Origin of the sequence: Flavobacterium ovatum (genome assembly GCF_040703125.1) — a bacterium.
GTDB classification, from domain to species: domain Bacteria; phylum Bacteroidota; class Bacteroidia; order Flavobacteriales; family Flavobacteriaceae; genus Flavobacterium; species Flavobacterium ovatum.
Map to the genome: position 1 here is coordinate 749,728 of NZ_CP160035.1, position 230,686 is coordinate 980,413.

The window sequence follows — 230,686 nt, forward strand, 5'->3', positions numbered from 1 at the left end:
TTCTATAACTCTTGCTAATCACTTTTATGATGATTTATATACGCATGCTCAAATTTTATATGATGCTTCGGCAAAATTATTAAATCAGGAATAGGCCATGCGCAATGACGGATTTACGCATGAGGATACCGAAATTCCGATTAGTGCTTTGGGTGAAGAATTAATCGAATAATTGCAACAAACCAATAATTGCATACGGATTCATATTAATGTCAAACACATCTCTAAAGAATATAGAACTACTTAATCCTTTGTACAAGTAATTGCGTCCAAAAATTACTTCTAAATAATGTCTTAAATAAAGCTTGTTTTGGTGATGATATGTTATTTTTGTTTAACTTTGCTTAACAATGATTAAACAAAAATATTTTTATTTAATCATTCGAAAAGAAAGCAAACTATTAATAAAAGCTCTTGTGGTTTCTAAATCGTTTGGTATTGTAAATTAAAATAATAGTCATGAAAAATAAAATACCTGATAATGTTGTCTTTTCCAATGAGGAAGGATTTAATGCCAACCTATTGCCTTACGGAACAAATGTAGGTGCACCAGTAATTAGAGTGGACGATGTGGTTTCATGGAAAAGTAGAGGAATTAGCACCGTAAACAAGGAGTTTGAAACTAAGTTTATGGAACTAAAATTACAATATCAAAATCTAATACAAGAATTCGAATGGAATGAATTAGTGTACAATGCTAAGTTTTCATTTGAACCTATTGTTGGCGAAATCTATCATATGTATAGAGATGTAAATGGTGGAAACTTCCTTTCATTGATCGCCCCACAAGAATGGAATAAAGAACACATTGGCACTTTTAAATTAAATAGTGATAAAAAATGGATACTGCTTCATCAATAAGCTTTTTAGAAATGTATTCAATTGAAATATAGCAAGAACACAAACTTTGAAACAATAAATTTTTTAAAAAACATGAGTAAAAAAACAATTATTTGTAGTGATGAACTTGATGTATTAGAAAAGCAACAACGTGTAAATTTAATCAATAGTTTAGGTGGTTTTAAAAGTGTGGCTTTAGTGGGAACAGCAGATTCAAATGGAAATACTAATGCAGCCATTTTTAGCTCTTTTTTTCATATTGGCGCGAATCCACCACTAATCGGAATGATTTTTCGACCAAGTCCGCCAGAACGAGATACGATGCGAAATATCATAGAAACAGGATTTTACACCATCAATCATATTAACGAAAGCATTTATAAACAAGCACACCAAACATCCGCAAGGTATGATGCAGACGTATCTGAATTTGATGCAACGGGCTTAACTCCCGAATATAAAAATAATTTTTTCGCCCCTTTTGTAGCCGAAAGTAACGTCCAATTAGGAATTGAATATAAAGATAAAATTGAGATAGCGATCAACAATACAACCATTATTATTGGGGAAATTATTCAAATACATATCCCTGAAGATTGTTTGCTTGAAGATGGATTTGTCAACTTAGAAAAAGCAAATACAATTACAACCTCTGGGCTAGATAGTTATCACAAAACCACTCAACTGGATCGATTAAGCTATGCAAAACCCAATAAAGAAGTAACCTCCATAATTCAAAATTGAATAAAAAAGCTATAAATATTGTTTGGTTCAAACGTGATTTACGTTTTATAGATCACGAACCAATTTTTATGGCACAAAAAGAAAATATCCCAACACTCTTGGTCTACTTTTTTGAACCTTCGGTAATGAATTATGATGATTCTGATAGTCGTCATTGGCGCTTTATCTATGAATCATTACAGGAAATGCAATCAAAATTACAATCAATTGCGGCCGAAATTTATTATTTTCACAGTGAAGTAGAGTCCGTTTTTGAACAGTTACTCCAAGTGTATGAGGTAAAAACGGTTTTTTCACATCAAGAAATTGGTAACAAAATCACTTTCGATAGAGACAATACGATGCAATCTTTTTTTGACGAAAGGAATATATCTTGGAAACAATCTCAAATGCATGGAGTCATTCGTAAATTAAAATCCAGAAGCGATTGGGAAAAACGTTGGGAAAAGGTCATGCGCGACATCCCAAAAACAATGGATTTTCAGACATTAAAAGTACAACTTTTAGCGCCTGATTTTTACAAACATTTAAAAGGGAAAGCCCTTTCAACATTAATTACAACCCGCAATAAAAATTTTCAACAAGGGGGCGAATATTGGGCTTGGCGGTACTTGGATAGTTTTGTAAAAGAGCGTTATGTCAATTATAGCAAACACATTTCCAAACCCAGTTTAAGTCGAAAGGGCTGTAGCCGTTTGTCGCCTTATTTAGCCTATGGGAATATTAGCATGCGCATGGTGTATCAATATACCAACCAGCATTATGAAAATTCAACTAACAAAAGAGCCATTCTGAATTTTGTTTCCAGATTGCATTGGCATTGCCATTTCATTCAAAAGTTTGAAGACGAATGCCGCATGGAATTCGAAAATGTAAACAAAGCTTATGATGCACTTGTGAAGCCAAAAAATGAAACCTACATAAAAGCTTGGCAAGAAGGAAAAACAGGAGTGCCAATTGTTGATGCTTGCATGCGGTGCTTAGTGCAAACCGGTTATATTAATTTTAGAATGCGCGCTATGGTAGTTTCCTTTTTTACGTTCAATTTGTGGCAAGATTGGCGCGAATTACATTTTTTGGCGCGACAATTTTTAGATTATGAACCTGGAATTCATTATCCGCAATTGCAAATGCAATCAGGAACAACAGGCATTAATACGATTCGGATTTACAGTCCCATTAAGAACTCGGAAGATCACGATTCAGAGGGTGTTTTTATAAAAAAATGGTTGCCCGAATTGGCTGAAATTCCAGTCACATTACTTCATGAACCATGGAAGTTAAATCCAATAGAACAACAATTTTACCAGTGCGAAATAGGGAAAGACTATCCTTTTCCAATTGTAGACATTGAAGAAACTAGAAAAAAAGCCAGCGCTATTGTGTGGAGTTTTAGAAAGAATAACGATGTGAAGGAAGAAGGCAAACGCATATTGAAAAAACATATAAATAATTCGAAAACTAAACCAATAAAAAAGAAAGCCAAATGAGTATTTTTTTAAAAGCCAACTGGGAAAATATTGTGATGGCAAATTATGAAATAGCACCAGATATTTTGTCCAAATATATACCACAAGGTGTTACACTAGATCTGTATGATGGCAAAGCTTACATAAGTTTAGTGGGGTTTATGTTTAAAAATACTAAAATATTTAATGTTCCCATATACAAGTTTGGCACTTTCGAGGAAATTAATTTACGCTTTTATGTATCCAGAAAAGTGGGTAATATAACTAAAAGAGGCGTTGTATTTATTAATGAAACCGTTCCATATAAAGCCGTAGCATGGTTAGCAAATGCATTGTATAAAGAACATTACACAACGATTCCAACAAAACACCACTGGGATTTTTCCAAGAAAAATAAGGAAATAAAATACGAATGGTTGGTGGATAAAAAATGGAATAGTATCGTATTATCTGCTTGTAAAGAAAAAAAAGCTATGACAAAAAACAGTTTTGAAAGCTTCATTTTTGAACATTATTATGGATACACAAAATATAGTGAGACCAGTACCGAAGAATATCAAATTGCGCATCCAAGCTGGTTAGTTAATGAAATTTTAGACTATAAAATTGATTGCCATTTTGAAAAAATGTACGGTAAGGGTTTTGCCGTTTTAGATAAAACAAAACCTACGTCAGTATTTTTAGCTGAAGGTTCTACTGTAGAAATCAATTGGAAAAGAACTAAAATTTAAACTAATGAAAGGCGTAAAAAAGCAAAACCTCCCCACCAAAATTTGTGTAGTCTGTCAAAGACCATTTGCTTGGCGCAAAAAGTGGAGTACCATTTGGGACGAAGTAAAATATTGCAGTGATAAATGCAGAAGCAACAAATAACATGAATAAAACGATACGACTCATTCTTGGGGATCAATTAAATAGCCATCATACTTGGTTTAAAACTGTGGATAATTCAGTGGTTTATGTCATGATGGAAATACGCTCCGAAACCGATTATGCCACACATCATATTCAAAAAATAGTTGGTTTTTTTGCAGCAATGCAATCTTTCTGTGCGGAATTAAAATCTAAAAATCATCAAGTACTTTATATTCATTTGAATGATGAAACCAACTTGCATTCTTTTGAGAAAAACATTCAAAACTTAGTTTCGATTCACAATTTCACTCATTTTGAATACCAGTTGCCTGATGAATATCGTGTGGATTTGGATTTAAAAAATCTTTGTCAATCCCTTTCGATTACAAATTCGGTTGTTGATTCGGAGCATTTTTTTACTACTCGAGAGGAATTAGGTCTTTTTTTCGAAGGAAAGAAAACCTTTGTAATGGAAAGTTTTTATCGCATGCTTCGAAAAAAACACACCGTTTTGATGGACGGCAATAATCCGTTAACGGGGAAATGGAATTACGATGGTGAAAACCGTAAAAAATTACCCAAAAATCACAAAGCAACCTGGCCTTTAGTTTTCGCTAATGATGTTACTGAGATTTATAATCAAATTCAGTTAACAACTATTAAAACCATCGGAACTATTGACGCAAAAGCTTTTGTTTGGCCAATTAATAGAATACAGTCATTGCGATTATTAGATTTTTTTCTTGCAGAATGTTTGCCATTATTTGGGAGCTACCAAGATACGATGTCACCAAATGAATGGTCATTGTATCATTCTAGAATATCCTTTTCTATGAATTTAAAAATGATTTCACCACAAGAAGTTATTGACAAAGCCATACAAGAATGGGGGAAAAGACCAGAGGAAATAGCGTACAATCAATTAGAAGGTTTTGTACGTCAGATAATTGGTTGGCGTGAGTACATGCGGGGTATTTATTGGCTCAAAATGCCCGAATATGGCACTATGAACTTCTTTAACAATCAAGAAAAACTACCCGATTGGTTTTGGACCGGAAACACCAAAATGAATTGTTTAAAAGATGCCATAACCCAATCATTAAATTACGCATATGCACATCACATTCAACGGTTAATGATTACTGGCAATTTTGCGCTCTTAGCCGGAATTCATCCTGACGAATTAGACGCTTGGTATTTAGGAATTTATATTGATGCCATTGAATGGGTGGAAATCACCAATACTCGAGGTATGAGTCAGTTTGCTGATGGCGGAATTGTAGGCACAAAACCGTATGTAAGTTCGGCTTCTTACATTGATAAAATGAGTCATTATTGTGGCAGTTGCTTTTATAAAAAAGAACTAAAAACGGGTAAAAAAGCATGTCCTTTTAATAGTTTATATTGGAATTTTTATGACCGAAATGAAGCTAAGTTGAGTGAAAATCCAAGAATCGGAATGATGTATAGTGCCTGGAAAAAGATGAAACCAGAAGTAAAAGTTGCCTTATTAGAACAAGCTGATTATTATTTGAAAAATATCAATGAATTATGAAAACAGCAATCGTTTGGTTTAAAACAGATTTACGATTACACGATAATGAAACACTCATAAAAGCAATTGCGCAAAGTGAGACCATTATTCCTGTCTATTGTTTTGATGAATCCCATTATAAAACAACTGATTTTGGGTTCAAAAAAACAGGCAGTTTTAGAGCACCATTTTTATTGGAATCTCTTAGAGATTTAGATTTAAATTTACGCGCTATTGGATCAGGACTTCTTATCCTGAAAGGAAAACCAGAGGAAGAAATCCCTAAACTTGTTCAGCAATACAGAGCTACTAAAGTTTTTGCAAAACGAGAAGTTTCTTATGAAGAAAAACAAAGCGAAGCATTAGTGCAAGCGGCACTTTTTAAAGTAAGATGTGAACTTGAAACCTTTAGCACAAGTACTTTGTATCATGCTGAAGATTTACCTTTTTCAATTAAAGACATTCCAGATATGTTTACCAATTTTAGAAAAAAAACAGAGAAAGATGCGGTAATTAGAACAGCATTTGTAGCGCCCACGCAAATCACATCTCCTGAAATAAAACCAATCGATTTACCTTTATTGAAAGATTTAGAGGTGCTTTCTGTGTCAATGGATAAGCGATCAGCAATCCAATTCAAAGGAGGTGAATCTGAGGCTATAAAACGATTGAACTATTATTTTTTTGAATCCAAAAGCATATCCAATTATAAAGAAACCAGAAACGGATTAGTTGGTTTAGATTACTCATCAAAATTTTCTGCGTGGTTGGCCATGGGCTGTATTTCACCACGATTTATTTATCAAGAATTAACAAAATATGAACTGGAATTTGGTGCAAATGAGTCCACGTATTGGTTGGTTTTTGAACTATTATGGCGCGATTACTTTAGGTTTATGATGAAAAAGTATAAAATCAAATTCTTTCAAAAATCAGGAATTCAGGGTAAAGGATCACAAATAAATGAACCTAATAAGCAACAGCTTCAAGATTGGATTGACGGTAAAACTGGAGTCGCTTTTGTAGATGCTAATATGATTGAATTGAAATTAACTGGATTCATGAGCAACCGAGGGCGTCAAATTGTCGCCAGTTATTTATGCAATGATTTAAAGCTGGATTGGCGTTTGGGTGCCGCTTATTTTGAACAACAGTTGATTGATTATGATGTGTGCAGCAACTGGGGAAATTGGGCGTATCTAGCAGGAGTAGGAAACGATCCAAGAGGCAATCGTCATTTCAATATTGAAAAACAAGCGACTGATTATGATAAAAAACAAATCTTTAGAAATTTGTGGCTCAATTCATAAGTAAGAATTTTAACCTTATAAAGGCATTGCACTCTTGATAAGCTCCGTATGTGATTATTATTATTTTTAATAATTTATCTCAGAACTAAAATAAGAAAGCCATTCAATTTCTCGAATGGCTAAAATATATATATTTTGACAATTTAATTATCCTTGTAAAAAAAATCGTGAATTTTTATAATTTCACCTCGCCCAATCTGTACTAAATTTTTTGTTTCTTTAATAAAAACACCTAAAGACTTCTCGTTATAAATAAATTTCATTTCAGGCGAATAGTCAGTTACCAAATACATGTCACCAGCTAATTTAAAGAAAGGGATTACTAATTTACTTTTTACCTTAACTCCATTGTTTACAATCTTCCCATCTATTAAAGTTTCCTTTATAAAATTTTTATCCTTTTTAGCTGAAGAAACTTGTACATATGACGTCATCATATTTGTCCATTCTTTGGTATCAACCAAAAACCATTTTACTTTATCGAAATTTATGCCATATTCACTTATCCAGCCATGACTTGTAAAACCAAACAACACCTGTTTTTTCCCATCAAGGACAGGAGAATCACCTTCTTTGAATTCTTGTATTTTAAAAGATATTACTGAGGTAGCAGACATATCACTTAGCTTCTTACCATTAAAATCAAGCGTTTCTAGAGAGAAACTTGTTAATTCAGGATGATTTGATAAAACCCATTCAGTAGCTGTCAACTCAGCTTGCTCCTTCATTTGCTCAACAGCTGCGAGTCCTGCCCCAATAGCAAGTAGACCACCTGCAACTGCAGCGAGTCCTAATCCATTATTTTGAGCTTTTAACCCTTTTGGAATTAAACATATTGTAAAAATGAGCAGATATAAAACTACTTTTCTCAAGTACAGCTTTTTTACGTTTTCTTTCATTATAGATAAATTTTAAAATTTTAATAAAAACACCATTTACAGTCTTCGCAAAGAAACAACTCCAGTAAGCTGGACACAATACCCACTTTTAGTGATATTCTGAAAAAATAATCTTAGAAAAACACTAAACCCACCGCACAAAAAAAGCCACTCAATTTCTTGAATGGCTTTCTTATTTTGTAGTCTCTCTTGAGCTCGAAGCAACCCCGATAGCTATCGGAATGATTAACAGTCTGAATATTTTTGTTGTAGTTTTTCAATCATTTCAGGATATAACTTTAAATTTCGAATATAAACCTGACTTTTCATTGATTTAATATGTTTTTCAATTTCTAGACCTTGAGATTTTGATATACATTCAATTGTTAAGAATACAGTCCAATCATTTGCATTATGAGTAAACTTTCTGTTTTCAGCATTTTGATGAAATAGCAATCTTTCATTTAGATTTTCAGTAAATCCAATATAAAACTTACCTAGTTTTTCCGAAAAAAGCATGTAGACTATATTCATAAATATCTTTTTATAAATACAAAAAGCCCGACATCACTGTCAGGCTTTTCAAATTTGCTCCCTCTCTTGGGCTCGAACCAAGGACCCTCTGATTAACAGTCAGATGCTCTAACCAACTGAGCTAAGAAGGAAACTATATAATATGCAACATTGGAGATATAAATCTCCGTTTATTTTAAAAACAAAAAATCCAGTTTTACAAGTGAATTTTTTTAACAACTCCCTCTCTTGAACTCAAACCAATCCCGATAGCTATCGGGACTCAGAATTATCAGTCAGATGCTCTAACCAACTGAGCTAAGAAGGAAACTATATAATATGCAACATTGGAGATATAAATCTCCGTTTATTTTAAAAACAAAAAATCCAGTTTTACAAGTGAATTTTTTTAACAACTCCCTCTCTTGAACTCAAACCAATCCCGATAGCTATCGGGACTCAGAATTATCAGTCAGATGCTCTAACCAACTGAGCTAAGAAGGAAACTATATAATGTACAACAATGGAGATATACGTCTCCGTTTAATTTAAAAAACAAAAAATCCAGTTTTACAACTGGATTTTTTTAGTAGCTCCCTCTCTTGGGCTCGAACCAAGGACCCTCTGATTAACAGTCAGATGCTCTAACCAACTGAGCTAAGAAGGAAACTGTATATTGTATTGCGTACAGGTATATTTATGTGCTTAGTAAGAACGTTGTATTTGTTTGTCTAAGCGGTTGCAAAGATAGAGCTAAATTTAATATTTGCAAGCAAAAAATAAAAAAAATTTACTTTTTTTTACTTCCCTATTACTGCCTTGTAAATATCATTTCCGTTAGCAAATAAAAGCAATGATATAAGTAAAACAAAACCAACCATTTGAGCATTCTCTAAGAATTTATCAGATGGTTTTTTACCACTTATCATTTCGTATAATAAAAACATTACATGTCCACCATCAAGCGCAGGAATCGGCAATAAATTCATTACTCCAAGCATAATTGACAGCAAAGCCGTAAGTGTCCAAAACACTTCCCAACTCCATGTACTTGGAAAAATATCAAATATCGCTTTAAATCCGCCTACTTGTTTGTAAGCTCCCGTATCTGGGTTAAATATCATTTGCAATTGTTTTCCATAACCTATTAACTGGTCTTTTCCTTTTTCGATTCCCACAGGAAATGATTCAAAGAAACCAAACTCTTGTTTGCGTACTTTATAATATCCTAGTTTCTCTAAGGAATCCATTCCTAAGCCACCTAATTGAACGCCTACTTTTCCTTCAGCGTTAATTTGTAACGATATAGAAATTTCTTTTTGATCACGTAATACAACAGCAGGAACCGTCTTATTTTTGTTAGCTTCTAATATCGTTTTAGCTTCGTCAAAATATTTTACTTTTTGACCGTTCAAAGACAAAATCATGTCTTTAGCTTCCAACACCGTGTTAGGCGATCCGTCAGCTACAGCACCAATCACAAAAGGCATACGAATAGAAACCAGTTGCCCCTTCTCTACTTTTGACAATTGATCAATAAAATCTTCTGGCATTGTTATCGTCTGCTCCGCACCATTTCTTTCGACAAGTACGTTATGACCCATGATAATTTTCATGTTGATTTGGTTGTCAAACTTGGTAATTTTCTCACCGTCAACCGCTAAGATGTTATCCCCAGTTTGGAAACCTACTTTTTGCAATACTGGATTCTCAATCAATAAACCATCTTTCAAGTCTTCCATAGCAATATAAGTATCGCCGTAAGTAAAGGCCATTCCGATATAGATAATGAAAGCCAAAATAAAGTTTACTGTTACACCACCAAGCATGATAATCAAACGTTGCCAAGCTGGTTTTGAACGAAATTCCCAAGGTTGTGGTGGTAATGCCATTTGCTCCTTGTCCATGCTTTCGTCAATCATTCCAGAGATTTTTACATAACCTCCCAATGGCAACCAACCGATTCCGTATTCTGTTTCCCCAATTTTTTTCTTCAACAGTGAATATTTCACATCAAAGAACAAATAAAATTTTTCGACTCTGGTTTTGAATAATTTAGCAGGAATAAAATGTCCTAATTCGTGAAGTATAATAAGTAATGATAAGCTCAATAAAAATTGAGAAAGCTTGATAAATATTTCCATTTTAAAATTTTAATTCTTTTTTTCAACTCACAAAAGTAAGCTTTTCTATTTTATTTCCTTTGCAATAATACGGCATAAGGTTTTAAATGTTTGTTAATTAGTGTAATTTTAATTTCAATACAAACAAGATGCATTAAATTTACCGTTCTACTCTAATTCCTTAACAATAGTAGTACCAAACTAACGCAACTAATAATAAAATAGCATGCAAAAAATAAAAACAGCATTACTCTCATACGGCATGTCCGGCAAAGTATTTCATGCACCTTTCCTTAGTTTACATCCAGGCTATGAACTCATAGGTTCTTGGGAACGAACCAACAAATTGATTCAAGCCGATTATCCAGCGGTAACCAGTTACCCCACTATAGAATCTGTCCTAGAAAGTAATGCAGAACTCATTGTAGTGAACACACCAACAGCTACTCATTTTGAGTACACCAAGAAAGTTTTACAAGCTGGCAAGCACGCCATTGTAGAAAAAGCATTTACTACCACCGTTGCCGAAGCGCAAGAACTAGCCGCTTTAGCCAAAGAAAAAGGACTCAAATTGGCCGTTTTCCAAAACAGAAGATGGGATAGCGATTTTAAAACCATCAAAAAAGTTATTGACCAAGAACTTTTGGGAGAACTAGTAGATGCTGAATTTCATTTTGACCGCTACACTCCTACTTTGAGTCCAAAAGCACACAAAGAAACGATAAGTGGTGGCTCTGGAATAGTAAAAGATTTAGGTCCGCACTTGATCGACCAAGCCTTGAGTTTATTCGGTTTTCCACAAGCTGTCAATGCCGATATTCGCATCACACGCGAAAATTCATTAGTTGATGATTCACTAGACATTTGCTTGTTTTACCCCAATTTTAGAGTTCGCCTAAAAGCTGGTTTTTTCAATAGAGAAATGATTCCGTCCTATATTTTACAAGGCAAAAAAGGGTCTTTTTTCAAACACCGTGGCGATGTTCAGGAAGACCAACTCAAACTCAACCACAAACCCAATTTGACCGACTGGGGAACCGAAGACAAGGCACAGGAAGGACTGCTCCACACTGAAATCAATGGCAAAATAATTAGTGAAAAAACCCCAACACTACAAGGCAATTATTACGACTATTTTGACGGAATGTATAACGCTATCACACAAAACAGCGCCGAACCCGTAACCCCTCAAGACGGAATTCAAGTCATGCAGATCATCGAAGCTGCCATTCAAAGCAATAAAGAAAAACGAAGAATCGAATTTTAAATTTTCATCAGGAGTACACGAATTATTTCCAAAATTCGTCCCCTCCTGCTGTTCGCTATATCTTTTTTGTGGTTCCAAAAAAGAACCACAAAAAAGGATGCCGCTGCCATCAGGACTAGCAACAACTTATATCCTCAAAATTACTTTTTCACAGCAGCAATTACAGATTGCAAAAAATCATTGAAGTCAAAACAGTCTTCTCCTTTCAATCCAAGGTGTACAATGACCAAATCCTTTGACGGAATAATGGCCACCATCTGTCCTTGAAAACCATTACAGTAATACATATCACGAGGCACATCCGGAAAATGACCACCCGCATTGAGCCAAAATTGAGCTCCATAACGACCTTCGGAAGTATCGGTTGGAGTACTGGTAAATTTTACCCATTCTGGCGAAAGAATTTGCTCCCCATTCCAATTTCCTTGGTTCAGATACAGCAAACCAAACTTCCCCCAGTCTCTAGCTGTTGCCCAACCATAAGACGAACCCACATAATTCCCAATCATATCGGTTTCTAGCACCATCGAATTCATTCCAATTTTATCAATCAGGTTCGTGTACCAAAAATCCAAATACTCTTGATGTGATTTAAATTGATAACGCAATATCTTAGACAATAAATTGGTGGTTCCACCAGAATAACACCAATGGGTGTTGGGCTGAAAAGCCAATGGTTTGTCGATTTGTACTTTTCCCATATCAACCGCTTGGTACAACATTCTAGTTACATCGCAAATTTTAGTATAATCTTCTACCCACTCCAATCCCGAATTCATTTGCAACAAATTACGGGTGGTGATATTTTTTCTTCCATCATTTTGCCATTCGGGAATAGGAGCTGGTTTATCGATATCAAATTTCCCTTGTTGCTCCAAAGCGCCAAATAGAGCTCCCGTAATACTTTTGGCCATTGACCAACCCAATAATTTACTAGTCTCATCAAATCCAGATGCATATTTTTCGGCTAAAATCTGATTTTTATAAATAACGACTACTGCCCGAGTTCGTTTTTCTTTTTGTCCAGAAATATCAAAAGAATTAGCAACTGCGGCATTTAATGCATTGTAATCTATATTGGTAAAAACAATTTCCTCTGGTTTAACATCTCCATAAGGATAAAATCCTGGCTTTGACTTCACTCTTTTGGGAACTAAAAAAGGTCTCGATTCATCAAAATCTTTATTGATTAAGGTTGCACCAATTCCTTCACGGTAAATCGCTTTTCGTTTTTGCAGTCCAAATACAGATGCCGTTGCGTATTTCCCTTTTTCGAATAGAGTATTACTTGCCAAACCAAATACTTTGAAATCATTATCTTGCGATTCTATCAAATCTAGCGGACGGTTGTCGATAAAATGACAGGAAGCCACATTCTTTGCCGAAAATCCTGAAAAGAAATCGAGTTTACGATACACTATTCTTCCAAAAAAACCACATAGCAGTAGCACTAGTAAAAACAGAAAAAATCCCATCATATTCAAGAGGCGTTAGACTGCAATTTAAAAAATAAAAAACGCAAAATTATTCCTTTTGAAATTTTATTCCTCAAAGACAAATCAAAAAAAGCAAATTACTTCTGTTCATTAAACATCATTTTCATAGCATGAAAAGTTCTTTTGCCACGAATTTTACGAATTCACACGAATAAAATAGAAGTTTTAAGAGAATTCGTGGAATTAGTTATTTAAGTTTTAGAATTCGTGCCAATTTGTGTAATTCGTGTCAACTTTTTTTACTTTAATCATAAAAAGCAAATAACAAAACTGTCCTAAAAATTTACCAAATCCTGCCAAAAACGATTTAGAATTAGTACTTTTGTATTTAGATTTTTTCTAAATAACTATGTTAGACATTCAAAAAACAAGATCCGATTTCCCTATTCTTTCTCAAAAAGTAAACGGAAAACCTTTAGTATATTTCGATAACGGCGCTACTTCTCAAAAACCACAAGTGGTGATTGATGCTATAGCCAAATATTATCAAGAAATAAACGCCAATATTCACCGTGGTGTTCACACCTTAAGTCAGTTAGCAACTGATGCGTATGAAATAGCACGTGGCAAAGTTCAAAACCACATAAACGCCAAACACAGTCACGAAGTACTTTTTACTTCAGGAACTACTTTTGGAATTAATTTGGTTACCAATGGTTTTGCTGCAATATTAAAACCAGGAGATGAAGTACTAGTTTCGTCACTAGAGCACCATAGCAATATTGTGCCTTGGCAAATGCTTTGCGAAAAAACAGGAGCAACCCTCAAAGTTATTCCAATGAATGAAGCGGGAGAATTAATTATGGCCGAATACGACAAATTATTGTCGGATAAAACCAAAATTGTAACCGTAAATCATATTTCGAATGCCTTGGGAACCATCAACCCCATTGAATATATGATTGCAGAAGCGCACAAAGTGGGAGCTGCGATTTTGATTGATGGTGCACAAGCGGTACCGCATCTTAAACCAGACGTTCAAGCTTTGGACTGTGATTTTTATGTATTTTCTGGTCACAAAATGTGTGGTCCAACAGGAACTGGAATTCTATACGGAAAAGAAGACTGGTTAAATAAACTCCCTCCCTATCAAGGTGGTGGCGAAATGATTAAAGAAGTCTCTTTCGAAAAAACAACTTATGCCGAATTGCCTCATAAATTTGAAGCCGGAACGCCTAATATCGCTGGCGGAATTGTTCTAGGAACTGCCATTGATTATATGAATGAAGTTGGTTTTGAGAACATTCAAAAACAAGAATTAGAGTTATTAGAATACGGAACCGAGAAATTATTGGAAATTGAAGGCTTGCGTATTTTTGGAACATCCAAAAACAAAACATCTGTGATTTCTTTTAATATCGAAGGGATTCATCCGTATGATATTGGGACCATCATTGACAAATTGGGAATTGCTGTTCGTACAGGACATCATTGCGCACAACCCATCATGAGTTTTTACGGAATTCCAGGCACGATTCGTGCTTCGTTTTCGTTTTACAACACCAAAGAAGAAATTGACAGTTTGGTAGCAGCGATTAAAAAGGCCCAAATGATGTTGTCTTAATAATTTTTTATGAAAAATGTAATCGCATTATTGTGTTGTCTACTTATAGGGAGTAGTTGTGCTTGTCAAAAAAATGAAGACATGAAAACCGCAATAATCGAATATGTTGCCAATACTAGAGGCTTTTATCAAAAAATAGAAATACAAAACAAAACAGCTTCGGTTACAAACGACCGTTCTGGAAAGGAGAAAGCAAAAACAATATCAATATCTGATGAAGATTGGAAAGAGATCGTCAGTTTATTCCAAAAGGTAAAGCTAGAGGAATTAGCACAATTGAAAGCGCCTACTCAAAAACGATTCCATGACGGTGCAGCCATCGCTAATTTGAACATAAAATACAAAGAAAAAGAATATGAGTCTGCTAGTTTTGACCATGGATTTCCGCCTGCTGAAATAGAAAAAATAGTAAATAAAATCAATTCATTTGCAAAACAAAACAATGAAAATTAAAGAAATACAAGACGAGATAGTAGACGAATTTTCGATGTTTGATGATTGGATGGAGCGCTATGAATACATCATCGACCTCGGAAAAAAGTTACCGCTTATCGCCGAAGAATATAAAACCGACAATAATTTAATCAAAGGTTGTCAATCGAAAGTTTGGTTACAAGGAGAGCAAAATGATGATACGATAGTATTCACAGCAGACAGTGACGCTATCTTGACCAAAGGGATTATTGCGATTTTGATTCGTACTTTCTCCAATCAAAAAGCGATTGACATCATCAACGCTGACATGGATTTTATTGACGAAATTGGTTTGAAAGAACACCTTTCTCCAACACGTGCGAATGGATTGGTATCGATGATTAAGAATATTAAGATGTATGCTTTGGCATTCGATGCTAAGAAATAGACACTGATATGTTTTTTTAAACCATATAAGAAATGTAAGAGCATTTAAGAGAAACTAATAATTAAGAACATGTAAGCTTTTGATTGGGTTTCAATTACATAAAAATTCTTACTTTAGTAGTATCATCAACATCTACTACTATGGTTACTAAGAAATCATTAAAGGATTTAATTTACACTGTAAATGGAGCAGCAATTGAAGTTCACAAACAATTAGGTCCTGGTTTATTGGAAAGTATTTATCATAAATGCATGATTCATGAATTAACTCTAAGAGGAATCCATTTTCAGACCGAACTTACAATTCCAATTGAGTACAAAGGTTTAAGTTTAGAATCTGATTTAAGATGTGATTTATTTGTCGAAAATTGCCTAGTAGTTGAATTAAAAGCAACTGATAAAATTATACCGGTTCATGTTGCGAAATTAATGTCATACATGAATCTTTTGGAAGCTCCGATTGGATTAATGATTAATTTTAATGTCACAAATATTTTTGACCATGGTCAAAAAACATATGTCAATAATAGATATAGTACACTAAAAGAGGAATAAACAAGCTTATATCTCTTTTAAGCAACAACACTTATATGGTCTTATATTTCTTATATGGTTAAGAAAAAAATATAATTCTAATATGGTTTAAAACATAAAACAAATAAAAATGGAACAACAAATAGACACCAACGAATTAGGAGAATTGATCGTAAAAAAATTAAAAACCATTTACGATCCAGAGATTCCTGTAGACATATACGAATTAGGATTGATTTATGACGTAATGGTAAATACAGATTATGAAGTAAAAATCTTGATGACTTTGACATCTCCAAACTGCCCAGTTGCAGAAAGTTTACCAAGAGAAGTAGAGGAAAAAGTGAAATCAATTGAGCACATCAAAGATGCCGAAGTAGAAATTACTTTTGACCCGCCATGGAGCAAAGATTTGATGAGCGAAGAAGCAAAATTAGAATTAGGAATGCTTTAAAAAAGTTTCATGTTAAAGGTTTCACGTTACATAAGAAAACTTGAAACCTTAAACCTTAAACTTGAAACTTGAAACCAAAAGAAATGGACGAAATAATCAACAAAGTTGCCGAGAGCAAACTGGAGGTTTTTGATTTGGAAGATTACTATCCAAAAGGACAGCGTGTGCAAATTGATATTTCACAATGGCTGATTGAAGGTTTTTTATTAAGAGAAAAAGACTTTAGAGAAAGCCTAAAAAATCACGATTGGTCACAATACCAAGATCAATTGGTTGCTATTCATTGTAGTACAGATGCGATTGTTCCGGCCTGGTCTTCTATTTTGGTTGCCATTCAATTGGCTCCTTTTGCAAAAAAAATTGTAGACGGAACTATTGATGACTTAAACGCTTCTTTATATGAAGAATTGTTACCTAAAATTGACTTTTCTGTATATGAGAACAAAGCAATGATAATCAAAGGCTGTTCAAAAAAACCAGTACCTACAAGGGCTTATATTTTGGCAGCACATCATTTGCAACCTTACGCTCGTAGCATTATGTACGGGGAAGCATGTTCGGCAGTGCCGTTGTACAAAGCTCCTAAAAAAGCATAAAACAATCATGTTTACTAAAAAAACAGCCCAATTCGTAGGGTTTTGCCGCTTTTTAAGCGGCTTTTTTTTATATTTACATAAACCAAAATATTTTAATCATGAAAAAAATCTGTTATTCAATCAGTTTTATATTGATAGGTATTGCGCTTCAAGCACAGGAGGTAGTAAAAGACACTACAAAACTATGGACTAAGAAAGGAAATATTTCTTTACTTTTCAATCAATCTGCTTATAACAAAGAATGGCTAGGCGGAGGAACATCCAACATAGCTGGAAATTTTGGTCTAAACTATGATTTCAATTATAAAAACGGAGATGTCGTTTGGGACAACAAGTTTATCATGGCGTATGGATTGAGTAAAATAAAAGGAATACCAGAAACTGCCAAAACAGATGACCGCTTGGAACTAAATTCTCTTTGGGGTAAAAAAGCTTCAGGGGATTGGTATTACTCCGCTTTTTTTAATTTCAAAACGCAAATGGATTCAGGTTTTGATAATAAAACAGGTGTTCGATTGTCACACTTTTTCTCGCCTGCTTATTTTCAATTTGGACCAGGTATGCTCTGGAAAAAAAGTGATAACCTAAGTGTGAATATTGCACCTGCCGCAGGAAAATTTATTTTTGTACACGATCATTTTACGACAACAGGACCTTCCTTTGGAGTCAAACAAGGAGATACTTCTCGTTTTGAATTTGGTGCCAGTATTTCAGCCTACTACAAAGTGAACGTAATGACCAATGTTTCTATTGAAAATAGATTAAATTTATATTCTAACTATTTAGACAATCCTCAAAACGTGGATGTAGATTACCAAATGAATGTGGTAATGAGAATCAACAAATACCTAACAGCGAATATAGCTGTTCAAGCTATTTATGATGATAACTCGATTAAGGCAACGCAAATACGTGAAGTTTTTGGCCTTGGTGCTAATTATGGGTTTTAGAAAAATTATTTCTTATTATCTCAACTAAAAAAGCCTTTTGAAATCAAATTCAAAAGGCTTTTTTACTGTTTTTGGAAATTTAAAGTTCCTTTAAAATATCCCCATTGGGATTTACAACTAGTCTTTTAACATCGTTGTCTTTTTTAATTTTCAAACTATACTCATTATTAAGGACTTCACCCTCTGATTGAGTATATAACAACTTATCATTGACAATTATCCATTCAGGATAGGTTTTGTAAATTGAAATTAACACTTTGTCAGGCAGTCTAACATTTTTATACTTTTCTACTACACGAGTTAATTTTCCATTTCCATCATAAGTAGCTGCCAAAGAGCCTTTTCTTAATCTCATGACAACCAAATATTCTTTAGCTCCTTCATAGTCCCTTCCTATATCATAGGAAATAAATTTTTCTTGAAGTCTATTGACGTGTTTGTCAGGGTTATTATCTCGCAAATAAACCGAAAAATCTTTTTCAGCCTTATGTATGACGACTTCAGGCAAATTGGTTATCTCTAAATTTAACTTATTGTCCACTTTTTCACCTTGAGAGTAGGTGACCGTTGCAAAACCAAAAAATAATAAACTTATAATTACTGCTTTCATGACATATAGATTTTAGTTAATAAAAAATTACTGCAATTATTTTAAATAATTAATCACTATTTAATTGTAGGTTTTTAATTACGCCCTGAAAATCATTATTTTTATTATATAGGTGGTATTAAATTCAGAAAGATTATGCGAAAACTTATTTCTTAAAGTTAACTTATTTAATTATTCATAATTGTTAATAGAGACGTTAAAAACCAAAAGTAAACTTGCGTTTTAATTATAAAACCACGCTTTTATACACTAAATTCCTCATAAATCGTACAGTTCTTTTGTTAAAGAAAAATCCCTTTTGAAACACTAGGTTTTCAAAAGGGATTTTTCTTTACTCTTCGTCCTTTTCCACGACATCCTTATAATCAGGATACAAAAACTTGTTGTATGGAAAGCGTGTGACATGTATGTGACGCACGGCTTCATAAACACGTTCTCTGAATTCTTCGAAATTTTCTTTGTTGGTTGCCGAAATAAACAACGCATTCGATTCTCCTACACGACTCATCCAAGTGGATTTCCATTCTTCAAGAGTATAATGTTTAGGTGTTTTTTCGGTAATCAAATCGTCTTCGTCTATCGTTAAATATTTATAAGCATCGATTTTATTAAAGACCATCAAAGTCGGCTTATCGTGTGCTTTGATATCGGCCAAAGTTTGATTTACAGAAGCGATATGATCTTCAAAATCTGGGTGAGAAATATCAACAACGTGCAATAACAAATCGGCTTCACGAACTTCATCCAACGTACTTTTGAAAGAATCTACGAGTTGTGTTGGCAATTTTCTAATAAATCCTACGGTATCTGAAAGCAAGAAAGGCAGGTTTTTAATCACTACTTTACGAACTGTTGTATCCAAAGTTGCAAAGAGTTTGTTCTCTACAAACACATCGCTTTTCCCTACGGCATTCATCAAGGTCGATTTCCCTACATTGGTATATCCTACCAAAGCTACTCGTACCATTGAACCACGATTGCTGCGTTGCGTCCCCATTTGTTTGTCAATGGCCTTGATTTTATCTTTCAAAAGAGCAATACGATCACGCACGATACGTCTATCGGTTTCAATCTCTGTTTCTCCAGGTCCACGCATTCCAATTCCTCCTTTTTGACGTTCAAGGTGAGTCCACATTCCTGAAAGCCTCGGCAATAAATATTGGCATTGCGCCAACTCTACTTGAGTACGTGCGTAGGAAGTTTCGGCACGTTGTGCAAAAATATCTAGGATAAGGTGTGTTCTATCAAGGACTTTGCAATCCTCGATTATTTTGGATATGTTTTTTTGTTGCGAAGGTGTTAACTCGTCATCAAAAATCAAGGTCGAAATTTTGTTCTCTTTTACATACAACAAGATTTCTTCTATTTTACCAGTCCCTACGAAAGTTTTGGGATTGGGTTTGTCCATTTTTTGATAAAAACGTTTAACTACTTCACCACCTGCGGTAAAAGTCAAAAACTCTAGTTCGTCCAGATATTCGTTGAGTTTATCCTCGGGTTGATTCTGAGTGATGATTCCAACTATAGCCGTTTTTTCAAAATTGATTTCTTCTTTTTCTATCATAATATTGAATAAGTTACAAATTTAATGATTTGCAAACTAGAAATTGGTTTTAAGAGTCTTTAATATTTTGACTCTAATGCATCCTTATATTTATTGAACTGAAATCAAATCAATATCAAACAAAAGTACAGAACCACCTGGAATTGGACCAGTAGAATTATCTCCGTAACCAATATTTGAAGGGATTAATAACACTCCTTTTCCACCAGCTTTGAATTTTGGAATACCTTCTGTCCAACCTCTAATCACTTGGTTTAATCCAAAAGAGATTCCTTCGGCACCGCTTTGGTCAAAAACAGTTCCGTTTGTAAAATACCCTTTGTAAGCCACGGTTACATTTGAATCTGCTGTTGGCTGTGCCCCTTTTCCTTCTTCGGTAATGATATAATACAAACCAGAGTCCGTTTTTTCGGCCGTTAGATGATTTTTTTCTAAATAATCTTTAATTTCTTGCTCATTTTTAGCTGAATTATCAGTCACTTCAACTTGTTGTTGATTTTGCTCTTGATCTTGATCTTTCTTTTTACAAGAACTCACTGAGATTGCTAATGTAATTGCTACTACTGCGTAATACTTCATAATAATTTTTATTTAATAGGGGTTTCAATATATTCTTGCTCTTCAATCTCTTCGGTTTTTTTACCGAGTTTTACTTTTGGATTTTCTTGTGTTCCGGTAACCGTCAACGGAATCCCGATAATTCCTAGTGGTGGTAATCCCAAACGCATTTTTATGTTCAATTTTCCATCAAAATTAGAAGTTCCTTCGATTCTAGGTCTAAAACCTGCAAATTTGAATTTGAATTGTTCAATAGTAATTATATTATTTTTGATGGTCGTATTAATATCTACCTTCGTCACATTTGGGTCTTTGATGCTTTCAAAACTAGTCGACTTACTCACATTGTTAAACATCTTGAAACCTTTCATTTTTACATCTTTCACAGAAAGCTTTCCGCCTCCAGACAATGACGGATATATAGGTTTCATGTCTTGATTCATCTTCCCTTTTACAGCATAATCCAAAGAAACAATTCCTTCAGCACTTTTTGCCGCTGTTGCCATATTACGAAACATTTCGATTTCGTTATACGCTCTTTTTATATCAAAATCCTCGGCTTTTATTTTAAAATCAAAAAAAGCTCTTTGCAAAGTTTCATTATTATAAACCACATCCATTCTTACGGGACTACCAATAATCTTGAAACCCGACTCTTTCAAACTTAATTTGCCTTTGTTCACATTCATATTTCCAGCCAAATCCGAAATCGTAAGCCCTTGCCAATAGACTTTGTTCGAATGCGCCGAAAGATTCAAATTGAAGTTTGGCGGAATCACAACCACTCCCGAACTGACAGCTGCACTCGCAACTTGTCCATCAACTGGAGCAGGATCTGGACTTGCATACATAAATTCATCTACATATAAATTTTTACTTTTTAAAGCAAAATTCCCTTTTAAAACCGCTTTGTCAGACAACACAAAATTGATCACATTGCTCATGTTTCCGTTCATCACAAAATCGGATTTCCCATAAGATGCTGTAAAGTTTTTGAACTGCAATTGGTCTTGTTTAAAGGTAAAAAGACCTTCGTTAATCACAAAAGCTTTTGGTAAATATTGAGAATATGTCGTAATGTTTCGCAATAATAAAGTTCCGCTATTCTTTAATTTCGAATAGCGACCGTTTGTGGCGTCGCTCTGCGTTCCCTTCAAGGCTAGATTCGCTTTGATATATCCTTTTATATCTAAACCTTTTTGTGAAAACACTTGATAGATTTTGCCCAAATCCATTTCGCCATTTACTTTTAAATCATAGTTGATGTCATCTAGATTACTAAATGCACCTTCTACTTTTACAGGCTTTCCTTCGAATACAAAAGAAGCTGGATTCATTTTTATCGAAAGATCTTTGGTAGTTCCAGCTGGGTTGTCCATTGTCAAATCCAAATTAATATCGGTTATTGGATTAGGATAATATGGCGTTTTGATCGCACCATTTTTCAAATTGATAAATCCTTTCGTTTTAGGTAAAATTTTATTTTCCATGTCATACACACCATTTACCGAAAGATCTGCATTCAAAACTCCTTTAAGATTTATGGTCGAAATTCCGAAAGCGCGATTCATTTTTTCTAAATCCATTTGGGCACGAAAACGAGCAGCAATTGCAGGTTTTTCTAATCCTTTTATATCTAGGATTCCATTGAAATATTCTTTTCCTAAATTGAAATATATAGAATCAATCTTAACATTCAGTTTTTGAGTATCTAAAGAAGGTAATTTGGTGTCAAAATTCAAAAAAAGATTTGATGCCGCCACCGGAACCTTATCATAAGCAATCATCCCTTTTCGAATTTTCATGTTGAAACCTAAATCGGGTTTCTTATTTTCCTTTTCGATATAATCACCTTTTAAAGTCAACAAAACATCTGTTTTCCCTTCGATTATAGTCTTAGACAACCATTGCGTAAATTGAGGTGGAAGAGCAGTAAAAAAATCATACAAATTACTATCAGTCGATTTTACAACAAAATTCATCGCATAACCGTCTTTAATGAAATTGAAGGTTCCTTTGAAATCTACTGGCAATTTATTGATTTTCAAATCATTTTGCTTGAATTCAAAAGCCAAAGAAGTGGTATTGATTTTGGTTATCAACGTCGCATTCACTTGTTTGTTTTTCAAATATTGTTCGCCTCCAAGGCTAAAATCAAAAGAGTTAATCTTCGCTTCGGTCACCAAATCAAAAACAGATTTTTCCAAATCTCCTTTTCCCACATAATTGAAACCACGAGCTTCCATCAGGATTTTAGTCGATAAATCATTATAAACCACCTGAGTATTCTTGATGTCTATCTTTTCTAATTTGATAGTAGTTTCAGAACTTTCGCTGTCAGTAGGACTTTCATCTTTGGATTTATAAACGCTGTAATTCGCCTGTCCTTGTTCATTTACTTTGATATTGAACAAGGCATTCGAAACAAATATTTGGTCAATTTTTACCTCTTTTTTGAAAATCAATCTAGGAATATTTATTCCAAAAGCCATTGCCTTGGCACTAATCAACGTTTCGTTTTTATAAGGAGCAGCTCCTTTTAAATTAAAATCCTTCAACGTAAGTGTCAATGAAGGAAAATGATCAAAAAACGACAAATTGGATTCCTGAAAATGCAATTCGCCCTCAATATTTTCGTTAGCAAAAACCTTAATTTGATTGGTAATGAATTCTGGAAACAATTTTGGCAATGCAAACATTAATACTAGTAGACCAACTATTGTAATCCCAGTAATTTTCAACCCTTTGAGTATCTTACTCTTCATTGCTTTAATTTTTTGCAAATGTAAGTCATTTAATCAACAGTAGGATTCTAATAAAATCATAAATTATTCTAGATTTTTCGCACCTATTTTTCTCCATAAATCTGAACATCATCTACTTGAAAAGCACCATCCAAAGCCGTATTTTTACCCGAGCCAATGTATTTGAAAGCAATGTTAATTTTGCCTGTGTAACTCGACAAATCAACCCCACCCGAACCAATAAACTGATACCAAGGAGTAGCTTGTTGCGGCACGTTAAAATTCACTTTTACCCAAGTGGCTTTGGTAACATCCAATCCATCAAAATTTTTGGAAACATAAAGTTCCAAAGTATTCAAAGGAGAATCTACATCCAAGTGGTGTTGGGCACTTCTAAAGGTTAATACTTCATTTTTATAAATATCCATATCTATTTTTGGCGAAATCAACCAGCCAATATTTGAGTTCACTTTTGTTCCACTAATCAAAAACTCTGCGCAACCATTGCCATTATAAACCGCCCCTTTCCAAAACAAAGAACCCGCTTGCACGAGATTGGCCCAACCTGGCAAACTCAAATTACTTTTGTCAACCGCCCCTTGAAAATTTTCTGTAAAAAACGGTATGCCACGTGCTGTAGACGGTTCAATATCACTTTCTGACCGAACAACCAGTTGATAATCTACTCCAAATTTGGTCAAAACTCCTCGCACCTTTACTTTGGTTGTGGGAACTAAACTAGCAGCAAAACGGGCGTAACCACTCGTTCTTAGGTACACTTGATTTCCGTTTTTATCCAACAAATACCAATTGGTACCGCCACCAACATTATTATCATCTTCAAAATAGTGACGACCAATCGCCGCTTCGGCAAATTGCACATCATTCAACTCTACCAAGGTGTTTAAATTACTGTCTTTCAACAATTCTGGAATGGTCATGGTTTTCACCAATTCATCGTCTTTCAAAGTCGTGCAAGATGGAAAAAGTACGTTTTTATAATCGTTTTGCGACAATCGACCCACTGAAGCTTCATTGAAAGCATTGGCATAAATCCCGCCAATACGTAGTCCTCCAAAGTATATATCGGTGTATTGATTTTTTAATTTCAAATAAACTTTGTTTCCCAATCGATAGTCGACATACAAATTACTAGCATCAATAGGAACGCTAAAACCAACGGAAGGAGTGGTGGCTGTTGCCAAAGTTTGCAAAGAAATGGTTTTAAAATAATTGCCATACTCATCTGTAGAAACTACATAGGCCTCAATAATATCATCATAAGGATATGGCGTAACAACCGAATTGGCATTTTTAACCACTTCTAAAACTGTTTTATTAGTCGAAAAATCAATTTGATTGCAAACCATTTGAGGAACTTCAATTTCGCCCGTAACACAAGCCGAAAAAACAAAAAGCAAAACGATTGATAAATAAAATTGTGGTTTCATAAGCCATGATTTTGTTATAAACTTAAATTGAGATTGAGATAATACGTACGACCATATCCCTGAAAATATTTGTTTGCAAACGAAGGTGCAGTGCTCGCCAAATCCTGATTGCGTTGACGAAAATTGGCATTCCGAGCTTGCTCATATCCACCTGTTTTGTAGTAAGTGTCTAGCACATTATTGATGCTGAAAAACAAACCCAAATATCTTTTTTGAATGCGCCAAGATTTTCCACCAATAACATTAAGCAAAGCTACAGCCTGCAACTTTTCTTGTTCCAAAAGTATTTTGGCTCGTTCCTCCGTCGCTTCTGGAAATGTGAAACCACTAGCTGGATTGGTATAAAAACGACTTGTTCTCGCTATAGGCGAAACATCTACATAACGACCGTCCAGATAATTTATATTTGTGGCCAACCACCAATAATGAGGATCACGGTACTCCAAACCTACACTATAGGCTTGCTGTGGCATTCCGGCTTGCTTGTAATTTTTGAGTAATGCAGTTCCAAAATCAATAGTAGTATTTGGATTGTCAACGGTTGCCAAAGCATCATTTGTAATATGCAAATTTGGGTTGTTTGTATAAAAATACTGTCCGTAGGCTACAGCCAGAGTTGTTTTTAATGTCGAATTGATATTGTATTCCACACTCCATTCTAGCCCTTGATTACTCTTGTTCAAATGAGACATTGTTTGACCTACAAAACCATTGGTGCTAGTGTAACCTGCACCGTTGTCAAAAATCCCTTCGGCATAGAAAAAAGAAGTTTGCGTTGCATTTTGCTGTGTAATGGTATAAACTGTTAATCGGGTTTGAAATTTTGGCGAACGAAAAACATAGCTTGCATCTAGACTATTTATGGTTTCACTTTCCAAGGAAGAGATGACAGAATTATTGAGTCTTGCATTAGGAAAACTACTTTTCAAGGAAGGTGCTTTGGTCAAATGTGCTCCGTTTATGGTTACCGATTGTCTGCCTGAAATTTTAAAGATCATCCCTCCCTTGAAACCAAAATTCTCAAAGTTTAATTTTTGACTTTTTCCAAAAGAATTAGATTCGTAAATTCCGTTTTTATACAATCCTTCTCGTTGGTAACTTGTAGAAGTAAAAGATTGCGCTAGGTAAAAATCAACAGTTTTGTAAGTGAATCTAAACTGCGTAAAAGCATCAAAAGTTTGGGCCAAATAATTGAAATTATACCCATACGCTTCTCCTTTCAAAACTTTTCGATTCGGATTATTCAAGTCCGATTGTGATTGACTGCCTTTATAATACGGATCAAAATCTTCAAAATAAGCTCCTCCTAATAAATCAATCAATTTTTGATAATTATGAGATTGTAAGTTGGAGAACGAAGCGCCAGCATTCATCATCACGTTGGCATTTATTTGGGTAGCAAAAAGGCTGTTGCCTGCAATAGTAGTGTCATCGGTGCGATCTTCATACAATACATAATGACTTTGTGCAGGCGCATAACCGCTTATTTTACCGTTTCCATCTAATATCGGACTTTGATTGGCGCGATACAAAGCAGCCCAATCAATTTGAGGATTAGCCAAAAATTGCAAGCGACTCTTCTCTGCATTCCCTTCATCTGGAATAAAAGCGCCAGAATACTCGCCTTGGTCGGCAGTGTATAGCGAAAGATAATAACTCGGTAACTTTCGATAATACGCAGGATCGGGACTGTTGGCATTTTGATAATCAATATTACTATTGCTAATTTTTCCTGTCTGATACATCACAGAAGATTGCAGATTACTATGGTCGTTGATGGTAAAATAATGATTCACCATAAAAATTGGTTCTGCTACCGTTTTGACCCTTGCATTTCGTTGCTTCCCGTCTTGAAAACCCCAATAGGCATTATAATTTTTAGAAGTAAGCTGAATCACTTCATCGGTATTTGGCGAATTCTTCCCTCTGGCATTGGGTGTATAAAAACCAGAGAAATTCAAAGAATGTTTATCATTTATTTTCTTTTCGACACCCACAAAAACCGAATTACCATCATAAGTCGTTCCGTCAAAAAAACCTTCATTTGCCCATCGTTTACCCGCCGAAATCACATACGCCCAACCATTCGACATCAAACCTGATGCATGCGTGGCAATCGTTCGCCAATTGTAATTGGTATTGGTTGCCGAAAAAGTGATGCGGGTTCCTTTTCTAAAAATGGAAGCTCGTGTATTAATTTCTTGAGTTCCCAAAACACCTCCAAAACTATAGTCCGAAGCCGTCGTTCCAATGGTGAGTTCTTGATTACGAGTCACGTCATTGAGTCCGCCCCAGTTACCCCACTGTGGTCTGCCGTCATAGACTTTGTTCATTTTGACACCATTAATAAGCGTTGTTGCTTGCTCGCTATCGAGTCCCCGCATTCTAAAACGCACAGCTCCCCAATTGAAGGCAGCGGCTTGCTGAAAAGCATCTTTGGTGGATTGTAATAAAATAGAAGTACTCACAGAACTGCCGTTGTCATCTTGAACTTCTTCATCCAAAAGTCGAATCGTATTGCTCTGTTGTTCCGAAACGACATCTTCCTCTAAAATGAGTGTACCTAAATTCAATATTTTATCTTCGGAAACGGAAATAGACAACAAAATATCTTTATACCCTTGACTATGTACAAGTAGTAAATATTCGCCTGAATTAATTACGTCCAATACAAAGGTTCCATTGGTACTTGTCAATTGCATCAAGATGGTATTTTGTAGTGACACCACAACAGAGGATAATGGCTGTAGTGTTTTAGACTCTAAAACTGTTCCCGAAACCTGAGTGCTATTTTGAGGAAAAAGTAATACAAAGGGAAACAACAAGGAAAAATAAAGTAGCGGTATTCTCATACACAAATCTCATTTTAAAAATAATTTATAATCCAGCAATTGCTTCTATAGCATCAACCCTAATGGTTATAACTGTATAAACTAAATTTGTTTTGAAAATGAGTTGTTTCTATTATATAATGAGGTATTTACAACGCCCTACTAAAGTAGGAAAAAAACGATGTGATTTTACAGTTTTTTATTTATTTATTAAAAAAAAATAATAGCCCTGTTTATCTTTACAATTTATCCTAATTATTAGAACAATTGAAAAGATAAACTCTTGGGATAATCTTAAAATTATTTACTGTAAATATAAGCTTCAAGGCCTTTTAATTCTTCATCGCTCATGGCTTTGGTAATAGCAAAATTGGCTTTCATAATCTCATACTGACTTGGGTCAACCAAGGGTTTCGCATCGTCTTTTAAGAACGCGATAATACTTCCGCCTTTGGCTTTATAAACCGATGCAATTTCTTGTACGCTGGGCCCAATCAGTTTAGTATCCACTTTATGACAAGTTATACAAGTTCCTTTTCCGTTAAAAATGGTTTCTCCCAATTTTTCTGGTGTTTGAGCTTCTGCCGGCATTCCTTCAGAAGAGGCTTCCGTAGTTGCGGCTGGTTCTTGTTTGCCAAATGATTCTTCTTCTTTCTTTTTGCAAGAAATGGCTAAAAAAACCAATCCAAAAATTATTATTTTTTTCATATTTGTATGTATTTATACTATCAAAGATAAAATATTATAAATTTATAACTAATGACATTTATCATCTTAATGAAAAAGTCAATACTTATTTTATTTTTTTAAAAGTATAGCCGCTTCTTTAGCAAAATAGGTAGAGATCAAACTCGCTCCTGCTCTTTTGATGCACATTAATTGTTCCATCATAATGGCATCATTGTCTAACCAACCTCTTTCGGCAGCGGCTTTTATCATCGCATATTCACCGGAAACATGATAAACTGTCACAGGAACATTTACTGCATTTTTTACTTCACGAACAATATCCAAATAAGCAATTCCTGGTTTTACCATAACCATATCTGCTCCTTCTTCTACATCCCAAACCGCTTCTTTAATAGCTTCGATGCGATTGGCATAATCCATTTGGTACGTTTTTTTATCTTTTGGTACTTCGACTTCCGATTCTTTTGGTGCGCTATCCAAAGCATCACGGAAAGGCCCGTAAAAAGCCGAAGCATACTTAGCGGAATAACTCATAATTCCAACATTGTGAAAACCTGCCGCATCAAGACCTTGACGCAAACGCAACACACGTCCATCCATCATATCAGATGGTGCTACAAAATCGGCACCAGCCTGGGCATGTGAAACTGCCATTTTGACTAGCGAATCATTTGTAGAGTCATTCTCTACATCTCCATTGGCAATGATTCCGTCGTGACCATAAATAGAATAAGGGTCTAATGCCACATCTGGCATGACAATCATCTCTGGACAAGCCGTTTTAATAGCACGAATTGTATTTTGCATCAACCCATTTGGATTCCACGCTTCTTTTCCTGTATTGTCTTTTAAACCCTCGCTTACTTTCACATAAATATTGACTGCGCGAATTCCTAATTCAAATAATTCTTTGACTTCCTTAACTGTCAAATCTATCGAACGGCGAAAGATTCCTGGCATAGATGGAATGGCAACTTGCACATTTTCGCCTTCTGCAACAAACATTGGAAACATAAAATCGGATGGACTTAAAGTTGTTTCGCGAACCAAACTTCTAATGGATTCATTGGTTCTTAATCTTCTACCTCGCTGTAATGGGAACATAATGATGTGTGATTAACGGTTTTTGATTAACGATTTTTGATTTATGTTGATTGTCACCATTAATCAAAAATCATCGGTCTTTAATCTTATTATTTTTATATTTAATAGAATGTCGTTTAACGATTAGTTATATCTGAAATCAAAAATCGTTATTCAGCACTCTTAAATCCATTCTTTTGGATTCTCTAACACTTGAATTAATTTTTCTTCTTCACTTCCCGTTTCTGGATGATGGTCATAAACCCACTGCACATGTGGTGGCAAACTCATCAAAATCGATTCAATTCTTCCGTTGGTTTTTAATCCAAATAAAGTCCCTTTGTCGTGCACCAAATTGAACTCTACATAACGACCACGACGGATTTCTTGCCATGTTTTTTGTTCTGGTGTGTAAGGTAATTCTTTTCTCTTTTCAACAATCGGAACATACGCTTCTAGGAAACTATTCCCAACCTCAGAGACAAAGTTAAACCATTTTTCCATGCTCATCTCTTCGGTTGCTTTGCAATAGTCAAAGAATAATCCTCCAATTCCACGGGCTTCATTACGATGTGCATTCCAGAAATAAGCATCACATTGTTTTTTATATTTTGGATAAAAGTCTGGATTGTGTTTATCACAAGCTGTTTTACAGGTTTGGTGAAAATGAGTTGCATCTTCTTCAAACAAATAATAAGGGGTTAAATCTTGTCCGCCTCCAAACCATTGCTGGATTACATTTCCCTTTTCGTCATACATCTCAAAATAGCGCCAGTTCGCATGTACCGTAGGCACCATTGGACTTTTTGGATGCAAAACCAAACTCAATCCACAAGCAAAAAAATCTGCTTCACCTACATTAAATAGCTTTTGCATACTGTCTGGTAATTTACCGTGAACAGCTGATATATTGACTCCACCTTTTTCAAAAACTCTTCCGTTCTCGATTACTCGAGTTCTTCCGCCACCGCCTTCTGGACGTTCCCAAAGATCTTCTTTAAATTTGGCTTGACCATCAACAGCTTCTAGTCCTGCTACGATTTGGTCTTGTAAAGTTTGTATGTATGCGTAGAATTTATTTTTCATTATAAATCAGCTTTTACCGCTGCAATTTTATTAAATATTCCAAACGAAAAAGTTTTACTTTCTTGTTGAATATAATTGTAAATGGCTAATGCTTTTTCGATTAAATCAAATGGCTTTTCTTTCGAAAAAACCACTAAAAAATCTGCAAATTGTTCTTTTTGATACCAATCGAAATGCAATCTTTCTAATAAGACGAGTAAGTCGATAGTTGTAATTTCACCTAAACTTCCAATCGTAAGTCCGAAATCTTTTAATGCTTCTCCTAATTGATCACTATCAAATGTTTTATTAGGCACAAAAACCAATGAATGCAACGTCTTTAACACATTGTCAATTCGTTCACTTTCCTTGTCACGTAATCCTTTGTTTAACATATTATTGAGTTTTCAGTCGCAGTTTTCAGTTCACTGTGACCGAAAATTGCGACTGCATACTATTTTACTAATTCCCGTATTCCTTCACAGCATCAATAAACGCCTTAGCATGGTCTACTGGAATATTAGGTAAAATTCCGTGACCTAAGTTCACGATGTATTTGTCTTTACCGAATTCGTCAATCATTTCGTGTACCATTTTCTTGATAACCGGAATTGGAGACAATAATCTTGATGGGTCAAAATTACCTTGTAAAGTAATGTTTCCACCCGACAAATATCTTGCGTTTCTTGGAGAACAAGTCCAGTCTACTCCTAATGCAGAAGCGCGGCTTTTTCCCATTTCGCCAAGAGCGAACCAACATCCTTTTCCGAATACAATCACTGGAGCGTCATCTGCAAGAGCTTCAACGATTTGGTTGATGTATTTCCAAGAAAATTCTTGATAGTCTGTTGGAGATAACATTCCGCCCCAAGAGTCAAAAATCTGAACGGCATCTACTCCCGATTTTACTTTTTCTTTTAGGTATAAAATAGTCGTGTCTGTAATTTTTTGCAATAAAACATGTGCTGCTTCTGGGTGTGAGAAACAAAAACCTTTGGCTTTATCAAAGCTTTTAGACCCTTGACCTTCTACCGCATAGCACATAATTGTCCATGGTGAACCTGCGAAACCAATTAATGGCACCTCATCATTCAACATTTCTTTGGTCAATTTAATAGCGTCAAAAACGTATCCTAAAGTTTCATGAACGTCTGGAACGATTACGTTTTCAACATCCTGAATTGTACGAATCGGATTTGGTAAATATGGACCAAAATTTGGTTTCATTTCTACTTCAATTCCCATTGCTTGCGGAATCACCAAGATATCTGAAAACAAAATCGCAGCATCTGGAGCAATTCTACGAATCGGCTGAACTGTGATTTCGGCAGCCAATTCAGGTGTTTGACAACGGGTAAAAAAATCATATTTATCACGCAAAGCGATAAATTCCGGTAAATATCTTCCGGCTTGACGCATCATCCAAACGGGTGGACGTTGAACAGTTTCACCTTTTAATGCTCTTAAAAACAAATCATTCTTTAACATAATTGTATTTCTTTTAATTTCCCCTTCGGGAATTAGGGGATATTTTAATTTTGAGCTTCTGGCTCTATGATTTCAGGATTGTAATGTTCTAAAACAGCAATAATAGTATCCTCCACGGTCGGAATTTCAGCTACTACTATGTTTTTTATTTTATATTCTTCTAATGCTGCAGCAGTTGTATTGCCTACGCAAAAGCAGATTTCTTTTTTAATTTTATTATTCGAAAAATAACTCTCCACAGCTGAAGGACTGAAAAACATAATTCCGTCAAAATTTTCTTGGTCCGATATTTTGAAAGGTGCTAATGTAGTTTGATACACTTCTATTTCGTTAAAGGTAACTCCAGCTTCTTTTAATGCTTCCGGCAACGTCTCTTTACGTAAATTTCCGCTCAAAAAAGTAAAACTTTCTTTGTTGTATATTAAGGTAATAATTTCAGAAAGTTCAGAGGCATAATCCATGTAGACAGCAACTGTAAAACCGTTTTGTTCCAGTAACTCTTTGGTTTTAATTCCAACACAAAAAACCGTTTTGGTTTTAAGAACCTCCCAACCGCTTTGTTCCATTAAACTCCCAACGGCATTTTGACTACTAAAAATCAAATTGCTATTGAATTTATCCAACTCAAATTGGTTGTTTTTTACCTCAATAAAATCTTGTTCCAATAGGTCATAATCCGCATCGATAAATACTTGTCTTTGCTCTGCAGATAATGTTTTGGTTGATAAAATGCTTATTTGACTCATTATTTTTTCAGTTTGTTTTTTATTTCTGTCATCAAAGTTGCTCCTCCGTTATTCAAAACTTCTTGTGCAGAGAAGAATCCTAGTTTCTTCCATTCTTCGATTGGCACCACTTTATCTACTTCTAGTTTTTCTTTTCCGTCAAGCGAAAATAAAACACCTTGAAAATGAATCGTATCTTCCTCTTCATTATAAGTAGCCAAAGCACCAATTGGCGCTGTACAGCCCCCTTCTAAAGTTTTTAGAAATTGGCGTTCTATATAGGTACAGATTTCCGTTTCGATATCGTTCAAATGCGAAAGTGCATCTAGTGTAAAATTGTCGTTCCCCATGGCTACCACAAGCATCGCTCCTTGTGCAGGTGCAGGAATCATCCAATCGAGTGCAATAAGATTTTCCGCAACTAGATTGATACGTTCCAGTCCAGCAGCAGCAAACACAGCTCCGTTCCAGTCGTTATCGGCTAGTTTTTGCATACGCAAATTGACATTTCCTCTTAAATCAACTACTTTATGATTTGGATATTTGTTCAACCATTGTGCTTGACGTCGCAAACTTCCGGTAGCAATTGTTCCGTTTCCTTCCAAGAAATCTAAACTTCCTTTGTAGGCCAAAACATCGACCGTATTGGCTCTTTCTAAAACAGCTGCTTGAACTATTCCAATTGGCAAAGCAGTAGGCACATCTTTCATAGAATGCACAGCAATATCAACCTCGCCATTAATCATAGCGATATCTAGTGTTTTTGTGAAAATCCCGGTAATTCCTAGTTCGTATAAAGGTTTGTCTAGTACGACATCTCCTGTTGATTTTACGGCTACAATTTTAGTTTTATAGCCTAAATCATTTAATTTTTTTTCTACTGTATGCGCTTGCCATAATGCGAGTTCACTATCACGGGTACCTATACGTATTATTTTATCTGCCATTTTTATTTTTTACAAATGATAAAGCAATATTACCATTATTTATTTTAACCATTAAGAAATTAAGATTCATTAAGGGTTAGTTTTAACTCTCATCTAAACATCGCAAAATATTGATTTACAAATGGTTCAAAAATAATTCAATGTTTTACAATTACTTAACCAACGCCTCAATCTTGAACACTTTTTCAATCCACTCGATGCTTTCATCTACCATTGTATTTTCATCTTTCAAATGATTGGCAAAATGAGTCGTGATTTTGTGAATGATTCTAGCGCTGATAATCTCAGCTTGTTCTTCATTAAAACCTGCAATTTTCTTGCTTTGGAAATTCAATTCTGCAGTTTTAATATCGTTCAATTTGGCTTTCAAAGCATTGATGGTGGGAGCAAATTTTCTTCCTTTTGTCCAAGTAATAAATTCTTCCTTTATTTCCTCAATAATTGCCTCGGCATCTGGAATGTGTTTCTTTCTTTTTTCTATAGTTTCATCTGTCAATTGCGACAAATAATCCATATGAATTAAAGTCACACCATCTAATTCCTCAACATCCTCATTTACATTTTTTGGAATCGATAAATCCAAAATCAACAACGGTTTCTTTAAGTTCAAAATCGCTTTGTCTACCGTTGGGTTTTGTGCGCCTGTAGCAACAACCAAAACATCTGCTTTTTGCAATTCTAAGTGCAACTCTGAATAATCTTTTACGATTAAATTCAGTTTTCCAGCTAGTTTCTCGGCTTTGTCTTTGGTTCTATTTATAAGAGTGATGTGTTCGTTTTTGGTGTGTTTTACCAGGTTCTCACAGGTATTTCTACCTATTTTTCCGGTTCCAAAAAGTAAAATATTTTTATTTCCTATGTCTTCTACATTTTTGAAGATATATTGTACTGCAGCAAAAGCAACCGAAGTGGCTCCTGAGCTAATTTCGGTATCGGTTTTTATTTTTTTGCTGGCTTGAATTACAGCATTTACCAAACGCTCCATAAAAGTATTGACAAGGCCTAATGCTTTTGCATGAATAAAACTGGTTTTAATTTGCGCAATTATTTCAAAATCTCCTAAAATCTGACTGTCTAAACCAGTACCCACTTTAAAGATATGACTGATGGCTTCATTGTTTTTATAAACAAAACCCACACGTTGAAATTCTTCTACTGTCCCATTACTATTTTCACAAATCAATTTTATCAATTGAAAAGGATGTTCTGCAAAACCATAAATTTCCGTACGATTGCAGGTTGAAGTAACCACTAAACTTTCGATGCCTTCGTTTTTGGCTTGTTCCAACAAACGTGTTTTGGCAACAGAGTCTAAACTAAATTTACCCCTCGTTGCAGCATCAGCTTTTTTATAGCTCAATCCTACAGCGTAGAAATAGTGGTGTTTTATGTTATTATTTTCCATAAATAGTACTTTTCAAGAAAGTCAAGCAAAATTATTACTATAGCTTTGATAAAAACAACGCTAGAAGTTCTTTTTATGTCGCTACATGTTTTTTCGACAAAAAATCGTTATTTTTTTATATTTATTCCTATTTTTGTACTGAAATCAGGCAATAGCAACTGCCTTATTTAGATTTGTTCTAAATAAAATAACCTGATATTTATCATCTTTATACTAAAAAAATGTCGCTATGAGTTCACAAGAAATTATTAAAATTGAAGATGATTTTACCCTCATTCGGTTCCAAAATGATGACAAAGAACCCTTTTTGGCGCAACGCGAAATTGAGAGTGGAATGATTCAATTTCACTTTGGATTAAAGGGAAATGCTAAGTTTCTGTTCAACCAAGGAAGTTATGTATTGGAGCTGAAGGAAGAGAAATCATTGCTTTTGTATAACCCACAGAAAGAATTGCCTATCAATTTGGAATTGGCACCCAACTCTTGGGCGATATCATTGATTGTTTCTATCAAAAAATTTCACGCTCTATTTTCAGCCGAAGCCGATTATATTACCTTTTTGAGTGGAGATAACAAAGACAAAAAATATTATAACGAAGGAAATATCAGTCCGTCAATGGCGATTGTATTGAGTCAGTTGTTTCATTATAACTTACATCCTTCGATAAAAAACTTGTATTATAAAGGAAAAGGATACGAATTACTAAGTCTCTATTTCAACCGCACCGAAGATCCAAATGCAGAACAATGTCCGTTTTTGACAGACGAAGACAATGTGATTAAAATCAGGAAGGCCAAAGAAATTATTATTGCCAACATGGCCGAACCACCAGGACTGCAAGAACTAGCAGACCAAATAGGTTTGAATTTAAAGAAACTAAAAATGGGTTTCAAACAAATTTATGGTGAAACAGTTTATGGGTTTCTATTTGATTATAAAATGGATTTTGCTCGAAAATTACTCGACAGCGGTTCTTATAATGTAAATGAAGTAGGATTGAAAATTGGGTACAGCACCGGTAGCCATTTTATTGCGGCTTTCAAAAAGAAATTTGGCACCACACCCAAAAAATATTTGATGTCGATTAACCCTAATACATAAGTAAAATCAATTTCAGATATTAAACAATAAATAAAAATGAGTTAATTGCTGTTTGGCTCATAAGTCGTTACTGTATTTTTGTAACACATTAATTAAAAAAAAGTCCTTTCCTCATTTAAAACCGGAAGGATTAATTTAAAATATAAAAGCATTATAGATATGAAAGGTGTATTATTAGTAAACTTGGGATCACCAGAAAGCCCAACTCCAAAAGATGTGAAGCCATATTTAGACGAATTTTTAATGGACAAATACGTAATTGACGTTCCATTTTTACTACGTGCTTTATTGGTTCGAGGTATTATTTTACAAACAAGACCAAAAAAATCAGCAGCTGCCTATGCCAAAATATGGTGGGACGAAGGTTCACCTCTTGTGGTTATTTCGAAACGTATGCACGAAAAAGTGAAACAACTAGTTGAAATCCCTGTTTCATTAGCGATGCGCTATGGTAATCCATCGTTATTATCAGGTCTTCAAGAACTACATGACAAAGGTGTAAATGAAGTGATGCTTTTTCCTTTGTATCCACAACATGCTATGGCCTCTACTACTACCATTTTAGAACTTGCGGAAGAGTTGCGTAAAAAACATTTTCCGGGAATGAAATTCACAATCGTTCCTGCCTTTTATAATAAACCAGATTATATTAAAAACCTAGCCGACTCCATAAAAAGTCATTTAACTGGTTTTGATTATGACCATCTTTTATTCTCCTATCACGGTATTCCAGAACGTCACATTCGTAAAACCGACATTACAAAATCCCACTGTAAAATAGACGGTTCTTGTTGCAATACCCCATCACCCGCTCACGAATTTTGTTACCGTCACCAATGTTATGAAACAACCAAACAAGTGGTAAAATTATTGGGCATCCCAGAAGGTAAATACAGTCAAACTTTTCAATCCCGATTAGCTGGAGATAAATGGCTAACCCCTTATACTGATGTTGAAGTAAACAAAATGCCTGAAAAAGGGATTAAAAAATTGGCAGTCGTAACTCCTGCTTTTGTATCTGATTGTCTTGAAACATTGGAAGAAATTGCCATGGAAGCTAACCACGAATTTAAAGCTCACGGTGGGGAAGAATTCCTTGCCATCCCTTGTTTGAATGACAGTGATGAATGGTGTCAAACCGTGGGGAACTGGATTAAAGAATGGGCTATTGCCGAGAAAAGCATCGCATAAATGGCAGTTTCATCCGAAGAATTAGGAACAGAAGACATAAAGAAACTCTTGATAAAACAGGCAGTTCCGGCATCTGTAGGGATCTTATTTCTTTCGGTTAATATTCTCATTGATACTATTTTCGTCGGGCAATGGATTGGTTCTTTGGCCATTGCAGCAGTTACTGTTGTGCTACCTATTACGTTTTTAATTTCGTCTTTAGGAATGGCTATTGGAGTTGGAGGAGGATCAGTCCTATCGAGAGCTTTAGGAGCTAAGGATAAAGAAAAAGCAGAGACCACTTTTGCAAATCAAATCATGATGACACTCCTGTTGTCATTATTGTTGTTGTTGCTGTGTGCGTTTTTCAGTAAGAGTGTATTACTGCTTTTTGGTGCCAAAGGATCGATAATGACATTGGCAGAGGAATTTTTCTATCCTATCCTTTATTCAGTTCCTTTTTTAGCGCTTTGTATGATGGGCAGTAATATCATCCGAGCCGAAGGAAAAGCTAAATTTGCTATGATTGCCATGATTATTCCGGCATTTGTCAATATTGGTTTGGATATTGTTTTTATCAAATTTATGAAATTAGGAATGTTTGGAGCTGCTATGGCAACGACCATTTCTTATATTATGTGCTTTTTGTTTGTCTTTTGGTTTTTTATTTTTAAAAGTGATTTGAAACTTAAGCCAAGACATTTTAAATTTAATTTCCCCATTGTTAAAGAAATTACCGAACTAAGTTTTGTTACTTTTTCAAGACAAAGTGTAATCAGCATTTTAGCTATTATTATTAACCATACTTTATTTGCTTACGGTGGCGAGCAATCTATTGCAGTATATGGGATAGTGAGCAGAATGTTAATGTTTGCTTTGTTTCCAATTTTAGGAATTACTCAAGGATTTATACCCATCGCAGGTTATAATTATGGGGCCAAAAATTATGAAAGAGTGAACGAAAGTATCCTTATATCCATAAAATATGCGGCATTATTGGCCACAATAATTTATTTATTTATTTTGTACTTTGCGTCCGAAATCGTATCTGTTTTTACCCATGATGCTGTGGTTACGGCTGATACAACTGTAGCTTTAAGATGGGTTTTTGCAGCATCTCCTGTTATTGCAATTCAGTTAATTGGCGCGGCATACTTCCAAGCGGCTGGAAAGGCTAAGAAGGCATTATTATTGACTTTGAGCAAACAAGGTTTTTTCTTAATTCCGTTGGTTCTTATTCTACCAAATTTTTTCGGTATTTTTGGCGTTTGGGTAGCGTTCCCGATAGCGGACACCTTATCAACGGTATTGACTGCCTATTTTCTTAGAAAAGAAATGAATTCACAATTGATCGAAACTACTGATGGAATACTATAATTATCTAAAATCCTTGCACCTCATCTTTGTCATCACATGGTTTGCAGGTTTGTTTTATATTGTACGCTTGTTTGTGTACCAAATTGAAGCGGCGGATAAACCTTCGCCAGAAAAAGAAATTTTGCAAAAACAATACAAAATAATGACCTACCGATTGTGGTATATCATTACTTGGCCATCAGCGGTTTTGGCAAGTATTTTTGCCTTTTGGATGTTGTTGTTTACTCCCATGGGGAATGCTTGGTTACAAATGCCTTGGATGCATGTGAAACTTGGCTTTGTATTTGCGTTGTATTTATACCACGGAAAATGCCAACAAATTTTTACGCAGTTGCAAAACGATGAAGTTAAATACACAACTAACTTTATGCGATTGTGGAATGAAGGAGCAACAATCATTCTTTTTGCAGTAGTTTTTTTAGTAGTTTTAAAAAATGCTGTAAATTGGATTTATGGAGTAATCGGGATTTTTGCTTTTTCTGTTACAATCATGTTAGGATTCAAATTTTATAAGCGTATTCGGGAGAAAAAATAGATGATAGTTACTAGTTTTAAGTTAATCACCAATAACTAGCATCTATCAACCAACAACTTTACAATGTTCAAAAACTTCAAAATAGCAATGCTCTCGCTGCGTATCAGAATCTTCCTCTCGATGATTGTAGTGATTATTGTGGCTTCTGTTTTGCTGGCTTCAATCTCAATTATTCAGTTTAAAAACGAAGCCAAAGAATACCATCAAGAACGATTGGAACGCAAGGAAAATGCAGTAAGAGAACACATTAACTACGTGCTTTCGACTACAACTTATCCGCTTACAACTGAAAATTTAGATTTAATTTTTAAGGACAAAATCCACGAACTGGCCCACATACACAATATTGAAATCAATATTTATGGACTAGATGGAAACTTACTCAAAAGCTCTAAAGAAACCTTTTCGGTAGATAAAGCCGCACTTCCGATTCCGAAATATATCTTGAAATTAGTGCGTTCTTCTATCGAAAAAAGATACGTGGACATCAAGACGATAAATGGAATTAAAAACCGATCCTCTTATACACAAATCAAAGATGATAAATTCAAACCTTTAGGAGTTCTGAATCTTCCCTATCTGGAAGATGACGGTTTTTATGATAAAGAATTACATAGTTTCTTGATTAGGCTAGGGCAAGTCTATTCATTTATGCTGATTGTCGCTTTTGCTTTGGCCTACTTTTTATCTTCTTATATCACTAAATCGCTCAAAACGATTTCAGACAAAATGAACGAAACTACTTTGAGCCAAAAGAACAAGAAAATTGTACTTGAAGCTAGTAGTAAAGAGATCAATTCCTTGATTTCAGCTTATAATCGAATGGTAGATGAACTAGAAATTAGTGCCATCAAACTAGCACAAGGAGAAAGAGAAGAAGCTTGGCGCGAAATGGCAAAACAGGTGGCGCACGAGATTAAAAATCCGTTGACACCTATGCGATTGACCGTTCAAAGTTTTGAGCGAAGATTTAATCCAAACGACCCCAATATCCATCAGAAGATGAAGGACTACTCAGACACCCTAATTCAACAAATTGACACCATGAGTGCGGTCGCTTCGGCGTTTTCTAACTTTGCTTCGATGCCTGCACAGCAAAATGAAACCTTGAATGTGGTGGAAGTAGTCGAACTAACTTTGGATATTTTCAATGAAGACCATATCATTTTCCATGCGGAATCTCCTGAAATTATTTCGAAAATTGATCGAACACAATTGATTCGAATTATTACTAATTTAGTCAAAAATGCCATTCAATCTATTCCTGATGACCAAGAAGACAAGACGGTCATTGTTGGCATTAAAAGTGAAAACAATCAAGTTATGATTACAGTTGAAGACTTTGGAATAGGAATCAAACCCGAAGACAGCGCACGAGTATTTGAACCAAAATTTACTACTAAAAGTAGCGGAATGGGACTAGGACTGAGTATTATCAAAAACATTATTGAAAATTACAAAGGAACAATTACCTTTGAGTCAACCTTCGGTCAAGGGACTCGATTTACGGTTACACTTCCTATTATTAACTTCTAAAAAAGTTTTATCATGGACTACAATACAATATTAGTTAGTTTAAAAGAAAATATAGCGATACTTACTATCAATCGCCCAACAAAACTGAATGCGCTCAATAAAGAAACGATTGCAGAGTTGCATCAAGCTTTTGAAAACTTAGAACTAAACCCTGCAGTGAGAGTAATACTTCTTACTGGAAGTGGCGAAAAAGCCTTTGTTGCCGGTGCAGATATTGCCGAATTTGCTGATTTTTCAGTAGAAGAAGGAATTCAGTTGGCGGCATTTGGGCACGAGACTTTGTTTAATTATGTCGCAAATTTAAAAACTCCTGTCATCGCTGCCATTAACGGATATGCTTTGGGTGGCGGACTTGAATTGGCGATGGCTTGCCATTTTAGAGTTGCATCTGAAAATGCTAAAATGGGTTTACCTGAAGTTACTTTGGGATTGATTCCGGGTTACGGAGGAACACAACGTTTGCCACAGTTGATTGGAAAAGGTCGTGCCATGGAAATGATTCTTACTGCCGGAATGATTCCTGCCGATGAAGCGCTTCAAATAGGATTGGTAAATCATGTGGTTCCACAAGTTGAATTACTAGATTTCTGCGAAAGTATAGCCTTAAAAATTGTCAAAAATGCTCCACTAGCCATCAGCAAAGCGATTCATGCCATAAATGCCAATTATAAAGATGGAGAAAATGGTTTTGATACTGAAATTAAATATTTTGGTCAATCATTTGGTACCAAAGATTTTAAAGAAGGAACCACTGCATTTTTAGAAAAAAGAAAAGCGCTATTTATTGGCGAATAATTTATATTATAAATAACAACCTATGTCATTCAACCCCCTATTTGCTGAATTTTGGAATAAAGTAACCGAAAGTATTGAAAACGGTACTTACGCCAAACTAACATTGGCAAAAACTATTGGCGATACCGAACTGAAAAATATCTATGTACGACCTGTTCTTGAAGGAGATACCGCTTTCAAAATGTCAGTCATTGCTCGATACAAAACCGAGGAAATAGAAAGTTTTCATGCGCTTGAAGATACTTTTGCTGTTTTGGTTCCTTATATGAACAATCCGTTTTTAACAGCGTTGTTATTCACGACAGAGAACGACTTGACTTTTAAACTCAATAAAAAAAGAGTAGCTAGCATAGTTGACCAAGCACCAACATTCAAAAATGCTTCGGATGTAATTGTAGAAATGAAAGACAAAGGATTGATTTAAGATTGTAGATTTTTGATTAACGATTTTTGATTTCAATCAGCAATAAAAAATCGTTAATCTTCATTCACAAATAATTTTATACCATAAATTATTATAATATGTCAATGTTTTTTCACCATATAAGCCAAATAAGTTTTCTTTATTTAAGACCACATAAGGATTAGAGCGGAGAAAAGAGAAGGGTTTTAAGGTTCGTGATTAACGATGTTCTTTACGATAATCGTTTTGATGCAACCAAAAATCTAAAATCGTTTATCGTTAATCTTCATTCATAAATCATTATTTTTCCCCTTCCCATTCTGCATAAAACTGCGATAAAAATCCTTGCATGTATTGGTGTCTTTGAAAAGCGATTTTTTTACCAGACTCGGTGTTCATAGTATCTTTTAGCAATAATAATTTTTCATAAAAATGATTGATCGTTGGAGCCGTACTTTTTTTGTACTCCTCTTTGGTCATATTCATATTGGGATCGATATTAGGGTCAAACATCGCTCTATTTTTAAATCCCCCATAATTGAATGCCCTCGCAATTCCGATGGCTCCTATGGCGTCTAAACGGTCTGCATCTTGCACCACCTCTAATTCTGTGGAATTAAAGCAGTTTTCGAAATTCCCTCCTTTAAACGAAATGTTTTCAATAATATTGATAACCTGTTGAATCGTACTTTCTTCTACATTTTGATTTTCTAAAAAAAGGCGAGCCGTTTTAGGGCCAATTGTTTCATCTCCACCAGAAGAATCAGGATGAAATTTACTATCAGCAATATCGTGTAGTAAGGCGCCTAGTTTTACTACCGTCAAATCACAATCTTCTTCTTGGGCAATCAAAAGCGCGTTTTTATACACTCTTTCAATGTGAAACCAGTCATGTCCACCCTCAGCATTCACCAGTTTCCTTTTTACGAAAGTAATGGTATTATTTATTAAATCTAAGTTCATTTTAATTTGTGTTTCAAAAAAAATGCTGATTTAAAAGTTTCAAAAACTCCAAAATCAGCATTATATTATTCTTATAAAAAGTTACAATCTTGCTGGTTCAACCCATTTGAAGATATGTGACTCTGCAGGAATTTTAATTCTTTCAGAAACTTTGGCCATTCTTGCTGGTAGTTTCATTAAGTAATCACGAGCTTTTTCAGCCTCAGGTGTTAATCCTACAATCTTATCAATTTCCCATTTCTCAACCAATTTTTGCATGATATCTACATAATCATTGGCTGTATAAACGCCAATACGTTGTGCAGAATCTGAAAACTGTTCGAATGCAGAACCTATCTGCTGTCCAGATTCTCTCAAGAAATGCGCAGGCATTACAATTTTGGCCTTCATCATATATTCAAAAGCAAGCATCATTTCACTTGGATCCACTTTGAATATTTCGCTAACAAAATGGCTGTAAGCATGGTGGTGACGCATTTCGTCACCGGCAATCATCTTACACATTTTAGCCAGTTTTTTATCGCCATAACCTTTTGCTAATTGGGATACTCTATTGTGCGAAACGTAAGTTGCCAATTCTTGAAAACTAGTGTAAACAAAATTTTTATAAGGGTCTCTTCCTGTTCCAATATCAAATCCATCGTTGATTAAGTGCTGCGAAGTCATTTCCACTTCACGCATGTTCACACGACCTGACAAATAAATATATTTATTCAACAAATCACCGTGACGGTTTTCTTCTCCGGTCCATTGGCGCACCCATTTGGCCCAGCTATTGCGCTCTAGGTTATCTACACCCTCTACTTCCATCAACCAGTTTTCATAAGTTGGCAAAGCTTCCTCTGTAATCATATCTCCTACCATAGCTACCCAAAAATCATACGGTAAATCTTTAGAGATTTCACGTAATTCTTTTACCTCTTCTAGAAAATTATCACTTTCAGAATTTGGTAAAAAATCAGATGGCTGCCATATTTCTTCTACAGGAATTAGATATTGGTCGACAAAACTGTCAACTCTCTTTTCTAAAAACTGCATTACTTCTAATCTGACATTTTTTATTGACATCGTATACTGTTTTAAAATTGTATTCCTTTTACTATTGTACTTTCTGTATGCTTCATTAAATCCTCAAATTTATAATCACTAACTTTTAATGGTTTATGAAACTCAAAGCTAAGATGATTACCTAAACCTACGGGAAAAAATCCAAAACGCACCATTTTCCATGAGTTATTTATCGATATTGGAACAATATAAGCCGACGGAGCATATTTACACAATATTTTCAAACCACTTTGAGCAAATTCTTTGGGTTTTCCTGTTTTACTTCTTGTTCCTTCAGGAAAAATAACCGCTGACTGATTATTTTGTTCTATATATTCGGATAGACCTTTGATAATTGGTATCGCTTGCTTAGGATCTTTTCTATCGATTAAAACAGATCCACCATGTCTCAAATTAAAAGAAACACTTGGTATCCCCGAACCTAATTCTTTCTTACTTACAAATTTACAATGAAAACGCCTCAAAAACCAAATCATAGCGATAATATCGTACATACTTTGATGATTAGCCACAAAAATCAATGGAACTCCTTCTGGAATTGTCTCTACATTTTTGATTGTATAAGTTGTACCGACTAAATTCGTACATTTTAACAATAAAAAATTTAAGTAGTCTACACTTTTTTTGTGAGCTAGATAACCAAAAAATCGCAAGCAAATCCATTGTATGGGATGAAAAATCACCAATATAAGACCGAACAACAAGTAATAAATTACCGATATAGGATAGGATACTATTTTTTGCATTCTGAAAATTTTAGTCTGCAAAAGTAGTAAATAATATTTTACTGTAATTAATTACTAAATAATAATAGATTTGAGCTTTAATTGTACCTTTGTAAACTAAAATCGCAGCTTTTTTCAATAGAAATATGAACTTTAATTACCCCAAAGAAGAGAAACTCAAAAGCAAAATTAAAATAGGATTGCTTTTTTCAGAAGGTAAATCCGTTTCCAAATTTCCCTTGCGCATGGTTTATTATGCTGGAGCTGTTGGAGAAGACAGCAGAACTCAAATAGGGGTTTCTGTTTCTAAAAGAAATTTTAAAAAAGCCGTTGACCGCAATTATTTCAAAAGAGTACTTCGTGAAACTTACCGTCTCAATAAACATTTGTTGCTAGACAACCTTGACCAACCCTACTCTATCATGTTGTTTTATCAAACGAAAGACCGTTTATCATATGAAGAAATCAACACTAAAACCATTCAGTTAATCGAGAAATTTTTACATCAAATAAAAAAGCAAGAATAAGTATAGTTTTTGTATTTTTAACATGTAGCAGTCTCACTATTTAAATGAAAATATGAAATCTCTAATTCTTGTTTTGTTATTATTTTTCACTTTATCGAGCTGCAAAAAATCAGAGGCTGTGGCTGAATTTTCGGACATGGCTATAAGTGCCGTACCACTTGCTCCTAAATCATCTTCAAATTCTTATGCAGACAAGAAAGATTCGCCAAATAAAGAAGATCAAAAAATCATCAAACAAGGAAATCTTCGCTTAGAATCTAATGACTTAGAATCAACTTATAATCAAATTCAAACTGCTGTAAAAAAACATACAGCCACTATTCTAAACGATAACGAAGGCAAAAACGACTATGAAGTTTATAGAAGATTAATCGTTAGAGTTCCAAGTAATAAATTTGATGTTTTTCTAAATGACATTTCAAAAGGCGTTTCCTATTTTGACAACAAAGAAATTTCATCGCAAGATGTAACTGAAGAATATATAGATATAGATGCTCGGCTTAAAGCCAAAAAAGTATTGGAATCACGTTACATTGAATTATTAAAAAAAGCCAACAAAGTTTCGGAAATGCTTGAAATCGAAGGGCAATTATCTGCTATTCGTGAAGAGATTGAAGCCAAAGAAGGTCAGTTGAGATACATGCAAAGCCGAGTTTCCTATAGCACTATTACAATAGAATTTTATAAACCAATGGCCGAAGCAAGTGGTGCAACTATGTCATATGGTTCTAAAATCTGGAACGCAATAAAATCTGGGTTCAACAGCATTTCGAGTTTTTTCATTACACTCTTAGAAATTTGGCCTTTTATATTAATCCTTGGTACTGGAATATATTTCGTTAGAAAACGATATCAGAATAAAAAAATATAACAATGAATCCATTGAAAAAAAAAGTAATTATTCCCATAATAGCTTCCGCATTTTTATATGTAGGAGTAAGTTTTAAAGATAATTTTTTTGAAATTGCTAAGCAAATTGAAATTTTCACAACGCTTTTCAAAGAGTTAAACACCAATTATGTTGATGAGATGAACCCTGGTGACTTAATGGATAAAGCGATCAAATCCATGTTAGCTAATTTAGATCCGTATACTGTTTATTTTAATGAGCAAGATGTTTTAAAATTTAAAATCAATAATACCGGAGAATACACTGGAATAGGTGCCTTGATAAAAAGAAAAGAAGGTATGATAATCATTAAAGAGGTGTATAAAAACTTTCCTGCGGATAAAGCAGGAATAAAACCTGGTGATGAAATTATACAAATAGGAGACGTTACTCTTGCAGATTTTAAAGATGATGCTTCTCAACTTTTTAGAGGAACAAAAAACACTAAAATTGATGTTCAATATATTCGACAAGGAAAAAAGAAGACTACTCAAATTATCCTAGATGAAGTGGAAATCAAATCGGTTCCATTTTTTGCTAAAATAGATGATAAAACAGGTTATATCGTTCTGGCACATTTTAATAAAAAAGCCTCTAATGAAACTAAAGAAGCATTATTAGAATTAAAAAAACAAGGCGCTGAACGAATTGTATTAGATTTAAGAGGAAACCCCGGAGGACTATTAAACGAAGCAGTAAATATTTGCAATTTGTTTGTTCCTAAAAATGAAATTATTGTAACTACTAAGTCTAGAATCGAAAAATATAATAGCACCTACAAAACAGCTTTTGAACCTGTGGACACTCAAATCCCATTAGTCATTATTGTGAATAGTAAAAGTGCTTCGGCATCTGAAATTGTTTCAGGCGCTTTGCAAGATTTAGATAGAGCAGTAATTATAGGTAATCGTAGCTTTGGAAAAGGATTGGTACAAAAACCTATTGATTTAACATACAACACCCAATTAAAAGTAACCATTTCAAGATATTACACTCCTTCAGGAAGATGTATTCAGGCATTAGATTATGCCCATAAAGACCTAAAAGGACTGGCAACTAGAACAGATGAAAAAAATTATAATGCGTTTAAAACGCGTAAAGGAAGAACCGTTTATGATGGAGGTGGAATTTTACCTGATGTTGAAATTGAAGAAACCAAAACCAGTACCATTGCGGATGCCTTATTAAAAAATGATGTCATATTTAATTACGCTACCGTTTACTACTATAAAAACCCCACTTTAAGTAGTGAGATACCTGTTTTTACCGATGCTCATTTTGAAGATTTTAAAAACTATATTAAAGCTCAAAAGATATCGTTTGACACCGAAACAGAGTTAGCACTTAAAAACACTTTAGTTGTTGCCAAAAAAGAAAAAATAGATATGGCTATTCTAAAAGAATACCAACAACTACTTTCTACATTACAAAAAAGTGAGGAAGAGCAATTAGACAAAAATAAGACTGAGATTAAGAACTTGATTTTGGACGAAATTATTAAACGTTATTTATACCAAGAAGGCTTGTATCAATATTATTTAAAAAACAATTTAGAAGTAAAGCGTTCTGTCAATATTTTGAACAATACTGCTGATTATCAAAAAATATTAAAAATGTAATGCATAAGTTACTTCAAATAGTCGCTTTTTTGATTTATGGAATCCTTTATGCCCAAGAAAAAAAGATTGAAACCGTCTTTTTTGATTTCGACAAATACACTTTAGAAAACGACCAAATACAGACAGTACTTGATTTTATTAAAAAAAATGATACTTCAAAAATTGAATCTATCCAAATTTATGGATATTGTGATGATAGAGGAAACAATGATTACAACTACAGCTTATCCGAAAATCGAGTTACAACTGTAAGGGATCTATTAACAACAAATGGATTTAATAAAAACAAAATACTCATCATTGAAGGCCGAGGTCGAGTTTTAGTTAAACAGGATACTGTTGAAGATTTATCAAGAATTAGGTCTCAAAATAGAAGGGTGGATATGCTTCTGGTTCCTAAAAACAGTTTTGGAAATGGTATTTATAATTCCTTACAAGACAGTCATAATGTGGGTGACCGCATCTATTTTGAAAATATACTATTTCCTTTAGGTAGTAGCGATTTAACATTAGGTTCTTTAAAAGAATTAGACAAAATCGTTGCCCTTTTAAACAAAAACAAAAGCTTAGAATTCGAAATCCGAGGGCATGTTTGTTGTACTCCAAACCATTTTGATGATGCTGTAGACAAAGCCACCAGTGAACGTAAACTGTCAGTAAACAGAGCTAAAGCGGTTTTTAGATATCTATTATCAAAAAACATCAATAGCCTTAGGATGTCATATAAAGGATGTGGAAATCAATTCCCGCTAGGTCAAGGCGAAGAAATGGATCGACGTGTTGAATTCTTAATTACCAAAACATAAAGAGTCTTATCTTTTTACAATTGAAACTGATTTAATAATCGCTTCTAATTCGTGCATTAAATCCCGTTTTTCTTTCGAAGGAGAATAACAAAAACCTTCTAAGACTAAAGCTCTACTATATTCATCATCAATAATCACATAATTGATAAAAGGCCCTGACATAAAATCATTTTTCAATTCCCAGGTTCCTTTCATTTCATAAGCCAATTTCCCATCCAATTTAATTTTGAAAAAATAAGGAGAATAAGCTTCCTCAGTAATCATATCCGTATCAATTTCTTTTCCATGAATATACAATTTACCAATAGAATCACGCATACTAATAATATTAGATACTAAATTATTCTTATTAATAATATGATAAATAGGAACTTGGTAAATTAACAAACTACTGCTGCCACTTACAATTTCTTTTTTCAACCACAAAAAATTAGATTCGTGTAATGTGTATTGATAATCTGTTGGAACGTCTAAATTAACATGAAATTTGTTATCAATTATCTTAGGGTCCAAAACTGATTTTTTAATTATCTTTTGAGATTCTTCAATTTCAGTTTGTCTGATTGTAGCAATAATTGTAGCGCTTTGTTTCTCTAAAATAGATAAAATATCTGTTGCCGTTCTTCCTGTAATATGAAACACATTTTGAGGTGAAGCATATTGATCGGTTATGATTTCAAATTTATTTACCTCCTCTTTTTTAACCACAACAATATTGCGGCTATCCGTCATAAAACCTTCTAACAATTTAGTAGGATATTGATTGATATTAAATAGAGGTTCTTCTTGAGGTAGCCCTATTACGGGTGAAGCGAATTTATTTCGAATACTATCTCCTACTTCACTATTCCACAATTGATCATCTATAACAATAGAAATAGTATTAATCTTTCCAGTTGCTTTTTTGGTAACAACATCCTCTTTGTCTTTACAAGAGAACAATGACAATGAAAGTAGTAGAAATAAAAAATGGGCCTTATTCATAATTGTATAATTATAATAAAACCCAAATTTATATAAGATTATTGTATTTATCCGTTTAATTTCAATTTCATTCCAGGTTTAATTCCTTCATTGCTAATATCGTTCCATTTTTTCAAATCTGCGATAGTAACTCCAGACTTTTTAGCGATACTATATAAAGTATCACCTGCTTGAACATAATAATCAGTAGCAGATTTTTTTGCGAAGCTATCGGTCTTTTTGAAAGAATTCACACTCGCAAGAGAGGTATTGATAGCAGGCTCATTTTTGGCTACAATCAATGCTTTTCCTAAAGCAACTGAATTAGAATTCAATTTATTCCATTGTTTCAATTCGTTTAAAGAAGTTCCAAATTTCTTGGCAATAGTCCCAAGGTTATCTCCTTTTTGAACTACATATTGAATGTTTTTCAAAGCTACTGGAGTAACAACAGCAACTTCCTCAGAGGCCGTAGTGGTATTAATTTTTAATTTTGTTCCCAATTGAATGGACGAACCAGATAAATCATTCCAAGACGTTAAATCAGCAACCGTCACATTATGGCTTCTAGCGATTGAGTTTAAATTTTCACCTTTTTGTACAATATGAAAACGCATTTCATCATTTGAAATATCATCAGCGTTGACAGTTATTTCATCTTTATCAATTTTCTCAACTACGACACTTTTTTGAACTGCTGCAGTAGAAGCAATCGCTTTACGGGCATTTGATTTAACTATTGAATCTGCAACACCAATTTTTAAGTTCTCACCGTAAGCAATGTTACTATTATTAAGGTTGTTCCATTTCATAATAGCTTCTACACTTACATCATATTTACTAGCAATAGCATTCAGGTTATCTCCTTGTTTTACTTTGTAGTATTGTGTATTATTAGCAGTCAATTTTAAAGTATCTGAATCTAAAACTGACTTGAATGCAATTGCTCTTGAATTTTGAAAATCACCATTTTTATAATCTAATTCATGTTGCAAGTAAGCATAAATTTTGTCTTCATTAGAAGTAAAAATTGCAATTTTATCTTTAGGTAATTTTAAAAAATGATTAGCATCATTGTAAACAGGAATCGTATTCAATTTATAGGATGGATTCAACAATTCCAGTTGCGCGATAGGCACGTCTAATAAATCCGATAATTGCTTGAACGTCATTTCCTTTCTAATCATAACTGTATCAGTTGCAAAATGTTGCAAAATGGCTCTGTTAGGTTTAATACCGTGCTCTTTATGATACTCATAAATATACATCGTAGCTAAAAAAGCAGGAACATACCCTTGTGTTTCTTTAGGTAAATAATTACGGATGTCCCAGAAATTTTGTTTTCCTCCTGAACGACGAATTGCTTTTGTAACATTCCCTGGGCCTGAATTATACGAAGCCAAAACCAATTCCCAATCACCAAAAATAGCATACATATTACTCATATATTGCGCCGCTGCTTGCGTCGCTTTATAAGGGTCACTACGTTCATCTACATAAGAATCAATTTTTAAGTCATATTGTTTACCAGTTTGGTACATGAACTGCCATAATCCAGTAGCTCCCACTTTGGAAACCGCTTTTGGATTTAAAGCTGATTCAACAATCGCTAAATATTTAATTTCTAAAGGAACATTATTTTTCGCAAAAGTCTCTTCAAATAAAGGGAAATAATACTCTGAAACAGCCATCAAACGTTCGTAAGATTTTCTACGGTATTTCAAGAAAGACTTGATTACGTTTTCCAGATTTTCATTGTATTGAATTCTAAAAGGAGATTTAGCATTCATGGCCTCGAGTCTAGATTTCAACAAATCTGTAGGCAATTCATAATCTACTTTTATACTAGAATCAATCGATGCAATATCATTAGTCATCTCATTGTATAGGTCCAAATCTGTCAATTCTTTCATCCAAAGATTATCAACACAAGCGGCTAAATCATCTTTTACAAAAGATTTTTTTATGGAGTCTAGGTAGGTCACCTTCCTCTCTAAACCAACAATTCCCTTGTTCTCAGCAATATCTTGCGAAAACAAAGGAATTGATAGTAATAAAGAAAGTGATATTGTGATATATTTTTTAGTCATTTTTCCTTAGTTAATATGCTTATTAATAACTCGTTAAGAATTTAGCAAATACAAACATACTACCTAATAACTAAAAAAAACTAAAAATATTGTTAAATATATTATTTTTAGTCTAAAATCGCTGCAATACCAGGTAACACTCTACCTTCAAGCATCTCTAGCATCGCTCCACCACCTGTTGAAACATAACTCATTTTGTCTTCAAAACCGAATTGTTTCACTGCTGCAACTGAATCACCACCTCCTACAAGTGAGAATGCGCCATTTGCTGTTGAAGCTGCAATATAATCACCCAAAGCGATTGTTCCTTTTGCAAATGATTCCATTTCAAAAACTCCTAATGGACCATTCCAAAGAATTGTTTTAGATTCCATGATTACTTTTTCAAATGCTGCCAATGATTTTGGACCTGCATCAAGACCTTCCCATCCATCAGGAATTTCTCTTACATCAACGATTTGAGTGTTTGCTGTATTTGAGAAATCATCTGCAGCAACTACATCAACTGGAATATGAATTTGAACTCCTTTTTCTTTAGCTAAACGTAAAATCTCTAAAGCCAACTCTAGTTTGTCATCTTCACAAATAGAATTACCTACTTTACCTCCTAAAGCTTTCACAAAAGTAAAGGTCATACCTCCACCTAAAATCATATGATCTACTTTGTCAAGAATATTTTCAATAACTGTAATTTTTGAAGAAACTTTAGATCCTCCTAGTATAGCTAAAACTGGTTTTACGCTATCGTTTAATACTTTATTGATGCTTTCAATTTCTTTAGCTAACAACATTCCAAAACATTTAGCTGTTGGAAAAAATTGAGCGATAATCGTAGTCGAAGCATGTGCTCTGTGAGCCGTTCCAAAAGCGTCGTTTACATAAATATCTCCCAATGAAGCCAATTCTTTAGCGAAAGCAACATCCCCAGCTTCTTCTTCAGCATGGTAACGTAAATTTTCTAATAATAAAACTTCTCCAGCTTGTAAAGCGTCAGCAGCTGTTTTAGCTTCTTCACCAATACAGTTAGCTGCAAATTTCACAGGAACTCCAAGAATTTCAGAAGTTGATTTTAAAATGTGTTTTAATGAATATTTCGCTTCAACACCTTTTGGTCTTCCTAGGTGTGACATTAAGATTACGCTTCCACCTTGTGCCAAGATAGCATCAATAGTTGGTTTTGCAGATACGATACGAGTAGTATCAGTAATGTTGAAATTTTCGTCCAAAGGCACGTTAAAATCAACACGAATTATTGCTTTTTTATTTTTAAAATCAAAGTCGTTTAAAGTCTTCATTAGATTTGTTTTAAGTTTATTATTTTCAAAGTGCAACAAATATAGAACTTTTAGATTAGTATAATATTTCATTATTCTAAAAAATTGACCTTTTCTATAACGAAAACGATGTAAGTCGTATAAAAAATTTAGGATTCTAGATTACGTTTTATGAATTCTACAAAAAAACTTGAAAATGTTTATTATTTTGAGTCAAAAAGTATCCCTATAAACCTGTATAAACTTTGTTTCCCAAAGTTTTTGACTACACCATTTTCTGTTATCTTTGCTTTATGCTATTTTCAAATATTTTAGGACAAGATCACATCAAGAACCACCTCACCCAGAGTGCTAGTTCAGGACGCATTCCACATGCGCAGCTTTTTATAGGACCCGAAGGCTGTGGTACCTTAACCATGGCAATTGCTTATGCGCAATATATTTTGTGTCAAAATCAAAACGGAGAAAACACGGGAGAAAATGCCGCTTGCAACCTGAAGTTTGACAAAATAGCCCATCCTGATTTGCATTTTGTATATCCTACAGTAACAACAGATGAAGTAAAAGCCAAGCCAAAAAGTATTGATTTCATTACTGATTGGAGAGAATTTGTCTTGCAACAGCCTTATGGTGGACTGTTTGATTGGTACGCTATTCTTGGCGTAAAAAACAAACAAGGAGAAATTCGGGTTGATGATGCTCAGGAAATATTAAAATCCTTGGCTTTAAAGTCCTACGAAGGCGGTTATAAAATTATGATTGTCTGGATGGCAGACAAGCTCAATACTGCAGCTTCCAATAAATTATTAAAGTTACTCGAAGAGCCACCAGAGAAAACAGTCTTTATATTGATTAGCGAAAACGAAGAAGACATTATTCAAACCATTCGTTCGCGTTGTCAAATTTTGCATTTTAATGGATTGAGCCAATCTGTAATTGCAGATGCCTTAGTTGCCAAAGAACAAATAGACGAAAAATTAGCCTTGAAACTAGCCCATCAAGCGCAAGGAAATTATAACAAAGCCTTGCATTTATTGCATGATGACAGCGAAGAACATCCCTTTGAAGAATGGTTTGTTACTTGGGTACGAGCTGCTTTTCAAGCCAAAAAAGACGCTTCGGCCATTCATGATTTGATTACTTGGAGCGAAAAAATAGCGGCATTAGGAAGAGAAAGCCAAAAGAAATTCTTGGATTTTTGTATCGAAATGTTTCGACAAGCACTTTTACTCAATTACGAAACACCGAGTTTGGTCTATTTTGAACCCAAAGTTCCTAAGTTCAAATTGGAGAAATTTGCTCCTTTTGTCAACGGAAACAACATTCACGAAATTTACAGCGAAATTGGCGAAGCCATGTACCACATAGAACGTAATGGAAACGCAAAAATAATATTGACCGATTTATCTATAAAACTAACCCGCCTTATTCATAAAAAATAACCAACATGAACAATCCCGCCTCACTACTAATTCTCGTTTTTTTGAGTATGACCTTTTTGCAATCTAGTTATGAAAAGCTTTTTTACTGGGAAGACAATCTTACCTTTCTCAAAGAGCATTTCTTAAAAACAAGATTAAAAAACTTGGTCAAACCAGCCTTAATCAATTTAGTAATAATGGAATTGATATCGACCATCCTTTGTTTTGTAGGCGGAATCGAATTAATCATTAGCGATGGAAGACTTTTTGGTTTTTACGGTGCCGTATTTTCTTCAATTACCTTATTAATGATGCTTTTTGGTCAACGACTAGCCAAAGATTATGATGGTGCAAGAACCATTGTAATTTATTTTATACCAGCAGTGATGGCGGTATATTGGTTGAACTAGAAAAATAATCAATGGCAAAGTTCAATTGCAAAAATCAATTTCAAAGTTCATAATCTTTGTGTCTTCTTTGTGCTTTCTTTGTGTACTTTGTGGTTAAAATTTCGCTATCAAAGAATTATGAAATAATCAAAAATTACTATGACCCCAAAACATCCTTCAGAATCTTTGGCTATACATACTGATTTGGTTTTGCCAAGTGAAACCAATCATATCAACAACCTTTTTGGAGGAGAACTTTTGTCGCGTATGGATCGTGCCGCTAGTATTTCGGCACAGCGTCATTCCCGCAATATTGCCGTTACCGCATCGGTAAATCATGTAGCTTTTACAAAACCTATTTTGCTAGGAAGTGTCGTGACTATTGAAGCCAAAGTATCTAGAGCCTTCAACACCTCAATGGAAGTTTATATCGACGTTTGGGTAGAAGACCGTCTATCTGGAGAAAAATCCAAAGCCAACGAAGCTATTTATACTTTTGTAGCCGTGGATCAAAACGGAAAACCTGTAGTTATTCCTCCCATTATACCAGAAACAGCTATTGAAAAAGAACGATTTGAAGGCGCTCTAAGACGCAAACAATTGAGTTTATTGTTGGCTGGAAAAATGAAGCCCAGCGAAGCTACAGAGCTGAAAGCTTTGTTCGATTAATTCAACTTCATTCGAACAAAGCTTATCTTCAATGAGATAGCTAAAAACAAAAACAGCATTTTTATTTAGATTAAATACAAATAATTTGTTGTTTTCAAAATAAGTTATTAAATTCGCACCCTATTTAATACACTTAGACATATGTCTCAAATTCATTTTAGTCAAGAATTTTTATTTGAAACCCCAAAAGGATATAGTTATCAATGTGATACAACAAATACTATCATCATCAACTTTAGTGATACTATTGTAAAGTATAGTGTTCGTGATTTTTTGATTTTTCAAAGAAAAGTAAATAGTGTTGCCATTCTTGACATGATTTATGATTTATCAGATTCCTGTGATTCAAAATTAATTCAAAACACCAAGACTAATTTTTCAAGAAACCTTACCATTTGTGAAATTATTCAATTGAGAGAATTATTAAATGGAACAAAATTCACACTAGTACTTCATTCTATGCTTAACGAAGTATTGAATGATGTTATGGTTTAAACTTAACTTTTACAATCCTAAAAACCTTCATTTTATTTAGATTGAATTCAAATTTAAAAGCTATAGCGCTATAGTAGGATTTATTCCGTAAATTTGAGAGTAACTAAAAAATTGAAGTAAAATGAAAGATTTATTAAGAACCAACTCTTCACTTCACGAGGGAATAGAAAAACTATTAAACTTACAATCTAAGATAGAAAGTGATGCGTCTAACAAATATTTGGCTATGGCCTCCTGGTTGGACCGAAATGGATATGCAAACACAGCGGATTATTTATACGCACAATCTGAAGAAGAGCGCATGCACTTCCTGAAAATATTCAAATACATTACTGAATTAGGCGGAATTGCTATTACCCCTACAATTGGCGAAGTACAACAAGAATTTCGATCTCTAAAAGAGGTTTTTGAAATTGCACTACAAAATGAAATTGCGGTAACACATGCTATCAATAAAATTGTTGCCAAATGTCGAGCGGAAAACGATTATGCCACCGAAGAATTCATGATGTGGTACGTAAGAGAACAAAGAGAAGAAGAAAAAAATGCGAGACGTGCACTAGAACTATTTGATCTAATTGATGAAAATGCTCCTTCTGGAAAATTCGAATTAGACCGAGAAATTGCCAAAATTGGCGCTGCGGTATAAAAGATCAAAAACTATTATTTAAAACTCTTATTGCAAAATAAGAGTTTTTTTATGCTTTCATATCCTCCATCATTTTTTCCGCTTGACTTAAAGTCACTTTTTCGTACCATTTATTTTCAAACTGATTATAAAGTATAGGGGCGCACTTGCAGCGGTCACTACATTCGATTTTAAAAATCTCAATTTCGTTTTTCAAACCATTTTCTTTGATGGTTTTCTTGAAATATTTTTTTATTTCGTTATGTTTTCCACATTTACTTCCAGTGCAAATAAATAATGCTTTTTTTGGAAAGGGTATTGTGCTCATAATTCATCAGTTTAGATCACAAAGATAAAACTATAATCAAGCATTTTCTATTAATTTCATATTAGAAACAAACTTTGATGTCTGTTCCATATCAAAATATTTATCCTTCAAAAGCTTTACCTGATACTTTTTAGGCAAATAAACTCCCCATTTAGAAAAATCTAATAAAACAGGATTTGACTCTAAAAGAGTAGAAATATGTGGGTCAATATCACTTAATGGTAAGGATATAGAATTCCATTTAGAAATTAATTCTTTTTTTGCAACTTGAATATAAAATGAACTACTTGCATCGTCCAAAATATTTGTTATTCCTGCTATATTCAAAAGTAATTGAATGGTCCTATTTACTCGTGTTCCTGTAAAAGTAAAAAGTTCTATTTTTTTGTCGGATGATAATAATGGACGGTCATATTCTAAATCTTGAATATTAAAAAATGAAAAATCTTTTCGTATTATTTCTAATTCATCAGAACTAAGTTCGTCGAGAAAATCATAATTTACTTCTGAATAAAGAATATCAAGTATTTTTTCTCTTATCTTATGATGTACTGCACCACTGTTACCAAAAAACATTGGTTTTTTTCCATCTCTAGCGGGAATTACTTCAATCTTTTTTGCTTTGAGGTCTACATATTTAATCTTCCAAATTTTGGCGGAAAGTAAAATATTTTCATCTTCAATAATTTGCGGAGAAAAGGGAACTTCACCAATTTTATTACCAGCATTTACTACCTTAAAATTTTCTTCGGTCTTAAAGACGCTATAAAATTCGCGGCTGTTAACCACTTTTTCTCCTTCTATTCCAATTATAACCTCCTGTTGAATTCTCTCAAGGAAGTCTATTTCAATTAAATGATTAATAATTTCTTCAACTTCAAATAATTCAATTCTTTTAAAAGCAGAGTTTTCAAGAAGCTGACTTATTAAATCAGGGATTTTAATTCCTGAGTATCCTTTAGTTATTGACAGTGCTTGATGCACTAAAATATCATAAGGCTTTTCATTTGTCTGTGGCGGTTCAATATAACCTTCTTCGTATAACAACCAACAAGCTATAGATTGAAGCAGACTCCATTCATTTGTAGCGTATAAATATAAACTGCTACTCTCTCCTTCTTTTCGTCCGCTTCTTCCCACACGTTGAATTAAAGAAGAAATACTATTTGTTGCATCAATTTGAACAACTGCGTCAACGGCTCCAATATCAATACCTAATTCTAAAGTAGATGTACATGAAATACAAAAATTCTTTCTGTCGTTGTTTTTTGCAAAATATTCAACATATTCCCGAACTTCTCTATCAACTGATGAATGATGTGAAAAATAATTAGAATGACCTTTTACTAATTCAGAAATTTTCCTAAGCTTTACAGCAACCTCTTCTACTCGTCCTCTACTGTTAGGGAAGATTAAAACTTTATTGTCTTTTGTTTCAGTGTATAAATCTTTTAAAAGCTCTAATGGTAAATCAGTATTCTTACTTTTAAAGTATTTAAATATCGCATTAACTTCTTTTACTGTTCTATCTAATAGCACTTTAGTTTTTAATTCATCGCCTGTAAATCTTTTAGCTTCTTCATAATCACCAATTGTTGCCGATAGACCTACAATACTGTATGGTTTTGAATTTAATTGTTGCAATCTAAAAAGAATAGATTTCAATTGAACTCCTCTATCTGTTCCTATAAATGAATGTATTTCATCTATAACAACGTATTTAAGATTTGAAAATAATTGTTTTACGTTGAATGGTTTGTTCACAAACATTGCTTCTAAAGATTCTGGAGTAATCAGAACAATCCCTCTAGGATGTTTTAACAATCTATCTTTAATTGTTTTATTTGCTTCTCCGTGCCACTTTACAACATCTACATCAAGATTTTTACACAGTTCTTCCACACGGTAAAATTGATCATTAATTAGAGCAATTAAAGGCGAAATATAAAGAACTTGAACGCCAGGCTCATTGAAGTCAACTTTTGAAAGAATAGGCAAAAAAGCAGCTTCTGTTTTACCTGACGCTGTTCTTGATGCTAAAATATAGTTATCATCAGATGTTAGAATCCTTGTTATAGCGGCTGCTTGAATTGGGCGCAATTGTTCCCATCCTTTATCACGAATAAATTTTCGTATTGGTTCTGAAAGTAGATCAAACGCCATTATAATTCTTCTATACTATCTAATGAGAATTCAGCAGGTCTTTCATCTGAAATTTCAATTTCTCCAAATAATTTATTCTTATCTACTGCTGGGTTTTGACGGATGATATTTAGTATGTTTAAAAAATCTCGGATAACTTCCCTAGGAGTTAAAAATTCTGATGCCCCAGGTTTGTTAAATAATTCTTCCATAAATTTCTGAATATCATCATCATTGATTGACAATTCAGTTTTGTAATTGTAATCAAATATTGCTTTTAAATTTTTAAGCAATACAAATATTTGATTATGATCCAAAGGGAGCAAACGAATAACTGGTTGAGCAAAATCTCTTATTTCAGCAGTTTCGTATTTATTAGTTACCAATCTTGTTTTTAAAGCATCATAACTAAAAAAGCCTCTACGTTGATTCTCTAAAACTTCCTTTGTACCTGCAAAGTTGAAAAATAAATTAGCAACTTTTCCTTGAAAACAATCGTTGTAAATGGTTAATATTTTTTCATAATTTTTCTCTCTAATAGCAGAATTCGAAATTTTATAAAGATTGATAGCTTCATCAAGATTAACCATAAAACCACTGTACCCCATACTAACAAATAGTTTACAGAAATTTTTAAGCATGTCATAATAATTCAGATCATTGATAATTTCTCTAATTCCTAAATCTTGCCTCGCTTCAGTTTTGGTTCTGTATTCACCCTTTAACCATTTTAAGGCATTTCTTCGTAATTGTTCATCGTCTTTAATATAACCTTCATAATATTTCATTACAACCAATCCAAAATCAAAACCACCAACATCAGTAATTTCGTTGATGGTTTTCATAATATTAGTCTGAATCATACTTAAATAATTTTCATTGCGAATTTCAGTCAATGAAATATTATTTTCTTCAGCTGTTTTAGTAACAACCTGCTCAATCCATTTTTCTAATAGTGTTGGCAATGCTCCACCTTCAGGCTTTGTCTGAATGGAAACATTATCCATAATGGCGGTATAAAGAGCAACCGCTTTTCCATCATTAGAATACAAACGATTATCTGGAGTAAAATCTGCGTTAGCTACAACAAATTTCTGCTTTAAGGCAACAGTATTTAGCAGGTGAAGCATAAAGGATTTTCCTGAGCCAAAATCACCAATCCAAAATTTCACCATACTATGACCATTTTTGACATCATCTAAGGCAGTAACAACTGCATTAATTTCTTCTGAACGGCCAACGGCAATATGCTGCACACCAATTTTTGGAACTACTCCTCCAATTAATGAATTGATAATTGATGTCGCTTCTTTAGGTTTAATATTTTTTATCATTTTATAGAAATTTTTTGAAAATAGTCTGTGTTTATAATATAAAAATCATCTTCTTCCTCAATTAATACATCGTCCAAAAGGTCATAACAAATGTCGTTAATGCTTTCTATTAATTGGTTCTTAAATAGTCCCTTTGATTTTGCAAATATTTCAAAATCAATTTGTGAAATTGAGAAGTTGTTTTTAGCAAATAATTCTAATGTGGCTATATGTATTTCGGTAAACTTTATTTCATCTATGAATGTTGACTTGTAAAGTTCTTTATTCATCTGAGGAATTTCAATTTTAATTTCATGTTTATTTACATCTTCAAATTCTATTACGGAAACTTCTTCATCTAAGTCATCTTTTAAATATTCATTTAAAAGATCAACAGTTTCTGAATGTTGTTCTATAACTTCTTTGATCGAAGTTCTATCAAGTTGAATTATTTTTCGTTTAACTTTGTATACATTAGAGATTAGGTCTAGAGCTTTGTCAACATTCCTGTCTTCAATTAATCCACTAATAATATTTTCAAAAATTAGCGATTGCTCATTTGTATTAAACAAAGTCTTTTTGATGGTTTTTGGCAACTGTTTATTATTGAAATTGTTAGATTCCAAATCGTAATACAAATAACAAACATAAAAAGTTAGAGATGTTTCTTTATCGTATTTCGATATAAACTTTGAAGCTTCAAAAAATATATTTTCAATTGAAGGATTTTTTTCATTTAGTATTGCAAGAGAATAAATAGCGTCAATAAATTCTCTAGAATTTTCATTATAATTTGTCGTTAATTCCTCAAACTTAATTTTCCAACGATTTGTGTTTTGTGAATATAGTTCAACCTCAGTTGCTTCATCTGGAAGAGAAACTTTAGAAATTAATAAAACAATTAATTTTCTGACCTTAGAAATTACCTTAGTCTCATAGATAATTTCTGTATCCTCTTTTTTATAGATATTAATATCTAATTTTCGTTTATGCCCATAATATTCACGGACAGCATTTTCACAATGTTTAAAAATATTAGTATGAATTTCATATATTGCTAAGTTTAAATAATGATTATAATTTTCAGTTCCTGCATCATAATTAAGATGCCTTTCTGTAAGCAACTTTGCAACAGTTGAAAATTCAGTATTTAAATTCGTTCCTTCTTCAATATACTTGATTTCTAATTCTGACATTAAAGAAATATATAGTTTAGTGATTTCAAGTGAACAATATTCAATATCAAAAAATCTATTACTTGGGTTATCAATATTATTAAGAAGTTGTATCTCTTCTTCGTTCAGTTTTAGTTTTTCCTTGTATTTGATTCCTAGTTTCCAATACTCTTCATACGAATATACATCTTCATTCTTAAATGTATTTAAATTAGACTTTTCTCTCTTCTGTTTACAAAAAGAATCACAATAAGGTTTTGTTACAGGATAATGTTGCCCTAATATTTTACCTTCATTTTCAAGTTTAAAAATATCTTTATGATTTTCATATTCACTTAATAAATCGAAAAGTAATATAAAAGCATAATTTGTATTTCCCTCCAAGTTAAGGTAAACACCATTTAAAAAGTTGCTTTTGAAAATAGAATAGAACTGTTTTTGCTCATTGGAAGCTCGAACGATTTCAGAAAAATAATAAATATATTTTTGCTTCCAATAAGGAACCTTCAGTACTTCTAATAGATTCTCTTTTTTTATCTTATAATTTTCATTCGTAATATCAATTACTGATTCATCATTTTGAATATTTTGAAAATCATCTGATATTTTATCATTCTGTAAAATATCAATAATATTTGAAATTGATTCATTTTGTAATGCCTTTTCCTCTTTTATTATATTTTCATAATCTGTGTTTATAGAAAAAACTGCATTGTTATATGGCTTTTTTATAGTATCTGAATTTTCGTCTAAATGTAATCCAAAATCAATTGTTGATGTTTTCTGGACTAGAAAAGAAGAACAATATGACTTTGTTTTGGGATAATGTATTCCTAAATTTTTAAATTGTTCCTCAAGTTCCCCTATGTTTTTGTGATTTTCATATTCCTTTAAAAGATCAAATAACAAGATGAATGCGTAATTTGTGTTACCATCCAAATCAATAAAAACATTATTCAAAAACTGATCTTTAAATATTTCATAAAAAAAAATTTGTTCACTAGATGCTCTATTTATTTCAGAATATGAGTAAATATATTTGTGTTTCCATTTAGGGACATCGATATTGTATTTCAAATTATCTGAAGGAATAATAGTAGTAACTTGGTTTATAATTGAATTAGACTGATTAAGGTCTTTAGAACTTAAAGTCATTTGAGAAACTTTGATATCTTTCAATTTTTCTTTTAATAAAAAATTCCGCTTACTTTTTTTCTGTGTATTATATTTAAAATTGAATTTTTCATCTGAAATTGTTATAAATATTAGAGAATCAATTATACCAATCAATAAAGGAATATAGGTCCAACAAAAAAGTATTGACAAAACACCTTTTACTGTCTGTCCTAAATAGAATCTATGAATTCCAATTCCTCCAAAAAATAATGCAAATATGGATGCTGTTCTTCTATTTTTCATTTGTCAGTAAAACTATCATTTTCTTGTTCAGTACAGTTCTTATAAATAATTTCTAATATTTCTTTCATTTGGTATTGTTGCTTATTTATACATTTTTCAAATATATAAACAAAATAGCACAAATAAATATTGTCGAAATTTTACTGCCTATGTTTAAAGAAAAGGTTGACAAATATTAGTTACTATGTCAAATTTATGAAGAAGAAAATTAAATCCATTACGGTTTTCCGTAATCAGAAAAAATTTCTTTCAATATAATATGTTATTGTTTTGCTCTAAAAAGTATATAGTTCAAGTTTCTATTAAAACTTCCGCTGAAATTCGGTGCAAAAGCCATAAATTAAAACCTACATCCCTACCCAAAATACTCCAAAATCCGCGCTCTGTCTTCATTCTCTTTATCATTTTTGTGATAAAGCCCAATAAATACAATGCGTTCTTCTTCTTTGAAATGAGCATAAACCAATCGTAGTCCTGAGTTAACTCCTTTTCCTTTTAGGGATTTACAGGCAATCTTCTTTATTTTGATGACACAATTTGCAATACCTAGATTATCTATTCTGTAACTAAATGGCGGTCTATCCTCTGGAAGAATTTCTAATATTCTTTTTACTGTTTGAATATCATCAACTAAGGTTCTGTACTTCTTTAAAAGATTTTTAAAATCCTTATTATAGGGAGCAATCTCTTCGAATATAATCATAACGCATCCTCTTCTTGGTAGTTTCTAACAGAGAATGGCGGTTCACGATAAAAAGCCAGTTCATAATTGATGTCTTCCCCTTCCTTTGAAACTATCCAAGGAATGTCTTTATGAGAGTAGTTACTAACTGCAGAAGCTGACCAATCACTCATTTGCTCAATGACTCTGTCAATAACTTCTTTTTCACTAGCCATCAATTCTGTCAAATCTGCTTTTTGCAATGGGATATAACGGGTTTGGGGATAGCCGTGATAATCGGTTTTCAATCGCTGAATCTGATTACTTTCGATCATATCATTCAGAATGCTGTCTAAGTTTTGAGGAACTGGACCAAAAGGCAATTTTCTATAAGTAGCACCGGTCATTTGCTCTTCATACAATTCGTAATAGTTAAAATCTGAAAAATAGAGCAACTTATACAAAACCGTTTCTCCAACATTGGGTTTGCCAGCGCAATGCTCCAAAATGTACAGCAGAATATTTTTCATTTTACCAACATTCAACGAAGGAACTGAAATTCTTTCGGCTGCTGTTTCTATTTTCTCCTCTTCGGAAAAACTTAAAGTTTCGGCTGAAAAATTTTCAGACATAAAGTCGTCAAGAGAAAAACGGAGTACTTGTGCAAGCTTTTGCAACTCTAGTACATTCAGACTTCTTTTCCCCAATTCAATTTGAGTTAAAGAAGGTCTAGAAATACCTATCCGCTTCGCTAGGTCTTCTTGAGATAATTGTTTTCTCTTTCTTAGCGCAACAATTCGTTCCCCTATTTGATCTTGTGAAATTTGAAACATCATGATTTTGAATACTTTAGTTAGTTTACAAATATACAAAATGTTTCAAGTTAAAACATATAAATGATAGAAAATGAAACAAAAGTCCTTTACTAATTATTTAATTGTTTGTCCATTTTGGTTTTGAATTTACTGTTATATAATGGTTCATGATTGTCTGGTTGAGCACTTCGACTATCGCTCAGTACAGGCTAAAGTCGAAACCTCGCTCTATGGAATAGTAAATAATCTCGACTTCGCTACCTATGACGTTTTAGTTCAAATACCTGACTTACAGGTACTTAAAAAAACACGTCCCTAGCCCCTCTCAAGAGGGGAATTAGAAGTGCTAACATTCAAATAACGTCATTTTATATTGCTTTTTTTAGAATAAAAATTACTCCTCGATGTGACAAAATTCAAAACAGTAAATTCAATGATAAAATAGTATTATTCAAAATCCCAATCGTCTTTTAGCCCTGACAGTTCCGAACGATCGGAAGAAAAGCCTTTATGGTATGAAAACCCCTTTTTTCTTGTAACGACAGAGCGACTCCACGCAATTCAGGAGAAGCTCATGTCTATACTTAGAAAAAGGGTTTGAAGACCATGAAGCTTGAAAGGTATAGCAGGAATAGCTCCTTAAAAAAAAGAAAAAAATTATTCTTAAAACTGAAATTTTTGACCAAAAAAAGAAGTATTTTTACGGAACTTTAGATATAAATAAAAACCAAATTGACACTACAATTACCCTTATTGTCAGTTTATTAGAGTGCAAAAACAACACAAATTAATGAAAGAAAAGGTAAAAGAGACGATGAGTTCAGAGAAAGAAGCCAAATTAAAAGCGTTGCAATTAACGCTTGATAAACTAGACAAAACCTACGGAAAAGGTACGGTGATGAAAATGGGGGACAAAGCAATTGTGGAAGTCGAAACCATTTCTTCAGGTTCTTTGGGTATCGATTTAGCCTTAGGAGTAGGCGGTTACCCTAGAGGTCGTATTGTTGAAATTTACGGACCAGAATCTTCTGGTAAAACAACGTTGACACTTCACGCGATTGCTGAAGCTCAAAAAGCAGGTGGAATTGCAGCATTTATTGATGCTGAACACGCTTTTGATAGAGGATATGCAGAAAAATTAGGTGTTGATATAGAAAACTTAATCATCTCACAACCAGATAACGGGGAACAAGCCCTTGAAATTGCCGAGAACTTGATTCGTTCTGGAGCAATTGATATCGTGGTTATTGACTCGGTTGCTGCTTTGACTCCAAAGAGTGAAATTGAAGGTGAAATGGGTGATTCTAAAATGGGATTACACGCACGTTTGATGTCTCAAGCTTTGCGTAAATTAACAGGAACAATTAGTAAAACAAACTGTACGGTTTTCTTCATCAACCAGTTGAGAGAGAAAATTGGTGTGATGTTTGGAAATCCCGAAACAACAACGGGTGGTAACGCCTTGAAGTTTTACGCTTCGGTACGTTTGGATATTCGTCGTTCTACTCAAATTAAAGATGGTGACAACGTACTAGGAAATAGAACGAAAGTTAAAATCGTAAAAAATAAAGTAGCACCACCTTTTAGAACGGCAGAATTTGACATCATGTATGGTGAAGGAGTTTCTAAAACAGGTGAAATCTTAGACTTAGCAGTTGAATTTGAAATCGTGAAAAAAGCGGGTTCTTGGTTTAGCTACGGTGATACCAAATTGGGGCAAGGTCGTGATGCTGTTAAATCTTTAATCAAAGACAATCCTGAATTAGCAGATGAATTGGAAGTGAAAATTAAAGCTAGAATTAAAGAATTGGCAGATAACTAATCCTTTATAATAACAATACAAAAATGCTCGAATGTGAATTCGAGCATTTTTTTTATCTTTATCTATCGTTTTTTGAAAAAAGACGCAACCTTTCTCAAACATTTTCATCTTAAAAGAATATACTATTAACCCTAAAATTTGAAAAATGAAAAAGATTTTATTATTATTCGCTTTAATGACGGTACTCATAAGTTGTACTAAAGACAATGTTCCTTCTGACACCTACACCTTTCATGTGCTTCCTGTAGAAAGCTATGAAGTTCCTGCCACTTTTACTTTGGGTCAAACATATGAAATCAAATTAAAGTACCAAAAACCTACTGCTTGTCATTTGTATCAAGGTATTTATTATACAAAAGATTTTAATACTAGAACTATCGCCATCCAAACTGCAGTAAAAGATAACGAAGTATGCACTACTGAAGTACCGCCTTTATCTGAAGCATCCTTTAACTTTATAGCCAGTGAAACAGGCTCATACATCTTTAAATTTTACAAAGGAAAAGATACTGATGGCACTAACTTATTTGAAGAAGTTGAAATTCAAGTAACTGAATAATCAATAGTAGAATTCTGTGATAGTAGAAGAAATCATTAAAGAATGTAAAAAAAATAACCCCAAGGCACAGGAACAACTCTACAATTTGTTCGTGAAAAAGCTCTTTGGAGTCAGTTTGAAATATTCTAATAGCTACGCAGACGCGCAGGACAATTTACAAGATGGTTTTTTGATTATTTTTCGAAAAATAGAACAGTTCTCCGGCAAAGGCTCCTTTGAAGGTTGGTGCAAGCGTATTATGATCAATAATGCACTCCAAAAGTACAAAGGAGTTCATTATATGGAAGTATTGAACGAATCTATTGCAACTGTTGAAATCGAATTTGAAGAAGAAGCCATACCACTCGATTATTTGTTACAAATCATTCAAGAACTGCCGCATCAATACCGAATCGTTTTTAGTTTGTATGTATTAGACGGCTATTCTCACCAAGAAATTAGTGAAATGCTCTCCATTTCAACAGGAACTACAAAATCGAATTTACACAGAGCCCGACTTCTATTGAAAGAAAAAATCGAAAATCGAAACAACAACCCTCAAGAATCATCGGCACAATGAAAGAGAAAAAAAATATAGACCGATTGTTTCAAGAACAATTAAAAGATTTTGAAGCAGCACCAAACGAACAGGTTTGGTGCAACATCGCTGCAGAATTAAATAACGACAAGAAAAAAAGACGTGTAATTCCTTTGTGGTTAAAATATTCGGGCATTGCTGCTACTTTACTCTTAGGTATTTTTGGTGTCAAAATAATTGGAAATAAAGATTTTATTACTCCAAATAACACTGTAGTAAATAAAACTATTCCTGAAAAAACACGAAGTATTGTTGATGAAAATAAAGTAGTCCAAGAGAATAATCAAGAAGTAGTAAGAATTTCAACAACTGAAAAATCAATAACAAATCATAATGCGTCAACTGAAAAATTACGCACTACTTCGCATATAAAAACAACGCAAGGTTTCACAAATTTAGATTCAACAACCAAAAGAAAAGCAGCGTTACAACAAGAAAATGCAATAACAAACGCAACTCAAAATAACAATAAAACAATTGCTAATCCATTAGTTATTATCGATAAAAGTAAAATCAAGACTGATGATTTAAATAAAAATATTGCGACTACTAATTTAAAAGAAACTGTTACTAAAACTTCGGATGGAACGAATGAACTGGAAGAGCTTTTAAAAGATAAAACAGAAAATAAAAATGATTTGGCCGAAGTCAGTAAAAGTAAATGGCAAATATCTCCTAACGTTGCTCCAGTGTATCTTCAAACTAATTCGGGAGGATCAGCTATTGATAATCAGTTTTCAAATAATGATAAAAGTGCAAAAACAAGTTTAAGTTTTGGGTTGGGAGTTCAGTACGCTTTAACTTCAAAATTGACCATCCGGTCTGGAATCAATAAAGTAGCTTTGGACTATAACACCAATGATATTATATATGCTCCCAGTTTAGTGACCAATAGTATCGCAAGTATTAATTACGACCCTAATAATGTCATTGAAGTAAAAAACGAAGCCAGATTTAATACCTTATCATCGGCTGAGAAAAATATTCAAAAAACAGAAAACGGAGCCATCAATCAAAAAATGGGTTATTTTGAATTACCAATGGAGGTTTCATATGCTCTTTTGGATAAAAAAATAGGTATTAGTATTATTGGAGGGTTTAGTACCTTATTCTTGAATGAAAACAAAATCTCTTTAATATCTTCTGAATCGAATCTTGAATTGGGCGAAGCCAATAATTTGAATAAAATTCACTTGAGTTCCAATTTTGGAGTTGGATTTAACTACCAATTGGTTCCATCTCTTCAATTTCATTTTGAACCCATGGTCAAATACCAATGGAATACTTTTTCATCTAATTCCAATAATTTTAAGCCAGTGTTTCTAGGCTTGTACTCTGGGGTGAGTTACCGCTTTTAAAATTAAATTCAAGAAGCTGTTTCAGTATCACTGTACGTGTTTCTTCTCGAAGGGCTTTACGCTCTAATGGTATTTTTCCTTGAGTATCAATAGGCGAATGAATTTTCACTCTCATAATCCCAGGACTTCCGCTGAAAAAAGTATATGAAAATCGTTTTTTATTATCTGCAAAAGTAATAGGTACAATTGGGATTTGGTGCTCTATCGCTAATCGGAAAGCTCCATCTTTGAACGTGTCTAACACAACAGATTCGTCATTTGGAACGCCACCTTCGGGAAAAATACAAACGCTCAATCCTCTACTTAATCTCTTTTGAGCCTGCTTAAAAACTTCATTTTTACTTTTAGAGCAATTTCTATCTACTAAAATACAAGTACGTTTGTAGAAAAACCCAAACAAAGGAATCTTAGCCAATTCTTGTTTGCCTACAAAAACAAAAGGATTTTTGACCACAGCCAACATTAACATAATATCTGTCATGGAAGTATGATTGGCAATAATCATATAACTTTTTTTGCGATCTAATTTTTGTTCTTTTTTTACTAAATAATAAAAACCCATTGCAAAAAGAATAAACTTCGCCCAAATACGAGCCATCCTAAAAAAATAAGGATATCCTTTGTACGAAAAGATAGAAATGACCAAAAACGGAAACATAATCAAGATAGGAATAGCCATGACTACGTAAAACCATATCCTCCACAATGTCCAAAAAATAATTTTTATCCCTTTCATGAGTTCAAAAATAAGGAATAGTACGTTAGTTTTATCAAAAACAATTAAATTTGGGGACAATTAGAATTTAAAAACAAATTACTGTTTTAAATAAAGAATATCAGACCAAACAATTTTAAAAGTTAAACCATTAAGAAATTAAGTTTATTAAGTCTTAATTTCTTAATGGTTTAAAAAATAATCTAATGTTTTAATTTGACATTTTTTAAACAAATATAATGGTACATAAAATAAAATAATGGCAAAAATACTTACCGGTGTACAAAGTACCGGAACACCACATTTAGGCAATTTACTAGGCGCAATCATTCCTGCAATTGCATTATCAAACAATCCAGAAAACGAATCATTCTTGTTTATAGCCGATTTGCATTCGATCACTCAAATAAAAGATGGCGAAACCTTACGCAACAATACCTACAGTACGGCTGCCGCTTGGTTGGCTTGTGGATTGAATGTGGATAAAGTTACTTTTTACAGACAATCTGATGTGCCGCAAACTGCTGAGTTAACTTGGTATTTGAGCTGCTTTTTTCCGTACCAACGTTTGACATTGGCGCACTCTTTCAAAGATAAAGCAGATCGATTGGATGATGTAAATGCTGGTTTGTTTAGCTACCCAATGCTTATGGCAGCCGATATCTTATTGTACGATGCCGAAGTAGTTCCCGTAGGAAAAGATCAATTACAACACCTTGAAATTACTCGTGATGTAGCCTCTCGTTTCAACCACCAAATGGGAGAAACTTTTGTGTTACCAGAAGCTAAAATTCAAGAAAATAGCATGTTGATACCAGGTACAAATGGTGGCAAAATGAGTAAATCTGCGAATAATATCATCAATATATTTTTGAATGATAAAGCGTTGCGCAAACAAATCATGGCGATAGAAACGGATAGTACACCACTAGAAGAACCTAAAAATCCAGATACTTGCAATGCATTTGCGATCTATTCGTTATTAGCCAATGAAGAACAATTGGCAACCATGAGAGCCAATTACATAGGGGGAAATTACGGTTATGGACATGCTAAACAAGCTTTGTTTGAGCTGATTGTAGAAAAATTCAAGACCGAAAGAGAAAAATACAATTACTACTTGGAAAACCTGCCGGAAGTAGATGCGTTATTGGAGATAGGAGCCAACAAAGCTTCTGCAGTTGCGACTGGCGTTTTGAAAAGAGTTCGTGCCAAATTAGGGTTTGCAGTGTAACTTGTATTCCTTATTCCAAATAAAAACGGTCTCAACATCCTTCTAGATATTGAGACCGTTTTTATGTTTTTTACTAAAAGCGATACCCTAAACTGATACCACCTCTTCCTACTACTTCTGGACTATTGCTATCTATTAAATTTCTACCAATACCTCCACTGAATTCAAAGACAAAGCCTCTAGGATGAATCCATTTAGCACCAACACTAAAACCTAATGCTAAATCCGTAAATGATTCACCGCCTCTGTTTGTACTGCTATACGTTTGCGTATTATTATTATATACATAATCAACGTACACGCTTTTTTTTCCAGAGTTTAACATAGAAAATCCTTCTACAAAAAATCCTGCAGCTGGTTTTTCACCAAAATAAGCTCTGTAATAAGGAGACAAACTGAAATTTAAATCAGCATCATCTTGTTTTGCATAAAAGACGGAAATACCAACTCCCGAATCATTTGACAATATTCGCTCATAAGTAAACTCAGTTGCTCCAATTACCAAAAACAAAGCATTAGCTTTGATTTCGTTTTTTAACAATGAAGTTGTTTTTTGTTCTTGACCAAAGAAAAATAGAGACGAAAATAGACTCAAAAATAATATTGCTTTTTTCATGTTTTTAACAAATTAGTTGTTTAAAATAAAACAACAAATATATACAAAACAACCTACAATAAAATTTTTAAATATTAAATAATTTAAGGTCAATTTTAAGTAAAAAATAAGTTTAGGAAATCCAGATCGTGCTTTATTTATAGCTATAAATTGGCCTTTATTTTATGAACCACATCTTGAACTGGAATGGTTCGCATCACATTCTCATAACCTGCTACTTGTTTATTCCCATAAACCGAAGTGGGCAATAAAGGATATTGAGTTCTATCAGGAACCAAAACATTATCAAGTGATTGATTGAATGGTAAAAATCCCGCATAAGGATGTGTTGCTCCCCAAAGTGTAACGACCTTCACTCCTAGCATGGCAGCAATATGTGCATTGCCTGAATCCATAGAAAGCATCACATCAAGATTACTTATTAATTGCAATTCTTCTTGAAATTTGACTTTACCAGCTACATTGATAACGTTGGCTTTGTCTTTTGCAAAAGTTTCTAAAATTTCGATTTCTGACTTTCCACCACCAAAAAGGAGAACGGTATAATCTTCATTTTCTGCCAATGAATCAATCACTTCTTGCATCAAGTCTTGAGGATAGACTTTGGATGCGTATTGTGCAAAAGGAGCGACTCCTATTATTGTTTTACAATCTCCTGTAAGTTTCAATAAATCTTGGCTTAAAATAGCTTTTTCGGGAAACTCAGGATTCGATAAATCAATAGAAAGTCCTAATTTTTGAAAGACTTTGGCATGTCTTTGAAGCATGGTAGGCAATTGTTGAAAAACTTTATTTTCGGCTCTAGTCAAAGCTTTTTTTCCAGCTCTTCCTTTGTTTACTGAAGCTACTTTTTTTCCCGTTAAACTAAAAAAAGTACGAACGATTTTAGAACGCAATACATTGTGCAAATCTGCGAAAGCGTCAATATCTAATCTTTTTAATTCTTGAAATAATCGCACCAATCCTGGAAAACCTTTATGCCTTCCTTTTTCGTCAAAAGCAAAAAAAGTAAGATTCGGAATTCCTTCGAAAAAAGGTTTAAAAAAAGGGCGTGAAACTACCGTTAATTTGACCTCTGGATATTTAGATACCAGAGCTCGTAAAACAGGAACCGTCATGGCGACATCTCCCATTGCGGATAGTCTCATAACGGCTATATGTTGTGGTTTTTGCGACAAAATATGTCTCAATTACTTCTTTCCTTGGTACAAAACAGGATTCAATTCATCATCATTGTACATTTTCATTTGCTTGTACACTTTCATGAATTTATCACCATTTGAGATATCAGTCAACAAATCATCGATTGCAGTTGATAAATCAGTTCTTTGCTCCAATAGAATGTTCAATTTATCTTGACATTTATCTCTATGATCTTGTGAAGCTTCGGCACGAGTAGCTTCTTCGTTCATGTGGTAAATTTTCAAGGCCAAGATTGACAATCTATCAAATGCCCAAGCAGGACTTTCAGAGTTAATTTTCGCTTCTACTTTAGCTTCTACTTTACTGTATTTTTGTAAAAAATAACCATCGATGTATTCCACCATATCTGTACGTTCTTGGTTAGAAGCATCAATTTTACGCTTCAAAGTCAAGGCCGCTACTGGGTCTATATTTGGGTCACGAATAATGTCTTCATAATGCCATTGTACTGTATCAATCCAATTTTTCAAATAAAGCAAATGCTCAAATTGATCTTTTGGAAAAGGATTGTTTATCGGTTGATCTACATTATCATATTGATGATAATCTTTAATACTTTGTTCGAAAACGGAATAAGCTAGTTTTGAAAACATATCGTTATATTTTATATAAGCAAAGATACTTTTTATACTTTTATAAAAAAATTAGAATTAAACTTTCTGATTCTAATTCAAAAAAGCCGTTTTTACTATGAAAATTCATCATTTATCTGAAAAAAATAGTGTGTTGAATCATTTTTTGGCACAAATCAGAAATGTAAATATCCATCAAGACCGTATGCGTTTTCGCCGAAATATCGAACGCATTGGGGAAATTATGGCGTATGAAATTAGTAAAAATTTCGACTACAATCCTATTGAAATTCAAACACCATTAGGGACAAAATCTAGTACTGAAATCCAAGATCCTATTGTGATTTGTTCTATTCTAAGAGCTGGATTGCCTTTTCATCAAGGTTTTTTGAATTACTTTGATGAAGCTGATAATGGATTTATATCAGCTTTCAGGTACCATCCCAACCATGACGAATTTTTTGAAATTAGAGTAGAATACCAAGCCGTTGGCGACATTAATTCAAAATATGTATTGCTAGTTGATCCCATGCTTGCTACGGGACAATCCATAGTTGCTGTGTTTAACAAATTAATTGAAAGAGGTTCTCCAAAAGAAATTCATATCGGAGTTGTTATTGCTGCTCCTGAAGGTATTGCTCATCTTGAAGAAAAATTACCTAAAAATTGTCATCTATGGATTGCTTCAATAGATGAAAAACTAAATGATCAATTTTACATTGTTCCTGGATTAGGAGACGCCGGTGATTTAGGGTATGGAACTAAATTATAGTTGAGAGAAAAAAGCAAACAAACTACAAAGAATTAAAACACCCAAAACTATTTCTTGTTTCAATTTTACCTGTGGCAACTCTATATGATTAGTAGCCATAATTGCTAATGGTGCAATAGTAAACACTAACAAATCATTGCTCTTATTAGATGAAATAATAAAAATAATTATCCCAATAAAAAATGATGCTATTATTTTTTTATAAGTGGCATGTGTTATTAAAGGCTTTGAGCCAAAGGTAGCTACCACGGATATTACAAAAAACAAAGCTACGGTGGCATAAATAGAAAAGGCTATGTTTTGATAATTATTTGTGAAATAACTAATTTCAAAATTAGTTAATACGCTATTACTAATGTAGGCAACCCCATCTAAATTGAATACAATTGAGAAAAGTAAAAAAAGTGCTCCTGCAGTAAAAAATGCAATAAACGGTAAAATCCAGTTTCTATAATCCCTTGCCACGTGGAACATAATAGAAATAAAAACTAAGGCAATATATAAAATACACCAAAAATGGAATAACGAAGCCACAAATATCCAAAGTGAAGCATCGAATATTTTCTCTTTCGAGGCTTTTAAGGAATGTAAGGAAACTAATCTTCGTAAAGCTAAAAGCACAAAAAAGTTAGCCAAAATTAAATTCAAATTATTCCATAAAGAGGGGAAAAAAGAAAATAGTAAGAAATAAAACAATATAGGATAACTACTGTCTTTAGAGAGACCGTTTTTTTTAGAAATGAAACTCGTAATAAAAACTGAAATGATTGTTACCGACAATATTCCTACTTTTTCAAAAATCAAAATAGTAGAATTTACCCAAGAAATATCTTGAATTTGATAGACGGAAAAGAAAACCAGTATTAAAATTACTACCAAGGAAAAATTTAATGGTGTAGATTTTTTAAAAACACTTGTTATCATAAGGATATTTTATACTTTTGTGACTGTAAATATAAGACTTGTTTAAAAAGGAAAGCGTTAAGTTGAAAAAGATTCTTTTAAAAAAGATATTTACACTTGAATTAAATAAAAAAAACAAAATAATTTTACCGATATGAAAACATTTTTCGAAGGAATTCAATACCTATTTGTAAATATCTTATTTGCTCCTTTAGATTTTTTACGTTCTCTTGAACTTAAAACATGGTTTGGGGCGAATACCATTAACTGGGTATTCATGATTATATGTGCTGCTGCAATGGTATATTGGATCAAACAACTAAGAATATTTGATGAAGCAGGAACTGAAAATCAAGATACTACAGCACATTCATTCTTGAAATAAAAACAAAATCCTCAATCTTTATATAGATTGAGGATTCTTTTTATCCCTTAGAGTAAATCGTTTCCGATGTCTCTTCTAAAATTCTTTTTCTCAAATTGGATTTTATCCACACTTGCATAAGACTTTTTCAAGGCTTCTTGAAAATTATCACCGTAAGAAGTAATTGCCATAACGCGTCCTCCATTAGTTACTACTGAATCTCCATTTAATGTAGTACCCGCATGAAATACGATAGAATCGGTAACGTTTTCTAGTCCCGTAATTACTTTCCCTTTTTCAAATTCTTCTGGGTAACCTCCAGAAACAAGCATTACTGTAGTGGCACTTCTTTCATCTACTTCAAGAGTGATTTCATCTAGTTTTTCATTGGCTACAGCCAAAAATAACTCTACTAAATCTGTTTTTAACCTAGGAACTACAACTTCAGTTTCTGGATCACCCATACGTACATTGTACTCAATCACGATAGGTTCATTGTTTACATTGATCAAACCAATAAAAACAAAACCTTTGTATTCAATACCATCTTTTTGAAAACCTTCAATGGTTGGTTTAACGATTCGTGTTTCGATTTTTTCCATCAAAACGGCATCAACATACGATACTGGAGAAACAGCTCCCATACCGCCTGTATTCAATCCTGTGTCCCCTTCACCAATACGTTTGTAATCTTTGGCAGTTGGTAGAATCTTATAGCTTTTACCATCCGTAAGAACAAAACAGCTCAATTCAATTCCATCTAAAAATTCTTCAATAACTACTTTTGAACTGGCATCACCAAATTTTTGATTCACTAGCATATTTCTCAATTCTTCTTGAGCTTCGGCTAAATCGTGAATAATTAGCACTCCTTTTCCAGCCGCTAAACCATCTGCTTTCAATACGAAAGGCGGTTTTAAAGTGGCCAAAAATGTACAACCTTGTTCTACAGTTTCTGCCGTAAAACTATCATAAGCAGCGGTTGGAATATTGTGTTTTACTAAAAATTCTTTGGCAAATTCTTTACTTCCTTCAAGAGTAGCACCCAATTTTGATGGTCCTATCACTGGAATTTGACTTAATTCAGCATCATTTTTGAAAAAATCAAAAATACCTTTTACTAAAGGATCCTCAGGTCCTACTACAACCATTTCTATGTTTTTGTCCAAAACCAAAGCTTTAACCGCTTCAAAATCAGTTGGACTAATCGCTACATTAGTTGCAATAGAAGCTGTTCCTGCATTTCCTGGCGCCACATAAAGCGTGTCACAAAGCGGACTTTGAATCATTTTCCAAGCAAATGCATGCTCTCTTCCTCCAGAACCTAATAGTAAAATATTCATGTGTATTATTTTTAGTCGATTATTTTCATTTTTAAAATGATGGTGCAAAAATAATTGGTTTTGAATCTAATACCAATAATAAATTGATTTTAAATCCTTCAAAAATCAATTATTATCTAAACCATTCCATAATTTGGATCGTTTTCATTCAATATCTCTATGAAATTAATTAATTTTAAAAAAATATCTACTCATACTACTTAGTAGAATGGTTTAATACTATTTTTGAAGAAACAAATTATAGCATGTTTTCACTTTTTGACTTATCTCTTAGGCTCAATAGCTTTCCTATAAAGAAAGCCAAAGCGGATTTGGAGAAAATTGTCAAATTATCTGAAAATGAAAAAGCGAATTTTATAGAAATTCAAAAAAAAATAATTGTTGATTTTCATTTGAAAAACAATTCCTTTTACAAACAACTTGTCGGGAATTCTACATTTCAAGATTGGGAAAAACTTCCCGTTTTAAACAAAACCAATCTACAACAATCTTTAAAGAAAAGATTATCAAAAGGGTACAACATTAATAATGTTTATTTAAATAAAACTTCAGGTTCTAGTGGAACTCCTTTTATTTTTGCCAAAGATAAATATTGCCATGCCTTGACTTGGGCATCTAATTTTATGCGTTTTGGTTGGTACGACATCAACCTAAGCACCTCATATCAAGCCCGGTTTTATGGCATTCCAAAGGATTTTATTGGAAACACAAAAGAGCGTCTAAAAGACTTTTTAAGTCGTAGATATCGTTTTTCAGTATTTGATCTTTCAGACGAAAATTTAGAACTATTTTTAATTAGTTTTCGAACTAAAAAATTCGATTACATCAACGGATATACGAGTTCGATAGTTTTATTTGCAAAATTTTTACAAACGAAAAATATCGTTCTTAAAGATATCTGTCCTAGTTTGAAGGTTTGCATGGTCACCTCAGAAATGCTTTTTGAAGAGGATAAAAAATTACTAGAAATACAACTTGGAATCCCTATTGTCAATGAATACGGAGCCTCTGAATTAGATCTGATTGCATTTCAAAACACTAATGGCGAATGGCAAATCAATTCCGAAACGCTTTATGTTGAAATTCTAGATGATAATGATATTGTTTTACCTTACGGAGAAGCGGGTCGTGTAGTAATCACTTCCTTATTTAACAAAGCACACCCATTTATTCGCTATGATATTGGTGATATTGGCATTTTGGACGAAAATAGTACACTTGACAAGCCTATTTTGAAAAAACTCATTGGGAGAACCAATGATATTGTTCATTTTCCAAGTGGAAAAAAGTCTCCAGGCTTAATATTTTATTATATAACCAAAAGTATAATTGAAGACGATGGCAATGTCAAAGAGTTTATTATTAATCAAAAAAAATTAGACCGCTTCGAAATCAAATATGTAAGTGAAACAGAATTAAGTACTGCTAAAATTGAAAAGATGCAACAAGCTATCGATTTATATTTAGAACCCAATTTGAACTTCATTTTTACAAAAAAAGAGTCTTTAAAAAGATCTAAAAGAGGAAAGCTCAAGCAATTTAAGTCGGATTTTATACTTTCTTAATATAAAAAGGTTTTATCGCTAATTGTGTAAATAAAAAAACCATCATACAACCTATTGCTACAACCCAATTATAGCCGTGATATTTTCTATATACGGCAAAATTATGTTTGACCAAATCCATTTTTGAAGACGAAATAGAATTTTGACGTACTCTATAAAAAGCCAAACTTTCAGGAACGGCTTGTGCTTTTTTAATTTTTTTTAATATTGCTAACCAATGCATCCAATCTTGCCGTTTACGTATAGGTGAAATAGGAATTTTTCCGAAAAACTGAGTGTCGTAAATTCCTGTAAGATTTCCAATATAATTGCAAAAAAATACTTGCCTATAACTTAAATTTTTGGGAGGAATGACTCTTTTATTTATTGATTTTCCTTCTTCATCGATACAATCATAGGCTGAAAAGGTAAAAGGAATTTTTTGTTCCTGAAGGAAATCAAGTTGTTTTTTGAGCTTATCTGTCTTCCATAAATCATCCGCGTCTAAAAAAGCAATATATCTTCCTTGAACATACTTTAGGGCAGTATTTCTTGCTACACCAGTACCAGAGTTACTATCGAGTTTATAAAGGTTAATTCTCGAATCTTTTTGAATCATTTGGTTGATTAGTCGAACTGTATTATCATTAGAAGCGTCATCAACAATAATAATTTCCCAATTCTTATGCGATTGATTTTGCACAGACTCAATCGTCTCTACAATGAATTTTTGAGAATTGAAAGTGGGAATAATTACTGAAACTAAGGAGCTTTCCATTTTTAATAAGCTTTTTTATCTCCAACAAGGGTGCAAACAATAGTTGAAAATATAATTTTTAAATCTAATAAAAAAGACCATTTTTCTACATAAAAAACATCAAATTTTACCCGATTAACTATATCCTCATTCGATTCTATTTCACCTCTAAAACCACTAACCTGTGCCAGTCCAGTTATTCCTGGTTTTATAAAATGTCTGACCATAAATTTATCGATGCGTTGTAAATAATCCTCGTTTACCGAAATCATTTGTGGTCTAGGACCAACTATTGACATATCACCTAATAAGACATTGAAAAATTGCGGCATTTCATCAATATTTGTCTTTCTTATAATTTTACCAATTTTTGTAATCCTTTTATCAAATTTAGTAACCAATTCTGTATCCGAACTTTTGTTGACGTATAATGACCTGAACTTATAACAAATAAACACTTTATAGTTAATTCCATTTCTTTTTTGCTTAAAAAAAACAGGTCCCTTAGTTTCTAATTTTATTAAAATAGTCAAAATTATCGTCAACCATGAAAGTACAAAAACAATCATAAATAACGAAAATATTATATCAAAAACCCTTTTTAAAATATAATTTCTGGGATTGTCAAGTGGAATATCTCGCATGGGAATTAACGGAATATAGCCTAAGTAATCATAATTGATATTGTTTAATAAAATATTTTTACTGTCAGGAATATATTTCAGTGTTTTTAAATTTTTATCAGCAAAATCTTCTAGCAAAATAACATCTTTGACTTCCAAATCAACCAATGAACAATAAATTTCATCTATATAATTATTAAGAACGTATTGTAATGCTTTTTGAATTTGAAGATTACTGTCTTTATTAACATAAAAAATATTCACTATTTTATATCCGTAGTCTATATTTTCATTGAAAAACTGGATGAGTTCTTTTATTTCCTCACCACTTCCTATTACAATAACTTTTCTAAAATTTCCTCCCAAAAATCTTCTAAAAAACTGTAAAAAATAATACACAAAAAGTTTTAAAACTGCTGTCAATGCAATAACTAGTACTACATATTTAAAACTTTTAGAAATACTTACATTCTCAACCATATATCCTGCATAGGCAAAAATAAGAATTGTAAAAATTAGAAATTGATTAAATATTTTAGAGACTATTTCTAACGGTTTAGTAAATCGATATACCTCATAATAACCAATATTCCATGAAATTATTAACCATGAAAATGTAATAAAAAAATGACTAATTAACTCAATTTTTGATTCAATACAATAATAAAATAACAAATTTATTAGTATTAAATCAATAAAATAAGTAAAAGGTCTTATGTAACCAGAATATCTTCCTTTTGTCATTAAAAAAATTATTTTATATAATCTGAAAAATCTTTATGCTCTTCCTTCATCAATTCCTATTTGGATAATGATTTGAAATATTCGTATGTTATTGCCATTACTTCTGCTCTATCTACTTTGTATTCCCAATCTAATAATTCTTTAGCTTTTGTAATATCTGGTTGTCTTTGTAAAGAGTCATTAACGGGCAAAGGGTGATAAACTATTTTGTGATTGGTTCCTATCAACTTGCTGATTTCATCTGAATTTCCAATATTTACTGGATACACATAATCAGATTACAATAATCTAATTGGCCTGGCACATGAACAAATTTTGTGATATCATGATGATAGAATTCAAAATTTTCTAATTTAATTAAATGTTCAATATTTTTCAAATCTCCTGTAATGAGATTATCCATATCTATTACATAATATCCTCCATTAATAAATTGGTCACAAAGATCTGATCCTAAAAATCCTGTAGAACCTGTAATTAGTATTCGTTTCATATATTGATTAGTATTCTTATTGTAACCTTCTGTAAAAAAAAGGCTTTTTACCTTAAATAAAAAACAATTGATGATTTATTGTCTTAAAATTTGTTCTAATATCTTAATGGTAATCAAATAAGTGGGCTTTACGCCTGTAGTCCCCAGTCCTCCTGAAGCTAAGGTACTTCCTGTTTCCAGAGGGTTATCCGAGGCGTAATAGGCATAACGTACTTTTACATCTTTTGGTATGCTCTTCCTAATTTTTGAGGCTGATTGAATCGCTTTTTGATAATGAGAACCTTCCATTTCTAACCCAATGACTCCCCAAGTAGAATCATGAAAAAACTTCAATAAATCTCTGTTTTGTAATGAGGTTCCTAAGACGGTAACCATAGGTCCTGAAAAAACTGAAATTCCATTATCCTCAAACATTGTTGCTGTTAGTTCGTTTTCAAAATAATAATTATCTGCCGTTCCTTCATTGATATGGGCATTAGGAATCATAATATCTCCCTTACCTCCTTCTAGAATTCCTGCTTTACCCATAATAGATACAGATTCAACTTGTAATAAAGTATCCTTTTTATACGGTTTTAATAATTCATCAATGGTTTCATAGGCTTGTTCACCAAAGGCATAATCCATTACAATCAAAATGGGTTCTTTACCTTCTAAATCTGTATTTGGGAATGAAGTATTCTCCCAGTTAATTTTAGCCGTATCAAAAATCTGAACGTCAATATTAGTACCTGAAGTGTCCGGTAGAAAATACATCCCATTTTTTTTAGCGACCACTTCTACTTTTTTACGTAATTCTTGCGAATCAGACTTACTCAACTCTTCATATATGGAAAGATCTGAATACTCTTTGAATTTGGATTTTAAAGCCTGACCTGCAAAAATAGAATTCATCACCGAATGCATATTGGCACTAATCACATGAATAGGTCGGTCTAAAAGTTCGTTGGCTTTTAAAACTTCCTTAATACGTGTTGCCCATATTTCACCATGAATATGATGTCCTAATCGCTCCCTCAAAATAGGGCTAAAGGTAATCGTTCTTTTGGTATTTTCGGTAACTTCTTCGATAGCTAATTTTCCTAGCCAATAAATAATATGTAAAAAACGATCCGGTACCGATACTGTACCAAAGGCATCATAAATATCTGAAATATCCTCAAAGGTTCTTCCTAAAACGTTTGCTGTATGGGAGATGGCTTTTTCCCTTTCAATCAAGGTTAATTTTTTCTTTTGAGCAACAGCTTGCTCTAATTTTTCCCAATCTCTAGAAATTTCTCCCCCATCATCCAGCATTACCCGATGACGAATTTTATGGGATTCAATAAAGATAAAAGTCAAGTGTGTCAAAATATCATAAATATCTGAACGTCCTCTGGTGATTTCAATATGCATTAAATCATCGTCAATACGATAGCAATTGCGTCTACGTTTGAGTGGAATTATAGGTTTAAAATGTGATTTATCATAACCTTCATGAGACGTTAAATTAATAAAACGACATTCTTCTATACCCATTGGTAAACGTTCTATCACATATAAAAGTCCTTTAAGTTCTACTTTTTCATCGGCTATATGTCCGTAAATTTCAGGTCTTAGAGTCAATAATGCCTCTCTTAAACTATCACCAGAAATTCCCATGGGCTTGTAAAACCCACGGTTGAATAAATGACGCATGGTAATGTACAACTTCTCAATGGCAGCTGATGACTCTTGGGCACGAGTAATCTTTAAATTTTTAGTTTCTGTCATAATTTAGTAGGTAATAAATCAACTATTTTTCTATCATTGGATAATCGAGGGACTTTGTTTTGTCCGCCTAATTTGCCTATCGATTTCATGTATTCTTGAAAACCGTTTTTGGATACTTTGGTAATCACTACTTTTTGCAAAATGTTTCCCACAATCAAATCATCATAATAAATGTTTTGTTTACGCATGGCATTGTCTATCGCTTCCGCAAAAGTTTGCATATTGGTTGGTTCTCCCGAGGCTTCGGGATCAAATTCAATAAACCATTCGTGATAGGGCAACCCAGATATTGGGCTGATTTGTGGTGCCACAGTAAATTCATTCACTCTAACCTCCGTTCCTTCCATTGCTTCTTGTAGTGCCGACTCGACTTCTTTGCCAATGACATGTTCTCCAAAAGCAGAAATGTAATGCTTGATACGTCCCGATACAATGACACGATATGGTTTTAAGCAGGTAAACTGAACGGTATCTCCAATATTATAACCCCAAAGTCCAGCATTGGTAGAAATAATTAGAACATAATTTACGTTCAATTCAACTTCTCCAATGGTATAACGTCTTGGTTTTTCTGAATAGAATTCGTCACTTTTTATAAATTCATAAAACATGCCTGAGTTCAAAAGCAACAACATTCCTTTTTCCTTTTGGGAATCTTGGTAGGCAAAAAAACCTTCCGATGCTGGAAACAATTCGATACTTGGTACTTTGCGACCAATTAAATTTTCAAATTTTGCTCGGTAAGGTTCATAGTTGACACCACCGTAAATGAAGAGATTGAAATTTTTGAAAATCTCACCAACGGGCTTCCCTCCTTTTTGGTGCAGCTTCTCAAAATACATTTGTACCCACGACGGAATTCCAGAAATCACGGTCATGTTTTCGTTGTAAGTCTCGGCAACGATGGCGTCAATCTTGGCTTCCCAATCTTCCATACAGTTGGTTTCCCAAGAAGGCATTCTGTTTTTTTGCAAATATTTTGGAACAAAATGCGCAACAATTCCAGACAGTCGTCCAAATTGGATTCCGTATTTTTCCTCCATTATGGGGCTTCCTTGGAGGAAAATCATTTTGCCAGAAACAAAGTCCGCTTTACCCGTTTCATGTATATAATGCAAAATAGCATTACGAGCGGCTTCAATATGAAACGGCATGGATTCCTTTGTCAGCGGAATGTATTTGGCTCCCGAGGTCGTTCCTGAAGTTTTGGCAAAATAGAGTGGTTTGCCTGGCCAAAGGATATTCTCTTCACCATGGACAACTTTATCAACATATACTTTTAAATCCTCATAATCCCGAATTGGGACTTGAGTAGCAAAATCTTGGTAATTTTTGATGGTCTCAAAATGGTGATCTTTACCAAATTGGGTTATTTTGGCTGTTTTTATTAATGATTCAAAAACAGCTTGCTGGGTTGCCACTGGATTTGTTGCCCAAAGTTGTGTTTTTTGGAACACTTTTTTTGCAAATATTTTGGCTGCTACTGATTTTATAAACATGCTATTTTGGTTTTTTGGTGGTTTGTCCTTTAGTTTTGGACAATTGTGCTGCTTTTTTTTCCTCCGCTGCAACTTTAGATCTTAACTCCAACTCTTCTTTGGAGGCATTGAGATTGTATTGGAGAACGGGCTCGTCACTTACATTTAGAATCGAATCTTTATTGAATTTAGCGTATTCTAATTGTCCGTTTAGTACTTTTTGAATGGATTGAATATAGGCTTCATTTTTCTTTAAAGCAATTATTAAGGAATCAGATTTTAGTGCTAACTCGGTTGCATCCCGTTTTAATTTGGATGAGGAATACCCTGGGATATATTCTCTTAGTGGTGTGAAAGCGATAATAAAAGTGGTGATAGAAATCAAAATAATAGCTCCAAGTGTTGCCACTACAAAGACATTCATCAAAGTCAATTTGAGTGAAAAAATTTCTTCAAACGTATCTTCATTCAAAATCACCAGCCGGTTTTTTGTGAATAATTTGTTGTGAAGCTTTTTGCGTTTCAATCTTTTTTTAGACATCTTTTTTTCTATAGGACACAAATATAATAATTAATGTAAACCAAACGGGTGTTGGTTTTTTTAAACCTTTGGGAAATTGGAAATAAAATTAATTTCAGATTTTTGATTAACTAATTTTGACCCGAGCGATAGCGAACTGGCGAAGCATTTCAGATGGTCGAGACCGAAAAACAAGCGAAATTTTATTTACTAACATAAAATCTAAAATCGTTAATCGTTGGTCTGCAATCAAAAATATTTTTACCTCCAGTTTGCGCGCATGAGGGATAGAAGCTATCCGCCTCGGCGGAGCGTATAGCCCGACAGCAGTAGCGTAAGGGGCTTTGTGAGCGCAATAAAAATAAGCCCCTTGCGCTACTGGTGGCATGCCCAACTAATTTTACTATTATGAATTTGAGTGATTTTGAGTGACTTATAGGACTGTTTTTAATAAACTTTTAACTTGAAGGGGTATAAAAAAATCCATTTTGGTGAGTTTGTATTGGGTAATTCTGTTTACCTTTGTCATTAGATTTATTACAAATAGGCTTCGGCATAAATTATTCAATCATGGGAAGATTTGGAGTTACAGAAATCCTAGTTATATTAGCAGTTGTATTATTACTTTTTGGAGGTAAAAAAATTCCAGAATTAATGAAAGGCTTAGGAAGTGGTCTTAAAGAATTTAAAAACGCTGCCAAAGACGAAGCTGATACTGATAAAAAAGAAGATAGCGATAAAAAAGAAACTAAATAAGAAATGCGTTTCTTGTTTTGAATTCCAAAATTCGATTGAAAAATCAAATTTTGGAATTTTTTTTGTGCCTTTATTACTCTCTTTTGCTAAGATGATTTTGGCAATTAAAACTGTTGTAAGCTGGATTATTTTGTACTTGAATATAAAATAAAGCTATTAAACCTTTAAAATTTTCTTAAGTCATAGGTAGAAATAATGTGAAGTACCTATTTTTATCGCCTTTGAATATAAAACACAAACAATCATACATTAAAATGACAAAAAAGAAGAAATCAAGTAATTTAATGCGAATCATCCACCGTTATTTAGGCTTTTTCCTTTCAGGAATAATGGCTGTTTATGCGATAAGTGGTGTCCTATTAATTTTTAGAGAAACTCCGTTTTTAAAACAAGAAAAAAATATTGTTAAAACAATTGCACCCAATTTAAGCGGGGAAGATTTAGGTAAAGAATTGCATCTTAGAAAATTTAAAGCAGAACGAGAAGAAGGAGATGTTGTGTTTTTCAAAGAAGGAACTTACAATAAAAAAACTGGAGCAACCGACTATACTACAACGAGTTTACCCTTTATTGTAGAAAAAATGAACCATTTGCATAAAGCAAAAACTGGCGAACCGCTTTTCTTTTTGAATGTGTTTTTTGGATTATCATTGCTTTTCTTTGTGATTTCGACTTTTTGGATGTTTACACCTAAAACTACCATATTCAAAAAAGGAATGTATTTCACCGTTGGCGGAATTGTACTGACTATTATAATGTTATTTTTGTAGAGAAAAAGTAATTGTAGCTATATATTGAAAAAACCATCTTTGATAGAGATGGTTTTTTGTGTTTTTATGGGTAAATTATAATTAACAGTTTGTCACTCTGAAAGAGTCCCTGCGTACGCTACACAAAGTTGCTGAGATGCTTTCAGCGACACAAACAGCGCCGAAGTAGAAGTATATTGTAGTTGTCTAAATCAGACAATTCATCACAATATATAATCCAAATAATTATCTTGATTGATGATTTCAAAACTTGCATCTGGATATGATTTGACAAATTCAGTTGGTGCTTTTGATTTTGCTTTTCCGTACTTATATTCAAAAGCCGATAAATGCTCATTCTTTTCTTCTATTCTGTCTATTTCTTGTTTAGTATGTGTTCGCCAAAAGTATTCGTTTACAAAATTTTCAGTATAACTCATTTTCTTTATTCGTTCAGAGTTTAAATAGTTTTCCCATAATTTCCCAACATCTTCTCGCATATTTAATGGATTAAAAGAGTTTATGATGGCATTCCTTATGCCGTTATCAACAAAATACCATTTTTTCATTTTGGTGATTTCATTATCTCTATTTCTACTAAAACCCGAAACACTGTAAATTATAAAAACTTTGGTAAATAAATTTAGATACTTTTCGACTGTATTTTTACTAATTTGTAAATCTCTACCCACACTTTCTAGAGATAATTCACTACCCGTTCTAAAGGCAACTATTTGTAGTAATGCAATAATTTTGTCCCTTTTTTTAATACCTTCAAATGCAAAAATATCCCGTAATAACTGAGTATTTACCAGTTCTTTTAAGTAGTTTATTTTATCCTCTCTATTGCTTATTTGACTTAATTCTGGATAACTTCCAAGTATTAATCTATCTTCTAAATTATTCTTGGTTTGTAGAAAGTTTTCTGTTTTGGAATATTCTATTTGGGAAATTGGATATAAATGAAGGGTTTTCATTCGACCTACCAAAGGTTCTCCTATCTGATTATTAATTTCAAAAGCAGAAGAACCTGTTACCAAAATTTTCAATCCTTCGATGGTATCTACCATCAATTTTAGTTTTTTGCCTATCGATGGAATTTCTTGAGCTTCATCTATTATCAGAATTTTGGTGTCACCTAAAAGTCTTTTGAAGTTTGCCGTGCTCTGAATTTCTAATAAATTATGGGTTTCAATATCATCACCATTTAAAAAAAGTACTTGTTCATCTACTTTCTCAATGAGCATTTTTATAAGTTCCGTTTTGCCGACACGTCTTGCCCCTAACAATACAATTACTTTATTAGGTTGCAATTTTTGTAATATTAAATCTAGTCCCAATCTAACTATTTCCATCATTTTGTGATTTAAAATGACTCAAATATAGAGTAATTAATTGATTTCCGTCAAGCAACTGACGGAAATCAATTAATTTCCGTCAAACAACTGACGGAAATTAATAATTTAAATCACCATAGTCAATTGTATTCTCTTTCTATCTTCATCCACTTCCGTGACTTTTACACTAAGGTGTTGGTGTGATTTTACTAGTAAATTTACAACGCTAGTAAATTTTATAATAACCACTTTAAAAATAAACTAATTGAAATATAATTCGAAAATATCATTTTCATCTGTCTTAATAAATTCAAATAGCTTTTCCTTATTTTCAATAATTAGGTCTAATAATCCTTTGGTGGAAAGATTAAAAGTTTTGAGGTAAATTAACTTGGGAGGCGCTTTTCTTAAAAGGACTATTTTCTCAAAATCATCGTCTTTACTTATGATAGTAAAACCATGTTTTTTGGCATAACTCCATATAGAAATATCAGTTGCAGGTTGACTAATCTTCAATTCTGATGCGTGCACAACTTCTGTAAAAAAGGGCTTAAGCTGTTTTATCATTCGCCAAGATAAATTTTCGTCTAATAATAATTTCACGAGGCAATTGAAATTTTAGTTATGTTATCTCTATAAGCTGCAAATGAAAGTGATGCTATAATTTTTTCTCTATTTAAAGATGGAAAATCTTCAATAATTTCTTCGACACTCATTCCAGATGCAAGATAAGATAGTACATCTGAAACAGTAATTCTTGTGTTAGAAATACAAGGTTTTCCGCTTCTAATTTCTGGATTTATGCTGATGTATTTTTGCCAATTTTCCATAATTAATTTATATTTAAACTCAAATTTACCACTTTTTTTTAAATCTTAGTTAAATCACCATCGTCAACTGAATTCTTTTTCTATCCTCATCGACTTCCGTAACTTTTACTTGTACTTGCTCGTGTAACTTCACTACTTCGTTTACGTCGCTTACAAAGCCTGCTTTGAGTTGAGAGATATGTACCAAACCGCTTTCTTTGATTCCTAAATCAACAAAGCAACCAAAATTGGTGATGTTATTCACAATTCCGTTTAAGATCATGCCTGTTTTTAGGTCTTTGATGGTTTTTACCGTTGGGTCAAATTCGAAAACAGTGGCTGCTTTTCTTGGGTCAAGTCCTGGTTTTTCTAGTTCTTTGATGATGTCTTTCAAAGTCAGTAAACCTATTTCTGGTGTGATATAATTTTCGGGTTTGATTAAGGCTGTTTTTTCTTTATTGGCAATCAAATCATTGACTTTTAGCTTCAAATCTTTGGCCATTTTCTCTACAATAGAATAGGCTTCTGGATGCACTGCCGAATTGTCCAACGGATTTTTAGCATTCGAAATTCGGATAAAAGCCGCTCCTTGTTGGTATGCTTTTGCCCCTAAACGAGGTACTTTTTTCAGTTGTTTTCTATCTTCGAATGGACCGTTTTCGGAACGGTAGTTCACAATGTTTTCGGCCAGCTTCTCTCCTATTCCACTCACATAACTCAACAAATGTTTACTTGCCGTATTGATATTAATTCCGACTGAATTCACGCATCGAATTACGGTCGAATCTAGTTCTTCTTTTAATTTATTTTGGTCCACATCGTGCTGATACTGCCCTACTCCAATCGCTTTTGGATCGATTTTTACCAATTCAGCTAATGGGTCAGAAAGTCGTCTTCCGATAGAAACCGAACCACGAACGGTCACATCATAATTTGGAAATTCTTCTCTCGCAATTTTCGATGCCGAATAAACCGAAGCTCCTGCCTCTGAAACAATAAATACCTGCAGCGGTTTATCAAAAGCTATTTTCTTGATGAAAAATTCGGTTTCGCGAGATGCTGTTCCGTTTCCTATCGATATGGCATCGATTTTATACGCATTGACCATCGATTTTATTTTCTTCATTGCCATGGCAGTTTCGTTCTGTGGCGCGTGCGGATAGATATTTTCGTTGTATAGTAAATCTCCTTTTTCGTCCAAACAAACTACTTTACAACCGCTTCTAAATCCTGGGTCGATGGCCAAAATACGTTTTTCGCCCAATGGTGGAGCCAACAATAATTGCCCTAAATTATTAGCAAAAACCTGAATAGAATTGGCATCTGCCCTGGCTTTGGCTTCTTGTAAAGCTTCGTTTGAAATCGCTGGATTCAGCAATCGTTTATAACTGTCTTCAATAGCCAATTGTACGTGCGGCGTTGTTTTGTTTTGACCTTTTAAAACTAAAGTATCAATAATATCATAAGCTTCATCAATATCCACTTCGACTTTAAACTTGATAAAACCTTCATTTTCTGCTCTAAGCATGGCCAATAATCGATGCGAAGGTGCTTTGGTCAACGGCTCTGACCATTCAAAATATTGATTGAATTTCTGTGCTCCATCGTCGTCTTTTTTAGATTTTACTACTTTGGTGGTTATCGTTGCTTTACGTTCGTATAAACGTCGTAATTGCTTTCGAACATATAAATTTTCATTAATCCATTCGGCAATGATATCTCTTGCACCTTGTAATGCGGCATCTTCGTTGATGACATTGCCATTGATATATTGTGTCGAAAGAAAATCAACATCATCATTGCTTTGCGCCATGATGATTTTTGCCAACGGTTCTAGTCCGTTTTCACGAGCAACATCGGCTTTGGTTTTTTTCTTCTTTTTATAAGGCAAATAGAAATCTTCTAGTTCTTGGAGGTCATAACTTTGTTGGATTTTTTTGGACAATTCTGGTGTCAAAGCGTTTTGCTCTTCGATAGATTTTATGATAGCATCTTTGCGTTTTACAATTTCGGCGTATTGCTTGCTAAGTTTGGCAATTTGCTCAATTTGTACTTCGTCTAAGTTTCCTGTAACGTCTTTTCGATAACGAGAAATAAACGGAATCGTGCAATCTTCGTCCAAAAGTTGAACTGTTTTTTGAATGTTGATTGCAGCTGTTTGTACCGCCTTGGCGATGAATTGAATGTTGGTCATTTTTGTAATTTAAATCTAAAGACAAATATAATTGCTTATTTTTTAATTAGTGAGAGTCGTTAATTTAAAAAAGTGCTGTTTTTTAAATTAGTAGATTTGTTTTTTTAATTTACACTACTTTTTTAAATTAACGCCATTACCTATTTTAAATTCAACAAATGCTATTATTCTATACTTTTTTAACGGTCAATTCTATTGCTTTTATACTAATCGCCTACGATAAATACCTAGCCAAAAAACAAAAAAGACGCATTCCAGAGAAAACACTTTTGACTTTTGTATTGATTGGTGGAACGATTGGTTCGGGATTAGCGATGCTTACCTTTAGACATAAAACCGCTAAAAGAAGTTATTTATGGAAGTTTTGGGGAATTGTTGTTTTTCAAATTATAATTGTAACTGCATACTTCAAAAACATTAAATGAAACATACAATGATAAAATCATACTTCAAAAAATGCAAATTCAGTTAATAGAAAACAAAAAACCGCAAACACACTTCTTATAATTAGTGTATTTGCGGTTCAATATATTTATAAAACCTAGCTATTTGGTTCTTTTAAGACTTCTATGTTACTATATTTAAGTAGAAAATTATAATAGATATAATCATCTTTAAAAAAAAACTTAGTCCCGAAGCGTCGGGATAGCATCTTATAAATAAAAATAAAACTACTTTATTGACAAGCAATTTTATTGACTCTATTTTGATGTCTACCACCTTCGAATGCAGTATTCAAGAAAGTATCTACAATTTCTAATGCTTGTTCAATTGAAGTAAAACGTGCTGGAATACTTACTACATTGGCATCATTATGTAAACGAGTCAAATAAGCAATTTCTTTGGTCCAACACAAACCTGCTCTTACTCCTGCATGTTTATTAACCGTCATTGCAATACCGTTTCCGCTACCACAAATTACAATACCAAAATCAGCTTTACCAGTTTCTACATCAGTTGCAACTGGATGCGCAAAATCTGGATAATCTACAGAGTCAAATGTATCGGTACCATAATTAGTTACTACATATCCTTTTGCCTCTAGCATTTTTACTATGGCTTTTTTATACTCTGGACCAGCGTGATCGTTTCCTATTGAAATTTTCATTCTTTATTATATTAAGTTGTGGTGCAAATTTACCAAAAGAATATTTATTATAATTAAGAATATCAAAGATGTTTCCTTATTACAAATTCAATTTTGAAAAACTTAACCTATAAAAGGTTTATTATAAAGTAATTATGAGTTATTAACAATTATCAATAATTCATAAAACGTTGATAATCAGTAAATAATATTCAATAATTTAATATAAAATTATCATTGTTAATAACCATTACTAAAAGCTTGATATTCAGTTAACGGTATGTTAATAGAAAATGTTGATAAGTTGACATAGAATATTAGAACTAAATTTTGGTGGTATCAATATAAAATGTAATCCAAAATGGGAATTTAAAAACCTAGAAAACTTTGTTCTATTTTTATAAAAGTTATCAATACTATTTAGATGTTTATCAACACAAAATTTAAAAATACTTATTTACAATTTCGAATCATTGTAGTTTATTAACCATTGTTAATTAAATTTAAATAACTCTTTATAATGAATACTTTAACTATAAATAAGCCTGTTGATAACTGTTGATAACACGCTAAAACTAATATACAACACGCATTACAATAAATTTATAGCCACTATTAACAAGCTATAATACCCATTAATAAATAATTTAAATTTAATTTTTCTTTTTGTTGTATTATATATGTGTTGACAACTTTCAAAAAATTAAACGATTCTCAAATTTACTTTCTAAAACTACTAGAGTATTGATCCCTATTTAAAATAGTAATTAGTTTTCAATTTATCATAATGAATTATAGTTCAAAATTTTTAATTATGATGATTTAAAATTAATGTAATCTATGTTTAAAATAAGTAGAAACAATGTTTTAAAAAATAAAATGATCTTTTTTTACTAAAATGTCTTATTGGGCTATTGATTGTCTTTTTGGGCTAGTCATATATGAAATTTAGGTTTTAATATTGTTTAATAATTTAAATTATTTTAAAGATGAAAAAAAACCTACTTTTTTTTATATTTGCTTTTGTGAATATAAGTCTTGCAATGGCAAAAACAGCCATTGTAGCCACAACATTTATTCTTGGAGGGATTAATTATGAAGTTATAGCCCCAAATTCTGTAAAAGTAATTGCATTTGATAATGGAGAAGGAGGCCCCCCTCCTTTTGGAAAAACTGCTAAAACATCTGTTGTTGAATCTAATGTTCACTCTGGTACTGTAACTATTCCAGCTACTGTTACTGATAATTCAATTACGTATGATGTTACTGCAATAGGTGATAATGCTTTTTCAAATTCACGTAATTTATTAAAAGTAATTTTACCGGTTTCCATTACTTCAATTGGACAAAGTTCTTTTAGTAGTTGTGGTAGTTTACGTTCTGTAAATATTCCTGCGTCTGTTGCTTCTATTGGAAATAGTAGTTTTAGTGGATGTTATGCGTTGCAACAAGTGAATTGCGATGTTACATCACCAATAGTTATTAATGCGAATGTTTTTAATATTCCTTTGGCAAATGTTACGTTAATTGTTCCTAATGCTAGTATCTCTTTGTATAAATCTGCAGATGTTTGGAAAAATTTTGGAACAATAACTGATATGGTGCATACTGTTAACGGAGTAAGTTATGTAATTACTTCGTCTAACTCTGTAAAATTAATAGCTAATAGTGGTACTAAATATACTGGTTCAATAACTATTCCTAATTCTGTATTAATTGGATGTTGTATTTATACTGTTACCGACATATCTATTGGTGCTTTTAACCAATGTTATGATTTATTAGAGTATATATGTAATATTGAAACACCATTAGTAATTGAACAAAGTTTATTTTATAATATTAACAGCTTTACTGGAACTAGATTAATTGTTCCTACTGCTAGTTTAGCTGCTTATAAGTCAGCTACTATTTGGAAAAATTTTGAGTCAATAATTGATTCAACTCCATTTACTGTCGATGCTTTAAGTTATGAAATAACGGCACCAAATGAGGTAAAATTAGTAACTAATGTGAATAATAAATATTCAGGATCTATAACTATTCCAGCATCTGTAGATTATAACTCAACTAATTATATTATTACTGCAATTTCAAAATCAGCTTTTTATCAATGTTATAATTTAAATCAGTATAAATGTAATATTAGTACACCATTAGTAATTAATCCAAGTTTATTTGACAATGTAGATGATTTATCATTAGCTAGATTAATTGTTCCTACTGCTAGTATTGATGCTTATAAAAATACTGCTGTATGGGAAGATTTTGGAACAATAACGGATGTGGAACCTTTTACTGTTAATGGATTAGTTTATGAAATTACGTCACCAACAACAGTTAGAGTAGTAGAAAATTTAATTGATTCATACACAGGATCTATAACTATTCCTTCAACAGTTATTAATAATTCAATTATTTATGATGTTACTGCTATTAAACCAACTTCTTTTAAATATAATGAAGCTATAACTAGTGTCACTATTATAGGGGATAAAATTACAGCTATTGATGATGAAACTTTCGTCGGATGTTCTGGAATAACTTCTTTTACAATTCCTAATTCAGTTACTTCAATAGGTGAGTCTGCTTTTAGTGAGACTGGAATAACTAGTATTACTATTCCAAGTAACGTAACCTTCATTGGAGAATATGCATTTAGTTATTTAGGTTTAACTAGTATAGTTTTGCCTAGTTCAATAACTACAATAGGAAATGGTACTTTTAGTGGTTGTCAAAATTTAACTTCAATTACCTTTAATGGTACAGTTACATCAATAGGAAACTATGCTTTTAATAGAACAGGTTTCAGTAGTTTTGATATTCCTAATACAGTAACTTCAGTAGGACGTTCTGCTTTTGATTCCTGTGAGAACTTATCATCTGTTACTATTCCTAGTTCAGTAATGTCAATTGGAGAATCTGCTTTTTCTGGTTGTTCACAATTAGAAAAGATCGTTATACCTAATTCAGTAACATCATTAGGAGATTATGCTTTTAGTTCTTCTGGTTTAACAAGTATAGTTATTCCTAGCTCTATTACTAGTATTCCATACGCTTGTTTTAGTTCATGTGAGGACTTAAGATCAGTAATGATTCCTAGTACAGTAAATGAAATTAAAGATTATGCTTTTAATAATTGTCGTAAACTTGTATTAGTAACTTGTGATATTGTATCTCCATTACCTATTAGATATGTTTTTAGTAATAGTTATAATGCTACTTTAGTTGTTCCTACGGTTAGTCTTAGTGATTATAGAATGACTGATGAATGGAAAGAATTTAAGATTATAACTGATAGTGCTCCTTTTGTAGTAAATGGTATTACTTATGAAATTACTTCAGCTTCAACAGTAAAAGTAAGATCTAGTATAGGAAATCAATATTCAGGTTCAGTATCTATCCCAGAAAATGTAACATACAACAGCATTATTTATTCCGTAACGGCAATTGGAAATGAAGCTTTTTATGAATGTTATAATTTGACTTCTATAAGTATTGGTAGTTCGGTAAGTACTATCGGAGATTACGCTTTTTATAATACAGGGTTAACTTCGGTAGTTATTCCAAATTCAGTAACTACTATTAGTGAAGGTGCATTTAATTCTTGTGAAGATTTAGGTTCTCTTACAATTGGGGAACAAGTTACAACCATTCAAGATTATGCTTTTGCTGGTAATGAAAATTTAACTTCAGTAATTTCATTAATGACTACGGCGCTAACTATTAGTTCAACTGTTTTTCAGTATGTAGATCAATCAAATTGTAGCTTAACTGTTCCAACTACAAGTTTAGTTACTTATCAAGCAGCAGCTGTTTGGAAAGATTTTAGTCCAATAACAGGTAGTTCTACACTTGGTATTAATGATTTGAATAGGAATAACAGTGTTTCTATTTATCCTAATCCTGTTCAAAATGAATTGTTTGTATCCTCAAAAAATATAGATAAAACAACAGTACAAGTTATTGATATTAATGGAAATGTAGTGATCCAAAAAACATTATCTTCTTCTGTAAATAGTGTTGATACAAGTATTTTAGTTAAAGGAATGTACTTGATAAAATTAAATTCTAATGAAGGTATAGTTATTCAAAAAGTGATTAAAAATTAAGTTTTATTTTTTTTATTTTTTGAAAAAGGCTCACTAACTAGTAGTGAGCCTTTTTTTGACTACTTAGATTCAAGTAATAAATGCAACACTTAGAAATTGATTAAATAAAGCCTACTGATAAGTCTTGCAGATCTAGATCTTCAAGACTTATCAGTAGGCTACGAAAAAAATTTCACTTATTTTTGGGTTACTAAGCACAAAAAAAGATGTCACATTTAACGATTGAACAAAGATACGAAATTGCTACACTACGTTCGCAAGGATTTTCCATGAGTAAAATTGGAGAGTTTGTAGGTAGAGACAAATCTGTAATTTCAAGAGAACTTTCTAGAAATTCAGACCAAAGAAATAATGTATATAAAGCAGATTTAGCTCAAAGTAAATTCCATTTTCGACAGCGAAAAAAAGCAAAGAAAATACACTTTACTGAAGAGATTAAAACACTTGTAACATCACTATTAAAGGAAGATTTTAGTCCCGAACAAATAGTTGGTCATTGCAAAATAAAAGACTTTAAATGTGTTTCTGCTGAAAGAATTTATCAATTCATTTGGGATGATAAAAAGAAAGGAGGTCAACATTATAAGCACCTTCGCTCAAAAGGTAAGAGATATGCTAAAAGGGGAGCTTTAAAGGGGTCGAGAGGTATTATTAAAGACAGAGAAGGTATCGAAAACAGACCTTTAGTTGTAGAAGAAAAGCAAAGAATAGGTGATCTTGAAATAGATTTGGTTATTGGTGGAAATCACAAAGGAGCTTTATTAACAATAAATGATAGAGCAACAGGCGTGCTAAAAATGGCTAAAATATATAGTAAGGAAGCACGAGAAGTTCAGGGGAAATTAATTGAATTATTAATGGAATGGAAACCTATTTTGCACACTATCACTTCTGATAACGGAAAAGAGTTTGCCAACCACAAAAAAGTGTCAGAAATACTAGAAATTAAATACTTTTTTGCCAACCCATATTGTAGTTGGGAAAGAGGTGCTAATGAAAATTTAAATGGACTAGTAAGGCAATATTTCCCCAAAAAATATAACTTTGATTTAATAACAGAAGAAGAGGTTTTAAGAGTAACAAATAAATTAAACAATAGACCCAGGAAAAGGTTTGGATTTAAAAGTCCAAATGAAATTTTTGAACAAAAACTTAAACAATGTGCATAATGTTGCATTTGTTACTTGAATCCACCATATAAATTAAACGATTCTCAAATTGTTATCGTATTTCATTTCTTGAAGAATACTTTTGATATTTTGAAAATCTTTAGGATGAACTTTCAATTTGATTCCACCCAAAGCAGTTGAATACATTGGTGCAAACGAAGACATGATTTCGTTTGCAAAAAAATACTGAAAGCCTTCTATATCTAATCGATGTTTGATAATTTCAATTTGATGGGTGTAATCAAACACAGCAAGGGTTATAAAGGATTCCATATTCTTCAGTTTTATTATAAAGATAGTTGAATTTCAATTACAGCTAAATAATGCTTTTACGTTATTATTTATTTAAAACTTATTATAATCGACTTCTAACTGTTAACAATTTTGTAATTTCGAACTTTAAGAAATTAATTATGAGTAAAAAATTAAGAAAACCGACTAAGAAAGAACTGGATTTCTCTGATAAAATTATAAAAATACTATCCAATAGTGCTAATAAAGAATTCACTTATAAGCAAGTAGCTGCCAAGTTAGAATTAGATGATACACAAAGTCGCAATCAAATCATTAAGGATTTGAAGTTATTAACGGCCGAAAAGAAAATTATTGAAACAGAACCTGGTAAGTATCTGATAAAAACAGAAAGCAAAGAATATTACGAAGGTAAGATAGACATGACGAGTCGTAAAACTGCTTATTTTGTTTGTGCAGAATTTGGCGAAGACGTTTTTATTCCCACCAGTAATTTGAATCATGCACTAGACAAAGATATTGTCAAAGTATATGTATATAATCGCAGACGTGGAAAACGTCCAGAAGGAGAAGTTATTGAAATTGTAGAAAGAGCAAAAACAGATTTTGTTGGAGTCATTGATATACAAAAAAACTTTGCCTTTGTCTCTACAGCCAATCCAAAAATGTACACGGATATCTTTATTCCAAAAGACAAAATAGGAGAAGCGGAGCAAGGAGATGTAGTATTAGTTCATATTGAAGATTGGCCTAAGAGAGCTGATAGTCCTTTTGGAAAAGTAATCAAAGTGCTAGGAAAACCAGGAGAACACGATACCGAGATTCACGCTATTTTGGCAGAATACGGTCTACCATCCGATTTTCCTATTGAAGTAGAAACCTATGCTCAAAAAATAGATACATCGATTACTGCCGAAGAAATTGCCAAGCGTAGAGACATGCGTGATACGCTAACGTTTACCATTGACCCAAAAGATGCAAAGGATTTTGATGATGCTTTGTCTTATAAACAATTAGAAAATGGAAACTACGAAATCGGAATTCATATTGCTGATGTTTCGTATTATCTAGAAGAAGGAACCATCTTGGATGATGAAGCGTATCAACGTGCAACTTCTGTTTATTTGGTCGATAGAGTAGTGCCGATGTTACCAGAAGTACTTTCCAATTTTGCTTGTTCTTTACGTCCTCAAGAAGAGAAGTATACGTTTTCTGCCATATTTGAAATAACAGAAAAGTGTGAAGTTGTCAACCAATGGTTTGGTAGAACAGTGATTTTCTCTGATCAACGATTTGCTTACGAAGAAGCACAGTACATCATAGAGACGAAAGACGATACCATTCCCGAAGAAATTTCGATTACGGGCAGTTCTTATCAAGTTCCTGCAAATATTGTTACAGCAACGCTTAAATTAGATGAACTAGCTAAGATTTTCCGTAGAAAAAGAATGAATGATGGAGCAATCTCTTTTGATAAAGTAGAAGTAAAATTCAACTTAAGTGAAGCAGGTGAACCAGAAGGAGTTTATTTTAAAGTGTCTAAAGATGCCAATCATTTGATTGAAGAATTCATGCTTTTGGCTAATAAAAAAGTAGCTGAATACGTTGGAAAACAAAAGAAAACTTTTATTTATAGAATTCATGATGAGCCAAATGAAGATAAACTTTTTGCTATGCAAGCGGTTATTTCAAAATTTGGATATAAAATAGACTTCAAACAAGGGTCTATTTCCCAAGCTTTGAATAAATTAATGGCTGATGTAAATGGGACAAAAGAGCAAAATTTAATTGATACCTTGGCGATTCGCTCGATGAGTAAAGCCAAATATTCAACAGATAATATTGGACATTACGGATTAGCTTTCGATTATTATTCTCATTTTACTTCTCCAATTCGTCGTTATCCTGATGTTATGGTGCATCGTTTACTACAATTTTATTTAGACGGAGGAAAATCTGCTGACGAAGAATTGTACGAAACTAAATGTTTACATTCTTCTACAATGGAAGGTTTGGCTACCAATGCTGAAAGAGATTCAATCAAATACATGCAAGTAAAATACATGCAAGATCATCAAGATCAGGAGTTTTTGGGAGTTATTTCTGGTGTAACTGAGTGGGGAATTTATGTCGAAATTGTAGAAAACAAATGTGAAGGTATGGTGCGTATTAGAGATATCAAAGACGACTATTATACATTCGACGAAAAACAATATGCCTTGGTTGGAGCTACTTCGGAACAGTTATTGCAATTAGGAGACGAGATCTACGTTAAAGTTAAGAACGCTGATTTAGTTAAAAAACAATTGGACTTTAACTTTATACGAAGAAGTGAAAAACAATAAAAAAGGTAAAAATGAAAAAATTATGGTTGATTGCTTTAGTGATGATAACTCAAATCACTTTGGCACAGGTTACAAAAAATTTAGGAGATTTTAGTAAAGTAAGTGTTTTTGATAAGCTTAATGTAAAATTAATTGCTTCTTCAGAAAACAAAATTGTTATCAAAGGAACGAGAGCCTCAGAAGTAGAAACAGTCAATAATAATGGAGAATTAAAATTGAGAATGCCATTTCCTAAATTGTTATCAGGAAATGATATTATGATTCAATTGTATTTTACAAATATTGATGAGATCAGTGCCAGTGAAGGTGCTTTAGTATCTAGTGATGCTGTTTTTAAAGCAACTATTTTCAATGTTAGTGCTCGTGAAGGGGCACAAATACAAGCCGAAGTGGAAGCTGAAAAGGTAAATGTAAAATCGGTTACTGGTGGACTTGTTGAATTATCAGGAAAAGCCAATAATCAAGAAGCTAATATTACTTCTGGTGGGAATCTAGAAGCAAGTGATTTACATACGTCACAAACGACGATAACGGTTTTTGCAGGCGGAAATGCGGAAATACATGCTACAACCCTAGTAGATGCAAAAGTAAGGGCAGGAGGGTCTATTTTTATCCATGGTAAACCCAAACAAATAAATAAAGCTACTGTTCTTGGTGGGAAAATTGAAGAAAAAAATTAAATTGCAGGTTTTATTGTAAAGTAAATTTATGATTTAGATGATAAACGATATTCTAGCTGGTATTCCTTGGGGTATTTTTTTAAGTTTTATGATTGGCCCCGTTTTTTTTATATTGCTAGAAACTAGTATTATAAAAGGCTTTAGAGCTGCTTTTGTTTTTGATTTAGGGGTTGTATTTGCCGATACAATTTTTATCACAATCGCTTATTTAGGTAGTTATAGAATGATTAAAAGTCTAGAGGACAAACCTTCTCTTTTTATCTTTGGAGGAATTGTAATGGTTGCTTATGGTCTTATCTCTTTTCTTAGCCTTCACAAAGAAAAAAAGGTTAATACCAAAGAGATTGACAACGAAATCATTCGTAAAAATTATTTAAGTTTATTTTTTAAGGGTTTTTTTTTAAACATTATAAACATTGGAGTTTTGGGATTTTGGTTAGCAATTATTATTTCAATAGGACCAAAATTAGAGATGCAACCCTCTAGAATGTTAACCTTTTTTATAACAGTAATTGTTACGTATTTAGTGATTGATGCACTTAAAATTGTATTAGCAAAACAATTAAAAACAAAAATGACACCTCGTAATATCCTTAAAATAAAACAAGGAATTAGTGTTGTACTAATGATTTTTGGATTGGTACTCATGTCTCAGGGTCTCTTCCCTAATGAAAAAGATATGGTGAAAAAAGCCTTCCAAAAAATAGAAAATAAAAGTAAAATAAAACGTCCTAATTAGGGCGTTTTTTTATGGTATGTTTTCATTATGAGCTTGTTAAATAATGCCTTATTCAAAATATTCTAGTAGGTTAAATGATAATTTCTATTGTTATTGTATTTGAATTATTTAGTTATAAAGTGTTACGATGCCTAAAGAAACCTAAGTCTTATCTATTATAAGTCTTCAATAAATTCTTCTGTCTCAATACTTTTTATTGGCTATTGATTATAAAATAAGTTAGCTGAATTCCTATAAAAAACAGGAATAAGTGAAATAATCACTCACGCAATTTCTGATGTTATTTTAAGAAATTAGGATAAATTTTGAAAAGTGAAGAATTGGTTATTTAATGAATATCTAAAAAATAACTATTTAATTTAGATAAAAAAAAAGAGATACATTTCTGTATCTCTTTTGAGGCATCGTCCGGATTCGAACCGGAGTAGGAGCTTTTGCAGAGCCCAGCCTAGCCGCTCGGCCACGACGCCATGTGTTAGCGGATGGCAAAAGTACTTAAAAACTTTAATGTTTAAAAGCTTTAGACCGTAAAATTTTTAAAAAATATTATTTTCCTTTACTTACATTAGCTATAATTCACTTTCTATATTCCTTTAATTGAATAGTAACTGATTCAACATCACCTCCAATAGGAGGATTCAATTTGGAAACTCCAATGATAACTTTTGTTACTTGTGGAAGTTCTTTAAATGTTCTAAAAATGATTCTTTGCGCTACATGTTCCAATAATTGGGAACGTATTGCCATTTCTTCCACCACAATTTTATTCAATAATACATAATCTACAGTATCTTTTAGATCGTCAGATAGGCAAGAGGTAGTCAAATCCGTTTTTATTTCTAAATCAACACTGTAATCTGATCCTATTTTTGATTCTTCAACTAAACAACCGTGAAAAGAGAATGTTCTAATGTTTTTTAATTTTATAATACCCATATTTTTTTGTTTGAATTAGAAATTTTAAGGTTTAAAGATAGCTGTGACAAACTTTAAACTTTAAACCATTTTAAACTAGCTTTTTTTATCTTTGCTAAAATAAAACAAAATAATGGCTACCGAAGAGAAATCCCTTAATTTTATAGAACAAATCATTGAAGAAAATTTAGCAAATGGTTTTCCACAAGACCAATTACGTTTTCGTTTTCCGCCAGAACCAAATGGTTATTTACACATTGGCCATGCAAAATCAATCTGTTTGCAGTTTGGTTTAGGTTTAAGATACAATGCACCCGTAAATTTACGTTTTGATGATACTAATCCTGCTAAAGAAGAGCAAGAATATGTAGATGCAATCAAGGAAGATTTGCAATGGTTAGGTTTCCAATGGGCTGAAGAACATTATGCTTCTGATTACTTTCAACAGTTGTATGATTGGGCTGTAAAAATGATAAAAGATGGGAAAGCATATGTAGATAGTCAATCTTCTGAAGATATGGCTACGCAAAAAGGAACACCCACAGAACCTGGTGTGGATGGTCCATATCGCAACCGTTCGGTAGAAGAAAATTTATCTTTATTTGAAGGAATGAAAATGGGAGATTTCCCAGAAGGAAGTCATGTTTTACGTGCCAAAATTGACATGTCATCAACCAATATGTTGATGCGTGATCCATTAATTTACAGAGTCTTACACCGTCACCATCACCGTACTGGTAATGATTGGAAAATATATCCAATGTATGATTTTGCTCATGGTGAAAGTGATTATATAGAACAAGTTTCGCACTCTATATGTACGCTTGAATTTGTAATGCATAGAGAATTATACAACTGGTTTTTGGACCAAATTTATGATGATACAAAAGTTAGACCACATCAATATGAATTTGCTCGTTTGAACTTGAATTATACAGTAATGAGCAAAAGAAAGCTGCTGCAATTGGTTCAAGACAAAATTGTTGTAGGTTGGGATGATCCTCGTATGCCTACCATTTCTGGTTTAAGAAGAAGGGGATATACACCAAATTCTATTCGTAGATTTTGTGAAAATATAGGAGTTGCCAAGCGTGAAAACATTATTGATTTCTCATTATTAGAATTTTGTTTACGTGATGATTTAAACAAAACAGCACCACGAGTTATGGCTGTTTTAGATCCTGTAAAAGTGGTTATTACAAATTATCCAGAGGGTAATGTAGAACTTTTGGACGCTGAAAATAATCAAGAAGATGAAACAGCAGGTTTTAGAAAAGTTCCGTTTTCAAGAGAAATTTATATAGAAAGAGAAGACTTTTTAGAGGTTGCTCCTCCTAAATTTTTTAGACTAAGTTTAGGTAATGAAGTACGTTTGAAGAATAGTTATATCATTAAAGGAGAATCAGTTATTAAAGATGAATTAGGAAATATTACTGAAATTCATGTGACTTATGATGAAGATAGTCGAAGTGGAAGTGGGAGTGAAGCTTCTCAACGCAAAGTAGCAGGGACATTGCATTGGGTGTCTATTGCACACGCTATTCCTGCCGAAGTTCGCTTGTACGATCGTTTGTTTATTGATGAAGCACCAGACAGTCATAAGGAGAAGAATTTCCTTGATTTTATGAATGCTAATTCCTTAAATGTTACCACTGCTTATTTAGAACCTAGTTTAGCTACTGTTAAAATTGGGGATCAATTTCAGTTCCAACGTTTAGGTTATTTTGCAGTTGATAAAGACTCAACTTCTTCTAAATTAGTATTTAATAAAACTGTTGGATTGAAAGATGCTTGGGAAGAAAAAGGGAAAAAAGAAATTAACAGTATCAATAATTCTTTAAAAGAAATCAATAAATATTTTAAAGTAGCTACTAAACCGGAACGTTTAGCAATCGAAACTGCAATAGGGGAGACCTTAGCAGGAATTTCAAATTATAGTTTGTTACAAAACTCTTTTGCTAAAAATATTAATAACAATAAAGCTTCATTGTTATTTTCTAATTTGATTTTAAAATATGCTAATTTAAAACCTAAGGATATCGACAACGAAATACTTTCTAAATTGTATTTGATGTCTTTACGAAGTGAATCTACTTTTGTAAGATGTAAAGCGCTTTTGAATTTAAGAGATTTTCAAGATCACTCAGAAATAATTAATCTAGTAAAAGATGATATTTTGAAATTAAAATCAAATCCTCTTAAAAGTTCTACCGAAAGGGAAGCAGAAATATTGGAACAAGTCATAAATAAATTTTAACTATCAAAAGCACTTTTCTAAGTGCTTTTTTTTATGATTTATTTTTATGATTGTATATGTAATTATTATAGTTTTTATTTATTAAAAACAACCTTCATATTTTTAATATAATGAATTATTATTTTTTATTGATACACATTTGTGATCCTAATTAAATTAAGCGCTTATATGCGCTTAATTTCGTTTTACTATATTTTTGATTGATATTTAACCTGTTTTACCAATAAAATTAATTTAATTAAATATTTTCATTGAAACAGCTATTTTTTATGAGAAGGATGACAACAATATTGGTTTTATTCGTGAGTGTTACTTTTTCTACTCAATCACATCAAATTCTGAAATGATTTCACCAAAAGTTACTATCAACCCAAAAAATGATTTTGATAAAGTGAAAATTATTAAAGAAAAATTAAGCTTTAGGCTTTGACCAAAAAACTAGTTTTGTAACTTTTAATGGAGTTGAAAAAAGGAGGTACATCTTTGTTTGATTATGAAAATTTTATTCGAAAAATCAAAATAGGCAAAATTAGGGTAACCATTTGTTGTTCTTGTAAACAAAAGCGATGGTAATTATCACGCTGTAGCATACAATATATTAATTTTATTAATTAATTTAAAAAAACTTCTAGAGCTTTATTGATGTTTTTTTGTATTAATTTTTTGTATTATATCTGTTTAACAATTGTTTGTACGCTGAAAATTAATTATCTTTATTGAAAATCATCTAAAACATTAAAGTTATGGCAAATAATTCAGGGAATACAATTTTAGCACTTTTAACTGGTGCTGCGATAGGAGCAGGAGTAGGTATTTTATTTGCTCCAGACAAAGGATCTAAAACAAGAGTAAAAATTAAAGATGGCTACAAGGATGTAGAAAAAGATCTTTTGAAAAAGTATGATAAACTTTCAGAAGAAGTAAAATCAAAATTATCTCATACCAAAGTTGATTTGGAAGGAAGTTATGAAGACTTACTTTCAAACATGAGTTACAAAACCGAAGATGTTATTTCGTTCTTAGAAATTAAATTATCGGAATTGAAAGATAAAAATGCAAAATTTCAAAAATAAGTAAGAAGCTTTTAAATTAAAAAATCAATCTATGGCTTTTGAAGAATTAAAAGAAAATGCAGAACATATTAAGGAACAAGTGAATTTTCTAATGAAAAATAATTTGGCTTATTACAAGCTGAAATTTTTCAAATTAATAATGAAATCAAGTATTTCTATATTGAAATTTGCTTTAGTTTTAATGTCATTTCTAATGGTTTTATTCTTTGGTTCTTTAGGTTTAGCTTTTGCTTTAAGCATTTATTTAGATAGTTATGCACTTGGTTTTCTTACCGTTGCAGGAGGTTATGTAGTAGTAACCTTTTTGTTGTTTATTTTTAAAAGAAAATTAATTGAAGGTCCAATCTTAAGAAAGTTTTCTTATTTGTTTTTTAATAATTAAAGTATGGAGAAAAAAATGTATAGTTCGTTTGAACAAATAGAAGCAGATCTCGAAATTTTGGATATTGAGAAACAAATTAATTATCAAAAAGTAATTTTAGGCTTTCAGAAAACCAAAGAACAGTTTACACCCTCTGGAATCACAAAGCATTTTTTTGATGGATTTACAGGTGCGTTTACGGGCTCTTATAGCAATTATTACAAGTTAGCTATTCCATTACTTATTAAATGGCTTATAAACAGAAAAAGAAGCCATTAGGCTTCTTTTTTCATTTCATTTAGTTTCTAGCTTCAGATTTTAATCTTCATTATCCTCTTCATCAAGAGGTTCAATAATTTCAGGAGCTTTATATTGTTCTTCTTCTACTTTTTTCTTTCTATTTCCTTTTTTCATCATTTCACCTACTTGGTTTGAAGCGCTGAAAGAGGCAACCATGTTGTTTAACATTTCGCTACCTGCCTGTGGAGAATTAGGTAATAGAATTAGGTTCGAATTCGTTTCAGCTCCAATGGCTTGTAAGGTATCATAATGTTGTGTCACTACAATCAATGCCGATGCTTCCTGAGAATTAATTCCAACTCTATTTAATACATCAACACTTTCGACCAAACCTCGTGCTATTTCTCTACGCTGATCAGCAATACCTTGTCCTTGCAAACGCTTACTTTCTGCTTCTGCTTTGGCTTTGGCTACGATTCTAATTCTAGATGCTTCAGCTTCAAATTCGGCAACTGTTTTCTCTCTATCCGCCGCATTGATTCTATTCATGGCATTTTTTACCTGAATATCTGGATCAATATCAGTAACCAATGTATTGATAATAGTATATCCATAAGTGGTCATAGCTTCATTTAATTCTCTTTTTACGGCGATAGCAATATCATCTTTACGTTCAAAGACATCATCTAATTTCATTTTAGGAACTTCGGCACGAACTACATCAAATACATAAGACGTAATTTGATCATGCGCATATTCTAACTTGTAAAAGGCGTCGTAAACGGTTTCTTTTACTACCATAAATTGAACGGATACTTTCAACTTTACAAATACGTTATCTTTTGTTTTGGTTTCGATGATAACATCTAGTTGTTGAATTTTTAAGTTCATACGCCCTGCAATGCGATCAATAATTGGAATTTTTAGTTGTAATCCTGATTGTCTGATGCTGTGAAATCTTCCAAATCGTTCAATGATTACTGCCGTTTGTTGCCTGACAGTAAAAAAGGAGGAGAGTAAAATAAAAAGTCCGATAAATAATAATATAATTAATGTAATACCCATTTTTTATAATTTTAAGTTCATAATTCACCTAAATTAGCAAAAAATATTTAGGTTTGTGGTGCTAGAAAATTATTATATGAAAAAATTAATACTTACTGCTATTTCCTTACTTTCAATGGTTTCCATTTATAGTCAATATGGCTATAAAGATTCTAACAGAATTGGGATAATGGCAGGGATAAATCAGACCACATTGAATACTTCTAACTTTGCTACAAAAGCAGAGACAGGATGGAATGGAGGTTTATCCATGCGTGGAAACTTCTATAATAATTGGGATATGGTTTATTCCATGCAGTTTAGCGAGAACAATTTTTCTGTTGCTACAAAGTACAACGGCATCATTGATGAAGATGTAAAATACAAACTTCCTTCTGCTCAAATTTCGTTACAGTTGAGCTATGTAATACTTGAAAATCATTTAAGTGTTGAATTTGGACCGATTGTTCAATTCAATGGAAAACTTAAATTAGATGCTGAGAAAGAAAACAATATCATTTCAGGGACAACGTTAAAAGCAGTTGATATAGTTGATATATCCAAGTTTAATTTATATCCCACTATTGGTATTACCGCTGGCGGAAGACATTTGCGTTTTAATGTTTCGTACCAATATGGAATCATGAATAGCTTAGATAACCTAAATTCTAAAAATCTTGGTTATACTTTCAAAGGGAATACAGGAGTTATTAATGGAAATGTGATTATTTATTTATAACTGATTTAACACAAATAAAAAAGGCACCAAATCGAATAGTTGATTTGGTGCCTTTTTATTATTTCTTCTATTTTTTAGAAGCTTACAATCGCTTTGTTAATTCTCGCAATTGTTTCTTCTTTTCCAATTACTTCAACAATGTCAAATAGGTGAGGGCCTTTCAATGCACCAACCAAACTCAAACGGAAAGGTTGCATGACTTTTCCCATTCCAATTTCGTTTGCAGTCATCCATTGTTTGACAATCGTTTCAATATTTACAGAAGTAAAATCACTAATACCTTCTAAAACAGTAATCAATTGTTGCATCAACTCTGGTGTTTCTTCTTTCCAGTTTTTGCTTGCTTTGGCATCATACTCTGTTGGAGCTACAAAGAAGAATTCGCTCATTTCCCAAAAATCAGATACAAAATGCGCTCTTTCTTTGATTAAAGAAACGATTTTTGTTATCCTTTCGATCGAAGTCGAGAAACCTTTTTCTACCAAAATAGGAGCGTAGTCCTTCGCTAAATCAGCATCTGCTGCTTGAACTAAGTATTGGTGATTGAACCATTTGTTTTTTTCTGGATCAAATTTTGCTCCCGCTTTGTGCACTCTTTCCAAATCAAAAGCGGCTACTAATTCTTCCAAAGAATATAATTCTTTATCTGTTCCATCATTCCAACCTAATAAAGCCAAGAAGTTTACGACTGCTTCTGGGAAAAATCCTTTCTCTCTGTAACCTGATGAAATACCTTCTGCAGTTTTCCATTCTAATGGAAATACAGGAAATCCTAATTTGTCACCATCACGTTTGGATAACTTTCCGTTTCCAACTGGTTTTAAGATCAAAGGTAAATGGGCAAATTCTGGTGCAGCCCAACCAAATGCGTGATATAACAAAACGTGTAACGGCATAGAGGGTAACCATTCTTCACCTCTAATTACGTGCGTAGTTTCCATTAAATGATCATCTACAATATTGGCCAAATGATAAGTTGGCATACCATCGCTTTTAAATAGTACTTTATCATCAAGTAAGTTAGTGTCAAATTTTACAATCCCACGAATGATATCTTTTAAATGGATGATTTCATCAACGGGAGTTTTGAAACGTATCACGTAAGCATCACCATTAGCAATACGTTTTGCTGTTTCTTCTTTAGAAATTACTAACGATGTATCTAGCTTTTCTCTATTGTGGTGGTTATAGATAAAAGTTTTTCCTTGTTCTTCATGCTCTTTTCTATGCGCATCCAATGATTCTGCAGTGTCAAAGGCATAATAAGCCCAATCGGTATTGATTAATTGATCAGCATATTCTTGGTACAAATGTTTTCGTTCACTTTGTTTGTAGGGACCAAACTTTTCATTTTTTCCAATAGTTTCATCAGGAGCAATTCCTAACCATTCCAAAGCTTCCATGATGTATTCTTCAGCTCCAGGAACAAAACGGTTTTGGTCAGTATCTTCGATTCTCAAGAAGAAGGTACCACCGTTTTTCTTTGCAAATAAATAATTAAATAAAGCAGTTCTGACTCCGCCAATATGTAATGGTCCTGTTGGACTTGGTGCAAAACGCACTCTAACTTGCTGTGACATTTGTTTAATTTTTGGGCAAAGATACAATTTCAATTAGTCAATTGCTTTATTTCAAATTGAGTTTGTTCGGTAGTTCTTTGAAAAATAGGCGTTTCTTAACATTTCTTTTGCCATATAAATTATTACTTTTATTGGTTATTATAATTAGAAGAAAATTATTTTGGAACAAACACATTTTATTTATCAAAAATTAGAGGCTTTTATTCGAAAATTTTATACGAATGAACTTATTCGCGGAAGCGTATTTTTCGTTGGTCTAGGATTGTTATACTTGCTATTTACATTATTTGTTGAGTACTTTTTATGGTTACAACCAGTTTCGAGAACTATTCTTTTTTGGATCTTCATATTTGTTGAACTTTTTCTTTTACTAAGATTTATACTTTTTCCTATTTTTAAATTATTCAAATTACAAAGAGGAATCGATTACAATCAAGCTTCTGTCATTATCGGAAACCATTTTTCGGAAGTAAAAGATCAATTGACCAATTTTCTTCAATTGTCAAATGAAAGTCAATCTGATTCTAAATCTGAATTGTTATTGGCTTCCATCGAACAAAAAGCAAATTCACTTCAGCCCATTCCTTTTGGTAATGCCGTTAATTTTAATTCAAACAAAAAGTTTCTACCGCTGGCAATTGTTCCTATTTTGTTATTTCTAATTTTCTATTTGTCGGGTAATAATGAAATTCTATCTCAAAGTTTGAATAGGGTAGTGCATTACAATCAAAAATTCAGTCCACCAGCACCTTTTGAATTTGTTGTTTTGAATTCCAATTTTCAAACAGAACAGAATCAAGATTTTATTTTTAAAGTAAAAACGGTTGGTTCTATTGTTCCAGAAAACGCAACCATTCATATTGGTAATGAAAGTTATTTTTTGGAAAGCACGAAGACAGGAGAGTTTCAGTTTACAATTCCTAAACCAAATAGTAATGTATTGTTTCACGTGGAAGCAAATGGTATTTATTCTAAGGATTATGAATTGAAAGTCGTTCAAGTGCCTTCCATTTCAAATTTCGAAATGGTGTTAAATTTCCCTTCGTATTTAAATCGCAAGTCTGAAGTAATTCAAGGTACAGGAAACGCTATTGTTCCTGAGGGTACACAAGTGAAATGGAAGTTATCCACTATTGCTACCCAAAAAGTGGATTTTGTTGAGGGTAATAACGTTATTTCATTTGCTAATGTTGGAAATGGCTTTGTTTTTAATAAAAGTATCAGTCAAAATACAGAATATCAAATTATTACTTCTAATAAATCCATTCAAAACTTCGAAAAGTTACAATATCAGGTTCAAGTGGTCAAAGATCAGTTTCCGAGTATCAATGTTGGTTTTGCTCCTGATAGTTGGAAGATAAAAAGCAAGTATGTTCTAGGACAAATTGCCGATGATAATGGTTTGTATAAATTGCAGATTGTGTTTTACGAACATAACAAAGAAGCTTCTGCCAAACGAGGAACGATTCCTTTGAAAGGAAAGACCGTTGACCAATTTGTATTTTCTTTCCCTGCAAATCTTCCTGTTCAGCAAGGTGTGGTTTATGATTATTATTTTGAAGTTTTCGATAATGATGTTTTGCATAATTACAAAAGTGCTAAGTCTACTGTCTTCTCCAATCGAATTGCTACTGAGGATGAAAAGGCCGATCAGGTTTTGCAACAGCAATCCGATAATATTAATGGTTTACAAAAATCTTTAAAAGAACAAACCAAACAATTTTCTGCTTTAGACAAATTACAACAACTAGGGAAGGAGAAGAATAATTTTGATTTTAAAGAACAGCAAAATGTAAATGATTTTATTCAGCGTCAAAAGAAGCAAGATGAACTGATGAAACAATTTGCAGAAAAAATGAAAGACAATCTGGATGAATTCAAAGATAAAAAGAAGGATGCTTTTAAAGAAGAATTGCAAAAACGTTTGGAAGAAACCAAAAAGGATTTGGAGAAAAACGAGAAATTATTGGATGAGTTAAAGAAGCTCAACGATAAAATTAAGAATGAAGATTTACTTGAAAAGTTAGACAAGTTCAAACAAAATAGTAAAAATCAAACAAAGAGCTTGGAACAATTGGTGGAGCTAACTAAGAAGTATTATGTAGAAAAGAAGGCAGAACAATTGGCCGATAAATTAGATGCTCTTTCTGAAAAACAAGATAAGTTGGCTGATGCTCCCAAAGAGGATGGTGCTGATCAGCAAGACAAAATCAATAAAGAGTTTGATAAATTACAAGAAGATTTGAAGGATTTATCGAAAGAGAATAAAGAATTAAAAAGCCCTGTTGATTTACCAAAGGACGAAGCTGAACAAAAAAGTATTGAAGATGATTTGGATAAATCCAAAGAAGAGTTGCAAAAAAACAATGCTTCTAAGGCTAAACCTAAACAAAAATCGGCTGCTCAAAAAATGAAATCGCTGTCTCAAAAGATGAAGCAAAGTTTGGGTGATAGTGAGAAGGAACAATTAGAAGAAGATGTAAAAATGTTACGTCAAGTTCTGGATAATTTATTAGCCTTCTCCAATTCCGAAGAAGATTTAATGAAGCAATTCCGGAATCTTAAAACAGGTTCTCCATCGTTGAATCGAAATATTAAACTGCAACAAAACTTAAAAGTACAGTTCAAGCATGTTGATGATAGTTTGTTTGCTATGTCTTTACGCAATCCAATAATTGCCGAAAATGTAACCAAAGAGATTGGCAATATTCAGTATAACATGGATAAATCTTTAGATAGTTTTACGAACTCTCAATTATCAAAAGGTTTGTCTCATCAACAATACACCATTGCTTCTGCAAATGTGTTGGGTGATTTTTTAAGTGATATTTTATCCAATATGCAAATGTCACTGTCGGGATCTCAAGGCGGAAAACCCAAACCTGGGCAAGGTGAAGGCGCAGGGATGCAACTTCCAGATATTATCAAAAAACAAAAAGGTTTAGGTGATAAAGTTAAGGAAGGAATGCAACCTGGTCCAAAACCTGGTGAAGGTAAAGATGGTAAAACTGGAGAAAGTGGACAGTCAGGAAAGGGTAAAGAGGGGCAAAGCGGAGAAGATGGTGAAGGAGATGCAAAGGCTATAATGGAGATTTACAAAGAGCAAAAGCAACTTAGAGAATCCTTGGAAAACGAATTGAATAAGCAAGGACTGGGAGGAAGTGGAAACAATGCTTTGGAGCAAATGAAGCAAATTGAAAAGCAATTATTGAACAAGGGTTTTAATAATGAAGTCTTGCAACGGATCTTGAATGTGAAGCAAGAATTATTAAAATTAGCGACTGCAACTCAAGAACAAAATCAAGATGATAAACGACAATCTGAATCGAATAAAAAGGAGTTTCTAAATCGTTCTAATGCATTGCCAAACGCTCTGTTAGATTATTTGAACAGTATTGAAATTTTAAATAGACAATCGTTACCTTTGCGCTCTAATTTTGAACAAAAAGTTCAAGAATATTTTAATAAGAAATGATTAGTTTTAATTACGAAAATGATTTTGAATTAGAAAACGAAGAAGCATTTGCTGCTTGGTTGTCTTCAGTTATAGAATCGGAAAAAAAGAAAGAAGGGGAGATAAACTATATATTTTGTGATGACGAATATCTACACAAAATCAATTTAGAATATTTGAACCACGATACATTGACAGATATTATTAGTTTTGATTACTCTATGGGTAACGAATTACACGGTGATATTTATGTTTCTATCGAAAGGGTTATAGATAACGCTAAGGATTATGAAGTAAGTTTTGAAGACGAATTGAAACGTGTATTAGTTCACGGTATACTTCATTACTGCGGTTACAAAGACAAGTCGGATGAAGACGAGGCTATAATGCGTTCGAAGGAAGAGGAGAAAATGAAGATGTTCCACGTGGAACTATAGTCTTCTTTTTGCTGGTTTAGATTGTTTGTTCCACGTGGAACAAGTTGTCAAAAGTATTGTGGTTTCGGGTTTGGTTCCACGTGGAACAATGGCTCGAATTTGCAAAAGAGATTGAATACAAATCCCAGCGAAGCTGGGTAAATTTTATAAAAAATGTTTCAAGAAGAATATGATGTAATTGTAGTTGGTGCAGGTCATGCTGGTTCAGAGGCGGCGGCTGCGGCGGCGAATTTGGGCTCGAAAACCTTGCTCGTGACTATGAGTTTGCAGAACATCGCACAGATGTCTTGCAACCCTGCGATGGGTGGAATTGCCAAAGGGCAGATCGTTCGTGAGATCGATGCGCTTGGAGGGTACTCTGGAATTGTTTCAGACAACACTGCAATTCAGTTTAAGATGCTGAACAAATCTAAAGGGCCTGCGATGTGGTCTCCAAGAGTTCAATCGGACCGAATGCGTTTTGCAGAGGAGTGGAGAATGATGTTGGAGGGAACTCCAAATTTGGATTTCTACCAAGAAATGGTCAAAGGTTTGATTATCGAAAACAATCAAATCAAAGGAATCAAAACTTCGCTTGGAGTGGAGATTCGATCAAAATCGGTGGTCTTAACCAATGGTACTTTTTTGAATGGTTTGATTCATATTGGAGAAAAACAATTTGGAGGAGGAAGAGCAGGGGAGAGTGCTGCTTATGGAATTACGGAAGACTTGGTGAAAGCAGGTTTTGAATCTGGAAGAATGAAAACAGGAACGCCTCCAAGAGTAGATGGTCGCTCTTTGGATTATTCGAAAATGAACGAAGAAAAGGGAGATGACAAGCCACATAAATTCTCCTATTCAGATGTAACTAGTCCGTTGATTCATCAACGCTCTTGTCACATGACGTACACATCTTTGGATGTGCATGATATTTTGAGAGAAGGTTTTGACCGTTCGCCAATGTTCAATGGAAGAATAAAAAGTCTTGGACCAAGATATTGCCCTTCGATAGAAGATAAAATAAATCGTTTTGCTGATAAAGAACGCCACCAATTATTTGTTGAGCCAGAGGGATGGAAAACCTGTGAAGTTTATGTAAATGGTTTTTCAACTTCATTGCCAGAAGATATTCAATTTAAAGCTTTGCGTTCTGTAGTTGGTTTTGAGAAAGTGAAATTCTTTCGTCCAGGATATGCAATCGAATATGATTATTTTCCGCCAACGCAATTAAAGCATACGCTAGAAACCAAATTGGTAGAAGGTTTGTATTTCGCTGGACAGATTAATGGAACAACGGGATATGAAGAAGCAGCTTCTCAAGGATTGATGGCAGGAATTAATGCGCATTTGAAAGTGCATGAAAAAGCTCCGCTAATCTTGAAACGTGATGAAGCTTATATTGGTGTTTTAATAGATGACTTAATTACAAAAGGAACCGAAGAGCCATACAGAATGTTTACTTCTCGTGCAGAATACAGAACGTTGTTGCGTCAAGACAATGCCGATTTTAGATTGACTCCAATGTCAAATGCAATTGGTTTAGCTTCTGATGAACGTTTGCGCAGAATGGAACATAAGTTCAATCAATCTGAAAAGATGGTTAACTTTTTTAAAGACACTAGCGTTTCGATTGCTGAAACAAATCCAATTTTGGAAGAAAAAGGAACGGCTGCAATTTCGCAAGGAGATAAGATGTTCAAAATATTTTCACGTCCACAAATTGATTTGGAGGATATGAAGAAATTCGAAAAAGTAAAAGAATATATTGCTGGCAATGATGTCGACGATGAAATTCTAGAACAAGCCGAAATCCAAGTCAAGTATTCTGGATACATCGAAAAGGAAAGAAACAACGCTGATAAGTTGACAAGATTAGAAGATGTAAAAATTCCAGAGGATTTTGATTTTCATAAAATCAAATCCATGTCGATAGAGGCAAAGCAGAAATTGAGCAAGATTCGTCCCGTAACCATTTCGCAAGCATCGCGTATCAGTGGAGTTTCTCCAAGTGATATTTCGGTATTGTTGGTGTATATGGGAAGATAAGATTAACGATTGTAGATTTTTGATTAACGTCCCGAATTTTCGGGATTGATTTTAAATCTGAAATCAATCCCGAAAATTCGGGACGTTAATCATTTTCTAAAATCTATTGTTCCACGTGAAACTACGGTCGAAAGTCCTGCTATCACTACTAAATTAGAATTTAAAAAATAAATTAATCAAAAATTCGATTTTCAATCAATATAAACTGATTACTGAAAACTGCGACTGAATACTAATATAAAAAATGGATATTTCAAATAAAAAACATTTTCTTACTGTAAAAGACCATTCGGTTTCCAAAGAAATTTTTGAGTTGTATCATGACGAATTTCTGGATATGCTGATTACCGAGCCGCAACCAAGTTTGGATGTGTTGGGTAAGTATTATGAAAGTGAAGATTATATTTCGCATACCGATAATAAAAGATCATTGTTTGAAAAAGCCTATCACTTTGTAAAAGGGATTGCTCTCAAAAACAAACTGAACTTGATAAATGAACTGCAATCGGCCAAAGGGTCGATTTTGGACATTGGAGCGGGAACAGGAGATTTCTTGAATGTTGCCAAAGACAACGGTTGGAAAACAATCGGAATCGAACCAAGCGATCGTGCCAAAGGAATTGCAATTAGTAAAGGAATTGATTTTGCAAATGCAACTTCAGATTTAGACAATCATTCTTTTGATGTAATTACGATGTGGCACGTTTTGGAACACGTACCCGATTTGGATTTTCAAATCAAAGAATTGAAGCGATTGTTAAAACCTACGGGTTCGTTAATTATTGCGGTTCCCAATTTTAAATCTTTCGATGCAAAACATTACAAAGAATTTTGGGCGGCCTATGATGTGCCAATTCACTTTTGGCATTTCTCCAAAAAAGCAATTCAGTCTCTTTTCGAAAAAGAAGCCATGCAGTTGGAAAAAGTACTTCCCATGAAATTTGATTCTTTTTATGTGAGTTTGCTTTCTGAAAAATACAAAACAGGGAAGATGAATTTTGTAAAAGCATTTTTTATCGGCTTACAGTCAAATTTGAAAGCAAAACGCAATTTGGAGTATTCATCACATATTTATGTGCTTAAAAATAGGTAAAAATCATTTTAAGTGTGTTTTTAAGGCCGTTTTTGGTCTGAAATATGGATTATGTATCCGTTTTTTTGAAAATCGCTTAGAATTAATTTATAAAAGCCATTTTTTATAGCTTTAAATTATCTCATTTTAAACAATGATAAGCAAATCTAATAGTGGGAAAAAGGGACAATTTCCAAACATTTTTAGGTTGCTAGTAAATTTTTTATATTTTTGTTCCAATCACAATAATCACAAATAAACCAAAATGAAAAAAGTATTATTAATTGCTGCAATGGCAGTTTCCATTTTATCATGTCAAAAAGCGGCCGAAGTAAAAGAAGTGAAAACAGCTTATGTTGATACTTCGGAATTAATGAAAGAGTACACAGAGGCAAAAGACCTTGAAGCAAAATACAAAGCACAGTCTGAAGAAAAAGGAAGACAACTAGAAGCAGAAATTAATCGTTTCAAACAAGACGCTTCTAATTTTCAATCTCAAGCGCAAGCCAACGGTCAAGAGTGGGCTCAAAAAAAAGGAGCTGAATTGCAAAAAAGAGAACAACAATTGGGTTATGCGCAACAAGCATTATCACAACAATTGCAACAAGAAAGTGGTGCAGAAATGGACACACTTGTTATGGGAGTAAAAAAATTCATCAAAGACTACGGTAAAAAGAACGGTTACGCTTATATCTACGGTACTGGAGATGTAGCTTCTGTTTTGTATGCTGAAGATAAATTTGATATCACAAAAACGATCATCAAAGAATTGAATGCCAAATACGCTTCTAAAGACAAAAAAGAAGAAAAAGTAGAAAAAGTAGAAGAGAAAAAAGAAGAAGCTAAAAAGTAATTCTTTTCGAAAACTATAACGAGGCCTTCATTCTAATTCAGAATGGAGGTTTTTTTATGTCAAATGGTGCGTAGCCGAGATTCTTTTTTAAAACGGAAGTTATAGTTTAGAACGGTTCTCGACTTCGCTTGAACTGACAGGTCGCTTTGATTTAAAATAAGCATGATAATTCCCTATTGTCAAATCGAGCGCAGTCGAGATTCTTTTTTAAAATGGAAGTTATAGTATAGAACGGTTCTCGACTTCGCTACCTATGACGCTTTAGTTCAAATACCTGACTTACAGGTACTTAAAAAACACACCCCTAGCCCCTCTCAAGAGGGGAATTAGAAGTACTAACATTCAAATAACGTCATTTTATATTGCTTTTTTTAGAATAAAAATTACTCCTCGAACTGACAGGTCGTTTTTGTTTTAAAATTGATATGATAATTCCTTATTCTCAAATCGGTCGCAATCGAGATTCCATTTTCTTTGTTTCCGTCAATGTTTTTATATCCAAAAAAACGTAAATTTACCACTTACATTTTTCACTTTACACGCCATGCAAACCATCACCGAAGCCGCAAAATACACCTTGCAATTTATCAACCAAACCCAGCGTTCTATTTTCCTTACAGGAAAAGCGGGTACAGGAAAAACAACACTTTTACGCCAAATCATTGAAACCACCCACAAGAATACGGTGGTCGTTGCACCTACGGGAATTGCAGCCCTCAACGCTGGCGGAGTAACCATTCACTCCATGTTTCAATTGCCTTTTGGTGGGTTTATTCCAGCTTTTAATGTGGCTTCGCAATTCAATGAGCGCACCAAATTTGAGTCAAAAGACAGTTTGAAACGCCATTTTAGAATGAGTGGAACCAAGAAAGCAGTGATTCAAAACATGGAACTGCTTGTCATTGACGAAGTCAGTATGTTGCGTCCCGATTTATTGGATGCCATTGATTTTATGATGCAAACCGTTCGTAAAAAATCCATGCCTTTTGGTGGTGTTCAAGTATTGTATATTGGTGATTTGTTGCAATTGCCGCCGGTGATTCGGGACGAGGAGTGGAGCACTTTGCGTAATTACTATCGTGGAAAATTCTTTTTCCATTCGCATGCCGTGCAACAAAGTCCTCCTTTGTATATTGAATTGTCCAAAATTTTCCGTCAAAGCGACGATCAATTTATTGCGGTGCTTAACAATTTACGAAATAATACCATTACCGCTGCCGATGTTCAGGCGTTGAACCAATACGTACAACCCAATTTTGACCTAAAAGCCAACAAAGGTTATATCACTTTGACCACGCACAATGCAAAAGCCGATACCATGAACGCTCAAGCTTTGGCAGATTTGGAAGGAAGTTTGGTGAATTATAAACCCGAAATCACCGATGATTTTCCAGAGAAAATGTATCCGCTCGAAAAAGAATTGGCACTGAAAATAGGAGCACAGGTTATGTTTGTCAAAAATGATTCGTCTGCCGAGAAACATTACTTCAACGGAAAAATGGGAATTATAAAAACCCTTTCGACCAAAGAAGTTCGAGTGCATTTTCCCGAAGAAAACAAAACCATTGAAGTTGATAAATACGAATGGCAGAACATTCGATACACAGTTGACCCATTGACGAAAGAAATTCAAGAAGAGATTTTGGGGACTTTTGTGCAATATCCGCTCAAATTGGCCTGGGCGATTACGGTGCACAAAAGCCAAGGATTGACATTTGATAAGGCTGCGGTCGATGTTTCGCAAGTTTTTATGCCGGGACAAGCCTATGTAGCATTATCGCGTTTACGTTCGTTAGAAGGGCTAATTTTGCTTTCTCCGTTGCGTATGAACGGCATTTCGAATGATGAAGAAGTCATGGAATACGCCCAAAACAAAGCCACAGACGAGGTTTTGAAGAATTCACTACATTTTGAAACCAAGAATTTCATTCATAACTACCTCATAAACAGTTTTGATTGGCAAGAATTGGCGCAAGAGTGGCGCACCCACAAATACAGCTACAATGAAGATCCCGAATCGCCAGCCAAATCGGCACACGCGGTTTGGGCAAACAAATATTTTATGATGATGGACGGGCTGTATGTTTCGGCTCAGAAATTCATTGTACAGCTCAACAACATTTTCAGACAAGAAACGGTCGATTTACTGCACGTTTCACAACGGATCGAAGCTGCTTTCAATTATTTCCTACCCGCTTTGGACGAATTGGTTTTCGAAATCCTTTGGAAAATCGAAGAAGTAAAACGCTTGCAAAAAGCCAAAACCCGTTACGAAGAACTCAAAGTGCTGGAAGATTTTCAGTCCAAATCGGTATTGCGATTGATGAAAGCGAAGTTGCTAATCGAAACCGTAGTTGCCGGCGAGAGCATCTCCAAAGAGAAACTAACCTCTAGCGACATCAAGAATTATTTGTCTCGAAAAACCAACGCCATCCAAAACCAATTCAAGGAAACCCATGTGACTTTGATTGAAGACGAAGCCGATGTAGATCGTTACGCCGCCAAACAAAAAACCGACAAAAAAGGTCCGAAAAAATCCACTGTAGACGAAACTTTTGAACTCTGGCAAGCCAAAAATTCGATTGCCGAAATCGCTATTTTGAGAAAGGTAACCACCCAAACTATTGAAGGACATTTGGTGAAATTAATTCAAGCCAAAAAAGTCGCCATTACCGACTTACTACCCGAAGATAAAATCAAAGAATTGACCGAGGCATTCCAGTTTTACCAAGAAGAATCCCTTTCGCCACTCAAAGAAAAATTAGGTAATAAATTCAGTTGGGAAGAGTTGAAAATGTTTAAGGCGAGTTTGAATTAGGGTTATTAGAAGCGAAAGATTTGGCATTATTTGTAGATATCGTTCCCACTTTTCGTTTCAATCTTTTATGGTTCCTTTCGTCTCCATAAAAGGATTTTCACTGCAATCGGGGCTAGGAGGGGAGATTTTGTTTATAGTCAGAAAAGAAAAACGTTTTATTTAGTTTTTTATCTATTTGAAAGTCCAAAGGAAAATGTAACGCTATCGAGTAATTTGTAAGAATATATTATTATATTTGAATTATTATTAATGTGAAATAAACATTTGCAAAGGCACGAAATTTTCGTCGATAGTCACTATTTTATAGCGAGTTTATACTAGTAATATGATGTTTTTCCAAAAGTCACGAAATAAACATTCTTAGATTCAAGTAATAAATGCAACACTTAGAAATTGATTAAATAAAGCCTACTGATAAGTCTTGCAGATCTAGATCTTCAAGACTTATCAGTAGGCTACGAAAAAAATTTCACTTATTTTTGGGTTACTAAGCACAAAAAAAGATGTCACATTTAACGATTGAACAAAGATACGAAATTGCTACACTACGTTCGCAAGGATTTTCCATGAGTAAAATTGGAGAGTTTGTAGGTAGAGACAAATCTGTAATTTCAAGAGAACTTTCTAGAAATTCAGACCAAAGAAATAATGTATATAAAGCAGATTTAGCTCAAAGTAAATTCCATTTTCGACAGCGAAAAAAAGCAAAGAAAATACACTTTACTGAAGAGATTAAAACACTTGTAACATCACTATTAAAGGAAGATTTTAGTCCCGAACAAATAGTTGGTCATTGCAAAATAAAAGACTTTAAATGTGTTTCTGCTGAAAGAATTTATCAATTCATTTGGGATGATAAAAAGAAAGGAGGTCAACATTATAAGCACCTTCGCTCAAAAGGTAAGAGATATGCTAAAAGGGGAGCTTTAAAGGGGTCGAGAGGTATTATTAAAGACAGAGAAGGTATCGAAAACAGACCTTTAGTTGTAGAAGAAAAGCAAAGAATAGGTGATCTTGAAATAGATTTGGTTATTGGTGGAAATCACAAAGGAGCTTTATTAACAATAAATGATAGAGCAACAGGCGTGCTAAAAATGGCTAAAATATATAGTAAGGAAGCACGAGAAGTTCAGGGGAAATTAATTGAATTATTAATGGAATGGAAACCTATTTTGCACACTATCACTTCTGATAACGGAAAAGAGTTTGCCAACCACAAAAAAGTGTCAGAAATACTAGAAATTAAATACTTTTTTGCCAACCCATATTGTAGTTGGGAAAGAGGTGCTAATGAAAATTTAAATGGACTAGTAAGGCAATATTTCCCCAAAAAATATAACTTTGATTTAATAACAGAAGAAGAGGTTTTAAGAGTAACAAATAAATTAAACAATAGACCCAGGAAAAGGTTTGGATTTAAAAGTCCAAATGAAATTTTTGAACAAAAACTTAAACAATGTGCATAATGTTGCATTTGTTACTTGAATCCACCATTAATTAAAATATAAAATCCAACGATTACTTTAATTTTAAAATATTTTATCAAAAGCAATGAAATAATTAAATGAAAAATTCTGGAATAATTAGATATCTGAAAAAACTTGAAAAAAAAGAATTTCCTAAAGAAAAAAACTCAGATAATGGAATATCTTTTTTTCTTTCTTTAATTGCTATTGCAATTTCTGGAGTCTCATTTTATTATCAATTTTTTTACGAAAGTTATGATATAAAAGTTAATTTTATTTCTGCTGATTTTGATGATAATTCAAATCTTAATTTTAAGATGGTTTATCATAATAAAAGTACGCTTAACGCAACAATTTTAAGAAATACAGTTGTATTTTATCAAGACAGTACAAAAATTGATAGCAAAAGCATTTTTTTTTACAAAGATAAATTTAAACAATCTTTTGTTGAAGAATTTGATCCAATTGTTTTAGATAGAGATAAGCAAATTTATAGAGAAATTAGTCAGCCAATAAATTTTAATAATATCTATTCAAAGAATATAATAAATTTAAAAGATACTATAAGGATTTCATTAGCGATAGGATTTTTAGATGAATTTGGAAATTATGCAACAAGTTATATACCTATGGGATGGGTTACGCTTGATTCATTAAATAATCCTGAGTCTTATTCATTTACCTACTTATCAAAAACTCTATATGTAGATACATATAGAAGTGGCAATTCAAAAACTGTAGAACATAAAACAATTATAGAATATAAGTGACCAACTGGTGCTCGTTTGCAACGAGTACCTACTTTCATTAAGAAACCGATCGTAGCGTTTGCAACGCGGATAGTTTAATAAAAGGTAATTAATATTTTAGTCAGTACTATTTTGTAGCCCGCTCCCCGCTCTCCAAAGTCTTCTAGCAACAACAAAATATGATCAGATTGCTGTGCGAATGTCTCCTGACTTCGCACCCGCAACAGTGAGAAATAGGGAATTATTACAGGCAATGCCTTAGTAAAAGGACAGTTTAAAGCTTAGTTAAGTCGGACTGCTATTAACTGATTTGCATAATAATAGAGAATTTTTAATTGGAAACTTTTTTTAGAAGTAAGCATAAAACAAACTAAATAGAAGGCTGCTCTTTAGTTTAATTTGTAAATTTGGTTAAAATATTTTCCTCATGGATTTAGAAACTCCTTCTGGTGCACCTTCTTTCTTTAAACAACAAATCGAAACGTTTTCAACAAGATTGTTTACTGCAATAATCTTTTTAGCAAAAAAGAATCGAAATCTTTACAGTTCAATCCAACTTTTAACCGAAAACGCCCAATAATTCCCCAAAACCCGCATTAGGGATAGGAGCGATTGTTTGAGCTCTTGTTGTGCAGTCCCGACGCTTCGGGACGGAACAACAAAGCGAGTGCGGATAGCCCGGACCGGAGGTAATGCCCAAAAAATAAGCGTTTTTAAGAATCAAAATCATTTCCGTGACTTGTAGTTATTTTGATCTGTTTTGCTATGCAAACGGCTTTAAAATTGTGTTAACGGTTGCGTATTGATCCTGCAAAAGGTTTTACTTTGTTAGAGTAGGACTAAAACGCTATTTCGAAAGCTAATTGGGCTAGGCGAGTAGTTATTTTTCTGCAAAAAAACTAAACCATCAACTGCAGTATTTGCAACGCATTTCATTATAAAATTTGAATTACAGTACTATGGAAATCAAAAATATATATACCCAACAACTTGAGTTTTTCAATTCGAACCAAACCAAAGAAGTCAGCTTTCGAATTGAGCAATTGCAAAAAATAAAATCTGTCCTCAAAGCGCACGAAGACCAAATGTACACCGCCATCTACGAGGACTTTGGGAAATCAAAATTTGATACCTATTCGGCAGAGTTTTCGTTGTTGTACCATGAAATTAACATCTTTATCAAAAACATTAAAAGTTGGAGTAAGCGCAAGCGAGTAGCTACAGGCATGGCAAATTTTCCGGCAAAATCCTATATAATTCCTGAGCCGCTTGGTGTAACCTTGGTGATTGGTGCCTGGAATTATCCGTACCAATTATCGTTACTTCCAGCAATTACGGCCATTGCGGCAGGAAACACCGTTATGATCAAGCCTAGTGAACTCCCATCGCGCACGGCTGCGGTGATGGCAAAAATTATTAACGAAAATTTTCCTGCTCATTTTCTACACGTAGTCGAAGGTGGTGTCGAAACGACTACTGAATTGCTAAACCACCGATTTGATAAAATATTTTTTACGGGTAGTATTCCAGTAGGACGCATTATTTACCAAGCGGCGGCAAAATTGCTTACTCCAGTTACACTTGAGCTAGGAGGGAAGAGTCCGACTTTTGTTCTGGCTGATGCTGATCTAAAAATGACCGCAAAAAGGATCGTTTGGGCCAAGTTTTTTAATGCGGGTCAAACCTGTGTAGCGCCCGATTATATTTTGGTCGAAAAGAAAATCGAAGCTGAATTTTTAAAAATGCTTGCTGCCACGATAACCGAATTCTATGATTTGAAAAACGGTCTGACAGAAAATTATGTGCAGATTGTGAATGACAAAAACTTTGATCGTTTAGTCAAATTAATTGATTGTGATAAATTGTATTTTGGTGGTGAAACGGATGCGGCTAAACGATTGATTCACCCAACCATTCTGCAAAACGTGAGTTTTGATGATCCAGTGATGGAAGACGAAATATTTGGGCCCATTTTGCCGGTACTTTCGTTTACAGATGTTGACCACGCCATTGCGGCTGTAAAACAGCGTCCGAAGCCATTATCCTGCTACATTTATGGGAAAGACCGAACTCTAATTGACAAGATTTTAAACGAAGTTTCGTTTGGCGGTGGTGCCGTAAACGATAGTATCATGCATTTGTCCAACAGCAATATGCCGTTTGGCGGGGTAGGTTTCAGCGGAATGGGTAGTTATCATGGCAAGTTTGGTTTTGATACGTTTTCGCATTACAAAAGTATTTTGGACAAGCCGACTTGGTTGGAACCAAATATCAAATATGCGCCGTATTCTGATTTCAAATTGAAAATTATTAGGTGGATGTTGGGGTAATATGTCAAAATATATTGATTGTAGGGTTGTTGTACATTCAATTAGGGGATTTAATTCAATATATTTGCAGATTTTGTAGTGTTACTTTAGTAACTTTTTTCGCTATTTGTTTATTTATTGATTGCTGCGTTGCTTATAATCCTTACAGAATCTTTGTATGCTTTTTAATTCGTTTGGCTTTGCTTTATTTTTGCCTGTTGTTTTCATCCTGTATTGGTTTGTGAATAACAAATCATTGCAGCTGCAAAATTTGTTGTTGCTGGTTGCGAGTTATTTCTTTTATGCTTGTTGGGATTGGAGGTTTTTGTTTTTACTGGTTTTCTCGACTTTTTTGGATTATTATACGGGTATTCAAATTGCAAATTCCAATAATCAAAGAATAAAAAAAGGGTGGTTTTGGTTAAGCATTACTGTCAATCTTGGTTTTCTGGCTGTTTTTAAATATTACAATTTTTTTGCAGAATCCTTTGCAACTGCAATTTCCAATTTTGGGTTGCAGGTCGATCCTTGGACTTTGAAAGTAATTTTACCTGTTGGAATATCATTTTATACTTTTCATGGTTTATCCTATATTATTGATATCTACAAGGATAGAATAAAGGCCGAAAAGAATTTTATTGACTATGGCGTTTTTGTTAGTTTTTTCCGTTGCTGGTGGCTGGTCCTATTGAGCGAGCGACGCATTTACTGCCGCAAATTAAGAAAAAGAGAACGTTTGATTACGGTAGGACCGTAGACGGGTTAAGACAAATTTTGTGGGGATTGTTCAAAAAAGTTGTAATTGCCGACCAATGTGCAGAACATGTTAATTTGTTATTTGACAATACCTCAGAATTTACGGGGAGTAGTTTGCTTTTTGGAGCGTTGTTTTTTAGTTTTCAGATTTACGGGGACTTCTCTGGATATTCTGATATCGCTATTGGAACTGCCCGACTTTTTGGTATTGATTTGATTAGAAACTTTTCGTATCCCTATTTTTCTAGAGATATTGCCGAGTTTTGGAGACGTTGGCATATTTCGCTTTCTACATGGTTTCGAGATTATCTTTACATTCCTTTAGGCGGTAGTCGCGGTAGTAAATGGCAGCAAATACGGAACATTTTATTATTTTTATAGTGAGTGGTTTTTGGCACGGCGCCAATTGGACCTTTATAATTTGGGGAATGCTTCATGCTATTTATTTTTTACCATTACTGCTGACCAAAAATAATCGTAACCATCTAGATATAGTAGCACAAGGGAGAAATTATCCTTCGGCAAAAGAGTTTTTGTCGATGAGCGTGACGTTTGGCCTTACCGTTTTTGCATGGATATTTTTTAGGGCAGATAGTGTGGGACATGCTATAAATTATATAGGCGAAATTTTTTCGGCTTCGTTTTTCACTATGCCAATATTCACAAGTAAAGTAGATTTGTTCAGTACTATTTTTTATATTTTGATAATGCTATTTTTGGAGTGGAAAAGTCGCGAACTACCCCATGCTCTTGAGAATTTGGGACTCAATTGGCGCCGCCCAGTAAGACTTTGTATGTATTATGGAATCATAATTTTGATATTTTGGTTTGGCGGAAAAGAACAACAGTTTATTTATTTTCAATTTTAGCATGAAAAATTTACTAAAAAAAATAGTTGTTTTTTTCCTTCCCATATTATTTGTGATTCCGATCGTAATTTATATGGATTTTTTCAAAATTTTTGGATTTCAAGACTATAACAAAGAACAAGTTGTGGGGATCAATAGAGAGATGATTACTACTACTACTTTTAATCATTTTAAAGATACAGAAAAATTTGACTCCTATATTTTAGGAAGTTCACGTTCTCAAGCTTTTAAATGTGTTAATTGGTTGCCTTTTCTAGATAAAGGTTCAAAACCTTTTCATTTTGATGCTTCTGGAGAAGGAGTATGGGGTATATCCAAAAAACTAGAATACTTAGATGAAACGGGGAGTAAGATTAAAAATGTATTAATTGTCATTGATAGAAAAGGCTTAATAGGTACTGGTGTTCGCAAAGGTCATTTATTTATATCTATGCCTTGCATCTCCAAATTATCTACAATTGAATATTATTACGTTTTTATAAAAGTGTCACTTAATCCTAAGTTTTTAGTAGCATATTTGGATTATAGTATTTTTGAAGTAGCTAGGGAATACCTCAAATCATACATTCATACAAACAAATACAAAGATGTAGCCAATTATGTAAATTGTGATATTTGGGATGGTTATGATCAAGAAATCCGAGAAGATTCATTAGGATATTATCAGAATCTAAAAGAGAAAAAAATTTTTTATGATCGTCCGGTTTCTACAATTTCAAGATGTGATATTACTGATAAGGAAATCAGTCAATTAAAAAGTATAAAACGCATTTTTGACAAACACAAAACCCAATTTAAAATTGTCATTTCTCCAGTTTATGATCAAGTACCTTTAGAGAAAAATCAATTAGAATTATTAAATAACTTATTCGGTAGTAAATATATTTATAATTTTTCGGGCAAGAATAAGATGACCGAACCGATTTCTAATTTTTACGAAGAATCACACTACCGTCCACATGTAGCCAACCAAATCATGAAAAAGATTTATAAAATGGAAAAGTAAAGAGAGTGGCTACCAAGCGTAGGGAGCTCCAAAGAATAGAACGCTCAAAAGTAATCGTTTTAGCTGTTAAAATTATTTTTACCGTATTCAGTCCGTTTTTGGCTTTTTTAGATTTTAAATGCGATTAAAATGATACTCTAATCAGTTAATGGGTTATTTAGTAGAGTTAGTTATTCGGATTAAAATAAAAATCCCCTTATTGGCTTTCAATAAGAGGATTTTTTATTGTGAATTAATTTAACCTTCAGGATTACAAGTTTAGTTGGCATCTATAAAACCCACTACTTCATAGGCTCTAGTTCCATTATCTTGTATTTTTTCGTAAAGAATATTTCCATATTCATAATAGGTTTGACCGTTGATGGTCACTTTTTCATAATCACTTGGTAATTCGTAAACGATAGTTCCAATTTCTGGGTCGACTACTTCATATTCGTTACCAATTTGCACATAAAACATTCCTTGAGATTGAAAATAAATGTGGTTTTGATAGTTTACTTTTTTGTAATTTGGTGCTAATGTTTGGATTCTAAATCCTACTTTGGGCATTATGTTTACATAGTGACCTTGTGAATAGGTATAGTATTTATTGTTGGAGTAATAGTAATTTTGACCGTTGTTTTTGACGATTGTTTTGTTGGGCAAGGTACGTACGGTTACTGTTTTGCTTTTTGGAGTTTTGTACACCACTTTTGAGGTTGGCACTCGTTTGATAGACTCTTTTTTGGTCACTTGTTTCGTTACCACCTTTTTGGTAGTTTTAGTTTGTGCTGTTATTTCAGTAATTCCAGTTAAAAGAAACACTCCTAAAATTGCGATTATTTTATAGTTATTTTTCATGATTTTTTGTTTTAAGATTTAATGCTTTTTGTTATTGTTAGGTTAAAAGTATTTCATTTGTATAAAGGATAAAAGGCAAATAGACATATGGTCTTTTTGTACCCATGAATAGTTTGATTTTATAGATTAAAAGGTTTTGGATCTTAGATATAATTGGAATTTTTGATATACAATATTCTGTTAAAGGTCTTTTTTCCGTTTAAATGATTGATTAGGTTAGCAAAAAATCTATTTTTTATTGGTTCGAAATCAAATTGTTGTAGAATTCGGAATATAGATCTGAGGGAGTTTTGACTCTATTGTTATTCAATTTTATTTATTATGAAAAGTACGTTATGTCTGGGGTTGGTTTGTTTGGTCGCTTTAAGCGGATGCCGTAATGCACAAAAAGAGGCAAGTAAGGAAAAAGAAGATGTTACTGCGGTCGTGGCACCTAATTTTCAAAACAAAGGCCATGAGCTCGTGTATAAAATGGTGCAAAAGGTAGGTGACTATAATAAATTGCTGCAAAAACAAGATGTGGTGTATACTTATACTTATCAAACGCCAGATGGTAAAACAGATTTTTCTACAGAAAAATACCTCTTTGATGGCGAATTGTCATACGGACTTTTAAAACAACATGAGCGTACCTTGCCCGAACTTGATGGAACGATTGAGCAAGGATATGATGGTGCTGAATATTGGATCAAACACAATGGTGCAGAGTTGCAAGATCCAGCGATTGTTAAAAGGGCCGTTTTTAGTCGTGCGACCAATTTTTATTGGTTTGCTATGATGCAAAAATTACTTGATCCAGGAATAAAATATCAATACGTAGGCGAAAAAATAAGCAATGGAATTGGTTATGATGTGGTTAAAATTGATTTTGAATCCAATGATAACAAGCCAAAAGATACATACCAGCTGTACATCAATCAACAAACCAATTTGGTAGATCAATTTTTATTTACCGTTGTTGATTTTGGTAAAATAGATCCCATGTTAATGAAGTTGGAATATGAAAATGTTGAAGGGATTTTGATTCCAACAAAGCGAAAGTATAAAGCTTCCAATTGGGATGCTCTCGAGACAAAAGATCCTTGGATATTGGTCAACTGGACTAATATTAAGTTTAATAATCAATTAACCAGGGCAGAATTCAAGAAGTAATTCTACAAAAAAACCTCCAAGTTGCGAAAAGCAGTTTTGGAGGTTTTTTGTAAATCCGATGAACGGTTTTTTATAAAGCTAAAGTTTCAATCAAAATCCAAGCATCTGGATTGTCTCTGTTGTTGATTTCTTTTTTGACTTGTTCTGCTTCTGCAAACGTTTTGTAGCTGCCGTAAATTACAGGATACAAATTGCTTTTGTTAAGTGGAATTCTTTTGGCATCAAAACCAGATTTTAGTAATCTTTTTAAAATTTTGTTGGCATTATTTTCATCTCTAAAAGCACCTGCCATCACGTGGTAGGGCATTTTAGTTTCTTTGTTTTCTTTGATTGAAAGCGTAACAGCTGGCAATGGGTTTTTGATAAAAAAAGTAGCTTCTTGAATCTTAGTTTCTACTTGTTTCTGAACCGATTTTTGTACTAGCGTTTTTTGGTTTGCCATTTCTTTCTGGTACAACGGATAACCGAGAGTTCCAGTTAATCCGAGTCCAAGAACAAATATAGCAGCATATTTCAAATAAGAACGACCATTGGTAGTTTCTGGTTCGAATACGATGACTTCTTTTTCTTCAACAGTTTCGATTTGGTTTTCAATTGCTCTTTTAATAGCAGGAGAAATAAAGGAGCTCAATCCAAAAGAACTAGTCAAATAGTTGTTTTGTTCTACAGGTTTGAAAACAAGGTTATTTTCGCTATTTAATTGAAGTTCTCCAATATCTTTCAACGAAAGTTTTCCGTTTTGTTCCAAATTATTTTTCCAATTCAAAACCGCATGTTGTATCGCACTTACGGCATAGCTATAAGAGGTTTTTTCAGCACTAGCAATGTGATTTGCTAATAGGCCATCATTAGTTTTAATGTTGGTGTTAAAAGAAACCAATTTTTTTGGAGGGAAAAACGAATGACTCGCTTCAACCCACTGAGCAGATTGAATTTCAGTCAAAAAAGCACCGAAACCTGGTACGGTAACGCATTGGTAACGGTATAAAAGCTGGGCGATGTATTGTTCGATATTCATATCTACAAAGTTATACAATGAAAATAGTTATCAAAATTTTATTCACAATTTTTATTAACAAATGCCATAAAATTTTTATACTTTTCAACCACAATCCATTAGCATGACAGAACAAGAATTATTTTATCTTTTAGCCCTACAAAGAATAGAGGGAGTTGGCGATATTATGGCCAAAAAACTACTTATGCAATGCGGAACCGCCGAAGAAGTTTTTAAAACCAAGTCACAACAACTCGCTTCCATTGATGGAGTAGGGAGTCTGTTGCTCAAAAACATCAAGGACAAATCCGTTTTTGATAAAGCAACTAAAGAACTTCAATTTATTCAATCGAATAATATTAAAACCCATTATTTTCAAGAGGATAATTATCCGGAACGACTGAAACATTGTTTTGATGGGCCGGTTTTATTGTTTAGTTCCGGAAATATAGATTGGAAAACCCGAAAGATGATTAGCATTGTGGGTACGCGTCAAATTACGTCCTATGGAGCTGAATTTTGTAGAAAGTTAATCGAAGATTTGGCGCCCTTGAATCCGGTTATCGTGAGTGGTTTTGCTTATGGAGTGGATATTGTAGCACATCAATTGGCGATGGAAAATGATTTGCAAACGATAGGAGTGGTTGCGCATGGACTGAACCAAATTTACCCAAAACCGCATAAAAAATATGTGGCAAAAATGGAAGAAAATGGTGGTTTTATGACGGAGTTTTGGAGTACAACCAATCCTGATAAAGAAAATTTTGTGCGTCGCAACCGCATTGTAGCCGGAATGACTGAGGCAACAATAGTAATAGAATCTGCGGATAGAGGCGGATCGTTGATTACGGCAAATATGGCCAATGATTACAATCGAGATGTTTTTGCTGTTCCAGGTCGCGTGACTGACAAATACAGTCAAGGATGTAATAATTTGATTAAAACCCAAAAAGCCCATGTGCTTACTTCGGCTGCCGATTTAATATATATACTGAATTGGGATATTCAAGCAGCAACAAAATCTGTTCAAAAACAACTTTTTGTAGAATTAGAGGCAGACGAACAAAAAGTGTATGATTATTTGCTCAAAACAGGCAAGGAATTGATGGATATTATCGCGCTGCAATGTGATTTTCCGATTTATCGAATCTCGGGTTTATTGCTTAATATGGAACTCAAAGGAGTTATTCGACCTTTACCAGGAAAATTATTTGAAGCGATTTAAAATAGAGGTTCTTCTGGAAATATTGTGAAATTCATAAACTAATATAATTACTTTAATGATTTGTCAGTTCGAGGAGTAATTTTTATTCTAAAAAAGCAATATAAAATGACGTTATATGAATGTTAGCATTTCTAATTCCCCTCTTGAGAGGGGCTAGGGGTGTGTTTTTTAAGTATCTGTAAATCATTCATTTAAACTAAAACGTCATAGGTAGCGAAGTCGAGATGCGATAATGGGTCTCGACTTTGCTCGACTTGACAAAAATTAGGGACTGCTTACAATAACTCTTCTAATTTAAAATTTATTCTTTCACACAAATATCAGTAGAACCAAAATAGATAATAGGTTTATAAAAAGCGATGGTTCATCATTAAGTTAGTGATGTGCTAATTAATTTAGCAGTCCAAAAAAAATTCGTGTAATTTGAATCTCTAAGTTTTTTATTCGTGCTAATTTGTGTAATTCTATCTAACAAAATAGTTTAACCGAAAAGGACGAAAAGATTGATTTTATATTGTTTATGAGAACGCAATAAACGCAAAGCTTTGCGAACCTTGCGTAATGCTTTGTGAACTTTGCGTTTAAAAGTTAGCAACTCTTTGTCAAAGACCTAAGGGTACTTTCTTTAAATTCGTGGCAACTTTTTTTCTAAAGTTTGAAGTAAAGTTTTGTGTCTTTGTGGCAATTAAAGCCAAATTTTATTTATTCTACAAATTTCGTGAATATAACTCTTGAGGTTTGTTATTGTGTCTTGGTAATTGGGGGATTCATAACCAAAACGGTCGTGTTCCATTTGTTCTTTTTCGAGTGCACTGCAACCTTTCAAAACTTCTTTAATCATATCGAGCATGATTAGTTCCTTGTTGTTTTCTTTTTCGAATTTAAAATTGATAAGGTCATCTTCTAGCTTTTCGCAATAGTCTAAAAGTGCTTGAACTTCTGGTTCGTCCAGAAGTTCATGAGCATTTTTAAATATTTCGAGTTTGTTTATCATGATTTAATTTCGATCGAAAAAAAGTGTTTCAGTACTGAAGTCGACACCTTCTGTTTCAAATAATCAAAGTAACTGAAAACTGAACAACTGTGACTGATTACTAATAATTAAACGTCATCATAATCAATATAGATTGTCTCAGATGTTGGATGTGCTTGACAAGTCAAAATCAATCCATCAGCAATTTCTTTGTCTGTCAAGATAGAATTTTTCTTCATCTCGGCTGTTCCTACAGTTACTCTAGCAAGACAACTGCTGCAAATTCCGCCTTGGCAAGAATAAGGGGCGTCGATTCCTTTTTTCAAAGCAGCTTCAAGAATGGTTTGCTTTTGTGACATTTCAAAGCTAGTTTCTTCATCATCCACCATTATAGTGATTTTTGAATGGCCTTCTAAAGATTCTGTAATCTCGATTTCTTGAGAAGAAGCTGTGAAAAGTTCAAAATGAATAGCTGAATCTTTTACATTTTTTTCTTTTAATACTCCAGATACGGTATTGATCATTTCCTCAGGACCACATAGATAGAATTTGTCAAATGATATCTCTTTGTGTTTATTGTTTAGCGCAAAGTTGATAACTGATTTGTCAATTCGACCAAACTGAGCATTCTCAACATTGACTTGGCTGTAGACATAATCCACAAAAAAACGGCTCACATATTGTAAATGCAAATCATGTAATTCTTGTTGAAAAATAGTTTCTTCAGGTGACTTGTTTCCGTAAACCAAAACAAAAGAACTTTTGGGTTCGCTTTTTAGTACTGATTTGATAATGGAAATAACAGGTGTGATTCCACTTCCAGATACAAAAGCTATATAGCGATTTTGTTTGTCCGCTACAGGTTCAAAAGTGAATTTTCCTTCGGGTTTTCCTACTTCAATAACATCACCAGCTTTAAGTTTGGTATTCGCAAATTGAGAAAAAGCACCATCTTTAACCGCTTTTACGGCAATACGCAATTCACCGCTTTCTGGCGAAGAACAAATAGAATAAGCTCTACGAATTTCATTTCCGTCAAGGGTTAATCTTAAATTTACATATTGTCCTGCAAGGAATGTGTAGCCTGATTTTAATTCTTCAGGAACATTAAAAAGAATAGAAACTGCACTTGCCGTTTCACGTTTTACTTCTTTTATAATTAATTTTAAAAATGAAGGCATAGATTAATTTTTTTACAAAAATAGGAAACCTTGATAAATAGTACCTAATAAGCGGATTGTTTTTTGAAAAAAACCAATGAAATAATATCAAATATTGACTATTTTTAGGGAGATAGATTTTGAAAAGACTGATAAATAGATTTTTGAAAACGTTTTTAGGGCTTTAAATTTCTATATTTCAAAAAGAAACGTATTTTTACCAGTCATTATATTAAATGAGTACTTACGAAGTTAAATGATAAAAAAACATTCAATTGAAAACCAATATAGTTAATTCTTCAATTTCATTAGGACTCTTCATTATTTTGGGCGCTTGTTCAACAAAAAGAGATAATCTTTTGTCAAGAAACACACATGCTTTAAGTACCAAATATAATATTTTGTACAATGGAGGAATTGGCCTTGAGAAAGGTGTCGCTGGTATTGAAGGGAATGATAAGGACAATTTCTGGAAGCGTTTGCCAATTGAAAAAATGCTGTTCAATGAAGAATTAGAGGGTGTGAAAAAACCAATAAATGCTGATTTTGAATTGGCGGAGAAGAAGGCTACCAAAGCTATTCAGAAACATTCTATGAATATTGATGGCACAGAACGAAACTTTCAAACGGATGAAGCCTATTTGTTATTAGGGAAATCTAGATATTACGATCAACGTTTTATCCCTGCATTGGATGCATTCAACTATATTTTGTATAAATACCCAGGGAGCAGTACTATTTACGAAGCTAAAATATGGCGCGAAAAAACCAATATGCGCTTGGGTAATGACGCCTTGGTTGTTAATAATATCAAACGCCTTTTGGGTAATAGAAAACTAAAAAAACAAATTTTATCAGATGCCAATGCACTTTTGTCTGAAGCTTATTTGAATTTAGAAGAAAAAGATAGCGCTGTGGCTAAATTAGTTTTGGCTGAAAAATTCACGACCAATAATCAACAAAGAGCGCGCTATCATTTTATTTTAGGACAATTGTACGAGGAACTAAGTAGTCCTGAAAAGGCAATTGAAAGTTACGAGTCTGTAATTACAATGAATCGCAAAGCAGAGAGAAAATATGTAATTCATGCCCAAGCTAAAAAAGCACAATTATTTGATTTTCAAAAAGGAGATAGTGTTGTTTTCTTAAAAAGATTTGATAAACTATTAAAAGACAGAGAAAATCGTCCGTTTTTAGATGTGTTAAATCATCAAATGGGCCTTTTTTATGATAAGCAAGACAAACAAAAAGAAGCTTTACATTATTACAATACGTCGATAAAAAAAGCCAAAGCTGATCAATATTTGGTTGCATCTAATTATAGAAATATTGCCAACATGTATTTTCGAAAAGCAAAATATCCAATTGCTGCCAAATATTACGATAGTACTTTAATTAAATTGAATGATAAAAACAGAGAGTTCATTCATATTACCAAAGTTCGAAAAGATTTAGATGATGTAATTCTTTATGAAGGAATTGCAACAAGAAATGATAGTATTATCAAAGTTTTTTCGATGTCGAAACCTGAGAGAATCACTTATTTTGAAAATTATATTACCGAGTTAAAAAAAGAAGATGAGAAAAAAAGAATCTTAGCTGAAAAGGAATTACAGATTCAAAAAAACATCGAAAATAATAGCAAATCAATTACAGACGGTAATGCAGTTTCTGCCCAAAATACAGGGTTGCCAAAACCAAGAGCAGCAGCTTTACCACCTTCACTTGGTGGAATTAATCAAAACACGGCTATTTTTTATTTTTATAATCCAACCTTAGTTTCTTTTGGGAAAATAAGTTTTAAAAACAATTGGGGTAACCGTTCTTCAAATGGAAACTGGCGTATGGGAGCCGCTACTAATGGACAATTTTCTGCGACTGATGCTACCGTGAATGAAATCGAAGAGGACGTTGAAGAGAAAAACAAAAAAGAAATAGAAGTAATTGCGGAATACACTACGGATTTTTATTTGAATCAACTGCCTTCTGATCCAAAAGTAAAAGATAGTATTTATAAAGAACGCAATGTTGCCTATTATCAATTAGGAGTTATTTATAAAGAAAAATTCAAAGAATATCAGCTTGCAACAACAAAACTGGAACAATTATTACGTCAGAATCCAGAAGAAAAGTTGGTTTTGCCTACTTTGTATAATTTGTACAAAATCTATCAAATTACGAATAGCGGAAAAGCAGCAGAGGTTAAAAATGCGATTTTGACTCAGTTTCCAGATTCTAGATATGCACAAATTATTAGTAATTCAAAATTAGATAGCGCTGATAAGAATTCACCTGAAAATGTTTATGACGAAGTATATGCTTTGTACGATGACGAGAAGTTTGACGAGGTACTTGAAAAAACAGATGTCTTAATCAATCAATTTGCAGGTGACGAAATTGTATCCAAATTAGAGTTTTTGAGGGCTAATGCTATTGGGAAATTAAGAGGGTTATCGGCTTATAAAAAAGCGATACAGTATGTGGCGGATAATTATCCAAATACTGAAGAAGGTAAGCAATCGATGGTAATTGTTAGTACTCAAATTCCTGCTATGGAGAATATGAATTTTAATACAGCCGAATCTAATAACTGGAAAATTTTGTATAAATTTTCTAAAACGGAGGACGTTAAGTTAAAATCAATTGAAAGCAAAGTGAAGAAATTTATAGCTAGTGAAAACATTCAAAAATTAGTATATCATTTTGAAAATTATAAAGAAAAAGAACGCTTTTTAGTCATTCAAGGAGCACAATCTGAAGAATATGCTAAGAATGTGAGTACCCTTTTAAAAGATAATAAAGAATATAAAATTGAAGAACCTGCCATTGTATTGTCTAATGAAAACTATAAAATAGTTCAAATTAAAAAGAATTTGGAAGATTATTTAGCTTCAAAAAAACAATAAATATGTTTGATAAAAAAACAAAATCCTATACCGATCTTTTAGGTAAAACAAATAGAATTGTTGAAGGAACAGTCATCAATGGAGATATAATTTCTCAGGCTGATTTTAGATTGGACGGAGAACTAATCGGGAATTTTCAATCGACGGGTAAACTTGTTATTGGACCGTCAGGGAGTGTTACCGGTGATGTTATCTGTAAAAACGCGGATATTGAAGGACGTTTCAATGGGAAGATTCAGGTAGCCGAAATTTTAAATGTGAAATCTAAAGCCAGTATTCACGGAGAAGTTACAGTAGGTAAATTATCTGTAGAACCTGGGGCCGAATTTAGTGCTTCTTGTATAATGAAAGACAATAAAAAACTCTTGCTTACTGATGGAAAAGAAACCCCAAAAAAATAATTCGACAAAGTGGTTGGCACTTATTAATATTCCCATTCAAATGGGAGTGATTATTTTTTTGTTTTCATATTTAGGAGGTTGGTTAGATGAAAATCACCCCAGTACTAGGGTTTATTACAGTAAAATTTTAGTGATGGTAGGTGTTGTTTTGGCTTTGTACAATGTGATAAGACAAGTAAACGAAATAGGTAAATCAGAATAATTTAGACTATAAATAAGGAAGCTGTACGCTCAATTTTTTTAGGTCCCAATATGAAGTTATGAATATAAGTAAATACAAGTCCATACTATTTTTATCTATTCTCAGCTTAATTGCGTTTATCATTCATCAATTTATTTTTGATTTTTTGAAAGTTAATACTAAGCAATTTACCTACTCACTAGAAACACTATATCTCCTTTTTTATGGATTATCAATTATTGTTTTTATGGTCTTGTTAAAAGTAAAAGAGAATAGTTTTGATAATATTGGGATGTCATTTCTTTTAGCAACTTCACTCAAAATGGTGATTTGTTATTCGATTTTAAAGCCTATATTAGTAGCCAATGCAAATGGTAACTCGATAGAGAAAATTAGCTTTTTTATGATGTTCATTCTTTTTTTAGCAATAGAAACGATTATAACCATAAGAATTTTAAACGAAAAGCAATAAAATAGCCACGAATTGGCGAAACCGTAAAAAATATTTTTTATATTCTTTTGAATATTAATAAAAAATGTACCTTTGCACCAAATTTTAGAAACGTAAAAATAACATATTTAACAGTTATGGTGATTTTAAACAGACCACTTAGATTAGTAGTAGCAACATTTCTAGCATGTCTTCCTTTAGTTAGTTTTGCAAATCAAGAAGTTGATTCTGTAGACGTAAATGTAGCACAATCTCACGCAGTAGCAGTTGAGGGACATCATGAAGGAGCTCATACAGCCCCTACAGATGTAAAGTCTAAAATTAAAGCTTTTGTAAGTCATCACGTTTTAGATTCTCACGATTTCTCATTTACACAAGATGATGAAACAGGAGAAAGTTGGGGTTTTCCATTACCAGTAATCTTATTAGATGAAGGTTTGCACGTATTTTCTTCTGCAAAATTTCACCACGGTAAAGACGTAGCAGAATCAAACGGTAAATATTATGTTATCAATCATCATGATGGTAAGATTTACAGAACGGATGCTACCGGTGCAATAACTGAAAATGAAGAAACAGGTTTTCCTTCAAATGTTCGTCCAATTGATTTTTCAATTACTAAAACAGTAGTTTCAATTTTTGGAGCAGCTTTATTAATGTTATGGTTGTTTAGCAGTTTAGCCAAGTCATATACTAAAAACAAAGGAATTGCTTCAGGTCCAGGTCGTATTTTTGAACCAATCGTTTTGTATGTACGAGATGAAATCGCAATTCCAAATATTGGTGAGAAAAAATACAAAAACTATATGAGTTATTTGTTAACGATATTCTTCTTTGTATTGTTCTTAAATATCTTTGGATTGACTCCGCTAGGGATCAATGCTACAGGTAACTTAACTATTACATTCTCATTAGCGTTTATAACGTTCTTAATTACAAACTTTACCGCTAATAAAAACTATTGGGGACACATTTTTTGGATGCCAGGTGTGCCAAAACCAATGCGTATTATTTTAGCACCAATTGAATTGTTAGGGATATTTATTAAACCTTTCTCGTTAATGATTCGTTTGTATGCAAACATTTTTGCAGGTCATATTGTACTGATGAGTATCATCGGTTTAATGTTTATCTTCAAAAGCTGGATTGGAAGTAGCTTGTCATTTGGATTGTCATTCTTGCTTTCTATTCTTGAAATATTAGTGGCTTTTTTACAAGCTTATATCTTCACAATGTTATCTGCGCTTTACTTTGGTTCTGCTGTAGAAGAGCATCATCATGAAGAAGCACATTAAAAAGTTATAGGTTAGAAGTTATAGGTTAGAGGTCATTTGACGTTTAACTTTTAACGAATAACATTTAGCTTTCAAACAAAGAATGTTTAATTTTTAATATATATATCATGGAAATTCCACAAATTATTGGAGCTGGGTTAATCGTTATCGGAGCAGGTTTAGGTATTGGTAAAATTGGTAGTTCAGCAATGGATGCTATTGCTCGTCAGCCAGAAGCTTCAGGAAAGATCCAAACAGCTATGCTTATCGCAGCTGCACTTATTGAGGGTATTGGTTTCGCTGCGTTATTCGCATCGTAATTAAAACAGAAAAAACAATAGTTGCAACGGTTGGTTGTAACTATTGTTTTTAAAATTAAAACATTACATTGCAGCAATGCAACTAGATTAAAATTAGAATATAAAATTTAGAATTATATATAATGGAAAAGTTAATAAATCAGTTTGAGTTTGGTTTGTTTTTTTGGCAAATATTAATATTTGTTGGATTAATATTATTATTAAAAAAATTCGCTTGGAAACCTATTCTTGATGCAGTTAATGAAAGAGAAGAAGGAATCAAAAACGCATTGGAATCTGCAGAAAATGCAAGAAGAGAGATGCAAGATCTTCAAGCTGACAATCAAAGAATCTTGAATGAAGCTAGAGCAGAGCGTGACGCTATGTTGAAAGATGCTCGTGAAATGAAAGAGAAAATGGTTGCTGATGCAAAATCAGAAGCACAAGTGCAAGGTCAAAAAATGATTGAGCAAGCTAAATTAGCTATTGAAAGCGAAAAAAATGCGGCTATGGCAGAATTGAAATTACAAGTTTCAACTTTATCATTGACTATCGCTGAGAAATTATTGAAAGATGAATTATCTAACAAAGAAGCTCAAACTAAATTGGTTGAGAAGTTGTTAGGTGATGTAAAGATAAACTAATCATTATGGCAAGTACAAGAGCAGCAATTCGTTATGCAAAAGCAATTTTAGACTTAGCAAACTCAATAGGTATTGCCGATGTTGTGAATAAGGATATGCAAACGATAGCTACAACGGTTAGTGGTAATTTGGAATTGAGTACATTTATTCAAAACCCTACTATTAATGTTGAAGTTAAAGAATCAGTATTGTTAGAAGTTTTTACAGGTATTAATGGTGTAACTAAAGGATTATTCCATTTATTATTTGAAAATAAAAGATTTGAAATTCTTCAAGTAATTGCTCAAGAATATAGTAAATTATTTGATGTAAGTATGGGGATTCAAGTGGCTAAGGTAACTACCGCTTTTCCTATGGATGCTGCACTTCAGGCTAAAATATTGGCCAAAATTGTAACACTTACAGATAAGAAGATTACAATTGAAAGTAATGTAGATCCTTCTATTATTGGAGGTTTTATTTTAAGAATAGGCGACCAACAGTATAATGCATCGGTAGCTAACAGATTACAAGTATTAAAAAGAGAGTTAAGTAACTAATTTTATTGCACATTTAAGTGTCTAAATTATAAATTAAGATGGCGGAAATCAAACCTGCTGAAATTTCAGCAATATTAAGAAAGCAAGTAGAAGGTTTTGAATCTGGCGCAACGCTAGAGGAAGTAGGAACCGTACTTCAAGTTGGAGATGGTATTGCTCGTATTTACGGGCTTTCTAATGTTCAATATGGTGAGTTAGTTGAATTTGAAAATGGTCTTGAGGCTATTGTATTGAATCTTGAAGAAGATAATGTTGGTGTGGTGCTTTTAGGACCATCTACAGGTATCAAAGAAGGTTCAGTTGCCAAAAGAACCCAACGTATCGCTTCTCTTAAAGTAGGAGAACAAATGGTAGGACGTGTAGTAAACACTTTAGGTTTTCCAATTGATGGTAAAGGACCAATAGGTGGAGACTTATACGAAATGCCTTTGGAAAGAAAAGCTCCTGGAGTTATCTTCCGTCAACCAGTTACTGAGCCATTACAAACAGGAGTAAAAGCAATTGATGCCATGATCCCAGTTGGTAGAGGTCAACGTGAGTTGGTTATTGGTGACCGTCAAACAGGTAAATCAACTGTTTGTATTGACACTATCTTAAATCAAAAAGAATTTTACGATGCAGGTAAACCTGTATTTTGTATTTACGTAGCTATCGGACAAAAAGCTTCTACAGTAGCAGGAATTGCTAAAATGTTAGAAGAAAAAGGTGCTATGGCTTATACAGTTATCGTTGCAGCTAATGCTTCTGATCCTGCTCCAATGCAAGTTTATGCTCCTTTCGCAGGTGCAGCTATTGGAGAATATTTTAGAGATTCAGGTCGTCCAGCTTTAATTGTTTATGATGATTTATCTAAACAAGCTGTTGCTTACCGTGAGGTTTCTCTTTTGTTGAGAAGACCACCAGGACGTGAGGCATATCCTGGAGATGTTTTCTTCTTGCACTCTCGTTTATTAGAGCGTGCTTGTAAAGTAATTGCTGATGATGGAATTGCTAAAAACATGAATGATTTGCCAGATTCATTGAAAGGTATCGTTAAAGGTGGTGGTTCATTAACGGCGCTGCCTATTATTGAAACTCAAGCTGGTGACGTTTCTGCATATATCCCAACTAATGTAATTTCGATTACTGACGGACAAATTTTCCTTGATGGTGATTTGTTTAACTCAGGGGTTCGTCCAGCAATTAACGTAGGTATCTCGGTATCTCGTGTTGGAGGTAATGCTCAGATTAAATCAATGAAAAAAGTATCTGGTACTTTAAAATTAGACCAAGCACAATTCCGTGAATTGGAAGCGTTTGCTAAATTTGGTTCTGATCTTGATGCAGTTACTTTGAATGTAATTGAAAAAGGAAGAAGAAATGTTGAAATCTTGAAACAAGGTTTGAATGATCCTTATACTGTTGAAGACCAAGTAGCAATTATCTACGCTGGTTCTAAAAACTTACTGAGAAATGTTCCTGTAAATAAAGTTAAAGAATTTGAAAAAGACTTTTTGTCTTTCTTGAATAACAAACACAGAGCAACTTTGGATGCTTTGAAAGCAGGGAAATTAACAGATGATATTACGGATGTAATTGAAACTGTAGCAAAAGAAGTTTCAGCAAAATATAACTAATATTAGTTGATGGTTGTTGGTTGATTGTCATTGGTACTATATCCAATCTGTCAACCAATAACTAACAACAAACAACTATAATAGAATGGCAAATTTAAAGGAAATACGTAATAGAATTACTTCAGTTTCATCTACGATGCAAATTACATCGGCAATGAAAATGGTATCTGCAGCTAAGCTAAAGAAAGCACAGGATGCAATCACGGCTATGCGCCCTTATGCCGAAAAATTAACTGAATTGTTACAAAACCTTTCTGCTACTCTTGATGGAGGAGCTGGTGAAGAGTTTACTACACAACGTGAAATAAAAAAAGTATTAGTAGTTGCGATTACTTCAAATAGAGGTTTGTGTGGTGCTTTTAATACTAACGTAATCAAACAGGCTAAAAACCGTGCTGTATTCTATGCCGGAAAACAAGTTGATTTTTTTACTATTGGTAAAAAAGGAAATGATGTTTTGAGTAAATCAAGTTCAGTTGTTGAGAATCAAAGTAGTGTTTTTGATGATTTGACTTTTGATAATGTCGCAGCTATTGCTGAGACATTAACTCAGAAATTTGTTTCTGGTGAGTACGATAAAATTGAATTGATTTACAATCAGTTTAAGAATGCTGCTACTCAAATTATTCAAGTTGAACAATTCTTACCATTAGCGTCTGTAAAATCTAATTTGAACGTAATTCCTTCAGATTATATTTTTGAGCCTTCTAAGGAAGAAATTGTATTGACTTTAATTCCAAAGTCATTAAAGATTCAGTTGTATAAAGGGATTAGAGATTCATTTGCTTCTGAACATGGTGCTCGTATGACTGCAATGCACAAAGCAACTGATAATGCAACAGAAATGAGAAATCAATTGAAATTAACTTACAACAAAGCACGTCAAGCTGCTATTACTAATGAAATCTTAGAGATTGTTGGTGGAGCTGAAGCTTTGAAAGGATAAGAAATAATATTTTATGTATTGAATGAAAGCCACGTTTTTACGTGGCTTTTTTTGTTTCTGTAGGTTTTAACAAGTGTATTTTGTTAAATAGGGATTAAATTAACTATAAATCTGTCATATTAGTATCTTGTTGTTGTTTTTTTAATAAATTTGCCTAAATTTTTCTAAAAATACCACACACATTAAAATTATATGATCAATTATCCTATCGAACTTTCTGAACAAATTTTAAATAATGTTAAACTTGGTCAAGATACCAAGGCGTTAAGACGTGAACTTTTTTACGTACGGGTTAGTAAATTGAATAGCTATTTATATAACGATGATTTGAAAAAAAGGTTTTGGATTAATATTTACAATGCCTATTTTTTATTACTTAAAAATGAAGCTAAAATTAAAAAAAAGACCTTTGATGTTAAGAGAATCAAAGTAGGGAATAATCGCATTTCTTTGAATGATATTGAATACCGTATTGTTAAGAATAAAGGGCTGAAAAATTATTGGGGTATCGCTAATTTATTTGATCCTTCCTTTATTAAGGAGATAGCTGTGGAAAAAGCAGATCAAATTTCAATCTCTCAATTAGATAAATACAATGGGTGATTTTTGTTTTTAAATTTGTTTTTTTTGAACTGTTCTTAAAAGTTAAGGAATGATTCTCTTTTACTTGAATGATTAAACCAAAGAAATGGTTATTTTTGTTTTCAAAATTAATAGAAAAAACCATTTTGGGATTATATAAAAAACTTTTTAAACAAACAGCTATTTACGGATTGGCAACAGTATTGCCAAGGATGTTTAGCTTTTTGTTGGTACCACTTTATACCAATTTACTTCCTAAAGCTGAATATGGTAAGGTCTCTATCATTTTTGCTTGGATGATTTTCTTCAATGTTATTCTGGCCTATGGGATGGAAACGGCTTTTTTTAGGTTTTATAATAGTGAAGACAATAAGAAATCAGTTATAGAGACTTCTATGATTTCTATATTTTGGACTACCATTTCTTTTTTGTTCATAGCTCTTTTATTTAGAAGTACTTTAGCTGATTGGTCAGGAATTGACTCCCAATACATCACTTATACTATTTGGATTTTGGCACTAGATGCTTTGGTTATTATTCCTTTTTCAAAATTACGTGCATTACAGAAACCCATGGTATATGCCATGATTAAGATTGGAAATGTATTAGTCAATCTAATTTTGAGCGTGTTGTTTTTGCTCTACTTCCCTATTTTAGTGAAGGAAAGTCCAGATGGTTTTGTGAGTTCTTTATTCATTGATAATTTTGAAATTGGTTATATTTTCTTGGCAAATATTATTGCTAGTTTATTGACTTTTGTTATTTTATCACCAGATTATGTTTTCTTAAGATGGAAATTTGATCTTATACTTTGGAAAAAAATGCTCCGATATGGACTGCCTATAATGGTAGCGGGAATTGCTTTTGCGATCAACGAACAATTTGATAAAATTCTATTGGCTAAATTACTTCCTGCTAAAATTGCAGAAGCCGAAGTAGGAGTGTATTCAGCCTGTTATAAACTAGGATTGTTTATGGTTTTGTATCGTACAGCCTATACGTTAGGAATAGAACCTTTCTTTTTTAGCCATGCTTCGGATAAAAATGCACCTCAAACCTACGCTACTGTTACTAAATATTTTGTCATTTTTGGTTCTTTAATCATGTTAAGTGTAATAGTTTTTGCGGATTTGTTTAAATTCTTAATGATTAGAGACTCTTCCTATTGGGTAGCGATGAAAGTCGTTCCTTTAATAATTTTAGCAAATTTCTGTTTGGGAATTTATACCAATCTATCGGTTTGGTATAAATTGATTGACAAAACGTATATCGGGGCTTATATTTCAATTGCAGGTGCTGTGATTACATTAGCCTTGAATTTTTTATTGATTCCAACAATGAGTTATTACGGTTCTGCCATTGCTACATTAGCGGCTTATGGAAGTATGATGGCGATTTCCTATTTTCTCGGTAATAAATATTATCCTATTCCTTATGATTTTAGGAAAATAGGAAGTTATATGGGGCTTTCCATATTTTTCTCTGTAATTTCTTTTTATAAATTTAGAGAAAATTATTTTGTTGGGATAGCACTGTTATTAGCTTTTATGTATTTTATTTATCATAATGAAAAAGAGACATTGTTAAAAATAGCAAATCGAAAAAAGGAATAATAATTTTAATCGTGACAGATTATAACTTTTCATAATATCAAAATAGTTTAAAATGAAAATAAGCATTATTAATAAATCGCAACATGCTTTACCAAGCTACGAAACCATTGCTTCAGCGGGAATGGATTTAAGGGCTAATTTGGATGAGTCGATAACATTACAGCCTTTAGAACGAACAATCGTTAAAACAGGTCTTTTTATTGAATTGCCGATAGGTTTTGAAGCGCAAGTAAGACCAAGAAGCGGTTTGGCTTTTAAAAACGGAATTACAGTACTCAACAGCCCTGGAACTGTTGATGCCGATTATCGTGGTGAAATTGGTGTGATTTTAGTAAATTTATCCAACCAAGCTTTTGTAATTCAAAACGGCGAACGCATTGCACAATTGATTATTGCAAAACACGAACGTGCTGAATGGTTTGAAGTAGAAGAATTAACTGAAACTTCAAGAGGTGCTGGTGGATTTGGAAGTACCGGAGTAAAGTAGAAAATTTAATAATTTAATAATTAAATGATTTTACAATCTTTTAATTATTTAATCTTTCAATAACAATGAAAATAATAGTACCAATGGCTGGACGTGGTTCTCGTCTTCGCCCACATTCATTAACTGTTCCCAAACCATTAATTCCAGTTGCTGGAAAACCTATTGTGCATAGATTAGTTGAAGATATTGTCAAAATCCTAAAAGAACCAATTGACGAAATTGCTTTTATTCTAGGAGATCCAGCTTTTTTTGGAGAGGATGTTGTTAGTAGTTTAGAGAAATTAGCTGCAGATCTAGGTGCTAAAGCTTCTATTTACCGTCAAGATTTACCATTAGGAACTGGTCATGCCATTATGTGTGCCAAAGAATCTTTGTCTGGTCCAGCAGTAATTGCTTATGCCGATACTTTAATTAGGGCTGATTTTGAATTAGATCCAGCGGCTGATGCTGTGATTTGGGTAAAGCAAGTCGATGCACCAGAAGCTTATGGTGTGGTTAAGTTGAATGACAACTCTGAAATTGTGGAATTGGTTGAAAAACCAACAGAGTTTGTGAGTGATTTAGCTGTTATAGGAATTTACTATTTCAAAGAAGTAGGGGATTTAAAAAAAGAATTGCAAAATGTATTGGACAATAATATTCAGAATGGTGGAGAATACCAAATAAACGATGGTATCAAAGCGATGATGGCTAATGGGAAAGTGTTCAAAACAGGAAGTGTGGACGAATGGATGGATTGCGGTAACAAAAATGTTACAGTAGAAACTAATTCTAGAATGCTTGGTTTTCTACAATCTGACGGAGTAGAATTAGTAGCTTCAAATGTGAAATTAGAAAATAGTACCATCATTCCTCCTTGTAATATTGCTGAAGATGTGATTTTAATCAATGCTACAGTTGGCCCAAATGTTTCTCTTGGAAAAGGGTGTCATGTGACGGATAGTACAATCAAAAATAGTTTGATTCAAACCCACGCTCATATTAAAAATGCTGATTTAGACAATGCAATGATTGGAAATCATGTTGTTTTTGATGGTAATTTTACCAATATAAGTATTGGAGATTATTCTGTTTTAGAATAATTTTAAAAATATATATACTAAGTTCAGAGAGAAAAATGGTATTCGACTAATAGTATTATCCTATTTCTTTCTGAACTTAGTTTTTCATTTTATAAATGTCTTCCTGCAATGAAGCGACAATCGGTTTTAGTATTCTTGTTTTTTGTTTTGCTATGCAATTCTAATGCTGTATTGGCACAAACAGAAATGGATTATAAACCAACGGATAAAGATAAATTTCAAGATTATTTTTTTGAAGCGTTAAAGCAAAAAGGTATTGAAAACTATGACAAAGCTATTGTTTCCTTAGAGAAATGTTTGAAAATCGAACCAGAAAATGCGACTGTTCATTTTGAATTAGGTAAAAATTATTTGGCGCAAAAAAAATATAAGAACGCCATTAATGCTTTCGAAAAAGCGACTCAAATTGACTCAACGAACAAATGGTTTTGGGTAGGGATTTATGATGTCAATTATGAAACCAAGGATTATCTAGGAGCTATTACAACGATTAATAAGCTCATTACTTTTGACCCCAAATTCAAGGAAGATCTATCGTCTTTATATATGAATACTGCTCAGTTTGACAAAGCTTTGGAGTTGATTAATGAACTGAATGAAACCGTAGGGAAGTCAGACCGTCGCGAATCGTATAAAATCCAAATTTTATCGCAAGGCAAATACCAAAATGCAGAGATTATAAATCTTATTGAACAAATCAAGAAAAACCCCAAAGAGGAAGCCAATTATATTTCATTAATTTACTTGTATTCTAAAAACAATGAAATTGAGAAAGTACTTGAAACTGCCCGCCAATTGGAAAAAGAAATCCCTAGTTCTGAGTGGGCTCAGGTGAGTTTGTTCAAATATCATTTGGAAAACAAAGATGGAGGTAAGGCGGTAAAGGCTATGAGTACTGTTTTGGAGAGTAGCAAAGTGGATTCAAAAATCAAACACCGAGTTCTCAATGAATTTTTAATTTTTGTGAACACTAATCCACAATATGCTGATGCATTAGAGAAAGCCATTGGGTATTTTGACAATGATCCAGAGGTGGACGTATCAAAAGAAGTGGGGAAGTTTTATCATGCTAAGAAAGATTGGATGGAAGCCATCAAATATTATGAGCTTTCGAATAGTAAAACGGATAAAGTAGATATCGAAAACAATTTACTTCTACTTCAAGCCTACACTGATGGCAAACAATTTAAAGCCGTTTTAGAAAAAGCATTAAACTTATTAGATTTTTTCCCTAATCAGCCTCAGTTTTACTATTTTTCAGGTTTAGCATACAATCAACTAGGACAATTTAAAAAAGCCAAAGAAATGCTTGAAATGGGTATGGATTTTGTAATAGAAGACAAGGCTTTAGAAATCAATTTTAATATTCAACTAGGAGAAGCCTACAACGGATTAGGGGATGTAACCAAAAAAGAGTTTCATTTTTCTAAAGCCAATCAATTAATAAAAAACAAATAATGCATAAAAAATTAGTAGTAAGAAGAATTCTATTTATGTTTTTTCTAGCAAGCGCTTTAGTAATGGTGTCGTGCAAATCAAAAAAAGCATTGATACAAAGCACCAGTACATCACCCGTTGATGAACTTAAAGTGAATGATATTATAGCCAAACATTACAGCGTAAAAACTGATTTTTCGACGATTTATATCAAATCCAATGTGCGATTTGATAACAGAAATCAAACTCAAAATGTAACAGCCGAAATTCGAATCAAAAAAGACGAACAAATATTAGTCAGTATTCGTTTTTTAGGAATCACCATGGCCAAAGCATCCATTACACCAACCAAAGTAAGTTATTATGAAAAAATAAAAGGAACTTATTTTGAAGGAGATTTCAGTGGTTTAAGTCAATGGTTGGGAACCGATTTAGATTATAATAAAGTGCAAAATATGTTGTTAGGAGAAGCTTTGGATAACCTTAGAAAAGGTAAATACAAACAAACTCTTGAAGAACTTTCCTATCGTTTAGAAGACAAAGCCAATAATACCACGCAGAAAGCGTTTTATATAGATGCAACTAATTTCAAAGTTTCAAAGCAAGAAGTAATACAAACAGATAAAGCCAGAAAAATAGAAATTGAATACGGAAATTACAGTAATTTCGAGAAGAACATTTTGCCAATGCAAGTGCATATTGATGCTTTACAAGAAAAAGGAAAAACTGAAATAGACTTGGAATATACTGATGTAAACTTCAATGATGAACTTTCTTTTCCATATAGTGTTCCAAATGGTTACAAAAGAGTTATAATTAATTAAATTTGCACAAAAATATATTTTTAAGATGCCAAAGTTTTTTCTAAGCCTAGTATTTATTTGTATGACTTCAATCCTTTGGAGCCAATCCTCTCAACAAGAAAAATTAGAGCAACGTAAAGCTCAAATCCAGAGGGAAATAAGGGATAATGAGAACATGTTGAAATCCGTTAAGTCAAAGGAAAAATCAGCTATGACAGTTTTTTTAATTCAAAAGAATAAAATAAAGCTGAAAGAAAATCTGATTAGTACTACTGAGAAACAGACCAAATTATTGGCTAATGACATGTATTTGAATCAATTGAAGCTTAATAAGCTAAACAAAGAGCTTTTAGTCTTGAAAGATGATTATGCTAAGAAAATTGTACAATCCTATAAAAGTCGTTCAGAGCAAAGCCGTGCAATGTTTATTTTGTCTTCAGAAAATTTTTTACAAGCCTTCAAAAGAGCGCAATACCTGAAGCAATACACCAATTTCAGAAAAGAGCAAGGGGAAGAGATTAAAGGAAAATCATTGGAACTTATTGCTATTAACAAGAAGTTAAATGAGCAAAAAGTCGCTAAACAAAAATTATTGACCGAAAATGTAAAAGACCGTTTATCACTTGTAAAAGAAAAAGTAGAACAAGAGAAACTGGTAAACGAAATCAAGAAAGATAAAAACAGAATCGTATCGGATATTCGAAAAAAACAAAGCGAATCCAAAAATATTGACCGTCAAATCGACCGTTTAATTCGTGAAGCCATTGCGGAAGCTAATAGAAAAGCCGCAGCCGAAAAAGCTAGAGCATTAGCGGAAGCCAAAGCAGCCGCAGCCGCAGAAGCCGCATCAAAAGTGCCAAAATCATCCAAAAAAGTTGTTGTAGCCCCTGTGGTGGTAGAAGAGGAACCAGTCGCTAGAACACCAGTATCTTCGTCTCGAATTGAGTTAACACCTGAATCGAAATTAATAGCCGATAGTTTCAGAGCCAATAGAGGTAAGCTACCTTGGCCAGTTGAAAAAGGATTTGTTTCCTTAGGATATGGAGATCAAGCACATCCAATTTACAATACCCTAGTGATTCACAACAGTGGTGTCGAAATCACAACCGAAGACGGAGCAAATGCCAGAGCTGTATTTGGTGGTGAAGTAGCGAGTGTAATGATATTGTCCCCTGTGAATAAAGCAGTAATGATACAACATGGAGATTATTTTACAGTGTATCAAAACCTAAGTTCAGTTTCAGTAAACAAAGGAGATAAAGTAAGTATTAAACAAAGTTTAGGTCGTGTAAGAACCAGTGGTGAAACCGGCAAAACAGTGATTAAATTCTTGCTTTTACAAAACACAACCTACGCTAATCCGCAAGGATGGTTGTCAAACATGTAAATTAAAACAAAATAAAGCATAAAAAGAGCTTTCGAGACAATTTGTTTCGGGAGCTTTTTTGTTTTCTTAAATTAGTAATTTGGGCGTTTTAACGGGCTGTCCGCAATATCTTTTGCTTTTGAAAAAAAAAGCAAAAGGATGCCTCCCGAGACTTCGGGACTATTCCTAACGTAAAAAATGGATAACGTAAAGTTTGTTTTTGAATTTTAACGTTTGAAATTGTCTTTTGATTTTTGCATTTGACCTTTGACTTTTGAATCTGATTTTTGAATATCTTTAAGTATTCATTAAATCTAGGGCTACATGAACGTATATCAAAACTTCAAATTCGACAGTGATACTTTAGAAGTTATCCAGAATATGGCAAAAAGTTTAAAGCTAATTTTAACCTTTGGAAATAATCCAGAAGGTAATGTCTGTTTTGCTCAAAATAAAGATGTTCGGCCCGAATACAAAGAAATTGTATTGCAAGTAGAAATTTTAGATTATTGCAATGCGATTTATCAATCATCAAAATTCAGGGATAGTAAAACCGATTTTATAAAAGTAGATTTATCACAATTCCCATTACCCGAAAACAATAATAATTTTTGGAAACTAGTAAGTTTTGGAGCAAAGCTGCGACAGTTGCATTCAAAAGAATATATACCACCAGAACAAATCACCACACAATTCCCAGTAGCTGGAAACAACAAAGTTGTAAATCCAAAGTATAGAAATTCCCCTCCCCAGGAGGGGTGCCCAGAGGGCGGGGTGGAAGGCGAACTGGAAATTTCAGAAAACTTACATCCTATGAAAGAAGTAAAACCCCCATATTTTATCATCAAAAACCACAAAATTCCGCACAACACCATCACAAGATTACCCTATAACCCAAGGTTGAAATCTAGAGTAAAAGAACTTCGTTATGCCGAAAACTTACCCGAAGTATTGTTTTGGATGCAAGTCCATAAAAATCATTTCTATAAAATAGATTTTGATAGGCAGAAGATTATAGGGAATTACATTGTCGATTTCTATGTCAAAAAACTCGGATTAGTAGTCGAAATTGATGGTTCCAGCCATGACGGTAAAGAACAGTATGACGCTCAAAGAGATGCGTATTTGAAATCCTTAGGATTAAAAGTATTGCATATACCAGCAATTGAAGTTTTGCAAATGATGGCCAAGGTAATGACAGATGTCGAAGATTTTATTATTGAGAATTATGGGGAAAGGTACACGAACCGAGACCCACCCCACCCGCCGCGGCGGGCACCTCCGGAGGAGGGGAATAGCCGCAGATTAATTTACGGAAAGGTATATATTAATGAAACCCAATATTTTGACAATGTCCCAGCATTGGCTTGGAATTTTACTTTTGGAAATGAGCAACCCGCTCAAAAATGGCTTCAAGACCGCAAAGACAATGAATTATCATTAATCAATATTTTAGAATATCAAAAATTGATTTTTGTGCTGATCGAAACGGGTAGAATTATTGAGGAAATAGAAGTGATTATGTGCTGATTTAAACAAAATATACACAAATAAGGCTCAAAGTTCACTTAGTTATTTAAAAAATCTTTGCGAATCTCTGTGAAATAATTCAACCACAAACCACACAAAACAGTTGATTTTTTAAAATTGCTTTTTGCAATTTGACTTTTGATCTTGCAATTTGAGATTTACTTTTTGAAATCCTTATTTCCCTCCCAACATTTCCATCAATTCTAATGCGTTTCGGGTTGTTTTGGCATTATCAAAAGTCAATAGCAAGCGTAAACCGGCAGCAGTTTGTTTCTCTTTCATTTTACAAATGCTAGTGTTTTTTTGCACAAACTGAAGTATATCTCTAAAACGGTTGGTTTGGTAAAAATTGGACTGTTGGTCGGAAACAAAATAGCAAATCATCTTCCCTTTTTTCATAACCAATTTCTCAATTCCAATTCTGCTGGCAATCCATTTGATGCGAATGCTGTTCATCAATGCATTAGCTCTTGGTGGCATAGGGCCAAAACGGTCTGTCAGTTTGTTTTGAAAAACCATCAACTCTTCTTCGTTTTTTACCGCAGCCAAATCATTGTAAAGGCTAAAACGTTCCGAAACGTTATTGATGTATTCATCTGAAAACAACAACTCAAAATCAGTATCAATTTGGATGTCTTTGACGTATTCTTTGGTTTCAATATCGTTTTCTTCGGGATAAAGGTCTTTGAATTCGTTTTCCTTCAATTCGTCAATCGCTTCGTTTAGGATTTTTTGGTAAGTATCAAATCCAATTTCGTTAATGAAACCACTTTGTTCACCCCCTAACAAGTCTCCTGCGCCCCGAATTTCTAAATCCTTCATCGCAATATTAAATCCGCTTCCTAGTTCGTTAAATTGCTCCAAAGCTTGAATTCGTTTACGCGCATCATCGGTCATTGCAGAATAAGGAGGACAGATGAAGTAGCAGAAAGCTTTTTTATTACTTCGACCCACGCGACCGCGCATTTGGTGCAAGTCTGAGAGTCCAAAATTGTTGGCGTTGTTGATAAAGATGGTATTCGCATTCGGAACATCCAGTCCGCTTTCGATAATCGTTGTGGCCACTAGAACGTCAAATTCGCCATTCATAAAAGCCAACATTAATTCCTCGAGTTTCTTTCCGTCAAGTTGTCCGTGACCAATTCCAACTTTGGCATTGGGAACCAAGCGCTGAATCATACCAGCAATTTCCTTAATGTTTTCAATTCGGTTATTGATGAAGAAAACCTGTCCGTTGCGCTGAATTTCATACGAAATCGCATCTCGAATTATTTCTTCGCTAAAACCTACGACATTAGTTTCAATAGGGTACCGATTGGGTGGAGGTGTTGTAATTACCGATAAATCTCTCGCCGCCATCAACGAGAATTGTAGGGTTCTCGGGATTGGAGTTGCCGTCAATGTCAAGGTATCGATATTGGCAGCAATGGTTTTGAGTTTGTCTTTTACATTCACTCCAAATTTTTGCTCTTCATCCACAATCAATAATCCTAAATCCTTGAAAACAACGTTTTTATTAACTAACTGATGCGTTCCGATTACGATATCGAGTTTTCCTTCAGCTAGTTGTTTTAGGGTTTCTGCTTTTTGTTTGGCTGTTCTAAAACGGTTCAAATAGCCCACGCTAACTGGCATATCCTTCAATCGTTCGGTAAAAGTGCGGTAATGTTGGTAAGCCAAAATAGTAGTCGGAACCAAAATAGCGACTTGTTTGCTATTGTCCACCGCTTTGAAGGCGGCACGAATCGCAACTTCGGTTTTTCCAAAACCTACGTCACCACAAACCAATCGGTCCATTGGGCGGTCGCTTTCCATGTCGGCTTTGACTTCTTGGGTCGATTTGTATTGGTCTGGAGTATCCTCGTAAATAAACGAACTTTCCAACTCATTTTGCAAATAGCTGTCTGGAGCAAAAGCAAAGCCTTTGTCTAAACGTCTTTTGGCGTATAACTGAATCAAATTGAAGGCTACATGCTTGACTCTGGCTTTGGTTTTTTGTTTCAAAACCTTCCAAGCATTCGAACCTAATTTATAAATTTTAGGTGGCGTTCCGTCTTTTCCAGCGTATTTTGAAATTTTGTGTAGCGAGTGAATGCTTACATACACGATATCATTATCGGCATAAACGAGCTTGATGGCTTCTTGTGTTTTGCCTTCGACTTGTATTTTTTGTAAACCTCCAAATTTTCCAATTCCGTGGTCAATGTGCGTCACATAATCCCCAACAGATAAGGCCGTAAGCTCTTTTAAAGTAATATTTTGCTTTTTCGAATACCCACTTTTGAGGTTAAATTTGTGGTAACGCTCAAAAATTTGATGGTCGGTATAACAAGCAATTTGGTTTTCGGTATCAATAAATCCTTGGTACAAGGGTAGTACTATGGTATTGTATTGTTTTCGAATATTCTCAGAATTGGTTTCATCCAATGTCTCAAAAATATCATGAAAACGTTTTGCCTGATTGTCATTCGAACAAAACAAATAATTGGTCAAGCCATTAAAATGATTTTCGCTCAAATTATTCAACAACAAATCAAATTGTTTGTTGAAAGAAGGCTGTGGCTGAATGTGAAATTCGAATTTTTCCGTCGCTTTAAAAATCGGTTTTGCTGCCAATTCGACAATCGAAAAATCCAAAGCTCGTTTGATAAATTCCTTTTGATTCAAGAACAATTGCTCTGGAGTCGAACGCTTAATTTCTTTATTTAATTTCTCGAAAGCTTCTTCGGCTTTGGCAAACTGTTTGTCAAGTTGTGATAAAAAACCATCGGTATTTTGAAGAATCAAAACCGTTCTTTCGGAAATATAATCCAAGAAAGATTCTCGGTTTTCTTGAAAAACCTTATTTTCCACATTGGGAATAATCGTGATTTTATTTTTCTTTTCTATCGAAAGTTGAGTCGCAACATCAAATGTACGCATGCTATCGACTTCGTTTCCAAAAAATTCGATGCGGTACGGATTATCATTCGAAAATGAAAAAACATCTACAATTCCACCACGAACCGAAAATTCTCCGGGTTCTGTAATAAAATCAACTCTTTTGAATTCATATTCGAATAAAACTTCATTGATAAAATCAATCGAAATTTTGTCGCCGACATTCACCTTCAAAGTGTTTTTGTCTAAATCTTGACGGGTTACCACTTTTTCGAACAAAGCCTCTGGATAACTGACGATAATGGCGGGTTTCTTGCGCGAGTTGATGCGGTTAAGCACTTCTGCACGTAACAAAACATTGGCATTGTCGGTTTCGTCTACTTGGTAAGGTCTGCGGTAAGATGCGGGATAAAACAAAACATCGGGTTCGCTCACCATTTGTTCCAAATCATTCAAGTAATAAGCGGCTTCTTCTTTATTGTCTAAAATTAATAAAAAAGGAAGCTCTGTTTTTTTGAATAATGACTGAATGGTAAAAGAAATCGAAGAACCTAGCAACCCTTTTAGGTGCATTTTTAGTTCCTTTTTTTCTTGTAAAAGTTTGGCAATTTGCACCGTTTTGGGCAAATTATCATAAGATTTATATAGTGCTGATTTACTCAATTGTAATTACGTTTGTAGTAGGAATGGCTCTGGTACTGTCTAACATTCGTTTAAGATCGGCTTCGCCTTCTTCAGTAGGAATTTTACTTTTTTCGACTGTTTTATCCATTTCACGTTGAAGAGTTGCCAATTCGCGGTTAATTTCACCAATTAAAAGAATGACTTTTTCACTAGGAATTCTGTCCAAATGAATGAACAAATCCATCATGCGAACTTTGGTAATTACCACGGCTATGCGGCTTTTAATCTGAGGTTTGTCAAATTTTAGTGGAATATTGTTGTTCAAATTCATCGCTGCTTTTGAAATAGCCTTCGATTTTTGCTGAAAAGCACCAATGGTTTTTTTAGGTTTTTTGGACAATTCGGCTAAAAAAAGGCGCAATTCATTCCAAGTTTTGACAGTTTCCTCTGTTGTTTCATTGATAGGAGTGTCATAAAACACCCAACTTTTTTCAATGTCAGAAAAGATAATTTCTTTCTTGGCTGCTTCCTTTTTATTTTCGGCTATTCTTTGTTGATTATCGTCTTTGCAAGAAAATAATAAGACAACAGAACAAAATAAACAAGTCAGAATATTTTTCATAATAGGTTTAAAAAGAACCACAAAGTTACAAACTAAATTTAAGTTTAAGGATGAATGGTTAAAAGATTGCCTCTTTAATTTTACGACTTATGGTTGCTTTATAGTCAGTTGGATAGGTTCTTTCGCCCATAAAAAGATCAGTCATGGCTTCGGCTACTTTTTGACCATATTTTTTCAGAACAATATCTCTAAATGTTTTTTGATGGTAAAAATGGTAAGATAACTTAGCCCCAGTTCTAATTTCGGGTAAAATGACAGCTTCTAATTTTGCAGTATATAAGGCTGCCGCTTTTTCAGGATCTAATTTTGCTTCCACGATTGCTTCGGCAGCATGAATACCACTCAAAATAGCATTCGATATTCCTTCAGCAACTAATGGGTCAGCTAAACCTGCAGCATCACCGGTTAAAAAGACATTTTTTTGTACAAAAACATCCGTCCTTGGAGTTACTGGAATGACAAAACCATGTGCTGCTTCACTAAGGATTTCAGTGATTCCTAAGGTTTTTAAATAAGTAGCATAATGTTCCTTAAGGTTGATTTTTTTTGTCGTTTTGGTAAAAATCCCAACACCTATAGAAAGGTGATTTTTTTTAGGAAAACACCAGCCATAACCGTACGGAATAGCATCAATATCAAAACGTACATTTTGTGACAAACGTTCAAAATCGGCAGCGGGAACTTCAACTTCATATTCTAATGCAGGAATAATAGTTCTAGTTTCTTTCCAACCAGCTATTTTTGCAATCGGACTCAAGGCGCCGTCTGCTGCAATTATAAATTTGGCTTGAATATCTCCTTCTGAGGTATGTAATATTTGATTTTCACCAAAAGTGATGTCCAGAACTTTATGATTTTGTAGTAAGGTAACTCCGTTTTCTTTTGCTTTTTCGACAATTAAATTATCAAAAGCATCACGCATGACCATTGTAATAATAGGTTGGTCTCTGGTGGTAGTAAGATGTGGGTGTTTTTTAGAAAAATAAGTATCGATCGAATGAAATTCTTTCTCTACAACAGACGAAATATCAAAAGGCATGTTTTTTCGACCACGAAAGACAAAGCCTCCTCCACAGGTTTTATACCTTGGTAAAGTTTCTTTTTCAATAATAACAGTCGAAATTCCAGATTTTGACAATTCAAATGCAGCCGAAGCGCCTGCAGGACCACTGCCAATAATGGCTACATCAAATGATTTCATTCTTTATTTTTTTTCCAAAACTAATCCAATCAACTAACTAATCAAAATTTATATTTCGAATAAAAACATAAGGATTCTATTAAATAATGATAAAAAATGGGTTTTAATGCATTATTTGGGATGTTTAGAGACAACAGATAAACTTAGAGATACATAATTCAGTATTGTTATAACTATTTTTACAAACACAAACCTAGATTATAATGTATGAAGAAGATAGTATTGAAAGTGATGTTTTGTTTATGTGCCATTTGGAGTACAAATGCTCAAGTTATTAATGTTTCTGATTATGGAATTAAACCAGGCAAAGACGTTAGTTTAGAAGTAAATCAATTAATAAAATCGTTAGAAGGAAAGAAAAATGTAACCTTGTTTTTCCCAAAAGGTCAATATGAATTTTATCCTGAGAATGCCGTTGCGCAATATCGTGCTGTGGCTAATCATGATAATAGCTTGAAAACCATGGCTTTTCCGTTATTTAATGTCGAAAATTTCACTTTAGATGGTAATGGATCTACGTTTATGTTTCATGGGAAAATTTGTCCTATTATTGTTGATGGAGCAAAAAACACCACTTTAAAAAACTTTACTATTGATTGGGAAACTCCTTTCATTCATGAATTAAAAGTAACAGAAAGTGATCCTAAAACTAATACGTTTACTGCTCAAATAACTCCTGAAAAATATGGATTTGAAGTAAAAAATAACCAAATATTTTTCAATCATTATGATTGGGAAGATGTGGTAGGTCAGAATATTGCTTTCGACCCAAAAACCAAAGCACCTATTTGGGATACTCGAAATTATGCTCTGAAAAATAGCGGGGCTGGTGTCAAAATTTCCAAGATGGACAAAACTACTGCTAAGTTTACCAACTGTACAAAAGTGACGCCTCCAGTAGGAACCGTTATTGCGGTTTATGGTAGCAGTCCTGGAGGAAATCGTTTTGCTCAGGCGATTCATATGGCCAATTCTAAAGATAGTTTTATTGAAAATGTGACGATTTATGCGGCAGGTGGAATGGCATTAATCGCTGAAAGATGCGAAAATATAAGTTTAGATAAATTGGTGGTAACTTCAAGAAAAGACAGAGTTGCGGCAACAAGAGCCGATGCAACGCATTTCTTAGGTTGCAAAGGATTGATAAAAATGGAAAACTGTTTGCTAGAACACATGCTGGATGATGGTATAAATGTGCATGGCGCCTACGTTAATGTGAACGAATACCGTGGAGCAAATACTTTTTTATGTGAAATTAGTCATGTGCAACAATGGGGATTAACGTTTGCAGAAGCGGGCGATAAGGTCATGATTACCTCTAGAGAAACCGTATTGCCACTTTACGAAACGACAGTAAAAGAAGTGAAAATTTTAAACGACAGACGCTTTTTGATCACGCTAGAAAAAGTTCCTAATGTAATGCCTTCTGGGCCTCTTTCGTTAGAAAATATTACTTGGAATCCTGATGTAATTATGAGAAACAATACTGTAAGAGAGAATCGTGCTCGCGCAGCATTGATTACCACCAAAGGGAAGGTGTTGATAGAAAATAATTATTTTTCATCTCAAATGCACGGAATATTAATCGAAGGAGATAATAAATCTTGGTATGAGTCGGGTGGTGTACGAGATATTACTATTAACAACAATGTATTTGAAAACATTGGCTATGGCGATGGTGAAGGGTATCCGTTGTTTGCTGCTCCTATGTTGACCGAAGACCAACATTTGGGTGATGAGAAATACCACCAGAATATTCGTTTTACCAATAATACTATCAAAAGTTATAATGGTTTGTTGGTTTCTGCAACCTCTGTAAAAGGCTTGGTAATCGAAGGAAATACAGTTGAATTGAGTAAAAGCTATCCCGTAGGTTCTAAACTACCTGCAATAGCATTGGATTACTGTGAAGATGTTACTATTGGTAAAAACACTTTTAAAGGTTTTAATTGGCCAATGACCATCAAAAAATCTAGTAATTCTACGAATGTAAAAGTCAGTTCTAATAAAGGAATAAAGGATTAAAGGAATAATTAGTTTGTGTTAGTTTGTGAACATAGGCTGTCCTTCATTGGGCGGCCTTTGTTGTTTTTTACTACCAACCAAAATGAATGTTTTTGTTTCAAAATGGGTAGTTTTAATTGGAACGAGAAGAATTTGTAAGTGAACTAAAAAGTTTCCCCAGTATTGACATAAAAACTTTTTGAATGACGTCCCACTCCATACGAAGCTACGACATTAGTTTTAGTGACCTTATCAATCAAAAGACGTAAACCAACACCAATGGCAGGTTGAATATATTCTAAAACATGAATATTTCTATCCCTGTTGCTAGTGGATGTGAAATTGGTAAAAACCGTTCCGCTCAACAATTGATTGCAGCTAATAGGAAAACGATATTCTGTTTCAAAATAACATAAATTTTGTCCTCGAAATAATCCTTGTGTGTATCCTCTTCCTGATCTACTATCCTGATCCCCACCAATTGCGGGTAAATTTAAATAAGGCAAATTTCCTTTAGTCAAAAACTGACCATAACTCCAAAATGCTAAAACATGTTGCTTGTTTGTTTTACTTAATGGAATATAATATTTAAGTTCTGTAAATAAGACTGCACTTAGAGATCCATTTTTTCCAACTCCCGAATTAGTTCTGTAATTGACATTTGCAAACAAGCCATGATTAGGATTGACTAAGTTATCTCGTGAATCGTATATCAAATTCGCACTTATCCCTTTTATAAAATATTTGTTAGTGTTAAAACGATGTGCAATATTATACTCTTGGTGATAGGTGAGTTTATTATTGTCAATTTCTAGAGGTTGATCCTTAATGTTCATGTATCCATCAAGATGAATTCCACCTCCTAGAAATAAATTATCGGTAACTAAAACCGATGCGGTTTGATAAAATTTGACGTAGTCATATTTCATTGGTTGTGCAATTGATTCAATCGAAAAATTAGTTTCCCCTGATGGAATAATATCGGATCCTAAACCATAATTATCTTGTGAGAATTTATAATAACGCCAATCACCCCACAAATAAAGTTTGTTATGATTCAGTAATAAGTTGCTTTTTGCATCTATCAATATCTGTTTTTTAGTGGTGTAAGTTGCCATTAAAAAAGCCGAGGAATATTTATCCGTTGGCCGTTTGCCTTTGAAGGTGTATTGCGTTATTGCACCATAGATCAATCCATTGGCAGGTTGTACAAAGAGCACGGGTAAAACCAATAAAAAACTATTCTTTAACGGCTTTGCAACAGCTAAGGAGTCTTTCTTTTTAAAAAGTTCAGGAAAAGATTTTATAGGACAAGAATTGGCAATGTCATTTTCAATTTGTGCAAAAGATAATTGACAAAACAACAACAGGAAAGACCTTGCTAAAAACACTAACAATCCATTGTTACTGATATTCCTCATTTAGAATCCATTTCTTTTTATAAAGGAACAACTTTTAATAAAGGAAATAACTTTTTTTATTTTTTATTTCTGTTTTATAAAATTTCAAACGTCTTTAAATAGTTGATTGCGAAGGAATGTTAATTAGGAATAATTATTTCATAGACATTGTTATTCGCTTTTACATCAGCCATTAAACCACTTGGGTCAAGATTTATTTTTTTGATGCTGTTTTTGTTTATTGGAATTGTAAACTGGTAGTTTGATTCTGCCCACGCCCAATCATTCAATACGGTTCTTTTAATTTCAGGAGTAGGATTTTCTTTTTCAAAATACATCATTCGCAACGGAATATAAAAACTTTCTTTAGTACCATCTAAATATTCAACCAAAAGATCAATCGGCATTGGCATTCTACCGATTCTTTGTAGTTGAACAACTGTTGCATTGTCTTGTTCTGAAACAGCAGTAATTCCGTAATCGATCGTGTTTACAGTTTGGGTCCAATCGGTCAAGTACCAGTCTAATTCCGCTCCAGAAACACGTTCAGCAGTTCTCTTGATGTCGTTTGGTGTTGGGTGTTTGAATTTGAAATCTTGGTAATATTTTTTAAGGGTTTTATCCAAGTTTTTTTCGCCAATTAAATAACTAAGTTGTGATAAAAAGAGGCTTCCTTTGACGTAAGAAGAGATTCCGTACGAACGATTTTCATCATAACGGTCACCATGAGTAGTTTGTGGTTGTTCTTTGCCTGAATTTACTAAGTAGTAATAGGCTTTGTAATTTGCTTCAAAGGGATTGATCACTTTTTTAACAGCTAATTCATTAAGGGCCCAATCTTCGACATAAGTAGTGAAACCTTCATCCATCCAAGGATGTTTAGACTCATTAGAAGCCAAAACATGTTGAAACCAAGCATGACCTAATTCGTGTGTGGCTGTTCCAAAAATCCCTTCTGCTGTTCCGTTGCCCAAAATTAAAGTACACATGGCATATTCCATTCCGCCGTCGCCACCTTGTATAAAGGAGTATTGTTTATAGGGGTAATTTCCAATTTTAGCATTGTACATTTCCATTACTTTAACCATCAGAGGTTGTAATTGTTTCCATTTTTCAACAGTACTGGGTTCGTTCTTATATACAAAATGTAAATCCACATCGTTTGGACCTTTAATGACATCATGAGCATAATTGGGATCGGCAGCCCATGTAAAATCATGTACCATAGGTGCGATAAAATGCCAAGTTAGATTTTTGGTTTTCTTAGGATAAGAAACTTCAATGCCTTTATCTTGGTAGCCATGACCAATTTCGTTTGGATTTTGCAAATAACCAGTACCTCCAATGGTATAGTTTTTATCAATGGTGATTTTTACATCAAAATTCCCCCAAACGCCATGAAATTCTCTGGCGATATAAGGATCAGCATGCCAGCCTTCAAAATCAAATTCGGCTAGTTTTGGGTACCATTGTGACATAGAAAGTGCTACACCTTCGGAATTATTGCGGCCAGAACGACGAATTTGAACAGGGACCTGACCTTCAAAATCTAAGGTAAGTGTAGTATTTGAGTTAGGAAGTATTGGCTTTGCCAAAATTACTTCCAAAATAGTTCCTGTCGTTTTAGTTTTGGCTACACTTCCATCTTGTTTAAAATTGGTGATGTTGAGGTAGCCTATTTCATCGGGTTTTAAATTTTTGATTAGGTTTTCTTTACCGTTTTTTGCCTTGCCTGTCATGCGAGCATCTGGATCTTTGATGTTGTGTAGTCGAGCGTCCATTTCGCTTCCCGGTTGAAAAGCATTATTGTACAAATGGTAATAGACTTTTTTAAGGGTGTCAGCTGAATTGTTAGTATAAATTAATTGTTGATTTCCTTTGTATTGAAATTTTTCAACATCCATAAAGACGTCCATCTTATAATCAACATGTTGTTGCCAATAGGAATTGTTTTGACCTAAAATAGAACTCAAGCTCAGTAGCGAAAAAAACAAATAAATTTTTTTAGTCATCCTTTTAATAAATAAAAAAAGGAAGGACAGCAGCCCTTCCTTATAAGTGAATAGTAATGAAATTATTTTTTTGATATTTTGTTTGCCATTAAGAAAGCGTTGTAAGCGTTGACTATTTTTCCTGTTTTAGACAAGTCAGAAAACGGACGAATATCATTTGGATTACCGCCAACAATCACGTTTGCATCAATAGAAACTCCCGAATTTAAAATGATTTCTTTGACTTGTGAAGCTGTTAGTTTAGGATAATAAGATCGAATCAATGCCGCTACTCCAGCTACATTTGGCGAAGCCATGGATGTTCCTTGTAGAAATTTATAACTGTTGTCAGGGACAGTGGCATAAATTTGAACTCCTGGAGCAAATACATCTACGTTGATTTTTCCAATATTCGAAAAACGAGCGACTATTTTGTTCCCATATTCTACATTCAAAGCACCTACGGTAATTAAATTATCAGATATTTCAGTTTTTTTGTCTTCAGAATCATTTGGAAAATTGTCAAAAAAGTCAATGTTTTTGGAAGAGTTTCCTGCAGCATGAACAATTAATACGTCTTTGCTTGCCGCATATTTAATGGCATCAAAAACCCATTGTTTTTGTGGAGAAAATGCTTTTCCAAAACTTCCATTAATTACTTTTGCTCCATTATCCACCGCATAACGTATTGCTAGTGCAATATCTTTGTCATATTCATCACCATCTGGAACGGCACGTATGGTCATTATGGCTACGTTATTGGCAACACCATCACCCCCTTTGTTATTGTGACGTACTTGACCAACAATTCCCGCAACATGGGTTCCGTGTAGGGTTTCTTTTTTGTCTGGACCCATTACATTATTGTTTCCGTATTTGGTATCTGTAATGTCATTAGGGTTGTCACCTACGACTTTTCTGTAGTCCTTTTTCAGGTTGTCGCCGCTCAAAGTAGTATTGGCTTTGTCAATTTCACCTTGTAAAGCTTCTTTTAAATCTTTAATAGGCATGCCAAATGAGAAAAAACGTTGCATGTTAGCTTTTGCTTTTTCAACTTTCTCGTCAGTAGTTGTAATTGCTTTTACATCGTCAAGAGTGTATTTTTCTTTTTTGAGTATAGTTTCGATTGTGCTGTTAGCTTCATTTAGGACAGCAATCATTTCATCGTACTGCTCTTTTTTCTTAGTCGCTTCAGTTAATTCTTTGTCATTTTCAGCTTTGGCGGCAAGATAAGTGGCTTGGTCAGTAAGATTTTTATCGTTTACGATTCTTTCATATTCAAGGTGCTCTTTGACAATGTCTCCTAGAAAATTCCAACCGTGAATGTCATCAATAAAACCGTTTTTATCATCGTCTATTCCGTTTCCGGGGATTTCTTTGACATTCGTCCAAATTACCGATTTTAAATCTTCGTGTTCAATGTCTCCACCAGAATCAATGATTCCAACAATTACTTTTTCGCCGATTTTGTTTTTTATTAATTCAGCATAAGTTCTGTCAACACTCATTCCAGGAACGGTATCTTTTTGAATATCAAGATGGCTCCAACGTTTCAGATCCATGTCTTTTAATGCAGCTTTTTTAGTGACATTATGTGGCGCAGTTATAGGTGTAAACTTGCTGAAATTAAAAGCTTGTTTTTGTGTGCCACAGCTACTTAGCACCAAAATAGTAAATGCGGAAATATAGAAAGGTTTGAAGCTATTCATTGAGATATTATTAAAGTTTAAATAGTTTTCGAAAGTACTGATTTTTTTTAAACCAAACATAGGGTTAACACTATCTTAGGATTTCATCAGATTGAAATATTTGGTCTAGTCTGACCCCTTTTTCAGTATGCTGCACCGCGATGATTTCGTTATGAGCATCGTGTTCTAGAAATAGAAAGTAATTATTGGTTGCTGCTTCGTCAAGAAATTTGGTTTTCTCGGGCATGGTCAGTAGTGGTCTGGTGTCGTAACCCATCACATACGGAATTGGAATGTGTCCTGCGGTTGGGAGTAAATCGGCCATAAAGCAAATTGTTTTTCCATTGTAATTGATCATCGGAATCATTTGTTTATCGGTATGTCCATCGGCATAAAAAACAGAGAAATTCATTTCTGCCGAAAATCCAAAATCACCGTCAGGTTTAGATATAAAATTCAATTGACCGCTTTCTTGCATGGGCAAAATATTTTCGGATAAAAACGAAGCTTTCTCTCTTGGATTGGGTTTTATTGCCCAGTTCCAATGGTCTTCATTGGTCCAGAATTTAGCGTTTTTAAAGGCGGGTTCATAACTTGTTTTGTCTTTATTCCATTGCACTGCACCGCCACAATGGTCAAAATGCAAATGCGTCAAAAAAACATCGGTAATATCATCTCTATGAAAACCCTGTTTTGCTAAGGATTTATCCATAGTGTGAGAGCCCCAAAGTGAGTAATACCCAAAAAACTTATCCGATTGTTTGTCGCCCATTCCGGTGTCGATTAAAATCAAGCGATTCCCCTCTTCGATTAATAAACAACGAGCAGCTAAATCAATGAGATTATTGGCGTCTGCAGGATTCGTTTTGTTCCAAATAACTTTAGGTACAACGCCAAACATAGCACCACCATCGAGTTTGAAATTTCCTGTTTCTATAGAGTAGAGTTTCATTTTTTTGATTTTAAAAATAGTAAAATAGACGTATTTGACTCTTCAAAATAGAAGAATAACGGCAATTTAGTAAAATTCGATAAATAAATTCTATTCGTTCATTAGTTATAAAAATGTTATCTATTATGCGAAAAGGTTTTTATACACTATCTTTGCAGTTAATTTAGACAAAATCAATATAGCGGTAAATTACTGTGAGTTGGTTCTTAAAAATGTAGCAAATGATAAAAGTTTCAGAAGAAGCCAAAAAGAAAATTATCGACTTAATGAAAGACGATGGTTTTGATGCTGCCAAAGACTATGTAAGAGTAGGTGTAAAAAGCGGTGGCTGTTCAGGATTGTCTTATGATTTAAAATTTGACGATAAAAAAGGAGACGACGATAAAGTTTTTGTAGATAATGAAATCACTATCGCTGTAGAGAAAAAATCATTCTTGTATTTGGCGGGGACGGTTTTGGAATTTTCAGGAGGTTTGAATGGTAAAGGTTTTGTTTTTAACAATCCTAATGCCACTAGAACTTGTGGATGTGGAGAGAGTTTTTCGCTTTAAAACTATCTGATTTCAAATTAGAAAATTAAAAAATAATTTAAGATCAACGGGAATTTTACAATTCTTAGATCTTTAAATCTATAAATTAGAAATGTCAAAATACACTGAAGACGACTTAAAAGTCGAATTAGAAAACAAAGAGTACGAGTACGGATTTTATACCGAATTGGAATCGGAGACTTTTCCTATTGGACTAAATGAAGATATCGTTCGTGCTATTTCACATAAAAAAGGAGAGCCTCAATGGATGACGGATTGGAGAATCGAAGCCTTTAGAGCTTGGGAAGAAATGACGGAGCCGGAATGGGCAAACGTTCATTATACTAAACCAGACTTTCAAGCGATCTCGTATTATTCGGCACCAAAAGCGGTAGATCCAAATAAAACACTTGACGATGTAGATCCTGAACTTTTGGAAATGTACAAAAAGTTGGGTATCTCTGTCGATGAGCAAAAAATGATGAATAATGTGGCGATGGATATCGTTGTCGATTCAGTATCGGTAGCAACGACATTCAAGAAAACATTAGGAGAAAAAGGAATTATATTCATGAGTATTTCTGAGGCTATCAAAGAGCATCCAGAATTGGTTCGTAAATATTTAGGAACTGTAGTTCCGCAAAGAGATAACTTTTACGCAGCATTGAACTCAGCAGTTTTCTCTGATGGGTCTTTCTGTTATATTCCAAAAGGCGTGAAGTGTCCTATGGAACTTTCGACTTACTTCCGTATCAATCAAGCAGGAACAGGACAATTCGAAAGAACATTGCTAGTAGCAGATGCTGGAAGTTATGTATCTTACCTAGAAGGTTGTACTGCACCAAGCCGTGATGAAAATCAATTGCACGCAGCAGTTGTTGAACTTATCGCACTTGATGATGCAGAGATTAAATATTCTACCGTTCAAAACTGGTTTCCTGGAAACAAAGAGGGTAAAGGTGGCGTTTACAATTTTGTAACCAAAAGAGGAATTTGTGAGAAAAACGCAAAAATCTCATGGACACAAGTAGAAACTGGTTCTGCAGTAACTTGGAAATATCCATCTGTAATCTTAAAAGGAGACAATTCAGTAGGAGAATTTTATTCGATAGCAGTAACTAATAATTTCCAACAAGCAGATACAGGAACAAAAATGATGCACTTGGGTAAAAATACCAAGTCAACTATTATTTCGAAAGGTATCTCGGCAGGAAAATCACAAAACAGTTATAGAGGTTTGGTTCGAATTTCACCAAATGCAGATAATGCTCGTAACTTTTCACAATGTGATTCATTATTGATGGGGAACAACTGTGGAGCACATACTTTTCCTTATATCGAAAGTAAAAATCCAACAGCCAAAATAGAGCACGAAGCAACCACTAGTAAAATTGGTGAAGACCAAGTTTTCTATTGCAACCAACGTGGAATTCCAACTGAAAAAGCCATTGCCTTAATCGTAAACGGTTTTAGTAAAGAAGTTTTAAATAAATTACCAATGGAATTTGCTGTGGAAGCGCAGAAATTATTGGAAATTTCATTAGAAGGTTCTGTGGGGTAATAATTGGTTTAAATCTAATTAGTTATGGATATAATTTTAAAAAATGTTAAGAAAAAAGATTTTCCAGTGCTAAAGTCATTGGCAAAATCACTTGGATTTGAAATTGTTGAAAAAATTGACCCTATCGAAAGCGAACTGGCGAAGCAAAAGCCCTATAATCCTGAATTTGTGAAAGAAATTTTGGAAGCTGCAAAAGAAGTTAGAGAAGGAAAGGGAATTAGAATGACAATGGAAGAATTGAAAGAATTATGCAAATAGATTTTTCAACTAAAGCCAAAGCAGATTTAAATTTTTGGATAAAATCGGGAAATAAACAGGTATTGAATAAAATATATTCTCTAATTGAAGATATACAATTACATCCTTTTGAAGGGATTGGTAAACCAGAACTTTTAAAACATAATTTGTCGGGTTATTGGTCAAGGAGAATAAATCAAGAACATCGGATTATTTACGAAATTATAGATGAATATAAAGTAAATATTTTGAGTATTATATCATTAAAAGGTCATTACGAATAATAAAAACACACTAATGTTAAGTATAAAAAATCTACACGCCTCAATTGGGGATAAAGAAATTCTAAGAGGAATCAATATAGAAGTTAAAGCAGGAGAAGTTCATGCTATCATGGGACCAAATGGTTCTGGGAAAAGTACCCTTTCGGCAGTAATTGCTGGTAATGATACTTATGAAGTTACCGAAGGAGAAGTAGTATTGGACGGCGAAGACTTAGCTGATTTTGCTCCAGAAGAAAGAGCGCACAAAGGCGTTTTTCTTTCTTTTCAATATCCAGTTGAAATTCCAGGTGTTTCTGTAACTAACTTTATGAGAGCCGCTATAAACGAATCTCGCAAAGCTAAAGGAGAAGAGGAAATGGCAGCTAGCGATATGTTGAAATTAATTCGTGAGAAATCAGAATTATTGGAAATCGACCGTAAGTTTCTTTCTCGTTCTTTGAACGAAGGATTTTCTGGTGGAGAGAAAAAACGTAACGAGATTTTTCAAATGGCAATGTTAGAGCCAAAATTGGCTATCCTTGATGAAACCGATTCAGGTTTGGATATCGATGCTTTACGTATCGTTGCAAATGGCGTAAACAAGCTAAAAAGTGACAAAAACGCGGTAATCGTAATTACACACTACCAAAGATTATTAGATTATATCATTCCAGATTACGTTCACGTTTTATTAAACGGTAGAATTGTAAAATCTGGTGACGCATCTTTAGCGCATGAGCTTGAAGAAAAAGGATATGATTGGATTAAAGCAGAGCAAGAAGCTTAAAAATTAGTTAGCAGTTTTCAGTTAGCAGTTTACAAAACTCATAACTCATAACTTATAACCCATAACTAAACAAAAATGGATTTAAAAGAAAAATTAGTATCGTCTTTTATGGCTTTTGAAGAGAAAATCGATGTGCATTGTGAATTGCATGACGTAAGAACTTCGGCTATAAAAAACTTCGAAAATAAAGGGTTCCCTACCAAAAAAGAAGAGTCTTGGAAATACACTTCGTTGAACGCCATCTTAAAAAATGACTTTACCGTATTCCCAAAAAATGAAGCAGCAATTGAATTCAAAGAAGTAAAAAAATACTTCTTGCACGAAGTAGATACTTACAAAGTAGTATTTATTGATGGTGTTTTTAGTTCGAATTTGTCTTCTACAACTCACGACGGAATCGATGTTTGCTTGATGTCATCGGCATTGAACAAACCAAAATACAAAATGGTAATTGATACCTACTTCAACCAAATCGCTAGTAAAGACGAGAGTTTGACTTCTCTAAATACTGCTTTCGCAAATGAAGGAGCGTATATCAACATTCCAAAAAGCAAAGTAGCGGCCAAACCTATCGAAATCATGTATTTCTCTACAGGAAATGAAGCAGCTTTGATGGTACAACCACGTAATTTGGTTGTTGTTGGTGAAAACTCTCATGTACAAATCATCGAGCGTCACCAAAGTTTGAACGAAAATCCAGTGTTGACTAACTCAGTTACAGAGATTTTTGCTCAAAAACGTGCTATCGTAGATTATTATAAAATCCAAAATGATGCTAGTGAAGCCAATTTGATTGATAACACTTATGTGTCGCAACAAAAAGAAAGCCATGTTTATGTACATACTTTCTCTTTCGGTGGTAACTTGACTCGTAATAACTTGAATTTTTACCACTTTGGCGAAAATTTGACAAGTACCTTAAACGGAATTACAATCATTGGAGAAAAGCAGCACGTAGATCACTATACATTAGTGAACCATTCGCAACCAAACTGTGAAAGTTTTCAAGACTACAAAGGAATTTTCACTGATCGCTCTACAGGAGTTTTCAACGGAAAAGTATATGTTGAGAAGGAAGCGCAAAAAACAAACGCTTTCCAAAAAAGTAATAACATCCTATTGAGTGATAAAGCGACTATCAACGCAAAACCACAATTGGAAATTTTTGCTGATGATGTAAAATGTTCTCACGGTTGTACTGTTGGACAGTTAGACGAAACTGCTTTGTTCTACATGCAACAACGTGGAATTCCTAAGAAAGAAGCCAAAGCCTTATTGATGTACGCTTTCTCAAATGCAGTAATCGAAGGAATCAAAATACCAGAATTAAAGCAAAGAATTACCAAAATCATTGCTAATAAATTAGGAGTGAAATTAGGTTTCGATTTGTAGTAATCGAAGGAATTTATATAAACAACAAACCCGATTGTGTAACGCAATCGGGTTTGTTGTTTTATAGCATTACCCCGCACAAACCTGCACATCATCTCGTTTGAAATTCTGAATTGTCATGTTATACTACTTTTTAAAGATTTTAGACAAATGACTCGACTCATTAAAGCCTAGTTACAACAAGGGTATTCTACTCCATTAACTATATGCATACTAATTATCACTTTAACATTTTTATAATGTGCAATGTTTATCCACTATAATTAATTATCTAACTATACTTTTTATAGTAAAAATTAAATTTATAATTACCTAAAATACAACTACTTAAATAAAAGATTACCTACTATACTTTATGACCGTTCTTGTGAGTTTCAATTACTATACTTACTTTTGTCACTATAAAAATGATAGTATAATAAAATAAAAGCAAAATTATGAAAGCAATTGGATATAAAGAAAATTTACCTGTAGATAATGTAAAATCACTACAAGACGTAACCGTAGAAACGCCTAAAGCAACTGGAAGAGATATTCTTGTCGAAATCAAAGCCATCTCCGTAAATCCTGCTGATTATAAAGTACGTGCCAACATGCCTGCCGATGGTGACAACTGGAAAATCATTGGTTGGGATGCTACCGGAATCGTGAAAGAAGTGGGCGAAAACGTGACTTTGTTCCAAGTTGGAGACGAAGTAATGTACGCAGGTGACATCACACGCCAAGGAAGTTATGCCGAATACCAAGTGGTAGACGAGCGCATTGTAGGTAAAAAACCATCAAGTTTATCGTATGCAGAAGCTGCTGCTTTGCCATTGACCTCTCTTACCGCTTACGAAATGTTGTTTGACCGATTAGAAGTGGCTAAAGACGATGCTAGCAAATCCATCTTGGTTATTGGTGCTGCTGGTGGTGTGGGATCTATTTTGGTTCAATTAGCTAAAAAATTGACTAAACTAAAAATTATCGGAACCGCTTCACGCGAAGAAACTACGGACTGGTTGAAAGAATTGGGTGCAGATACTGTAATCAACCACCAAAATAAATTGAGCGAAGAATTCGAAAAATACAAGCTTGCCGCTCCAGATTATATTGTAAGCTTAAATGCTACCGAACAACATGCTGAAGAGATTGTAAAAGTGATCAAACCACAAGGGAAATTTGGTTTTATTGATGATCCAAAATCGTTCAACATCATACCTTTCAAAGCGAAATCGGTTTCTACGCACTGGGAATTTATGTTTACGCGTTCGATGTTTCAAACCGAAGACATGATTGGTCAACACAATATCTTGAACGAAGTAGCCACTTTGATTGACAACGGAACTATTAAAACAACCTTAGGTGAGAATTTCGGTACTATCAACGCCGAAAACTTGCGTAAAGCACATGCCTTCTTGGAAACAGGAAAAGCAAAAGGTAAAATTGTTCTAGAAGGTTTTTAATTTAAAACCTAAATACAATTTTTAATACAACGTCACTTCGAGTGAATTTTGAGGTACGAAAAATTTGTATCGAGAAGTCTCATAGGTGAAGGTTCTCGATACAAAATTCTGAAAAAGAATTTCACTCGAACTGACGAAATAGATAAATAGATAAATGAAAATTAAATCAATTATAATAGCACTTGCTGTAACAGCATTTTTTTCTAGCAATACAGCAAAAGCACAAGTAAACACCATAGATTCTGTTGCAACTTCAAAAGTGCAGCACTTCAATTTCGACAAAATGAAGTCAGAAACTATTGGTGACGGAATTCAGCGCAAGTGGTTTCATGGAGAAAAGGGACAAATGACGCTTTTTAATCTCGAAAAAGGTGCTCACATTGCGTGGCACAAACACCCAAACGAGCAAATTACCTACATCATGTCGGGTAAGGTCAAAATTAAAACGATCATCGATGGCAAAGAACAATTTGTAGAAGTTGGTGCTGGCGAAGTAATTGTTTTCCCCGAAAATGTACCGCATGAATTCTGGGCTTTGGAGCAAACCGTGGATCTAGATGTGCATGTACCCGTGCGCGAAGATTGGCTTTCAAAAGAAGTTCCAGATTACTTGAACAAAGCAAAATCTAACAAATAGCAATAAAAATGCAGCAGATTTATTGGCTTTGCTATCCAAAATTAACTGAGAAGAGAACGTTAAATTAAACAGTAAAGCCATTCAAAAGCTGTAATTTTGTTACACTAAAAATAAACAAATCATGAGCAAAATAACTGTTGTGGCCAAAATTGTAGCCAAAGAAGAAAATAGAGAATTGGTTAAAACAGAATTACTAAAATTAGTTGCCAGTAGTGTTAAAGAAGCGGGTTGTATCAACTACAACTGCCTTCAAGACAATGACGACGCCAATACATTTACAATGTATGAGAACTGGAAAGATGCTGAGGCACTTACTTTACACGCTGCAACGCCTCATTACGTAGCGTTCCAAACGGCGGCCAAAGACGCTATTGCCGAATTTGCAGTGAACAAAATGACTATGCTTGCATAACTAAGACACCATTTAATTTGAAAATTGAGCTTTTGCGACCAATGTGAAAACATGGTCCAAAAGCTCTTTTTTTATTGGAGCTATTTCCAGCTATCCGTTCCCGCTTTTTTATTCTTGCCAAAAAAGGCAAGATTAAAAAGAGCTCCACTGCTATCTGGGCTAGGGGTTTTGGGGTGCGAGGAATATTTTTTTTAGCACAACTTTTCTTCAGTATAATTAATATGTAAATTTTTTCATTCTTTTATGTTACATTAGCATCATTAACAAAGTATTAAAGTTGTGATACATATGCACCCATAATTGGGTGGCTTTGTATGGCTTTATGAAACATATAAACTAGTTAGGGCTTATTCAAAAAAACTGAGTTGCAACAATTAAACATTATGAGTAATAATAAAACACATACCGAAAAAACTGCTGCAGAATCTAAGTCGATTGGTTTTGATTACCAGTACTATTTCTTCTTATGGAAAGTCCTTTTGCTGCAACCGAATGAATCTGTTGGATTAGAAGTTAAAGACGACGTACATACTGATTTGAGCAACAATCATCAAATACTTTATCAGTTAAAACATACTATAAAAAAAAATAAAGATGGCTCTCTCGCAAATTTAACTACCTCAGATTTAGATATGTGGAAAACATTCTCAAACTGGTCAAAGGTCATTAGCGATGAAAATGATTCAAGAAGTACAACACCAGCTCAACTTAGCTTTGTAGAGAAGACAAGTTTTGTTTTGGCAAGTAACAAATCGTCAAATAATTCAAATAAAGTTGTCATTATAATTAGTAATCTTCAAAGTGGAACGAAGAATGAAAGCGATGTTAGGACTTATTTCAACACCTTAGCAAATAGAACTACAAATCAAGATTTAAAGGGTTATATTAAAGATGTATTGAATTTAGACACTAAGGTTTTAGAACAATTTTTATTGAAAACGTTTTTCCACTTGGACGATGACGATATCATTACAAAGTGCAAACTTGCCGTTAAATCTAAAATGATTCCTCAGAATAAAATTGAGCAAGCATTTACAATGATAGATTCGACTTTACGATCCGACAATTTTCTTCAAATCAAGGATAAAGTAAAAATTGAAATTTCATTTGATGAATTTTATAAAAAATATAGACGTTATTTTGACATTTTCAGAAATGACACATTGATTGTACAAGAATACAAAGGAGTACTTCCAGATAAATTGGAAAATCAGATTTTCATCAAACAACTGCTAGAAATTGGATTTGTAGAAAGTGATGACTTTGAACACATAAGCCGATTAACTCTATTCAAGCTTAAATTATTAAACAATCTTGCGGACTGGAAACGTGAAGGTGAAATCACAGATATAGAGATAAATCGTTTTAAAGAAAACGCTTATAATTTATGGGATACTGAATTTCGATTACAGCATATGGGAACCTTTTCAGAAGAAGAATATAATAATAAAGGTATTGAGGTTCTGCGTTCTGTTTTAAAACATTCCTTAAATCTAAGTGGGCAAGATCTTGATGTTGATATGTGTAATGGGAAGTTTTATTCACTTTCAGACGAGGCAATAATAGGTTGGCGAAAGGATTGGAAAAAGTATAATAAATGAAAGTAGACTATAATAATATTGGTATCGGAGCCCTAGCTATTGGCTCTGTAATAAGCATAAATAATGAGTTGTCACTGGCTAAAACGGCTTTAATATTGCCATTCATCACTCATACTGAGTGTCTAAATTATTTGGCTAGAGCTACCACTCAGGCAACTAGTATTGAAAAACTAATTGCGGAGAGAACTAGTTATTTTTCAAATTTTAACATTAGATATTATGATTCATTATGTCTGTCATTTTCATCGATCCAATACTTGACCGAAATGGGTTATGTTGAACTCAAAGGAGACTTACTTGTAAAGATAAAACCATTAGAATATGACGCAAAAATGGGTAAAAGAGCTAAAAAGATATTTCAAGCTGCCAATAATGTCTCAGAATTACTCCTAGAAAATGACAATAAACTATACTTAAACTTAAGAGTTCAATTATGAATTTTAATATAAATAAAATCGTCCTGTGGCTTAAAAACGGAAAAATTAGAGAGATTGAATTCAAGCCAAACAAAGTTAATTTAATAACTGGCGGAAGTCATACAGGTAAAAGTGCTATTCTTGAAATAGTTGATTATTGTTTTTTCTCAAGTAAGTCTCGGATATCAGAAGATACGATAAACGAGAATATTTTATGGTATGGAATAAATATTTCAGTGAATGATAAAAACTATACGATAGCAAGGGAATCTTTATCAGAGGGGAAAGTTTCTAATAACTACTATTTTTCTTCTTTTGGTGAGATACCTTTAAGTCTGATCTCAAACAATTCGGAGAATGCCATAAAATCTATTTTAGAAACAGAGTTTAAAATAGATAGAGATGCAAAATTCCCAACAAATTACGGGAGTAATTACATTAAGGCAGGTACTAAGATTTCACTACGGTACTTTTTAATGTTTAATACTATATCAGGTAATATTATTGAAAATGATGAAGGTATATTTTTTGATAAACAAAATGATACTAGATATAAAGAGGCACTTCCTCGAATTTTCGATCTAGCTGTAGGTATAGAAACCGTTGAGAATATTCTTAAAAGCGAAAAAAAAGCAGAGCTAGAGAACCAATTAGCTAAACTTATAAGGAAGAATAAAGCTGTATCATCTAAAACATCAGACTTTAATCAAGAGCGTGTTGCAATTTTGCAAAAAGCAAAGGAACATAACGTGGTCAGGGAGGATGCCAAAGTTGATGAAGTAATCGTTGAACTCAACAAAGCAATTCAGGGATTTGAAACTGAACTCACTACAAATTCTGATAAAGAAAAATTAGAATCATCATTTTATTCCCTACAAAGAAAAATACGAAACCTAAAACAATTCTCTTCGGAGTACAATAAGTATAAGAGTTCTATTAAGAACCTTGATGATAGTCTTAAACCAATTGAGTTTCTTAGAGAAAAAGATTCTGAAATTATAAAAACGTCAATTTTTGAACAGCTTGTAATTTCCTACACTAAAGATTTAACCTCAATCCGTAAGTCATATAGCAATAATACGCCAATAGACAGACAGGTTAATGATAACGTTAAGGAATTAGAAAAAGAATTAGAAATAATAAAATCAAAATTAGACCTACTTCCTAAAGAAAATAAAAGTTTTGAAAGTGAAAGAGAAAAATATTTCTTTTTAGGTCAAATGCAATCAAAACTCGAAATATTTTCATCAGAAGATTCACCTATTTTGACATCATATGATGAAGAAATTGGAGCTTTAGAAGCAGAAATAGAGCAGTTAATTGTCTTAAATACTGAGGAAAAAAGAGAGCTAACAATAAAGTTGACTGAAGAAATTATAATCGAATACATAAAAGAATCTGATAAAGCTCTAGCAAATTATTCAACCTACCAACCTGTCTTTGACTATAAAAACAAATCATTGCTTTTACGGAAACCGAAGACTTCGCACATAGAAAATGTTGGTAGCAGTTCTAATCATATGTTTCTTCACTTGTTTTTCTCGCTTGCAATGCATGAAGTCATATTTCAAAACAAGTCACCATTTGTTGCTCCTTTCCTAATCATAGACCAGCCTAGTAGACCATATTATGGTACGAACGGAAAGAGAAAAACGGATGATCCTGAGAGCGATGAGTACAAAATCAAGAAAGCATTTGAGTTGCTTGATAAATTTATAGAAACAAGAAAAAGTAATAATGGAGATTTTCAGATGATTGTTTTAGAACATATTCCTATTGATACGGTATCTAATTTAAAAAACATTCATATTGTTGAAGAGTTCTTTGGTGGTAATGCATTAATTCCAAAATCATATATTGAATAAGAAAAAGCCCGCTCCGCATAGTATAATTGTTAATTCAATTTTCAAACGGCAATTACATCGTGAACGCTGCGCAAATGTCTCCAGCTTTGCGTAGTCTCCTGACTTCGTACCCTTCCTATTTACCATATCAATATAACCAACTTTCTATCACTAATCATAAATAAAGCACAACTCTCGCTGTGCTTTTTGTTTGCATATTATTGTTTGCTCATTGTTGAGGGTACGAAGTCAGAGACATTCGCATAGTAGCACTTAGATTTTTAAGAACACACCCCGACCGCGCAGATATGTCAGCAGTTCCATCGTTACGTTAGCGCAGAATTGCATTCTGTGCCCGCAAACTAAATCTGTTACTAGGAAACAAAAACTACCAATAATAATCGTTTAAAATCAAATCTACAACTCAATAAAAAGTGATGCACTGTACGTGATTGCCGCGTTCCTCGCAATGACCCAGATTGCGGATGCTCGTTGTGTATGCGTGCATGAGATTCTTTCAGAATGACAAACTAGGTAGATTTGCTTTGCGTTTCGTTGGGTGCTTTTAAGCGCCAAAAGGTATATGTTCTTATATTTCTTAAATGGTTTAAAAGTCTCAAAGAAGATAAAAACTTAAATGGCTTATATGGTTAAAAAAGCCAATGCAGAGTAAGCACCAATAATAATCCTTTAAAATCAAATCTACACCTCAATAAATAGTGACGCACTGCACGTGATTGCCGCGTTCCTCGCAATGGCCCTGATTGCGGATGCTCGTTGTGTATGCGTGTGTGCCATTCTTGCAGAATGACAAACTAGGTGGATGTGCTCAGATGTCAGATTAGGTTATTTTCCACAGTCAGCAACAAATCTTTTTTACGAGCCATGAGATGGTACGCGATCCTAAATATATTGTTTTTTGTTTAAAATAGGTAGGCAAAAGCATATTTAACGCTTCCCAAATAGTTACTCTTCGTCAAAAATAAACTCTCCTTTAGTTTCTGCAGCCATAAGCCCCCATTCGATAATAAGGTTTAAAATAGGAACGAGAGTTTGACCAAATTCGGTTAAGGTATATTCTACTTTTAAAGGTGGTTTTTTGGTAAAAACTTTTCTGTTCACGATATCATCTTCTTCCAATTGTTTGAGTTGCAAACTCAAGGTTCGCTCCGTGATTCCTGGAATTTCTTTGCGTAATTCGTTGTAGCGTTTCGTGCCACTAATCAAATGAGTAAGGATTACACTTTTCCACTTCCCACCTATTAATTCCATGGCTGCACTAGTAGGACACCACGATATTTTGTCGTTGATCTTTATTTTTGGCTTTTTTTCGAAAAGTTCTTTCCTGTCCATAACTGCTAATTTATATATGTTATAATGTGCAAAGATATAACGCTATTTATTAGTGTGCAACTATATTTTTTATAGTTTATTTTTATTTTACAAATAATTGATTTACATTTAGTTACAAATTTATTTCATACTATACTTCTTGACCGTTATTGCACAGTATATAAACTATACATACTTTTGCCACTATAAAAATGATAGTTTAATTTAAAATTAAAAATATGAAAGCAATAGTATTAGAAAAAGCAGGTGGAATTGAAAACTTAGTAATGAAGGATATTAATAAACCTACAATAAACGAAACGGAAGTTTTAGTTGCAGTAAAAGCAATTAGTATTAATCCTGCGGATGCGAAAGTTAGATCGGCTGAAGAAGCTTTAAAATTGTTTTATGGAAAACCTACGGATGTTATTTTAGGTTGGGATATTTCAGGAACGGTTGTTTCTGTTGGTACTAAAGTTTCAAAATTTAAAGTAGGTGATAATGTATTTGGAATGGTAAATTTCCCAGGAGCAGGAAATGCATATGCAGAATTTGTGGCTTCATCAGAAGGCCATCTAGCAAAAATACCTAGCACTATTTCATTTGAAGAAGCTGCTGCTACAACTTTGGCTGCATTAACAGCTTTGCAAGTGCTTCAACATACTGTTAAAAAAGATGACAGAGTTCTAATTCACGCTGGTTCTGGTGGTGTTGGTCATTTTGCCATTCAAATTGCTAAAAGTTTAGGAGCTTATGTAGTTACAACAAGTTCTGCTAAAAATAAAGATTTTGTAATGTCTTTAGGAGCAGATGAGCATATAGATTATAAAAAACAAGCTTTTGAAGAAGTAGCTACAAATATCGATTTTGTTTTGGACGGAATGGGAGGAGAAGTATTATTCAATTCATTAAAAGTAATGCGTAATGGTGGTTCTATAATTTCATTACCAACTCCGCCACCAGTTATTGAAGAAGCTCAAAATAAAGCAGAAAATAATGTAAAGGTAGCATCTATGTTGGTTCAATCTAATGGAGATGATATGAATACCTTAAAAGAAATGTTAGCAAACAATACTTTAAAACCAACCATTTATAAAACATTCCCTTTTGCTGAAATGAGAGCTGCTCATACAGAAGTTGAAGCAGGTAGAACGGTTGGAAAAGTAATAGTTACACTTTAAAATAAGAATCTAAAAAAATATAAAAACATGAACTTAACTACAATTTTAAACAACCGTTACTCAGTAAAAGAATTTGATGCAACTAAAAAGATCTCAGAGGCAGATTTCCAACAAGTAAAAGATGTATTGCGTTTGAGTCCTTCAAGTGTAAACTTACAACCTTGGCATTTTTTAATTGCAGACACTGCAGCAGGAAAAGAACGTATTGCAAAAGGAACTCAAGGTTTCTTTCAATTTAATACCCCTAAAGTTTTAGATGCCTCTCATGTAATTGTTATTGCAGCGCGCACAAATGCCGATGATGCCTATATGAATAATGATAGTGCTTATGCACCATTTGGAGGTGTTAAAAACTCAGGATTAGGTCGTTTTAATGGACAATGGGGGGTTAAATCGTTTACCGTAGCACATTGGATTACTATTCAGAAAACACCAAGAAAATACCCGTTTAAAGCATCGGATTTTCAATAGCAGACAATGCTTTTTTATTATCGGTAAATGACGAATTACTATTATACAGTAACTAACTCGCAGTGAATTAAATACGATCTAGATTGCAGCGTTGCAACTGCGTTCCTTAAAAAGTATACAACATTCAAGAATTAGTATAAATTTTGAGTCTATAGTGTTGCTTATCTTTGTGCTAGACAAATTGTTAGCGTTTGTTTATAGATTTAAATTATAAAATCAGCAAAGAAATAACCATTTACATTAAATAAAAATACCATGGAAAACAAAATAAACACTCAAATACCTGATCCGGTAATTTTCAATAGTGATAGAAACAACAAAAAGCAGCGACCTTTTATAGTGGATAAAACGGAATATCCTTTTCAAAGTAATTGGTTCGAAAGAGACGGAGTTTCTATGCATTATATTGATGAAGGCGAAGGAATTCCGATTGTATTGACGCACGGAAACCCAGATTGGTCTTTTTTGAATCGAAATATTATTAAAGAACTTTCTGGTGAAGCTAGAGTAATCGCTTATGATTTACCTGGTTTTGGTTTTTCGGACACACCAGCAAATTATGGTTTTACGCCACAAGAGCATGCACAATGGATTAGTGCTCTTCTTTTTGAACATTTAAAACTAGATAAGTTTATTATTGTTGTTCAAGATTGGGGAGGTCCAACAGGTTTATCTGTTGCTACTAGTAATCCTGATAAAGTGTTGGGAGTTGTGATAAGCAATACTTGGGCTTGGAAAGCGGAAGGTAAAATGGTCGAATTCTCCATGTACATGAGAACGCCAGAAATGCAAGCAAAAATTATAGACGAAAACTTTTTTGCAACTACATTAATGCAAGGCTCGATTAATTCCAAATCAAGCAGTAACAAAGCCATTACAGATGCATATTCAATGGCTTTTCCAACCAAAGAGTCTAGAAAAGGAACCGCTGTTTTTCCGGCAGAAATTACCTTGGCAGCTGATTGGTTAGAAGATTTAGAAAGCAAGCTAAATACACTTCAAGACAAACCTGTTGAATTTATTTTCGGATTAAAAGATGATACAGTTGCTTCACAAGATATTCAAGATAAATGGCGTGCTATTTTTCCTAAAGCACCAGTGCAATTGTTACCTGAAGCAGGTCATTTTACACAAGAAGACAGTCCCGAGAGTTTTGTTTTTTCATTGAGGAGAATTCTAAAAAATATAAACTAGATTAAATGGCTGCTTCAACTGATTATTTAGACTTTATTTTGGATCAATTGTCCAATTGGAAAACGATTCATTACAAACGAATGTTCGGTTGTATAGGTCTGTATGCAGACGGTTTAATGTTCGGTATAATCGCCAAAGAAACTGTTTATTTTAAAGTAGACGACTCCAATAAAAACAAGTATTTAGAAGCTGGTTCAGAGACTTTAAAACTTTTTAAAAGTAACAGTGTGGTCGCTTCTTTTTATGAAGTTCCTATCGAAATTCTGGAAGATGCTAACCAAGTTATTGCTTGGGCTAAAGTCTCTTTAGAAATTCAAAAAAATAAAAATAATAAATGAAAGTAATTATAACAGGAACCACGGGTATGGTGGGACGAGGCGTTTTAATAGAATGTTTAGAATCTCCAAATGTTCAAGAAGTATTGGTCATAAACCGAAGCTCTTTGCAAATGCAGCATCCAAAATTGAAAGAAATAATTCATAAAAATTTCTTCGATTTTAGTGCTATTAAGGATCAATTGCAAGGGTATGATGCTTCTTTTCATTGCATGGGAGTTTCATCAATTGGAATGAAAGAAGAAGATTATTATCGATTTACTTACGGAATTACCGAAGCTTTGGCTAAAACGCTTTATGCTAGTAATCCACAAATGGTATTCAATTATGTTTCTGGTGAAGGAACCGATAGTACCGAAAAAGGAAAATTGATGTGGGCCCGTGTAAAAGGTAAAACCGAGAATATGATTTTGAATATGGGCTTTAAAGATGCTTATATGTTTCGACTTCAATTAATTATTCCTTTGAAAGGCATAAAGTCAAAAACATCTTGGGTAAATGCATTCTATTTTATTGCTCGCCCGTTTTTTGGACTTTTAGAAAAAAAGAAAAATAACACCACAAGTGTCAACGTTGGTCTCGCTATGATTAATAGCGTTCTTTTTGGAACCGACAACAAACTTTTAGAAAATGAACAGGTTAATAAATTAGCCAAAATTACAAACGTATAATAAAATGAAAAATTCAAACAACATGTTTAAAAAATTAGTCCTTATCACAGGTATTTTTAACTTTCCTATTGGTCTTGGAATGTTCTATCAGGCAATGTCAAATAGCACAGCTGATACATTTATTACAGGTGCGGTAACAGGTTCTTTTATCCTTTTTGCTGGAGCAGCACTTGTTTGGGCTTCAAATGATATTCAAAATAGAGCATCTATTATTGTCTGGAATGGTTTCGTTCGACTAATAGGGTTTTCGTTGGTGCAATATGCTTCCGCAAATTTTGAGGGTGTCGCTCCAGAGATGGTGGCCATCTCATTTATGGACTTAGTTTTGGCAATTGTTTATATCGTTGGTAGTGTAAAAGTTACTGGAATACCATTTTCAAAATTAATAGTAGGAAGAACTAATTAATAAAATTTTAAAAATCAAATACAATGAAAAATAATATAGAAGGTAAAGTAGTAGTAATTACAGGAGGTAGTAGTGGATTAGGAGAAGCTACAGCACGTTTTTTAGCAGAAAAAGGAGCCAAAATAGTTTTAGGTGCTCGTAGACTAGATAAATTAGAGGTAATTGCTGATGAAATAAGAAAAAGCGGAGGAGCAATTGAAGTACTAAAAACAGACGTTACCAAAGCTAATGATGTAAAGGCATTAGTTAAAAAGGCAATTGACAGTTTTGGTAAAATAGATGTAATGATAAATAATGCAGGCATTATGCCATTAGCACCATTAGCTGCACTTAAAGTAGACGAATGGGACAGCATGATTGACGTAAATATCAAAGGAGTGTTATACGGAATTGCTGCAGCATTACCAGAATTCCAGAAACAAAAATCAGGACATTTTATAAATCTTGCATCTGTTGCTGGATTAAAAGTGAGTCCAGGTGGAGCCGTATATAGCGGAACTAAATTTGCTGTAAGAGCGATTAGTGAAGGGTTAAGACAAGAAGTAGGTAAAGACATTAGAACCACCATACTTTCACCAGGTCTAATTGATTCTGAATTGCAATTAGGAAGCTCAGACGAGGCTACATCTCAGTTTGTACAACAAGTATATAAAGATGCTATTCCTGCTATTTCTATTGCTAAAGCTGTCGCTTATGCTATTGAACAACCAGATGATGTAGATATTAATGAGTTAGTAATTCGTCCTACAGTACAGGAATTTTAATGATATAAAATATATTATGAAAAAAACATTAGTTATAGGAGCAAGTGGGCAAATAGGCAAAATGCTTGTTGAAAAATTGCTCAAAGAAGAAAAATCTGTAGTTGCCTTGGTTCGTAATGAACAGAAAGGGCTAGAACTTGAAAAACTAGGAGCAGAAATTGTAGTTGGAGACCTTGAAAACGATTTTGAACACGCTTTTAAGGATTGCGATAAAGTAGTATTTAGTGCTGGTTCTGGGGGTAATACAGGTTACGATAAAACACTTTTAATAGATTTATGGGCAGCAAAAAAGGCTGTCGATTATGCTATAAAAAACAATATACAGCATTTTATTATGGTAAGTGGTCTGGGTGCTGGTGATCCTGACGAGTTTGTATCTGACTTAAAACCATATTTAGTAGCGAAGTATTTTGCCGATTATTATTTATTAGAAAGTGGTTTAGCGTATACGATTTTACAACCTGGTAGTTTAATCAATGAAAAAGCAACGGGTTTAATTAGAACTACAAGATCTGAAAATTTTAAAGAGTTAGTCATTCCAAGAGAAGATGTAGCTCATGTAATTGCGTATTGTCTAGAAAATAACGACACAAAAGGCAAAACATATGAGCTATTTAGTGGAAAAGAGTCTATTCAAGAATCTTTAAGTTAATGAACTAGTAATTCCATGGGTACAAAACAAGAGTTTTAGTACCTATGGAATTCCAAAAAAATAAAATAATGGAAAATACATTAGAACAAAGAATTCAAAAATTAGAAGATTTAGAAGCTATAAGAACACTACAGGCTACCTACGGTCATTATGTAGATAAAGGTTGGAATGGAAAGGAAATGTATATTGAGAAGCTTACTGACATATTTACCGAAGATGCTTTATGGGAAGCCCCAGGAGCTGGAGTATTAGCTAATGGGCACAAAGAAATAATGGAATCCTTTACCTCTTTTGATGCAGAAAATAAATTCTTCATTCATAGTTTTACGAACCCCATTATTGAAATTAATGAAGATAAAGCTACTGCAAAATGGATACTTTTTTCTCCAGCTATTGATGGCGAAAAAGTGATTTGTATGCTTGCTAGTTATGATAATGATTATGTTAGAACAAAAAGTGGTTGGCGTATTAAAAGTTTAAGACTTAACATGGCTAATGTACTTGGAGCTTAATAATAGGAATTAAAATAGTGACCTTGGGCACATAGAATTATAGTAAAACAATAGAAGGAAAAGAAGTTAGAGCAACTAGATGAAATAGAGATAAATGAATTGGTTATTGGTCCAATAGTACAAAAAATTAAAACCAACAATTACAAATAATAAAAAATTATGACTCAAAATAAAACAATCCACCTTGATAAAGTACTTGAAGAACATGCTCAAGATATGACAAATAAGGTGGTTGCCATTACAGGCACAACAAGTGGTACCGGATTTGTATTCGCAAGAGAAGTTGCTAAAAAAGGGGCTACAGTCCTATTGCTTAATCGTACAAGTGCAAGATCAGAAAATGCGTATAAGCAGTTAACCGAAGCGGTTCCAAACGGTAAATTTGAAGCTATAGCTTGCGATTTGCAAGATTTAGAAAGTGTAAAACAAGCAGCAGAAAAAATTAAATCGGAGTATAATGTTCTGGATGTTTTAGTCAATAATGCTGGAATTATGGCTGTAAAAGATGAAGCGACTAAAGATGGGTATGATGTTCAGATGCAAACAAATGCTATATCACACTTTCTTTTAACCAAAGAATTATACCCTTTGCTTAAAAACAGTAGTGAAGCTAGAGTCATAAACCAAACGTCGTTATCTAGATTAGGTGGACCATTAGAATCTGCCTATTTTGAGAAAAATGGAGGTAATTTAGGTGGTAATGGAACAGCTGAAGAAACCGCAAATTTTCAAGGCGCCAGATGGGAGCGTTATCACCAAACTAAATTGGCAAATGCAACTTTTACTTATGGTTTAAAAAAGAAACTTTCAGAAGCTAACGTTAAAAATATTATTTCATTATTAGCGCATCCTGGAGTAGCAATAACCAACCTTCAATCAACTTCATCTAAAACCGGTGGAATGGATGTTAACGGAGGAGTTATGAGCCAAGCACAGTCTGCAGAAGATGGTGCGGCTGGAATTATTAGAGCGGCTATGGATAAAGAGGCAAAATCTGGTGATTTTTATGGGCCTACTGAAGGGATAAGTGGTTTTCCTAATTTGTTAGAACCAGAAGAACTACTTTTTGATGAATCTAATGTAGCTATCAATTGGAATGGTTGTGAAAAAGCTGTTGGTGAATTTAAAATATAAAAACACAAACGGTTGGTGATTTCGGTAAATCTACATTAGCGAAAGAAGCCATTCCTACAAGAATTTTATAATAATATGCAAAACTATCTTCAAGAAATAGAAACAATCACTTCTAAAGCAGGTGAAACCGTTCCTTTACAAAGGAAAGCTTTTAATGCCGGCTTTAGTTTTAGCCTTTTAACTTTTAGTGAACAACTAGAGATTTGGAATTATATCTGGACGAATACAAAAGTGTATAGAGCAGAAATGTTTTGTTTGTATTTCTTGGAGGAGCATATTACAAACCAAGAAGAAATGGGTGCTTCTTGGTCAACGATTAAAGTATGGCAAGACAAAATTAATCGTTGGGAAACAAGTGATAGTATTTCAAAAATATATGCGCAATTAGTAGAATATGATGCAGCACTAATTTTGCCAACGTATAAAAAATGGAATACTTCTAAAAACCCATGGCATAGAAGGCAAAGTATAGTAGGTTTACTTTATTATAGCGCACATAGAAAGCACTATTTACCTTTTCATGTACTTATAGATTTGGTAGCACCTTTAATTTCTGACAACGCTTATTATGTGGAGAAAGGCGTGGGTTGGACTCTTAGAGAAATAGGAAATATATACCCTAAAGAGCAGGAAGAATTTCTATTTGAAAATGCAACTAAAATTTGTGCTTATGGATATAGTGCAGGTACGGAAAAATGGGATAAAACAAAACGAGAAAAACTGAAGGAAATTAGAAAAGTGGGAAGAGTTTTAAACCGCAAAAGTTCAATTTCAAAATTTAATAAATAAAAAATATGACCAACAAAAAACAAATATCAGCAGCGTTTCCTTTTGAATCTAAATTCCAAGAAGTATTAGATTCTAAAATGCATTATGTAGATGAAGGAGATAAAAATTCAGAACATACTTTTTTACTAATACACGGTAATCCTACATCAAGTTATTTATGGCGTAATATTATTCCGTATGTAAGTGCCTTAGGTCGTGTAGTTGTTCCAGATCTTATTGGAATGGGTAAATCTGACAAGCCAGATATAGACTACACATTAAAAGATCATATTGCTTATTTAGATGCATTTGTTGAAAAGTTAGGGCTAAAAAACGTCATTCTAGTAATACAAGATTGGGGTTCTGGTTTAGGTTTCAATTATGCCAATCAGCATAGAGAAAATGTAAAAGGAATTGTGTTTTTTGAAGCTATGGTTCAAGTTTCTTATTGGAAAAATACGACTAAAGAGACCGAAGCACTATTCGAAAAATTTCGTGACCCTGTAGAAGGACATAATATGATCGTTAAAAACAACTTCTTTATTGAAGCTATGCTACCCATGATGGCGGGCAGAGAATTAACTCAAGAAGAAATGGACCATTACCGAGCGCCTTATTTGGAAGAAAAGAGCCGTAAACCACTGTTTATGTGGCCTAGTCAAATTTCGTTTGATGGTGTTCCAAAATTCACTACAGACATTGTTAATTCATACAATGAATACCACAAAAATTCTGACGTTCCTAAGTTGTTATTCTATGCAGAACCAGGTCTCATAATTAATCGAGAATTAGGTGAGCATATAGCTGCAACTTGGAAAAATATTACTGCAGTAGATTTAGGTGAAGGAAAGCATTATCTACAAGAATCGCATCCACACGAAATTGGAGAAGGTATTGTAGATTGGTATAAAAAAACACTAAATAAATAAAAAGATAAATCTAGATTTTAGTTTAAGCTTTTCTGTTATAATTGAAAATAACAGGTTACAACTACATATGAAAATAGCAGTTTAGAGCAAGTTTTACAATTTTGTTCTTTTCTTCTATATTTGTTTATAAACCGAGAATCATTAATTGCTGTTAACGCAAATACCTTATAGCCCCAAAGGCTTTAACTTTATACAATGTAAAAATGGAAAACAAAAAGGAAGAAAGTAAAAGCACATTTTTTAAGATTAAAACGATTAGTCAATTGCATGATGTTTTAGAATATGAAAAACCATGTCATCCTTTAATTACTGTTTTAGATTTGTCCAAAGTTGCTTTTACTGATGAAGTGGTGCATAAAAAAGTGAGTGTCCCTTTTTATAATATTACTTTAAAGACAAAAACATCGAACGCATTTAAGTACGGTCGAGACTTTTTTGACTTTACCGAAGGAGCACTATTAGGAGTAGGACCAGATCAAGTAATTGAGATCGATTATATATCCGAGAAAGGCGAACTGGAAGGCTGGTCACTTTATTTTCATCCGGATATAATACGTGGTTCTGGATTAATGGAAAAATTGACAGACTATGGTTTTTTTGGCTATGATACCAACGAAGCGCTTCATATTTCGGATAAAGAAAAGCAAACGCTAAATGGTATTGTTCTAAAAATCCAAGAAGAGTATAGCGCAAACCTAGATGAGTTTAGTCAAGATGTTTTGGTTTCGAATATCGAACTGTTATTCAATTATATAAAACGTTTTTACAACAGGCAGTTTTTGACTCGAAAGTCCCAAAATACAACGGTTCTTAGTCAGTTCAATGGTTTACTAAAGAGCTATTTTGAGTCGGAAGACATTCGTTTGAATGGCTTGCCTAAGGTGCATTATTTTGCCGAAAAACTGCATCTTTCGGACAGTTATTTGAGTGATTTATTGAAAAAGGAAACCGGTAAAAATACCCAAGATCATATTCATTTTTATATGATCGAAAAGGCTAAAAATTTATTGATTAATACGAATAATTCCGTTTCGGAGATAGCATTTAATTTAGGTTTCGAATATCCGCAATACTTTAGCCGATTATTCAAAAGCAAAACAGGACAAACTCCTGTGGCGTATCGCAAACAGTTGAATTAATCCTAAAATTTAAAATAAACAAAAAAAAGGCGTTTGATTAAAATATCAAACGCCTTTTTCTATTTTCAATATTGATTAATAAGCATCAACAAAAAGTACTTGACCAGTGATGAATCCATCAACAGAACGCTCAAAAGCTTTCCCTACTAATCTACCAGGAACGGGTTCAAATCCAGGCATCATTTCACCATATACATCCCAAGCTTCTTCTAAAACCGTTGGATTTATAGAGTTGATACGAATACCGCGAGGCATTTCAAAAGCCACACATTTAACAAACGTATCTATTGCGCCACTTGTAGTTGCATCTGCAATTGCAAACGGAATTGGTTTTGTGTTTAAAATCCCTGTAATTAGCGTGAACGAACCTTTATCAGCAATGTATTCTTGACCAATACGTACAAGATTAATTTGCCCCATCATTTTGCTCATAATGGTAGTCATCCATTGTTCTTCGGTCATTTCAGTGAAATTAGCATATTCACAAACTCCAACAGTATTTACTACGGCGTCAAAATGCCCTACATCTTTGTATAACTTTCTTAAAGATTCCTCACTTGTGATGTCTACTTGAAAATCGTAGTCAGCAGCCGAACGTCCTGCAGTGATTACTTTATGTTTTCCTAAGCCGCTTAATGCTGCTTGACCCATTTTTCCGTTTGCTCCAATTAAGATTATCGTTTTCATATATATTTTGTTTTAAAGTTATATGCAAATTTATGAAGGACGTAAAGAGTAGGACTAGGACATTTGTCTAATAAGTAATATTGGCCCTAATGCGGCTTAGATGCCTTTGGGTAATTCCTAAATAGGAAGCAATGTGTTGCAAAGGTATTTCTTGTATCAGTTTGGGTTGCTTGTTCAATAAATCTAAGTAACGTTGCTGTGCCTTATCTTTTTGATGGTTGAAAATCCAACTCTCAAGATCAACATACTCTTTTTCTGCAATGATTTTTAAAAACTCCAACCATTTGGTATTTGACTTGGCTAACTCTTCCAACTTCTTTTTTGGGATCGAAATAATCTCAGAATCGGAAATAGCTTGCAAGTTTTCCTGAGATTTGTTTCCAGATATAAATGACGAGTACGCCATTAGTAAACTATTTTGAAAAGTAAAGCAATAGGTAATTTGGTCGTCAGCATTCGAATAATAAAAAGACCGAAAAATTCCCGAAACCACATAAGATAGATTGTCGCAAATTTCGTCTTGTTGCAAGAAAAAATCATTCTTTTTTATCGTTTTGTATTCACAAAGAGCTAAGAAGTGGGTGATTTCTTGACTGGTAAATAGATTAAATTTTTGTAGATACTCTTCCATTTTAAGCCTTGTTTTTATGTTTCTCCCAATCGAATGTAACAATGCTGTTAATTCTCTTTTCAATTTGGGCACAATTTAGCAAAATCCATCAAACCATCTCCTTTTAATTCATTTTATGGGATCGAAAAGGTCCAAAAATCGATTGTTGATATAGGAAGTAGTCAATTATATTTTCGAAAAGCAACTTTCAAAACCTTTTGTTAATCCTTTTTCTACTATTCCTCAATGCCACAATTTTTAGTAATTTGCACAAAAAAATAGCGGTTGAAAAACATTCCCAATATATCATTTCAAAGTGTCGAGAAATCAAAAGATTTTGAGTGTTTGAATTTGGCGGACTTATTCGCCAGAATGCCAGACATAGTAGATCACAATCCTACGCAACCGCATCGCATATCTTTTTTTGCTTTATTATTAGTAACCAAAGGATTTGGTACCCATCAAATAGATTTAAAAGAATACGATTTAAAAGCAGGAACAGTGCTTAAAATTGCCAAAGGACAAGTACATGCTTTTCAGAAAAACGCAAAATATGAAGGCTATTTAATCATTTTTACCGAAGATTTTGTAGTGAATCATTTTTCGAAATCTTCGATAAATATGATTTCGCATTTGTACAATTACCATATTTCGTCGCCTATATTTAGTAATGAAGCTGGAAATAAAATCTTTTTGGACCAACTAATGGTAGAGGTGAAAAACGAAAATAATTATGCCAAAGAAAACATTGTTGCTGCTTTACTCAACTTGTATTTATTGCGATTGGAGCGAGAATTCAATGATACTTTAGAAAATAACAATTCGAACCATTACGCTATTTTTATTCAGTTCAAAAACTTGGTTGAAGCCCATTATACAAGCACTCGCAACGTAAAAGACTACGCCAATAAATTGTTTATTTCGACCAAACATCTCAACCAAGTAGTCAAAGAATTCACTTTGAACACCGCTAAACATTTCATAGACGATTTTGTGATTCTCGAAACTAAAAGAGCGATGGTGAGTTCGAATAATAGCCTTAAAGAAATTGCCTTTGCAGTTGGTTTTGACGAGGTAACCAATTTTACCAAATTCTTCAAAAAACATACTGGCACTACGCCAAAACAGTTTAGCGGCGACTTATAATCTCTAGGATTCGCATATTTACCATTAATTGTCTACTATTGACCTACTTAACTGTCATAGGATGAGGTAATTTTGTATTTAATCTTAAAGACTATAAAAATGAAAGCAAAAGTATTTACCCTTATTTGTTTGGTACTATTAGGTACTGGACTTGGTTTTGCACAAAACAAAACAGCCGAAGAAAATAAATTCCAATTTGAGCAACCAGAACATTATTTAGATGGTTACTCTTTAAATTTTCAATATCAAAATGGAACTGCTCTACACATGGAGTTTTATGACGGTATGGCAAAATACGAATGGATTTCTGGTCCTTCAAAAGGAAACGGAAACAAAGATATTCCCTATCGTTCTAGTAAAATTGGTAACGATCTTTACTTAATCAATTGGCACGAAGTGGATAAAAAAGATTATCTAACCATCGTTTTTGATTTCGAAAAAATGACCATGCACAGCTCTATTATCGTTGGTTATGAGAATAAACCCGAACGAACTTTGAAAACCGTTTTTAAAAGAGGAGTTATTGATCATTTAAAAAGAGGTGAATAACGGTTATAGATACTAATTAATTAGCAAAATAGTTAGTGTAATAATTTTTACTAAGGCACTTCAATTAGTGATAATTAGTGCAATTCGTGACAAACAACACCTAGAATTTTACTCGATAACTTCATGATGTTAATTAGTGTAATTGTTTTTACTAAGTCATTTCAATTAGTGAAAATTAGTGCAATTCGTGTCAAACATTAACTTTAGTGTTGCTCTTTTGTATGTAGCACATCAGTAGACTCCAGCTTCAGATGGAGGCAATTCTGAGTAATAAACAGGAATACCAGTAGCAGGTGGTATTCCTTCATTTAAAATAAAATGATATGAACACCACCACAGTAGCACCAATAGATTTTGTTTTGGAAGCCTTATACAACGATGCTAAAAAAGATCGTTTAAAAATGGCTATAAATTGTTTGAAGTTCGCCTTTAGAGCCATGCAACCTTCCGATTTTGAAGACTCTTATCTTTCGATAAGTAAAGAACAAGGAGCCGATTTAGTGCAAATGATTATAGAAAACAATCTTAAAAATATAGTTGAATTTGGTACTTCGTTTGGAATTTCGACTTTGTTTTTGGCAAAAGGGATTTCGCAAACTAACGGTCACATTATCACCACCGAATTGATTGCCTCGAAAGCAAAAACAGCAATGCAAAATTTTGAAGAAGCAGGAGTTGTAGATCAAATTGAGTTACGAATTGGTGATGCAATGGAAACATTAAAAGATCATAAAAAACCAATCGACTTATTACTTTTAGACGGCTGGAAAGATTTGTATTTGCCTTTGTTTCAGTTATTGGAACCTAACTTTCACGAAAAAACAATCATTTATGTCGATAATGCCGACATGGCAGAATCGCAATCTTTCCTGAAAAAAGTTGGTCAAAACGCTAAATATCAGTTTACTAGTCAATACAATGGCAAGGTCGTAATCATCACAATAAAATAGGTAAAGGCACACATTTACCATTTTCAACCGAGGATTTACCTTTAGAAAATGGTGGTATAGAAGCAACTTTGTAGAAATTAAACTTTTATAATTATGACAAAATTGAATACTATTAAAATTCCATTGTGGGTAAACATAATGCAGAGCATATTAGTCTTAATAATGCTTGGGCAAGTATACATGTATTTTTTGAATCACCAAATGATGATAGATTCCGGAATTCATACAGAAGGTATTCCGAACCTAAATCTAATTTATGAAATGGGAGCGCGAACCCTAGTAATGGCCTTGATTTCAATTTATGTAATGGTAACCCAAAATCCACAACAATACCTCGTTGTGCTTATAATGAACATACTAAGAGAAGGATTTGAAACCATTATTGACCCTCTTTATCCTTTATTAAACGCTCCCGCTTCGCCAATGGTAGATGTAGTAATGCACATAGTAATTGTAGCGGTGGAAGTTCTAGCTTTTGTTACCGTTTTCAAATTAGTAAAAAAGAATTCTATAACTGTTTAATACCAAACAAACAATAATTTATGTCGGTAATACCGACATGGCGGAATCACAATCTTTTCTGAAAACAGTTGGTCAAAATTCTAAGTACCAGTTTACTAGCCAGTACAATGGCAAACTAGTAATCATCACAATAAAATAAGTAAAGGCACACATTTACCATTTTCAACCGAGGATTTACCTTTATGAAATGGTAATATAGATGCAATTTTGTATAAATTAAATTAAAAAACATGAGTCAAGTAGCAGTTTGCCCAACCTGTGGCAACAATTCAAAAATAAAAGAAGTCAACGGAGAGGTAACTTTTCAAGCCATTCAAGATGAAGAATTGATCAAAAAAATTGGTCAGTTAAAAAACGCCATGGAAAAATTCAAGTCAAAAGCAGAGGCTTTAGAAAAAGAATTAGAAGCTTTTAAATCAAAAAAATAAGAGTATGAATTTAGATCAAAATAAACAAAATGCCATTGCTTTTTATAAAATGGCATACGAGGGAAACCCGGTTCAGGCGGTCGCAATGTATGTGGGTGAGGATTATATTCAGCACAATCCAATGGTGGGTGATGGGCCTCAGGCGTTTATAGCTTATTTTGAGAGAATGCAAAAAGAGTTCCCTGTCAAAACGATTGAATTCGTTCGCACCATAGCCGAAGGTGATTTGGTTGCGCTACACACACATCAAGTTTGGCCAGATGAGGATGAGTATGTCACAATGGATTTCTTTCGTTTTTCTGACGATGGTAAAATAGTGGAGCACTGGGACAGTATTCAGCAAATTCCCAAAACGGCATTAAATGCTAATAAAATGTACTAAGAAGCAGCAAATGAGTTTTATTAAAAAAAATTACGGTTGGATGCTAGTCGCACTAATTGGTGTCTTGCCAATCATCCCGCTTTTAAATTTGGTTACCCTAAATTTCTCCAATGGTTTTTCGATTAGTTTGGTAGAAGGAACCGCTGGCGAGGGAAAATCGTCTCTAGAAATGCTGTACCATATCTCGGGCGAGTTTGCCATAAGGTGGATGACCGCCGTGCTTACTTGTACGCCGTTTTTTATTCTGTTTGGTGTCAACAATTTATTTGTACGTCAAGCCATGGGTATCACAGCAGCCGTGTGGAGTTTTATTCATTTCATCATTTTTATTTGGGCCGAAGGATTTGCAGAAACCTTTACCGAAGCCAATTACATAGCGGGTTTTATAGCTGTATTGATTTTGATTCCGTTGTTTTTTACTTCGAATAGAAAAGCGATGAAGAAATTAAAGAAGAACTGGAAAAAGATTCAAACCTATGCCTACGGAGCTATTATTTTGAGTTTGTTACACGTAATACTTCTCGAAAAAACTTGGCTTATTTACGGAATAATTGTCGGTCTTGGTTTTATCATTCGATTGCCATTCGTAAAAAATAAAATTTTCGAATTTCGAAAGTAAAAATACATATTTGTTGTCGTAAGTAAGTAGATTTTCAATGATTTAAAAAATTATTTCTATATTTAATAAAAGGGACAACATTATAAAAGCTATCCTATTTCGACAGTGTAATTATGAAACATATAATTTAAATGTTGCTATTTTAAAAACATGTAATTTTATAATTTTGTTAGAAGTGGAATCGTAACACCCTTAAAAATATAGTCAGTTGAAGGCTATTTTGTAAACTAGCTTGGAAAATTAATCTATTTAAAATTTTTAGAATCGAATGAATATTACCGATAAATACAAACAAGTACGACAAGATACAATCAACTTTTGTAGTCATTTGCAAGTAGAAGATTATTCGATTCAAATTGTGCAATTTGCAAGTCCGCCCAAATGGCATTTGGCACACACCACTTGGTTTTTTGAGACTTTTATCCTCAAAGGTCAGTTCGAAAATTATAAAGAATTCAGCTCCGATTTCAATTTTCTATTCAACAGTTATTACAACAATGTAGGTACTCGAATTTTGCAAACCAACAGAGGCAATATGTCGCGTCCTAGTACCGACGAAATTTTGGAATACCGTACTTATGTTGATGCCAAAATGCTTGAATTATTAGAAAAGGAAAGCGACCCAAAAATACTTGATTTGGTCATTTTGGGACTAAATCACGAGCAACAACACCAAGAATTATTGATTACCGATGTGAAATACATGTTGGGACACAATCCTATTTTCCCTGTTTTTAACGAAAATTATAATTTGGTTGCCGATACAAATTCCGAGTCAAATGCGATAAAAATCGAAGCTGGAATTTACGAAATTGGGTATCAAGGAACTGATTTTTGTTATGATAACGAGTTGGGCGTACACAAGGTGTATGTAGCCGATTTCGAAATCAACAATTTTATGGTCACCAATGGTGATTATATCGATTTTATAGAAAAAGGAGGCTATACCGATTTTAACCTTTGGCTTGACGAAGGTTGGTCTTGGGTAAACGCAAACCAAATAATTGCGCCACTCTATTGGCACAAAATAGAAGGCGAATGGTACAATTATACACTTGCGGGTTTGCAAAAAGTAGATTCGAATGCTATTTTGAGCCATATCAATTATTTTGAAGCGAATGCCTTTGCGGAATGGAAAGGCATGCGATTGCCAACCGAATTTGAATGGGAAATTGCCGCAGCAAAACTAGATTGGGGCAAACGCTGGGAATGGACAAATAGTGCCTACTTGGGGTATCCAAATTTCAAAAAAGAAAATGGTGCTGTTGGCGAGTACAACGGAAAATTTATGAGTAACAAAATGGTATTACGAGGCGCATCGGTGGCAACTTCAAAAGAACACAGCCGACCGACTTATCGCAATTTTTTTAACCCAACGGAAAGATGGCAATTCACCGGAATCCGATTAGCTAAATAAGATCATGCAAACGATAACAGATACAGTACAAACGAAGCAGTCAACGGAAGAAAATTTCCTTTATACTTTCAAGAAGGATGTTCAAAAAGGCTTGAGTGAAAGTCCAAAAATGCTGTCGTCAAAATATTTTTATGATAAAATAGGAGACGCACTTTTTGTCGAAATTATGAATTTGCCAGAATATTATTTGACACGTTCGGAACACGATATTTTCAAGAATAAAACACAGGAATTGATTGAAGGTTTTGGTATCGACCCAAATTCGTATTTCGAATTAATCGAACTCGGGGCTGGTGATGGATTGAAAACCAAAGAATTACTAAAAATGTTAGATGATCAAAACTATACCTTTGATTATTTGCCTATCGATTTTTCGTCGAATGCGTTAACTTTATTAGAACAAAACTTAGCTGTAGAATTGCCTAATGTTAGTGTACGAACCCAGCAAGGCGATTATTTTGAGGTTTTAGCCTCGTTGAAAGAAAGCAAACAGCCCAAAGTTATTTTATTTTTGGGTTCGAATATCGGGAACATGAGTGATGCTATGACGGCCGAATTTGTCTATAATTTGGGAGCTAATCTTCAGCTAGGCGACAAATTATTGATTTGTGTTGATTTAATCAAAGCCAAAGAAATTGTTTTGCCAGCGTATAATGATAGCAGGGGAGTGACAGCCAATTTTAACCTCAATCTTTTGGACCGAATCAATCATGATTTGGGTGGAGATTTTAATCGAAATAATTTTCAACATTTACCTGAGTACGATGAAGATGAAGGTATTGCAAAAAGCGCTATTGTAAGCACCATCAAACAAAAAGTGACGATAAAAGCATTAGCACAAAGTTTTGAATTTGAAGCAGGCGAAAAAATCCATACCGAAATTTCGAGAAAATACAACGATGTTCTGATGGCGCAAATTATCTCGAAAACCGATTTTAGCATTGAAACTAAAATTTTGGACAGTAAAAACTATTTTGCCGACTATATTTTAACCAGAAAGTAAAAAATGAGTAAAGCAACCGTTGGACTATTGGGATTGGGGAGTCGCTCTACTTTGTACTACATCAAGGAGCTAAACCGATTGTATAATCAAAAAAAAGGTGGATACAGCACTTTTCCGTTTGTGATGCTTAATGCTGATTTTGATACAATTAATCCGCTTTTGCCTAATACTTCAGAAGCTTTGGATACTGTTGTTCAAACGTATATTGACGAGCTCGAAAAGTTATCCATTACTACTATTTTGATTCCGAATATAACACTGCACGAAACCATTGACCGATTAGATGTTCAGAGAAAAATCCTGCATCCGCTAGCTTTAGCGGTCGAAAAAATAATAGAGCAGGAGTGGAGCACCATCGTTTTATTTGGTTCGCTCCATTCTATGGAATCGAATTATATTCGTTCGTATTTTAACGCCAAAGGAATAGAAGTTCAACTTCCATCACAAGAAGACCGTTTGTTTATAGACGACTTTCGAAAACAAACTTATTCCGAAACCGAAACCCCAAATTTGATAGCGTCCTACCATTCGATACTAAACAAATACACCAAAATTTTCCCCGTAGTACTTGCCTGCACAGAGTTGTCCATCTTAAAACCAACCGACAACAACCGCATTATAGACATGGCGCAACTTCAAATAGAAAAAGCCGTTTCAGAAACAGTATAATAGTCTCAGATTTACCATTATTAGCAAAAGATTGATACAAACAACAAAGCAGAAAATAATCATCTTTGTAATAGAATTTTGAATTCGATTAGTCAAATAAAATCAACTGAAAAATTCGTTCAATTAATTTAATCATTGATAATTCGTACTCCCGACGCTTCGGGATGTGTAATTCGTGTCCCTTTTTATCAGCACAATCATATTAAAAAGAATTCGTGCAATTAATTTAAGTTCTGAAAATTCGTGGCAATTCGTGCAATTCGTGTCCCTTTTTTTTAGCACAATCAAACTAAAAAAAAATTCGTGGAATTAATTTAACCCCTGATAATTCGTGCCAATTTGTGTAATTCGTGTCCAACTTTTTCAGCGCAATCAAAGTAATAACAATATGTTCAAACTTTTTTCAGCATAATACAATATAAAAATCGTGTCTCTTTTTGACATTAAAAACAAATAATATGAAAATAGCAGTAACATCAGCAAGTGGACATTTAGGTGCTTCCATCGTCAAACACCTATGTAACTTAATCGGAACAGAAAACGTCATTGCCATTGCTCGAACAGTCGAAAAAGCAACCCATTTAGGCGTCGAAGTTCGAAAAGGAGACTACAACAATCGCTCTGAATTTGATGCAGCCTTGCAAGGCGTAGCTACCGTTTTACTCGTTTCAGGCATGGACGAACCACAAAAAAGAATCGAGCAACACCGCAATGTCATTGAAGCGGCAAAAAGCGCTGGAGTCAAAAAAATCGTGTACACCAGTATCGTAGGTGCCGAAGAAAACAACGCTTTTAGTCCCATTGTTCAAACCAATAGACAAACCGAAAGAGACGTGCAAGAATCTGGATTATCTTGGGTAATTGGTCGCAACGGAATCTATATCGAACCCGATTTGGAGTATCTTGAAACCTACCTAAAAGACGGCGAAATTCGAAATTGTGCGGGTGAAGGGAAGTGTACGTATACGAGCAGGCAAGAGTTGGGTTACGCTTACGCGAAAATGCTAGTGGAAGACCAACACAACGGACATACTTATAATTTGGTTGGAAACGGCATCACCCAAGCCCAATTGGCGGCCGACATCAATACGGTTTTTGGAACTGATTTGGTTTACAATTCTGTTTCTGTAGCAGACTACGCAACCGAAAGAAAAGCCGAGTTGGGTGATTTCATAGGAACCATAATCGCAGGAATCTACGAAGGGATAAAAATGGGTGCCAACGTTGCTCCTTCGGATTATGAGAAAGCGGCAGGAAGACCACATATTTCGGCAGTTGAAATGATGAAGAATTTCCAAGAAAGTCAAAAGGAATCCTAAGTGATATAAGTGCCTCGTTTTAATCGAAATCTAAAAAAAAGGTTAAAACGTTTTTTTATTTCTAACCGATTGGTTAGATTTGTACCGTATTAGAGAAACAATGGCTAGAAAGAAAGAATATAACGAAGTAGAAGTAGTCGAAAAAGCAATGAACCTTTTTTGGAAGAACGGCTTTGAGATGACCTCTATGCAGATGCTCGAAAAAGAAATGGGCATCAATAAGTTTTCTATTTATTCTAGTTTTGGCAGCAAGCAAGGTTTGTTTCTAGAGAGTTTAAAATGTTACAAAGGAAAAATTAGCAGTATGTTCGCTGATTTAATTCAAGGAACAAATGGTATCGAAGATATCAAACAATTTTTCTACAATTCGGTTACACATAAGCTAGAGGCAGGAAACCAAAAAGGGTGCCTTTTGACTAATACGTACAATGAATTTTCAGAAAGCGATGATGAAGTGATAAAAGAACAAATGGCATCTTTTATGAACGATTTGAAAATGATTTTTATCGAAAAGCTTAAGATGGATTCGATGAAAGATGAAGAAACTGTGCTAAAGCAAGCTAATTATTTAGTATTAGCAAAACATGGTTTGGCAGCAGCCACAAGAGTAAACAGCAAACAAGAAATAGAAGACTATATCGAAATGACTTTCAAAAATCTATAGCCCTTTTTTTTATAATAAAACTAAACGAACGTTTAGAAATAATTAACAATAATAAATTAAATACAAACAATATGACAACTTTAAAAATTCACAACAACGAAACAGCACCAGAAGCTAGTAAACCATTATTAGAAAATTCACAAAAAGCATACGGAATGATTCCAGGATTGCACGGTGTTTTGGCTGGAGCTCCAAAAATATTTGAAGCCTACCAAAAATTACACGAATTGTTTACTGAAACCTCTTTTAACGAAGAAGAACTAACAGTAGTTTGGCAAACCATTAATGTAGCGCATGCTTGTCACTATTGTGTACCAGCGCACACCGGAATCGCAAAAATGATGAAAGTAGATGATGCCATCACTGATGCATTGCGTAATGAAACACCTTTGGAAAGCTCAAAATTAGAAGCTTTACGCACCTTGACATTGTCAATTACAAGAAATCGTGGTAATGTATCACAAGAAGAATTAGAAGCTTTTTACGCAGCTGGTTATGGAGAGCAACAAGTACTAGAAATCATCTTAGGATTGTCTCAAAAAGTAATTAGTAATTACACCAATCATATTGCCAATACACCTGTAGATGCTCCTTTTCAAAAATTTGCTTGGGAACCTGCAACAGTTTAAATCTTATTAATAACTCACGTTCGATTAATAATTTTGCAAAAAAAAAATCAATAGGAATGGGCTTCAGCCCATTTATTAAATATGATTTTGATTGGCTTTAGCCACAATATAAATAATTTTGGCTAAAGCCAATTCGCTGTTTCCTTTATAAAATAGGCTAAAGCCTATTCCTATTGATTTCCATAAAAGTAAAAGTTCAAATCTAAGGTTTGAACTTTTCTTTTTTAAAGAGAATAGCTAAATTTACGGTACAATAGTGTACTGCCCTAAAAAATAAAACAGATGACAATCCATAAACCCAAAGTACTATTTTTTGACGTAAACGAAACCCTTTTGGACCTAACCGTAATGAAACAGCAAATCGGAGCTGCTTTAGGGGGAAAAGAAGAGTTGCTGTCGCTGTGGTTCACAACCTTGTTACAATACTCCTTAGTCCTTTCGGCAAGCGGGCAATACAAACCGTTTGGGCAAATTGGTGCTGCTGCTTTGCAAATGGTTGCGGCAAATAATGGCATTACACTATCTGAAGATAAAGCACGAGAAATTGTCATAAATGCCATGCAGAATTTACCGCCTCATCCAGAAGTTAAACAAGCCTTAACCTTATTGAAAAAGGAAGGATACACCTTGGTCGCTTTAACAAATTCATCTGAGGAAAGTTTAAAAAATAATTTCGAAAACATTGGTTTGACTCCTTATTTTGACCAATTATTAAGCATTGAAACCGTAGGTAAGTTCAAGCCATTTACGGATGTTTACAACTGGGCAGCAAACAAAATGCAAGTTCAACCCAAAGATTGTATGCTTATCGCCGCACATGGTTGGGATGTAGCTGGCGCAATGTGGGCTGGTTGGAGAGCCGCTTTTGTTGGTCGTCCGGGACAGCAACCGTTCCCTTTGGCTCCTGAAACGGAAATTAACGAAACGGATTTGCAAAAGATTGCAGGTATTTTGATTATCTATAGATAGTTGAATTAGAATTAGATAACTACACTACAAAATAGAAATTGGCTAGTAAAAAATAATCTAAGAGTAACAGTTATAAAATGATTGATTTTTCGATAAAAATAAATCTACAGATAAATATATTATCTTTGTAAGTATATAAAAAAACAGAATACAAATTGGAAATTTCTTTAATAAAACACCATTCAACCAATGATATTGTTGGACTTTTTGGGGACTTACCTCAAGAATCTGAAGGGCTGCATGTGTATATTTCGAAAAACGAATTCAACGAAATTCCGGTTAGTTATCCCTTTCGAACAGACAATCATACCTTCATGTTAATCCTTAAAGGCGAAGTTCACATTCAGCTGAATCTGATTCACTATGTGTTGGGTCCGAATGAAATGGTGGTTATAAAACCGCACACTGTAATGCATATCTTAAAAATGAGCACCGACTTAAAGTTGGTAGGCTTTTGTTTTTCGAATGAATTCATTCTTCAAAATAACTTTAAAAAGACAGATTATGATGCTTTGAATTTCTTCACAGCAAGCAACATTCCGAAATTAAAATTATCTAAGGAAGAAAGAGTGGCTACCCTTTCGTTGGCTAAACTATTGGCAAAAAATAACCAAACAACAGAGATTGCTATGCCTTTTCGAAAAGAAATAATTCGACATGGATTTATTACCTTAATGTATCATTTAGCAGCAATATTCAGAACCACTCATCCTAATCTTGAAGCCGAATTTTCTCGACAAGAAGATCTTACACTACGTTTTCTATCTATTTTGAATCTTAATTTCAAAAAAGAACGCACCGTGCAATTTTATGCCGATGAACTTGCGGTGACTACTGGTCATTTATCCAAAGTGTTGAAAGATGTTTCTGGAAAAACAGCAAGCCAATTAATTGAGGATTCCGTAATCATGGAAGCCAGACTTTTGTTAAAAAACTCTTCTTTAACAATTGCTCAAGTCGCAGACGAATTGAAGTTTAGCGATCAGTCGTTTTTTGGAAAATATTTCAAAAAGCAAACCGGTTTTTCTCCTTCTAAATATAAAAACATCTCGTAACACGGTATTTAGACCAATAAACTAAGTATAGAAACCTATTTATGGTAAATAAGTTACTATCATGATTTTTTAAATAATCGATATTGACCAAAACTCCCCTTTTTTAGACCTTTTGTAACAGCTAGTATTGTAGCAATTTTGCAGAGTAAATTTTTTTAAAATAAATACTCACATAATTGCCACTATGAAACAATTAGCTCTCTTAGCCACTTTTATTTTTTTACTAAATAGTTGTGCCGATAAAAAAGAAACAAAACATGAAGAAATCGCTGCCAAGGTTAGCGTAAAAGAAATCACCACTACATCTGAAAATGAAACGCTTAACTACAGCGGAACAATCGAAGCAGACAATACTGTTTCGATAGGCTTTGCCGTTGCAGGACGAATCTCAAGCGTAGTTGTCGATGAAGGACAAAGAGTTCAAAAAGGACAGTTACTAGCATCAATCGATGCAACTACTTACCAAAATGCCTTTTATATCGCCAAAGCAAGCGCAGAACAAGATAATGATAATTATAAAAGATTGAACGGTTTGTACCAAAAAGGAAGCTTACCAGAACGTGATTTTATTGCTGTAAAAGTGGCTGTTGCTCAAGCAAATGCTAACAAAAGTATGGCTGCCAAAAATCTTTCTGACACCAAATTGTACGCTCCTTTCACAGGAATCATCACAACAAAATCAGCTGAAGTTGGTGCCACTGCTGCACCAAGTATTCCTGCATTTACCATCATGAAAACGGATAAAGTGTATGCAAAAGCTTCGATAACCGAGTCAGAAATCGCGAAATTAAAAATTGGTAAAGCAGCAACAGTAAGCATTGCTTCACTAGACAAAACTTTCAATGGTAAAGTAGATATTTTAAATCCAAGCGCTGACGAATTAACGAGAACCTTTAATGTAAAAGTGCGTTTGAACAACAGCGAAAACCAACTTTTGCCTGGTATGATTAGTAGCATAAAAATCGAAACAGGAAATGTTGTCGATGTGATTAGCATTCCTTCTGTAGCTATCGTTAGAAATGCAGACAATATCCTATTTGTTTATGTAGCAGAAAACGGAAAAGCGATTAAAAAAAGAGTCACTGTTGGTGATTTTAAAAACAATGATATCATCATTACTTCCGGATTAAAAATAGGCGATAAAGTGCTAATTGAAGGCCAAAAGAATGTAAAAGAAGGTCAGGCCATTAGCCTTTAATTTAACTGAAAGATAAGATAAAAATGAAAAAAGTAAAAATAAATTTCATAGAAGCCTCTATGAAATACCATCAGGTAACGCTTGTAATTACGGCACTTCTTATGATTTTGGGAATTTATTCACTAGCCACAATGGCTCGTAGTGAAGATCCTCAAATTACAGTACGTAAAGGGTTGGTTATCGCTGCTTTTCCTGGTGCAGACGAGGAACAAGTAGAAAAACAGTTAACCGATCAATTAGAACAATACTTATTTAGTTTTGAAGAAATTAGAAAAGAAAAAACATTTTCTGACACCAAAGAAGGTCAGGTTGTTGTTACTGTAGAATTAAACGAAAACGTAAAAGATACTGATCGATTTTGGTCTACTTTACAACGCGGATTAAGTACTACTTTTCCACAAAATTTCCCAACACCACCGGGGATGATTGGGCCGATGGTGAATAGTGATTTTGGAGATGTTGTTTCTCAAATGATTACGGTTTCTGCTCCTGGAAGAAGTTATGCAGAATTAGAAACGTATTTAGACCAGCTAGAAGACGGACTAAAAACCATTCCGGAAACGTCTAAAATTAAACGATATGGCGGACAAAAAGAACAAATATATGTTACTGTAAAAGATGAGAAATTAAGGCAGTATGGATTTGATTTTTCTACGATTGCACAGGTTATTCAAAGTCAAAATAACACTGGGTTTGCTGGTGGAATCACATTAAAAAACTCGGAAGTTTCAGTATTTGCAAAAAATCATTATAAAAATGCAGCTGATTTAAGCAATCAAATTGTTTACAGCACAGCGGGAGGAAAAGTAGTGCGTTTAAAAGATGTTGCCACTATAGAACGCCGTTATGAAGAAACAGCCAGCTATATAAAAGTAGGTGACGATAAAGTGACCATGATTGCGATAGAAATGCAACCAGGAAACAATATTGTACAATTTGGTGAAAAGGTAGAACTAGCTTTAGACAAAATAAAAAAAGAGTTACCTCCAGATGTACAAGTGCAAACGATTGTAAATCAGCCAGAGGTCGTGAAAGAAAGTATAAGTCACTTTATGCTAGAATTTGCCATTGCCATTTTAGCGGTAATTTCAGTAGTAATCCTATTGCTTCCGTTTCGATTTGCAATAGTATCGGCAGTTGCGGCTCCGGTATCTATTTTTATCACTTTTGGAATACTTAATATGATGGGAATCGAAATCCATCAAGTAACGCTAGCGGCCTTAATTATTGTATTAGGAATGGTGGTTGATGATGCCATTGTTGTAGTTGATAATTATATCGAAAAATTAGACGAAGGCGAAGATCCTTGGACGGCAGGATGGCAAAGTGCGACACAATTAATGGTGCCTGTTTTTACAGCAACTATGGCTATTATTTGTTCGTTTTTACCTTTGGCTTTTTTCTTAAACGGGATTTCGAAAGAATTTATTCAAGCCTTACCTATTGCGGTGGCTGTCGCTTTATTTGCTTCCTTATTAGTAGCACTTTTATTAACACCTTATTTGTGTTACATCTTCATTAAAAAAGGATTAAAGGACAAAGAAAAAGACCCTAATAAGAAAGAAAGCATGTTGGATCGCTTGCAAAATGTATTCAACCGCATATTAGATATTTGTTTCGAAAGACCAAATGTAACCATGCTAATGGGGCTTTTGTCTATTTTCTTAGGATTTGGAGTCGCTTCACAATTAGAACAAGAATTATTCCCTATAGCGGAGAGAAACCAATTTAACATAGAGGTTTGGTTGCCAAATGGAGGAACTTTAGAACAAACAGAAGCCGTTGTTAAACGTGTGGAAGAAAAAATTAAGGGAGACGACAGAGTGGTAAATGTAGCCAGTTTTGTAGGGACAAGTTCTCCTCGTTTTCACTCCACATATGCACCAGAATTTCCACGAAAAAACTTTGCTCAAATATTCATTACCACAACAGGTAAAGATGCTACGACTGAACTAGCCGCAGAATATATGGATAAGTTTAAAAACTTTGTACCAGATGGCTACATAAGAGTGCGTCAATTATCTTTGAACGAAGCGCCTTCACCAATTGAAGTGAGAATCGTTGGCGATGACATGAATAAACAAAAAGAGGTAGCAGCACAAATAGAAGAAATTCTTGCCGGTACCAAAGGGCTTAATTGGATTAGAACTACTTATCAAGACGATTATTTGGGTGCCAAAGTAGCATTAAAAGATGACGTTGCCAATAGATTAGGAGTTACCAATACTGCTGTTTCTCAAACTTTAGGAGCAGGATTAAAAGGATATCCGGTGAGCACTATTTATGAAGGTGATAAACCGATTGATATTGTAATGCGTTATGATGAAAATGATCGAAAAAATGTTGGCGAACTTGGCGCTTTAAATATTTCAACCGCTTTGGGGACCAAAGTTCCGCTTAGAGAAGTTGCTACTATTACTCCAGAATGGCATACGGGAGTTATTGCGCACAGAAACGGTTTACGTACACTAGCAGTACGAGCAGAAGCGCAATTGGGTGTGAAAGCAGCAACTATTCAAGCTGAAATTATGCCGAAAATAGAGGCCCTTAAATTACCTGACGGAATCAGTATTAATTACGGTGGTGAATTTGAAAACATCAATGAAACGGGTCCTGGAATGGCTTCTTCAATGGGAATAAGTTTGATCCTTATTTTCTTAGTGCTCTTATTTCAATTCAAAAACTTTACAAAGGTATTAATCGTTCTTGCTACATTTCCTTTGAGTTTGCTAGGTGCCTTTTTAGGGTTGTATCTTACAGGAAACCCTTTTGGATTCACAGCATTTATGGGAGTGATTAGTTTGATTGGTATTGTGGTTCGTAACGGAATCATACTAGTCGATTATGCCGATGAACTAATCTTAGAACATGGCTATTCCAAATTTGAAGCCGCCAAAGCAGCCGGAAAAAGACGTATGCGTCCTATTTTCTTGACTTCTGTTGCAGCAGCGATAGGTGTTGTGCCTATGATTGCCGGAAAATCACCGCTATGGGCACCTTTGGGTAGTGTTTTAGCTGTTGGATTACTAGTTTCTATGGTAATGACCTTGTTTATTGTTCCTGTACTTTATTACAAATATGTAGACATTGAGGTGTCACCAGAAAAACATCCGCATCCTAATGCTGAAACTTTTGTACCCATTCTATACAAACCAAAACCTAAGAAAAACTATTTAGTACGTAGAATAAACGTCTTTAAATACAAATTAAAAAAAAGGAAATAATCATGTCTGCAAAAAATATAAAGATGGCAATAGTAGCTTTCACGCTATTGGCTGCCAGCCTTACCACCAACAGCTTTGCTCAGGGGAGAAATCTCTCCCTTGACACTGCTAAAAAAGAGGCTTTATCGAACAATAAAAAAATCAAAAAAGCTAATTCTTCAATCGATGCAGCCACTGCCGCTGAAGTAGGTGCTTTTACAGCTAACAAACCAAGTGTAGAAGCGAGCGCAACTGGCCTAAATGTGGGCAAACCTTTGAGCGCTTTGTTACCAGAGTACAATGCTAGTGTAACCTTGGGTGTAACACAGGTGATTTACGCAGGTGGTAAAATTAATACCGCCAAACAAATTAGTACTGCCGCAGTGGCGCTTTATACGTCACAAAAAACATTGACCAATAACGAAGTGCTTCTTGATGTAGAGACCACTTATTGGCAAATTATCAACGTCAAAGGTAAAATTGATTTGGCCACCAAGTCCAATGCGATGTTGAGTCAATTATTAAAGGATTTAAACAACTCGTACAATGCCGGAATCATCTACAAAAATGATGTTTTGCGTGTGCAAGTACAACTCAATCAAGCGCAATTAAATTTATTGAAAGCGAAAGATGCTTTGACCATTTTAAATTTAAAAATGGCGCAATTAATTGGTTCGAAAGAAACTGAATTTACCATCAAAGATGCTGATATCGAGATTAATGCTATCGAAAGTCAGCTTTCGCAGGAGAACGCGATCGCAAATCGTCCTGAAATTAAAATAATTGAAAAAGCGGTTTCTATCGAAGAATTAAAATCAAAACTACTTGAAGCAGACAGAAAACCTACAGTAGCAATGAACGTAAGCGGATTATACGGTCTGGGCAAAGGAATTAATTTTGCTACGGGTGACAATAATTTTAGTTCGTACTATGCCATGTTGAGCGTGAAAGTTCCCGTTTTTGATTGGGGAGGTCGCAAACAAAAAGTAAAAGAACAGGATTTTAAAGTAGAAGCACAAAAATTTGAATTGGAGCAAACTCAAGAATTAGTAGCTATCGAAATTGCAAATGCAAAACTTGACATGCTTCGTGCCAAAGAGCGTATAGAAATCACTCAAAAATCATTGGCACAAGCAGATGAAAACTTACGCTTAAACAACGACCGTTTTGATGCCGGAACGGTGATAGGAAAAGATGTTCTAGAAGCACAAGTGATGTGGCAAACCGCTTTCTCTGATGTAATTGATGCCAAAGCAGTATTCAAAATTAGCGAAGCCAATTACCAAAAAGCGACTTCAAGTTTAGAATAACATAAAAATAATTGGAATGAAAAACCAAACCAAAAACCTAATATTGAAAAACGCTGCTGTACTTTTTTACAGCAGCGCAATCAACCATGTAACCCTAGATGATATTGCTTCAAAATGTGGGATTTCGAAAAAAACAATCTATAAGTATTTCGAAAACAAAGAAGATTTAGTCATTAAAACGATCCAAAAACAAGCCAAAATACTCAAGAAAAACATCAGTAGAATTCAGCAGAAAGGGCACAATGCCTTAGAGGAATTGATGCATTTTATTACCTACATCAACAAAAAAATGCATCGAGTTTATCCAATGGTCAAAAACGAAATTAAAAAAGGGCCTGCCAATAGCTTTTTTAATGCCATAAATTATAGTGACACTATCATTTTGCAGTTTATTGTCGAAAATATCGAAAACGGCAAACAACAAGGATTATACAAAGAACAAATTGATGCCCAAGAATTTTGTGAGTCTTATGATGTACTTTCAAAAAGCATCTACTTCAACTACTATTTCACGGACCTAAACGTAAAAAAGAAATCATTTGAGTTTGTAAGTTCCTTATTTCTATATGGTTTGGTAACACAATTGGGATTGGATTATTTGCAGCTGACTTTATAAAATGAAAAAATCAAAACTATTAATAACCGGAACTATAGCAGTATTAATGTTGCTTTTGGGGTTGTTAACGCTTACGGAGCCTTTACAAACTACAATTAAAAAGCAATTGGAAGTAGCGAAATTACCTTACCCAGATCTAACCTTATTTATGGCACAATCTAGTTTAATTTTGACGGCAGTGTTAACTCTGGCATTCCTTATTTTATGGAATAAAATTTCCAAAGCAGTTACCTATACACTGTTTTATTAAGCAAACGAAGCTGTTATTCCTGTACTGTTGACTATTTCAGAATTGCAATTCGGGTGCATTCTAATTGTTGAAGGCACAAAAATAATTCCAACCTATAATTTCTTGCAAATCTGCGCGATAGAGTTGTTAATGTTCAATTTTATTTACTATATAATTGTTTAAGAGCGAATTAAACTATCATAATTTCTCATGCTATGAGAATTCAAGCCAAAGTTTATTTCAACTTTGTTTCTTTTTTAGACAGGTAAAATCCATGTAAGCGAAGTTATTTTTGCGATCAACTCCTTTATTTCAATTCTATGCGGTCAATGATGAGTTTAAACTGTTCCATCTTCTTGTTGCCAATCAAAAAAGCAATTTCTTCAAAATGCGCATCCGAAAAATTAGGCTGTTCCAGTGTTCTACCTCTAAAGGCAGGATACATATCTTGAAGCGAAATTTCGATTTCTTCCCACTCTCCCGAAGTCGAAAAAGGAGCAATGAACGAATGTGAATCCCCCGAATTAGTTTTTATCCTAAATTGATATTTTTTGCCATCACCTTTCAGTTTGATAACTATTTTGCTGTATCCTTCTGTTTCTACCTTTGGAAATCGATAGCGAACAGACGAAAAACCACCATTGTTCTCCAGTGAAATGGCACCTTCAAACACACCGAATCCATCCGAATCTAATGTAAAACTACCCGCCGAAACGCCTCCCATCACCACATCATCGACAACGCGCCAATCTTGAATGTTTGATTTTTTTGTAAAATCAAAAAGTAGCTGTGGAGGCATAGAAGAAAATAGTGTCATCATACAAAGAAAGCTTTTCATAGTAATTAGGCTTTTAGTTAGTTAGAATGTTTTGTGAAGGAAGTTTTGAACACGGAAAAATTTCTGCCCTATCGTTGCTAGTAAATCTGAAGTGACGAGTTTAATTTTTTTTCAAAAGTAAACAGTTTTAAATTCTACTAATTATTTTCTCATTTATTGTTTTAAAAGCCAAATCATTATCATAGACTACATCTGGTTTTAAAATGGTATAAATATCATTTCGGAATTCATCATCTTGCATTTTTTCGTTCATGTTGGCTAGCATCATTTTACTAGTTGGGTTCATACCATCCGAAAAATTGATGTATTCTTTGTAGCATTGAATAAGTTTTTCGATATCAATTTCTAATTTTGATAGAGCTAAATCTAAATCGAATAAATCTCTTCCTTTTCTACGTTGGTATAATGCTCTTAATTTCGTTCCTAAAAGTTCTTCTATCGGATAAGTGTTTATCATGCATTTGCCTGAAAACCAACCGTTTTTTACTTCAAATGGAATTTGCTGTAATCCTAGAACTGTAAAATGTTCCCTGCAATTGATTTCAATTTTCAATCGCATAGGTATTATTGGTGCTATTTCGGTTTCAAATCGGTAAGTCGCTGTGTTGTTATGAATACTGGATTCTATTTTACGTTTAGTGCCTAGAAATGAAGCTAAACAATTTCTAATGGCTACTAGAATAGGTTTTATCGGGCCTGCTTTTATTTGCACTAAATCAATATCTTCTGAATATCTTGCTTGTGGTTTTAGAAATAATTTATGTAAAGCGGTTCCGCCTCGAAATGCTAGATTTTCATTTAAAAACGGGTCGGAAAAGATAGCGACGATTGCTCTTTCAATAATTAAGTCTTGTTCTACTTGTCCGTTTTCAGGCCATGGAGCAAATTCTCTCCATTCTTCGATGTATCGTCTTGGAATCATAAATCGTTTTCTATATCTATATTGTTAACAATACGCCACTTTGTATTGACTATTCCTGATTTATTTTTCCCAGGCATTAACAGAATGTTTGTTCCTTTTTTACCAGCTATTAATTTATAAATGACTTGACTTAATTTTTCGTTTTTTAAATCATGCTCCAATAAATAGCCTAATCGTCGAACAGTTGCGGTTTGTGGAAAGTTTTTGGCTGTTTTCGCTAGATTAGCTGGTTTGATTTCTTCCACCAATTCTTTTAGAACTGTAATCACTCTATTCATCCCTAACTTTTCGACATAATACAACAAATCTAAGGCTGTTAATTCTGGACTAGAAACATTGATATAACCGGCATCTGTTTTTATTTGTTTGATATCTTCATGGTTCCATTCGTTTTTTACGAAAAAATTTATTTTTAGCTTTTTATTTTTGATATTTCTTAACGCTGGTTTTTCAGTTATCACAAAGGTTTCCATGGATTGCTGATGTGATGCGCCATGAATTGCGGCTGCTGATAGTAATCCTAGATAGTATTTTCTGTTTAAGGATAGCATCATGTCGTCTAAGTACATGTTGCTGGGAATTACACCATATTTTGAATATTCGGCTGGTAGTAGGGTATAAAAACCTTTTCGAATTTGAACAATTTTATTTTTAGTTTTTAGGCGGTATAAATTTTGAAGAATTGCTTTATCAGTTGTGTCAAAGTTATCCTTTAATTCCTCTAACGTAAATGCATATCTCCCTTTAGCTCTAACACTTTCTATATATTCCTCTAAATAATTATATGTTTGAACTCCTTTTTTCACTATATTATTTCATTTGCTATTTACTACACAATGTGTAGTGTTACGCAAATATAATATATCTTATTTTAAATCATTTATTTCTTTATTAAAAGTTTTATCTTTTTAATTTCCTTAAGCATTGAACCATAAAACCACCAATTTCAGCAATAAGCATACAACGAAAAGTAATTAGTATACAGCTACAAGCCATAATTCGTCTAATTTTGTCTTATAATAATTGAGAACAAAATGTTGAAACGAATTATAAAAAGAATTATGATACTAACGCTCCTAATAATTAGCCTTTTGGTAGTTGTATATTTGGCTTTTACCAACTTCTATCCCAATTTTGGAGGAGATGTTTCGAAAGAAAAACAGCTCGTGTACCAAAAATCGGCACAGTACAAAAACGGAAAATTCAATAATACCAAGGCCGTTCCCAAAGAACTTAGCTTTTCGGAAAAGTTGGATATTGCCTATTATTTTTTTACTACCAAAGTAAAAAATGGCCGACCAAAAGAAGATTTGAAAGTCCAAAAAATCGATTCGATTGACGTAGCCGATTACAAAGGCAAAGCACGATTGGTATGGTTTGGACATTCAGCTTTCTTGTTACAAATAGAAGGCAAAACGATTTTGCTAGACCCTATGTTTGGCAAAGTCGCAGCACCGCACCCAATGCTTGGTGCCGACCGTTTTAATGCCGACCGGCCTATTGCTATCGAAAAACTACCGCACATAGACGCCGTGATTTTCTCGCACGACCATTACGACCATTTGGATTATGAAACGGTCATGAAAATAAAAGACAAAACGAAACACTTTTATACACCGCTAGGAGTAGGAGAACACCTAAAAGCCTGGGGAATTGAAACTTCCAAAATATCTGAATTGGATTGGTGGCAAGAAATCCAATTTGATAGCTTAACTTTGGTATGTACGCCAGCGCAACATTTTTCGGGTCGAAAGTTAAACAATGGGCAAAGTACGTTATGGAGTTCGTGGGTAATTCAGTCCAAAAATGAGTCAATATATTTTAGTGGTGACAGTGGTTATGCATCGCATTTCAAAGAAATCGGCGATAAATACGGCCCTTTCGATTTGGCTCTAATGGAATGTGGGCAATACAACGACAAATGGTCCGACATACACATGATGCCCGAAGAAACAGCTCAAGCAGGAGTTGATGTTCAAGCCAAAAAGATAATGCCAATACATTGGGGAGGTTTCAAACTGGCAATGCACGATTGGAAAGACCCAATCAACCGAGTACAAGCCAAAGCCATAGAACTAAATCTAGAGGTAATCACGCCCAAAATCGGCCAAGAAATTCTAGTACAAGGAAACAGTACGTACAGCGATTGGTGGCAAAATTTATAATTTTATTCGAAAGCTATGAAGGAAATCATCACTATAAATACCATCTCTGAACTGCATGACTTTTTTGGTTTGGAAAAGCCAAAGCATCCACTCGTTTCGGTGGTTCGCTTGGCCAAAGAGTTGAAAGATTTAGAAATTGAAAAATTCAAATATTCTGTAGGATTGTACCAAATTAGTTTAAAAGACAATTGCCCTTTTACCATCACCAATTACGGCAGGAATTCCTATGATTACCAAGAAGGTTCGATGATTTTTATGGGGCCGAATCAAGTTTTGGAAGTCGAAAAACAAAATGTAAACCGCGAAGATACTGGCTGGAGTATTGTTTTTCACCCGGATTTAATTCGAAAATCAACTTTAGGAAAGCAAATCGATAAGTATTCTTTTTTTGAGTATTCATCGAATGAAGCATTACATCTTTCAGACGAAGAGCGCAAAACGGTGACTGAAATTGCCTTGAAAATTGAACGCGAATACAACAGTAATATCGATGCGCACAGTCAGACTTTAATCATTTCGAATATAGAACTGTTACTCAATTACTGTTTACGATTCTACGACCGTCAGTTTTTTACCCGTACCAATCTGAATCAGGATTTTGTGAGTCAATTTGAGCAAGTAATAAAGGAATATTACAAAGCCAATAAACAAATCGAATTGGGAATTCCAACAGTCCAATATTGCGGAGAAGCGATGAACATGTCACCCAAATATTTAAGTGATTTGTTGCGAAAAGAAACGGGTCAAAGTACACAAGACCATATCCATCAATTCATTATTGAAAAGGCCAAAAACCAATTGCTCAATTCAAAAGAAAGCGCTAGCGAAATCGCCTATGCCTTGGGATTTGAATATCCGCAGTACTTTAGTAAAATGTTCAAAAAGAAAACGGCTATGAGCCCGAACGAGTATAGGCAAAGCTTGAATTAAATAGCTCTGTATCTGAATATAAATAGTCCCCTTTTTTACCTTAACTACTTGTTGCTTTTGCCTGTTACACATGGTTATAAGTACAGATGACTATTGCAGCATTTCAACTGCTAAACATTAGAAGAAAAAACTAAAATTTAAAACAATACTATTATGAAAAAAACAATTTTTATAACCGGAGCTTCCTCTGGTTTAGGAAAAGCAGCGGCTTTGCTTTTTGCGAAAAATAACTGGAATGTTATCGCCACCATGAGAACACCAGAGAACGAAACAGAACTCGCTGAAGTAGCAAACATAACGCTTTTGCCATTGGATGTTACCGACAACGAGCAAATTCAAGAGACTGTAAAAAACGCCTTAGCAATTGGCAAAATAGATGTGGTTTTTAACAATGCAGGCTACGGACTAGCAGGCCCATTTGAAGGAGCTACAGATGACCAATTAACAAACCAATTGAACACCAATCTTTTGGGAGTGATGCGCGTAACACAGCAATTTTTGCCACATTTTAGAGAAAACAAAGCAGGTACATTGATAACCACAACCTCCATAGGTGGTTTGATAACCTTTCCGTTTTTTTCGGTATATCACGCTACAAAATGGGCGTTAGAAGGCTGGAGCGAAAGTCTAGCGTTTGAACTAAAAGAGTTTGGAATAACAGTGAAAACCGTTTCACCAGGCGGAATTGCTACTGATTTTGCGAGCCGTTCCTTGGTTATGACACAAAACGAAGCTTATGACGAACAATTGAATAATGTACTGTCGGTTTTTATGGATCCAGAAAAAGCCAAAGATTATTCTACAGCTGAACAAATTGCAGCTGTCGTTTATGAAGCCGCTACCGATGGAAAATCAACTTTAAGATATGTTGCTGGAACAGATGCCAAGCAAATGTACGCACAACGAATTGCCGTTGGCGAAGAAGCATTTAGACAAGGAATTGAGCAAGTGTTTTATAAAAAGTAAATAATTAGAAATTCCTCCAAAAAATAATAATGCTTTTTGGGGGATTTTTCTAAAAAGTAAGTATTCGAATTGCAAATGTTTAGAATTTTTGCTTTTAAGCGAGGTAATTGATTTGTTTAAAATTACCTTTCGATAAATGAAAATTATCCATCTGTTCCTTGTTGAAAGCAATGGCTTAGTTTTTGAGTTATTTATTTTACAATAAAAAACAACCATTCAAACGGCATAAACATTATGAAAAATTACATTTTAGGATTAGCAGTTCTAGCCTTTATCAGTTTTAGTTTTACAGCTCCAACCGAATATATCGACATCAAGGCAAAACCTGAACAAGATATAAACAACGGGAAATCGATTTACAACAAAGTATGTATGTCCTGCCATCAAATGACGGGTGCAGGAATTCCGGGTGCGTTTCCACCTTTGGCAAAATCGGATTACCTCAATGCAGATGTAAACCGAGCAATCAAGCAAGTGATCAATGGTTCTAATGGTCCAATGACGGTAAACGGAAAAAAATATAATATTCCGATGCCAAAACAAGATTTAACAGATCAACAGATAGCAGACGTTTTGACGTATGTGTACGCTAGTTGGGGAAATAACAAATCGGTGGTGACACCAGAAATGGTGAAGAAATTAAGATAAATTATCGAATAGTTACTTCTGCTGATTGAGTATAATTTTCCCAATCTTCAGGCGTATTGAGATTAAAAACTACAGAAGAATCCTGAACTGCAATCACACTGCAATGTTTAGGGTTCTTTTTTTTGATTTGAAGGTCCAATCTTGAGGTTTCGTCCATTAGATCCAATTTCAATAAAGGATTCCAAAACTTGGGTAATAACTGAATCGGATGGCCATTTTTACCCTCAAATTGTGGTTGTACAATGGCGTTGGAGGTTGCAATGATGTTTTCCAACTCGGCTGTGTTCAAAAGTGGCACGTCAATCGGTTGAATCAAAACCGCTTGTTTCTTTGGGATCTGCGCCAAAACGGCTTGTAAAGTGGAGAAGGATCCATTTTCGGGCGTGCTGTTAATTACTACTTTAATTTTTAAATCATTGTACGTTATATAACGATCTTGGGCGTCTTTGAACCAAGGTACTACACAAAAATAATCTTCATAGCAATGTCCTAGTCCAATATAAACTGTTTTGATAGTTGAATTGGCAATTCGATTGAGTTGCTCCAATATCCAAACCGTTTGATTGTGTACCAATAATCCTTTAGGGAAGCCCATTCTCTCTGATTTTCCCCCTGCCAATAGCACAAAAACTGCTTTATCTTTCATAATATACTTTCAATAATTCAGAGGCAACGCTGATGGCAATTTCTTTGGGAGTATTTCCTCCCAAGTCTAGCCCAATTGGGCAATGTACAGGCGCAATACCCTCTTTCATTCCTAATTCTTTAATAAGCATCGAATTGAATCTGCTTTTTTTGGTTTTGCTGCCAATCAATCCAATGTATTTGGTTTGGGATACCAATGCCAAAGCAGTTATTTCAAAATCCAATTTGTGGTCGTGGGTCATGATAACGGCATAGCAATTTTCGCCCCAACCCACCGTTTGTTTGTAAAGGTCAAACGGTTCATTATGGTAGGTTATTGTCTTGTCTACCGTTAAATTTTCTTGCCAATTTTCTCTAGTGTCGTACAAATGAACCTCAAAAGGAGTATCCTTCATAATGTCGCAAAGGGCAACGCCAATGTGGCCTGCGCCAAATAAATGCAATTCGGGAGACTGATTCATAGGTTCTATTAATAAAGCTACTTTTCCGCCACAACATTGTTCAAATTCGGGCCCCAAAGTATAGCTAAAATGTTTTGTTTTATTCTCTTCAATGGCCTTTACCGCTTCGTCAATAACTTGAAATTCGAGTTTTCCGCCGCCAATGGTGCCATAAAATTCTTTTTGATTGACTACAATCATTTTTGCGCCCAGTCGGCATGGGGCAGAACCTATAATGTGGGTCACCGTTACCAAAGCCACCGGAGTATTTTTGGTTTTAAAATTGTGTAATAAGGCAAGCCAATTGTTCATTTAAGGATTGTTTGGTATAAATTATTTTTTTAACCTTCAAGAAATTAGAGAATTCAGGCTTAATGAATCTTAATTTCTTAATGGTTTGAATTTTCAAAGCCTTAAAATTGTGTAATTACTTAGTACTGCTATTTTTTATAATTAATTGCCTCCAGCTTTAGCTGGGGGTGAAATTGGCATTATTTAAAATGGGCTTTAGCCAAATAAAACAATGATTTTGGCTAAAGCCTTTTTATATTCCTCACTTTTTCTCCAGCTAAAGCTGGAGCCAATTGATAAATAGTATACAGTTTAATAACTACAAAATTGCCAATAGTGTTTAGCTTTGATGTAGGACAACTAAATTAAGAAAAGGTTTAAAAGATTAAACCAATTCATAATCTGTCAACGGTAGATTGCGGTAGCGTTTACCGGTCAGTTTGAAAATTGCGTTTACAATAGCAGGAGCAATCACTGGAACTCCAGGTTCTCCTACACCGGTTGGAAGTTCGTTACTGTCCACTATTTCGACCTCAATTTTTGGTCCTTCATTCATTCGAACCATACGGTAATCACCAAAATTACTTTGCTCAATAGCTCCGTCTTTGGCGGTTATTTTTCCGTAAAATGCGAGTGACATTCCAAATATTGCCGCACCTTCCATTTGTGCGGTAACCGTATTTTTGTTGATTACAGTTCCACAATCAATCACGGTAGTTATTTTATTAATTTTAATCAAACCATCTACCATCGAAACTTCGACAACAGAAGCTACATAGGATAAAAAACTGTATTGAACGGCCAATCCTTGTGCGTGACCTTTAGGAAGTGGTTTTCCCCAGCCTGCATTTTCGGCTGCTTTTTTCAATACATTTTTCAATCGTGCAGTGCTGAATTTGATGCCATTTTTAGCGCCAGAAACGCGGTCTTCACCTATAAGTTTTAAATTAAAAGCCAATGGGTCTTGGTTTGCAGCATGAGCCAATTCGTCCTTAAAAACATTGATGGCATACCCATGCGGAATATTTATGACAGAACGCAACCACCCAATGCGAACCTTTGCAGGAGCTTGTCCAATTTCGACTTGGAAATTTTTAATATCGAAAGGCGCTTCGGTAGCAGAGGATAATTCGCCACCATTAGGATAATCTGAGGTAGGGTCAAAAGTCGATTTGATAGGAGGGAATGCAAATCGGTGCAACCATCCTGTTACATTTCCATCCTTGTCCAAAGATGCTTTCATATATTGTGCACTCACGGTATGGTAATAACCGTGTTGTGTTTCGTCTTCTCTGGTCCAAACCACTTGAACGGGTCCTTTGATGGTTTTAGAAATCATAGCTGCCTCAAGGACATAATCGGGTTTTGATTTTCGACCAAAACCACCCCCTAGTAAAGTGATGTTGATGATGACTTTTTCATCGTCAAATCCCAAATAATTTTTAACTTCTGCGTGAGCGGCTTGTGGATTTTGCGTAGGACACCAAACTTCGCAACTGTCCTCCTTGACCCAAGCAACTGCATTAGGCACTTCCATAGGAGCATGTGATAAATGCGGTAATTGGTAGGTGCTTTCGATTACTTTTGCGGAAGCGTTAAAAGCGGCTTCGATATCACCTCTGGTTTTGCTTACCACTCCCGGTTTATGAACGTTTTCGGTCAACATTTCCATGTATTTTTCCGAGTCGTAATCGGCATTTTTACCGTTGTCCCATTCGATAATCAAAGCTTCTTTTCCTTTGAAAGCAGCCCAAGTATTGGAAGCAATGACAACCACTCCGCCCAAGGCACCAAAAGGTGTTTTAACTCGAGCTATTTCAAATACTGCTTCGACACCCTGAATTTTCATGGCTTCGGTTTTGTCGAATGATTTGACCGTTCCAAAAGTGACGGGACAACGAGCTACAGCGGCAAATTTCATATTGGGTAAACGGAAATCAAGTCCGAAAACGGCACTTCCGTTAGCGTATTTTTCGACATCAACGCTTCTTAGGTTTTTACCTATGAATTTGAAATTTTTAGGATCTTTTAGGACACTATCTTTTGGTGCTTCGATAGTTTTGGCAATTTCGACCAAATCTCCAAAGCCTATTTTTTTACCACTGGTATGTACTATAAAATGATTTGCAGCATGACAGTCAGATTCGGGCACATTCCATTTTTTGGCTGCAGCCGAAATCAAAATCATCTTAGTCGTCGCTCCCATTTTTCGCATGGTTTCGTATAAATAGCGTACCGAACGAGAACCGTCGGTATTTTGATCGCCGTATTTTTTGTGTCCAATGGCTTGTTTTACGCTCACTCTATTCCAGTCGGCTTCCATTTCGTCTGCAATGACAGAAGTTAGCGAAGTGCGAACACCATTTCCCATTTCAGAACGAGAAGCGATTAAAACCAAACTGCCGTCGGGATGTAATTCGACAAATAAATTGGGTTGAAAAGCACCTGCCAGAACGTTTTCGGTTTCATTGGCAAACAAAGACAAATGAGAACCAATGATCAATGCGCCTGATGTTAATCCTATATTTTTTATAAATGATCTCCTGCTGAGGTTTTGAATATCGCCCATTATTTCTGTTGTTTTTTAAGTTCAACGGTATGATGAATAGCTTTTTTGATGCGTTGGTAGGTACCACAACGGCAAATATTTCCGCTCATGGCATCATCGATATCTTGGTCAGTAGGATTGTTATTTGAATTTAATAGGGAAGTAGCAGCGATTAACTGTCCGGGTTGGCAAAATCCGCATTGCGGCACATTGAATTCGGCCCACGATTTTTGGAGTAATTGCAAGTTAGGAGTAGTACCTTCAATAGTGGTAATTTCTTTGCCAATGGCTTCAGAAATAGGTGTCAAACAAGAATAAGTAACTTGGTCATCAATGAATATTTTGCAAGCTCCACAAGCGCCTATACCACAACCATATTTAGTCCCGGTAAGTCCTAAATTATCTCGTAAAGCCCATAATAAAGGCATATCTGGAGAAGCCTCAAGGGTGTGTTTCTTTTTGTTAACAACTAATGTAATCATACCTAACTCGTTTAAATTTTAAGAAAGGTACAATTTAATCTTTTTTTGAAGTTTTAAATAGGAGAATTTTACCTTGTTTTAAGAGTAATTTACCATTTAAGACTATAATTTTAAATTATTGCCCTAGATTTAAAGGGGGGTTATACCGTAAAGCATAGTAAGTCTTAAACAAAACTCATTTTTGAATAATGGGGATTTTAATTTTAAAACATAAAAAAGTCTGGTATAATTGAAAAGTTTATCTTTGACTTGATAGAAAATTTTGATCATGCATCTATAAACTATTTGAAATGAAAAATATATTTGACCAAACTGTTGTTGCAGAATTAGAAAAGCGTATCAATCAATTACAATCTACTACGAGTCCAATTTGGGGGAAAATGAATGTTGCTCAAATGTTGGCACATTGCAATGTAACTTATGAATTAGTTTATGAAGATAAACATGAAAAACCAAAAGGGTTTAAAAAGTGGTTACTCAAAACTTTCGTAAAAAAAATCGTGGTTAGTGAAAAACCATATTCTAAAAATAGTCGTACAGCGCCTGTTTTTATTGTAGCAACGGATAAGGATTTTGAATCGGAAAAAACTAGATTGTTACAGTATATCCATAAATCGCTAGAATTAGGAGAAATACACTTTGAAGGTAATGAATCCCATTCCTTTGGCGCATTGAATCAAGATGAATGGAATAATATGTTCTACAAACACTTAGATCATCACTTAACGCAATTTGGTGTGTAACTAGAACATGTTTATACTAGTAAATATTTTAGAGTCAAATGATGGAAATAGTATATATAAAAACTCCTATGGGAATTGCCAAAATTACAGGAGACGAAAGTGGAGTTGCTTCCATTTCTATTTCTGATGAAGGAGTTATTTCTAATGATATTCCGTCTGTATTACAAGAAGCTGTTCAACAATTAACCGACTATTTTGAAGGCAAAAGAACCAATTTCGATTTAAAACTCAATCCAAAAGGAACCGATTTTCAACAGAAAGTGTGGCGAGTATTACAAAATATTCCGTTTGGAAAAACAATGTCCTATCTCGAGTTATCTCAAAAACTAGGCGATGTCAAAGCCGTTCGAGCCGTAGCGGCTGCCAATGGGAAAAATCCTTTGTGGATTGTGGTTCCTTGCCATCGAGTGATCGGCTCTGATGGTTCACTCACTGGTTATGCGGGTGGATTAGGTCGAAAAATGTGGTTGTTGGAGCATGAAAATCCTTCCTCACAACAAAGTTTGTTTTGAATTTAATCAAATCATTATTTTTTCGCTAAATTCGTGTCAAACCTACAATCTTTGCAATTATGAATGGGCTTAAAAAATTCCTCCTGCGTTTCTTTGGATTGCTGTTTATAATCGTCTTATTACTTTATATTTTCAAAGTAGATTATTTGTTAAAAGCGGTGCAAACAATCTACCTCAATGGCCATAAAACAGCTTTTTTGGAAGATTATAAATACTTCGACAATACCATAATCGAAAAAAGTGCCGTGGCTCAGCCTTGGAATATTGCCAAAGATTGCAATCAAGTCAAAGCTACTGAAACCTTAGAGAAACTGCATCAAAAAATAGGTACAGTTGCTTTTCTTATTATCAAAAAAGATAGTATTTGGCACGAAAGCTATTATGATAATTACAATAAAGATAGTCAGTCGAATTCTTTTTCGATGGCAAAGAGCATTGTTTCGGCCGCTCTGGGAAAGGCAATTATGGAAGGTGAAATCCAAAGTTTAGATCAAAAAGTATCCGACTTTTTTCCTGTTTTCAAAGAAGGAAAGTCCGCCAATATGACGGTGGGTGATTTGTCTTCTATGGCGTCTGGTCTCAATTGGCACGAATCGTATTATGATCCTTTCTCGATTACTACTCAAGCCTATTTTGACCCCAATTTGTATGATTTGACTTTGGGTTTAAAGGGAATTGACGAGCCTGGAAAAAGCTATAAATACCTAAGTGGAAACACCCAACTCTTGGCCATGTGTATCGAAAAAGCCACTGGTCAAAAATTGACCGATTTTGTTTCGCAATCTTTTTGGAAACCAATGGGAGCAGAAAGTGAAGCACTTTGGCAAACCGATTCACCCAACGGATTAGTAAAAGCCTATTGCTGTATCGCTAGCAATGCCAGAGATTTTGCCCGTTTTGGAAAATTATATTTGCAACATGGAAAATGGAATGGAGAACAGATTCTAGACAGTGATTTTGTCGAAAAATCAGTAACTCCAAGATTCAAAGAATCGCCTCAATACGGTTATGGTTGGTGGTTGAGTAGTTTCAACAACAAAAAAATATTTTACATGCGAGGTCATTTGGGGCAATATGTGATTGTGATTCCAGAGGACGATTTGATTATTGTGCGTTTAGGACATCACGATATTAAAAGCACAAAAGGTTTACCGCAGACAGATGATTTTACGGTTTACCTAGAAGAATCCTATAAAATGCTCGAACAAGAAAAAGTACCATCCAAAAACTAAGGTTATGATTGAAAAAATAAATCTAAATAATATTCTATTTCTGGATATTGAAACCGTTCCAGAAAATGCCGATTTCAATGAGTTGGATGGCGATATGCAAGCCTTGTACGAGCAAAAAACGCAATACCAACGCAAAGACGATTTCACGCCAGAAGAATATTACGATCGTGCCGGAATTTGGGCTGAGTTCGGAAAAATTGTTTGTATCTCGGTTGGTTTTTTTGTGATTAAGGGAGATATCCGCAATTTTAGAGTGACCTCTTTTTTTGGAGACGAAAAGAAGCTTTTAAACGATTTCAATAATCTACTTAACAATTACTTCAACGGGCCACAACACGTCATTTGTGGACATAATGCCAAGGAATTTGATATTCCTTTTTTAGCAAGACGTATGATTATTAATTCTATTTCGATACCAAACAAACTGAATTTATTTGGCAAAAAACCATGGGAGATTCCGCATCTTGATACTTTGGAGTTGTGGAAGTTTGGCGATTACAAGCATTATACGTCTCTGAAATTATTGTGTAAAATCCTCGGGATTCCATCTCCAAAAGGAGATATAGATGGCAGTCAAGTGGGTCATGTTTTTTATGTGGATAAGGATATCGACCGCATCGTAACCTATTGCGAAAAAGATACCATTGCCGTAGCGCAGATCTTTCTTCGATTACGACGAGAGGATTTGTTGATCGAGGAGGAGATTATCCATGTGTAAATTTGCCACAAAGGCGCGAAGTCTCAAAGTTTTGTTGGTATTCCTTTTGAATAGTTAGATCGTGTAGTCGTTAAATAGTAAAGTATATTTTTTCTTTGTGTACTTTGCGGAAACCCTTTGTGTACTTTGCGGTTAAATATTTACATTTACAAAAAATAAAAAAATATGGTTTTAAGTAGATTTTGGTTAGCTATTTTTATTTCGTCGATTGCTTTTATTGTGGTGAGTTTATTTACTGCCAATACTTATACTATTGATTTTGTTTTGAATGGTCAAAAGGGAGAGCCTGTTTTGGTTTCTGAAAAGTATCTCGAAGACCTTCCTGTTTTCCTAAAAGACAGTATCATGGCTTCTCCAGAAAGCACTTTTATAGTCAACCGTGATCTTTCAAACCCTGATACGACTTATGTTTACAAAAATAAAACCGTAAAAATTTTTAGTGGGACTCAAAAATCAGATGGATTATTGCCAACTTGTAAAAGTACTTTGGTAGATATTGTCTTGCCTTTAATCGCTTATTTAGCTTTTTTCTGCGGCTTGATGGAACTTTTAATTATTTCTGGAGCTTCAGGCAAACTGGCTACGGTATTAAGTCCGGTGTTTGTAAAAGTGTTTCCATCTATTCCAAAAAACCATCCTTCTATTTCGTATATGACTTTGAATTTTGCTGCCAATTTCTTGGGATTAGATTCGGCTGCAACGCCTTTTGGATTGAAAGCCATGGAGAGTTTACAAGAACTCAACCCCGATAAAGACCGAGCCAGTGATGCGCAAATTATGTTTATGTGTTTACATGCTTCGGGACTGACATTGATAGCGACTTCAATCATTGGGTACCGTGCTGCTGCAGGTGCTGCAAACCCAGCCGATGTGATGCTGCCTTGTATTATTACCTCTTTTATTGGTACTATTGCTGCTTTCTTAATTGTGGGTATTAAGCAAAAAATTAATTTTAAAAGTGCTTCTTTAGTGGGCGCTTTGATGGCTTTAATTGGTGCTATAGTAGGTTTGTTGATGTATGTAAACCAATTGGACTTAATCGGAAAAAACTATTTTACCAATAATCTTTCTGGTCTAATCTTAGTCGGAATTATTGCTTTTACCTTGATTTTTTCATTCAAACATGAGAAGAAATTTACTGCTGCTAGCACGACGGTTTTTGATTCTTTTGTAGTTGGAGCTAATAATGGAGTAAAAACAGGAGTTGTTATCTTTCCATATGTTTTGGGGATGTTGGTAGCGATCTCTTTGTTTAGAAATAGTGGTTTATTCGAAATTATTAGCAACGGTCTAGGTTTTGTATTTTCAAATCTAGGGGTAAACAAAGGCATTGTTGATGCGTTGCCAGTGGCGTTGCTAAGACCGTTTAGTTCTGCGGGTTCAAGAGGGTTTTTACTGGATTCGATGAGTACTTTTGGAGCGGATTCTTTGACAGGACGTTTGAGTAGTATTTTTCAATGTAGTGCCGAAAGTACATTTTATGTAATTGCGGTTTACTTTGGTTCGGTAAACATCAAAAACACACGTTATGCGCTAGGAACTATGCTTTTGGTAGATGTGATTTGTGTGATAACGGCTATATTTGTAGCAAGCTGGTTCTTTTAAATAGTAAAACGGTAGGCTTACAAGCTTAAAATATGCTGTAAAATTAGGTTGTTTACTAGATTTTTACTTCATTTGAGTTACTAATCACATAAACTTAACAAAATGTCAAAATACACCAAATACATTGCTATAGCTTTAGTTATTTTATTTTTGCTTACGAGCGTTCTGCTTTAACGTTTATCAATTGCAGAGGATATTTGTCTCTAAGCGAGTTGAGCTAAAGTAGAAAATTTATCGAGGAATATTAAAAGCTACCAATTTTAAATAATTTGTAGCTTTTTTTGTGAAATCGAATTAATCTTTATCATTTCAAAAAACTATATTTGCTACCCCTAATTCTTAAAATTTATATATGAAATATTCTTTATTAGCTATTGTTGCCTTGCTATTTATGTCTTGTTCTAAAGACGATGTGTCTCCTCCTTATGATTATTCTATAGAAAACGAAGCTGAAATAAAAGCGTATGTTGAAGCAAACAATCTTAATGCTACAAGAACAGCTTCTGGTTTGTATTATGTCATTAATGTAGAGGGAACAGGGAAACAACCCACCGTGACTTCAAATGTGACGGTATCCTACAAGGGGTATTATACAGATAAAAAGGTGTTCGGAGAAAGTATAGACAAAGGTTTTTCGGCCAATTTACAAGGACTAATCCAAGGATTTGCTGAGGGAATTCCATTTTTTAAAGAAGGAGGAGAAGGAATCCTTTTAATACCTGCACATCTCGCCTACGGTAGTTATGACAATCAGGGTACTCCAGCCGGATCTGTTTTGATTTTTGAAATCAAACTAATTTCGGTTGAATATAGCGCAGAAAATGATGCTGCAATTGTAAAATACCTTGCGGATAATCAACTTACTGCTGCCAAAACGGCTTCTGGTTTATATTATATAATTAGTGACGAAGGAACCGGAGCTCAACCTACAGCGACTTCAAATGTGACAGTGGAATACAAAGGATATTATACTGATAAAACTGTTTTTGGGCAAAGCAGTAGTGGTGGTGCTACTTTTGGGTTGCAGAATGTTATAAAAGGTTGGACTGAAGGAATTCCGTATTTTAAAGCTGGTGGAAGCGGTATTTTATTAATCCCTGCGACTTTAGGCTACGGAAGTGCTGATTATAATGGCATTCCAGCGGGTTCTGTTTTAATTTTTGATATCAAGTTAATTAAGGTGAATAATTGATTTACGTTTAAAATAAAATTAAAAAAGCTACAGAAAATGATATCTGTAGCTTTTTTAGTTTTCAGTTGTTTCCTAATCAACACCCATGTTCAGGGTACATCATTTAACATTTTTTAAAAATTCCTTGAAATAAATCGACCTCAATTCTTAGATGTAATTGGTATCTTTACGGCTCAATAAAAACGCAAACAATGGATTTTATATATCAAGATTCGTATCCCATCTTAAAAGACGATACACAATACCGCAAAATCTCCTCGGATTTTGTAAAAGTAGAAAAACTAGGCGACCGTGAAATTCTAACAGTTGACCCAAAAGGATTAGAGTTATTGTCGCAAGAAGCTATGAAAGATGTTTCTTTTATGCTTAGAACGGCACATTTAGAAAAATTAAGAGCCATTCTTGACGACCCAGAAGCGACAGATAACGACCGTTTTGTAGCCTACAATTTGTTGCAAAATGCAGCGGTTGCCATTCAAGGAGAATTGCCTTCTTGTCAAGATACGGGAACAGCGATTGTCATGGCCAAAAAAGGGGAGAATGTTTATACAGGAGTTGATGATGCCGAATGGTTGTCGAAAGGAATTTTCAATACCTACCAAGAGCGCAATCTACGTTACTCTCAAATCGTACCCATTAGTATGTTCGAAGAGAAGAACTCGGGTTCGAATCTTCCTGCTCAGATTGATATTTATGCTAAAAAAGGAAATTCGTATGAGTTTTTGTTTTTAGCAAAAGGTGGTGGTTCTGCCAACAAAACCTATTTGTACCAACAAACTAAATCATTGTTGAATGAAAAATCAATGGATGCTTTCATTCGTGCCAAAATCAAGGATTTAGGAACTTCGGCTTGTCCACCGTACCACTTGGCTTTTGTGGTAGGAGGAACTTCTGCCGAGGCGAATTTATCTGCTGTCAAAAAAGCTTCTGCAGGTTATTTTGACCATTTGCCAACTACGGGAAACATGGCTGGTCAAGCTTTTCGTGATTTAGAATGGGAGAAAAGAGTGCAGTTGATTTGCCAAGAAAGTGCCATTGGAGCACAGTTTGGTGGGAAATATTTCACTCATGATGTGCGTGTGATTCGTTTGCCACGTCACGCCGCATCTTGTCCAGTTGGATTGGGAGTTTCTTGTTCTGCTGATAGAAATATCAAAGGGAAAATTACCAAAGACGGAATCTTCGTTGAGCAATTAGAAGTGAATCCTGCACGTTTGTTACCAGAGACTGCACCACATTTGGAACCAGCAGTAGAAATTGATTTGGACAGACCTATGGCTGAAGTTTTAGCTGAATTGACTAAATACCCTATCAAAACTCGTTTAAAATTAAACGGAACTTTGATTGTGGCTCGTGACGCTGCTCACGCTAGAATCAAAGAAATGCTTGATGCTGGTGAGCCAATGCCAGAGTATTTCAAAAATCACCCTGTGTATTACGCAGGCCCTGCAAAAACGCCAGACGGAATGGCCTCAGGAAGTTTTGGACCTACAACCGCCGGTCGTATGGATGTGTACGTAGAGGAGTTCCAAAAACATGGCGGAAGCATGATTATGCTTGCCAAAGGTAATCGTACCAAAGACGTGACCAACGCTTGTAACACTTACGGTGGTTTTTACTTAGGTTCAATTGGTGGTCCAGCTGCAATTCTAGCGCAAGACAACATCTTGAAAGTTGAGGTAGTGGATTTTGAAGAATTAGGAATGGAAGCCGTTCGTAAAATAACCATCAAAGATTTCCCTGCTTTTATAATTACCGATGATAAAGGAAACGATTTCTTCGAGAACTTATAGTGTTTAACCGCGAAGGACGCTAAGTTTTACGCTAGGTTCGCAAAGATTTTTATATAAGGAAGACCGCTATTTGGCGGTCTTTTTGTGTTTTATGTTTAACGGTAAAGAAGCAAAGTTCGCAAATATTTTTTACTTTGATTTTCTTTGGATATTTTCTGCTGAAAAATTGTGCGAAAATATTTTAATTTAGTTAGATTTGTTTTGTAATCCCCGAGTTTTGTTTAAATAAAACTTAGTATTTTAATAAATTTAAATATAAAATTCATGTCTTTTATCACTCCTGTTTTAATGATTATAATTGGATTAGTAATCAAATATTCCAGCCACCCAAAAGCATTAGAAGTCAAAAAATATTGGAAAGTTCTATTTATAATTGGTATTGCGAATTTGGTTTTAAAACTATTTCTTGTAAGGTAACATTTCAATTAATTTGATTTGTAGTCTTCTTTTTTTATTTAAAATATAAAGAATTTAAGTCGATATAATGCCAAACAAAAATATATTTTAGTCCAACAACGTACTGGCATAATTATTTATAGGGACTTTATCAATCTTAATATATTACCTTCAAAAATTAATTCACTAAAGGTATTCCCAAAAGTTATCGCTATTAACTACATGAGTGTTTTTAGGTTGGTATTTCTCTGTAAAGGATTTAGTGAAATGAACTTTTTTATTGGGGTTGTATTTTATTTCGAAAGCAGAAATTTCGCCTTCGTTAATTTCGATAAAATCTATTTCTGCTTGTTGCGTGTTACGCCAATAATGTGTTTTCCCATAAAAGCCTGAATAACTCAGTTGTTTCATTTTTTCGCTTATAAAGAAGTTTTCAAATAAAGCGCCTATATCCTGCCTATTTTGCAGGGGATTAAATTGCCCAATAATAGCATTTCGTATCCCATTATCGTAAAAATAGATTTTAGGTTTGGATGTTATTTCGTTTCGTTGATTTGTAGAATAGGGATGAAGTCTGAATATCACAAATACTTTTTCAAGTAAATCTATATAGTTGATTACGGTCATTCTGTCAACGCCAAGTATTTTTGATAATTCATTATAGGAAACCTCACTTCCAAGCTGTAATGCGAGAGCGTTTAATAATTTCATTAACAAGTCAGGTTTTTTGATGTTGACCAATTCTAGGATATCTTGGTATAAATAACTGCTTGAAAGTTGTAATAACACTTTTTGTTTTTTGGTTTCGGTTACTACTTCTGGATACATGCCATAAATTAAAAACTCTTCTAATCGTGCATAAGCGGTTGCAAAGGAATAATGGTTTTTAATTTCATTCCAACTCAATGGATATAGTTGATGTTCCCATTTTCTGCCTGTCAAAGGTTCGTTTATTTGATTTCCTAAATCTAATGATGAAGAACCGGTAAGTATAAATTGCTTGTTTAATTTGGCATCAACTAGCATTTTTACGGTTAAGCCGATGTTCTCAATGCGTTGTGCTTCATCAATAACAATTACTTCATAATCTGAAACTACTTGCAGTAGAAATTGAAAACTAGAATTAGCAAATTGTATTCTAGTTTGGGGGTCGTCTCCGTTTAAGAACAACACTTTTTTTCCTTCTACTAAATTATGAATCAAAGTTGTTTTCCCTACTTGTCTAGGACCAAGTAGAACAATTGCTTTTTTATTGTCATAATCGGCTAATAAACGGGGGGTTATGCTGCGTGCTATCATACTACAAATATAATAAAATAGGGTTACAACCCCAAAATATTATAATATATTATGATTTGAACCCCAAAATATTATACTTTTAGTCAATTACCATCTCTGGAATAGCTCCATCAATGATAAGTTCCGCTTGGGTAGAAGCGATGATGTGTTCGACAGAAACTCCAGGAGCACGTTCTAGTAATTTAATTCCGTTGGGAGTGATTTCCATTACGGCGAGTTCGGTCACTATTTTTTTGACACAATTGACACCTGTCAAGGGCAAAGTACATTTTTTTAGAATTTTGGATTCTCCAGCTTTGTTGACGTGCATCATGGCTACGATGATGTTTTCGGCAGAAGCAACCAAATCCATCGCACCACCCATGCCTTTTACCATTTTGCCTGGGATTTTCCAGTTGGCTATATCGCCATTTTCGGCAACTTCCATAGCGCCCAATATAGTCAAGTCGACGTGTTTGCCACGAATCATGGCAAAACTCATAGCCGAATCAAAGAAGGATGCCCCTGCTAAAGTAGTTATCGTTTGTTTTCCCGCATTGATGAGATCAGCATCTTCTTCTCCTTCAAAAGGGAACGGACCCATGCCTAGAACGCCGTTTTCGCTTTGTATTTCGACGTTTATTCCTTTAGGGATATAGTTTGCTACAAGAGTAGGTATTCCGATTCCTAGGTTTACAAAATAACCGTCTTGGAGTTCTTGTGCGATGCGTTTTGCTATTCCGATTTTGTCAAGTGCCATAACTAATCTTTTTTACGGGTGGTTCTTTGTTCAATTCTTTTTTCATATTTAGTACCTTGAAAAATCCGTTGTACAAATATCCCTGGAATGTGAATTTGATTGGGGTCTAAAGTTCCTGCTTCAACTAGTTCTTCAACTTCGGCAATGGTGATTTTCGCAGCTCCTGCCATCACAGGATTAAAGTTGCGAGCGGTTCCTTTGAAGATGAGGTTGCCAGCGGTATCACCTTTCCATGCTTTTACAATGGCAAAATCGGCTTTGAAGGCGTGTTCTAAAACGTGCATTTTTCCGTTGAAATCTCGGGTTTCTTTGCCTTCGGCTACTTCGGTACCGTAACCTGCGGGGGTGTAAAATGCGGGTATTCCGGCTTGCGCTGCGCGACAACGTTCGGCCAATGTTCCTTGCGGAATGAGTTCTACTTCGAGTTCGCCCGAAAGCATTTGACGTTCAAATTCGGCATTCTCGCCTACGTAGGACGAAATCATTTTTTTGATTTGTTTTTTTTGCAAAAGTAAGCCGAGGCCAAAGTCGTCTACTCCAGCATTGTTGGAGATGCAAGTGAGTTGGGTGGTTTCTTTTTGGACCAATTCGGCAATTGAATTTTCGGGAATTCCGCAGAGACCAAAACCTCCTAAGAGTAGGGTCATTCCGTTTTCGATTCCGATTAATGCTTCTTGAACGTTATTTACTTTTTTGTTAATCATAACAGATGAATTTCTTTGACTTCTTAAAATTAAGGCTTTATTCTCAGAAAGTGAAACAAAAGCTGTTTTCTTAGGTAAAAACAGTTTTAAGTAAAAAATAAGTTGACACGAATTACACAAATTGGCACGAATATAAAGAGAGAAAAGTCTAATTCCACGAATTTATGGAGGTTTTGGAAATGTATAAAACAGTAAAATGATACTATTTTGCCTATGAATTCATTGAAAAAATAATAATTTCCATTCAACCAACCATTTGGAACTATTAAACCTTAACAACTTAATGGTGAAGAAAAATCTATTGAAAAACGGTAAATTTTAAAGTGAATAATATCTAATTGTAAAGTGAATTTTATTGGTTGAAATGGTTTTTTCGATTGCATTTTTAGCGTGAGGGATGGCAGTGGAGCTCTTTTTTATCTTGCTTTTTTTGCAAGATAAAAAAAGCGGGAATGTACAGCCCGACCCGGAGTTTTTACGGAGTCCCGATAGCTATCGGGAGCCCCAAAAAAAAATAGCCTCCTGTGAATTAGGAGGCTATTGAATTATTTATTGAATTTTGTTAAAACGAAAACTCTTCATTATTTTGTATCGCAGTGGAGTCTTTAGCTTTTGGTGCCGTATAACAATCCACTTTGATTGATAAATTTGGCGGACGGTCAAAAGCTTCTTTAGAAACTTTTAATTCGGGATCATTATAACACAATTTCATAAAATAACCCCAAACTGGTAAGGCTGCAGTAGCCCCTTGTCCGTAAGTGATGCTTTTGAAACGTGCAGAACGGTCTTCACAACCTACCCAAACTCCGGTTACTAAGTTTGGAACCATTCCCATAAACCAACCATCGGACTGGTTTTGCGTTGTTCCTGTTTTACCTGCAATAGGATTGGTGAAGGAATAAGGATATCCTGTCCAGCGGTTGGATCCACCACCACCGTATGTAGTACGTAAACGAGAACCAGAACCGCCTTCAGTAACTCCTTCGAGTAATTTAATAATAGCAAAGGCTATGTCTTTGTTTAATACATCATGGGATTCTGGGATAGGTTCGTAGATTACGACTCCGCTTTTATCTTCAATTCGGCTTAAAAATTGCGGTTTGTTATAAACTCCTTGATTGGCGAATGTGCTGTAGGCCGCAACCATATCTTCAACCGTAATGTCAACTGCTCCCAAAGCAATCGACGGTTGTAATGGAATTTGTGATTTTACACCTAATTTATGAGTTAACTCTACTACCGCTTCAGGGCCCACTTTGTCCATTAATTTGGCCGAAATGGTATTGATCGAGTTGGCTAATGCTTTTTTCAAGGTAATCATTCCTCGGTACTTATTATCGGAGTTTCTAGGAGTCCAAGATGCAGTTACATGATGGCGGCCTACCGGAATGGTAAATGGTGCATCAATAATTGAATCACAAGGAGACATATTTAATTGTTCAATAGCAGTAGCGTAAACAAAAGGTTTGAAGGTAGATCCTACTTGTCGAGCTCCTTGGGCTACGTGATCATATTGAAAATATTTGTAATTGATTCCGCCTACCCAAGCTTTGATATTTCCTGTTTGTGGCTCCATGG

216 protein-coding genes, 5 tRNA genes and 3 pseudogenes (2 of these 224 running past the window's edge) are annotated in these 230,686 nt (G+C 33.9%); 142 read left to right on the top strand and 82 right to left on the bottom strand.

Annotation, left to right across the window (positions count from 1 at the left end; translation table 11 throughout):
* From ABZP37_RS03265 to ABZP37_RS03300, 8 genes are all read left to right on the top strand, one after another.
* Window positions 1-8: the final stretch of a hypothetical protein gene (locus tag ABZP37_RS03265; RefSeq protein ID WP_366185586.1), read on the top strand. 304 nt of this gene lie to the left of the window's left edge; the window shows 8 of its 312 coding nt (coding positions 305-312); its start codon lies off the left edge, out of view; the stop codon is at window positions 6-8.
* A 451-nt stretch (window positions 9-459) separates the two neighbouring features.
* Window positions 460-861 carry a DUF2452 domain-containing protein gene (locus ABZP37_RS03270; protein WP_366185588.1) on the top strand — a complete coding sequence of 134 codons (402 nt, stop codon included), beginning with the start codon at window positions 460-462 and terminating at the stop codon, window positions 859-861.
* Between the two features lie 72 nt (window positions 862-933).
* Window positions 934-1,584 carry a flavin reductase gene (locus ABZP37_RS03275; protein ID WP_366185590.1) on the top strand — a complete coding sequence of 217 codons (651 nt, stop codon included), beginning with the start codon at window positions 934-936 and terminating at the stop codon, window positions 1,582-1,584.
* Entirely contained in the window at window positions 1,581-3,074 is a 1,494-nt protein-coding gene (locus ABZP37_RS03280; protein ID WP_366185591.1) for a deoxyribodipyrimidine photo-lyase, read from the top strand. The genes ABZP37_RS03275 and ABZP37_RS03280 overlap by 4 nt, the downstream gene beginning before the upstream one ends.
* Window positions 3,071-3,784 carry a DUF2071 domain-containing protein gene (locus ABZP37_RS03285; RefSeq protein WP_366185593.1) on the top strand — a complete coding sequence of 238 codons (714 nt, stop codon included), beginning with the start codon at window positions 3,071-3,073 and terminating at the stop codon, window positions 3,782-3,784. Before ABZP37_RS03280 ends, ABZP37_RS03285 begins: the two co-directional genes overlap by 4 nt.
* A gap of 4 nt (window positions 3,785-3,788) precedes the next feature.
* Window positions 3,789-3,926 carry a DUF2256 domain-containing protein gene (locus tag ABZP37_RS03290; RefSeq protein WP_366185594.1) on the top strand — a complete coding sequence of 46 codons (138 nt, stop codon included), beginning with the start codon at window positions 3,789-3,791 and terminating at the stop codon, window positions 3,924-3,926.
* 1 nt (window position 3,927) lies between these two features.
* Window positions 3,928-5,463, top strand: coding sequence for a cryptochrome/photolyase family protein (locus ABZP37_RS03295; RefSeq protein ID WP_366185595.1), 1,536 nt, complete (start codon window positions 3,928-3,930; stop codon window positions 5,461-5,463).
* On the top strand, window positions 5,460-6,752 hold the full coding sequence (locus ABZP37_RS03300; protein ID WP_366185596.1) for a DASH family cryptochrome: 1,293 nt from the start codon (window positions 5,460-5,462) through the stop codon (window positions 6,750-6,752). The genes ABZP37_RS03295 and ABZP37_RS03300 overlap by 4 nt, the downstream gene beginning before the upstream one ends.
* Before the next feature lie 143 nt (window positions 6,753-6,895).
* Here ABZP37_RS03300 and ABZP37_RS03305 read toward each other — a convergent pair whose 3' ends face one another.
* The 7 genes from ABZP37_RS03305 to rseP form a co-directional block, all read right to left on the bottom strand.
* Window positions 6,896-7,651 carry a hypothetical protein gene (locus ABZP37_RS03305; protein WP_366185597.1) on the bottom strand — a complete coding sequence of 252 codons (756 nt, stop codon included), beginning with the start codon at window positions 7,649-7,651 and terminating at the stop codon, window positions 6,896-6,898.
* 225 nt (window positions 7,652-7,876) lie between these two features.
* The gene (locus ABZP37_RS03310) at window positions 7,877-8,164 is read right to left on the bottom strand and encodes a GIY-YIG nuclease family protein (protein WP_366185599.1); all 288 of its coding nucleotides are present in this window, start codon (window positions 8,162-8,164) and stop codon (window positions 7,877-7,879) included.
* A 57-nt stretch (window positions 8,165-8,221) separates the two neighbouring features.
* Window positions 8,222-8,295: transfer RNA gene (locus ABZP37_RS03315), tRNA-Asn, on the bottom strand.
* 88 nt (window positions 8,296-8,383) lie between these two features.
* Window positions 8,384-8,471 (bottom strand) — tRNA-Ile (locus tag ABZP37_RS03320).
* Between the two features lie 88 nt (window positions 8,472-8,559).
* Window positions 8,560-8,647: transfer RNA gene (locus ABZP37_RS03325), tRNA-Ile, on the bottom strand.
* Between the two features lie 89 nt (window positions 8,648-8,736).
* Window positions 8,737-8,810: transfer RNA gene (locus ABZP37_RS03330), tRNA-Asn, on the bottom strand.
* A gap of 133 nt (window positions 8,811-8,943) precedes the next feature.
* On the bottom strand, window positions 8,944-10,287 hold the full coding sequence (gene rseP / locus ABZP37_RS03335; protein WP_366185600.1) for an RIP metalloprotease RseP: 1,344 nt from the start codon (window positions 10,285-10,287) through the stop codon (window positions 8,944-8,946).
* Window positions 10,288-10,492: 205 nt separating this feature from the next.
* Between rseP and ABZP37_RS03340 the strand changes: the two genes are divergently transcribed.
* A complete protein-coding gene (locus tag ABZP37_RS03340) occupies window positions 10,493-11,533 on the top strand; it encodes a Gfo/Idh/MocA family oxidoreductase (RefSeq protein ID WP_366185602.1) in 1,041 nt (346 codons plus the stop codon).
* 140 nt (window positions 11,534-11,673) lie between these two features.
* Here ABZP37_RS03340 and ABZP37_RS03345 read toward each other — a convergent pair whose 3' ends face one another.
* Window positions 11,674-13,011 (bottom strand): serine hydrolase, encoded by a 1,338-nt coding sequence (locus tag ABZP37_RS03345; protein WP_366185604.1) that lies wholly within the window; start codon window positions 13,009-13,011, stop codon window positions 11,674-11,676.
* Window positions 13,012-13,378: 367 nt separating this feature from the next.
* Here ABZP37_RS03345 and ABZP37_RS03350 point away from each other — a divergent pair, with 367 nt between their 5' ends.
* The 7 genes from ABZP37_RS03350 to ABZP37_RS03380 all read left to right on the top strand — a co-directional run bounded on the left by ABZP37_RS03350 (window position 13,379) and on the right by ABZP37_RS03380 (window position 17,988).
* Complete coding sequence (locus tag ABZP37_RS03350; protein WP_366185605.1) at window positions 13,379-14,593, top strand: cysteine desulfurase; 1,215 nt, start codon at window positions 13,379-13,381, stop codon at window positions 14,591-14,593.
* Window positions 14,594-14,674: 81 nt separating this feature from the next.
* Complete coding sequence (locus tag ABZP37_RS03355; protein ID WP_366185606.1) at window positions 14,675-15,046, top strand: hypothetical protein; 372 nt, start codon at window positions 14,675-14,677, stop codon at window positions 15,044-15,046.
* Entirely contained in the window at window positions 15,036-15,455 is a 420-nt protein-coding gene (locus tag ABZP37_RS03360) for a SufE family protein (protein ID WP_366185608.1), read from the top strand. Before ABZP37_RS03355 ends, ABZP37_RS03360 begins: the two co-directional genes overlap by 11 nt.
* Window positions 15,456-15,595: 140 nt before the next feature.
* Complete coding sequence (locus ABZP37_RS03365) at window positions 15,596-16,009, top strand: GxxExxY protein (RefSeq protein WP_366185610.1); 414 nt, start codon at window positions 15,596-15,598, stop codon at window positions 16,007-16,009.
* 109 nt (window positions 16,010-16,118) lie between these two features.
* Window positions 16,119-16,442 carry an SUF system Fe-S cluster assembly protein gene (locus tag ABZP37_RS03370; RefSeq protein WP_366185612.1) on the top strand — a complete coding sequence of 108 codons (324 nt, stop codon included), beginning with the start codon at window positions 16,119-16,121 and terminating at the stop codon, window positions 16,440-16,442.
* An 83-nt stretch (window positions 16,443-16,525) separates the two neighbouring features.
* Window positions 16,526-17,038 (top strand): DUF2480 family protein, encoded by a 513-nt coding sequence (locus tag ABZP37_RS03375; protein WP_366185614.1) that lies wholly within the window; start codon window positions 16,526-16,528, stop codon window positions 17,036-17,038.
* A 98-nt stretch (window positions 17,039-17,136) separates the two neighbouring features.
* Window positions 17,137-17,988: a DUF3078 domain-containing protein gene (locus ABZP37_RS03380; RefSeq protein ID WP_366185616.1), complete on the top strand. Its 852-nt coding sequence runs from the start codon at window positions 17,137-17,139 to the stop codon at window positions 17,986-17,988.
* Window positions 17,989-18,067: 79 nt separating this feature from the next.
* Here the strand turns inward: ABZP37_RS03380 and ABZP37_RS03385 are convergent, their stop codons facing one another.
* The 14 genes from ABZP37_RS03385 to hemA form a co-directional block, all read right to left on the bottom strand.
* Entirely contained in the window at window positions 18,068-18,598 is a 531-nt protein-coding gene (locus ABZP37_RS03385) for a hypothetical protein (RefSeq protein WP_366185618.1), read from the bottom strand.
* Between the two features lie 331 nt (window positions 18,599-18,929).
* Window positions 18,930-20,162 carry a GTPase HflX gene (hflX, locus tag ABZP37_RS03390; protein WP_366185619.1) on the bottom strand — a complete coding sequence of 411 codons (1,233 nt, stop codon included), beginning with the start codon at window positions 20,160-20,162 and terminating at the stop codon, window positions 18,930-18,932.
* Window positions 20,163-20,252: 90 nt separating this feature from the next.
* The gene (locus tag ABZP37_RS03395; RefSeq protein WP_366185620.1) at window positions 20,253-20,741 is read right to left on the bottom strand and encodes an FKBP-type peptidyl-prolyl cis-trans isomerase; all 489 of its coding nucleotides are present in this window, start codon (window positions 20,739-20,741) and stop codon (window positions 20,253-20,255) included.
* Between the two features lie 8 nt (window positions 20,742-20,749).
* Window positions 20,750-23,485, bottom strand: a complete 2,736-nt coding sequence (locus ABZP37_RS03400; protein ID WP_366185621.1) for an AsmA family protein — start codon at window positions 23,483-23,485, stop codon at window positions 20,750-20,752.
* A gap of 83 nt (window positions 23,486-23,568) precedes the next feature.
* Window positions 23,569-24,915, bottom strand: a complete 1,347-nt coding sequence (locus tag ABZP37_RS03405; RefSeq protein ID WP_366185623.1) for a DUF5689 domain-containing protein — start codon at window positions 24,913-24,915, stop codon at window positions 23,569-23,571.
* A 14-nt stretch (window positions 24,916-24,929) separates the two neighbouring features.
* The gene (locus ABZP37_RS03410; RefSeq protein WP_366185625.1) at window positions 24,930-27,767 is read right to left on the bottom strand and encodes a carboxypeptidase-like regulatory domain-containing protein; all 2,838 of its coding nucleotides are present in this window, start codon (window positions 27,765-27,767) and stop codon (window positions 24,930-24,932) included.
* A 279-nt stretch (window positions 27,768-28,046) separates the two neighbouring features.
* A complete protein-coding gene (locus ABZP37_RS03415) occupies window positions 28,047-28,454 on the bottom strand; it encodes a c-type cytochrome (RefSeq protein ID WP_366185627.1) in 408 nt (135 codons plus the stop codon).
* Between the two features lie 90 nt (window positions 28,455-28,544).
* The gene (hemB, locus tag ABZP37_RS03420; RefSeq protein ID WP_366185629.1) at window positions 28,545-29,540 is read right to left on the bottom strand and encodes a porphobilinogen synthase; all 996 of its coding nucleotides are present in this window, start codon (window positions 29,538-29,540) and stop codon (window positions 28,545-28,547) included.
* 162 nt (window positions 29,541-29,702) lie between these two features.
* Complete coding sequence (hemF, locus tag ABZP37_RS03425) at window positions 29,703-30,605, bottom strand: oxygen-dependent coproporphyrinogen oxidase (RefSeq protein ID WP_366185631.1); 903 nt, start codon at window positions 30,603-30,605, stop codon at window positions 29,703-29,705.
* A complete protein-coding gene (locus ABZP37_RS03430; protein WP_366185633.1) occupies window positions 30,605-30,979 on the bottom strand; it encodes a hypothetical protein in 375 nt (124 codons plus the stop codon). Before ABZP37_RS03430 ends, hemF begins: the two co-directional genes overlap by 1 nt.
* A gap of 67 nt (window positions 30,980-31,046) precedes the next feature.
* The gene (gene hemE, locus ABZP37_RS03435) at window positions 31,047-32,072 is read right to left on the bottom strand and encodes a uroporphyrinogen decarboxylase (RefSeq protein WP_366185634.1); all 1,026 of its coding nucleotides are present in this window, start codon (window positions 32,070-32,072) and stop codon (window positions 31,047-31,049) included.
* A 44-nt stretch (window positions 32,073-32,116) separates the two neighbouring features.
* The gene (locus tag ABZP37_RS03440) at window positions 32,117-32,818 is read right to left on the bottom strand and encodes a uroporphyrinogen-III synthase (RefSeq protein WP_366185636.1); all 702 of its coding nucleotides are present in this window, start codon (window positions 32,816-32,818) and stop codon (window positions 32,117-32,119) included.
* Entirely contained in the window at window positions 32,818-33,744 is a 927-nt protein-coding gene (gene hemC, locus ABZP37_RS03445) for a hydroxymethylbilane synthase (RefSeq protein WP_366185638.1), read from the bottom strand. Before hemC ends, ABZP37_RS03440 begins: the two co-directional genes overlap by 1 nt.
* A 151-nt stretch (window positions 33,745-33,895) precedes the next feature.
* Window positions 33,896-35,149 carry a glutamyl-tRNA reductase gene (gene hemA, locus ABZP37_RS03450; protein WP_366185640.1) on the bottom strand — a complete coding sequence of 418 codons (1,254 nt, stop codon included), beginning with the start codon at window positions 35,147-35,149 and terminating at the stop codon, window positions 33,896-33,898.
* A 229-nt stretch (window positions 35,150-35,378) separates the two neighbouring features.
* Between hemA and ABZP37_RS03455 the strand changes: the two genes are divergently transcribed.
* The 7 genes from ABZP37_RS03455 (at window position 35,379) to ABZP37_RS03485 (ending at window position 42,088) form a co-directional block, all read left to right on the top strand.
* The gene (locus ABZP37_RS03455) at window positions 35,379-36,251 is read left to right on the top strand and encodes an AraC family transcriptional regulator (RefSeq protein ID WP_366185642.1); all 873 of its coding nucleotides are present in this window, start codon (window positions 35,379-35,381) and stop codon (window positions 36,249-36,251) included.
* A 159-nt stretch (window positions 36,252-36,410) separates the two neighbouring features.
* Window positions 36,411-37,442: a ferrochelatase gene (hemH, locus tag ABZP37_RS03460; protein WP_366185644.1), complete on the top strand. Its 1,032-nt coding sequence runs from the start codon at window positions 36,411-36,413 to the stop codon at window positions 37,440-37,442.
* Window positions 37,443-38,798 carry an MATE family efflux transporter gene (locus tag ABZP37_RS03465; RefSeq protein ID WP_366185646.1) on the top strand — a complete coding sequence of 452 codons (1,356 nt, stop codon included), beginning with the start codon at window positions 37,443-37,445 and terminating at the stop codon, window positions 38,796-38,798.
* Entirely contained in the window at window positions 38,785-39,333 is a 549-nt protein-coding gene (locus tag ABZP37_RS03470; RefSeq protein ID WP_366185648.1) for a CopD family protein, read from the top strand. Before ABZP37_RS03465 ends, ABZP37_RS03470 begins: the two co-directional genes overlap by 14 nt.
* A 120-nt stretch (window positions 39,334-39,453) precedes the next feature.
* The gene (locus ABZP37_RS03475) at window positions 39,454-40,869 is read left to right on the top strand and encodes a HAMP domain-containing sensor histidine kinase (RefSeq protein WP_366185650.1); all 1,416 of its coding nucleotides are present in this window, start codon (window positions 39,454-39,456) and stop codon (window positions 40,867-40,869) included.
* Between the two features lie 12 nt (window positions 40,870-40,881).
* Window positions 40,882-41,664, top strand: coding sequence for an enoyl-CoA hydratase-related protein (locus tag ABZP37_RS03480; RefSeq protein ID WP_366185652.1), 783 nt, complete (start codon window positions 40,882-40,884; stop codon window positions 41,662-41,664).
* Window positions 41,665-41,686: 22 nt separating this feature from the next.
* A complete protein-coding gene (locus tag ABZP37_RS03485; RefSeq protein WP_366185654.1) occupies window positions 41,687-42,088 on the top strand; it encodes a hypothetical protein in 402 nt (133 codons plus the stop codon).
* Between the two features lie 279 nt (window positions 42,089-42,367).
* Here ABZP37_RS03485 and ABZP37_RS03490 read toward each other — a convergent pair whose 3' ends face one another.
* From ABZP37_RS03490 to ABZP37_RS03500, 3 genes are all read right to left on the bottom strand, one after another.
* On the bottom strand, window positions 42,368-43,030 hold the full coding sequence (locus tag ABZP37_RS03490; RefSeq protein WP_366185656.1) for an HD domain-containing protein: 663 nt from the start codon (window positions 43,028-43,030) through the stop codon (window positions 42,368-42,370).
* A gap of 81 nt (window positions 43,031-43,111) precedes the next feature.
* Complete coding sequence (locus ABZP37_RS03495; RefSeq protein WP_366185658.1) at window positions 43,112-44,098, bottom strand: acyl-ACP desaturase; 987 nt, start codon at window positions 44,096-44,098, stop codon at window positions 43,112-43,114.
* 11 nt (window positions 44,099-44,109) lie between these two features.
* On the bottom strand, window positions 44,110-44,844 hold the full coding sequence (locus ABZP37_RS03500; protein WP_366185659.1) for a lysophospholipid acyltransferase family protein: 735 nt from the start codon (window positions 44,842-44,844) through the stop codon (window positions 44,110-44,112).
* Window positions 44,845-44,969: 125 nt separating this feature from the next.
* On the opposite strand from ABZP37_RS03500, the gene rnpA reads away from it, so the two are divergent.
* From rnpA to ABZP37_RS03520, 4 genes are read left to right on the top strand one after another with little or no spacing between them, the layout of a single operon-like run.
* Window positions 44,970-45,350, top strand: a complete 381-nt coding sequence (gene rnpA, locus ABZP37_RS03505) for a ribonuclease P protein component (protein ID WP_366185661.1) — start codon at window positions 44,970-44,972, stop codon at window positions 45,348-45,350.
* Window positions 45,351-45,402: 52 nt separating this feature from the next.
* The gene (locus ABZP37_RS03510; RefSeq protein ID WP_366185662.1) at window positions 45,403-46,221 is read left to right on the top strand and encodes a DUF4349 domain-containing protein; all 819 of its coding nucleotides are present in this window, start codon (window positions 45,403-45,405) and stop codon (window positions 46,219-46,221) included.
* 2 nt (window positions 46,222-46,223) lie between these two features.
* On the top strand, window positions 46,224-47,858 hold the full coding sequence (locus tag ABZP37_RS03515; protein ID WP_366185663.1) for a S41 family peptidase: 1,635 nt from the start codon (window positions 46,224-46,226) through the stop codon (window positions 47,856-47,858).
* Window positions 47,858-48,664 carry an OmpA family protein gene (locus tag ABZP37_RS03520; RefSeq protein WP_366185664.1) on the top strand — a complete coding sequence of 269 codons (807 nt, stop codon included), beginning with the start codon at window positions 47,858-47,860 and terminating at the stop codon, window positions 48,662-48,664. Before ABZP37_RS03515 ends, ABZP37_RS03520 begins: the two co-directional genes overlap by 1 nt.
* A 6-nt stretch (window positions 48,665-48,670) precedes the next feature.
* On the opposite strand, the gene ABZP37_RS03525 is transcribed toward ABZP37_RS03520, so the two are convergent.
* From ABZP37_RS03525 to ABZP37_RS03535, 3 genes are all read right to left on the bottom strand, one after another.
* Window positions 48,671-49,648: a DUF4837 family protein gene (locus ABZP37_RS03525; protein WP_366185666.1), complete on the bottom strand. Its 978-nt coding sequence runs from the start codon at window positions 49,646-49,648 to the stop codon at window positions 48,671-48,673.
* 47 nt (window positions 49,649-49,695) lie between these two features.
* Entirely contained in the window at window positions 49,696-51,717 is a 2,022-nt protein-coding gene (locus ABZP37_RS03530; RefSeq protein ID WP_366185668.1) for a LysM peptidoglycan-binding domain-containing protein, read from the bottom strand.
* A 107-nt stretch (window positions 51,718-51,824) separates the two neighbouring features.
* Window positions 51,825-53,012 carry a phosphoglycerate kinase gene (locus ABZP37_RS03535; RefSeq protein WP_366185669.1) on the bottom strand — a complete coding sequence of 396 codons (1,188 nt, stop codon included), beginning with the start codon at window positions 53,010-53,012 and terminating at the stop codon, window positions 51,825-51,827.
* Window positions 53,013-53,284: 272 nt separating this feature from the next.
* On the opposite strand from ABZP37_RS03535, the gene ABZP37_RS03540 reads away from it, so the two are divergent.
* From ABZP37_RS03540 to ABZP37_RS03560, 5 genes are all read left to right on the top strand, one after another.
* Entirely contained in the window at window positions 53,285-54,433 is a 1,149-nt protein-coding gene (locus tag ABZP37_RS03540; RefSeq protein ID WP_366185670.1) for a DNA polymerase III subunit delta', read from the top strand.
* A 5-nt stretch (window positions 54,434-54,438) separates the two neighbouring features.
* A complete protein-coding gene (locus ABZP37_RS03545; protein ID WP_366185672.1) occupies window positions 54,439-54,822 on the top strand; it encodes a DoxX family protein in 384 nt (127 codons plus the stop codon).
* A gap of 138 nt (window positions 54,823-54,960) precedes the next feature.
* Window positions 54,961-55,470, top strand: coding sequence for an acyl-CoA thioesterase (locus tag ABZP37_RS03550; RefSeq protein WP_366185673.1), 510 nt, complete (start codon window positions 54,961-54,963; stop codon window positions 55,468-55,470).
* 141 nt (window positions 55,471-55,611) lie between these two features.
* Window positions 55,612-55,965 (top strand): hypothetical protein, encoded by a 354-nt coding sequence (locus ABZP37_RS03555; RefSeq protein ID WP_366185675.1) that lies wholly within the window; start codon window positions 55,612-55,614, stop codon window positions 55,963-55,965.
* Window positions 55,966-56,086: 121 nt separating this feature from the next.
* The gene (locus ABZP37_RS03560; RefSeq protein ID WP_366185676.1) at window positions 56,087-56,614 is read left to right on the top strand and encodes a ferritin; all 528 of its coding nucleotides are present in this window, start codon (window positions 56,087-56,089) and stop codon (window positions 56,612-56,614) included.
* 49 nt (window positions 56,615-56,663) lie between these two features.
* Here ABZP37_RS03560 and ABZP37_RS03565 read toward each other — a convergent pair whose 3' ends face one another.
* The 6 genes from ABZP37_RS03565 to ABZP37_RS03590 form a co-directional block, all read right to left on the bottom strand.
* Window positions 56,664-56,921, bottom strand: coding sequence for a (2Fe-2S) ferredoxin domain-containing protein (locus ABZP37_RS03565; RefSeq protein WP_366185678.1), 258 nt, complete (start codon window positions 56,919-56,921; stop codon window positions 56,664-56,666).
* Window positions 56,922-56,957: 36 nt separating this feature from the next.
* Window positions 56,958-59,084, bottom strand: a complete 2,127-nt coding sequence (locus ABZP37_RS03570) for a DEAD/DEAH box helicase (protein ID WP_366185680.1) — start codon at window positions 59,082-59,084, stop codon at window positions 56,958-56,960.
* Entirely contained in the window at window positions 59,084-60,397 is a 1,314-nt protein-coding gene (locus ABZP37_RS03575; RefSeq protein WP_366185681.1) for an ATP-binding protein, read from the bottom strand. Before ABZP37_RS03575 ends, ABZP37_RS03570 begins: the two co-directional genes overlap by 1 nt.
* On the bottom strand, window positions 60,394-62,970 hold the full coding sequence (locus ABZP37_RS03580) for a tellurite resistance TerB C-terminal domain-containing protein (protein WP_366185682.1): 2,577 nt from the start codon (window positions 62,968-62,970) through the stop codon (window positions 60,394-60,396). Before ABZP37_RS03580 ends, ABZP37_RS03575 begins: the two co-directional genes overlap by 4 nt.
* Window positions 62,971-63,325: 355 nt before the next feature.
* Window positions 63,326-63,673: a hypothetical protein gene (locus ABZP37_RS03585; RefSeq protein WP_366185684.1), complete on the bottom strand. Its 348-nt coding sequence runs from the start codon at window positions 63,671-63,673 to the stop codon at window positions 63,326-63,328.
* Window positions 63,670-64,467, bottom strand: coding sequence for a type II toxin-antitoxin system antitoxin SocA domain-containing protein (locus tag ABZP37_RS03590; RefSeq protein ID WP_366185686.1), 798 nt, complete (start codon window positions 64,465-64,467; stop codon window positions 63,670-63,672). The genes ABZP37_RS03585 and ABZP37_RS03590 overlap by 4 nt, the downstream gene beginning before the upstream one ends.
* 793 nt (window positions 64,468-65,260) lie before the next feature.
* On the opposite strand from ABZP37_RS03590, the gene recA reads away from it, so the two are divergent.
* The 4 genes from recA (at window position 65,261) to ABZP37_RS03610 (ending at window position 68,762) form a co-directional block, all read left to right on the top strand.
* A complete protein-coding gene (gene recA / locus ABZP37_RS03595) occupies window positions 65,261-66,268 on the top strand; it encodes a recombinase RecA (protein WP_366187470.1) in 1,008 nt (335 codons plus the stop codon).
* A gap of 145 nt (window positions 66,269-66,413) precedes the next feature.
* Window positions 66,414-66,827 (top strand): hypothetical protein, encoded by a 414-nt coding sequence (locus tag ABZP37_RS03600; RefSeq protein WP_366185688.1) that lies wholly within the window; start codon window positions 66,414-66,416, stop codon window positions 66,825-66,827.
* A gap of 16 nt (window positions 66,828-66,843) precedes the next feature.
* Window positions 66,844-67,386 (top strand): RNA polymerase sigma factor, encoded by a 543-nt coding sequence (locus ABZP37_RS03605; RefSeq protein ID WP_366185690.1) that lies wholly within the window; start codon window positions 66,844-66,846, stop codon window positions 67,384-67,386.
* Window positions 67,383-68,762 (top strand): hypothetical protein, encoded by a 1,380-nt coding sequence (locus tag ABZP37_RS03610; RefSeq protein ID WP_366185692.1) that lies wholly within the window; start codon window positions 67,383-67,385, stop codon window positions 68,760-68,762. Before ABZP37_RS03605 ends, ABZP37_RS03610 begins: the two co-directional genes overlap by 4 nt.
* On the opposite strand, the gene ABZP37_RS03615 is transcribed toward ABZP37_RS03610, so the two are convergent.
* A complete protein-coding gene (locus tag ABZP37_RS03615) occupies window positions 68,713-69,498 on the bottom strand; it encodes a lysophospholipid acyltransferase family protein (protein WP_366185693.1) in 786 nt (261 codons plus the stop codon). The genes ABZP37_RS03610 and ABZP37_RS03615 overlap by 50 nt on opposite strands.
* Before the next feature lie 238 nt (window positions 69,499-69,736).
* On the opposite strand from ABZP37_RS03615, the gene trpS reads away from it, so the two are divergent.
* Complete coding sequence (gene trpS, locus ABZP37_RS03620) at window positions 69,737-70,711, top strand: tryptophan--tRNA ligase (RefSeq protein ID WP_366185694.1); 975 nt, start codon at window positions 69,737-69,739, stop codon at window positions 70,709-70,711.
* Window positions 70,712-70,784: 73 nt separating this feature from the next.
* On the opposite strand, the gene ABZP37_RS03625 is transcribed toward trpS, so the two are convergent.
* The 3 genes from ABZP37_RS03625 to ABZP37_RS03635 all read right to left on the bottom strand — a co-directional run bounded on the left by ABZP37_RS03625 (window position 70,785) and on the right by ABZP37_RS03635 (window position 73,123).
* A complete protein-coding gene (locus ABZP37_RS03625; protein ID WP_366185696.1) occupies window positions 70,785-71,327 on the bottom strand; it encodes a DUF3575 domain-containing protein in 543 nt (180 codons plus the stop codon).
* Between the two features lie 143 nt (window positions 71,328-71,470).
* Window positions 71,471-72,475 (bottom strand): glycosyltransferase family 9 protein, encoded by a 1,005-nt coding sequence (locus ABZP37_RS03630; protein ID WP_366185698.1) that lies wholly within the window; start codon window positions 72,473-72,475, stop codon window positions 71,471-71,473.
* A 42-nt stretch (window positions 72,476-72,517) separates the two neighbouring features.
* Window positions 72,518-73,123: a DUF4254 domain-containing protein gene (locus ABZP37_RS03635; protein ID WP_366185699.1), complete on the bottom strand. Its 606-nt coding sequence runs from the start codon at window positions 73,121-73,123 to the stop codon at window positions 72,518-72,520.
* A 97-nt stretch (window positions 73,124-73,220) separates the two neighbouring features.
* On the opposite strand from ABZP37_RS03635, the gene upp reads away from it, so the two are divergent.
* The gene (upp, locus tag ABZP37_RS03640; protein ID WP_366185700.1) at window positions 73,221-73,874 is read left to right on the top strand and encodes a uracil phosphoribosyltransferase; all 654 of its coding nucleotides are present in this window, start codon (window positions 73,221-73,223) and stop codon (window positions 73,872-73,874) included.
* Here the strand turns inward: upp and ABZP37_RS03645 are convergent.
* Window positions 73,869-74,798, bottom strand: a complete 930-nt coding sequence (locus ABZP37_RS03645) for a DUF6427 family protein (protein ID WP_366185702.1) — start codon at window positions 74,796-74,798, stop codon at window positions 73,869-73,871. The two genes, upp and ABZP37_RS03645, sit on opposite strands and share 6 nt — an antisense overlap.
* A gap of 133 nt (window positions 74,799-74,931) precedes the next feature.
* Between ABZP37_RS03645 and ABZP37_RS03650 the strand changes: the two genes are divergently transcribed.
* Window positions 74,932-75,162, top strand: coding sequence for a uracil phosphoribosyltransferase (locus ABZP37_RS03650; RefSeq protein ID WP_366185703.1), 231 nt, complete (start codon window positions 74,932-74,934; stop codon window positions 75,160-75,162).
* Window positions 75,163-75,209: 47 nt separating this feature from the next.
* Here the strand turns inward: ABZP37_RS03650 and purD are convergent, their stop codons facing one another.
* Entirely contained in the window at window positions 75,210-76,484 is a 1,275-nt protein-coding gene (gene purD, locus ABZP37_RS03655) for a phosphoribosylamine--glycine ligase (protein WP_366185704.1), read from the bottom strand.
* A 245-nt stretch (window positions 76,485-76,729) separates the two neighbouring features.
* Here purD and ABZP37_RS03660 point away from each other — a divergent pair, with 245 nt between their 5' ends.
* The gene (locus ABZP37_RS03660) at window positions 76,730-78,049 is read left to right on the top strand and encodes a phenylacetate--CoA ligase family protein (protein ID WP_366185706.1); all 1,320 of its coding nucleotides are present in this window, start codon (window positions 76,730-76,732) and stop codon (window positions 78,047-78,049) included.
* On the opposite strand, the gene ABZP37_RS03665 is transcribed toward ABZP37_RS03660, so the two are convergent.
* The 6 genes and pseudogenes from ABZP37_RS03665 to ABZP37_RS03690 all read right to left on the bottom strand — a co-directional run bounded on the left by ABZP37_RS03665 (window position 78,036) and on the right by ABZP37_RS03690 (window position 84,416).
* Window positions 78,036-78,806: a glycosyltransferase family 2 protein gene (locus tag ABZP37_RS03665; protein WP_366185708.1), complete on the bottom strand. Its 771-nt coding sequence runs from the start codon at window positions 78,804-78,806 to the stop codon at window positions 78,036-78,038. The genes ABZP37_RS03660 and ABZP37_RS03665 overlap by 14 nt on opposite strands.
* Window positions 78,807-78,808: 2 nt before the next feature.
* Window positions 78,809-80,152, bottom strand: coding sequence for an exopolysaccharide biosynthesis polyprenyl glycosylphosphotransferase (locus ABZP37_RS03670; RefSeq protein ID WP_366185710.1), 1,344 nt, complete (start codon window positions 80,150-80,152; stop codon window positions 78,809-78,811).
* A gap of 56 nt (window positions 80,153-80,208) precedes the next feature.
* Window positions 80,209-80,645: pseudogene (locus ABZP37_RS03675) on the bottom strand (GDP-mannose 4,6-dehydratase).
* Window positions 80,646-80,720: 75 nt separating this feature from the next.
* Entirely contained in the window at window positions 80,721-82,397 is a 1,677-nt protein-coding gene (locus ABZP37_RS03680; RefSeq protein ID WP_366185712.1) for a hypothetical protein, read from the bottom strand.
* Window positions 82,394-83,896: a GH3 auxin-responsive promoter family protein gene (locus tag ABZP37_RS03685; protein ID WP_366185713.1), complete on the bottom strand. Its 1,503-nt coding sequence runs from the start codon at window positions 83,894-83,896 to the stop codon at window positions 82,394-82,396. The genes ABZP37_RS03680 and ABZP37_RS03685 overlap by 4 nt, the downstream gene beginning before the upstream one ends.
* 1 nt (window position 83,897) lies before the next feature.
* Window positions 83,898-84,416, bottom strand: coding sequence for a peptidase (locus ABZP37_RS03690; protein ID WP_366185715.1), 519 nt, complete (start codon window positions 84,414-84,416; stop codon window positions 83,898-83,900).
* A gap of 549 nt (window positions 84,417-84,965) precedes the next feature.
* Between ABZP37_RS03690 and tatA the strand changes: the two genes are divergently transcribed.
* Window positions 84,966-85,151, top strand: a complete 186-nt coding sequence (gene tatA, locus ABZP37_RS03695) for a twin-arginine translocase TatA/TatE family subunit (protein WP_366185716.1) — start codon at window positions 84,966-84,968, stop codon at window positions 85,149-85,151.
* A gap of 254 nt (window positions 85,152-85,405) precedes the next feature.
* Complete coding sequence (locus ABZP37_RS03700) at window positions 85,406-85,921, top strand: hypothetical protein (protein ID WP_366185718.1); 516 nt, start codon at window positions 85,406-85,408, stop codon at window positions 85,919-85,921.
* A gap of 203 nt (window positions 85,922-86,124) precedes the next feature.
* Here ABZP37_RS03700 and ABZP37_RS03705 read toward each other — a convergent pair whose 3' ends face one another.
* The 5 genes from ABZP37_RS03705 to ABZP37_RS03725 form a co-directional block, all read right to left on the bottom strand.
* The gene (locus tag ABZP37_RS03705; RefSeq protein WP_366185719.1) at window positions 86,125-87,258 is read right to left on the bottom strand and encodes an ATP-binding protein; all 1,134 of its coding nucleotides are present in this window, start codon (window positions 87,256-87,258) and stop codon (window positions 86,125-86,127) included.
* 105 nt (window positions 87,259-87,363) lie between these two features.
* On the bottom strand, window positions 87,364-87,486 hold the full coding sequence (locus ABZP37_RS03710; RefSeq protein ID WP_366185721.1) for a S1 RNA-binding domain-containing protein: 123 nt from the start codon (window positions 87,484-87,486) through the stop codon (window positions 87,364-87,366).
* 12 nt (window positions 87,487-87,498) lie between these two features.
* Window positions 87,499-87,840, bottom strand: coding sequence for a DUF5615 family PIN-like protein (locus tag ABZP37_RS03715; protein ID WP_366185723.1), 342 nt, complete (start codon window positions 87,838-87,840; stop codon window positions 87,499-87,501).
* Window positions 87,837-88,067, bottom strand: a complete 231-nt coding sequence (locus ABZP37_RS03720; protein ID WP_366185725.1) for a DUF433 domain-containing protein — start codon at window positions 88,065-88,067, stop codon at window positions 87,837-87,839. The genes ABZP37_RS03715 and ABZP37_RS03720 overlap by 4 nt, the downstream gene beginning before the upstream one ends.
* 49 nt (window positions 88,068-88,116) lie before the next feature.
* On the bottom strand, window positions 88,117-90,240 hold the full coding sequence (locus ABZP37_RS03725) for a Tex family protein (RefSeq protein ID WP_366185726.1): 2,124 nt from the start codon (window positions 90,238-90,240) through the stop codon (window positions 88,117-88,119).
* Between the two features lie 158 nt (window positions 90,241-90,398).
* Between ABZP37_RS03725 and ABZP37_RS03730 the strand changes: the two genes are divergently transcribed.
* Window positions 90,399-90,665, top strand: a complete 267-nt coding sequence (locus tag ABZP37_RS03730; RefSeq protein ID WP_366185728.1) for a DUF1294 domain-containing protein — start codon at window positions 90,399-90,401, stop codon at window positions 90,663-90,665.
* A gap of 251 nt (window positions 90,666-90,916) precedes the next feature.
* Here ABZP37_RS03730 and rpiB read toward each other — a convergent pair whose 3' ends face one another.
* Window positions 90,917-91,348 carry a ribose 5-phosphate isomerase B gene (rpiB, locus tag ABZP37_RS03735; protein WP_366185730.1) on the bottom strand — a complete coding sequence of 144 codons (432 nt, stop codon included), beginning with the start codon at window positions 91,346-91,348 and terminating at the stop codon, window positions 90,917-90,919.
* A 968-nt stretch (window positions 91,349-92,316) separates the two neighbouring features.
* Between rpiB and ABZP37_RS03740 the strand changes: the two genes are divergently transcribed.
* A complete protein-coding gene (locus tag ABZP37_RS03740; RefSeq protein ID WP_366185731.1) occupies window positions 92,317-95,439 on the top strand; it encodes a leucine-rich repeat protein in 3,123 nt (1,040 codons plus the stop codon).
* A 206-nt stretch (window positions 95,440-95,645) separates the two neighbouring features.
* The gene (locus tag ABZP37_RS03745) at window positions 95,646-96,608 is read left to right on the top strand and encodes an IS30 family transposase (protein WP_366182577.1); all 963 of its coding nucleotides are present in this window, start codon (window positions 95,646-95,648) and stop codon (window positions 96,606-96,608) included.
* 33 nt (window positions 96,609-96,641) lie between these two features.
* On the opposite strand, the gene ABZP37_RS03750 is transcribed toward ABZP37_RS03745, so the two are convergent.
* The gene (locus ABZP37_RS03750; RefSeq protein ID WP_366185733.1) at window positions 96,642-96,881 is read right to left on the bottom strand and encodes a DUF2007 domain-containing protein; all 240 of its coding nucleotides are present in this window, start codon (window positions 96,879-96,881) and stop codon (window positions 96,642-96,644) included.
* 140 nt (window positions 96,882-97,021) lie between these two features.
* Here ABZP37_RS03750 and rnr point away from each other — a divergent pair, with 140 nt between their 5' ends.
* The 3 genes from rnr to ABZP37_RS03765 are packed head-to-tail and all read left to right on the top strand — an operon-like array spanning window position 97,022 to window position 100,624.
* On the top strand, window positions 97,022-99,205 hold the full coding sequence (gene rnr, locus ABZP37_RS03755) for a ribonuclease R (protein ID WP_366185735.1): 2,184 nt from the start codon (window positions 97,022-97,024) through the stop codon (window positions 99,203-99,205).
* 11 nt (window positions 99,206-99,216) lie between these two features.
* Window positions 99,217-99,885, top strand: coding sequence for a head GIN domain-containing protein (locus ABZP37_RS03760; protein WP_366185736.1), 669 nt, complete (start codon window positions 99,217-99,219; stop codon window positions 99,883-99,885).
* Between the two features lie 37 nt (window positions 99,886-99,922).
* Window positions 99,923-100,624: a LysE family transporter gene (locus tag ABZP37_RS03765; RefSeq protein ID WP_366185738.1), complete on the top strand. Its 702-nt coding sequence runs from the start codon at window positions 99,923-99,925 to the stop codon at window positions 100,622-100,624.
* A 399-nt stretch (window positions 100,625-101,023) separates the two neighbouring features.
* Here ABZP37_RS03765 and ABZP37_RS03770 read toward each other — a convergent pair.
* Window positions 101,024-101,094, bottom strand: a tRNA-Cys gene (locus ABZP37_RS03770).
* Between the two features lie 106 nt (window positions 101,095-101,200).
* Window positions 101,201-101,560: a dihydroneopterin aldolase gene (folB, locus tag ABZP37_RS03775; protein ID WP_366185740.1), complete on the bottom strand. Its 360-nt coding sequence runs from the start codon at window positions 101,558-101,560 to the stop codon at window positions 101,201-101,203.
* 112 nt (window positions 101,561-101,672) lie between these two features.
* Here folB and ABZP37_RS03780 point away from each other — a divergent pair, with 112 nt between their 5' ends.
* The 4 genes from ABZP37_RS03780 to ABZP37_RS03795 all read left to right on the top strand — a co-directional run bounded on the left by ABZP37_RS03780 (window position 101,673) and on the right by ABZP37_RS03795 (window position 105,509).
* Entirely contained in the window at window positions 101,673-103,796 is a 2,124-nt protein-coding gene (locus ABZP37_RS03780; protein WP_366185741.1) for a glutamine--tRNA ligase/YqeY domain fusion protein, read from the top strand.
* Window positions 103,797-104,539: 743 nt separating this feature from the next.
* Window positions 104,540-104,869: a YtxH domain-containing protein gene (locus ABZP37_RS03785; RefSeq protein ID WP_366185743.1), complete on the top strand. Its 330-nt coding sequence runs from the start codon at window positions 104,540-104,542 to the stop codon at window positions 104,867-104,869.
* A 31-nt stretch (window positions 104,870-104,900) separates the two neighbouring features.
* Complete coding sequence (locus tag ABZP37_RS03790; RefSeq protein ID WP_366185745.1) at window positions 104,901-105,251, top strand: competence protein; 351 nt, start codon at window positions 104,901-104,903, stop codon at window positions 105,249-105,251.
* Window positions 105,252-105,254: 3 nt separating this feature from the next.
* Window positions 105,255-105,509 carry a DUF6327 family protein gene (locus tag ABZP37_RS03795; RefSeq protein WP_366185747.1) on the top strand — a complete coding sequence of 85 codons (255 nt, stop codon included), beginning with the start codon at window positions 105,255-105,257 and terminating at the stop codon, window positions 105,507-105,509.
* Window positions 105,510-105,548: 39 nt separating this feature from the next.
* On the opposite strand, the gene ABZP37_RS03800 is transcribed toward ABZP37_RS03795, so the two are convergent.
* Entirely contained in the window at window positions 105,549-106,535 is a 987-nt protein-coding gene (locus ABZP37_RS03800) for an SPFH domain-containing protein (RefSeq protein WP_366185749.1), read from the bottom strand.
* A 76-nt stretch (window positions 106,536-106,611) separates the two neighbouring features.
* Here ABZP37_RS03800 and ABZP37_RS03805 point away from each other — a divergent pair, with 76 nt between their 5' ends.
* Complete coding sequence (locus ABZP37_RS03805; protein ID WP_366185751.1) at window positions 106,612-107,253, top strand: PorT family protein; 642 nt, start codon at window positions 106,612-106,614, stop codon at window positions 107,251-107,253.
* Between the two features lie 74 nt (window positions 107,254-107,327).
* On the opposite strand, the gene gltX is transcribed toward ABZP37_RS03805, so the two are convergent.
* Window positions 107,328-108,833: a glutamate--tRNA ligase gene (gene gltX, locus ABZP37_RS03810; protein ID WP_366185753.1), complete on the bottom strand. Its 1,506-nt coding sequence runs from the start codon at window positions 108,831-108,833 to the stop codon at window positions 107,328-107,330.
* 160 nt (window positions 108,834-108,993) lie between these two features.
* Between gltX and ABZP37_RS03815 the strand changes: the two genes are divergently transcribed.
* From ABZP37_RS03815 to ABZP37_RS03870, 12 genes and pseudogenes are all read left to right on the top strand, one after another.
* Window positions 108,994-112,308, top strand: coding sequence for a hypothetical protein (locus ABZP37_RS03815; RefSeq protein ID WP_366185755.1), 3,315 nt, complete (start codon window positions 108,994-108,996; stop codon window positions 112,306-112,308).
* Window positions 112,305-112,724: an rRNA maturation RNase YbeY gene (ybeY, locus tag ABZP37_RS03820; protein WP_366185757.1), complete on the top strand. Its 420-nt coding sequence runs from the start codon at window positions 112,305-112,307 to the stop codon at window positions 112,722-112,724. Before ABZP37_RS03815 ends, ybeY begins: the two co-directional genes overlap by 4 nt.
* A gap of 153 nt (window positions 112,725-112,877) precedes the next feature.
* The gene (mnmG, locus tag ABZP37_RS03825; protein ID WP_366185759.1) at window positions 112,878-114,749 is read left to right on the top strand and encodes a tRNA uridine-5-carboxymethylaminomethyl(34) synthesis enzyme MnmG; all 1,872 of its coding nucleotides are present in this window, start codon (window positions 112,878-112,880) and stop codon (window positions 114,747-114,749) included.
* 244 nt (window positions 114,750-114,993) lie between these two features.
* A complete protein-coding gene (locus ABZP37_RS03830; RefSeq protein WP_366185761.1) occupies window positions 114,994-115,842 on the top strand; it encodes a class I SAM-dependent methyltransferase in 849 nt (282 codons plus the stop codon).
* 244 nt (window positions 115,843-116,086) lie between these two features.
* A complete protein-coding gene (locus ABZP37_RS03835) occupies window positions 116,087-116,674 on the top strand; it encodes an OmpH family outer membrane protein (RefSeq protein WP_366185763.1) in 588 nt (195 codons plus the stop codon).
* Window positions 116,675-117,218: 544 nt separating this feature from the next.
* The gene (locus ABZP37_RS03840; protein ID WP_366185765.1) at window positions 117,219-119,492 is read left to right on the top strand and encodes a helix-turn-helix domain-containing protein; all 2,274 of its coding nucleotides are present in this window, start codon (window positions 117,219-117,221) and stop codon (window positions 119,490-119,492) included.
* A gap of 503 nt (window positions 119,493-119,995) precedes the next feature.
* Window positions 119,996-120,958, top strand: coding sequence for an IS30 family transposase (locus ABZP37_RS03845; RefSeq protein WP_366182577.1), 963 nt, complete (start codon window positions 119,996-119,998; stop codon window positions 120,956-120,958).
* Between the two features lie 98 nt (window positions 120,959-121,056).
* Complete coding sequence (locus tag ABZP37_RS03850; RefSeq protein ID WP_366185766.1) at window positions 121,057-121,728, top strand: hypothetical protein; 672 nt, start codon at window positions 121,057-121,059, stop codon at window positions 121,726-121,728.
* Window positions 121,729-122,134: 406 nt separating this feature from the next.
* A complete protein-coding gene (locus tag ABZP37_RS03855; protein ID WP_366185768.1) occupies window positions 122,135-122,287 on the top strand; it encodes a hypothetical protein in 153 nt (50 codons plus the stop codon).
* Window positions 122,288-122,666: 379 nt separating this feature from the next.
* Complete coding sequence (locus ABZP37_RS03860) at window positions 122,667-124,037, top strand: aldehyde dehydrogenase (RefSeq protein WP_366185769.1); 1,371 nt, start codon at window positions 122,667-122,669, stop codon at window positions 124,035-124,037.
* A 157-nt stretch (window positions 124,038-124,194) separates the two neighbouring features.
* A pseudogene (locus tag ABZP37_RS03865) lies at window positions 124,195-125,641 on the top strand (MBOAT family O-acyltransferase).
* A gap of 73 nt (window positions 125,642-125,714) precedes the next feature.
* Window positions 125,715-126,647 (top strand): hypothetical protein, encoded by a 933-nt coding sequence (locus ABZP37_RS03870; RefSeq protein WP_366185771.1) that lies wholly within the window; start codon window positions 125,715-125,717, stop codon window positions 126,645-126,647.
* A gap of 258 nt (window positions 126,648-126,905) precedes the next feature.
* On the opposite strand, the gene ABZP37_RS03875 is transcribed toward ABZP37_RS03870, so the two are convergent.
* Window positions 126,906-127,487 (bottom strand): DUF6515 family protein, encoded by a 582-nt coding sequence (locus ABZP37_RS03875; RefSeq protein WP_366185772.1) that lies wholly within the window; start codon window positions 127,485-127,487, stop codon window positions 126,906-126,908.
* A gap of 321 nt (window positions 127,488-127,808) precedes the next feature.
* Here ABZP37_RS03875 and ABZP37_RS03880 point away from each other — a divergent pair, with 321 nt between their 5' ends.
* Window positions 127,809-128,639 carry a hypothetical protein gene (locus ABZP37_RS03880; RefSeq protein WP_366185774.1) on the top strand — a complete coding sequence of 277 codons (831 nt, stop codon included), beginning with the start codon at window positions 127,809-127,811 and terminating at the stop codon, window positions 128,637-128,639.
* A gap of 70 nt (window positions 128,640-128,709) precedes the next feature.
* Here the strand turns inward: ABZP37_RS03880 and ABZP37_RS03885 are convergent, their stop codons facing one another.
* Window positions 128,710-129,657, bottom strand: coding sequence for an SPOR domain-containing protein (locus tag ABZP37_RS03885; RefSeq protein ID WP_366185775.1), 948 nt, complete (start codon window positions 129,655-129,657; stop codon window positions 128,710-128,712).
* Window positions 129,658-129,760: 103 nt separating this feature from the next.
* On the opposite strand from ABZP37_RS03885, the gene dprA reads away from it, so the two are divergent.
* A complete protein-coding gene (gene dprA, locus ABZP37_RS03890; protein WP_366185777.1) occupies window positions 129,761-130,861 on the top strand; it encodes a DNA-processing protein DprA in 1,101 nt (366 codons plus the stop codon).
* 685 nt (window positions 130,862-131,546) lie between these two features.
* On the opposite strand, the gene ABZP37_RS03895 is transcribed toward dprA, so the two are convergent.
* Window positions 131,547-131,855: a hypothetical protein gene (locus tag ABZP37_RS03895; protein ID WP_366185779.1), complete on the bottom strand. Its 309-nt coding sequence runs from the start codon at window positions 131,853-131,855 to the stop codon at window positions 131,547-131,549.
* A 107-nt stretch (window positions 131,856-131,962) separates the two neighbouring features.
* Window positions 131,963-133,015, bottom strand: a complete 1,053-nt coding sequence (locus ABZP37_RS03900; protein ID WP_366185781.1) for a ferredoxin--NADP reductase — start codon at window positions 133,013-133,015, stop codon at window positions 131,963-131,965.
* Window positions 133,016-133,269: 254 nt separating this feature from the next.
* Here ABZP37_RS03900 and ABZP37_RS03905 point away from each other — a divergent pair, with 254 nt between their 5' ends.
* The 18 genes from ABZP37_RS03905 (at window position 133,270) to ABZP37_RS03990 (ending at window position 151,151) form a co-directional block, all read left to right on the top strand.
* Entirely contained in the window at window positions 133,270-135,900 is a 2,631-nt protein-coding gene (locus ABZP37_RS03905; RefSeq protein ID WP_366185783.1) for a tetratricopeptide repeat protein, read from the top strand.
* A 2-nt stretch (window positions 135,901-135,902) separates the two neighbouring features.
* Window positions 135,903-136,301: a polymer-forming cytoskeletal protein gene (locus tag ABZP37_RS03910; protein WP_366185785.1), complete on the top strand. Its 399-nt coding sequence runs from the start codon at window positions 135,903-135,905 to the stop codon at window positions 136,299-136,301.
* Complete coding sequence (locus ABZP37_RS03915; protein ID WP_366185787.1) at window positions 136,276-136,503, top strand: AtpZ/AtpI family protein; 228 nt, start codon at window positions 136,276-136,278, stop codon at window positions 136,501-136,503. The genes ABZP37_RS03910 and ABZP37_RS03915 overlap by 26 nt, the downstream gene beginning before the upstream one ends.
* Before the next feature lie 58 nt (window positions 136,504-136,561).
* The gene (locus ABZP37_RS03920) at window positions 136,562-136,954 is read left to right on the top strand and encodes a DUF6168 family protein (RefSeq protein ID WP_366185789.1); all 393 of its coding nucleotides are present in this window, start codon (window positions 136,562-136,564) and stop codon (window positions 136,952-136,954) included.
* A 116-nt stretch (window positions 136,955-137,070) separates the two neighbouring features.
* Window positions 137,071-138,228 (top strand): F0F1 ATP synthase subunit A, encoded by a 1,158-nt coding sequence (gene atpB / locus ABZP37_RS03925; RefSeq protein WP_366185791.1) that lies wholly within the window; start codon window positions 137,071-137,073, stop codon window positions 138,226-138,228.
* Between the two features lie 107 nt (window positions 138,229-138,335).
* Entirely contained in the window at window positions 138,336-138,527 is a 192-nt protein-coding gene (gene atpE / locus ABZP37_RS03930) for an ATP synthase F0 subunit C (RefSeq protein WP_170111537.1), read from the top strand.
* 122 nt (window positions 138,528-138,649) lie between these two features.
* The gene (locus ABZP37_RS03935) at window positions 138,650-139,150 is read left to right on the top strand and encodes a F0F1 ATP synthase subunit B (RefSeq protein WP_366185792.1); all 501 of its coding nucleotides are present in this window, start codon (window positions 138,650-138,652) and stop codon (window positions 139,148-139,150) included.
* Between the two features lie 5 nt (window positions 139,151-139,155).
* On the top strand, window positions 139,156-139,689 hold the full coding sequence (atpH, locus tag ABZP37_RS03940) for an ATP synthase F1 subunit delta (protein ID WP_366185793.1): 534 nt from the start codon (window positions 139,156-139,158) through the stop codon (window positions 139,687-139,689).
* A gap of 38 nt (window positions 139,690-139,727) precedes the next feature.
* A complete protein-coding gene (gene atpA, locus ABZP37_RS03945) occupies window positions 139,728-141,305 on the top strand; it encodes a F0F1 ATP synthase subunit alpha (protein WP_366185795.1) in 1,578 nt (525 codons plus the stop codon).
* An 85-nt stretch (window positions 141,306-141,390) separates the two neighbouring features.
* Window positions 141,391-142,251 carry an ATP synthase F1 subunit gamma gene (atpG, locus tag ABZP37_RS03950; protein WP_366185797.1) on the top strand — a complete coding sequence of 287 codons (861 nt, stop codon included), beginning with the start codon at window positions 141,391-141,393 and terminating at the stop codon, window positions 142,249-142,251.
* Between the two features lie 192 nt (window positions 142,252-142,443).
* On the top strand, window positions 142,444-142,854 hold the full coding sequence (locus ABZP37_RS03955) for a DUF547 domain-containing protein (protein WP_366185799.1): 411 nt from the start codon (window positions 142,444-142,446) through the stop codon (window positions 142,852-142,854).
* Window positions 142,855-142,979: 125 nt separating this feature from the next.
* The gene (locus tag ABZP37_RS03960; protein WP_366187472.1) at window positions 142,980-144,446 is read left to right on the top strand and encodes an oligosaccharide flippase family protein; all 1,467 of its coding nucleotides are present in this window, start codon (window positions 142,980-142,982) and stop codon (window positions 144,444-144,446) included.
* Between the two features lie 52 nt (window positions 144,447-144,498).
* Window positions 144,499-144,933 (top strand): dUTP diphosphatase, encoded by a 435-nt coding sequence (gene dut / locus ABZP37_RS03965; RefSeq protein ID WP_366185801.1) that lies wholly within the window; start codon window positions 144,499-144,501, stop codon window positions 144,931-144,933.
* Window positions 144,934-144,998: 65 nt separating this feature from the next.
* Window positions 144,999-146,015 carry a sugar phosphate nucleotidyltransferase gene (locus ABZP37_RS03970; protein ID WP_366185803.1) on the top strand — a complete coding sequence of 339 codons (1,017 nt, stop codon included), beginning with the start codon at window positions 144,999-145,001 and terminating at the stop codon, window positions 146,013-146,015.
* A gap of 108 nt (window positions 146,016-146,123) precedes the next feature.
* Window positions 146,124-147,473 carry a tetratricopeptide repeat protein gene (locus ABZP37_RS03975; protein WP_366185805.1) on the top strand — a complete coding sequence of 450 codons (1,350 nt, stop codon included), beginning with the start codon at window positions 146,124-146,126 and terminating at the stop codon, window positions 147,471-147,473.
* Window positions 147,473-148,276: a DUF4292 domain-containing protein gene (locus ABZP37_RS03980; RefSeq protein ID WP_366185806.1), complete on the top strand. Its 804-nt coding sequence runs from the start codon at window positions 147,473-147,475 to the stop codon at window positions 148,274-148,276. Before ABZP37_RS03975 ends, ABZP37_RS03980 begins: the two co-directional genes overlap by 1 nt.
* A 61-nt stretch (window positions 148,277-148,337) precedes the next feature.
* Window positions 148,338-149,642, top strand: coding sequence for a peptidoglycan DD-metalloendopeptidase family protein (locus ABZP37_RS03985; protein ID WP_366185808.1), 1,305 nt, complete (start codon window positions 148,338-148,340; stop codon window positions 149,640-149,642).
* Between the two features lie 303 nt (window positions 149,643-149,945).
* Window positions 149,946-151,151 carry a DUF559 domain-containing protein gene (locus ABZP37_RS03990; RefSeq protein WP_366185810.1) on the top strand — a complete coding sequence of 402 codons (1,206 nt, stop codon included), beginning with the start codon at window positions 149,946-149,948 and terminating at the stop codon, window positions 151,149-151,151.
* Between the two features lie 174 nt (window positions 151,152-151,325).
* Here ABZP37_RS03990 and mfd read toward each other — a convergent pair whose 3' ends face one another.
* The 3 genes from mfd to ABZP37_RS04005 are packed head-to-tail and all read right to left on the bottom strand — an operon-like array spanning window position 151,326 to window position 156,478.
* Window positions 151,326-154,694: a transcription-repair coupling factor gene (mfd, locus tag ABZP37_RS03995; protein ID WP_366185812.1), complete on the bottom strand. Its 3,369-nt coding sequence runs from the start codon at window positions 154,692-154,694 to the stop codon at window positions 151,326-151,328.
* Window positions 154,687-155,277, bottom strand: coding sequence for a hypothetical protein (locus tag ABZP37_RS04000; protein ID WP_366185813.1), 591 nt, complete (start codon window positions 155,275-155,277; stop codon window positions 154,687-154,689). Before ABZP37_RS04000 ends, mfd begins: the two co-directional genes overlap by 8 nt.
* A 58-nt stretch (window positions 155,278-155,335) precedes the next feature.
* Window positions 155,336-156,478, bottom strand: coding sequence for a geranylgeranyl reductase family protein (locus tag ABZP37_RS04005; protein ID WP_366185815.1), 1,143 nt, complete (start codon window positions 156,476-156,478; stop codon window positions 155,336-155,338).
* 207 nt (window positions 156,479-156,685) lie between these two features.
* Here ABZP37_RS04005 and ABZP37_RS04010 point away from each other — a divergent pair, with 207 nt between their 5' ends.
* Window positions 156,686-158,503 (top strand): right-handed parallel beta-helix repeat-containing protein, encoded by a 1,818-nt coding sequence (locus ABZP37_RS04010; RefSeq protein ID WP_366185816.1) that lies wholly within the window; start codon window positions 156,686-156,688, stop codon window positions 158,501-158,503.
* Between the two features lie 143 nt (window positions 158,504-158,646).
* Here ABZP37_RS04010 and ABZP37_RS04015 read toward each other — a convergent pair whose 3' ends face one another.
* The 4 genes from ABZP37_RS04015 to ABZP37_RS04030 all read right to left on the bottom strand — a co-directional run bounded on the left by ABZP37_RS04015 (window position 158,647) and on the right by ABZP37_RS04030 (window position 164,513).
* Window positions 158,647-159,903 (bottom strand): BamA/TamA family outer membrane protein, encoded by a 1,257-nt coding sequence (locus ABZP37_RS04015; protein ID WP_366185817.1) that lies wholly within the window; start codon window positions 159,901-159,903, stop codon window positions 158,647-158,649.
* Between the two features lie 119 nt (window positions 159,904-160,022).
* A complete protein-coding gene (locus tag ABZP37_RS04020) occupies window positions 160,023-161,894 on the bottom strand; it encodes a M1 family metallopeptidase (protein ID WP_366185819.1) in 1,872 nt (623 codons plus the stop codon).
* A 62-nt stretch (window positions 161,895-161,956) separates the two neighbouring features.
* Window positions 161,957-163,582, bottom strand: a complete 1,626-nt coding sequence (locus ABZP37_RS04025; RefSeq protein ID WP_366185820.1) for a S8 family serine peptidase — start codon at window positions 163,580-163,582, stop codon at window positions 161,957-161,959.
* Between the two features lie 70 nt (window positions 163,583-163,652).
* A complete protein-coding gene (locus ABZP37_RS04030; protein ID WP_366185822.1) occupies window positions 163,653-164,513 on the bottom strand; it encodes an MBL fold metallo-hydrolase in 861 nt (286 codons plus the stop codon).
* 221 nt (window positions 164,514-164,734) lie between these two features.
* Here ABZP37_RS04030 and ABZP37_RS04035 point away from each other — a divergent pair, with 221 nt between their 5' ends.
* The 12 genes from ABZP37_RS04035 to ABZP37_RS04090 all read left to right on the top strand — a co-directional run bounded on the left by ABZP37_RS04035 (window position 164,735) and on the right by ABZP37_RS04090 (window position 175,659).
* Window positions 164,735-165,064, top strand: coding sequence for an iron-sulfur cluster assembly accessory protein (locus ABZP37_RS04035; protein ID WP_366185823.1), 330 nt, complete (start codon window positions 164,735-164,737; stop codon window positions 165,062-165,064).
* 91 nt (window positions 165,065-165,155) lie between these two features.
* Window positions 165,156-166,604 carry a Fe-S cluster assembly protein SufB gene (gene sufB, locus ABZP37_RS04040; protein ID WP_366185825.1) on the top strand — a complete coding sequence of 483 codons (1,449 nt, stop codon included), beginning with the start codon at window positions 165,156-165,158 and terminating at the stop codon, window positions 166,602-166,604.
* Window positions 166,605-166,628: 24 nt separating this feature from the next.
* Window positions 166,629-166,862: a DUF2683 family protein gene (locus tag ABZP37_RS04045; protein ID WP_366185827.1), complete on the top strand. Its 234-nt coding sequence runs from the start codon at window positions 166,629-166,631 to the stop codon at window positions 166,860-166,862.
* Window positions 166,853-167,125: a Txe/YoeB family addiction module toxin gene (locus tag ABZP37_RS04050; RefSeq protein ID WP_366185829.1), complete on the top strand. Its 273-nt coding sequence runs from the start codon at window positions 166,853-166,855 to the stop codon at window positions 167,123-167,125. Before ABZP37_RS04045 ends, ABZP37_RS04050 begins: the two co-directional genes overlap by 10 nt.
* 13 nt (window positions 167,126-167,138) lie before the next feature.
* A complete protein-coding gene (gene sufC / locus ABZP37_RS04055; protein ID WP_366185831.1) occupies window positions 167,139-167,891 on the top strand; it encodes a Fe-S cluster assembly ATPase SufC in 753 nt (250 codons plus the stop codon).
* A gap of 75 nt (window positions 167,892-167,966) precedes the next feature.
* Window positions 167,967-169,283 (top strand): Fe-S cluster assembly protein SufD, encoded by a 1,317-nt coding sequence (gene sufD, locus ABZP37_RS04060; protein WP_366185833.1) that lies wholly within the window; start codon window positions 167,967-167,969, stop codon window positions 169,281-169,283.
* 437 nt (window positions 169,284-169,720) lie between these two features.
* Complete coding sequence (locus tag ABZP37_RS04065) at window positions 169,721-170,728, top strand: zinc-binding alcohol dehydrogenase family protein (protein WP_366185834.1); 1,008 nt, start codon at window positions 169,721-169,723, stop codon at window positions 170,726-170,728.
* Window positions 170,729-170,882: 154 nt separating this feature from the next.
* A complete protein-coding gene (locus tag ABZP37_RS04070) occupies window positions 170,883-171,365 on the top strand; it encodes a cupin domain-containing protein (RefSeq protein ID WP_366185836.1) in 483 nt (160 codons plus the stop codon).
* A 121-nt stretch (window positions 171,366-171,486) separates the two neighbouring features.
* Window positions 171,487-171,777, top strand: a complete 291-nt coding sequence (locus tag ABZP37_RS04075) for a putative quinol monooxygenase (protein WP_055437194.1) — start codon at window positions 171,487-171,489, stop codon at window positions 171,775-171,777.
* Between the two features lie 383 nt (window positions 171,778-172,160).
* Window positions 172,161-173,378, top strand: a complete 1,218-nt coding sequence (locus ABZP37_RS04080; protein WP_366185839.1) for a hypothetical protein — start codon at window positions 172,161-172,163, stop codon at window positions 173,376-173,378.
* Window positions 173,375-173,815 carry a three component ABC system middle component gene (locus ABZP37_RS04085; RefSeq protein ID WP_366185840.1) on the top strand — a complete coding sequence of 147 codons (441 nt, stop codon included), beginning with the start codon at window positions 173,375-173,377 and terminating at the stop codon, window positions 173,813-173,815. The genes ABZP37_RS04080 and ABZP37_RS04085 overlap by 4 nt, the downstream gene beginning before the upstream one ends.
* Complete coding sequence (locus ABZP37_RS04090) at window positions 173,812-175,659, top strand: DUF3732 domain-containing protein (RefSeq protein ID WP_366185842.1); 1,848 nt, start codon at window positions 173,812-173,814, stop codon at window positions 175,657-175,659. The genes ABZP37_RS04085 and ABZP37_RS04090 overlap by 4 nt, the downstream gene beginning before the upstream one ends.
* 945 nt (window positions 175,660-176,604) lie before the next feature.
* On the opposite strand, the gene ABZP37_RS04095 is transcribed toward ABZP37_RS04090, so the two are convergent.
* Window positions 176,605-176,991 (bottom strand): helix-turn-helix domain-containing protein, encoded by a 387-nt coding sequence (locus ABZP37_RS04095; protein ID WP_366185843.1) that lies wholly within the window; start codon window positions 176,989-176,991, stop codon window positions 176,605-176,607.
* 218 nt (window positions 176,992-177,209) lie between these two features.
* On the opposite strand from ABZP37_RS04095, the gene ABZP37_RS04100 reads away from it, so the two are divergent.
* The 13 genes from ABZP37_RS04100 (at window position 177,210) to ABZP37_RS04160 (ending at window position 187,126) form a co-directional block, all read left to right on the top strand.
* A complete protein-coding gene (locus tag ABZP37_RS04100; RefSeq protein ID WP_366185845.1) occupies window positions 177,210-178,151 on the top strand; it encodes an NADP-dependent oxidoreductase in 942 nt (313 codons plus the stop codon).
* Between the two features lie 27 nt (window positions 178,152-178,178).
* The gene (locus ABZP37_RS04105) at window positions 178,179-178,622 is read left to right on the top strand and encodes an aldehyde dehydrogenase family protein (protein ID WP_366185846.1); all 444 of its coding nucleotides are present in this window, start codon (window positions 178,179-178,181) and stop codon (window positions 178,620-178,622) included.
* Window positions 178,623-178,877: 255 nt separating this feature from the next.
* On the top strand, window positions 178,878-179,816 hold the full coding sequence (locus ABZP37_RS04110) for an alpha/beta fold hydrolase (RefSeq protein ID WP_366185848.1): 939 nt from the start codon (window positions 178,878-178,880) through the stop codon (window positions 179,814-179,816).
* 5 nt (window positions 179,817-179,821) lie between these two features.
* Window positions 179,822-180,154, top strand: a complete 333-nt coding sequence (locus ABZP37_RS04115; RefSeq protein WP_366185850.1) for a TfoX/Sxy family protein — start codon at window positions 179,822-179,824, stop codon at window positions 180,152-180,154.
* Window positions 180,151-180,822: an NAD-dependent epimerase/dehydratase family protein gene (locus tag ABZP37_RS04120; RefSeq protein WP_366185852.1), complete on the top strand. Its 672-nt coding sequence runs from the start codon at window positions 180,151-180,153 to the stop codon at window positions 180,820-180,822. The genes ABZP37_RS04115 and ABZP37_RS04120 overlap by 4 nt, the downstream gene beginning before the upstream one ends.
* A 4-nt stretch (window positions 180,823-180,826) precedes the next feature.
* Complete coding sequence (locus ABZP37_RS04125) at window positions 180,827-181,228, top strand: hypothetical protein (protein WP_366185854.1); 402 nt, start codon at window positions 180,827-180,829, stop codon at window positions 181,226-181,228.
* Between the two features lie 23 nt (window positions 181,229-181,251).
* A complete protein-coding gene (locus ABZP37_RS04130) occupies window positions 181,252-181,992 on the top strand; it encodes an SDR family oxidoreductase (protein ID WP_173836140.1) in 741 nt (246 codons plus the stop codon).
* 16 nt (window positions 181,993-182,008) lie between these two features.
* Window positions 182,009-182,644, top strand: coding sequence for an SDR family oxidoreductase (locus ABZP37_RS04135; RefSeq protein WP_366185857.1), 636 nt, complete (start codon window positions 182,009-182,011; stop codon window positions 182,642-182,644).
* Window positions 182,645-182,712: 68 nt separating this feature from the next.
* The gene (locus ABZP37_RS04140; RefSeq protein WP_173836136.1) at window positions 182,713-183,156 is read left to right on the top strand and encodes a nuclear transport factor 2 family protein; all 444 of its coding nucleotides are present in this window, start codon (window positions 182,713-182,715) and stop codon (window positions 183,154-183,156) included.
* Between the two features lie 159 nt (window positions 183,157-183,315).
* Entirely contained in the window at window positions 183,316-184,290 is a 975-nt protein-coding gene (locus tag ABZP37_RS04145; protein ID WP_217425232.1) for an SDR family NAD(P)-dependent oxidoreductase, read from the top strand.
* Window positions 184,291-184,365: 75 nt separating this feature from the next.
* Entirely contained in the window at window positions 184,366-185,079 is a 714-nt protein-coding gene (locus tag ABZP37_RS04150; RefSeq protein ID WP_173836134.1) for a DNA alkylation repair protein, read from the top strand.
* A 5-nt stretch (window positions 185,080-185,084) separates the two neighbouring features.
* On the top strand, window positions 185,085-185,987 hold the full coding sequence (locus ABZP37_RS04155; RefSeq protein ID WP_173836132.1) for a haloalkane dehalogenase: 903 nt from the start codon (window positions 185,085-185,087) through the stop codon (window positions 185,985-185,987).
* 203 nt (window positions 185,988-186,190) lie between these two features.
* On the top strand, window positions 186,191-187,126 hold the full coding sequence (locus tag ABZP37_RS04160) for an AraC family transcriptional regulator (RefSeq protein WP_366185860.1): 936 nt from the start codon (window positions 186,191-186,193) through the stop codon (window positions 187,124-187,126).
* Between the two features lie 75 nt (window positions 187,127-187,201).
* On the opposite strand, the gene ABZP37_RS04165 is transcribed toward ABZP37_RS04160, so the two are convergent.
* Complete coding sequence (locus ABZP37_RS04165; RefSeq protein ID WP_173857027.1) at window positions 187,202-187,813, bottom strand: short chain dehydrogenase; 612 nt, start codon at window positions 187,811-187,813, stop codon at window positions 187,202-187,204.
* A gap of 67 nt (window positions 187,814-187,880) precedes the next feature.
* On the bottom strand, window positions 187,881-188,507 hold the full coding sequence (locus tag ABZP37_RS04170) for a Crp/Fnr family transcriptional regulator (RefSeq protein WP_366185863.1): 627 nt from the start codon (window positions 188,505-188,507) through the stop codon (window positions 187,881-187,883).
* Window positions 188,508-188,708: 201 nt separating this feature from the next.
* On the opposite strand from ABZP37_RS04170, the gene ABZP37_RS04175 reads away from it, so the two are divergent.
* From ABZP37_RS04175 to ABZP37_RS04270, 20 genes are all read left to right on the top strand, one after another.
* Window positions 188,709-189,569 carry a helix-turn-helix transcriptional regulator gene (locus ABZP37_RS04175; RefSeq protein ID WP_366185865.1) on the top strand — a complete coding sequence of 287 codons (861 nt, stop codon included), beginning with the start codon at window positions 188,709-188,711 and terminating at the stop codon, window positions 189,567-189,569.
* A gap of 99 nt (window positions 189,570-189,668) precedes the next feature.
* Entirely contained in the window at window positions 189,669-190,118 is a 450-nt protein-coding gene (locus tag ABZP37_RS04180; RefSeq protein WP_366185867.1) for a MoaF N-terminal domain-containing protein, read from the top strand.
* Window positions 190,119-190,441: 323 nt separating this feature from the next.
* The gene (locus ABZP37_RS04185; protein ID WP_366185868.1) at window positions 190,442-191,068 is read left to right on the top strand and encodes a class I SAM-dependent methyltransferase; all 627 of its coding nucleotides are present in this window, start codon (window positions 190,442-190,444) and stop codon (window positions 191,066-191,068) included.
* A 93-nt stretch (window positions 191,069-191,161) separates the two neighbouring features.
* Entirely contained in the window at window positions 191,162-191,590 is a 429-nt protein-coding gene (locus ABZP37_RS04190) for a hypothetical protein (RefSeq protein WP_366185870.1), read from the top strand.
* 230 nt (window positions 191,591-191,820) lie between these two features.
* Window positions 191,821-192,018 carry a hypothetical protein gene (locus ABZP37_RS04195; RefSeq protein ID WP_366185872.1) on the top strand — a complete coding sequence of 66 codons (198 nt, stop codon included), beginning with the start codon at window positions 191,821-191,823 and terminating at the stop codon, window positions 192,016-192,018.
* 4 nt (window positions 192,019-192,022) lie between these two features.
* Window positions 192,023-192,400, top strand: coding sequence for a nuclear transport factor 2 family protein (locus ABZP37_RS04200; protein ID WP_366185874.1), 378 nt, complete (start codon window positions 192,023-192,025; stop codon window positions 192,398-192,400).
* Between the two features lie 10 nt (window positions 192,401-192,410).
* Window positions 192,411-193,019, top strand: coding sequence for a ferric reductase-like transmembrane domain-containing protein (locus ABZP37_RS04205; RefSeq protein WP_366185876.1), 609 nt, complete (start codon window positions 192,411-192,413; stop codon window positions 193,017-193,019).
* Window positions 193,020-193,287: 268 nt separating this feature from the next.
* Window positions 193,288-194,436: an ergothioneine biosynthesis protein EgtB gene (egtB, locus tag ABZP37_RS04210; protein ID WP_366185878.1), complete on the top strand. Its 1,149-nt coding sequence runs from the start codon at window positions 193,288-193,290 to the stop codon at window positions 194,434-194,436.
* Window positions 194,437-194,440: 4 nt separating this feature from the next.
* Window positions 194,441-195,439 (top strand): L-histidine N(alpha)-methyltransferase, encoded by a 999-nt coding sequence (locus tag ABZP37_RS04215; RefSeq protein WP_366185880.1) that lies wholly within the window; start codon window positions 194,441-194,443, stop codon window positions 195,437-195,439.
* 3 nt (window positions 195,440-195,442) lie between these two features.
* Window positions 195,443-196,108: an aspartate/glutamate racemase family protein gene (locus tag ABZP37_RS04220; RefSeq protein WP_366185882.1), complete on the top strand. Its 666-nt coding sequence runs from the start codon at window positions 195,443-195,445 to the stop codon at window positions 196,106-196,108.
* 458 nt (window positions 196,109-196,566) lie between these two features.
* The gene (locus ABZP37_RS04225) at window positions 196,567-197,427 is read left to right on the top strand and encodes an SDR family oxidoreductase (RefSeq protein WP_366185884.1); all 861 of its coding nucleotides are present in this window, start codon (window positions 196,567-196,569) and stop codon (window positions 197,425-197,427) included.
* Between the two features lie 100 nt (window positions 197,428-197,527).
* A complete protein-coding gene (locus tag ABZP37_RS04230) occupies window positions 197,528-198,091 on the top strand; it encodes a TetR/AcrR family transcriptional regulator (RefSeq protein WP_366185886.1) in 564 nt (187 codons plus the stop codon).
* A 71-nt stretch (window positions 198,092-198,162) separates the two neighbouring features.
* On the top strand, window positions 198,163-198,720 hold the full coding sequence (locus ABZP37_RS04235; protein WP_366185888.1) for a carboxymuconolactone decarboxylase family protein: 558 nt from the start codon (window positions 198,163-198,165) through the stop codon (window positions 198,718-198,720).
* A gap of 282 nt (window positions 198,721-199,002) precedes the next feature.
* A complete protein-coding gene (locus ABZP37_RS04240) occupies window positions 199,003-199,689 on the top strand; it encodes a haloacid dehalogenase type II (protein WP_366185890.1) in 687 nt (228 codons plus the stop codon).
* A gap of 155 nt (window positions 199,690-199,844) precedes the next feature.
* Window positions 199,845-200,744, top strand: coding sequence for a helix-turn-helix domain-containing protein (locus tag ABZP37_RS04245; protein WP_366185892.1), 900 nt, complete (start codon window positions 199,845-199,847; stop codon window positions 200,742-200,744).
* Between the two features lie 184 nt (window positions 200,745-200,928).
* The gene (locus ABZP37_RS04250; protein WP_366185894.1) at window positions 200,929-201,942 is read left to right on the top strand and encodes an efflux RND transporter periplasmic adaptor subunit; all 1,014 of its coding nucleotides are present in this window, start codon (window positions 200,929-200,931) and stop codon (window positions 201,940-201,942) included.
* A 23-nt stretch (window positions 201,943-201,965) separates the two neighbouring features.
* The gene (locus ABZP37_RS04255) at window positions 201,966-205,166 is read left to right on the top strand and encodes an efflux RND transporter permease subunit (protein WP_366185896.1); all 3,201 of its coding nucleotides are present in this window, start codon (window positions 201,966-201,968) and stop codon (window positions 205,164-205,166) included.
* Between the two features lie 23 nt (window positions 205,167-205,189).
* Window positions 205,190-206,455: a TolC family protein gene (locus ABZP37_RS04260; RefSeq protein WP_366185898.1), complete on the top strand. Its 1,266-nt coding sequence runs from the start codon at window positions 205,190-205,192 to the stop codon at window positions 206,453-206,455.
* Window positions 206,456-206,471: 16 nt separating this feature from the next.
* On the top strand, window positions 206,472-207,071 hold the full coding sequence (locus tag ABZP37_RS04265; protein ID WP_366185900.1) for a TetR/AcrR family transcriptional regulator: 600 nt from the start codon (window positions 206,472-206,474) through the stop codon (window positions 207,069-207,071).
* 1 nt (window position 207,072) lies between these two features.
* On the top strand, window positions 207,073-207,321 hold the full coding sequence (locus tag ABZP37_RS04270) for a hypothetical protein (RefSeq protein WP_366185902.1): 249 nt from the start codon (window positions 207,073-207,075) through the stop codon (window positions 207,319-207,321).
* Between the two features lie 286 nt (window positions 207,322-207,607).
* Here the strand turns inward: ABZP37_RS04270 and ABZP37_RS04275 are convergent, their stop codons facing one another.
* From ABZP37_RS04275 to ABZP37_RS04285, 3 genes are all read right to left on the bottom strand, one after another.
* Entirely contained in the window at window positions 207,608-208,117 is a 510-nt protein-coding gene (locus ABZP37_RS04275) for a CIA30 family protein (RefSeq protein ID WP_366187474.1), read from the bottom strand.
* Window positions 208,118-208,265: 148 nt separating this feature from the next.
* A complete protein-coding gene (locus ABZP37_RS04280; protein ID WP_366185903.1) occupies window positions 208,266-209,060 on the bottom strand; it encodes a nucleotidyl transferase AbiEii/AbiGii toxin family protein in 795 nt (264 codons plus the stop codon).
* Window positions 209,057-209,866 (bottom strand): type IV toxin-antitoxin system AbiEi family antitoxin, encoded by an 810-nt coding sequence (locus ABZP37_RS04285; RefSeq protein ID WP_366185904.1) that lies wholly within the window; start codon window positions 209,864-209,866, stop codon window positions 209,057-209,059. The genes ABZP37_RS04280 and ABZP37_RS04285 overlap by 4 nt, the downstream gene beginning before the upstream one ends.
* Before the next feature lie 255 nt (window positions 209,867-210,121).
* Between ABZP37_RS04285 and ABZP37_RS04290 the strand changes: the two genes are divergently transcribed.
* The 4 genes and pseudogenes from ABZP37_RS04290 to ABZP37_RS04305 all read left to right on the top strand — a co-directional run.
* Window positions 210,122-211,225: an MBL fold metallo-hydrolase gene (locus tag ABZP37_RS04290; RefSeq protein WP_366185905.1), complete on the top strand. Its 1,104-nt coding sequence runs from the start codon at window positions 210,122-210,124 to the stop codon at window positions 211,223-211,225.
* A gap of 15 nt (window positions 211,226-211,240) precedes the next feature.
* Entirely contained in the window at window positions 211,241-212,155 is a 915-nt protein-coding gene (locus ABZP37_RS04295) for a helix-turn-helix domain-containing protein (RefSeq protein ID WP_366185907.1), read from the top strand.
* 153 nt (window positions 212,156-212,308) lie between these two features.
* On the top strand, window positions 212,309-213,121 hold the full coding sequence (locus ABZP37_RS04300; protein ID WP_366185909.1) for an SDR family oxidoreductase: 813 nt from the start codon (window positions 212,309-212,311) through the stop codon (window positions 213,119-213,121).
* A 327-nt stretch (window positions 213,122-213,448) separates the two neighbouring features.
* Window positions 213,449-213,769: pseudogene (locus ABZP37_RS04305) on the top strand (cytochrome c); the annotation flags it as partial.
* Window position 213,770: 1 nt separating this feature from the next.
* Here the strand turns inward: ABZP37_RS04305 and ABZP37_RS04310 are convergent.
* From ABZP37_RS04310 to ABZP37_RS04325, 4 genes are all read right to left on the bottom strand, one after another.
* Complete coding sequence (locus tag ABZP37_RS04310) at window positions 213,771-214,415, bottom strand: NTP transferase domain-containing protein (RefSeq protein WP_366185911.1); 645 nt, start codon at window positions 214,413-214,415, stop codon at window positions 213,771-213,773.
* The gene (xdhC, locus tag ABZP37_RS04315) at window positions 214,405-215,166 is read right to left on the bottom strand and encodes a xanthine dehydrogenase accessory protein XdhC (protein WP_366185913.1); all 762 of its coding nucleotides are present in this window, start codon (window positions 215,164-215,166) and stop codon (window positions 214,405-214,407) included. Before xdhC ends, ABZP37_RS04310 begins: the two co-directional genes overlap by 11 nt.
* Before the next feature lie 364 nt (window positions 215,167-215,530).
* Complete coding sequence (locus tag ABZP37_RS04320) at window positions 215,531-217,714, bottom strand: molybdopterin cofactor-binding domain-containing protein (RefSeq protein ID WP_366185915.1); 2,184 nt, start codon at window positions 217,712-217,714, stop codon at window positions 215,531-215,533.
* Window positions 217,714-218,175 carry a (2Fe-2S)-binding protein gene (locus ABZP37_RS04325; RefSeq protein WP_366185917.1) on the bottom strand — a complete coding sequence of 154 codons (462 nt, stop codon included), beginning with the start codon at window positions 218,173-218,175 and terminating at the stop codon, window positions 217,714-217,716. Before ABZP37_RS04325 ends, ABZP37_RS04320 begins: the two co-directional genes overlap by 1 nt.
* Before the next feature lie 290 nt (window positions 218,176-218,465).
* Here ABZP37_RS04325 and ABZP37_RS04330 point away from each other — a divergent pair, with 290 nt between their 5' ends.
* The 7 genes from ABZP37_RS04330 (at window position 218,466) to ABZP37_RS04360 (ending at window position 225,970) form a co-directional block, all read left to right on the top strand.
* Window positions 218,466-218,918: a DUF1569 domain-containing protein gene (locus tag ABZP37_RS04330; protein WP_366185919.1), complete on the top strand. Its 453-nt coding sequence runs from the start codon at window positions 218,466-218,468 to the stop codon at window positions 218,916-218,918.
* Window positions 218,919-218,959: 41 nt separating this feature from the next.
* Window positions 218,960-219,430: a methylated-DNA--[protein]-cysteine S-methyltransferase gene (locus ABZP37_RS04335; protein ID WP_366187476.1), complete on the top strand. Its 471-nt coding sequence runs from the start codon at window positions 218,960-218,962 to the stop codon at window positions 219,428-219,430.
* Window positions 219,431-219,489: 59 nt separating this feature from the next.
* Complete coding sequence (locus ABZP37_RS04340) at window positions 219,490-220,662, top strand: serine hydrolase (protein WP_366185921.1); 1,173 nt, start codon at window positions 219,490-219,492, stop codon at window positions 220,660-220,662.
* A gap of 4 nt (window positions 220,663-220,666) precedes the next feature.
* Complete coding sequence (locus ABZP37_RS04345) at window positions 220,667-221,380, top strand: 3'-5' exonuclease (protein ID WP_366185922.1); 714 nt, start codon at window positions 220,667-220,669, stop codon at window positions 221,378-221,380.
* A gap of 165 nt (window positions 221,381-221,545) precedes the next feature.
* Window positions 221,546-222,985 (top strand): nucleoside recognition domain-containing protein, encoded by a 1,440-nt coding sequence (locus tag ABZP37_RS04350; protein ID WP_366185924.1) that lies wholly within the window; start codon window positions 221,546-221,548, stop codon window positions 222,983-222,985.
* Window positions 222,986-223,337: 352 nt separating this feature from the next.
* On the top strand, window positions 223,338-224,177 hold the full coding sequence (locus ABZP37_RS04355) for an FKBP-type peptidyl-prolyl cis-trans isomerase (protein WP_366185926.1): 840 nt from the start codon (window positions 223,338-223,340) through the stop codon (window positions 224,175-224,177).
* Between the two features lie 191 nt (window positions 224,178-224,368).
* On the top strand, window positions 224,369-225,970 hold the full coding sequence (locus ABZP37_RS04360; RefSeq protein ID WP_366185928.1) for a fumarate hydratase: 1,602 nt from the start codon (window positions 224,369-224,371) through the stop codon (window positions 225,968-225,970).
* A 582-nt stretch (window positions 225,971-226,552) separates the two neighbouring features.
* On the opposite strand, the gene ABZP37_RS04365 is transcribed toward ABZP37_RS04360, so the two are convergent.
* From ABZP37_RS04365 to ABZP37_RS04380, 4 genes are all read right to left on the bottom strand, one after another.
* Window positions 226,553-227,665 (bottom strand): ATP-binding protein, encoded by a 1,113-nt coding sequence (locus ABZP37_RS04365; protein WP_366185930.1) that lies wholly within the window; start codon window positions 227,663-227,665, stop codon window positions 226,553-226,555.
* Window positions 227,666-227,744: 79 nt separating this feature from the next.
* A complete protein-coding gene (locus ABZP37_RS04370) occupies window positions 227,745-228,404 on the bottom strand; it encodes a 3-oxoacid CoA-transferase subunit B (RefSeq protein WP_366185932.1) in 660 nt (219 codons plus the stop codon).
* 2 nt (window positions 228,405-228,406) lie between these two features.
* Complete coding sequence (locus tag ABZP37_RS04375; protein WP_366185934.1) at window positions 228,407-229,108, bottom strand: CoA transferase subunit A; 702 nt, start codon at window positions 229,106-229,108, stop codon at window positions 228,407-228,409.
* A 562-nt stretch (window positions 229,109-229,670) separates the two neighbouring features.
* Window positions 229,671-230,686: the end of a transglycosylase domain-containing protein gene (locus ABZP37_RS04380; protein WP_366185936.1), read on the bottom strand. 1,279 nt of this gene lie beyond the right edge of the window; the window shows 1,016 of its 2,295 coding nt (coding positions 1,280-2,295); its start codon lies beyond the right edge, outside the window; it ends in the stop codon at window positions 229,671-229,673.

Coding starts and splice junctions, on each gene's coding strand:
- recA (WP_366187470.1), top strand. CDS start 65,261: ATGAGTTCAGAGAAAGAAGCCAAATTAAAAGCGTTGCAATTAACGCTT.
- ABZP37_RS04320 (WP_366185915.1), bottom strand. CDS start 217,714: ATGGGCGATATTCAAAACCTCAGCAGGAGATCATTTATAAAAAATATA.
- ABZP37_RS04080 (WP_366185839.1), top strand. CDS start 172,161: ATGAGTAATAATAAAACACATACCGAAAAAACTGCTGCAGAATCTAAG.
- ABZP37_RS03380 (WP_366185616.1), top strand. CDS start 17,137: ATGAAAAAAATCTGTTATTCAATCAGTTTTATATTGATAGGTATTGCG.
- ABZP37_RS03480 (WP_366185652.1), top strand. CDS start 40,882: ATGGACTACAATACAATATTAGTTAGTTTAAAAGAAAATATAGCGATA.
- ABZP37_RS04125 (WP_366185854.1), top strand. CDS start 180,827: ATGAAAAATTCAAACAACATGTTTAAAAAATTAGTCCTTATCACAGGT.
- ABZP37_RS03690 (WP_366185715.1), bottom strand. CDS start 84,416: ATGTCTAAAAAAAGATTGAAACGCAAAAAGCTTCACAACAAATTATTC.
- ABZP37_RS04015 (WP_366185817.1), bottom strand. CDS start 159,903: ATGAGGAATATCAGTAACAATGGATTGTTAGTGTTTTTAGCAAGGTCT.
- ABZP37_RS04075 (WP_055437194.1), top strand. CDS start 171,487: ATGAGCAAAATAACTGTTGTGGCCAAAATTGTAGCCAAAGAAGAAAAT.
- ABZP37_RS03840 (WP_366185765.1), top strand. CDS start 117,219: ATGCAAACCATCACCGAAGCCGCAAAATACACCTTGCAATTTATCAAC.
- ABZP37_RS04345 (WP_366185922.1), top strand. CDS start 220,667: ATGATTGAAAAAATAAATCTAAATAATATTCTATTTCTGGATATTGAA.
- ABZP37_RS03680 (WP_366185712.1), bottom strand. CDS start 82,397: ATGACAGAAACTAAAAATTTAAAGATTACTCGTGCCCAAGAGTCATCA.
- ABZP37_RS03515 (WP_366185663.1), top strand. CDS start 46,224: ATGAATCCATTGAAAAAAAAAGTAATTATTCCCATAATAGCTTCCGCA.
- ABZP37_RS04275 (WP_366187474.1), bottom strand. CDS start 208,117: ATGACACTATTTTCTTCTATGCCTCCACAGCTACTTTTTGATTTTACA.
- ABZP37_RS03365 (WP_366185610.1), top strand. CDS start 15,596: ATGGTTACTAAGAAATCATTAAAGGATTTAATTTACACTGTAAATGGA.
- ABZP37_RS03885 (WP_366185775.1), bottom strand. CDS start 129,657: ATGAATATCGAACAATACATCGCCCAGCTTTTATACCGTTACCAATGC.
- ABZP37_RS04325 (WP_366185917.1), bottom strand. CDS start 218,175: ATGATTACATTAGTTGTTAACAAAAAGAAACACACCCTTGAGGCTTCT.
- ABZP37_RS03665 (WP_366185708.1), bottom strand. CDS start 78,806: ATGGAAAGCTCCTTAGTTTCAGTAATTATTCCCACTTTCAATTCTCAA.
- dut (WP_366185801.1), top strand. CDS start 144,499: ATGAAAATAAGCATTATTAATAAATCGCAACATGCTTTACCAAGCTAC.
- hemA (WP_366185640.1), bottom strand. CDS start 35,149: ATGGAAAATAATAACATAAAACACCACTATTTCTACGCTGTAGGATTG.
- ABZP37_RS03990 (WP_366185810.1), top strand. CDS start 149,946: ATGAACGTATATCAAAACTTCAAATTCGACAGTGATACTTTAGAAGTT.
- ABZP37_RS04250 (WP_366185894.1), top strand. CDS start 200,929: ATGAAACAATTAGCTCTCTTAGCCACTTTTATTTTTTTACTAAATAGT.
- ABZP37_RS03485 (WP_366185654.1), top strand. CDS start 41,687: ATGTCATTCAACCCCCTATTTGCTGAATTTTGGAATAAAGTAACCGAA.
- ABZP37_RS03270 (WP_366185588.1), top strand. CDS start 460: ATGAAAAATAAAATACCTGATAATGTTGTCTTTTCCAATGAGGAAGGA.
- ABZP37_RS03910 (WP_366185785.1), top strand. CDS start 135,903: ATGTTTGATAAAAAAACAAAATCCTATACCGATCTTTTAGGTAAAACA.
- ABZP37_RS03660 (WP_366185706.1), top strand. CDS start 76,730: ATGTTTTCACTTTTTGACTTATCTCTTAGGCTCAATAGCTTTCCTATA.
- trpS (WP_366185694.1), top strand. CDS start 69,737: ATGGCAAAAATACTTACCGGTGTACAAAGTACCGGAACACCACATTTA.
- ABZP37_RS03575 (WP_366185681.1), bottom strand. CDS start 60,397: ATGATAAAAAATATTAAACCTAAAGAAGCGACATCAATTATCAATTCA.
- mnmG (WP_366185759.1), top strand. CDS start 112,878: ATGTTTCAAGAAGAATATGATGTAATTGTAGTTGGTGCAGGTCATGCT.
- ABZP37_RS03630 (WP_366185698.1), bottom strand. CDS start 72,475: ATGAGACTATCCGCAATGGGAGATGTCGCCATGACGGTTCCTGTTTTA.
- ABZP37_RS04140 (WP_173836136.1), top strand. CDS start 182,713: ATGGAAAATACATTAGAACAAAGAATTCAAAAATTAGAAGATTTAGAA.
- ABZP37_RS04095 (WP_366185843.1), bottom strand. CDS start 176,991: ATGGACAGGAAAGAACTTTTCGAAAAAAAGCCAAAAATAAAGATCAAC.
- ABZP37_RS03650 (WP_366185703.1), top strand. CDS start 74,932: ATGAAAACATTTTTCGAAGGAATTCAATACCTATTTGTAAATATCTTA.
- hemC (WP_366185638.1), bottom strand. CDS start 33,744: ATGGCAGATAAAATAATACGTATAGGTACCCGTGATAGTGAACTCGCA.
- rpiB (WP_366185730.1), bottom strand. CDS start 91,348: ATGAAAATTTCAATAGGAAACGATCACGCTGGTCCAGAGTATAAAAAA.
- hflX (WP_366185619.1), bottom strand. CDS start 20,162: ATGATAGAAAAAGAAGAAATCAATTTTGAAAAAACGGCTATAGTTGGA.
- ABZP37_RS03570 (WP_366185680.1), bottom strand. CDS start 59,084: ATGGCGTTTGATCTACTTTCAGAACCAATACGAAAATTTATTCGTGAT.
- tatA (WP_366185716.1), top strand. CDS start 84,966: ATGGGAAGATTTGGAGTTACAGAAATCCTAGTTATATTAGCAGTTGTA.
- ABZP37_RS03835 (WP_366185763.1), top strand. CDS start 116,087: ATGAAAAAAGTATTATTAATTGCTGCAATGGCAGTTTCCATTTTATCA.
- ABZP37_RS04340 (WP_366185921.1), top strand. CDS start 219,490: ATGAATGGGCTTAAAAAATTCCTCCTGCGTTTCTTTGGATTGCTGTTT.
- ABZP37_RS03535 (WP_366185669.1), bottom strand. CDS start 53,012: ATGAAGACTTTAAACGACTTTGATTTTAAAAATAAAAAAGCAATAATT.
- ABZP37_RS04180 (WP_366185867.1), top strand. CDS start 189,669: ATGAAAGCAAAAGTATTTACCCTTATTTGTTTGGTACTATTAGGTACT.
- ABZP37_RS03400 (WP_366185621.1), bottom strand. CDS start 23,485: ATGAAGAGTAAGATACTCAAAGGGTTGAAAATTACTGGGATTACAATA.
- ABZP37_RS03720 (WP_366185725.1), bottom strand. CDS start 88,067: ATGGAAAATTGGCAAAAATACATCAGCATAAATCCAGAAATTAGAAGC.
- ABZP37_RS03980 (WP_366185806.1), top strand. CDS start 147,473: ATGCATAAAAAATTAGTAGTAAGAAGAATTCTATTTATGTTTTTTCTA.
- rnpA (WP_366185661.1), top strand. CDS start 44,970: ATGAACTTTAATTACCCCAAAGAAGAGAAACTCAAAAGCAAAATTAAA.
- ABZP37_RS03475 (WP_366185650.1), top strand. CDS start 39,454: ATGATTGTAGTGATTATTGTGGCTTCTGTTTTGCTGGCTTCAATCTCA.
- ABZP37_RS03895 (WP_366185779.1), bottom strand. CDS start 131,855: ATGATAAACAAACTCGAAATATTTAAAAATGCTCATGAACTTCTGGAC.
- ABZP37_RS03510 (WP_366185662.1), top strand. CDS start 45,403: ATGAAATCTCTAATTCTTGTTTTGTTATTATTTTTCACTTTATCGAGC.
- ABZP37_RS04190 (WP_366185870.1), top strand. CDS start 191,162: ATGACAAAATTGAATACTATTAAAATTCCATTGTGGGTAAACATAATG.
- ABZP37_RS04225 (WP_366185884.1), top strand. CDS start 196,567: ATGAAAATAGCAGTAACATCAGCAAGTGGACATTTAGGTGCTTCCATC.
- ABZP37_RS04295 (WP_366185907.1), top strand. CDS start 211,241: ATGAAGGAAATCATCACTATAAATACCATCTCTGAACTGCATGACTTT.
- ABZP37_RS04000 (WP_366185813.1), bottom strand. CDS start 155,277: ATGAAAAATATTCTGACTTGTTTATTTTGTTCTGTTGTCTTATTATTT.
- ABZP37_RS03470 (WP_366185648.1), top strand. CDS start 38,785: ATGGAATACTATAATTATCTAAAATCCTTGCACCTCATCTTTGTCATC.
- ABZP37_RS03415 (WP_366185627.1), bottom strand. CDS start 28,454: ATGAAAAAAATAATAATTTTTGGATTGGTTTTTTTAGCCATTTCTTGC.
- ABZP37_RS04005 (WP_366185815.1), bottom strand. CDS start 156,478: ATGAAATCATTTGATGTAGCCATTATTGGCAGTGGTCCTGCAGGCGCT.
- folB (WP_366185740.1), bottom strand. CDS start 101,560: ATGGGTATTATAAAATTAAAAAACATTAGAACATTCTCTTTTCACGGT.
- ABZP37_RS04145 (WP_217425232.1), top strand. CDS start 183,316: ATGACTCAAAATAAAACAATCCACCTTGATAAAGTACTTGAAGAACAT.
- ABZP37_RS03745 (WP_366182577.1), top strand. CDS start 95,646: ATGTCACATTTAACGATTGAACAAAGATACGAAATTGCTACACTACGT.
- ABZP37_RS04050 (WP_366185829.1), top strand. CDS start 166,853: ATGCAAATAGATTTTTCAACTAAAGCCAAAGCAGATTTAAATTTTTGG.
- ABZP37_RS03465 (WP_366185646.1), top strand. CDS start 37,443: ATGGCAGTTTCATCCGAAGAATTAGGAACAGAAGACATAAAGAAACTC.
- ABZP37_RS03860 (WP_366185769.1), top strand. CDS start 122,667: ATGGAAATCAAAAATATATATACCCAACAACTTGAGTTTTTCAATTCG.
- ABZP37_RS03385 (WP_366185618.1), bottom strand. CDS start 18,598: ATGAAAGCAGTAATTATAAGTTTATTATTTTTTGGTTTTGCAACGGTC.
- ABZP37_RS04185 (WP_366185868.1), top strand. CDS start 190,442: ATGAACACCACCACAGTAGCACCAATAGATTTTGTTTTGGAAGCCTTA.
- ABZP37_RS03670 (WP_366185710.1), bottom strand. CDS start 80,152: ATGACAAAAGGAAGATATTCTGGTTACATAAGACCTTTTACTTATTTT.
- ABZP37_RS04045 (WP_366185827.1), top strand. CDS start 166,629: ATGGATATAATTTTAAAAAATGTTAAGAAAAAAGATTTTCCAGTGCTA.
- ABZP37_RS03740 (WP_366185731.1), top strand. CDS start 92,317: ATGAAAAAAAACCTACTTTTTTTTATATTTGCTTTTGTGAATATAAGT.
- ABZP37_RS03900 (WP_366185781.1), bottom strand. CDS start 133,015: ATGCCTTCATTTTTAAAATTAATTATAAAAGAAGTAAAACGTGAAACG.
- ABZP37_RS03305 (WP_366185597.1), bottom strand. CDS start 7,651: ATGAAAGAAAACGTAAAAAAGCTGTACTTGAGAAAAGTAGTTTTATAT.
- ABZP37_RS04085 (WP_366185840.1), top strand. CDS start 173,375: ATGAAAGTAGACTATAATAATATTGGTATCGGAGCCCTAGCTATTGGC.
- ABZP37_RS04260 (WP_366185898.1), top strand. CDS start 205,190: ATGGCAATAGTAGCTTTCACGCTATTGGCTGCCAGCCTTACCACCAAC.
- ABZP37_RS04370 (WP_366185932.1), bottom strand. CDS start 228,404: ATGGCACTTGACAAAATCGGAATAGCAAAACGCATCGCACAAGAACTC.
- ABZP37_RS03525 (WP_366185666.1), bottom strand. CDS start 49,648: ATGAATAAGGCCCATTTTTTATTTCTACTACTTTCATTGTCATTGTTC.
- ABZP37_RS04290 (WP_366185905.1), top strand. CDS start 210,122: ATGATACTAACGCTCCTAATAATTAGCCTTTTGGTAGTTGTATATTTG.
- ABZP37_RS03685 (WP_366185713.1), bottom strand. CDS start 83,896: ATGTTTATAAAATCAGTAGCAGCCAAAATATTTGCAAAAAAAGTGTTC.
- ABZP37_RS04165 (WP_173857027.1), bottom strand. CDS start 187,813: ATGAAAACGATAATCTTAATTGGAGCAAACGGAAAAATGGGTCAAGCA.
- ABZP37_RS03955 (WP_366185799.1), top strand. CDS start 142,444: ATGATCAATTATCCTATCGAACTTTCTGAACAAATTTTAAATAATGTT.
- ABZP37_RS04235 (WP_366185888.1), top strand. CDS start 198,163: ATGACAACTTTAAAAATTCACAACAACGAAACAGCACCAGAAGCTAGT.
- ABZP37_RS03985 (WP_366185808.1), top strand. CDS start 148,338: ATGACTTCAATCCTTTGGAGCCAATCCTCTCAACAAGAAAAATTAGAG.
- ABZP37_RS04155 (WP_173836132.1), top strand. CDS start 185,085: ATGACCAACAAAAAACAAATATCAGCAGCGTTTCCTTTTGAATCTAAA.
- ABZP37_RS04115 (WP_366185850.1), top strand. CDS start 179,822: ATGGCTGCTTCAACTGATTATTTAGACTTTATTTTGGATCAATTGTCC.
- ABZP37_RS04105 (WP_366185846.1), top strand. CDS start 178,179: ATGAACTTAACTACAATTTTAAACAACCGTTACTCAGTAAAAGAATTT.
- ABZP37_RS04090 (WP_366185842.1), top strand. CDS start 173,812: ATGAATTTTAATATAAATAAAATCGTCCTGTGGCTTAAAAACGGAAAA.
- ABZP37_RS03540 (WP_366185670.1), top strand. CDS start 53,285: ATGCTATTTTCAAATATTTTAGGACAAGATCACATCAAGAACCACCTC.
- hemB (WP_366185629.1), bottom strand. CDS start 29,540: ATGTTCCCATTACAGCGAGGTAGAAGATTAAGAACCAATGAATCCATT.
- ABZP37_RS03275 (WP_366185590.1), top strand. CDS start 934: ATGAGTAAAAAAACAATTATTTGTAGTGATGAACTTGATGTATTAGAA.
- ABZP37_RS03290 (WP_366185594.1), top strand. CDS start 3,789: ATGAAAGGCGTAAAAAAGCAAAACCTCCCCACCAAAATTTGTGTAGTC.
- ABZP37_RS03455 (WP_366185642.1), top strand. CDS start 35,379: ATGAGTTCACAAGAAATTATTAAAATTGAAGATGATTTTACCCTCATT.
- hemH (WP_366185644.1), top strand. CDS start 36,411: ATGAAAGGTGTATTATTAGTAAACTTGGGATCACCAGAAAGCCCAACT.
- ABZP37_RS04335 (WP_366187476.1), top strand. CDS start 218,960: ATGGAAATAGTATATATAAAAACTCCTATGGGAATTGCCAAAATTACA.
- ABZP37_RS03765 (WP_366185738.1), top strand. CDS start 99,923: ATGATAAACGATATTCTAGCTGGTATTCCTTGGGGTATTTTTTTAAGT.
- ABZP37_RS03490 (WP_366185656.1), bottom strand. CDS start 43,030: ATGAACTTAGATTTAATAAATAATACCATTACTTTCGTAAAAAGGAAA.
- atpE (WP_170111537.1), top strand. CDS start 138,336: ATGGAAATTCCACAAATTATTGGAGCTGGGTTAATCGTTATCGGAGCA.
- ABZP37_RS04265 (WP_366185900.1), top strand. CDS start 206,472: ATGAAAAACCAAACCAAAAACCTAATATTGAAAAACGCTGCTGTACTT.
- ABZP37_RS04035 (WP_366185823.1), top strand. CDS start 164,735: ATGATAAAAGTTTCAGAAGAAGCCAAAAAGAAAATTATCGACTTAATG.
- ABZP37_RS04200 (WP_366185874.1), top strand. CDS start 192,023: ATGAATTTAGATCAAAATAAACAAAATGCCATTGCTTTTTATAAAATG.
- ABZP37_RS03850 (WP_366185766.1), top strand. CDS start 121,057: ATGAAAAATTCTGGAATAATTAGATATCTGAAAAAACTTGAAAAAAAA.
- ABZP37_RS04255 (WP_366185896.1), top strand. CDS start 201,966: ATGAAAAAAGTAAAAATAAATTTCATAGAAGCCTCTATGAAATACCAT.
- ABZP37_RS04365 (WP_366185930.1), bottom strand. CDS start 227,665: ATGATAGCACGCAGCATAACCCCCCGTTTATTAGCCGATTATGACAAT.
- ABZP37_RS03780 (WP_366185741.1), top strand. CDS start 101,673: ATGGCTACCGAAGAGAAATCCCTTAATTTTATAGAACAAATCATTGAA.
- ABZP37_RS03705 (WP_366185719.1), bottom strand. CDS start 87,258: ATGATGGAAATAGTTAGATTGGGACTAGATTTAATATTACAAAAATTG.
- ABZP37_RS03610 (WP_366185692.1), top strand. CDS start 67,383: ATGAAAGAGAAAAAAAATATAGACCGATTGTTTCAAGAACAATTAAAA.
- ABZP37_RS04065 (WP_366185834.1), top strand. CDS start 169,721: ATGAAAGCAATTGGATATAAAGAAAATTTACCTGTAGATAATGTAAAA.
- ABZP37_RS03805 (WP_366185751.1), top strand. CDS start 106,612: ATGAAAAAATTAATACTTACTGCTATTTCCTTACTTTCAATGGTTTCC.
- purD (WP_366185704.1), bottom strand. CDS start 76,484: ATGAATATTTTACTATTAGGTTCTGGAGGAAGAGAGCATGCATTTGCT.
- ABZP37_RS03545 (WP_366185672.1), top strand. CDS start 54,439: ATGAACAATCCCGCCTCACTACTAATTCTCGTTTTTTTGAGTATGACC.
- ABZP37_RS04160 (WP_366185860.1), top strand. CDS start 186,191: ATGGAAAACAAAAAGGAAGAAAGTAAAAGCACATTTTTTAAGATTAAA.
- atpH (WP_366185793.1), top strand. CDS start 139,156: ATGGCAAGTACAAGAGCAGCAATTCGTTATGCAAAAGCAATTTTAGAC.
- sufB (WP_366185825.1), top strand. CDS start 165,156: ATGTCAAAATACACTGAAGACGACTTAAAAGTCGAATTAGAAAACAAA.
- ABZP37_RS03615 (WP_366185693.1), bottom strand. CDS start 69,498: ATGAAAGGGATAAAAATTATTTTTTGGACATTGTGGAGGATATGGTTT.
- ABZP37_RS03345 (WP_366185604.1), bottom strand. CDS start 13,011: ATGATGGGATTTTTTCTGTTTTTACTAGTGCTACTGCTATGTGGTTTT.
- ABZP37_RS03565 (WP_366185678.1), bottom strand. CDS start 56,921: ATGAGCACAATACCCTTTCCAAAAAAAGCATTATTTATTTGCACTGGA.
- ABZP37_RS03370 (WP_366185612.1), top strand. CDS start 16,119: ATGGAACAACAAATAGACACCAACGAATTAGGAGAATTGATCGTAAAA.
- ABZP37_RS03550 (WP_366185673.1), top strand. CDS start 54,961: ATGACCCCAAAACATCCTTCAGAATCTTTGGCTATACATACTGATTTG.
- ABZP37_RS03440 (WP_366185636.1), bottom strand. CDS start 32,818: ATGAGTCAAATAAGCATTTTATCAACCAAAACATTATCTGCAGAGCAA.
- ABZP37_RS04150 (WP_173836134.1), top strand. CDS start 184,366: ATGCAAAACTATCTTCAAGAAATAGAAACAATCACTTCTAAAGCAGGT.
- ABZP37_RS03500 (WP_366185659.1), bottom strand. CDS start 44,844: ATGCAAAAAATAGTATCCTATCCTATATCGGTAATTTATTACTTGTTG.
- ABZP37_RS04280 (WP_366185903.1), bottom strand. CDS start 209,060: ATGATTCCAAGACGATACATCGAAGAATGGAGAGAATTTGCTCCATGG.
- ABZP37_RS03355 (WP_366185606.1), top strand. CDS start 14,675: ATGAAAACCGCAATAATCGAATATGTTGCCAATACTAGAGGCTTTTAT.
- ABZP37_RS03410 (WP_366185625.1), bottom strand. CDS start 27,767: ATGAGAATACCGCTACTTTATTTTTCCTTGTTGTTTCCCTTTGTATTA.
- ABZP37_RS03855 (WP_366185768.1), top strand. CDS start 122,135: ATGGATTTAGAAACTCCTTCTGGTGCACCTTCTTTCTTTAAACAACAA.
- ABZP37_RS03285 (WP_366185593.1), top strand. CDS start 3,071: ATGAGTATTTTTTTAAAAGCCAACTGGGAAAATATTGTGATGGCAAAT.
- ABZP37_RS03520 (WP_366185664.1), top strand. CDS start 47,858: ATGCATAAGTTACTTCAAATAGTCGCTTTTTTGATTTATGGAATCCTT.
- ABZP37_RS04240 (WP_366185890.1), top strand. CDS start 199,003: ATGACAATCCATAAACCCAAAGTACTATTTTTTGACGTAAACGAAACC.
- ABZP37_RS03760 (WP_366185736.1), top strand. CDS start 99,217: ATGAAAAAATTATGGTTGATTGCTTTAGTGATGATAACTCAAATCACT.
- ABZP37_RS04270 (WP_366185902.1), top strand. CDS start 207,073: ATGAAAAAATCAAAACTATTAATAACCGGAACTATAGCAGTATTAATG.
- ABZP37_RS04375 (WP_366185934.1), bottom strand. CDS start 229,108: ATGATTAACAAAAAAGTAAATAACGTTCAAGAAGCATTAATCGGAATC.
- ABZP37_RS04330 (WP_366185919.1), top strand. CDS start 218,466: ATGAAAAATATATTTGACCAAACTGTTGTTGCAGAATTAGAAAAGCGT.
- sufD (WP_366185833.1), top strand. CDS start 167,967: ATGGATTTAAAAGAAAAATTAGTATCGTCTTTTATGGCTTTTGAAGAG.
- rseP (WP_366185600.1), bottom strand. CDS start 10,287: ATGGAAATATTTATCAAGCTTTCTCAATTTTTATTGAGCTTATCATTA.
- ABZP37_RS04220 (WP_366185882.1), top strand. CDS start 195,443: ATGAGTAAAGCAACCGTTGGACTATTGGGATTGGGGAGTCGCTCTACT.
- ABZP37_RS04310 (WP_366185911.1), bottom strand. CDS start 214,415: ATGAAAGATAAAGCAGTTTTTGTGCTATTGGCAGGGGGAAAATCAGAG.
- ABZP37_RS03790 (WP_366185745.1), top strand. CDS start 104,901: ATGGCTTTTGAAGAATTAAAAGAAAATGCAGAACATATTAAGGAACAA.
- ABZP37_RS04135 (WP_366185857.1), top strand. CDS start 182,009: ATGAAAAAAACATTAGTTATAGGAGCAAGTGGGCAAATAGGCAAAATG.
- ABZP37_RS03785 (WP_366185743.1), top strand. CDS start 104,540: ATGGCAAATAATTCAGGGAATACAATTTTAGCACTTTTAACTGGTGCT.
- ABZP37_RS04205 (WP_366185876.1), top strand. CDS start 192,411: ATGAGTTTTATTAAAAAAAATTACGGTTGGATGCTAGTCGCACTAATT.
- ABZP37_RS04070 (WP_366185836.1), top strand. CDS start 170,883: ATGAAAATTAAATCAATTATAATAGCACTTGCTGTAACAGCATTTTTT.
- ABZP37_RS03600 (WP_366185688.1), top strand. CDS start 66,414: ATGAAAAAGATTTTATTATTATTCGCTTTAATGACGGTACTCATAAGT.
- ABZP37_RS03725 (WP_366185726.1), bottom strand. CDS start 90,240: ATGACCAACATTCAATTCATCGCCAAGGCGGTACAAACAGCTGCAATC.
- ABZP37_RS03795 (WP_366185747.1), top strand. CDS start 105,255: ATGGAGAAAAAAATGTATAGTTCGTTTGAACAAATAGAAGCAGATCTC.
- sufC (WP_366185831.1), top strand. CDS start 167,139: ATGTTAAGTATAAAAAATCTACACGCCTCAATTGGGGATAAAGAAATT.
- ABZP37_RS04355 (WP_366185926.1), top strand. CDS start 223,338: ATGAAATATTCTTTATTAGCTATTGTTGCCTTGCTATTTATGTCTTGT.
- gltX (WP_366185753.1), bottom strand. CDS start 108,833: ATGTCACAGCAAGTTAGAGTGCGTTTTGCACCAAGTCCAACAGGACCA.
- hemE (WP_366185634.1), bottom strand. CDS start 32,072: ATGTTAAAGAATGATTTGTTTTTAAGAGCATTAAAAGGTGAAACTGTT.
- ABZP37_RS03915 (WP_366185787.1), top strand. CDS start 136,276: ATGGAAAAGAAACCCCAAAAAAATAATTCGACAAAGTGGTTGGCACTT.
- ABZP37_RS03350 (WP_366185605.1), top strand. CDS start 13,379: ATGTTAGACATTCAAAAAACAAGATCCGATTTCCCTATTCTTTCTCAA.
- ABZP37_RS03395 (WP_366185620.1), bottom strand. CDS start 20,741: ATGAAGTATTACGCAGTAGTAGCAATTACATTAGCAATCTCAGTGAGT.
- ABZP37_RS04030 (WP_366185822.1), bottom strand. CDS start 164,513: ATGAAACTCTACTCTATAGAAACAGGAAATTTCAAACTCGATGGTGGT.
- ABZP37_RS03405 (WP_366185623.1), bottom strand. CDS start 24,915: ATGAAACCACAATTTTATTTATCAATCGTTTTGCTTTTTGTTTTTTCG.
- ABZP37_RS03360 (WP_366185608.1), top strand. CDS start 15,036: ATGAAAATTAAAGAAATACAAGACGAGATAGTAGACGAATTTTCGATG.
- ABZP37_RS03875 (WP_366185772.1), bottom strand. CDS start 127,487: ATGAAAAATAACTATAAAATAATCGCAATTTTAGGAGTGTTTCTTTTA.
- ABZP37_RS03975 (WP_366185805.1), top strand. CDS start 146,124: ATGAAGCGACAATCGGTTTTAGTATTCTTGTTTTTTGTTTTGCTATGC.
- ABZP37_RS03845 (WP_366182577.1), top strand. CDS start 119,996: ATGTCACATTTAACGATTGAACAAAGATACGAAATTGCTACACTACGT.
- ybeY (WP_366185757.1), top strand. CDS start 112,305: ATGATTAGTTTTAATTACGAAAATGATTTTGAATTAGAAAACGAAGAA.
- ABZP37_RS03970 (WP_366185803.1), top strand. CDS start 144,999: ATGAAAATAATAGTACCAATGGCTGGACGTGGTTCTCGTCTTCGCCCA.
- ABZP37_RS03580 (WP_366185682.1), bottom strand. CDS start 62,970: ATGAAAAATAGAAGAACAGCATCCATATTTGCATTATTTTTTGGAGGA.
- upp (WP_366185700.1), top strand. CDS start 73,221: ATGAAAATTCATCATTTATCTGAAAAAAATAGTGTGTTGAATCATTTT.
- rnr (WP_366185735.1), top strand. CDS start 97,022: ATGAGTAAAAAATTAAGAAAACCGACTAAGAAAGAACTGGATTTCTCT.
- ABZP37_RS03700 (WP_366185718.1), top strand. CDS start 85,406: ATGACAAAAAAGAAGAAATCAAGTAATTTAATGCGAATCATCCACCGT.
- ABZP37_RS04230 (WP_366185886.1), top strand. CDS start 197,528: ATGGCTAGAAAGAAAGAATATAACGAAGTAGAAGTAGTCGAAAAAGCA.
- ABZP37_RS04100 (WP_366185845.1), top strand. CDS start 177,210: ATGAAAGCAATAGTATTAGAAAAAGCAGGTGGAATTGAAAACTTAGTA.
- ABZP37_RS03645 (WP_366185702.1), bottom strand. CDS start 74,798: ATGATAACAAGTGTTTTTAAAAAATCTACACCATTAAATTTTTCCTTG.
- ABZP37_RS04025 (WP_366185820.1), bottom strand. CDS start 163,582: ATGAATAGCTTCAAACCTTTCTATATTTCCGCATTTACTATTTTGGTG.
- ABZP37_RS03625 (WP_366185696.1), bottom strand. CDS start 71,327: ATGAAAAAAGCAATATTATTTTTGAGTCTATTTTCGTCTCTATTTTTC.
- ABZP37_RS04350 (WP_366185924.1), top strand. CDS start 221,546: ATGGTTTTAAGTAGATTTTGGTTAGCTATTTTTATTTCGTCGATTGCT.
- ABZP37_RS04300 (WP_366185909.1), top strand. CDS start 212,309: ATGAAAAAAACAATTTTTATAACCGGAGCTTCCTCTGGTTTAGGAAAA.
- ABZP37_RS04120 (WP_366185852.1), top strand. CDS start 180,151: ATGAAAGTAATTATAACAGGAACCACGGGTATGGTGGGACGAGGCGTT.
- egtB (WP_366185878.1), top strand. CDS start 193,288: ATGAATATTACCGATAAATACAAACAAGTACGACAAGATACAATCAAC.
- ABZP37_RS03560 (WP_366185676.1), top strand. CDS start 56,087: ATGAAAGATTTATTAAGAACCAACTCTTCACTTCACGAGGGAATAGAA.
- ABZP37_RS04110 (WP_366185848.1), top strand. CDS start 178,878: ATGGAAAACAAAATAAACACTCAAATACCTGATCCGGTAATTTTCAAT.
- ABZP37_RS03730 (WP_366185728.1), top strand. CDS start 90,399: ATGCTATTATTCTATACTTTTTTAACGGTCAATTCTATTGCTTTTATA.
- ABZP37_RS03495 (WP_366185658.1), bottom strand. CDS start 44,098: ATGTCAATAAAAAATGTCAGATTAGAAGTAATGCAGTTTTTAGAAAAG.
- atpB (WP_366185791.1), top strand. CDS start 137,071: ATGGTGATTTTAAACAGACCACTTAGATTAGTAGTAGCAACATTTCTA.
- ABZP37_RS03430 (WP_366185633.1), bottom strand. CDS start 30,979: ATGTTAAACAAAGGATTACGTGACAAGGAAAGTGAACGAATTGACAAT.
- ABZP37_RS04195 (WP_366185872.1), top strand. CDS start 191,821: ATGAGTCAAGTAGCAGTTTGCCCAACCTGTGGCAACAATTCAAAAATA.
- ABZP37_RS03635 (WP_366185699.1), bottom strand. CDS start 73,123: ATGTTTTCAAAACTAGCTTATTCCGTTTTCGAACAAAGTATTAAAGAT.
- ABZP37_RS04130 (WP_173836140.1), top strand. CDS start 181,252: ATGAAAAATAATATAGAAGGTAAAGTAGTAGTAATTACAGGAGGTAGT.
- ABZP37_RS03830 (WP_366185761.1), top strand. CDS start 114,994: ATGGATATTTCAAATAAAAAACATTTTCTTACTGTAAAAGACCATTCG.
- atpG (WP_366185797.1), top strand. CDS start 141,391: ATGGCAAATTTAAAGGAAATACGTAATAGAATTACTTCAGTTTCATCT.
- ABZP37_RS03340 (WP_366185602.1), top strand. CDS start 10,493: ATGCAAAAAATAAAAACAGCATTACTCTCATACGGCATGTCCGGCAAA.
- ABZP37_RS03300 (WP_366185596.1), top strand. CDS start 5,460: ATGAAAACAGCAATCGTTTGGTTTAAAACAGATTTACGATTACACGAT.
- ABZP37_RS03375 (WP_366185614.1), top strand. CDS start 16,526: ATGGACGAAATAATCAACAAAGTTGCCGAGAGCAAACTGGAGGTTTTT.
- ABZP37_RS03880 (WP_366185774.1), top strand. CDS start 127,809: ATGAAAAGTACGTTATGTCTGGGGTTGGTTTGTTTGGTCGCTTTAAGC.
- ABZP37_RS04360 (WP_366185928.1), top strand. CDS start 224,369: ATGGATTTTATATATCAAGATTCGTATCCCATCTTAAAAGACGATACA.
- ABZP37_RS04020 (WP_366185819.1), bottom strand. CDS start 161,894: ATGACTAAAAAAATTTATTTGTTTTTTTCGCTACTGAGCTTGAGTTCT.
- ABZP37_RS03800 (WP_366185749.1), bottom strand. CDS start 106,535: ATGGGTATTACATTAATTATATTATTATTTATCGGACTTTTTATTTTA.
- ABZP37_RS03310 (WP_366185599.1), bottom strand. CDS start 8,164: ATGAATATAGTCTACATGCTTTTTTCGGAAAAACTAGGTAAGTTTTAT.
- ABZP37_RS03590 (WP_366185686.1), bottom strand. CDS start 64,467: ATGATGTTTCAAATTTCACAAGATCAAATAGGGGAACGAATTGTTGCG.
- ABZP37_RS04215 (WP_366185880.1), top strand. CDS start 194,441: ATGCAAACGATAACAGATACAGTACAAACGAAGCAGTCAACGGAAGAA.
- atpA (WP_366185795.1), top strand. CDS start 139,728: ATGGCGGAAATCAAACCTGCTGAAATTTCAGCAATATTAAGAAAGCAA.
- ABZP37_RS03555 (WP_366185675.1), top strand. CDS start 55,612: ATGTCTCAAATTCATTTTAGTCAAGAATTTTTATTTGAAACCCCAAAA.
- xdhC (WP_366185913.1), bottom strand. CDS start 215,166: ATGAACAATTGGCTTGCCTTATTACACAATTTTAAAACCAAAAATACT.
- ABZP37_RS03935 (WP_366185792.1), top strand. CDS start 138,650: ATGGAAAAGTTAATAAATCAGTTTGAGTTTGGTTTGTTTTTTTGGCAA.
- ABZP37_RS03585 (WP_366185684.1), bottom strand. CDS start 63,673: ATGATTATATTCGAAGAGATTGCTCCCTATAATAAGGATTTTAAAAAT.
- ABZP37_RS03870 (WP_366185771.1), top strand. CDS start 125,715: ATGGATTTTTTCAAAATTTTTGGATTTCAAGACTATAACAAAGAACAA.
- ABZP37_RS04010 (WP_366185816.1), top strand. CDS start 156,686: ATGAAGAAGATAGTATTGAAAGTGATGTTTTGTTTATGTGCCATTTGG.
- ABZP37_RS03530 (WP_366185668.1), bottom strand. CDS start 51,717: ATGACTAAAAAATATATCACAATATCACTTTCTTTATTACTATCAATT.
- ABZP37_RS03295 (WP_366185595.1), top strand. CDS start 3,928: ATGAATAAAACGATACGACTCATTCTTGGGGATCAATTAAATAGCCAT.
- ABZP37_RS03920 (WP_366185789.1), top strand. CDS start 136,562: ATGAATATAAGTAAATACAAGTCCATACTATTTTTATCTATTCTCAGC.
- hemF (WP_366185631.1), bottom strand. CDS start 30,605: ATGAAAAATAAATTCTACGCATACATACAAACTTTACAAGACCAAATC.
- ABZP37_RS03750 (WP_366185733.1), bottom strand. CDS start 96,881: ATGGAATCCTTTATAACCCTTGCTGTGTTTGATTACACCCATCAAATT.
- dprA (WP_366185777.1), top strand. CDS start 129,761: ATGACAGAACAAGAATTATTTTATCTTTTAGCCCTACAAAGAATAGAG.